The following is a 230,686-nucleotide window of genomic DNA, read 5'->3' as shown; positions in this document are numbered from 1 at the left end:
ATGGATTGAGCATTCGACTCTTTAATCTCCAAGTCGCCCGATGGGCAACAGCATTGTGCTTATTGCTACCAGGACTGTCTGTAATTCGATTGGATTACTTGATCGATTTTCCACTGAGCGCGATCGTTACACTGACATTTTTTCTATTAACGCTTTGGGCGACGGATACGGTTCGCCCGGTTGCGGATCAGCAATCTCAAGTCGTGACTCAGCCCAGCGTTGTTTCTGTGACTCAATCGATTGCGATCGTGCAGTCTTTCCCATTACCTCAAATTTCTGCTTTGCGATCGTGGTTGTATGCAGCAGGATTTGGGGTTTCGTTTGGGCTTTCCTTGTTAACGAAACAACCCGCACTATTTTTCTTATTCACTCCGATTGTGTGGCTGAGTGTTGTTTCCCTTCGGAAAAGAGCTTGGCGACGATTCATTCAGTTAGCAGTGGGAATTGCGATCGCCATTGCAATCTGTTTACCGTGGTATCGCACGAATTGGTTAATTATTCTGACTGCGGGAAAACGAGCAACCGTTGATAGTGCGATCGCAGAAGGTGATCCTGCTTTAACGAGTATTGAAGCTTGGATTTATTACTTCAAAGCGCTGCCGGGTTTAGTGTCTGTGCCCTTATTTGCGGCGGGAATCGCGGGATTGCTTCTCTATTGGAAGCGATCGGTGATCGAACAACAATGGTCGCAAGTCGAAGGGCGCTGGCTCAAAACTCTGGACTATCGAGGTATGGGGCGCAGAGGCTACAGACGAGAAATTTATCAGGCTTGGTTTCAGTCGGTGCGTTGGTTGTTGATCTTTTTGATCGGCGCTTATCTGCTCTGTTCGTTGAATGTGAATAAAGACGATCGCTATATCACACCTTTACTGCCCGTATTAGCGATTTTGCTCGCTCAAGGCTTGCTGCTCTTTCCCGATCGCTTAAAGATTTTCCGCTGGGGTGCGATCGCGCTTTCTAGCATTTTGATGATGTTCAGCTTATTGCCGCTCGAACTCAGCCCGAAATTTCTGCAACTTCCTCATGCACGTCATGCAGTACTCGCGAGCGATTGGCATCAAGCGGATGTCGTGAATGCTGTGATTGAAGCTGACCCTGCTTTAGTCACGACGATCGGAGTTTTGCCTTCGCTACCAGAATTTAATCAGCACAATCTCAACTATCAAGGCACGCTGAGAAACTTTCAGGTGTACGGGCGGCAAGTCGGAACGAATGTGAAACAGGTCGAACAAGATGCACGATCGCTGAATTGGTATGTCACAAAAGACGGTGCTTCAGGAGCAATTCGACGACCTCAAGCGTATGCTGCTTTAAATACTGCGATCGCTGAAAACCCAGATTTCCAATTGCATCGAATTTGGAAGCTCCCGGATCAAACTCAACTTCAACTTTACCGCCGAGCGATCGCGCCGATCCGCGTTGCTCCCCATCCCCAACCGACTCAGCAAGTCAAACTCGAACAAATCCGGATTCCGAATCAAGCGGCTCCTGGAAAACCGATGCCTGTGACCTATCGTTGGTCAGGGTCTTGGAAACAGCTCCGCTCTGGCTTACTGTTACTCACTTGGAATCGAATTGCAGACGATGCAAAGACTGTTGCAAATCCACCTGCAACACGTTGGTTCCATGACCATGCGATCGCGCTTGGCAACCTACAACCGAGTTCGCATCCTGAGCAGGCAGCTTTTCAAATTACAGAACGGCTTGCGGCTTTACCGCCTCCCAATGCTCAAGGAACCTACACGTTAACTGCCGCTTATCTAAACCGTGAAACGAAAGCGACTTATGCGATCGATGTTCCCGACATTCGCTTAACGATTTCTCCGACTGCGACGACTGAAGCTCCAGAGTTAGATTTTGTGACTCAACTGCGCTCACTTGCCACAACGATGCCGCAGGGCATCAAAGCGCTCGATCGTATCTTTGAGAAAGTGGGTCAACTCAATCAATATGATCCGGTTCAGGACTATGTAACGCAGGCTCGGCAGATTCTCGAATACCGCTTCAATCAAGAGCCAGATAATCTTGAGTTTGCCTATGGATTAGCACTCGCCAATGTCCTCAAACGCCGCGTTCAACCTGCGATCGAGACATTTGAGCGGATTACGCAATTAGATGCGAAAAACCCGATCGCTTATGCTTATCTTGCTTTCGTGAATTTGTATGACTTCCGAGCTTCAGCGGCTCAGAAAGCTTTAAATTCAGCGATCGCGCTCAATCCAGCTTTGAAAGAACTACGATCGCTCAATGCTGTAGCAGGATTGATGCAAGGAAATCTCGTACAAGCTTGGCAGGAATATCAGCGATCGAGCTAAAGCAATCAAAGTTAGAATGCGGATTGCTTCTAGACGATCGCACAACTCTGCCCGACAGATAACGTCAGTTCGGGTTAATGTTTGGGCGGCTGGCGAATGGAATTCGCGCCTAAACAGACAAAGTGCGCGGCGGCGCACTCACAGCCCTCTTCAAAAATTAGTCCACGACGGTGGACTTCGTTTGTCTAGCCGCGAATTCTATTCGCATCGGCACAGGGGCGAAATCCCTTATCCCAAATTCACGTTAGATACACTTATTGAGTATGTTGAGTGGCACTACCCACAAAACCATGAAATAATTTCAATGCTGCACAACAGGCAAAGGGTGCTAGTGCTCAAGCTAGCTCAAATCCAACGTGCTTTGCCTGAAGGGAAATAGCAATCAACTTGTCCTAGCCATCTAACGCTGTAACAGACTAGGTTCAAGAAGATTTCCGCAATGCGCTGACAGAAATGGAGAAGGTCGAAAAAGTCGCCAGTGCCTTAAGCGCTTTTTAGGAAAGGCGTGATCAAACCGCTTAAGACTCTGCCCCAAACGACAATAACGCGGCACATTTTTTCAAATCATCAAGCAGGCTATCTTCCTATGTGCCTGATAAGCACTGATGATTTGGAAGTTGGCAGTTCGTGTGAAGGTCGTGAGATTTTACAAACTGAATCGAGTGAAGCGAAATATCAGGAAGGGTTTTGCTTGAACGCCCCACACCCCTGCTCTTTTCTGCGTTTGAGAACAAAGCAAAAGTTCGAGGTCGCTCGCGCGACGAAAGCGGAGACTAGAGCATTGGTGAGCCGGGTTCTAAGCCCCATTGCTGTTTCAGGAAGTGACGATACATCGCTTCGCGCATCAGCATTTGCTCATACAACTGGACGAGGAACTCTTGAGCCTGTTCACGGCTCATTTGCTGCACCTGGGTCTCGAACGACCGAATGCTGAATTGTTGTTCCAATGAAAGTTCTACAGGTTGACTCATACGTAATACACTCCAAATGAAAGAGAGTAGACCAATTACAGGATGACATGTCCCTTTTGTCAAGGTAGTTTATCCTGAACGAACCGGATGATTCTTCGAGGATTCCCTGACTCAGTTTCAAATCCTACACTTGATATTAAAAAAGATAACAAGCATTTGACAAAATAACCATCCGCCACTGGGGTAATAATTGCAGAGATAACCGTACATCTAGGGAGGGGCTTATGATTATCGGGTGGCTGATTTTAGCCTGGATCGGGGGAGTAGCAACGATCTTGGGGAGTTTGATGACGATCGCGAGTTTGATTTTCAGCGTCGTCATTGAGGGTGATTTGAAAGGAAAATTTAAGCTATTAGGATTTTCAATCGGATGTACGATCGCTGGTTTTTTAATACTGCGATTCGCTCCCGTTCCATTTGAGTAAGACGACTTCTTCTCGCAATTGCTCTTTGGTCGCAGTTGCCAAGCGGGTTCGGAACAGCTCAATATCGACGACTTCATAGCCGAGCGATTTGGCTAGGTCTGCAATCAGCTCTCCGGTGCGAATCATCACCCGAAAGTAAGAGGCTTGATCCCCGACGACATAAGCAAGTTGTGCTCCCGGTCGCAAGGCTTGCCGCAAGTCTGCTAAATGTCTTGCCATTCCGCCGAAATAGAGTTTTGTCGCTCGGGCATATTGCCGCTCAAAACCGCTGGTTTTTTTGAGTTCAATTCGTTTAGCTTCGATTTCGGCTGCGATGCGCTGAATTTCTGGATGGTTCGCGACCCATTGATCATCATCATCGGTTCGGTAAACGCCGCGAGAGTTCGATCTCATTAACCCCTGTTTCATCGATCGTAGGTCGATTTTCGTTTGCAGAAATCCCAAGACGACCGATTCTAAACGGGTAGCACGAGTGTAATCCTTCTCATTCGGATACGGGGGCGACGTGATCACAGCATCGATCGAGTTCGGCTCTAAAACTTGCAATAAGCTGCGCGAGTCGGCATGGTGAACGGTTGCAGGAATCTCTTTCAATGGGTGAAGATGTTGCAAATCTCTTGAAATTTGCTGCATTTCATTCAGCCACAGTTCGATCACGGGCGCATCTTGTTTGTATTTTCCAACACTGACTTCTGGGGCAAATTTTAAATTGCTCACCGAATAGACCAGAATTTTTGCCAGAGCGAGTTTTTCGTAGCGATCGCAGTTTTCATCCCGATGTTGCTCTAATTGATCGAGTAAAACTAAAGCTTTGTGCAAAGGCAATTCGCTGATGGAATTTTTCAGGAGTAACTGCGATCGCTCTTCGTCTAACGTGCGTAACGGTTGATCCAGATTGGCATGGGCGAGTTCTGCAATTTGAGTGGCGTGAGCCATTAAGCGATCGGCTTCCATATGCCAATTCACTTTCGTGGTTCCCGCGAACCACGCCATTTTATTCGCTTCGACTCCGACACTGGGAATGCCTAATTTTTTGCATTCGACGACAGTTGTTCCCGTCCCGCAGAACGGATCGAGTACAGTTTGATCGGGTCGAATCGCAAAATCTTCGAGGTGTTTCTGAACTAAATGTGGCGGAAACGATAATACAAAGCGATACCAATCGTGAGCGGCACGATCGTGATCTCGAATGTGATTGAGATCAGAACTACGCCGCTGACGACGCGCTCGCATAGGATGAATGGGTAAATCGGGGATAGTAGGCTGATAATATTCCAACGGATTCAACAAGCGCGCTTTAGCACTGAATTGTAGAAGAGCGATCGATTTCTGGCAAGATTTTGCTTAGCGGCAACAATAACACAATGCTGCATTCGAGAACATTGCCAGAAATGCCGCAAAATTAGAGTTTCAGCGACCTTAAAAAGGGAGCGATCGCGCAAATTTAATCAGTTCATCAACCCTTGCGATTTCTGTTTCATCTTCGCGAGAATGTTGTAGAAACCATTGGCGCGAGAGGGGGTCAGGCTCACATCAAGTCCAGTTGCTTTGATAAAGTCAGGTGAAAGATCGATAACTTCTTGCGGGGTTAAACCACTTAAACCTTCCACTAAGAGAGCAACTAAGCCTTTGACTAATTGCGAGTCTGAGTCTCCCTGAAATTGAATTTTGTCATCTTCTAAATTCGCAACGACAAAGACTTGAGAGGCACAGCCAGCGACTTTATTTTCTGGTGTTTTTTCCGCTTCTGGAAACGGTTTGAGGCGTTGCGCCAGAGTGATCAAAAGTTCGTATTTGCGTTTCGGATCAGTCGATCGAGCGAGACGTTGCACAATACGATCGAGTGCGGGTGGAAGTTGGGCGGATGACAGTGACATAACTCACGACTATCTAAGTCTTTGTTACTTAATTGTAATCTGTTCGGTTCGATCGTAGGTCAAATCTCCAAGGTCTGGGAGAACTTGGAGATCTGACTTCAACCCGATTGGAACATCAACCTAGCGCATGGAATCCGCCAGGTTGATGAGAGTCACAATTTTATGAGCGTCACAATTTTATGAGAGCCTCATTGCCGTCCCAAAGTTTTGCGTCCAGTAACCGTCATAGTAGCCCACTCCGATTTCTTGGAGATTGGGGTCGAGAATGTTTTGGCGGTGTCCGGGGCTATTCATCCAAGCTGTAACAACATCTTGAGCAGTCGGCTGCCCAAATGCGATGTTTTCTGCGGCTCTGGAATAGTTGTAGCCTCCTGCCCGCATACGATCCCAAGGTTGGGAGCCGTCGCGACCTTGATGGCTGAAATAGTTATTGCCTGCCATGTCTTGGCTATGTTTTTCAGCCACATCATTCAGGGTGAGATTGAGGCTCAAAGGAGCTAAGCCAAACTGTGCCCGTTGTTGATTGGTCAGATCGAAAACCTGTTGTTCAAATGCACCAAAGCCTGCATTGGTGGATTGAACAGGGGCAGGAGGAGCGGGTTGCAGAGGGGGAGGACTGCTGGATTGGGATGGAACCGGGGTAAGGTTCGATCGAGTTGTGAGTTGAGTTTGGAAGCGTCCACCGAAGGCGGCTTGGTTTGCTTGCAGTATTTGATTCAGATGGTCAACTGAGCGAATAATCATGTTGATTTTCCTTGAATGACAATATGCAGAAAGCAACCTCATGCCAAATTTGACCTCGCATTGAGATCTGACGAAGATTGGTTTCCTGGGGCGATAAGCTCGATCGCCGATTAGACAACTGTGAAAACTTGCCTGAGTCTGAATAAGGTAAGACTCAATGAGGGAAGGAACACAATAAAAACCTGATTAGAGGATTGCTCGTACAGACTTATGGATTTAGAGTTCGTTGACAATGTACTGAGCAACAGTGTGATCAATATTGCGGTGGATGCACGGGGGTTAATGTAAAAGGAAAGTAAACTCTGTCTTTTGGCATATGTGCTACTTCTAATTTTGGAACAGGGTTACTTGCGGGAATTTGGGGGTCAAATTGGAAATTGACCCTAGAATCTAACTTCTAAGGTCAAGCTAAAATGTGCCAGTTGTTAATCTGATCGAAATTAGAGATGCGATCGTACACTTTTTCTTCATCGCAGCTTTAAACACGTCGAGGATACAGGTAATTATTTTGTTTCCATCCAGTTATTGCCTGATCGAATATCAACCACTAAAGGCACGCTCAACGAAACGGCATTTTCCATTACGGACTTAATTTTGGGCTGTAATTCTTGCCAAGCATCCGGTTCGACTTCAAACACCAATTCATCATGTACTTGCAAGAGCAATCTCGCTGGATAAGCTTTCAACACTTCATGTAAGTTCGCCATTGCAATTTTGATGATGTCAGCGCTAGACCCTTGAATCGGTGCATTTGCAGCGGCTCTGAGAGCTTGAGCTTCAAATTGGTCACGCAGCTTGATCTGATCGAGTTTAATCGTGTCAGGTGATGTGCCCCGCAGTTTGAGAAGTGACTCAGACGTGAAATTAAAATAGCGTCGTCGCCCTTTGATCGTTTCAACATAGCCATTGGCGATCGCTTCTCGTTGCATCTGCTGCAAATACTCGAAAACGCGGGAATAGCGATCGTTAAATCGTTCAATAAAGGTCTTCGCCTGAGAGGTTGGAACGCCTGCTTCTCGCGCAAATCGCTGCGCTCCCATGCCGTAAATCACGCCGAAGTTAATAATCTTTCCGAGCCGCCGTTCTTCTGAGGAGATTTCATCTTTCTCCATTAATAGTCGAGCAGTGAGAGAGTGAACATCTTCATTGTTGCGATAGGTCTCCAGCAAGACAGGCTCTTGGCTCAGATGCGCTAAAATTCGCAACTCGATTTGAGAATAGTCTGCCGCAACCATAAGCCACCCGTCTTCAGGAATGAACGCCTTACGGATTTGACGACTAAATGCCGTCCGAATCGGAATGTTCTGCAAGTTAGGATCAGACGAGGATAGCCGACCTGTAGAAGTGACTGCCTGATTGAAATCGGTGTGAACGCGATCGGTCTTCGGATTGATCAAATTTGGCAGCGCATCGACATAGGTTGATTTCAGTTTTGATAAGGTGCGATGTTCCACGATCGCATCGACTACGGGATGATCGCCTTGTAATTTCTCCAGGGTTGCAGCATCGGTAGAATACCCTGTTTTCGTTTTGCGAGATTTCTTTTTATCGAGTCCTAGTTTTTCAAATAACAACTCACTCAATTGTTTCGGAGAACCGAGACTAAATTTCTGATTTGCCGAGGCATAGGCGCGTTCTTCGATCGCAGCTAGTTCTGTCTCTAAGGATTTTGAAAATTGGACGAGATAATCTCGATCGATTCTCACCCCGGTCGCTTCCATCTCAGCTAAAACAGGCTCTAAAGGCTGTTCAATTTCTAAAAGCAGCTTGTAGAGAGCAGGAATGGCTTCAAGTTCCGATCGCAGAAGTGGAACTAATCGAAACACAGTGTAAACATCCATTCCGCAATAGTCTGCGACCGCAGGAATGGCAATATCAGCAATGGTTTTACCTTTGGGAACGAGATCAGTATATTCTTTTGCATGAATTCCTAAATTGCGATATCCGAGATCGCTAAGTTTATGACTCGCTTCAGGATTAAGAACATAGCTGGCTAACATTGTGTCGAACACAACACCAGCCAGTTCGATTCCTTGAAACCGAAACACTAAGCGATCGAATTTTGCATTCTGGAATGACTTCGGATATTTCACGTCTTCAAGAATGGGACGCAGCGCTTCGAGCACGATCGCTTTATCGAGATTTGTGCCTTCGATATGACCGATCGGAATGTAAGCCATCGCATCGGATTCTGCACCCCAACAGCACCCAATTCCCACTAAATCAGCTTTAATCGGATCAAGATCGGTCGTTTCAGTATCCCAAGCGATCGTTTCTTTTGTCGTTTTTAAGCGATCGACGAGTTCTTTTAGTTTCGCTTCTGTATCAATAATTTGTGGAGTAATCTCAACTAATTCAAACTTTTCAGCATTTGCCGTATCTTCTGCGCTGAAAAACCATACATCCTCATCTGTATATTGTTTAACAACAGGTGTATTCGTTGCTGATTTTGCTGCACTTTCTGTTGTACTCAATTCGCCACTGAGTTGTCGCTTCCATTTCTCGATCTTGTTATAAAACGATTTGAATTCTAATCGTTCGATTAATGGCAGGAGTGTTTCTTCATCAAATCCCTGAAGTTTACAATCAGCCGGATCAATTTCTAGGGGCACATCTAAGTGAATTTGCGCCATCCATTGAGAATGCCGCGCGGCATCGATTCCTTCTTCTAATTTCTTTCTGACTGCACCTTTGATTTCATTGATCGAGGCGTAGACATTTTCTAATGATCCATATGTTTTGAGTAACTGACTTGCCGTTTTCTCTCCAATCCCTTTTACACCAGGGATGTTATCGGATGTATCGCCACAAAGCGCTTTGAAATCTACGACCTGAGAAGGCAAAACCCCTAGCTTGAGTTTCACCTCTTCTACTCCAAATTCTTTCGGAGGCGGTGCGCCTTTGCCATAGCTGGTACTCATATATAAGATCTTGACTTTTTCGTCTGGATCAACCAGTTGAAACAAATCTCGATCGCCACTCAAAATCTTCACGTCGAAGCCTTCTTGACTGGCTCGCCGCGCCATCGTTCCGATTACATCATCCGCTTCGTATCCGGGGACAACGACGATCGGTAAATTCATCGCCTTCAAAACTTCTTGGAGATTATCCAGATCTGGCTTAAAGTCTTCCGGCGTTTCAGGACGACCCGCTTTGTAAGTCTCGTCTGCATCATGGCGATACGTTGCGCCTCCTAAATCAAACGCGATCGCTAAATAATCCGGCTTTTCTGCTTCCACCGTTTCGAGCAAGGCTTTAAGAAAACCGTAAGATACACTCGTCGGAATGCCAGATTTTGTTCGCAATCCACCATCGCGACCTTTCGCAAACGCATAATAGGCGCGAAATGCCAGCGAATGACCATCGACGAGAACGATTTTAGGGGAAGAAGTAGCGCTCAAAATATCGACTAACCAAAAAAGACAGATCTTATTGTAGCGATCGAACGCGAGTTAGACCCTCTGCTCAAGGTTAGCTTCCAAATTGGGCAACAAGGTTTGGTTGATTAATTCTTCGAGAGTCTGAAACTCTTCGGAATTCAGGTTGCCTTGACGATAAGTCTGATAACAATGCTGCAACGCCCACTTCACAGATTCGCGATCAGCGCGACGTTTGGCAGCCGTGCGAGCCGAAAACAGCGTGGGGTAATTTTGGCGATCGCTGACCGCCAAACGACAGCCGGGAAGCCAGCAATTGAAGATGTACCCCTCTGCGTCAGTCAAAATCTCAATGAGCCAGCCGTGATATTTTTCTTCAAACATGGTCAGAGTTGAAATAGCGAGCGGTGAAGGGAGGGCAAGCCTTGACATAAAAAACCTGCTCGCAACGAATCAAGCGAAACTCGTTACGAACAGGTGAGAAACTTCGGTTGATTTAGTTTGCGACTGCAATTTCCTCATTCACGGAGAGTGCAGCGCTTCCCTTTCCCAGCGACCGAAGCTCTTGCGTCGTTTGAACGCAAAGAGATTTCCCAGATTTCTCTGAATTCAGAATACTCAATTCGGGTGAAATTGCGGGGGAGAATTCGGGGAGTTTTCGGGGAGACAAAAAAGCGACATCTATCAAGAGTCAGATTATTGGGATCAACAGGGTGAGATCTGAATTTTGAAGAAGCAGAAAAAACCGAGGGCTGGAGTTGATGCTGTCGTTAATAAAGTTCTCATAATCGAACACCGTGTTTCTACGTAGATTTTTCTCAGGGTAAATACTGAAATATCAGCCAGGAAAATTGGTATCAAAAGCGATCGCTTTCGCAGAAAATTTAACCTCTAGCTCTCGAAAATGCGATGAGACTTAGGTTTTAGAAGATACGCAGCTAGAGAAAAGTTGAGCGTTCCCGCTAAATCATATCTTCAAGATTCTCTTAAGAAGGTTGTCATTCTCCGTAAATACCAGTAAGCTCTTAAATAAGTTAAGTCGTGTGTACCAGCATCTATCGCTTATCCTAATCAATCAGAATTTTGATCGATCGCTGTTGCGGCAATATCAGGGGCTTAGATTAACTCAAACGAATCTAAAACAGGGTTGCACTTCCACTCGCCTAAGAATATGTGGTTTCAGAGTCCTGAGATCAGGCTCAAACTTGCCATGCATTCAAATCTAGGGCGAAAAAGATGAAAAATCCTTGAAGTTGTGATTCAGCGCCATGGTCAAATCTTATCCCAGCCTGCATCCTCACCGATTACTGCTTCGTCTCATTCATCAGCGTTTGACGGGATGCTTGAAAGTCGAAACCAGTATTGCGGACTGGTCAATCTACTTCAGTGAAGGCGAACTGACCTTTGCCACCAGTTCTCTTAGCCCATTTGAAAGACTAGATCGGCATTTGGGGCGGTTGAGTCAGCATATTCCCACCCTAGGCGGTGCAGTACGATCGCAGGTTCGTGCTTTGTTCGATCGTAAGCCGCTCACTAATCACAGTCGGATTAGCCCGGATTATCAAGCGATTTTAAGATTAGTCGAACAACAATATCTATCGATCAGTGAAGCCCAACAGTTGATCAAGCAGTTGGCTCAAGAAGTGCTCACCGGATTTTTGATGCTGTATGAAGGTGAAACTCAAGTCATTGAACGTGCAGAGTTTGATCCCTATCCAGAGCTTTGCCGAATTGAGCTTTTGCCGCTCCTTGCACAACGGTATCAGCCTGCTAAAACAACGGCAACGATAGTTCGTGATCGAGCAGTTGGCGATCGAACACTTGGAGATCGAACAGTTGCTGTTGCCCCAGTGATGGAGCGTCCGATTCAGACTTTAGAAGTTCCCTCAAAGCCTGTTCAAGCCTGTACACGATCGTACAAAATCATTTGCATTGATGATAGCCCCTCAATTTTGCAAGCGATCCAGAGCTATCTTGACGAGCAGTTTACGGTCTTCATGATTCATGATCCTCTCAAAGCCGTCATGCAAATCATGCGGCAGAAGCCGGATCTGATTCTCTTAGATGTAGGGATGCCGAACTTGGATGGATATGAGCTTTGTTCGATGTTGAGACGACATCCCGGTTTTCAAGCAACCCCGATCATCATGGTGACTGGACACACTGGATTCATCGATCGAGCCAGAGCCAAATTAGTGGGAGCGTCTGGATATTTAACAAAACCGTTTACGCAAGCTGACCTACTTCAAACTGTAGCTCAGTATCTTCCAACAAGAGGATAGAGAGAAATACAGGAAGCATCTCCCCACCTCCCCACTCCCCACCTCTCTGCTCCCCACTCCCACCTTTACCCCGCCTAGGCTTTACTAACCGATGATGAGTACAGTTTTAATTGTCGAAGATACCCCGTCAGAACGTGAGCTTCTCAGCCACTACTTACAAGAAAGCGGTTACATCGTGATTGAGGCTGTGAGTGCCAAAGAAGCACTCGACAAAGTTGCAGAACAGAAGCCTGATGTTGTCGTGACGGATGTCGTCATGCCCGGAATGAGCGGCTTTGCACTCTGTCGGGCACTCAAAAAACATCCCGTAACCGAAGATGTCCCAATCATTATTTGCACTTCCAAAAACCAAGATATCGATCGACTTTGGGGGATGAAGCAGGGCGCAGATGTCTACATCACGAAACCATTCACCCGTGACCAGTTTATCCGTGCTGTTCAATCTGTAGGAGGCTGAAGACATGCAAAGTTCAGCAATTACTCTGCGCCCAATCCCAGATCGCTTGGGGCAGATGTATCTCAAATTTGATTTGGGTGCAAAGATTTCTGTTGTCGTTCCAATGACTTATGTGCGAGAAGCGATTTCTCGATCGCTGCAACAACTCACCCCTATGCCTGATATGCCATCTTATGTGCTGGGACTGATGCATCGTCAGGGACAGGTGATGTGGGTGATTGATCTGGCGAATCTACTCGATGTTGGCGGAATTCCTGCCCCGATTCATTCTCCAGTATCCGCACAGGATTTGCTAATTCTGCGGGTCGGTTCTACCTCTTTTGCGATCGCCGTTCAACACATTCATGGCTCCATCTGGTTTCCCGCTGCCGATATCCAGCCTTCACTCAGTCATGCAACTGCAAGATTCTCACATTACTTAAGCGGGTGTGTGTTGCAAAAACAGGAAGTGTTATTTGTCTTGGATGCTGAAGCGATCGTTCAGTCGCCGAACTTTCAGCCTCAAGCTTAAACCATCAAGCTTCAACAATATTGCCCGATTCACGTTCTCCCCAAGATACTTACTTGACTCATGGTTGATCAATTGTCTTCTACAAATTCAAGAGTGTTCCCGACTCAATCTGCCTATACAATGGCGGATGCTGCGCGATTGAAATCACGCCGCGCCTTGCCCGACTGGCTCAATCGCATGAGCTTAAAGCAGAGAACTGCACTCTTAGCGGTTGTACTCAGTACAGTTCCGATTGCGACGATGGGCGCGATTAATTACGTTCTCGCGGATCACGCAATCACACAGCAAGTGACTGGCGCACAGCAATTAGCTGCAACTCGACTGAGCGATTTGATCAGTCGATACATGTCACAGCGCTATGCAGAAGTTCAAGCGTTGGCAAACTTCCCATTGCTGAGCGAAACTACTCCCCGGAATGCAACCAGCCAAGCAGATAGGAATGCTGCCCTCACCCGCATCGCTCAAGCCTATGGCAACTACAGCGATGTTGCCATCTTTGATCTCGATGGCAATGTGCTTGTGCAAGCGGGCGATCGCTCAAATTCCAATCAAATCGGTCAAGCTTACTTTCAAGAAGCCATTCGCAATAACCGTGCTGGAATTAGTCAACCGATGATAAGCGCGGATGGAAAACGCACTGAAGTCTTTCTCACAGCTCCAGTGCGAGATACTCAGACCGGAAGAACAATTGGGATTGTGCGGGCGACCTTACCACTCGAGAAAATGTCTGACCATCTCGTGACCTACACGCTGATTGGGCGAGAATACAGCATCATTGATCCAGCGACAAATCGAGTCATTCTCACCTCGCGTCCAGAGCGCTTTAATCAAGAAGCGCCCGCCATATTTCCTGAATTTTCGCAGATTGCATCTGCGGCAAAAGTGAATACAAGATCGGTGAGTGAATCTCAAGGAGCGTACATTTTCACGTATAGTCCTTGGACAAAGTTAGACAATCTGCCGGAACTAAACTGGCATTTGGTACTCGGGAACAACGTTGAGAATGCCTTTAAGAGCCGTAAAACTCTGCTCATTGCTTTAGCGACGAGTAGCGTGATTGTAACTGTGATTGTCGGTTGGATTGCAATGATCCTAGCAAATCGCCTCACTCGTCGAATTGTGTCAGTTGCAAAAGCTGTGCAGCGCATTGGGCAAGGGCAACTCGATACGCGACTGCGAATGGTTGGTGATGACGAGATTACCTTGCTCGGGAGCAATATCAATTACATGGCAGGGCAACTGCAAAAGCTGATCTTTGAACAAACGCAGACCTCACAGAACTTGCAGCGATTGAATGAAGCAACTTTCAATATTCGCAAGACTTTAGACTTCAATTTGATTATGCAAGCGGGGGTCAATGAAGTTCGCAAGCTCATTGATGTCGATCGCTCAATTGTCTACTTATTTGATGAGCACTGGAAAGGTCGAATTGTCGCAGAATCTGTTGGGTTAGAGTTTTCCGCAGCCTTAGGCACTCAGATTACAGATCCCTGTTTTGCAGAGCATTTCATCGAGAAGTATCGGAAAGGGCATGTGCAAACGATCTCGAATATCACAGATGCAGATCTCGACCCGTGCTATCGCGGGCAGTTGGAAGCGTTCCAGGTGAAAGCTAACATTGTTGCTCCAATGGTTGTCGATGGCAATTTGATCGGGCTATTAGTTGGGCATCATTGCACAGCTCCGCACTACTGGGAGTCTTGGGAAATTAACTTGTTCACTCAGATTGCAGTGCATTTAGGCAATGCGCTGGAGCAAGTAAAGCTCACCGAGCAGCAGCAGCGAGTGACAAGTATTCAAGCCCTAGCAGAAGAACGTCAGCAAACTCAAGAAGCCTTACAAACTCAACTCCTGCAACTGCTGCGCCATGTAGAGCGGGCGGCCATGGGAGATTTGACTGTGCGGGCGGATGTGACAACGGGCGAGATTGGGACGGTGGCAGACTTCTTTAACTCGATCGTAGAAAACCTCCAGCATTTAGTCGGGCAAGTGAAAGAAGCGTCGCTCCAGGTCAATTCTTCACTCGGGAGCCACGAATATGCCGTGCGCGAGTTGGCGCATGATGCGCTGAAACAGGCGGAGGAAACCTCGGCAACTGTTCAATCGGTGCAGAAAATGATGGAATCGATCGAAGCGGTGGCTCAAAGTGCGCAGAAAGCTGCAGAAGTCAGTCGAACGGCAGCCGTGACCGCAGAAACAGGTGGAACTGCAATGGAGTTGACGGTACAGCAAACCTTAGGATTGCGGCATACGATCGGAGATACGGCGAAGAAAGTCAAACGGTTGGGAGAATCTTCGCAGCAGATTTCTAAAGCGGTCTCGTTGATTAATCAAATCACGGTTCAGACGAACTTACTTGCGATTAATGCTGGAATTGAAGCAGCACGAGCGGGCGATGACAGCCAGGGATTTGCAGCGATCGCGGAAGAAGTCGCGGCGCTAGCCGCACGGGCAGCGGACGCAACTCATGAGATTGAACAGTTAGTTGCAGGGATTCAAAGAGAAACGAATGATGTCGTCGAAGCGATGGAAGAGGGAACATCTCAGGTCGTTGAGGTGACGCACTATGTCGAAAACGCGAAGCAAAGTCTAGAACAGATTGTCTCTGTCTCGCATCAGATTGATCAGTTGGTGCAGTCTATCTCAACGGCGACGGTTTCCCAGGTTGAAACGTCTCATACGATTACGAATTTGATGCAGGATATTGCTCAGATTGCAGAGCGGACTTCTGATTCGTCGGTTGAGGTGTCGAATTCGTTGCGGAAGACGGTAGACATTGCTCAAGAACTTCAACAATCGGTTGGGACATTTAAGGTGAACTAGTTGTTTGTCAAGTTGAGCCTGATTCACCTGACTGAACTCCTAGACATTTCGAGAACCTAAATTTTCAAACCCACATCAAACTTTCAATCTTGACCTATGCCAAACGAAAAGGAAAACGAAATCCGGCGGCAGTTTCTAGATGAAGCACAAGAATATATTACGAGCTTGGAAGCTTCGATTTTAGAAATTTCTCAGACGAGCAATGCGACGACTATCAATGCGGCACTCCGAGTCACGCACTCGCTCAAAGGAGGAGCCGCAATGATGGGCTTTAAGTTACTCAGCGAGCTAGCGCATCATCTAGAAGATGCGCTGAAAGTCTTTAAGATCAACGATAGTACCTTACCAGATGCGGAAACTGGGCACTTGTTGCTGCTAGCTGTAAGCTGTCTCTATCAGATTGTTGATTTTGAGCGCTATGGTGAAGCAATTAATCCAACTTGGATTAGTAAAGAAGTTGAGCCAATTTTCACAGCACTGCGATCGCGTTTAGGCGATCCTCAAGATGAAACGGCTGCATCCGTTTTGTCGATGGAGAACAATCAAGACTTAGTTCCTTTGCTGTTTGAAACAGAAGTCGAAGAATGCCTTCAGCGTCTTGAGACTGTCCTTGACAGCCCGAATCAGTCTTGCCTGCGCGAAGAAGCAACCTTACTCGCACAAGAGCTAGGCGGATTAGGCGAGATGTTGCAGCTGCATGATTTTAGTCAGCTTTGTGACACGATCGAGCAACAGATTGCTACCGCTTCAAATGATTTACTCATTCCTGTTGCACGAGCTGCACTGCAAACTTGGCGACGTGCACAGGTTTTAATTTTAGCAGGGCAGCTTGATCAGATTCCTCTGGAAATGGATGCAGTTGAAATTAATCCAACGATCCCTGCACAAGTTGTACAAACGATTTCGGCAACGGCTGACGTGGAAGACCCCAACACCACTGTGAGAGTTTCACTGCGTCAGTTGAATCATTTACAAGATTTGTTTGGTGAATTGACGATCGATCGCAACGGGCTGGATCTGAATTTGAAACGCCTCCGAGGTCTAATCCGCCAGTTGTCTCAACGACTTCAGACGTTACAGCATGTCAATTATGAGCTAAGAACCGTTTACGATTCTGTTGCTTTGACAAACGCCCCTGTTGCCGTTGCATCTGTGAGAAGTAGTTCGCTACTCACAGAGTTTGATCGGCTAGAAATGGATCAATACACAGACATTCATTTGCTCTCTCAGCAAGTCATCGAAACGATTGTGCAATTGCAGGAAGTTGCAGATGATCTCAGTTTAGGCTTAGACGAGACTGAGCAGAATGCTCGAAATTTAACAAAATCCTCAAAGCAACTGCAGTCTGGGTTTACGCGCCTGAAGATGCGACCTTTAGCAGAATTGGTCGATCGCTTTCCGCGAGCCTTGCATGACTGGTGTGTGGAATATGGCAAGCAGGCAAAATTGACGATCACAGGAGAGTCGATTTTGCTCGATCGCAGTGTGATCGAAACGCTGCAAGATCCTTTACTGCACCTGCTGCGAAATGCCTTCGATCATGGAATTGAAACGCCGGAAGCTCGAATTGAGCGAGGTAAATCTCCAGAAGGTCGGATTGAGATTCAAGCCATGCAGCAAGGCAATCGGACGTTGATTACAGTTCGAGATGATGGCGAAGGCATTGCGATCGACAAAATTCGCGATCGCGCGGCTCAGATCGGACTCGATCCGGCTCTCCTTGAAGTTGCGAGTGAAACAGAATTACTGTCTCTGATCTTTGAGCCTGGGTTTAGTACGAGCGATCGTGTCACTGAACTATCCGGGCGCGGGGTCGGCATGGATGTTGTTCGCACACATCTGCAACAGATTCGGGGCGAGATTACGATTAATACTCAAGTCGGAGTCGGCACAACCTTTACACTATCTGTTCCAGCGACGCTCTCCACTGTGCGCGTAGTCCTTGCGGAAAGTCATGGCATGTTGCTAGCAATTCCGAGTGAAGCGATTGCTGAAGTTACGATCTTTGAACCAGAGCAGGTGATTCAAACTGGAATTGGCGAAGCGATCGAGTATCAGGGGCAGCCGATTTCTCTAATTCGACTCCAGCGACATCTGAACTTCAACTGTATTCGTGCTCGGCATAGCTATGAAACACCTCCTCTGCTGCACTCTGAAAGTGTCGTCATCATCCAGCAAGGCGGAAAACTGACAGCGCTACAAGTCGATCGCTGTTGGACGGATCAAGAAGTCACTGTACGATCGCTTTCCAACCTCTTACCTCTGCCTTATGGCTTTAATGGTTGTGCAATCTTGGGCGATGGGCGCGTGGTGCCGTTGGTGAATGTTCCAGAGTTCTTATATCAGGTTACGGCTCCGCCTAGCCAACCTTCTTTACCTGCCTTATTGAGTGCGGCTTCCAGTGTTTCTTTGCCGACTTTGCCAAGTGTTCTCGTGGTCGATGATTCGATTAATGTGCGACGATTCCTAGCATTGACGCTTTCTCGATCGGGCTATCAAGTCGAAGAAGCGAAGGACGGACAAGATGCGATCGAGCGATTAGAAGCAGGTTTAGCCGTGCAAGCGATCGTCTGTGATATTGAGATGCCCAGGTTAGATGGATTTGGGTTACTAACAAAATTAAAAGCAAATCAGAAGTTCAATCATATCCCGGTGACGATGCTGACTTCTCGAAGTGGAGATAAGCATCGTCAGCTCGCGAATCAGCTTGGTGCGGCGGCTTATTTCTCCAAACCATACAACGAGCAAGTCCTGTTGCAGACCTTAGATCACTTGATTCATGCGTAAAACAAAACCCGCCTAAGCGGGTTCATCCCATTGCTGGAAATTGATTGAAAAAGTTCTGTTTACGATCGAGCATTCCAAGTCTGAGCTGCATCACTCAAAGCTTGATCAACGGTCTTCTGTTTCAGCATTGCTGCTTGCAGATTTTCGTAAATGGTTTGCTGCAAAGTCTTGATGTTCTTAATCACAGGAATCAGGACTTCTGCTTCTTTGAGTTGTCCAGCACTCACGACTCTAGCTTTGTCGATGCCAGTTGCATTCTCAGGTAATTTTGTGAAATAAGGATCTTCGGCTGCTTTTACAGTCGAAGGCAACACATTCGCCGCTTTGGCAAATTCAAGCTGATTGGCATTATTGGTCAGAAACAGTGCAAACTTCAACGCCGCATCGGGTTGATCGGTATCCCTGGGAATCGCGACATTCATCACCGCTACATTTTTCTTGCGCGTATCGCCTGTGATTTGAGGCGCAGATTCTGAAGCTTGCGCGATCGTCGGGGCATTTTTCGCGATCGATTTCAAAAATTCGGCTCCCGATGCCAAAATCGCCGTATTGCCTTGTTGATAAAGATCGATCGCATGACGATGCCCTTCGGTTAACACTTCTTTCGGCATCAAGCCATTCTGATAGAGATCCACCCAATACTGAAACGCCGCTTTCCCTTGAGGCGAATTAAAAGCTGCTTTGCCCTGGTCATCAACCAGCTTCACTCCCATTTGCACAAAGGATTCCATCACTTCACCAGAATCACTAGGAACAACGGTTGCGAAAAAGGCGTATTTTCCAGTTTTCTCTTTGATCTGCTTTGCGGCTTGTGCAAGTTCAGCGTAAGTCGCAGGCGGTTTTGTAATGCCTGCTTTTTTCAGCAGATCCGTGTTGTAAATGGCAACGCGCGTCGTCAGATACCAAGGAATCCCAAACGTTTTGCCATTTAAGGTGCTCGCTTGCCAAATTCCAGGAAAATATTGATTTTTTACATCGGCTGGAATCTTCTCATCAAGCGTCATCCAGGCATTGCGCTCAGCAAGCTGTGAGGCAAATCCAGGATTGAGATTGACAACATCCGGAGCCGTCTTTGCCGCAACCGACGTTAAAATTTTTCGCTCCATTTCTGCCCAAGGCACATCTGTCCAGCGAACTTTAACGCCAGGATTTTCCTGTTCAAACTTTGCAAACAAAGATTTGAAATAGTCATCAAACTGCGGACTCAGTTGCATTGTCCAAAAATCAATTTGCCCTGTGGCTGAAGTCCCCGCATTTGGCGTACCTCCGCCACAACTCACCAGCCAACTGAGGACAACCCCCAATAGCGAAAAAATCGCAAATGTCTTCCAAGTTCTACTTTGACGCATGAATTTGATCAAAAAATGACAGGACTCGATTGTAGTTCATCACTTTACCGAGTCCTGTCATTTCTTGAAACCGCAATGGCTTAGTTCGCGCCTAAATAAGCTGCTAGATCTTCAGACCCCCCAATCAAGTTGCCTTCAACGAAGACTTGCGGAACCGTTGAAGCACCCGTGACTGCTCGTAAAGTCCGAGGGCTAGCATCGCGCCCTAAAACAATTTCTTCGTAGTCGAATCCGCGATCGCTCAGCATCTGCTTCGCTTTTGCACAGAACGGACAACCAATTTTAGTAAACAGTGAAATTGCTTTGGGCTTCTCGGCTGTTTCATTGATGTATTTCAGCATCGTGTCGGCATCCGATACTTTGAATGGATCGCCCGGTTCTTCGGGTTCGATGAACATTTTCTCGATCGTGCCATCTTTCACCAGCATGGAATACCGCCAGGATCTTTTCCCAAATCCCAGGTCGCTTTTATCGACCAACATGCCCATGCCATCTGTGAATTCGCCGTTCCCATCCGGAATCATCCGAATGTAGTCTGCGTTTTGATCTTTGCACCATTCATTCATGACAAATGCATCATTGACAGAGATGCATACAATGTCATCGACTCCATTCGCTTTGAACACTTTTGCCAGTTCGTTATAGCCAGGAACGTGCGTAGATGAACAGGTTGGGGTGAAAGCTCCGGGAAGTGAGAACACAATCACGGTTTTTCCTGCAAATAACTCGTGAGTGGTCACGCTGACCCACTCATTGTTATCTCGAGTGCGGAACGTGACATCTGGAACTTTTTGCCCTGAGCGATCGACGAATGCCATAACTTTTTTCCTAGCGGTTATTAACTTTACTCTTAAATCGTACTCGGAATGACTTCGAGTTGTCAAGAAAAAAGATGAACGTGTGTAGCAGTCGTAGATTCGGGTAGGGATGGAGCGCCATTTCCCCGACTCTCCACTCCCCTAACGTGCAAGATCCTCATCAATCCATCAGAAGTGATAGAGTACGAGCGTTCATTCCGATCAGCCCGAAGCCAGACAGTAGCAAGAGATTCTGTCAAATTATTTGCACCAGAGTTTCTTGAGGTGTGGTAACTATAGATTGGCTTTCTATCTCTGTTCGAGCCGATGACTCAAGCCCCTGATCCAAATAATCGCCCCCAATCTCCTGCCCGTCGCCGGTTGTGGCTCACGCTGCTTGGACGAGTCGGACTCCCGATCGCAGTTCTGGGTGCAGTCGGAATTGCGTACGGAATTTGGTATGGGTCAAAATTTGTACAAGAAGATCTTGCGCCGCTCGTTCAGAATAACTTGAGTGAATTGCTCGATCGTCCGGTGGAATTAGGACGAGTTGAGCGCTGGTCACTCACCGGATTACAGTTTGGCAAAAGCTCGATTCCAGCCACGAAAAATGATCGCGATCGCGCCTCAGTCGATCAGGTACAAGTCGGATTTAATTTGCTGCAAGTCTTGTTGGCTCGCAAATTGAACTTGGATATCACCTTGATTCAGCCGGATGTGTACTTGGATCAGGAGAAAGATGGAGCCTGGGTTAAAACTCAGATCAAAGCCCAGGAAGAAGAAGGATTTATCAAAACTGAGCTTCAGAGAATTCGCTTCAAAGATGCCAATGTAGAACTCGATCCATTTCCAAAAGCTCGTCAGCAAAGAATTCCCGTCACATTGACGCAAGTTGAAGGCGTGGCGAATTTCTTTGATAACAGTCGTCGGATTGCTTATGACTTAGATGGCAAATCGACAAAAGGTGGCGAGTTTGATATCAAAGGCGAAACCATTGTCAAAAACGGCTTGAATTCTAATCTCGACATTCGAGGACAGAATTTTTCAGTCACGGAGATCGATCGCTTAGTCAAACTTCCGATTAATTTACCGCAAGGTCGAGCAAATGGGGCGGTCAATGTTCAGATCCGACCCGATCAGCGCACGATCGTCAAAGGCAGCGCTAGTTTCAAAGATGTGACCGTTCAGATTCCACAACTGCCTCAAGCGTTTGCAAAGTCAGCCGGAAACTTACAGATCGATGACACCTTAATCACACTTGAGCAAGTCACCTCTCAACTTGGAAAAATTCCAATTACAGGGAACGGCAAAATCGATACTGAGAAAGGCTTCAATGTTGCTGCGAATGTAAAGGCAGTGAGCATTGCAGATTTCTTTGACACGTTCAACGTCGAACTGCCTTTTGCGGCGGCTGGTGAAGCAACCGCAGAAGTAAAAGTGACAGGAGCCATTGACGCTCCCGTGATTACAGGTCGAGCGAGAACAACGAAAATCGCCAGCGTCGATCGCATTAATCTCACACAAGCAAGCACTGATTTTCGTCTAGATAGCAAAACTCTCAATCTCGCTCTGAATAACATTCGAGCGATTCCCGAAGTCGGCGGAGAAGTTGTGGCAAGTGGTGCGCTGGATCTAAATGCACCCCAGTCGATCGCAGTCAATTATCAAGCTCGCAACCTGCCTGGCGATGCGATCGCGAAACTCTATAATTCTGGAACTTTACCGATCACAGTTGGACGGGTGAATGCCCGTGGGCAGGTGATTGGACGCTTAGATCAAGTGCAGACAATCGCTCAGTTTCAAGCCCCCGAAGCCACTTATCCAGGCGTGGGTGAAGTGGTCGTGACAGGCGGCAATACGATTGTCCGCAATGCTGTGTTCCAAGTTGCAGGCGGAACGGTCACGGCTCAAGGTCGAACGTTGAATGGACGTTGGCAAGGAACTGTGCAAGCCTCGAATGTGCAAGCAAGCCAGTTTTCGCCTCAGATTCAGGGTGTCATTAATGGAAATGCTCAGCTTGCTGGATCATTAACGAATGTTAGCCCAGAAAATATTCAGGCACGGGGACAAGCTCGACTGACCAATGGGAATAGTTTTATCAATGCTGACTTTAATGCGATCGCGGGACGATGGCAGGCAGACACTCAGATTGCGGGCATTGCACTGAGACAGTTTTCACCAGATCTGCGAGGAGATCTAAGTGGGAATGTCAGAGTTGCAGGATTGATCAACGATCTGCGTCCGAATGCAATTCGCGCGGATGGACAAGTGAGATTGTCTCAAGGCATTTCATTGATTGATCAGCCGCTTGTGGCGCAAGTCAACTGGGATGGTCAGAAGCTTAACATTCCCCAAGCAACGGCTCCAGGATTTCGTGCAAATGGCACGATTTTGGCAAATGTGCAGGGAACTCCTCAAATCACAGGCTTGGATTTGAACATTCGAGCCACGAACTATGCGCTGTCTAATCTGCCAATTCCCCGTCCGCCTGTGACGCAACTGACGGGTGCAATCGATTTAGTCGGACGAATTACGGGCACGCCGGATAGTCCAAACGTGGTGAGCAATGTTGCAGTCAAAAACTTTTCGCTGAATGGGATTACGTTCGATCCATTGCTCAGAGGAACATTAAATCTGTTACCCAGAGGCTTTGATCTCAAAGTAGCAGGCATTCAAGATCGAATTGCATTGGATTTAGATCCCACCTTCCGACCGCGATCGCTCAATGTTCAGCGCGGGGCATCGACCTTAGCCGGAAAGACCGTTGGCAATGTTTTCCAAGTCGCGATTAATCAATTTCCGATCACTGGACTTGTTCTACCTGGAGTCAATCTTGCGCCTTATGGTGGCATCGGTGGAACTTTAGCGGGAACACTCAACATTGATCTCGACCAATTGCGCGTCTTGAATGGGAGAGCCTCGATTCAGAACTTCCGGCTCGGATCTTTCCAAACCGATGTAGCTGCAACAACGTTTGTCAATCGCAATAATGTCTTTGAATTTAGCGAGACCGTGCTGACGAGAGGAGAAAGTCAGTACAGAATTTCCGGCAATGTAGACTTGAGAACTCAACCGAGATTTAATGGTGAAATTGCCATTGCCCAAGGCAGAATCGAAGATGTACTCGGTGGCTTACAGTTCTTCGATCTGCAAGATTTTACACGGGGCGCACAGCCTCCAAGTTACGATCGCGCATCTGCTCTGAACCCTGTGCCCGTTGGCAATCCTCAAGCTCCTTTGTTCGATCAACTGCGCCGCTTTGCTGAAATCAACGAGCTATTGAAGCTCAACGCTCAAGCCATTCAGAACAATCGCATTCCTCAAATCGCTGATCTACGCGGAAACTTCGGTGGAACGATTAAAATTGCAGCTTCCCTGGATCAAGGCGTTCAAGCCGATTTTGATCTCAGAGCGCAAGCGGTTGAATTTCGCCCTTATCCCTCATTCTTGACCGTGACAGAGGGCAAGCTGCAACCGATCAACGATCGCGTACTCAAAGCGGAGAGTGTGATTGCACTCGGCAAGCTCGACAATAGCATTGTCACCTTAGAGCCTTTGAGAATTCAATCTGGGGATTCTCAAATCAATCTAACCGGGCAGTTTGGGGGCGAAACGCAGTTCGGACAGTTAGAAGCACGCAACTTACCGATCGCGGCGATTGAACCGTTCTACCCGCTGCCGCTCGGGATTGATGGCAATCTCAATGCCAGTGTCACCGTCAGTGGATCGCGGACAAATCCCTCGGCAGTTGGACAGATTCAAGTCACAGATGGTTTCCTCAACGGCAAAACAGTTGAATCTGCGGTTGGCAACTTTAGCTATACCAACTCTCGACTGAGCTTTGGCAGCAACATTGGCTTAGTTGCGACTGAGCCGATTTTGATTGAAGGCAGTTTTCCGTACCAGTTCTTACCCGATAGTGTTCGCCCTGATAGTAGTGATATCAGCCTGAATGTCAATGTCAAAAATGAAGGCTTAGCCGTGCTGAATGTCTTTGTTCCACAGCTTGCCTGGCGAGGGGGACAAGGAACCGTCCAACTGAATGTCAGTGGAACCTTGCTGCGTCCGAGAGTCATTGGATCAATTCAGGTTGCCGATGCCACAATCGAAGCAACTGCGCTGCAAGAGCCAATTACAGGCTTAACAGGCAATATTCAACTGAATGGTGATCGCTTGACGATCGACAGTTTGCAAGGACAGTTCAATCAAGGACAACTGATTGCCAAAGGAACCTTACCGATTTTTCTAGAGAGTAGTGCTGATCCAGAAAATCCGCTGCAATTAGTCCTCGATCGCTTAGCTATCAATCGTAAAGGACTGTATCAAGGCGGAGTGTCGGGTAATATCACAGTCACCGGAACTGCCTTTGCACCCGAAATTGGTGGACAAGTTGAACTGGCAAATGGACAGGTTCAACTCCCAGATAATGCTGCGAGTTCTGCTCAACCACCTGCGAGTCCTAGTCAGCCGGACAATCAGACAAATCTAACCTTCAGAAACTTAAACATTGTCTTAGGCAATCGCCTGCAAATTGTCAGCGCCCCCTTGATTAATTTTCTGGCAACTGGAACCTTGAGCGTCAATGGCACGCTGAATGCTCTCAGACCGGAAGGAACAGTGCGCCTGAGAAGTGGACAAGTGAATCTGTTTACAACGCAATTTGTATTAGAGCGAGGCTATCCTCAAACGGCGGTGTTTGAGCGCGATCGCGGACTAGATCCGATTCTGAATATTCGGTTAATTGCTTCTGTGCCAGAAGTAACGCGTAGTCGCATCGCCACACCTGGAACCGCAGAATTTACAGACGATTCACTCTTTGCTTCGAGTCTCGGCGCATTCCGAACTGTGCGAGTTCAAGCGAATGTGACAGGACCTGCTAGCCAAATCTTTCAGAATCTAGAACTCACGAGTAGTCCTAGCCGAAGCACGAGTGAGATTGTTTCACTGATTGGCGGTGGATTTGTCAATACGCTTGGACGGGGAGATAGTCCGTTAGGAATTGCTAACCTAGCAGGCTCAGCGTTGTTAACGAATATTCAAGGCTTTATTGGCAATGCGATCGGACTCAGCGATTTTCGATTGTTTCCCACGTTATTGAGAAATGAAGAGCGACGAGAATCGAGCCTTGGATTAGCCGCGGAGGTGGGAGTGGATATCACTCGCAATCTTTCTGCATCAGTATTGCGAGTGCTGACTGCGGATGAACCCACTCAATTCGGTCTTCGTTACCGCATTAACGACAATTTCCTGTTCCGAGGCTCAACAGACCTCTCTGGTCAAAACCAAGCCGTACTAGAGTACGAACTGAGATTCTAGAGGAACGTCCGGACGCGATCGACGAGTTGATTCGGTCGAATCACACCTTCGATCTTATCGACTGGCTGGGATTCCTTGAATAAAACCAGGGTGGGTAATGCTGTGATGCTGTACTGACTAGCGATTTCAGGATACTTATCTACATCGATCTTAACGATTTTTACTGTGCCGTCTAAATCGTCTTTTGCGAGATCGAGAAACCCTGACATCATTTGGCAAGGACCGCACCAAGTCGCGTAGAAGTCTACAAGAATCGGTGTCTCTGAACCCGTCAGTAATTCCTCAAAGCTGTTAAATTGCTGCTTTGTAGCCATTTGAGCCTATTTGCCTCCAATACCGTGTTCTACTACACTAGCGCGTCCAGTCAAAACCGTCTCAACAGAGAGAGTAGAGATTTATGAACGAAGAAGCACCCTAGTACTCATCTACTAAACCTGTCAAAATTTCATGCTAACAATGGCAGAGAGTTGCCTCTCTGCCATTGTGTCCAGTTCTCTACCGAAGTAGTGCTTTTACTAGCTTTGGATGTAACTGTTCGGGATCAAATTGCGGTTCATTGGGCGGATAAAGCTCTTCTTCCGCAAAAGCAAACCCGTATTCCTGACTGAGCGCGACTAGTTCTTTTGCCCGCTCACAGGTTTTCAGTTTTTCTTGGAGTTCAGCATTCGTTTTCGCGGTTTGGGCAAACGATTTGATTTGATTTGCAGCCATGTTGACCTCTTGGTTTGTCTTTCTACAAATATCGAATCGCCCCGTCCGTTTCTGATTTTAAGCAGAACTTCCAGCGATGGTGCATCAATTTCTATTAAAAAATTGCTGCTAAATCAGAAGAAGCATGAATTTCTAAAACTTAACGCCCTAATGCACCTTTGATCATATCGAGGAGACTAGTGCCACCAAACGCGATCGCGAGCAAAATCGAAGACGACAGAATAAACCCACACACACAGAGAACGAGTCCACCGAGACTAATGGCTCCGTCATCATCTAGCAAGCCAAAGCCCGTGACAAAGATCCCCATCGCTGGCAGTGTATTGGTGCCGGGAATAGGAATCATCATCGAAATTGACATCAGAGAGATTGCTAAGCCAATGACTGTGCGACCAGGAAGACTGGTACAAACCTGAGTCAAGCGCGGACGAGAAATCGATTCAATCCGTCGTAGCCAAGGCAATCCTACTTTGAGGACTTGGCGAACTTGCTTCAATGCAAAGCCATGATTCTGCCAACTGTTGGGAAACCAAGGTTGATCTCGTCCAGCTAGCAACTGTACAGCTAATAGCAACATCGCAATTCCAAAAGGAACCGAATAGCCTGGAGCCGGAATCGGGAGAGCAGATGGAAACGACAGCAGCACAAAGAGAAACCCAAAAGTACGCTCTCCTGCGAGGTCGAGAATGTCGTTCAGAGTAACTTTGACATCGCTAGAACGGTGATCGGTTGGAAGATTTGAGGAGTGAGCAATGAGTTCGCTAGCGTCAGGTTGCTGCCAACGATCGTTGTCAAAGAAAAATCTTTCAAGTTCGCTGGAAAGGGTAGCCATAAGGATTCTGCGAAGGATGGGGTGTAGTTATAAAACGCCGAGACAGACGAGACAAATCTACAAGACTTGGGCACAAACTGACCTAGCGATAGGAATATCCCTTGCAAATCTTAATTTGAAAAGATCCTTAAAGACAAAAAAGACACAATTTCGCTGATCATGCCTTGACGATAAATTCGCCGTCTTCTTCAGCAGAAATTTCCGGAGGATCTAAGGTCCAAGTCGATCTTTGATATATCCAATAAGCCGAGATCAGCATAATTCATACCGATCAATCCTATGAAATGACTGTGGCAGTTACTCAAGACAATAGCTTGACCCTAACACGACTGCCAATTTGACTTTGAGAGTCTAGCCAATGTTGATTTGGAGAAATACGATGAAATCTTTCATAACTACGATCGCTGTGTTTGGCTCTGTCTGCTCAATGCTAGTTCCTCTGGTACAGACCGAGACTGCGATCGCCTCTCCATCTCTGCTTCAGCTGAATCAATCTGTACGCATCCAGCCTCAAATCTTAGCTTTTACAGATATTAGCGGTGTTGATGGCGAAACTGAAATTCGCCAACTTGCCCAATTAGGCGTTCTCGAACCCGCTTCTGGTGGGTTTCGACCCCGATCTTCGATTACACGGGCTGAGTTTATCACTTGGTTAGTCAAGTCTTACAATGCCTTGCAAACGCACAACGTTCGCAAACCGACGCTGATTCGCCTGCCGGATCGATCTCGTTCTGCCTTTCGGGATGTTTCCCCCTCCCATCCTGCTTTTCGGTACATTCAAGCGGCTTATGATGCAGGATTTCTAGCGGGATATGAAGATGGGACATTTCGACCAGATGCGGTCTTAACCTGTGAAGAGATGATTGTCCTCAAATCGCCTGTTGATTCTCGCGGTAGTGGCAATAGCAGCCGTTCAGCCGAAAGCTTGCGGAACTTCATTCAGCGAACTAAAGGATTTCAGGATGCCGATCGCATGAGTGAGCGTTACCTCACCCATATTGCTTTTGATTTGGGCAATGCTGCGAGTGGAAGGAATTTTGAGCGCGTCTACGGGGCGAGATCCCGCTATGAACCGCAAAAAGCTGTCAGCAGAGCCGAGGCAGCCGTTGCGCTCTCTCAATTTAGACGAACTGGAACAGCCGCACAGGCGATCGAAAAGCTCAATCGCAGATAGTTCATATCCATTGAAACAGCATTGCGGAGTTACACAAAGCTGAGACAGACGATACAAATTGAAACGATTTGGGTAGGAACTGACTTGTGAGGTGGACTATCTATCGCAAGTCTGAATTTGACAACGGGAAATCGCAGTTAGAGCAATCCGGCTGAGCAACTGATGCGCGCGAAAAGGCGACAAACTCTTCCAGTGAGAATATATTGATTAGAGTTGATACCTATAGTGGCTTGCTCCCTATGAACTCCGTCGTCTTTGAAATCCTCATTATCCTGGTGCTGATCTTTGCAAACGGTATCTTCGCAATGTCAGAAATTGCGATCGTATCGGCTAACAAGATTCGACTTCAGCAGCGCGCCGAGAACGGAGACACCAAAGCAAGAACAGCACTTGCCCTAGCAGAATCGCCCAATCGCTTCCTCGCAACTGTGCAAATCGGAATTACACTTGTGGGGATTTTTGCAGGTGCATTTGGGGGAGCCACTCTGTCTGAAAAGCTCGCTGAAGTGCTGCGAACGATTCCTGCCGTTGCACCGTACAGCCAGGGATTAGCGCTCGGTATTGTTGTCGCTTGCATCACCTATCTTTCCCTCGTAATCGGAGAACTCGTACCGAAACAACTGGCGCTCAATGCACCCGAGCAAATTGCTATAAATGTTGCAAAGCCAATGCGATCGCTCTCAAAGTTCGCTGCCCCGATCGTATCTTTGCTCAGTTTGTCCAGCGATACCTTGATGCGGCTTTTAGGAGTCAGACCTTCGGAAGAGCCACCCATCACTGAAGCAGAAATTCAGGTTTTAATCAGCCAAGGAACCCGAGCAGGTACGTTTCACGAGGCAGAGCAAGAAATTGTTGAACGAGTGTTTGAGCTAGATGATCTGATAGTAGGCGCATTGATGACCCACCGCCGACAGATTGTATGGCTTGATGTGAATCTGCCAGATGCGGAAAATTTAGCGCGAATCAACAACAGTGTGTACTCACGTTTTCCTGTCTGTCAGGGAGATTTAGATACAGTTTTGGGAGTTGTGAAAGTGAAAGAACTCTTCACTCGCTCTAGCACAGGTGAATCGATCAATTTCACTACTGCTTCCAGTGCCCCCTTGTTTATTCCTGAGAACACTCATGCTCTAAAAGTTTTAGAGCTATTTAAGAAGTCAGGACAGCACATGACCTTTGTCGTCGATGAATATGGCGCGATTCAAGGATTAGTCACGCTGAATGACATTATGGAAGCGATCGTCGGTGATTTGCCGTCTGAGCATGTCGAGAATCCGCAAGCGGTGCAGCGTGAAGATGGTTCCTGGTTACTGGATGGAATGTTGTCGATCGAAGAATTCAAAGACCTCTTCGACCTAGAAGATCTACCCCAAGACGATCATCAGTATCACAGTCTGGGCGGCTTTGTGATCACGCGATTAGGACATATTCCGGTTTCTGCAGAACATTTTGAGTGGAACACTCTGCGGTTTGAAGTGATGGACATGGATGGCAATCGTGTGGATAAAGTGCTGGTGAGTCAGCGAAAAGACGGCTCATCTGCAATCTGAGACAAATTTTACTAGAAGGCAAAACCGAGCATCATCATAAAGATTCTTGAAAACATCGAACAAATTAGTAAATTTGTTCGATAGGATTGTTGAGCAATTTGAGGACAAAATCGGAGTAGTGCAGATGTCAAATGTTGCCCAAGGTCGCTGCTTATGCCAAGCTGTCAGCTTATCTACGACGAAGATGAATCATCAGATTGGAGCGTGCCACTGTAGGATGTGCAGAAAGTGGGGTGGAAGCGCTTTACTTGTGATCGACTGTGAAAGCGAGGTCAACTTTGAAGGCACTGAAGATATTAGCATTTATCAGTCCTCCGACTGGGCAGAACGCGGCTTTTGTCGAAACTGTGGTACTCACCTCTTTTACCGATTGAAGCAGAATCAACAATACTTTATTCCTGTGGGACTGTTTGATGATGCAGAGGATCTGTACTTCGAGCATCAGATTTTTATTGACGAAAAGCCCGACTACTACTCTTTTGCAAATGAAACGCACAATATGACAGGTGCGGAATTTTTTGCACAGGTTGCATCAGAGCGGCAATGAACTGCTCGATCGAATGAGTTAAAACATCTATAGCAGCCTTAGACCCGTTGCGAAGTGGGGAGTAGGGAGTGGAGAATTGTTCCTTTAGTGGCTCTCTACTCCCCATTCATTTGAGCATTCACAACTCAAACAGCAGTGCTTCGTCAATCTCAATTGAGTGCCTAAATTTAGATGGGCTTGACTTGGCTCAATTCATGACTTAACTGCTGATGAATCTTGCCGTTCGTCGCCAAAATTCTTCCGGTCTCAAGTTGCACAGGCGACTGGTCGTAAGCTGTCACGAGTCCCCCCGCTTCTTCAACTAATACAACTCCCGCTGCCATATCCCACATTGACAATCCCCGCTCCCAGTATCCATCCAATCGCCCACAAGCCACATACGCTAAATCCAACGCTGCCGCTCCATCACGACGCACGCCTTGAGTTAAGTGGGTCAAATGACAAAACTCAGCATAGTTCGTATCCGAAGTTTGACGGCGATCGTAAGCAAATCCTGTGACTAGCAGGCTCCGGTCTAATTCTTGGGTCTGAGACACCTGAATGGGTTTCCGATTTTGAGTCGCGCCTAATCCCTTTGCGGCTCGAAATAGCTCTTGATGAATCGGGTTATACACCACTCCAACCTGCGGAACACCTTCAATCAACAACCCGACTGAAACCGCCACAAAGGGATATTGATGAGCATAATTCGTCGTGCCATCGAGTGGGTCGATCGCCCAAAGAAACTCGCTTTGTCGATCGCCCATTTGCCCGGACTCTTCTGCCAAAATCGGATGATCGGGCACATGCCGCTTCAAGACGGCTAAAACTGCATCTTCCGCCGCTTTATCTGCCTCTGTGACTAAATCTCCCGGTCGTCCTTTCTCCCGGATCTCTTGGAGATTCCCCCAATACTGTTGCAAGATTGCTCCAGCGGAAAGCGCTGCTTCGGTGGCAATATCGAGAAAAATTTCCAGATGACGAGAATTCATAAATTCGTGTAATTGAACCGTCAAAATCATAGATCATACTGGGCAGTTGGTGGGGAGGGTCAGAAACAACCCAAGTAAGATAAAAACAATCTGTGATACCTCGATCGATGAATCTCGAAACTCTACTCGAACAAAATCGTTTAATTCGCGCGATCGGCTTTGACGATGCGCCTTTTATTCGTAAATCTGAGCATCCTGTGCAGATCGCTGGAGTGGTCTGTGCGGGGACTCGATTTGAGGGAATGGTTTGGAGTGAGATTCAACCGGATGGATGGGATGCGACTGAGACAATCACAAAGGTTTTACTCAACAGCAAATTTTTACCGCAACTGCACATTGTTTTGCTCGATGGGATTTCGCTGGGTGGGTTCAATATTGTGGATTTGCCAACTTTATCGAACGCGATCGCGCTTCCTTGTGTGAGCGTGATGCGCCGCTATCCCAAACTCGAAAAAGTAGAATATGCTTTGAAACGACTTCCTGACCCGGAACGTCGATTAGCCATGATTGCTCGTGCCGGGACAATCTACGAAGCTCATCCGTTTGTCTTTCAAGTTTGTGGTGCAACTCCAGAAATTACAGCAAAAGTGCTCACGCGAGTCACGGATCGAGGGCATGTTCCTGAACCTTTGCGACTCGCACATTTGATTGCTTCTGCTGTGATTAAAGGTGAAAGTGGCAAGCAAGCATAAGTTTGAGAGATGGGAAGTTAGCGGCGGAAGCTGAGGTTATCGCTGGTGCTGCCGCCATAGTTTTCAGTAGTCAAGCCATACATCAATCAAAAGCTGATAGACTATTTGAACTACTCTCTCAAGATAGTCCGTGGTCAAAAAAGCTGATATTGGTGGTAAACGTCTCATTAGTCTGGCACCGACTGCTTGGGTGCAATGGGTGACTCAGCAACCCGATGTGATTGCTCAAGAAATCCTCGGATCTGATTTTCAGTGGGTCAGCCGAGAAAATGATGTTTTGGTTAAAGCTTACAGCCCCACTCAGGGAGAGTTTCTGATTCTCAATGAGTTGCAGTTGCGCTACAACGACAAGTTGCCTGTGCGAATGCGAGCCTATGCAGCCCTCGCTGAAGAGAAATACAGTCTCCCGACCTATCCAGTCTTAATCAACATCTTGCCCCCTGCCTCGACCGTCACGATTCTCGATCGCTACGAATCCAACTTCATGGGGCTACAGTCGCGGCAAGATTACCAGGTCATTAATCTATGGGAAATAGAAGCCTCGATTGTCTTTGAGCAATCGCTGAATGCGCTCTTACCCTTTGTGCCCGTGTTGAAGAATGGTGGGGAGACTACAGTGGTACAGCGAGCCTTGAATCAATTGCGCGGGGATCAGCAATTGGTCGAATTGGAATCATTACTGGCATTTTTTGCTAGTTTTGTGTTGGGAAGTGAAATTGTTCGGCAAATTATGAGGTGGGATATGGCAGTACTGCGAGAGTCACCCTGGTATCAGGAGATTTTGCGAGAAGGGGAACGGTTGGGAGAACAGCGAGGAAAACAGGAAGGTCGACAAGAAGAAGGTCGATCGCTGATCTTAAAACTTCTCAATCGGCGGTTCGACAACCTCTCACCAGAAATCACGGCTCAAGTCCAGGCATTCTCGATCGAGCAAGTAGAAGCGTTAGGCGAAGCCTTGTTAGATTTCACGCAGATCGAGGAGCTGATGGCTTGGTTAGACCACAACGCCTGAGGGTTTGAGTTTCACTAAGGCTTTCGCTTTGGCAATTCGCACCAAATGTTCGGTGCTGCCTTTAAAGCGATCGCGATCGCACTTCTGGGATAGAAAGCGCGATCGCGGAATGTCATCGAGTCGTTAGACCGTGACGAAATCGGTGAGGTCAATCAGGTTGAGGGTGATGCCATTGAGATAGGCAAGCACGGTGCTGCCCTGACTAATCGTGACGCGGTTAACATCCTGCCCGAACGTCAATTGGGCAAAGGTGAGACCACCCGTTAAGCCAATCTTGTCGATGCCATTTTGGAAGTCGAGGATAGTATCGGTGCCTTCACCCGTTGCCAGGATGAAGATATCGTTGCCGAGTCCTCCTGTGAGGGTATCGTTGCCGAGTCCGCCGCGCAATCGATCGTCGCCATTGTCACCGAACAAGGTATCGTCGCCATCGTTGCCGAAAAGGATGTCATTGCCGTTGCCGCCTCGGAGAGTATCGTTGCCGGCTGCGCCACGAATCGTATCGATGCCGTTGCCGCCATTGAGATTCAGCCCAAAGTTAATCGTTAGGGTGTTAGGCGTGGGGTCGATATTGATGCCGCCGTTGGTAGTGCCGCCAGTGTCCCGCACGCGGAAGGTGAAGGTAGCAGGAGCGGGGGGCGTGGTCGGTAGGGTGGTAAAGGTCGGGGCAGTAAAGCGCAATTGTCCGGCGGTGAGCGCCTCAAGGGAAACCACTTGTCCAGCGGTGACTGCTGCTCCGTTGAGGGTGAGTCGCCCGCTCGTGGGTAAGGCACTGATGATCACGGCTTGCAACGAGTTGGCAGCAGGCACATCGTTGGGGTCAGTGAAGCCGAAGTCTGCCACCGTGAAGGTGTAACTGGTGCCGATTGTGATCGATTTATCCGTACCGGAGGGGGCATCATTGACGGCTGCGAGGTTGAAGTTTAGCGATGCCGGGGTGCTAGCTTGCCTATCGCTGACGCTGTAGGTGACGGTGAAAGAACCGTTGGCATTAGCGGGTGGGTTGAAAACATAATCGCCGGCTGCGTTGGTCGTGAGGGCAACGTTGTTTACTTTCACATCAGTGATGGAGAGGAGATCTCCCTCGACATCGGTGAAGCCTGCGAGTAGGTTTGCTTTGGTAATGGTGTAAGCGGTGTCTTCGGTGCCTGCGGGTAGGGTTGCGGGAGTGCCTGTGAGCGCAGGGGCATCATTGACGGCTGCGAGGTTGAAGTTTAGCGATGCCGGGGTGCTAGCTTGCTCATCCCTAACGTTGTAGGTGACGGTGAATTGACCGTTAGCATTGGCGGGTGGGTTGAAGACATAATCGCCGGTTGCGTTGGTCGTGAGGGCAACGTTGTTTACCTTCACATCGGTGACGGACAGGGTCGGACTATCGACATCGGTGAAGCCTGCGAGCAGGTTGGTCACGCTGATGGTGTAAGGGGTGTCTTCGGTGCCTGCGGGCAGGGTTGCGGGAGTGCCTGTGAGTGCAGGGGCATCGTTGACGGAGGTCACGTTGATGGTGAGGGTGTCGGTGTCTGTCGAGGTGCCGTCAGTGGTGCTGAGGGTGAGGGTGGTGTAGGCGTTGCCGTTGGCATTGGCGGTGGGTGTGTAGGTTAGTCCTGCCAAAGCCGCGTTGATTTGGTCAACTGTTCCCGCCAGGGTGACAGAACTGCTGCCATTATTGGTAATCGTTGCACCGCCGCCTGCCGTTGCGCTCAAGCTGCCGGTGCCGTTGGTGACGGAAACGATGGTGGTGAGGCTGGCGGAGTCATCGGTAATAGAAAGGGCATTACCGTTGGCGCTGGAGAAGACGAGGGAAGTGTCTTCATTGATGGTTTGAGTGCCAGGAACGGTGTTCACCGGAGCCGTATTCAAGAAGCTAATGCTGCCATAAACATCGTTGCTGGTAGGCGTAGCATTGTTGGAACTGACAATGGTGGAATTGCTGGCAGTGTTGCCATTGAACGTCACGTTACTTCCCTGAATTGTAGGGGCAGTGGTAACTCCAGCCTGGGATGCCAGGGTTGAGGTGACGGCAAAAATGGCACCGCCGATGCCCTGACCGTTGTTTGCCCCAGTGCCGCCCGTGGCGCTGTTGTTAGTAAAGCCGGTGTTAACCAGGGTAAGGGAACCAGAGCGGATGAAGATGGCACCGCCCAAGCCCGCGCCGCCGCCGCCAAAGCCGCCGCCGCCGATGAGGCCGCCGGTGCCGCCCAAGCCACCGCTACCACCCCCGAAGCCACCGGTGCCGCCGCTGCCGACGCTGCCGCTGCTGCTGCTGCGGCCGCCGCCGCCGCCGCCGCCGCCGCCAAAGCCGCCGCTACCACCAGTGCCGCCGAAACTGACTGTGCCAGAATTGCCGTTGCCGCCGGTGCCGCCGCCACCGCCGAAACCGCCACCGCCACCGGTGCCACCATTGCCGCCGGGGCTACTACCGCCACTGCCGCCGGTGCCGGCACCGCCACCGCCGCCAAAGTCGCCGCCGGTGCCACCATTGGCACCATCGCCGGCGGGGATAAAGTTACTGTCCAAGAAGTTGCCGCTGGCACCAGTGCCGCCGCCGCCGCCGCCGCCACCGCCACCGGTGCCACCATTGCCGCCACCGCCACCGGGACTGCCCCTGTGACCGCCGCCACCGCCACCGCCGATGCCGCCGCCACTGCCACCGATACCAACATTACTACTAGCACCCGCTTGAGCCGCTACCCCACCAAAGGGGCTGCCGCTGCCGCTGCCGCCATTACTGAGACCGGTGGCACCGATGCCACCGACGCCACCGGTGCCGCTGCCGCTGAAGCCGCCGCCGCCGCCGCCGTTATTGATGCCATCCAAGTTATTGCCACCATTGCCGCTGAAGCCGCCGCCGCCGCCGTTTCGGCCACCGCCGATGCCGCCGAAACCGCCGCCGCCGCCAATGCCGCCGTTGCCCCCGATCGCCTGATTGCTAGTAAAGGCAACATCCGTCAGGGTGACATTGGTCGTTACCTGACTCCCATCAAACAACCCATTGATAAACAGGGCCCCCCCGGCACCCATGCCGCCGCCGCCACCATCACCGCCTTTGCCACGACCACCGGAGAAGGTCAATCCAGAGATATTCACCGTTCCCTGGTTGATGAACATAATCCGCACATCCCCGGCATCGTTGCTGCTGTTGTTATTCGCATCGCCACTGAGGATGAGATTGTTGGTGCCCGTGCCCGTAATCGTCAGGTCATCGGTGATGATCGGCAACATCGAGGAGAGGCGAATCGTTTGCGATCCACTGAAGATGGTTGTATCAAAGGTAATGTCATCCGCTCCAATGTTGCCATTCGCCGCGATAATCGCCTCTCGCAAGGAGAGGAAGCCATCGCTGGCATCCACCGTGTCGGCTACCGTAGTCACAGTAAACCCTTCTAGTACACGCTGATACGCCGCCTGTGCCCAATCCGCTAACGCTGGTGCGGCTTCAATGCTGCCCGTCGCAAACTCCAGCGTCCAGTCGCCACCCAAGGCACTGCTCCCCGTTAAATCCGTCGATGCTGCCACATCCGCACCCGTCAGCGCCGCAATCTGCTGCACAAAGCTCTGCCCCGTTGCATCTGCCGCCACATCACAGCTATAAAGCAACACATCCGCATCGGCAGAGAGCGCATTCGACCAAGACTGCAACAGTCCGGCATAGTCCATCAGGTTTGCCGTATTCAGACGGGTGCTGCCCAACTGCAACGCCCCATCGCTCCCGTGGGAGAACAGCGATACCGCCGAGAGATTCTGATAGCCTGCAAGAACTTGCGTGATCTGACCCAGTTCATTCCCCGTCGGGTCGAGCACATACACCGCAGTTCCGGGTTTTAACCCATTGATCAGCGTTTGCGTGTCGGATAAGCCGCCATCAATAAACGCCACGGCTCGAACTGCGCTACTGGAATAATTCGGAAGCTGTAGCGGATCAGCAGTGCCCGTAGAAAGTCCTGACGGAGCAAACGCATCTGGAGTCACGATCGAGCCAAAATCACGGGGAACAGCAGATTGAAACATAGGTGATCAAACAGTCACTAGATAAATCGAGGTGGATAGTTGCCAATGTAAAACCTGCTGCGACAAAGTCTGAGCCGCACCCGCAGCAAACGGCTGAAGTCGCAAAACAGCAGATGAACTGACAGTCAATGCTGAAAGATGAAGGGTCTCGGCACGATCGAGCTAGCAATGCCGAGCAGACGCGAAAATTGAATGCACCTGAGTTAAGGACAAGATTATCGGAAATGCCCGTAATTTCACGCAACTTTACAGAAAATTTAACTTTGCCAGGACAAAATTGCCTGAATTGTGCCGCGTTTCTCCCCAGTGTGCAATGCCATCCTCTCGCCCATTCACAAAATAAGACAATCCACCCAACAAAACGAAATGCTCCCACCGACCAGGGTGAGGGGTAACACTCCTTTGCGTATGATGTGTGCTTTATATCACTTTAGATGTGTAAACCATATTGAAATACTCAGGATCATTCACCATGTCCAGAATTAGCGCCACTTTATCCCAAGACGATCGAGACGCGATCGCAGGTGCCATTGCCACCATTCAGCAACGATTACCCTTTCTGATCGATTTAGTCGCCGAAGAACGCGCCACCCTGCCCAAACTCGGCAACAAAACCCGCACCTTTGTCAGCAAAGCCCTCGATGTCGCCAGCCAAAACCCAGACTTTCTGCCCCGTTCCTTTAAGGTGGACGAAATGCAGAAAGACATGCAACTGTTTGAAGACCTCGATCGTCTATTGATGAGTCTGACCCAATTGCAAGACATGGTCGATGACACTTGCGTTCTAGTAGGCAGCGAAGCTTACAGCGCTGCATTGACCGTCTACAACTATGCCAAGACCAGCGGCGTGACAATGAATGGCTTAGAACCGATCGTCGAAGAGATGCGGCAACACTTTCGCAAACCCCGCAAAGCAAAAGCCCCAAAAGTTTCAGGCTAAAGCGACTCGGTTTCAACTCATACAGCGTTCGGAGCATCGTCAAGGTGCTCCTTTTCTATGAGCTGATCATTGAATTCGAGAATTGAGTGATCCAATTCAGGTCAACAGCGATTTGACTGCATGGTGCAGAGATTGAATTGAGCCATCAGGTCATTTAAATCTCTGGCTCACCCATTTCAATCAGAACTGGAGTGATTTGATTCAGTTGCCCAGTCATTGAATTGAGGTCATGGATGATCAAATTGACCTGCTCAGTCATTGAATTGAGGTCATCGCTGATTTAGAGCGATCAAAGCTTTAATCAATCCGAATTGGATGAGTCTGGAACGTTCCAGCCCCCTACTTCAAGAACGATTCAATCTGTTATCGCTCTCAAAGCAACCGCGATCTTAACCCTGCATGACCACCTACCGTGTCAACATCAGTCGATGAAATTGTAGAGACACGGCAGGAAAGCATGTAGGAATTTTCTGTCTAAGTCGTTAAGCCTGGCAGATCTGCAACCAATTTGGAGGAGTATAGTCCGAATTCATTGCTCGATCGACATACCCTGCTAAATTCGGCAAAGCTTGACTCGGAATCTCTTGCTGAAGAAACTGATTCAACTTTTGCTCCCAATCACTCGGATAATCTCGAATCACAGGATGCCGAACTGCGATCGTTTGATATTCCGCAGCTTCAATATTCAGAATCATGTCGAGCTTCAGAATCGCCAGAGGACGAATAAATAACCCGATCGCAGCGAGTTGAAACCCTTGATCCACGCCTTTTTGTCGCAAAACTCGAACGAACTGCGCGCCGCTAGGAATCACATAAGGAATGCGAGAGCGATCGAGAATGGCTTCGACTTCAATGTTGTAGCCTTGGGTCAAGCCTGCCTCTAGAGTCATGCCATCATATTGCTGCTCTGGATGCGGCAGGTAAATTGTAATTTGCTGCACAGATCCATCCGTTGCATTAAGCTGACGTGTGAGATATCCCACATGACTTTCGCGATCGCACAAATGAACCAATGCCATATTCAAGACATATTGCTCGAAGCGGGGAATGCCTAATAGCGTGAGCATAATGCTCCTCAGGATTTTGTAGGGTTGACGAGCGAGCTACTCGGATGTTCAACACTCAGGCGATTGCTCCCCGCGACAATCTCTCGAACCCTTGCTGCTTCCGAAGCTGCAATTATACTGAACCTTATGTGCGATCGCGCTAATCCTACAAGTCTCTTAAGGTTTACTCTTGCGTCAAGGTAACCAGAGCGATGGAAGAACGCGACTTGCCCAGTCTCTCAGCATCCGGTTTGTGGTGCGAGCAATATCGATATGAGGTTCATCAGGTTCAACTGGAATAATCGGTGCAGGTGAACCCATTCTGAACTGCTCAATCACTCGATTCGCAGCCTCAAGCCCAGTCACATACGCTTTTTCCTGTGACCAAGACCCATGCCGAGTAATAATCCAATCGCCACTCATCAAGAGATTCGCGATGCTCGTCGTTCCCGAAAGCATCGACTGATAGCTTCCAGGAGCGAAGTGCGTCACTGCTTTCGAGAGTCGAATCACACTACTATCAATGACTTTCGCAGTCCGAAACTCAGGGACACAAGTTGCTAAATCTCGATGCACTTTCGCAACAATGTCTGCATCACTCATCGGCAGCAGTTGATTCGCATGATAAAAATCTGCTTCAATCACACTACCAGGCTGATCTTTCCATTCGTCATGCAGCGCATTCAGATCAAAGAATGTCCAGCCTGTTGTGTTATCAAACCCAAAGCAAGCATTCGAGGGTAGAGGAACAGACACTTTACGATCGAACCACAGCCGAGTTGCTAAGACATCGATCGCACTTAAATTCATCAAGTTACAAAATTCAGGAAACTGACGCAAAGTTGCACTACTGCTAACAATCTTTTGCATCCCAGTAATCCCGACTGAAAAGATTACGGCATCTGCTTCAAATACCTCTTCTCCACAGACCACTCCAGTTGCTTTTCCATCTTGGACAATCACATCGCTGACGCGCTTTTGAGTGAGTACGCGTCCACCTGCGGTTTCAATTTGTTCAACCCAAGGACGAAAGATCTGATCTCCCACCGTACCGCGACACCAGACTACATCAAAATCAGGCTGATGCGCCAGAATAAAGTAGTACAGCATTCCTAAAGCTGCTGCTGCCGAACATTGTTCCCCCGGTGCAAATAATCCCACCAGCAACATCGGCTCAAACGACTCTTTGTACAGTCGCGCAGAGACTCCAAATTGTTTGAAAAGCTCACGAGCAGTGACCGAATCATATCGCTGCCATGCTTCATCTGAATTATCAAAATCAACCACCGCATAAAGCAATGGCAAAGCAGACAGTCGATCGCTTAAAGGTAATCGCTTAAACCGAGTGTACAAGAACGTCCCTAAAGGCGTAGGTAGACGAGGCTCTTGCTGAAAAATCGGAGACTCGACTTCTAAACCATTCGGAGAATATTGCGAAGAGCGAGTCCAGTCCGTAAAAGGCTGCAAGCCTAACTGTTCAACCAGCGAGAAAATATTGCGGTAGGGATACCAGAATCCATGGATTCCCGCTTCGACCGATCGACCTTGCGCCGTTTTCCAACCTGCAACCAGTCCACCTGGATACCCGCCTGCTTCTAAGAGCGTGACATCATACCCTTGTTTTGCCAGATGATAGGCTGAACCTAAGCCAGCCCATCCTGCTCCGACGACAACGACTTTGGGAGAGTTCTGAGTTTGATTCATCGATCGAGTTTCGCTAACCGCTTTCACAGCATACCAAGCTCTGCTGGCACGCCATCAGGTAATCTTCCACTGATCGAGTAGAAAAGCGTATTCAAAGGCAATTTCTTTTAATCGCTCATATCGTCCCGATGCACCACCATGTCCGGCTCCCATGTTGGTTTTTAAGAGTAAAACGTTTGTGTCAGTTTTGAGGTCACGGAGCTTTGCTGTCCACTTTGCAGGTTCCCAGTAAGAAACACGCGGATCGTTTAAGCCAGCAGTTACAAGCAACGCGGGATATGCCTTAGCTTCAACATTATCGTAAGGCGAATAGCCTTTCATATAAAAGTAAAACTCTCGTTCATTCGGATTGCCCCACTCTTCCCATTCTATTGCTGATAAAGGCAGCGAGGTATCTAAAATCGTAGTAACGACATCGACGAAAGGAACTTGTGCGATCGCAGCTCGAAACAAGTCTGGACGCTGATTAATCACGGCTCCGACAAGCAATCCACCCGCACTGCCGCCAGAGATTGCTAAATGATCACGATCTGTCCAACCTGCTTGAATCAACGTTTCGGCACAGGTAATAAAATCACTGAAAGTATTCTGCTTTTGCAAGAATTTTCCATCTAAATACCACTTGCGCCCGAGTTCCGAACCCCCTCGAATATGCGCGATCGCGAGAACTACACCTCGATCGAGTAAAGCTAATCGAGTAGACGAAAAAACATCTGGATAGTTAACGCCATAAGAGCCATAACCTGTCATCAGCAAAGGATTTCGTCCATTGCGATCGAGATCTCCTCGGTACACGATCGACAAAGGAATCTTCGCGCCATCGGCTGCGATCGCTTCGAGTCGTTCACTCTTGTACTGAGTGCGATCGTAGCCACCTAAAACAGGGGTTTCTTTCTTAAGTTCGCGGATCTGTGTGTCGAGATTGTATTCAAAAATCGAAGATGGCGTAACTAGCGAAGTGTAGCCAAACCGAAGAATCTGCGTATTGAATTCTGGATTGATCGATTCTGAAATTTCATAAGTGGGTTCGGGAAATGAGATGCGATGTTCTTCCTGAGTGGACAATTTACGCACTCGAATATTCGGCAGTCCAGATTCGCGATCGTAAATGACTAAATGATCGGCAAACGCACTGATACCCATTAAAAATACATCTTCATGATGTTCAATCACTGTCTTCCAATGTTCAACGCTCGGATTGCTCACCGGAGCTTGCATGAGTTTGAAATTCAGCGCGTTGTCATTCGTCAGAATATAAAAGGTATCCGTATGATGCTCAATTTCATACTCAATTCCAGTCTCGCGGGGACGAATTAGGCGAAACTCCCCATTCGGATCATTCGCATCGAGATAGTAAACTTCCGAGGTAATGTTACTACCTAAACTCAGAAGCAAATACGCTTCACTCCGAGTTTTATCAATACCGAGGAAATAAGAATCATCTGCTTCATGAAACAGCAGTTGATCCGACTCTGCGCTCTGACCTAACTGATGTCGAAATAGCTTGTATGGACGATTTACAGCATCAATTTGAGCATAGAAAACCGTTTGATTATCATTGCCCCAAGTAAAAGAAGCGATATCAGAAATCGATTCAGGATACAGTTGATGAGTTGCTAAATCCAGGAAAAATAGAGTGTAGCGTTCTGCGCCTGTCGTATCGGTCGAATATGCCAATAATTGATGATTTGGGCTGATTTCAAACCCACCTAAGCTAAAGTACTCTGTCCCTTCAGCAAGTTGATTTTGGTCGAGAATTACTTCTTCAGGCGCATCTAATGTTTGATATTTACGACAGTGAATCGGATAAGCTTTTCCAGTTTCAGTGCGCGTGTAGTAATAAAACTCACCGTAGCGGTAAGGCACTGATAAATCATCTTCTTGAATCCGCGAGAGCATTTCCTCGTAAAGTTGGGTTTGCAGCGATTCGGTATGCTGCATTCGTGCTTCAGTGTAAGTATTCTCTGCTTCTAGATAGGCGATAACTTCAGGATTGTCGCGTTCTCTCAACCAAAAATAATCGTCAATGCGTTCATCTCCATGCAGTTGATGCACATAGGGATGCTTGGGCGCGATTGGGTAGGACTGTTTCATTTTAGGCACACAGAGAAATGACCGAATTAAATTCTAGCGATTTAAATGAGAATTGAGGTCTGGCTTGGGTTGGAGGACAACATTTGCGGCAATGTTCACTCAATGTTCACCCAAAGGAACTCGGAGATCGCGCAAGCGTGACTTAAACTAGAACCGTCTGTTTCAACCAAATTGCACTGAATTGTCATGACTACCTTTGTGGGCAAAGCCTTGCAAAACGGGAAATACACCCTGGATCAAGAACTCGGACGAGGCGGTTTTGGCATCACCTACCGGGCGACTCATCATTGGCTCAATCAAGTCGTGGTGATTAAAACAATCAATGATGCACTGCGTCAAGATCAGCAGTTCGCAAATTTTCAACGTCAGTTTCAAGATGAAGCAAAACGGCTTGCGATGTTTGTTCATCCGGGGATTGTGCGAGTCAATGACTTTTTTGTGGAAGATGGTTTACCGTACATGGTCATGGACTATATTCCAGGGCCAACTTTAGCGCAGGTGGTGTTTCCGAATGCGCCATTACCCGAATCAACCGCGATCGCGTATGTTCATCAAGTCGGAGCCGCATTGAATGCAGTCCATCATCTCGGACTGCTGCATCGCGATGTGAAACCTCAGAACTTGATTCTGCATCAAGTTACAGGGCAAGTCATTCTGATTGATTTTGGTACAGCGCGCGAATTTTCTCCGGGGATGACTCAAACGCACACGAGTATGTTTTCCGAAGGCTATGCTCCGATCGAGCAATATCTGCCCCAAACCAAACGGACAGCCGCGATCGATGTGTATGGACTTGCTGCGACGCTGTATTCTCTAGTAACGGCTCAGGTTCCGATCGCGTCCATTTTGCGCGATCGTCAACCGCTTCTAGAACCGCGCGAATTCCGTCCTGATTTAAGTCCGAGAGTCAATCAGGCCATTCTACGAGGCATGGCGCTAGAACCCCATCATCGTCCTGCAACCATGAATGAATGGCTAGCCTTGCTCCCAGACTCTGAGAAACCATCTGTTTCAGTGCCATCGATCAGATCGGTTCCGGCTGCCAGTACACCCATTAGCCAGGTTGCAACGGTTGCCATTAGCTCGCCTCGGGGCGATCGAACAAATATTCAGACCCAGCCGCCAGTCGTGCAGCCCCAGAACCAAAACTGGCAGCCCTGGCTTTGGGGTGGTCTTGCAATGATAGGACTAGTATCTGGCAGTGTTTTAGCAAGCCGATTTACAAGTCAGCAAACGGTTCCCGTACCTCCGAGATCGACTGAATCGCCGCTCGCTGAACCGTCATCTCGTCCAAAACAGAACTCTGAAAAAATAACTGCGCCTTCGGTTGTCCCGCAAGCCACCCCAAAAGCGACTCCGAACCAAACGCCTGTCCCAACTCCTTCTCCCTCTGTCACACCAGAAGCGGAATCTGATCCGCTCCCTCCTGTCACGACTCCGGAGCCAGAACCCCCGACGAGTCCTCCGGTTGATCCGGAGCCAGCTGCAAGTCCGACACTCTCACCGTCCCCAACTCCCGCACCCGAGGTTTCTCCAGCTTCGGGACAATCTGGTTCGGGACAGGAGAGTAAGAAAGAGCAGAAAGAAGAAAAAAAAGAGGAGCGCCGTGAGGAAAAACAGAAAGACACAAATTGAAATGCGAGGTCGTCGTTGACTGGATTCATGTTTTGGTGGGGAGTGGGAGAATCTAAACTTAGAGTGCTCCCGATCGCCCTATCAGATGTATTGGGGTGAACGATTAGCTCTGTTCATTCTCAGATTGAAGTATGGGAATGAGTGCTAAGATGAACGGCAACGATAGATTGATCGTTAGTAAGCGAACTAGATGTCCTGCTGTAATAATTTCAGGATCTTGCTGCAAGCTCAGTGCAATCCAAATCATTTCAGGCGAACCCCCTGGAGACGCAACAAGTAGGCAAGTGAGCCAATCCCATTGAGTGAGAGATTGAATAATCAACGCAGCGATCAATGCAGCGATCAACATCAATACCACTGGAACAATAGACCGCACGATCGATAAAATTTTCAACTTTGGATTAATTCCCCAATATTCACCAATCGTAATTCCGAGTAAGATTTGACCGATCAGATTCAAGAAAATCGGGAGTTGAAAATCGAGTTGAGCAATCGCTGGAAAGCTCAATGACAAGACCTCAAACATCAGCCCAACCGCGATCGCGCACAGAAAATTTGCGATCGGAATTCTCAACTTTGTTCCAAAATAAGCAGCAATGAGCGCAATTCCAATAAATAAGCACGAAGTTTGGAGATCAGTCCAAGAAATTTTGATAATACTTTGAACGATCGCATCGACCTCATCATTGCTCGAACGAGTAAAAGCCACATTTGCAAGCAGAGGCATTCCAGCAACAACCGTGGTAAATCGCATGAGCTGAACCAGAGAAACTAATGCTGTATTCTGGGTGTACTCTGCGGCAATACTTGCCATGACTCCAATGTTTCCGGGAGTCGTTGCTAATAGTCCGGTTAATAAGTCAGTCTTTTCAACTCGCGAATAGATAACGCCAATCAATGCACCCGCCAGCATCAAAAACACAGGCAAGCCGAGAAAGACGAGCAGATGAGCAGATAATGCACTGAGATTGCGATGTTGCAGCGATAACCCGATCGTTAAACCGATGAGTAATTGACCTGCTTTTCGAGCATTGCGATTCGGTTGAATCGGCTCATGAGTCAAGGCTCGATAGCTAGAAATCACGATCGCACCCGCCGCAATTCCGCCAAGCATCCAAGCGACACCTGTTAATCCAAGCACGACCAGCCCAAACCCAATGAGTACGGCTAGAAACCCTTCGATCGCCAGAATGCTATAAACCTCGACCCATCGGTTTAGAGCCGTCGCTTTCAGTCGCTCAGAATTTAGCACAGGTGCAACTCTCCAGAAATAACACTGAGCACTAGAGAATTCCGAGTTCTTGTGAAACTCGGAATTCTCACCTCATTTAAGATCCCATATTGCACGCTAACTGACTGTTGAGAGAGAACGATTTTCTCGATTCGGATGAACGACTCTGCACCATCTGACAGTTCTTTCAATAGAACTGCACCGACATAGCCCTCACTAAATTCAACTGTACAAAGATACTTCTTGATAAATTCATATTCAAAACAACGAATTACTTTTTATTTTGAATGAGTTAAATAATTCTAAAAAGTAATCAAGATTTAGATATTTATTACATCACTATCAATCAAAGAAGCCACTTTTTAACTCAGGCTCTATAAACTTATCAATTTGTTTTATGGATTCAATCGATCCCTCTATGAATAGAAAGAGTAGAGAAGCCAATATTTGTATCCTTGCTTACAGTTGAGAGAAGCTAGGACTGAATAAATAAGAGTTACACAACAAGCGCTGGAGCGATTTCAATCATGAATAGACGGAGGTTCACTCGTCGCGGTTTTTTGGTGTCTCTATCATTTATTTCATTTGCTTTTGTTGCTGCGTGTTCTAATATTCAGACAAGCAATTTGTCAGGCAATACGAGTGAAAAAAAAGTAATTCGCATCGCGATTGGAACTCAAGATCAAGTCATTAATACAGCGACTGGAGGCTCTGTTATTCGCGAAGAAAAATTGCTTGAGAAATACTTGCCAAAAACAGGTAAATACGAAAATGTGGAGTACAAAATTGAGTGGTCAAGCTACACTTCAGGACCTCCTATTACAAATAAAATGCTTGCCAATCAACTTGATATTGGCATGATGGGAGATTTCCCGCTGACGATCAACATGACGACTTTTCAACAGAAAGGTGGGGGTGTCAATACGCTCTACATTGGGACTTTGGGCTACAGTGCCACCGGAGCTGGAAATGCAGTAATGGTTCCAAAAGATAGTTCTGTCAGAACATTGGCAGATTTGAAAGGCAAGCAAGTTTCTGTGCCCTTCGGTTCCGCTGCACATGGAATGTTACTCAAAGCACTGAAGGGAGCCGGACTAGAACCCGATAAAGATGTGAAATTGATTAGTCAAGCACCAGAAGTGGGTGGCACGAGTCTGCGAACCAATCAGATCGACGCTCATGCAAACTTTGTCCCCTTTGGTGAGATGTTTCCCTTCCGAGGATTTGCTCGGAAGATCTTCGATGGTGCAGAACTCGGTGTTCCGACATTTCATGGTGTGGTCGTGCGATCGGACTTTGCTAAGCAATATCCAGAAGTTGTTGTTGCCTACATGAAAGCCTTGCTCGAAGCGAACAAACTCTTTCGTGAACAGCCCGAAGCTATTTCAGCCAAGGTTGAACAATGGGCAGGAGTTGAAAAGGAAGTCGTGTATATGTTTCTCGGGCCATCTGGATTGCAGCGACTCAATCCTAGCATTCAGCAACCCAATCTAGACGCACTCACCAACAGTGTGACGACTCTGCAACAGTTAGGACGACTAGATGCCACTGTCAAACCTGAAGATGTGAAAAAATTCATTGACAACAGCTATCTGAAGCAGGCGATGCAAGAAATGGGCATGAGCGATCAACAAGTTGCAACAGAGGCTGAGCAATTTGTGATTACAGGAGAAGATTCCGAAACAAAGCAACCGATTCAAGATGCAAAATTGGCAGCTCAACTGTGGCTCAAAGGCGAAGAGAAAGTGAGAAACTATGCTTCGATTCAAAATATGATGGCAGCGTTGAAAAAGCTCCAGGCTGAGGGTAAGCAGGCGGTTAGTGCTATTTTTGTGCACGATCGTAGCAACGGTTGGAAGCTCTTTGCAGAGAATTCTTTCTTTGTTCGCAACAATAATGATATCTCTGCATTTTTGACCGAGAAGGATGCTCAGACTTTTGCTCAACAGAATAATGCTCAAGTCGTTGGATTTAAAGGTCTACAAGAGTTTTACGCACAAGCCTCACAGCCCATAGCAGCACGCTAGATGCGCTTTGATACAGTCAAGAACGCTTGAACATGGAACAATGTGTTCCTCGCTGTGCTCTTTTACCGATTGGAGGCATTTTATGTCTAGTCCGTCCTCTCCGCGATCGACAAAACCTCGTATGCTCGATCGCTGGAGTTTTCTACTTTCACAGTTATTCCAGAGTTCAGACAGTTCTTCACGAATTAACCCGATCAGGCTTTTGTTCCGAGTTCTTTCATTAGTTTTATTTTTTGGAATTTGGCAATTTCTCTGCGCGATCAAGTTTCAATTTTTTATCAATTTTGCCTTTCTTCCTTCGCCTGTAGAAGTTCTGAGTGCAACCTTGAAGTTTTTCTCGAACAATCCAATGGTGCATATTCAGGCAAGCGTGCTGAGGGTACTCTTGGGCTATGCGATCGCAGTCGTGCTGGGCATTAGCTTAGGAATTGTGATTGGCTGGTTTCAAAAGATCGAAGACCTTGTGTTTTTGCCGTTAGAGATCCTCCGTCCCATTCCTGCGGTTGCCTGGATTCCACTGGCGATTCTGATGTTTCCCGATGCAGAGTCGGGAATGGTCTACATTACTTTTATCGGCGCATTCTTCCCAATTTTGATTAGCACGATCAAAGGCGTTGAAGGCACGGATTTACTATTGTTGCGCGTTGGACAATGCTTAGGCGCGAGACAATGGCACGTCTTCAAAGACATTGTGATTCCGGGAGCCATGCCTAGCATTGCAAGTGGCTTAGTGATTGGCATGGGAAATTCTTGGTTCTGTCTAGTCACGGCTGAAATTTTGGCAGGACGGTTTGGGATTGGTTATCTGACCTGGGAGTCTTATGTGACTTCTAACTATCCTCCGATTGTGATGGGAATGCTGCTGATCGGATTGATGGGGTCACTGAGTTCTTATGCAGTGGATCGACTGACCCATGTCTTAATGCCCTGGCGCGTCACGAAGAAAGGGAACGCCAACTAATTCATATTTAGAGGATAGTAAGTGTGACAATGTTAATCGAGCAAGGAACTCCGCAACAAGTACTCAAAGGACTTGTGGAGGTCGAGGATCTATCAATTTGTTTTCAACGAAAAGGACAGTTAATTCCGGTCTTAGAGTCGATCGACTTTACGATCGCGCCAGGCGAATTTGTCTGTTTGCTTGGTCCATCCGGATGCGGAAAATCGACGATTCTCAATGCGATCGCTGGATTTATTAAACCTTACAGCGGTTCTGTTACGGTTGATCGCAAACGGATTGTGCGTCCCGGAGCCGATCGCGGATTTGTATTTCAGCAGTATTCACTCTTACCGTGGAAGACGACCTTCCAGAATGTGGAATTTGGACTGAAGATTCAAGGCATTCCTGCGGCAAAGCGCAAAGAGATTGTCAACTACTATCTCAATCGTGTGGGGTTGTATAAGCATCGCAACTCTTATCCTTACCAACTATCAGGAGGAATGCAGCAGCGGGCAAGTATTATCCGTGCTTTGGTGAACTCTCCTTCTGTACTGTTAATGGATGAACCCTTTGCAGCATTAGACGCACAGACCCGACATATGATGCAAGAGCTTCTGCTCGACATTTGGAGCGAGTTGAAAGCAACTGTGATTTTTGTGACGCATGACATTGAAGAAGCGGTGTTCTTGAGCGATCGTATTTTCGTCATGGGCGTGAATCCAGGGCGGATTAAGCAAATTGTAGATGTGCCTCTAGAACGACCGAGACATATCGATATCATGGTGACTTCAGAATTTTTACAATTAAATCGCGAGGTTTTTGAACTCATTCGAGAAGAAACCTTGAAAAGCATGGAGCTAAGCTAAGAGAATGCTTTAAAGGTATCAACAGACTCTTCGCTCACGTTGCCATTCCGGGACGGGTGAATGCGTCTCAACGATTACTTTTAAAACATTCTCTCAGCAGCTTGAACTCAGCCAATCCGAACATTCGATTGGTGAATCGAATTTGCAGCTAAACAGACAAATGCCTGACGCACTCTTAACCAACAGAGACGGGTATAGCTTGTTTAGCTGCGATGTCGATCGCGAGATCAGTTCCAAGTATTGCTATGCTCTAATCTGCTGCAAAAAGTCTGCATGAATCCATTGATTTAAGTTAATCGCTTGTAAATGCTGGTTGCCTGGAATCTGACTCAGTTGATCAATGTGTAATTTCAGCCAGTCAGGACGAATCTGCATCTCTGAGAAAAACCGTCCCGGCTGAGTTTTCTGATACGAACTGCTCAAAATTTGAACAATCACTTCTGGATCAAGATGCGTCCATTTTGCGACTAAAGCTGGCGCACTTGGCGTTGTGTCGTACCAATATTGGGCTGCGGATAATGCCCGAAGATACGCGATCGCGACTTCTGGATACTGGTCAGCCAATTCATTCGTGACTACTACACCATAGAAAGCAGGTAACGCTTCGGAATTGCACCCTTCGAGGTAACGGAACTGTCCGCGACGACAAGCGATGTCGTGAAATGGTGCAAAGTGAGCATAGCCATCCGCGTATTGTTCAGAAAACTCGAATTGGTCAGCCTGTTGCTGAAAAGGGATTAAATTGACTTGATCTAAAAGCCGAGTCGCATTCAGCGATCGCAGCACCATGCCATGTGCAGAAGACCGAAGGGGAACTGCGATCGCTCGTCCACGTAGGTCATCGACGCTATGAAGATGAGAACGATGGGGAACCACAACCGCATTACAAGACCCATCAGGATTGGTCGAGACAAAGCTAATCAGGCGAGTATTCTGAACTGTATCTTCAGCACTTAAGAGCAAGGGATAGTCACCGAGCACACCAATATTCAGTTGTCGAGATCGCAAGCCATCGACAATCGGCGCTCCGGTTGAGAAGTCTTGCCACTGAATCTGATACTGAATCGAACTATATCGTCCTTCTTGGGGCAGGAAATGTTCGAGCAGCCCCAACCTCTGCATGATTAAGCCTGCTGTGATCGCAGGAATTGTCCCGTTTTGTACTCCAATCGAAAGAGTTAGCACTTCAGACCGTGAAGAAGACTGACTGCGACGCACAAAACTCGGCGATCGTAAACGAACAACGTTCGAGGCAGAAACAGCAGGACTTGTCTTGGCTTGTAGCAGGTTGATGAGCTTTTGAGTCGGATTGAGATTGCGCGATCGCCGACTCGATGAATCCACTGTGTTCGCTTGGTTTAAGCGTCGAGGCACGACCAGGTAAACTGAGCCAGATAAAGCAAACTCCTGAAGCGAAATTGCTGTCATCGTCCCTAATTCACACTCTGGTTGAAAATCAAAGTTAGTTGCGAAGCCGAGATAGTTCCCCTGCATCATGTAGGTTCGCATCAAGCTCATCGTATCCACGGTTTCAAACCGGAGAAATCCATCCAGCGTATGTCCTAACTCAGACAGTCGTGAGTCCAGGACTAAACGGCTCGGTGTGCCTGCAGGAAGCAATGCCCAAGGATACTTTCTCAGATCAGCTAAACTCATCCAGCGCTGTTTTGCTAAGGGATGATGATGAGAGACAAAGACGTGATAGGAAATTTTGTCGATCGCAGTAGTTGAAAGTTCAGAAAACTCTTCAAAATTGACATCAGAAATCCCCACATCTACTGTCTGGCTCGTCATCGCTTGATAGAGCAATTCAGCAGATTCAAACACTAGACACTGAACTTGAATACTCGGATATTGCTGTCGATATTCAAACACAATATTAGGCAACCAACCTTCAGCAAGTGCCATTGTGCAGCCGATTTTTAGACTGCCACATTTTCCTTTTTTAATATCTTCAATTTTCTGAATGAGTTGATTTTCAATCTGAATTAGTTTTGCACCTTCTTCAAACAAGAATTCCCCAACTTCTGTCAGTTGAATCTTGCGCCCTAAACGGTAAAACAGCGAAGTTCCTAATTCTGACTCTAACGATTTGATTTTAGCGCTCACGGCAGGCTGAGTTAAATTCAGCGCATCGGCTGCCTCGGTAAAACTCAGGTAACGAGCTACTTCTAGAAAAACTCGAATCTGATAAACTTCCATCGCTTTACAACCTCATAGGGTGTTTGTTGATCATATCAAATTGATCAATTCAATTCATTTATTGGTTCATAAAATACTGCAATAAAGAAATTCAAAATCGTGCTGCACAATGAAAACAGTTGATTCAATCACATCTTTTTTCAGGCAAACTTCTTCTGGATCAAAGATGTTTCTAATCAAGTCGTTTTCGCTGATTTTTTCTGTAGTGCTTGAGACAGTTTTCAGCGTAAGACTAAAATTCTGTTCATCAATCAGGAGGCTTTTTGAGTGAATACTCAATGGATGAAGACGGATGTGCTGGTGATTGGGGGTGGAACGGCTGGAACCATGGCTGCCATCAAAGCAAAGCAAGCCAATCCCGAAGGTGAGGTACTCGTTCTAGAAAAAGCAAATATCCGTCGCAGTGGCGCGATTGCAATGGGAATGGATGGAGTCAATACTGCCGTCATTCCTGGAAATTCGACTCCAGAACAATATGTGCGAGAAATTACGATCGCGAATGATGGCATTCTCAATCAGAACGCTGTTTATCAAACTGGAAAACTTGGCTTTTCTGTCATTCAAGAACTCGAAAAATGGGGCGTAAAATTTCAGAAAGATGCTCAAGGAGATTACGACCTCAAACAAGTGCATCGCGTGGGTAAATACGTTTTGCCGATGCCAGAAGGAAAAGATTTAAAAACGATTCTGGCGCGTCAAGTTAAACGTCACAAAGCCCAAGTCACAAATCGAGTCATGGCAACTCGGGTTCTCGTGCGCGATGGACGTGCGATCGGTGCAGTCGGTCTTGATGTTCGCAATGGAGATTTTGTCGTCATTCAAGCGAAAGCTGTCATCCTTTGCACGGGCGCTTGCGGGCGCTTAGGCTTACCTGCTTCTGGCTATCTGTATGGAACCTACGAAAATCCAACCAATGCAGGCGACGGTTACTCGATGGCATATCACGCCGGAGCAGAACTGAGTAACATTGAATGTTTTCAAATCAATCCGTTGATGAAAGACTACAACGGTCCTGCTTGTGCTTACGTTGCAAGCCCATTTGGAGCTTACACAGCTAATGCACAAGGACATCGCTTTATTAGCTGCGACTATTGGAGCGGTCAAATGATGCTAGAAGTTTGGAAAGAGCTAAACTCTGGCAAAGGTCCAATTCAACTCAAAATGACTCATTTAGATGAAAATACAATTTCTGAAATTGAGTCAATCCTCTGGGCAAATGAGCGCCCGAGCCGAGGCAGATTCCATCAAGGGCGAGGTGAAAACTATCGCACTCATGGCGTCGAAATGAATATCTCTGAAATTGGACTGTGTAGCGGTCATAGTGCTTCTGGAGTCTGGGTGAATGAGCGGGCTGAAACTTCAGTTCCCGGACTATACGCAGCAGGCGACATGGCAAGCGTCCCTCATAACTATATGATCGGTGCGTTTGTCTTTGGACGCATTGCTGGAGAACATGCCGTTGAATATTGTCAGAATCTCGATCATCTCGACCCTGATCCAGAGTTTCTAGCTGCCGAAAAAGCAAGAATCTATGCGCCGCTCGATCGACCCAACGGAGTACCACATACCCAGGTTGAATATAAGCTGCGTCGGCTCGTCAATGACTATCTCCAGCCGCCTAAATCAGCCAATCGCATGGAGCTTGGACTCAGCAATTTTGTGCGCTACCACGACACATTAGAGCTAATGGGTGCTCGTGACCCGCATGAATTGATGCGCTGTATGGAAGTTCACTTTATTCGCGACTGTGCAGAAATGGCAGCAAGAGCTTCCCTCTATCGCCGTGAAAGTCGCTGGGGACTGTATCACTATCGAGCAGACTATCCAGACAAGAACAATGATGAATGGTTCTGCCACGTGCATCTGAAAAAAGATGATGCGGGTGACATGGTGTTATTCAAACGTCCGATCGAGCCTTACATCGTAGATGTCAATGTTGAAACCGAAGTGTACGACGTAGCTGTTCGTTAAGTTATTTAGAAGAGTGTAAATTGCGATGGCTTTAGCAATTCAAAGAATCGATGTTCCAGTCATTGTCGATGAGTCAAAATGTCTTGAAAAATGTGTCGCCTGCATTGAAGTCTGTCCGCTTGATGTCTTAGCCAAAGACCCTGAAACAGGCAAAGCTTATATGAAGTATGACGAGTGCTGGTTCTGCTTACCTTGTGAAAAGGAATGCCCGACCAACGCGATTACTGTTCAAATTCCATTCCTGTTGCGCTAGAGGAAAGTAATGGACACGAATTCTGAACTTGCTCCTTGGTTAGAAATGCTGCGATCGCCACAAGTTGAAAATCGACTAGTTGCGCTCAAAACCTTACAGCATCTTGGAGACGAAGAGGCTCTAACCCCGTTGATCGAAGCCCTAACAGATGAAAGTCTACTCGTCCAAAAGTTAGCAGTGACTGTACTCTGGGAACTTGCAAATCCAGCAGCCGTTCCAGCCTTGATTGAATGTCTTGCGTCCCCGGATGAAGAAATCCGAGACGAAGCGCGATCGGCATTAGGTGAACTGATTGCTCCAGATCATTTATTGCTGCTCCTAGATGCTTTACTGCGAGATGATCTAAACCTGCAATTGAATATTCTCTTCCTGTTACGGAAGATTCATGACGCTCAATCCTTGCCGTATGTGTTGCCTTTTTTTGAATCTCCCGATCCAGCTTTGCGAGAATCTGCGGTGACAACATTGCGCTACCTCAATCAAGTCGAACGCTGTCAACCTGCATTAGCGCTATTGTCCGATTCGGATGAAAGTGTTCGACGGGCAACAGCTTTAACGCTGGGACATCTCAGTGATGAGCAAGTTGTTCCTCGTCTCTGTGAAGCATTGACTCACGATCCAGATTGGGAAGTTCGGCGCAATGCAGCAAAATCTCTTGCAATTCATGCAGACAAAGCCGCGATCGCGCCTCTAGAAGCTGCCTTAAAAGATGATCATTGGCAAGTTCGCAAATTCAGCTTGCAAGCCTTGCAGAAAATTCCAGATGATCGCTCTCTTCCTCTGTTCATTCAAGCACTCGCTGACGAATATTCAGATGTCCGACGAGACGCTGCGATCGCGCTTGGCATTTTGGAAAATAAAGCGGCTCTCAATCCGTTGCAACAATCGCTCGACGACCCCGATCGCGATGTCTGCATCTTTGCTCAACGCGCCATTCAGACCATTCAAGAAGCGTTACAAGAACCCTCTAATGCCTAATCATCGTTCTCCCTTCCAGACGGCTCATGACCTTCCCGAAACAGATCCACCTGATCTGATTGCTGAAGCACGCCAACAAGCGGTGACTGAACTGCTCAAAACCATTATTGAACCTGTTCTCAACAACAATATTGTGAGTTTAGGCATGGTTCGCAATCTCAGAGTGGTGGATAACTATGTTTACCTGCGGCTGTATGTTGGAAAGCATCAGCACGATTTGAAACATCAGATTGAGACTGTGCTTTCACAACTCACTTGGTGTAAGAAGAGTTATGTTCAACTCTGCACGATTCCAGGCGTGAGAACAACATTAGCGATCTCGAGTGGTAAAGGTGGAGTTGGAAAATCAACCACTTCTGTCAATCTTGCGATCGCGCTAACCCTACAAGGCGCAAAAGTCGGGCTGCTGGATGCAGATATCTATGGTCCAAATATTCCACAGATGTTGGGATTGGGACATTCTGAGGTGAAGACGATCGAAACTGCTGAAGGAACGCGATTTCTGCCTTTAGAAGCCCACGGTATCAAAGTCATGTCAGTTGGGCTTCTAGCAGAACCCGATCATCCGCTCGCATGGCGCGGACCTGTGCTGCACAAGGTCATCACTCAGTTTATCCAAGATGTCGAATGGGGCGATCTAGACTATCTTCTGATTGATTTACCACCCGGTACAGGAGATGCTCAAATCACGATCGTTCAAGAAAGCCCCATCTGTGGCGTATTACTCGTCACCACACCACAGCAAGTCGCGATCGCAGATGTTCGCCGCAGTATTCATATGTTTCGTCGAGTCGGAATTCCAGTACTCGGCATCATTGAAAACATGAGCTATTTGCGCTGTGGGCATTGTGGTGAGCCGACTCCGATTTTCGGCAGTGGTGGGGGACAACAACTTGCAGAAGAACTGCAAACTCCTCTACTGGGACAAGTTCCGATTGAGGCTCGAATTTGTGCGGCGGGTGACTCTGGAAGACCCGTAACCTTGACTGATCCAACATCATTTGTTGGGCAAGTCTTTCTCAACATCGCTTCAGCACTTGACAAAACATTCTGCTCAATCCACAAATTAGCAGACGCAATTCTATGCTGAGTTGATTTCCAATCTGTAACTGCCTTGCTTTGTTGGCAATCTTACCCGAAAGCAAGGCGAATTTCTGTTGAATTGCATCAGTCAATTGAATCAAAGTAATGCGGCACAAAACAAATAATATTAAACCGTTCGTAGCAATAAAAATCGTCACAGCATTTCAAGGTGATGTTTTCTCTCAGGCAATTGCTCAAATCAAAATAAGCCTAGTAAAGATCCAATCTGGAGTATGGCTCGTTTGTGGCTTGACAGCGATCGCTTATCTGATCCGATTGATACCCGGCTTCACTCTCTTCAGCCCTCTCATTCTGGCAATTCTTCTAGGCATTTTCATCCAAAATACAATTGGCGTAGCGCCGAAACACCAAGCAGGGATTCACTTTGCTATGAGAAGAATTCTGCGATTTGCAGTCATTCTGCTCGGTGTTCAACTCAGCCTATCGCAGGTTTTATCTGTGGGCATCACGGGGTTACTCATCATCATCACAACCTTATTGAGTACATTTTGGTTTACCTGTTGGGTTGGACAACAATTAGGAGTGAGTCCTAGTTTAACTCGCCTCATTGCTGTAGGAACTTCGATTTGTGGCGCTTCTGCTGTGATTGCAACGAGTGCAACAACTGAGAACAGGGATGAAGATATCACGTATGCAATTGGAATTGTTACCTTGTTCGGAACAGTATCGATGCTTTTGTATCCATTACTCTCCGGGCAATTGAACTTAACACCAGAAGCATTTGGATTATGGTGTGGAGTTTCAATTCATGAAGTTGCCCAAGTGCTTGCAGCGGCTTTTCAAGTAGATTCAGTCAGTGGCGAGATTGCTAGTATTTCAAAACTGTCAAGAGTCCTTTGGCTCGTTCCGATGATGCTCATGCTTGGAGCAATTTCTAAAGTTCCTCAATCAAAATCACGAATTACTATTCCTTGGTTTGTCGTTTATTTTATGCTGTTGATTCTTCTGAACAGCTTGAACTTAATTCCACAGCAAATAAAAACAATGACAGGACAAGTCAATCAGTTTCTCTTAACCATCTCAATGGCAGCAATGGGATTAGAAACAAGATTAAATCAGATTCAAAAGATTGGACTAAGACCTTTGTATTTAGGCGCGCTATCCTGGTTATTCATTTCAATCTCTAGCTATGGATTGATTCAGATCCTTTATTAGTCTTTTGCATGAACCTTACTGATTTAACGATCGCAACAGCATCAATCCTGTTTGTCTGTACTTCAATTCGTTCTGCGATCGGGTTTGGTGATGCGCTTTTAGCAATGCCGCTACTAGGCATGATTATGAGTTTGCGAACAGCAACTCCCATTGTCGCATTGACAGGGTTTATTATTAGTTCACTGATTCTAATTTTTGATCAAGATAGCATTGATCTCAAGTCAGCTTGGAGGCTCATCATTAGTACAGTAATCGGAGTTCCCTTTGGATTACTTCTATTACAGTATGCGCCTGAAAAAACAGTCAAGCTTGGGCTAGGAATCATTCTCATCTTGTATGGGCTGTTTAATCTTATTTCTCCTAAGTTTCCGCAGCTTCACCATGAACGCTATGCCGTTTTCTTTGGATTGGTTGCGGGCGTTTTAGGAGGTGCTTACAACATTAATGGACTCCCGATCGCGGTTTACGGCGTGATGCGTCGTTGGTCAGTCAGCTATTTTAGAGCAACAATGCAATGCTATTTTCTGTTTTCAGGAATTGCTACGATCGCAGGTCACGGATTTGCAGGACTATGGACTCCGCAAGTTTGGCGTTTGTTTCTATGGTCAATTCCCGGAATTATCATTGGCATCTATGTCGGTGGCAAAATTAATCGTCTCATTCCACAGCCGATGTTTAATCGTATAATTTTTAGCTTATTGATTACAGTTGGCTGCATATTTATACTGTAGCTTTTATAAGTTCACCTCAACAGATTTGATAGAGGCTACTTCTCGTGAATGGGAAGTACGATCGTAAATTCTGTCCCTTGTCCTACCGTTGAACGAACCTTGATCGAACCACCGTGTTTTTCCACGATAATCTGTCGGGCAATTTCCAGCCCTAAACCTGTTCCTCTTCCCACTTCTTTCGTTGTGAATAGATGGTCAAAGATTTTTTGCTGAGTCGTTTCATCCATTCCCACGCCATTATCACGAATGCGAATCTCAATTGATTGAGAATCAACAACAGTTGTGGAAATACCAATTTGATTTGGATGCGCTTGAATTTCTTCATAGCTCCGTCCCTTATTGCTATCTTCTAAGGCATCGATCGCGTTCGCCAGCAGATTCATAAACACCTGATTCAACTGACCTGGATAGCAATCAATCGGAGGCAACTGACCATATTCTTGAATGATTTTGATCTCTGGGCGGAGATCATCTGCTTTTAATCGATGTTTCAAAATCAGCAGCGTGCTATCAAGCCCTGAATGAATATCAAACGGAACTTTATAATCTTGATCAGCGCGCGAGAAGGTTCGCAAACTGGTACTAATATTCCGAATTCGTTCTACGCCTTCTCTCATTGAGCTAATCAACTTGGGAAGATCCTCGCGAATATACTCTAAGTCGATATCGTCGATTTCTGCTTGAATGACTGGATCAGGGGGAGACATTCTTTTCTGATAAAGATCAATGAGTCCAAATAAATCACTGACGTAATCTAGGGCAGGTTGAATATTGCCTTTGAGAAACCCAACTGGATTATTAATCTCGTGAGCAACGCCAGAAACTAGATTTCCTAGAGCAGACATTTTCTCGCTTTGTACCAGTTGTAATTGGGTTTGCTGGAGATTTTGAAATGCTTTTTCTAAAGCATCAGCCTGTAACTGAAGCTGCAACTCGGCTTTTTTGCGATCGCTCACATCCGTCAGTACCCCATCCCAAATAATTGAACCATCCGGTTGCTGGTAGGGATAAGAACCACACTGTAACCACTTAACCTGATCGGAAATCAGAACTCGTCCTGTCCAAGACCAGGGCTGTAAAGTCTGAGCAGAAGCAGCGACAGAACTTTCAAAAGATTCACGATCGTCAGGATGAATCTTTTCAATCATCAGCGATGCATCCGCTTGAATTGCTTCTGGCTCTAACTCATAAATCACCCGAGAGTACGCACTCATATAAGGAAAACTTGCCGAACCATCGGGAGCAAGTCGAAATTGATAGATCACTCCAGGCACATTATTGACCACTCGTTGAAAGCGAGCTTGACTATTTTGTAACTCGGCTTGGGAATGCTGCAATTTTTGCAGGGATTGCTCTAGCTGAGTCGCATAGTCTTTTGACTGTTGATACAGTTGGGCATTTTCCAATGAAATTGCAGCTTGAGAGCAGATCAATTTAAGCAAATCTACGCGAGCATTGGTAAAAGCGTGGGGAGTTGTCGTATTTTCCAGATATAGAATGCCAATCAGGCTACTCTGATTTATCAGAGGAATACAGAGCAGACTTTGGGGTTGATTCTGTATACAGTAAGCATCACTTACGATACTAGGATGAGACTTATAATCTGTAATCACTGTGCTCAAAGTGCGCTCAACATAATGAATTAAAGAAGTTGGCAACTGAATACATTCATCAATGAGCTTATGTTCTAGCGATTGTACTGCCTGATCAAAATATTTAATGCCTAGTCTTAGACCCCCTCCATATCTCAAGAAGAGCGCCGCTTTATCAGCCCCTGCATTCTCAATCACAATATGAATGACGGTAGTGAGCAGCTTATCTAACTGAATCTCGCTAGAGAGCGCCTGAGATGCTTTGAGAAGAGTATGCAGATCTAAAGCTGTAGAAGCAGTAGTACTGCTAGTATGCACAGACTGCATCGTATGTAAGGTTTCGGATGACGATCGTTTAATCCGTTTGGCAGATTGAAGAATAGAGGCAAGCAATTGAGGATATTGCTGCTCCAGATGGGTCACTTTCGCTTTCGCTTCCCAACGACTGTAACAATAATATGCCTTGCTCATATAAACTGTGGCTTGCTCGGCATGATCAGTTTCTAGATAAAACCTAGCTGCAAGTTCACTTGCAAGTGCTTCATCTTGAATATAGCCATTTTCGCTCGCTTTTGCGATCGCAAGCTCATATCGCTCTGCGGCTTTTGTTATCTCTCCGAGTACCCGGTATCGCTCTGCCTCAACCAACTCAAACTTGTGCAGAAAATTCATAGGAGCATGATGTGACCATTTGTGCATCTTGCTTTGATTTGCAGCAATGCGTTCTAAGATAACTGCTTGCTGATCTGCGATCGCAGTCGGAAATAAAGCGAGTTGAACTAAAGAATCATAGAAATAAAATGCAGGAGTAATGAGAGGACTACTGACTCCATCTAAATACTTCTCGACTTTCGCTGCCATCATCGCAGCTTTCATCGGGTTGCCGAATAGATAGTGCAAGATCAGCTTATTGAGATAGAGATAGGTCGAACCCATGAAATTATTTGTTTCTAAATATATTTCATGAGCAATTTCTTGATCGTAGACTTCACCGATGAGTTGAGTTGGATCTTTGGCTTCGCCCAGCAGATTCAAAACAACCTGATGATGAATTTTGTGCAATTCTAAAATACTATACTGTTTCAACTGGCTCATCGCTTGACCATAGTTCGTCATCTCTCGCTTGAGATCCGTTAGAGGGCAAGACCCTGAGAAATAAGAAACGTAAGAATAACGCAGAGCCGAGTATGCTGCATGTTCTACATCTCCCGTTTCTAACCCGATCGTATAGCCTTTTTTGAGAACTTCTAATGCCTCTTGCACATGTGCTTTCCAAGCCAAGGTGAAATGACCCGCTACAAATAAAGTCGCCGCCGCATGTTGTTGCGCATTTAATCGATCAATCAGCTTTAAGGCAAGCTGCCCAAACTCATATCCCGTTTCAATATCACCAACATTACACAAGATAAGTCCATAGGTAGCATAGGCATGGGTATGAGCAGGAGCATTACCATACTGGAGAGCTAACTGAATTTGCTTAAATGCAATAAGGGGAAGTAACGCAGGGCGAACAGTATGAGCGGCAGGACTGAGAATGAGCAGCATCCGCGATGCACCCATCATCAAAGGATCGCTCATCACGGGTCGCTCTAACAGTTGTGCAACTGGGATCGAGGCTAATGCAGCCTGAGTCGCTGCGAGTTCGATGGGAATATCTTCGGGCTTGGGATGAGTGAGAAGGCGAACGCCCAATTCTTGCAAAACGGATAGCCCAAAGTCTAGAGCCTTTTCAAATTGATTCTGTGCTTTTAAGCCGTGAATCTTCACCTCGTAGACTTTAATACGATCGAGCAATTGCAGAGTATGTTGAAGGACTTCACCAATCAAGTACTCCATTTGCTCAAAGTCGCCACTGAGATAGGCACATTCTGCTGCTAGCTGATAGAGTGATAGCGTCAGACTATAATGATAGTACCAACACTGTTGAGGCAGTAATTGAATTCCTGTCATCAAATAGTTCATCGCACTGCTATATGCTGTAGCAGTCTTTGCTTTCTTTGCAGCAATTAAATTCAATCCCGCCAATTCGAGCTTTTCAGCAGACGTAGAAATCAGCGAAATCGCTTGATTTAATGGATTGACAATTTCAAAGATTCTGTCTTCTCGCGCTGCTTCGGGAATGACCTTCAGAAGAAGTTGACCAATCTTGAGATGAGTTAGTTGCTTTTGATCCGTTGGAATCAGTTCATAAGCAGCTTGTTGAACGCGATCGTGCAGAAACTTATACGCGCAAGAAATCTCGTTTGTGAGGAATTTACGCTCTGGTTCGGTTGCACTCGAAGTATGGATTTCGCTTTGGAAGAACTTATAAGTTTGAGCTTGAGGCAAAATTAGCCCTTCCTGTAAAGCACACCATAAATTCGTAGCGACATCTGTAATCGACTGTTTACAGACAATCGCTAACGTTGCAAGTTCAAACTTATTGCCAATACAGGCTGCCAGTCTCAAGACCTCTTGAGTTTCAGCAGGAAGCTTTTGAAGTTGAGCCGTCATTAACTCAACGATGTCATCTGTGAGAGTGAGCGATCTTACTTTTGTAATATCACATTCCCAAACTCGTTCCTGCTGATTAAATTGAATCCAACCATCTGCATGTAGAGCTTTGAGAAATTGCCTTGTAAAGAATGGATTTCCCTTTGCTTTGTGATAAATTAATTCTGCTAATGCTTGAGCTAGCTCAATTGTGGTGTTAAGTGTATTTGCAACGAGTTGATTAATATCAGATTGAGGCAGGGTCGGCAATGTAATTGTTTGAATTACAGTATTTGCTTTGCGAATTTCTTCAAGACTCAACCAAAGTGGATGACTTGGAAATACCTCATTATCGCGATATGCACCCAAAACTAATAGATATTCTGTTTTAGACTTACCCAATAAAACATTGAGCAATCCTAAAGAAGCAGAATCTGCCCACTGCAAATCATCAAGAAAGATAACTAATGGATGCTGATGAGTCGCAAAGATTTGAATAAATTTTTGGAATAGCAGATTAAACCGCATCTGTGCTGCACTACCGGAGAGTTCTGGAACAGAGGGTTGCTTGCCAATAATACTTTCTAGCTCTGGGAGAACATCAATGATGACTTGAGCATTGTCTCCCAAGGCTGTGAGAATATTACGCTTCCAGTCAGCAATTTGAGCGTCGCTTTCTCCGAGCAGTTGTCTCATCAGATCGCGAAATGCCTGTACAAAAGCAGAAAATGGAAGGTCACGCTGAAACTGATCGTATTTGCCTTTGATGAAATAGCCACGTTTCTGAACAATGGGCTTATGCACTTCATTGACGACTGCTGTTTTACCAATTCCTGAGAAACCAGCGACGAGCATTAATTCTGTACTGCCTTGAGAGACACGATCGAAAGAAGCAAGCAAGATCTCGATTTCAGCCTCTCTTCCGTAGAGCCTTTCAGGAATCACAAAGCGATCGCAGATATCTCGCTCACCGAGTTCAAAAGCAACGATCGTGCCTGTTGCCTGAAATTGTGTCCAGCATCTTTGTAGATCATGCTGGAGTCCTACAATCGATTGATAGCGATTCTCAGCATTCTTTGCCATCAATCGACTGACGATTTGAGAAAGGATGGGTGGAACTGTTGGTGCAATGAGAGTAACATCAATAGGCTGCTTTGCAATATGGCAATGCACCAGCTCCATGGGATCATCTGAGGAAAAAGGAAGCTGCCCAGTGAGCAGTTCATAGAAAGTGACTCCCAAAGAGTAGAAATCACTACGATAATCGACCCCGCGATTCATGCGTCCAGTTTGCTCAGGAGCAATATAAGCAAGGGTTCCCTCTAAAATGTTAGGATTCTGGAGTTCTTGGGTTTCCTTAGGTAGACGAGATGCAATCGAAAAGTCAGTCAGCTTAATTTGCCTCGTTTCCGGGTGAATCAAAATATTGGCAGGCTTGATATCTTTATGAATAATGCAATGGTTTGATAATCCTTTTAAGCCAGCACAAAGCTGTAGTGCGATCGAGAAAAATTCAGATAACTCAAGCGGCTGAGATTGAATATACTGCTTTAGGGAAACTCCACCAAAGTCTTCCATGACAAGAGCATATCCGTTATAAAAGGGTTCAAGACTGTAGCTGCGTATCACTGACGGCAAATTCAGATCCTTTGTCAGAACATACTGATTCCGAAATTGCACGAGTTCTGCAAGGCTAGCATATTGATTTCGTAAGAACTTGACGACAACAGGCTGCCCATTACTCTCGCGGTGCCCTCGGTAGACGATCGTACGGCTCCCAGAGTAGAGTTGCTCAGTTAGACGATATCCTGGCAAAGTAATATTATGAGACGTTGCAAGTGTCATACGGCTACAGCTAAACTCTATTTCATGCTTCAGCATGCCCAGGTTATAAATTAAAGATGCATTTGTAAATTATTATTGACTTAAACTCATCTACCCTAGGGTAGAACTTTGAAACGCGATCGGCATTGATATCCCTACCTTTCAATTCAATTTCAGGGTGAAGGGCGAGGATTTTATTCTTTTCAATCGCTGCTCCATCGTCTTCAGACCTGGGCAAAGACGTGAAATGAAGAAAGAGATCGCCTTATGTGAACTCATAAGGAATCGGAGCCAATAGAGCAAGCGTAGGTAAGGCTGACAGTTTCCGTATCAGCCACGACTCCCATTCAACTCATCTCTACAGCGCTTTCGTGATCTCATTTCACTCAGCTACGCGCTTGAGCCAACTTTACAATCATCAGGGTTGCTCTTCAAAAGAGCACTCAGGTGCAATTAATTTGGTGCTTGTTTTTCATACTTCAGATTTTCGTTCTTGTTGAGTTGATCAACTAATGCATAGATTGCTTTTGCAGTCGGAAGCAGGTCGGCTTCGGTCATATTTCCCCCAAACATACGACGAAATTCAACAACTAAAGCATCCGTTTGCTTGCCAGGTGCTCCAACTTGATCATCGACGCTGCCTAATGCGCCTAGCGACTTATGAATGGGATTCCAATCGTCTTCGCTAACTCCTTCAATCTCTTTTGCCTCATTTGATAGATTCGAGTAGTGCTTGAGCAAATCAACACCAGACGGAATATTTTCTAGCCACTGCTGGCGTGTCAAAGGAATAACTTTCTCAACGCGATTGTCTACGCCACCGCGCTCAACCGTGTTGGTATATACCTTATTGCCTCCCGTCCCTTTCATCTCTGCAGCATCCAACATGAGATTAACAAATTGCTGGGGATTCTCACTGAAGAATTGCTGATAAGCAGGGGGTAGTAATTTGAAGTTGTGGGCAAAGTCCGTACGAGACATTAACCCCTCGGCAATCGATTTTGCATTGGATTTGGCGGGTAGAGTATCGGCTGTTTTGAGATAACTCGCTAGCAAGATCGCTAGTCCTTCTAACTCTTTAGTACTGGTGCGAACAAGTTGCGGCGCATGCTGTGGCAGTACCGTCTGCTTAAATTGCGCGATCGCTACTTTAGCACTAGCATCAGCTGCAACCAGCTTATCTAGCCCGCCTTGCCCAAATAAATCACTTTTAGCCTGCTTCCTTTTTAAGAAGGTTGATTCCCATTCATACCAATGTTCGGTTTGGTCGTTCAAATATTCAAGTAATTTAGGAAGCTGGTCGATCTTGATGCCTGTGGTTGTCTGAGGTTCAAAAATCATCTCCTTACCCACTTCAGGATAGATGACTAAGCCTTCTTTTGCTTTTACACCTCCCCCTTGTATTCCTCCAAGCTCGTCCAGCTTGATTTCTTCTTGATTTTTGAGTCCATTGAATTGATGAACCATCGCAGTCAGATTCGTCATCACTGCATTGACTTCAGCCGCGCTCGTCAGGGGAGCCGTGACCCATTCTAGGTTAGAACCTCCAGCAGGGCTACTATCTGCTGTTAGATCGTATTTTGCAGCTGTCACTATCTTTGCCGCCTTGGCGATATTCTTGCCCAGCAGCGGTTTAGCTGCGATTTTGTTACCCGTTCTGAGAGTCTGGACAAGTTCATTAAAGAATGTCGGGTACTGAGGATGGTCATGAAGCCTTGCAATTCTGTTCAGTCCCTCTTCTTTTAGCACATTCGGGTCATTCGGATTTTCTGGGAAATTATATTTGCTAAACCATAATTCTTTAAGTTCCTCTTGAGGCTTATTCTTCTCTCCCTCTACTTTTAAGACGTGAACTGGGTTCGGTAACATCTGAGTCAGCAAGATTTTATCGATTTTTGCGATCCAGGCATCTTTTTCTTCTTGATGTTGTTCCAGACCTTCTTCGTTATTCACCTCGCTGATATCGCGAACGCGCCATGATGTCTCAAATTCAAAGCCCACTTTTCTTTGAATCACAGAACGATGAATCGAAGAGGCATTCTGCTGCACCACATGGGTGAGTTCATGGGCAATCAACTCTTGCCCACTTCGAGTTCCAGGTTCGTACATTCCCTGCCGAAAAAACACGTCCTGCCCCGTCGTAAAGGCTTTTGCCTGAATTGAGCGATTCATCTGATCGGCTCGTGCATCGGTGTGAATTTTCACTCGACTGAAATCTGCACCCATCGCTTGACCCATCGATCGTTGCAGTCCTGCATCGAGAGATTGTCCACTGCCCCTAGCACTGTCAATCGCAGATACTAATGCTTGCGACGCTTCTTGTGGCTCCCCTGTTTCACGCGATGTCTGAAGTTCTTCTTCTTCCTGACGCTGAATTGCTGTAATCTCAAGTTTTGTCTGGAGTTCCTCTTCTTCTGCTTCTTGGGGTTGTGCAGACGGTTGAGGTTGTCCAAGCGGCTGAGGTTGTACAACTGGAGTATTGATCTGATCTACAACCTGAGCAGCAACGCGATCGGCTTCTTGCTCGTACTTGTCATTTGGTTCGCCGATCGTTAATTTGGGTTGAACAAAGGGCTTAGTTCTCAGTTGAGAATTGATCGGAGCGGTCTGACTGCTAATCTTACGTGCAAATTGCTTGTCCATGATCAATCCCAACTCTTGAACATGGATTTAGAATACCCAGGGATCAGCTTCAATTAAATAGGGCGTAGATTCAGGAGAGATTTCGGGGGAGCGCACCCCACGTAACAACTGCCGAATACTCAGACCGATTGCGTGCCATCGCTTCCTCCACCGTACCTAATCCCGCAGCGCCACCATCTAACTCTAGAATTTCGTTCCCTTCTGCTGCTCCGATTTCTGTTCTGACTGCTTCATTCTGAATCGGTACTCTTTTACCTGTAGATAGTGCGACATGTCCAGGAACCTCGCCAAATGCGACTACCATCCCCGCTGGAATTGCATCCAAGACTGCATAGAGTTCACGCGGCTGTTTGTTAGCTGGGCGAGTCACTGCCTTTGTCTTGTTTTTCATCATCACATCTACGTATCGGGGTCTACCTCCTTTATGAACGAGCGCTGATTTAATGTATTTCTTATCGATCATTCCAATCCGAAATGCTGCTAGCAGTACTGATTCCCAGCAGTTAACAACAGATGGCTCTGGTCCGTCAGCATAAAGCCATCTTGCTAGAGGAGTACTCGACTTTTCCACCCGCGCTACTGCCATGTCTTTTGATTTACCTGATTTCTTTAATGCTTCCTCCATGCTTGCGTCATATTGCTCGGCGTTCTTCTTAGTTGATGGCAGACCAGTCATTGTGCTTTGTCCCCATTTCAAGTTTGGCAACACTTCTGCCATTGACTCCACAAGGTACGTCGCTTCTAGTTCATCCAACCGCTCCAGAAACGCATCTATTTCTTCATCATCAATTTCTATCTCATCGTGCTCGATTCTTATGATGACATTTTCGATGTTCTCCAAGCTCATCTGTTTAATTGGTGGATCAAAGGCTTGATTTGCCTGGTCTGAGCTATTCTTTTCTCTAAAGGTTTGAATGTTCGACCTCGTTCCACTATTCTGCTGAACCACATGGGTGAGTTCATGGGCAATCAACTCTTGCCCACTTCGAGTCCCAGGTTCGTACATTCCCTGTCTAAAAAAAACGTCTTGCCCCGTCGTGAAGGCTTTTGCCTGAATTGAGCGATTCATCTGATCGGCTCGTGCATCGGCGTGAATTCTCACCCGACTGAAATCTGCACCCATTGCCTGACCCATTGATCGTTGCAGTCCTGCATCGAGAGATTGTCCCCTGTCCCTAGCACTGTCAATCGCAGATGCTAATGCCGCCGATGCTTCTTGTGGCTCTCCTGTTTCACGCGATGTCTGAAGTTCTTCTTCTTCCTGACGCTGAATTGCTGCAATCTCAAGTTTTGCCTGGAGTTCCTCTTCTTCTTCTCGGCGCTGTACAGGTAGCTGAGATTGTACGACTGGAGTATTGATCTGGTCTACAACCTGAGTAGCAATGCGATCTGCTTCTTGCTCGTACTTGTCATCTGGTTCACCGATCGTTAATTTGGGCTGAATGGATAGCGAAGCTAAGGAATGCGATCGTAAATTTGGAGCAGGTTGGCTCACCGAGGTAGACTGTGGAGCAAAAGCTCTCGGTTGCAGACGGGAATTCACTTGATGAGCCGATTTGCCGAGGTGTCGAGCACTTTGCTTCTCCATAATCATCTCTCGATTACTAATTTTAAGCTGCCTTGTGTAGGAGGTTTTCCAGATAGTTTTCTGCTTCTTCAGGCGATAAAAGAACGGAATTACCCTGATGCAAGAGTTCGTACTGCCCCTGATAATAGCCGTGCCTAGCAATTAGACCTGCTTGAATCGCGCGATTGCCTAACTCATTGAGGCGATTGATACTCATTGCTTCAACTTCACGCTGCATCATTTCTTCATCCATCGTTTTTACCCAATTGTGATTTTAGGACTGTTGTACCAATTTGTAGTTGGACTCTGCGAGTCAGTTTCGATCGATAAGGGACTTTCTGCCCCATCTACCTGTAATCGAACCAGATAAGTACCAGGTTTGACAGAACGAATAGGAATTCGGATTAATGGGGTTGTTTCAGTTCGTGAAGTCGCTTCAAATAGATAAGCCGCAGGATTTTCGACTGTCCATTCGTTGAGAACAAGGACAACTCTTTGACGAGGCGCGATCGCTAAATTAGATTCAACCTCAATCTCACCCGATTTTAAGTCATCCCACTGATTAGAACTGATCCAACGACAGCTTTTAATCACGGGACGAATCACGATCGGAACCGTATTCGATCCAACCGTGCTAGTCGTTCCAGTACCAGAAGCAATGCGGTGCAGAACCTGTAAATGCTGAACTCCAGGTCTTAAGTCGTGAACTAAATTGAGCAGCGGCAATTTAATTTGAGTTTCATTCATGTCTATCGGAGCAGCCTCTGCATCTCCAATTCGGATCGCAACCGATTGGCTCTGAAGATGTTTACCTCTCACCACTAAAGTACTTTCCGCAACAAGTGGATCAAACCATCCTGTCTCCGAAACAGCCTGATCAATCACAGGCTGACTGGGAAAAGGAACAATCCCGCCAAAACTGCGATCGCGGATCGGTAACGCCTGTTGATTCGTTTCCTCGCCATCAATCATGACCGTCGTCACTCGATAGCTCATTGATAGAGCATAGGGTGTTTGAAAAAACGTTGTCCAAACTTTTGATAGGTCATCCAAACTGAGATCATTGGGCATAATCCGCAGTTGCATGAACTGATCAGCTAAGTTCGACTGAGCTAAAAATGCAAACGAAGAATCTGCTAGAGTCTCCTGAATCATTTCTGGAATGACATTTGGACGATCGCTAAAGACACGAATCACACTTCCAAGTAATCGCTGTGGCTCTAGCTCTGCTTCATTGCCATAAACGCTAATTAAATAGTTCAGATCCAAAGCAGTTTGTCGCTTTGAAACTGTGCCTTTTCGCATGAGTGAGCCTTCAGAGTTATTTAAAGCTGGATTACGGCTGACTTGATAAAGATACAAGTTCACTCCAGTTTGAGTGAGTCCTCCTCCTAAACTACTAGGCTGTAACGTTGTCACTCGGGCACCACTGACATCTAGTTGCACCGCAGACTGAAGAATCCGTTGCAGAATGGCAGTAACAGTTGCGATCGCTAAATAATTACTCATACATTCATCCTCTGCCCAACAAGGTACACGCAATTCTAAAAGAGTGAGCCTCTGTGAAATTACTGGATCTAAGACAGATAGGGTTTTCCGAACCTAGAAAATGAGGATTAAGTAAAGAGATCCGTAATTCTGCGATGTATCAATTATGAAACTTGAGTGAATATGATTCGTGGATTTACTCTCTAGTATCTGGTGAGCAGAGTAGAATTAGTTGCGAATTAGAACAGCACAATTGGGAATTAGCTAAATTTCTAGTTCACGCCATCAGATTTAGCTCAGTAATGACACTGGCTTTCTCAACTTTGATTCCAACTTTGAGAAGTCGATCGAAGACGGATTTAACTTTTCAAAAATCGTTTGTGGAGGATTCCCTGTGCCATTAGATTATTTTGCTCCTGGGGTCTACGTCGAAGAAGTCGATCGTGGCAGTCGTCCCATTGATGGCGTGAGCTTGAGTGTAGCAGGCTTTGTTGGCTTCACTGAAGATGTTCGAGGTGATGCAGAACTTTTCAAGCCGATGCTCATTACCAATTGGGCACAGTATTTAGAATGCTTCGGAAAACCAGGTTCAGACGGATTCACAGATTTTGATGCTTATCTGCCTTTTGCAGTTCAAGGTTGGTTCTTGAATGGAGGAGGTCGCTGCTGGGTCGTCAGTATTGGAACAAAACTTCCGGGTTCGGCTGCACCCTCGGCTGAAGAAACAGGATGTAAATTGCTGACTTCGAGCGGCAAACCCACACTTCGTTTTAATCTCAAAGCAGCGAGCGCTAGCACTGCACCTGCCCTGCCTTCTAGTGAAGGTCGTTTAGCTGTCACAATTTTAGAAAGTGCACCCAAACCGCTACCGAGTAACGCTCCTGCTAATGTAGATCCTCCTTTAAACACAGGCGAATACTTTAAGCTCATCGTGCGCAATGGTGATCAAATTCTTGAAGAATATGATCACTTGACGATGAACTCTAAAGCAGAAACAGCGGTTGCAGACTATGTTGTGACTGCACTTGCAGATTCGCAATATGTCGCGATCGCAGATATTGCTCAAAGTGGACAGCCTTTATCTCGCCGTCCTGCAAATGGCTCTTACGAAGTTGCACCCCCTCCCTATGTCGCAAAACTTGAACATTTAGCACGCGACTTGCAAGGTGAGCGCAGCGACAAAACCGGAATGCAAGGCATTTTTGAAGTCGATGAAGTCGCCATGATTGCCTGCCCTGACTTGATGCGTGTGTATCAAGAAGGCATCATGGACATCGATCAAGTGCATGGCGTGATGGAAATGATGCTGAGCCTATGTGAAAATTCTTTCCCAGGACCAGCCTATCGGATGGCAGTGCTCGATGCACCTCCGGTTAAGCCTGGAAAAAATGACAACAAAGCCGTTGCACCAGAACAGCAGAAGCCTCAAGATGTGTTCAACTGGCTCAAAGAGTTCAATCGTCGATCGATGTTTGGTGCCTTGTACTATCCCTGGATCAAAGTTGCGAATCCTCGGAATGGCGGTCGTCCGATCTTGATTCCCCCTTCAGGTCATATGATGGGTGTTTGGTGTCGTACAGACGAATCTCGCGGTATCTTCAAGGCTCCGGCAAATGACACTCCGCGCGGTGTGCTGGGCTTGGCTTACGAAACGAACATGCGCGAGCAAGAAATGCTAAACCCGGTAGGGATTAACTGTATTCGCAACTTTGCCAACTACAATCGCGGCTTTAAGATTTGGGGCGCAAGAACTTTGGTCGAGCCGGATAATGTGCAATGGCGTTATATCAGTGTTCGCCGTTTACTGAGCTATATCGAAAAGTCGATCGAGATTGGGACTCAATGGGTTGTGTTTGAGCCGAATGATTCTGATCTTTGGGCACGTGTGAACCGCACCGTGAGTAACTTCCTTGAGCGTCTGTGGCGCGAAGGAGCTTTGGTCGGTGGATCGCCTAGCGAAGCATTCTACGTCAAGTGCGATGGTGAATTGAATACTCATGAAACCATGATGCTCGGTCGTTTGTATGTTGAAGTGGGCGTGTGTCCTGTTCGTCCGGCTGAGTTTGTCATCTTCCGCATCAGCCAGTGGGCACCGGGTCAGTAATGCCAAATTTGTAGCGCATTGCGTAAAGGTTGATCCCCCTGATTCTCCTAAACTACAGAGAGGTAGGGGAGATCACCTCAAGCATAAGTAACCCAGAGAGATTAATTTGGTCGAAGTTGTAGAGGTGATGCAAAATGGCGATCGTGACCGTTGAGAATTTTGAACTCAAGCTGGATAAATTTGATGCGCTCAAGTTCAAGAGCGTTGATGTTCCGGCTTACAAAACAGATATTCAAGGCGGGGACGCTTTGATGTCTGGAGATAAAGGGGCAGTTCGGCAGACGTTTACGAAAAAGCGGGAAGCTGCCGTACAAATTACGGTGAAAACCATTGCAAGTGGAAACGCAAAAAGTACTAGCTCGCTGATGCGGAAATGGCTGAAAGAATGTATGCCCAAGTCAGAGAATGGCGATGGGTTTCCGGACGCAGCAAGAACCACGGGAACGATCAAAACCTTTAATGCTGCGGGTGAAGTGATCGATTCTTGGAAACTGAGTGGAGTCTGGGTTTGTAAATATACGATCGGGCAATTGTCGATCGGGGGTGGATTACTCGAAGAAACCTACACGCTGCAAGTTGACCAGTTTGATCCGGCTTAAGTTATGAAAGCAAGTGTTCCTTGAGTTGATTTGGATAATCATTTATGGCAGATACAATTGAACTCCTCTCTAGTGACAGTTTTTCTGTCGAACTTACAGACATCAAAAACTTGATTGTCAAAGAAGTCAGCGGAATGCAGGTGGATATTTCTCCATCTGGTGCAGACAACTCGATCGGGTCTGGACCTAAAGGTAAAGCACTCGTTTTGAGTACGCCGAGCCAACCGAAATATGGATCTGTAAAGCTCATTCTCGTTCCTGGCAAACATCAGCAAGGTGACGACGAAAAGCTTTGGAAATGGTACAGTGATTGCGCCTCGAAGTCGAACTTGGGGGAATCTTCCAAAGCACGGGATCAGCGTAAAGATATGTCCGTGAATGTCTACTACTCTGGGACAGAGGCAAAAGTTGGCATTCTGTATGAATTCCAAGGCGTATTACCCAGTAGCTTTGATGTTCCGGCTCGTGATGCAGGCAGCAGCGAGCTTGAAACTTGGACACTTGAACTACAATACGAACGCCTGAAGTTCTCCATTAAAGATCCCTAACTATGGCTGGTTTTCCTGAGATTTTAACAACTTGCAGGTTTTATCTAGAGTTGCGTTTAGATGGCAGCAAAGATTCTGTAGATGGGTACTTCTTGGAATGTAGCGGCTTTAAATCTTCGCAGCAGGTGATTGAGACAAACCATGTTACGCCTCAAAAATGGGGCGCACAAGGGAAAGCAGTTGGGCGAATTGTCGGAACAAAGATACCGGGAAATGTCAGTTACTCGAATTTGGTACTTCGTCGCGGGCTAACCTGCTCTATGACGTTTTGGAACTGGATTGCAGCAGTTCAAGATGGAAATTGGGCAACCCAACGACGGAATGGCTCTCTGATTATTTTCAATCAAGCGGCTGAGGAGCAGTTTCGATTGGAATTTCAGGGAGCTTTTCCTATGGGCTATCGCATCTTAGATGTGAATGCGCGGGGCGATGAGATGGAAGTCGAAGAAATTGAAGTCGCAGTTGAAGAATTGAAACGAGTCAAGGTGGCAAATAGTGATGCAAGTTGAATTTGAGTTTGAGTTACCGAAGGGTTTTTTGGATGCAGACGGCAATGTGCATCGCAAAGGAATCATGCGGTTATCAAGAGCGATCGATGAAATTGTCCCGTTAAGAGATCCACGAGTGCGCGCTAATCCAGCTTATGCAAGTGTGATTATTTTATCGCGCGTGATGATCAAGCTCGGTGCCTTAGATGAAGTAACGCCCGCGGTAATTGAAGGGTTGTTTGCTTGCGATCTGGACTATTTGCAGAAATTTTATCGTTCAATTAATGAACTTGAATCTACTATGGATGAGTCTATTCCGATTCCTGCATAGCCTATGGATGCGATCGAGTTTGAGTTTACTTTGCCGCGTGGCTTGGTCGGGACTGATGGTGCTGTGCATCGTCAGGGCATCATGCGTTTGGCGACGGCAAAAGATGAGATTGCAGTACAGCGCGATCGACGCACTCAAGAGAGTACTGCTTATGGATTACTGATTATGCTATCGCGAGTGATCAAGCAGTTGGGAAGCTTATCTACACTGACTCCAGAGAATTTAGAGAACTTGTTTTCTCGCGATTTAGCTTATTTACGAGAATTTTTTAATCGAATTAATCAACAGGGCAATGCTCATATTCCTGCACAATGCCCCACTTGTAGCACTGCTTTTCAAGTGGAGCTAGAACTTGCGGGGGAGCCGTAAGCTACCCTTCAGGTGCGCTCTATGAAGAGGTAGCTTGTGTTGCATCCGCTTTTCATTGGTCTTTAGAAGATATTCTCAATTTAGATCACTCAGAGCGCCGCCGCTGGGTGTTTGAGATTGGTAAGCTTAAACAACATTCGACACACGATGAATTCTCAATCTATTGATCCAGTCATCTTATCTCAGGTTGCGAAAAAGCTGTTGCGTGATCCGCTCGCGATGAAAGAATTTAGCGATCGTGTCTACGAAAAGCTTCAAGCTGATCTCAAATTGCAAGCGATTCGAGATGGAAGGTACAACAGATGAGTAGAAATGGGACGACTGAGTTTGGGCTAGATTTTGTTACAGCGAATCGCTTCTATGTGGAGATTGAAAGTAGTTTAACTGCGGCATTTACCGAATGTCAGGGGTTAGGTGTCCAAATTCAACATGAATCGATCTCTGAGGGCGGAGTGAATGATCAGCAGAGAATTCTACTGGGTCAACCGAAATTTAGTGAAGTGACTCTAAAACGCGGGATTACCAATGATCTGGTGTTTTGGAATTGGATCAATGCGGTACTAGAGCAACGCAATCAAGGAACGGCAATCCAGCATCATCGGCGGAATATCAATATTTTGGTGTTTAATCAAGCGGGTGAGACGATGCAGTGTTGGACACTGATTGGGGCTGTACCGACGGGATGGAAAGCACCTGCTTTGAGTGCGGATGCAAATAATGTTGCGATCGAAGAGTTGACGCTCGTCTATGAAGGTTTGAAGATTGTTGCAAATCAAGGTGGCGGTGGAGCAACGATTCTGAATTCTCGAGATCAATCTGGATATTTTGCAAGTAACTAAATTATGACTGACTTGCCTAACGATTCATCGAGTTCTTCTGAGGTGCGTCATCCACCGCATCTGACTGCTCCGTTAGGGCAACAGTTTATTGTGCCATTGGGAACGCGACGACTGAATATTCTCGATCCTGGCATTTTTTCGCCTAAGTCAACGCCTGAAGAGGAAGAACCCTTCTCAGATCCGTGGGTTCAGAAGTCTCCTTTTTTTGCACAGTCATCTACACAGAAGAGTACTAGGCAGCCGAGCGAAGTACTGCAACCTAAAACGTATGGCTCATCACATTCGACTGCTCCCAGAATGGAGTTTGAGGCTAATTCAACAAAGTCTCCTGAAGGAGAAAATAGCCAATCAGAATCTAATTTCCAGTCTATTGAAACAGACTTAGTATTATTCGAGTCAAATTTTCCGAAAGGAGAGAGCAGTAAGGGCGAGGAGGATTTGAATTCTTTTCCAACATTTATTCAGGATGAATCTATTCTCCAAAGAAACTTAGATGTTGACAATCGCCCGCCTAATCCTTCAGAAAGTACACTTCAAAGAGATATGAAGCAAGATGAGAATCTTGCGGGATTAAGCGAGCCAGCCATACCATCTCAGAATGTAGTAGGGTTTGGAAACCATGGATCTGATTCTCCAAGTAGCACGATCCAAAGAAGTGTGGAGATAGACGCAGGGACTACAAATTTAGGTGAGCCAGCAATCCCACCTCAGAATGTAGTCGATTTCAGCGATCGGGGATCGGATTCCTCAACCAGCACAACTCAAAACAATCCACAGCTAGATACACCCCCTGTACAAGCAAACGAGATGCCAGAATCTCAAGAAGCTAGTTTTGTTCAGAGGAAGTCAGAAGCTAGTCGTCATGAATCTGATTCCCTAGGTCATAAGATTCAAAGAAGTGCAGAGATAGATGTAAATGTTACAAAAAATGATTCAAGCGCCACAAAATTTAGCGAGCTAACATCACGATCTCAAAATGCAGCGGAATTTGGTGCTCCCGAGTCTGGCTTCTCAAGTAGCGCGACTCAGGACAATACGCAGCTAGATACACCCCCTGTACAAGCAAACGAGACACCGGAATCTCAAGAAGCTAGCTTTATTCAAAGGAGAGTAGAAGTTAGCCGTCATGAATCTGATTCTCTGAATAATACAATTCAAAAAAATGCAGAAATAGACGCAAGTGCTGCAAAATATAGTGAGCTAACATCACTATCTCAGAACGCAGCGGAGTTTGGCGATCGTAGATCTGATTCTTCAAGCAGTACAATTCAGAGAAGTACGGAGATAGGCAAAGAGACGACACAATTAAATGAATCATTAAATGATTCGGGAATACTATCTCAGAATGCAGCGGAGTTTGGTGCTCCCGAATCTGGCTTCTCAAGTAGCGCGACTCAAGGCAATATGCAGCCAGATACAACCTCTGTACAAGCAGGTGAGACACCAAAACCTCAAGAAGCTAATTTTATTCAAAGAAAAGCAGAAGCTAGCCGTCATGAATCTGATTCTCTAAATAATACAATTCAAAGAAGCACAGAAATAGATGCCAGTGCTGCAAAATATAGTGAGCTAACATCACTATCTCAGAATGCAGCGGAGTTTGGTGCTCCCGAATCTAACTTCTCAAGTAGCGCAGTTCAAGGCAATACGCAGCTAGATACAACCTCTGTACAAGCAGGTGAGATGCCAGAATCTCAAGAAGCTAATTTTATTCAAAGAAAAGCAGAAGTTGGCGATCGTACCTCTAGTTCTCTAGACAGCAGATTTCAGAACAATAGACCGTTCAATGATAGTTCTTCACGCTCAAATGACTCAACACCTCAGCATCAAGGCTTCAATCTTATTCAGAAACAGCTAGATTCTAGTGATTATCTATCCAATTCCTCAAATAGCACGATTCAAAGCACTCCTCAAAGCAATGAGAGGATTACTCAGCCAATTGAATCAGCATCGCAATCTCAAGAACCTAGTCTTATTCAGAAACAGCTAGATTCTAGTGATCACCTGTCCGGTGCCCCAAACAACACAATTCAAAGCAATGAGAGGATTACTCAACCAATCGAATCAGCATCGCAATCTCAAGAACCTAGTCTTATTCAGAAACAGCTAGATTCTAGTGATCACTTGTCCGGTGCCCCAAACAACATGATTCAGAGCAATTCTCAGATCGATGAGAGGATTACTCAAGCAATTGAATCAGCATCTCAGCCTCAAGACTTTAATTTTGTTAAGAAACAACTAGATTCTAGCAATCATCTGTCCGATTCCTCAAATAGCAAAATTCAAGACAATGAGAGTATTGTTAATCCAATTGAATCAGCATCACAATCTCAGGAGCCAAATATTGAATCAGCATCGCAATCTCAGGAACCTAGTCTGATTCAGAAGCAGCTAGATTCTAGCAATCATCTGTCCGATTCCCCAGCAACTAGCATTCCAGAGCCGGGAGTTACGACTGAGCGGCTGCGATTAACCGATAATCATCAACAGTTCGTCCAATTTACTGATCAAACAACTGTACAGCGTTCGCTATCAGAACAGCCTACTCAACTCACAAATGATACCCATCTTTCCGAGAGTTTAGACTCAACGAAACTGGATCGTGGTGAGAACAATCTGAATATCCAACAGATAAGCGCTGATGATTCAGAAATTCAGAGACAAGTTGCTGGAATTCAATATGAAAATTCGCAGAATTCAGAATTCTTGAAAAACTCCGAGTTCTCATTCACTGAAGAAGCTGAGATTCAAGCATCTTCTGAAACATCCTCAATTCAAAGACAAACTGATCTGTCAGCCAATTTTCAACCCCCACAAGCGTCTCAGCCAGCCGCGAGCGTTCTTCGCACTGAGTCCTTGGATCTGCGATCGCAATTTGACCAAGGTAATGAACCTCTTCAGGCTCAACATTCATCTTCTGAACTAGAAGCAATCCAAAACCAGACTAAATCGGTTCAAATCTCCGAGTTAGCATCCAATATTCAATCTATTGCTCGCAAACCTCACATTGATGAGCCGCTAACACCTAAAAATGAACATCAAAACATTCAAGCTCAACCATCCTCAGGCATTCAAAGACAGGCTGAACATCTAGAAGATTTAAGTTCTTCTCAATCGATGCGCTCTGATAGCAAGTCTGCTCCGTCGAAGCCGATTCAAAACGAAGCAGAATACTCTCTACAGCCCTCCACTGAAATACTCGCAATTCAAAGACAGGCTGATCCGTCAGACAGCGCACAATCAGAGCACAACAATCAGCCCACGACTAGCGAGTTTGATGCTAGTACTTCAGAGCCTACTCTGAGCAAAGAATCTGACAATTTGTCTTCTCAATCTCCCATCATTCAAAGACAAGCTGATTCATCAGACAATTTAAACGCTCAGTCGATGAATGATGAGATTCATCCTGATAGTTCAGATTCTCGATCGCCAGCTAATCATGACGCAGTTGCTCACTCTCCACAATTATCTCCCGACATACCCACTATTCAGAGACAAGCTAGCTTACCGGAGACTATAGAACCTAATTTTCACAGCAGCTTATCTCAAAATCCAAGTGAAAGATCGATTAACGCCCCACAATTCTCTTCTGAATCTTCAACGCTTCAGAGAGCAATTAATTCGGAAGATTCACAGTCGATTGAACATGAGCTTCGCTCAGATAGTTCAGATTCTCGATCGCGCTCAGAACTCGATCAAGGCCAAAACACTTTCATTTCTCAACCATCCTTGCCTACATCAGAGCCAACATCTCAGCAATCTACCAATGATCTAATCGCTCAACGCAAGCAGACTGGCTCTGAACTGCCTCCTATCCCTGAGGAGTTTCAAGAGACAAAGCCCTCTAGAATCGAGAATTTAGGAGATACAAGCAACATACAACGCAGCGAAGAATCCGATCAACCTAACGTTAGCCACAGCCCTTCTAACACCTCAAATTCTCAATCGACAGCAGAAGCAGATTTTATCGGAAATTCTCTCCAGCAGAGACTTGAATCAGCAGATAATTCTCAATCAACAATAGAACTAAAATCGCTTTCTGAACCATCTGCCATTCAGAGACAGACTGAACCATTAGAAAACTCGCAGCTAGGACACAATTTTCAGAATCCTTCTATAGAAGCTGATATCAATAGCTCAGCCTCTCAACAACAGCCCTCTCACCACATTGAAATTCCTTTTAACACACAAGCGCCATCTGAATCACTCAACATTCAAAGACAGAGTACACCAGAGATTGGATCTGGTTCTCACAGTATCAATGCCCAGTTGCGTTCTGAATTTTCTCAAAATCAAGAAACTTCTCAAGAAACTTCAATTTCTCGATCGCCGTCTGAATTCCCTAAGATTCAACGACAGCTAGATTCGGCTCAAAACTTCCAGTCAGAGCAAGAGTCTCAACAGTATGATTCCATTCCGCTCACTGCTCGTTCCTCAGACGCCGAAAATTCAGAATCTATTTCTCGCTCATTTGATTCTGAGATCACATCTGAACCCGAGAACCTGATTAACAGTACAACATCGAACGAAGCATCTTCTAATCTACTTCAACCATCTTCTAAACCAACAATTGCGCGGCAAACGATTTCAAGAGTAGACCATGATTCTCAGGTGGTCAATTCTCCAAATTCAGCGAGCGACAATCAACTCAATTCATCACACTCTACTAGCAAAACCATTCAACCTAAGCTAGATAGCTCCTCAGATCCGGCGACTAAAAGCAAACCTGAGAGCATGTTTGAATCGTCTCATTTCTCACAGTCAACCGCTACCGAGGTAGAATTTGGAAGGAACCAAACAAAGTCTAATGCAGCGACAAACAGTCAGCCAGAATCTAATCTTCAATCAGCTTCAACAGACTTCACACTGTCCACGCCAACTTCTCTTCCAGAGAGAGAGAGTAACGGTAGCAAAGCGCCGTCTATTCAAACACATTCTGGAAGCTCTCAAACTGTCATTCAGCAAAACTCAGATAGTGCTATCGATTTAGCTCCTTCAGCCACTCATTCACCCCAACTTGAAAATCTAGAGCCAGAAATTAGTTCTTCTGGGCGCAAGTTTGAACCTTCTAGCAGTCTAGATACTGAGTCAAATCAACCTGCTCGTTCAGAAAATTCTTCAAGGATTCAAAGATCTATAGATTCGGATAGCGATGCTGCTCAAACATATTCTGGAAGCTCTCAAACTGTCATTCAGCAGAACTCAGACGGTTCGATCGATTTAGCTTCTTCAGCCACTCATTCACTCCAATTTGCAAATGCAGAACCAGAAATTAGCTCTTCGGGAAGCAAGCTCGAACCTTCTATCAATCTGGGTACTGAGTCAAATCAACCTGCTCATTCAGAAAGTTCTTCAAGTATTCAAAGATCTATAGATTCGGATAGCGATGCTGCTCAAACATATTCTGGAAGCTCTCAAACTATTATTCAGCAAGGAAGTGAGTCGAGCCAGCCTGCTCATTCAGAAAATTCTTCAAGGATTCAAAGATCTATAGATTCGGATAGTGATGCTGCTCAAACATATTCTGGAAGCTCTCAAACTATCATTCAGCAAAACTCAGACGGTTCGATCGATTTAGCTTCTTCAGCCACTCATTCACCACAGCTTGCAAATGCAGAGCCAATTTTTGAGTCTTCCGAGATCAATCTTAAGTCTTCTAGAAATCCGGGCAGTGAATCGAATCATCTTGCTCATTCAGAAAATTTTTCAAGGATTCAAAGATCCATGAATTCAAACAGCGACATGTCTGAATTTGATGGTCAGGCTAGTGAATCGAATCATCTTGCTCATTCAGAAAATTTTTCAAGGATTCAAAGATCCATGAATTCAGACAGCAACATGTCTGAATTTGATGGTCAGGTTTCAGAAAACTTGAGCGATCGACAAATCTTTCCTGTCTCATCGTCTGAGCACACGGATCTCAACCGTTCTTCAAACTCAGAAATTTTCTCTAATTCATCTCAAAACCTAGATCCTTCTGAAAAAGCTTCTAGCGGAATAGCTCAACAAGACTTTCAGCAAATTTCTGAACCCTTCCAACAACTCGTAACACCAGAATCTTCCGTCGAATCTCCCTCTAACTCCATTCAGAGAAAAGCTGCTCGCTCCTCTGAAGATTCAATTACACCTGCTCAGAATCACTCTAATCATTCTTCCGCCTCTACAATTCCTTCAGAACTAGTTACATCCTCTGAAAATACTCAGCCCGAACTCATCTCACGATCGCTAAACTCATCATTACCTGTAATTCCTACAGTTCTCCAAGAATTATCCGTCTTGCGATCGCTCAATCCAACCCCTGATCTTCAGCCCAAACAGGATGCTTACCCACAGCACACCTCAAAATCAAGCCAAACAATAGATTCCTCTTGGTCAAGCTTAGAAGATCTAGTACAAAGCATCGCTGAGAAGCCTAAACCAATCGAGCGCTCCCTACCTCGAATTCAACGCACTGCGGAAATCTCACAACCACAACCCACGATCCAAAGGAAAGAGACAGATTACATCGAACTCTCGACCTCAGAAAGCGAAACAGAAGTAATTGATTATCTCGATCATCTCGCTCAAGAAGTTTATCTCTTACTGCGCCAACGTTTAGAAATCGAACGGGAGCGGCGTGGCTCCAACTACTCTAGTCGTCTCTAATCACGGTCAATAAACTATGTCCCTGAACTCCCCAATTAAAGCTCAACTGATCGCCCAAAATGGCGGCGAAACGATCGAATTCATGTTCAATCCGACACAACTCGATTTTAGTCGATCGCTACAACTCAACTCATCTGAAGGCGCACGCACCGGAACTGGAATCCCTAAAATCAGCTTTGCCTACCCTGAACCTTACAGTTTGTCGATCGGCAACATCATCTTCGATACCTACGAAACAGGAGCCAATGTCGTCGATGCTCACATTTCTAAATTTAGAGCCGCCGTCGCCTTTTTACCCTCAGCAGCTCGTCCACCCATTTATCTATTTACCTGGGGTAGCCAAGAATACCTCCGCTGCTTCGTCAAAAGCCTCCGATATAAACTGACAATGTTTCTCGCAGATGGCACTCCTGTTCGCGCTGTCGTCGATTTAACGCTAGAAGAAATCGATGCCACAACGACAACACCTGGGATGTCCGCCTCCAACTCCTCATCTCAGCGAACCAGAGATACTCGCCAACAACGATCGCGATAATCAAAACTGCGCGTAAGATATATCAGTATCTTTTCTTACACTCTGAAAAGCCATGCCTGCTGTTCCATATGTCTCTCAAGTTTTGCTGAAGATCGATGGTCAAGATGCGCCTGCTGCATTGCTAGATGACATTGTGCAGGTCGTAGTCGAAGAAAGTCTGCACTTACCTAGTATGTTCACACTGACGATCAAAAACACAAGTCAGCCAGGACGATTACAAGATGCAATGTGGCAACACGAATCGAAATTCGCGATCGGGAAATCGATCAAAATCGGATTCGTCGAAAGCAGCACAGCAGCACAGGAATACCATCAAGCAGAGCAAGGATATGTGATCGATGGTGAAATTACTGCGATCGAAACTCAGTTTAGTAGCGATGCCCAAGCTCCGATCATCATTCGCGGCTATGATATTTCGCATCGACTTCATCGCGGTCGCCATAGTCAATCCTTTCAAAACATGACAGATAGCGACATTATCAGCAGAGTCGCTCAAAGTGCAGGACTGACACTCGGCACAATCGATAGCACTGCCATTGCTCATGATTATGTGTTTCAGGAAAATCAAACCCACATGCAGTTTCTACGAGAACGGGCTGCACGAAATGGCTTTGAGCTATACGTTCAAGATGGCAAACTAAACTGTCGCAAACCAAGGTCAGACAGTACTTTAACTCTAAAATGGCTCTTAGATCTCAACAGTTTTCGAGTTCGCGTCAGTAGCGCTGACCAAGTTAGCTCCGTTGAAGTGCGCGGTTGGGACTATCAGAGAAAAGAAGCGATCGTCGCCACAAAAAACTCACCCACTGCATTAACTTCGATTGCAGCAGGCGATCGCAATGCTGCAAGCACCAGTTTCAACACACAACCTAAACTCATTGTTGTGGATCAACCTGTCAATTCGACTGCCGAAGCAGAGAAAATCGCACAAGCTCTCGTCGATGAATTGGGAGGCGAACTCGTTCATGCAGATGCGAAAGCAGAAGGCAATCCTGCAATACGACCCGGAAGAGTCGCCAAACTAGCAGACATGGGCAAATATAGCGGCGATTATTACATTACGGAAACCCGCCATGTCTTTCAAGAGCGAGTCTATCAAACAGAATTTAGTGTCCGCGGATTGCGAGGCAATGACTTACTATCAATGCTCAGTGCAACGACTCCACTCCAGCCAGGACAAACATTGATGATCGCAAAGGTGACAAACAATAAAGATCCAAAAAAATGGGGACGAGTTCGAGTTAAGTTTCCGACTCTGACAGAAGCACATGAAAGTAACTGGGCGCGAGTCATCAGTCTTGGAGCCGGAACAAATCGTGGTTTCGATTGCTTACCTGAAGTCAATGATGAAGTGCTAGTCGGATTTGAGCATGGAGATATTCACCGTCCATTTGTCATTGGTGGAGTTTGGAATGGGACAGATGCTCCTCCGACATCAGTAGATGATTCAGTTGCAGATGGAAAAGTTCGACTCAGAACCTTTAAGACAAGAGTCGGTCATGAATTGCAGTTTGTTGAAGAAGATAAGGGGAGTAGTAACAAGGGAGTTCAAATCAAAAGCAGTACTGGACATCTCTTACACTTCGATGACAAAGATAAGCAAGTCACGCTGAAAACAAACAGTGGGAACGAAGTTTGTTTAGATGAGCAAAACAAGCAGATTGAAATTAAAACTCCTGGCTCGAACTCTCTAAAATTTGAAGATCAAACGAAAAAAATTACGATGAGTTCGACTGGCGATTTAAACATTAGTGCAATGCAAAACATTTCACTCAAGGTCGGGGGAAGTGAAATCAAAATTTCCAACTCAGGAATCAGCATTAAAATGGGAGGAAATAAAATTGAAATTGCGGCGGCTGGTATTACCGTTCAGGCAACTGGAATGGTGAATGTCAAAGGTATCTCGACAACTGTAAAAGGAGATGCAACCGTTACGGTTTCTGCCCCAGTCATTAATCTGAATTAGAGAGCGATCGCGAATGCCATTACAAGTGTGTATGGGAGCTTCCTTACAATGTTCATTTGGAGCCGCGCCAAGTACTTTAATTGTGATTCCCAAAGGTGCTCCTGTGCTCGTGAATGGAATGCTCGCCGCAACAATTTTCGATAATATTCCAATGGCGAATATTTTGCCGTTTGCCATGTGTAGTTCGATCGCAAATCCAGCCGTGGCTGCTGCAACTGCTGCTGCTTTTGGAGTCCTGACACCCATGCCTTGTATCCCTGCAATTGTCAGCCCTTGGTCACCTGGTGCGATTAAAGTAAAAATCGGCAAAATCCCTGCTCTCCCGAACACGGCAATCTGTAACTGTGCGTTTGGAGGCATTATCAAGATTAATGCTCCTGGGCAGTTTAAAGTAAATATTGCATAGTAGGGAGTGGGAAGTAGGGGGATTCGACTTCATTCCTACTAGAATGATTAGAGTGAATTCTGATCAAAAAAGATGGCAAAGCAAGAAGAACCTCTGACTGGAGAGGCATTGATCAAAGAAGTCTGCCGCCGAATTCGGGTCGCTCGTAGCTATTGGGATGCTCATAATAATGCTGCTTGTCGAGGAGAGCGAGAACGTGCCTTGGCACTTTACAACACGTTGACGAAAGAGCAGAAAGAGAAAATTCCGCAAGTTCTGAGAGTCTGGCTACGCTATCGCAGCGAGAAATACTTTGGCGAACATCGCACGCCTCCAAAGTCAAAGCGCAAATCAAAATAGCAACTCAAAATAATGCGATCGCATTATTGTGTAAATGTGAATAACATCACAGAGCTAGCAGGCATCGCAAATCCACTGTTAAGTTCCGACCAGTTAACAGTTTTGTTGAGATAGCCTGAAGCCGAGATCGTATATGTCTCTAACGTCGATTGAGTGGGCTGCCATCCGGCAAAATCGAGTTGAACTTGCTGCAAATCATTTGAGGAGTTAATCAGCAAGTAAGACTTGTATCCCAAAGCAGCATTATTCACAGCAAAAGTCGTAATAGCGCTGTCAGGAGCAGTTTTTGTCGAGACGCGATCGCCAATCATGAATTGATTCAACAATTGTAAGAATTTGCCTCCCAGACGCATCTGGCTGCTGTCGTCCATTTTTCCGTAAACGCCATCTTTCTCGTTCCAAGTCAAGGTTGCAGTCGCACCATTTGAGAGGGCACTGACCATCGTTAACGCATCAAACACAACCCCTTTATGATTGACCATGCGGGGATCGCGGGTTTCCCATGTCCAGCTAATGTTATATTCACCCAATATGGCTGGAATCGTTCGATTTGGGCTTGCATTTTGCAGCGTTTGTACAATCGTGCGAGTGTAGTCGCCAATCGCGCGAGTGGTCTGAAACACATCTTGGTCTGAGGTAGAAGCACTTCCCGTTGCGTAAAAGTGATAAGTAAAAAAATCAAGATGATTTGCAGTTCCCTTGATGAACGGAACATAAAACGGTTGCAGATCGGGGCGTGCTAGACCGATCCCACCCACTTGAATCGTCGGGTCTGCTTGTTTCATCGCGATCGCAGTTTTGTTATAAATCGTGACCAGTTCATTGACGCGATCGGGCTTCGCTGCATCCTTCAACCCACCCCAGCCACTCTCTGTATAGAACTGAGTAAAGTAGTGATCATCCTTTTCATTCGTCACTTCCCAATACTGCACTTTCAATTGAGCATCTTGGTTGACAATTTTGACCAAATCAGCGCACAGCTTTGCATAGTTATCAAACTGATTGCGATCGAGAAATCCGTCCCGATCCGCATCCATCCAATCTGGCCAAGTCGGAATATTAATCATCCGTTGCGGTTGTTCCCGCTTAAAAGACGAAAATGAAGCCACTAAAGCAGCTTTTACTTTCTTCGCATCCCAAACTCGACGAGCCGTATCGATCAGCCCATCCGGTGTGCTAGAGTCTTGCAACATGCTGCTATTATGAAACCGAATCAAACCCGGATTCATCACAGACATATTACTTTGATAAGCCGAAGTGCTAAAACTCTCAGGTCGAAAACCTTGATACGCATTTAAGCCATAACCCAAATTCGTACTCGCTGCCTGGCTCTTACTCCAATCGACAGTCGCGATGTTCTGGTTTTGGCTCATGAGACTGACGCTTTGAGTAGACTGCTGAAAAGAATCAATTTGATAATCGATATGGGCGAGGATCATCATGATTAGAGTGATACGAATAGGCATGACCTTGAACTTCGACACCATTGATCACCAAGCCTAGCAGTTTAGCATGGTGTTGCGTTAACTGCTCTAAACTATTATTCACAACATTTCGAGCGCTAATTCCTGGGCGAACGACAAAAAGAACATAAGGCACGATCGCAGCCATTAGTGCAGTTTCACTGGTTGAGCTGACTGGAGCGCTGTCTACTAATACATAATCATAGTCTTTCTGAGATTCCGCCACTGCCAAGTAACGTTCAAATCGTCCCCGTTTGACTAAATCGACAATCTTGCCAGTCTGAGGCATCGTTGGCACAAAATCGAGATTAGGTTGCAACGAAATGACCTGATCTCCAACTGAGCGATCGCTCAAGTAACCAAGTTGATGACTTAACTGAGCTTTACGAAAATCTCCGTCAACCAGCAGCACTCGAAATCCGAGTTCGGTTAAAGCATGAGCAAGTTGCAGTGCTACTGTCGTTTTTCCCTCACCCGTTATCGCACTTGCAATTAACAGTCGTATCCCTTTCAGCGGTTGAAGACTAATCGCTGACGCTACTCGCTGAAACTCGATCTCACCTTCAAAGCTTGAATTCGGCTCTATTGCCAGTCGCTTTAGTTTGGGAATACGAGCAACAAGCGAAAATTTTAGAGCCTGCAAATCTTTGGGAGTCAGCAATGGATTGCGAGCTTCGAGCAACAATATTAGTGCAATGCTCCCAATGACAGAAGCAAGAAGCGCATTAATTGCCATCAGAGATTTCTTTGGACTCGATGGTTTAGCATCAACAAAGGGTGCGTTTAACTCCTGAATATTTGGATACGCATTAAAAGCATCAATATTTGATTGTTGTGTCTGTGCAACTAGCCCTTTATAAACTCCTTCCGCAACATCTGCCTGTCGCTGTAAAGCATTGAGTTTTGCTTGATTTGCAGGCAATTGATTGAGGATTTTTTGCCGTTGATCAATTTGTTGCTGGAGTTGTTCTGCTTGTCGTTGTTGTCCATTCGCATTCGTTTCAGCTAACACTAATTGTTCAATTAGGGTATTCCGTCCTTCCGCCCCAGTTGTAAAATCTGTATTGGCAGAAATTCGACCTGCGGCTTGCCCAACATACTGCTGAAGCTGGTTCCGCAAAGTGTCCCGCTCTACGATCGCTCTTTGTACTTGAGGGCTGCGATCTGTGAATGTCGATCGCAATTTGCCCAGCGTAGACTCAACTTCAGTGAGCTTACTGCGAAGCTCTTTATAATCTTCGTTTTGGTCTAATCCTAAGGCTTGAACTGCATCAGTAGGCGAAAGATTTAATCGGGTCGCGAGAGTATTTGCGCGATCGCGAGTCGCTTGAGATTCCGCCTGAACCTGGGCCTGTGCCGCTTCTAAAGTATTGATCGTTCCAACTAGCCCTTTCGTTTGTTCTTCGTTATTTACCAATCCTGTCGATTGTTTGAATTGTGCTAGAGCAGTCTGCGCTTCAGTTAATCTGCGTTGAGCTTGTTCAAGCTGTTTCTGGCTAAAGCCATCGCGCGTATTGTTATTTGCCTGACGAAGCTCGCTCAGACGCTGCCGATAGGCATTGAGAATTGCTTCTGCGCGCTGCTTGGCGATATCGGGACTTGAGCCTGTGACAGAGAGCAGCATGACGCTCGTTTGTTCGAGCGAAGTCACTTCAAAGAATTGTCCATAATTGCGAGGTTTATTCGCTGCATCTCTCTCAGGATCAGCTGCCCAAGCCTTTTCAAGAATCGCATCACTGGTGAGAATCGCCTCTTGAATTTTCAGGGGATTGACTTGAGGTGAAAAGCTCGGATCACTGTTACGGTAAGACCCTAAAGTTCCCAAATTGGCATCAAGGTTGCCTCCATTCGAGGAAGGCAGAATCAGTTGCGCCTGAGCAGTCCAAACTTTAGGAGTGGTCAACATCGCTCCTATAGTCCCTAATATTACAACTGCATTCAGACCAAGCAAAGCCTTCCAATGTCTAGAAGCAATGAGCGCTATTTTTTTCATTCAGACCGCTCCTAAACAACTGCGGGTATGAGGAATTCAAGCTACATTTTATTCACCTTCGATCAATTGCAAATACATAAATAGGTAGAACTAAATTAGCGTTACCTGTCAGTTCTCTCTACCGATCGATTGATGTCCGAGAGTGAATTTAAAGCTAACGTACCTCAGAAATTGCGTGCAGTAGAGAGAGATGCTCCTCAAACTCCAACATCAGATTTATGCTTTATCACGTTCAGAGCGCATCATCTATTGGACAATTATCCTGACTCCACTGTGGTGGTTAATGGGAATTCAGCCGCTCTTTTATCCTGCTGTTGTCTTAACCTTATTCGCAATTCACTTTAGTTGGGATCAACTCATTCAAAGACCTTTTCCGGTGTATGTTTGGTCTTGGTTAGCGATGTCGATCGTGATGCTTTGGACAGCAGCTTTGGGGATCAACGAGATGGGCTTTGATCTACAAGTGGCAGCAGCAGCCGTTGTCACCTTTCTCAAAAGCTATTTTTTGATTTTTGCCTGTCTAGCATTACCCTTTTTTAGCCAAGTCCGCGTTGAGGTTGTCACTAGAGCGATCGCTTGGATGTCTTCGGGCTATTTGGTTGCGATCGCGATTCAAATTGCTATGCTGTTCCTCAGAATTGGCGGGAACGGTTATCTGCCGCCACTTGCACGCATTCTGCCAGGCGACAAAGGAAGTTTGCGAGTAATGTTTGCTCATTTTTCAAGCTTTTTAGGTATTCCATTACCCAGAACAGTTCTGTATACGCCTGATCCTCCCATTCTGGGACTCTGCGCTGTTTTATGCTTTTTGATTTGTTTAGGCGAACGCGATCGTCGACTTCGCTATGTCGCCTTACTCGGTGCGGTTGCAGCATTAATTGTGAGCGCCAGTCGGAGCGCATGGCTGTGTTTACCGATCGCGCTTTTTATCGGAACCTGCTTTGAAAATGGATTATTTCGCCAGTTGTCGCTCTGGAGTACGGCTCTGACGCTAATGATGTCTAGTATTTGGGGACTCACGATCGAAGAACTCTTCCGCAAGCCAATGGAAGGATTTACGCAAGCTCGCGCAAACTCTTCGCAAGAACGAGCTTTGGTCGTTCGTAAAACACTCGAAGCGTGGCAAGAATCGCCCTGGATCGGGTGGGGAGTCATTCGAGGTAGAGCGCATTTATATGAAGATAGCTATATTGGTCTTGGCTCCTTCTCGACTTATGCGGCTGTGCTTTATCTAAACGGAATTTTCGGCTTCATTGCTTTGATCGCTGCAATGATTCTGACGCTTTTCGCAACTTATACGCCAGCAGTAAACGGTCATTTTGGCTGTAAATGGGCATTTGCTAGTTTGATTGCACTCTACATCTCTTGTAATGCCACTCCGCTCAGTTGGATGGCAGTTAATCTCTGGTTCTTTTTCGTTTGGTTAGGGGCTGTCTTGCATGAAGTACAACCCCATCAGGCAAATTTGACGAGTTGGGAGCAGATATCTGGAGAAAGTTAGATCGACAAACGGATCGAATCTTGATTCCATATGACCCGAACAAACGGGGAAATGGCTAGTGTCATGCGTTTGCAGTACCAACCATAAGCAATAAATTCATCCGGCGCATCTGGAGCCGAAAAAAAGTTCGTTCCATAAATTCCCGATCGAGAACTTCCACTCACAACTGGAGTCTGGCTAACAGGTTGATAAGGTCCTGTAATCTGATCAGCAACATACCAGTACAGCGAAGAATCGGTAATTTGTGCGCGATCGACCGTGCCCAACCACTTAGGATTTAACCAAGTTGTCCAGCAAGAGAAAAACAGATGATACTGACCGTTTCTATAAATGACTTGCGGACGCTCCATTTCATAAAAAGGAGACTCTTGAGTTCCTTCGATCGTAGGAGTTGCCGCAGGCGGCAGCAGTTCATACGATCCATCAATGCGATCAGCAACAGCTAAGCCAACACATCCTCGATATGCACCTTTCCCGCCTTCTTTGCGATAAGCACAGATAAACATATAGTAAAGCCCAGTCTGCTCATCTTTCACCACATAGGGATCGCGCCACTGATAATGATCATAGTCACAACCTCCTAGGCTTCGCTTATACTGTCCGTACCAACGATGATTCGCATCGGGTTTCACCAATTCGCGAGGGCTACGTTGCCAGTGTATGCCATCCCTTGAAGTCGCTAACCCAATCCCTTCATTCATAATCTCAGCACCCTCTCCGGCGGCTGAATAAAAAAGATAGTAGATCCCATTTTCTTTGAGCGCGCAACCCGCCAGCATTCTTCCAGCTTCCCAGGAATGCTCAGGGCTGACTTCTAGCACAGTTCCCAAGTCTTGCCATTGTTCTAAGTCCGTTGAAATTGCACCGCATATTTTGCCTTCTAGCCACCAAGGTCCTGATTTACTCGAACCTAACAAGTAAAAAAGTCGATAGATATCTCCATCTTTGAGCAGCCAAGGATCCCAGCTCGGATGACTATTCCAAAGCGAAAATAAAGCGCCTAACGCTTTCGATCGACCTTTTGGCAACTGACCGACTAGCTGTGCTGTGGTTTGATACAAGGTACTATTGAATTTCATACTGTTCTTGTAGGTGAAGAATAATCACAAATCCCCAAAACGTCTAAATACTGTTGCGTACAAGTTTCTAATGTGAACTGCTTTAACCATTGGGGATCAACCTGTCGAGCCGGGCTTGATAGGGTCTGAATGATTGCTGATGCGATCGCGGAATCGTCTCCCACTGGAGTCAGCACACCATACTTTCCTTGCGCTAAAATCTCAGCCGGGCCACTCTCGCAGTTTGTCGAAACCACAGGCGTTCCAACTGCCAACGCTTCTACTAAAACATTGCCTAATCCTTCCCAAGCAGAAGACAGCACAAACACAGCCGCTTTTGCCATATATGCATAGGGATTTTGTACAAACCCCAGTAAAGCGACATCCTCGGTTAATCCCAGTTCTTCTACTAACGTGGTCAGACGCTCTTGTTCAGGACCATCCCCCAGAATTACAAGCCGAGCAGGTCGAATCCGTCGAACTTGAGCAAAGGCATGAATCAAGGTCGAAAAATCTTTTTGTGGATAGAGCCGACCTACCGCTAGAACGACAGGAGGTTGATCAGGCTTAAACCAAGGATGGGTCACAGGTTCTTGCGCTTGCGTGAACAATTCAGGTAACACGATCGGATTGTAAACGACTTGAATGCGATCGCGATTGAATCGAGTAATCTCAGCGAGATCGTCTGCAACGCCTTGCGAAACGGCAACGATTCCATCTGCCCAAGGATAAAATAGTCTCGCAGCAGTCGGAGTGAATTGCACCGATCGTTGAGGAATGCGCTGTGCTTCAAGCGAAAGATGATTATGCTCTGACACAATGATGCGCGTTGAAACTCTTGCGAGCCGTTTTGCCCACAAAGCAATTTCACAGGGATAATGCAAAGCGGCGAGCATTGTCGTGGGATGAGTCTGCTGGAGATAGCGAGTGAGTTTTGGCAAACTTGATGGCATCCATTCTGCTTTGAGATCCACAACTCGAATCTCAGGCTGGACTTGTTCTAAATACACTCCCGCGGCTCTAGCAAGCACGAGATCAACTTGTAATCCACGATCGATAAATCCACGAGCAAGATTCAGCATTGCTTTTTCAGCACCGCCACCATATAGCCCTCGCAAAAAAATTGCAACATCGGGCTTTACTCTAACTCGCTGCTTAACCTGAATTTCAGAAGAACTTGCTAAATGATTGACCACCATAATTAGAAACGCACCAAGAGATTTTTTGGAGAAGACAACCGTTTAGAAGCTTGATGCTCCTGAGTTAAATTTTTCATTAAGGCTAAAATCTGGTTATAGTTGCGGCGACCATCAAATCGTTCTATTGCTAGCTGACGACTCGCGATCGACATCGCTCGTCGTTTTAATGGATCATCAATCAAAACCTTAAGTGCCGTCACCAAAGCACTGACATCTGAGATCGGCACAAGCAGTCCATTCACTCCGTTTTCTACCTGTTCACCGATCGCGCCAACATCAGTGGTAATAATCGGTAAGCCTGCCGCCATCGCTTCCATAATTACATTGGGATAGCAGTCAGCCTGAGTCGGCAAGACAAACATATCTGCTTTAGCATACAATTCCTTGAGTTTTGAACTATTCGCCCCCAAATTCTGATAGACCTTGACTCGCTCAACGCCTGATAGATCCTCAGCAACTTGTGCATCCTGGGTGACAATATCTAGCGTGCAACCCTCCAGCCCACTGCGAAAAGCTTCAATCAGTGTATGTCCTCCTTTGCGAGCAAAATCTCCTCCTACAAATAGCAAACGTACAGGACTATCGATCGTTTGATTTCGCTGAAAATGCCATTGTTCTAAATCGATCCCGGATGAGATCACGGTGACTTTCTCAGCAGGTACATCATAATCTTTGATCAGAGAGTCTTTTGCCCAGTGACAGAATGTAATCAGAGCAGTAGCAGCATGATAAGAATGGCGATTCCACAAAAATTTCTGACGTTCTAGTAAGGAATGTCCCCCAACTTTATGCTGATATCCTGCGGCAACAGTGTCATAGTTGAGCGGTGTAGCATCTGTAGAAATAATGGTTGGAATCTGCTGTGCAAATGAAGATGCGAATAAAGATACGGTTTGAGTATGCAAAAATAGGGCATCTAAAGGCTGAGCCGCTCGAATCGCATCACGGGCACGAAGACTAGACTGGAGCGACCAGTTGTTACGAATAATCGGCAGATGTTTCCATAGATCATTTTTTCCCGCCTCGATCGGCATCCAAACCGGACGTACAGTGCTATCTTGTTTGACCCAGTGTTTTAGATTCTGATAGTGTGTGACATGCCCTAGCATGTGTTCTATGACAAAGCCAAAGTTAAACATAATCATATGCCTCAGATTTTAGAGTCTGCGCTATGGTTTTCGCGATCGCATTCCAGTTCAATTGAGTCCGAACTTTCATCTGTGCTGCTTGAGACATTGAGAAAAGCACAGCAGGATTTGTGAGCAGATCAATCAGATGCTTTGCTAAATGCTCAGAAGTCAAATGCTGAAGCACGATCCCATTGATTTCGTGATCGACAATTTCGGGCATTCCGTCTCGATTGGACACAACACAGGGAATACCATAGTTCATGGCTTCCATCAAAAAAGTTGGGAAGGGATCACAGTAGGCAGGAGCAACGACTAAATCTGTGTTCAGAAATAATCGACGAATTTCTGCACGATCGGCAATATGTCCTGGATTCTCAATTCCGGGTTCTTCGATCGATAGTTTTCGACCAATCACAACAAGCTTCGAGTTTGGCAAAGCTTTCCTAACCTGGCGAAAAGCAGCGAGGACTACATCTCCACCCTTGCGCTCAAAATCTGATCCATTAAAGAGAATTTGCTGACTTCCGATCGCTTTTTCTCGAACATCAGGAACTTGAAAATCGCCTGACGAACCGACGACTGTGACTTTGTTTTCAGGAATTCCATACTCTTCAATCAGCGATGTTTTCACAACTTGGCTCATGCTAAAGATATGCTCGGCTCGGCTGTAGGCTGACCGTTCGCACTCAAACCAAGCAGTTCTGGTGCGATCGCTTAAAAATGTTGCCCAGCTAGACCAATTTCGCTCAGCAAGCGCCGCAGTGTAGTCGAGAAACATGGCATAGGGAATATTGCCAGCATCCCAAACCGGACTATACGTTCCGAAGACCTGGAGTACAAAATCAGGCTTTGGCTGTAAGCGTTGAATCGTTCGCTCAGTGCGTCGTGATTTGAGAATAAATGCAGTGCTGTTTTTCTGAAAGACTGCATTTGCTTTGCTTAAAGAACCTGTTCTTAGCGTTAGCAGACTTTTCAAGAGTGTTCTAGGTAGTCTGGCTTCATACCATTCGCTCTGTCTCGGAGAAAAACTAAGCTGCTCAAAATGACTCGATAAGGCTTTGAATAGACATTGATGCCGATCGAGAAATATCGATTCACCTGTGACGAGAAGATGATGTATCACCATTGTTTTAAAGTGCGATCGCAATAGGGGCTGTCGATTCAATCGGAGTAAATCCCAACGGGCTAATACAAAAGCCTTGGCTCAAATCCGTTAAGTTTGGGTCAACCAGTTGAGAGAGCTTTTCCCAAGCAGCTTGATCTCCATACCGTTTTCGCAAGTATCGCCTGGATTTCCAATTCATAAAATGTAAGTACATTAACTCTTCACCCGTTTCGACCGTTAATTTGCCTCGATGCCAAAACCACTGAGTCGGATAATCATACGTTCCATTCATCCAAGGTCGATCAGATAAGACCGTACTAAAGCGCTCTTGAAACAGATGGTGATGCTTATCCGGGTCAACAATTCCCCACAAACGGCGTAAGAAACTGGGCAGCCGTTTGCGCCCAAGCAATTGCTTTGTAAAGTAACCCTCATCCATCGGCACATTGATCGGCTGACTCATCAGGTTTTGCCAATCCGGTATCCTGCGAAAAGCATTCACCCAATACTCATTATTCTTGATCAAAAATAGATGCCCAGAAACTCGATCGCTGTGCGTCGAAATCGTATTGTAGTCAAGCACTGCATCTGTATAAAAAGCTCGGAGATTGCCATAAATGACATCAATATCCCCAAAGCCAAAGTAATCATATCCAGCAAGATGCTCCTGGTGAATCCATCCATAAGCAGGACGAAGATTACACACGGTATAGGCAGAATGAGTTTGAAAACTAATATTTAAGCGATCGCAAACAAGCTGTTGATATGCTTGAAAGCTCATTTGAATAAATCGCACGTTTGCTGGAGCATTTTCGGGAACTCCACAATCTGTGAAGAAAAGCCAATCGATCGTTGGATTCCAGCGGCATGATTCGAGATACAAATCAAACCATTCAGGAAAACAACCAAAATAAGGCATCAGAAAAATAATCTTCTTCATTGTGCTTAAGTTAGTGAAATAAGCGATCGTATAGTTTATGAATTAATGCTTGATATTGAACGATTTGCTGAGGAGCGACAACCCGAATACAGACAAGATACGCAAATAGAAAAGTAAATGGCTTAACTATGAAAGGCAGATGAAATGAAATTGCCAGCCCTGGAATACTCAGCAGAATCGGGATAAAGCAAGGGCGAAGAAAGCGACTCATTGACCAATGGAGATGCTTGCAAGCAATCCACCAGTAATAAAGTGTCCAAAGAATTCCAAGTACCGCTGCCACAGCTATGCTTACGCCAATAATCCCCCCTTGATAAGCACCTGCAATAAAGCTCAGAACTGCAAGCGGAGCAATTTGAAGACTGACTCTAGCATTGAGATCCGGACGACCTTTAGCAACGAGCATAGAATAGAGCGGCGAATTCACGACACGAAAGTAAGCATAAAAAAGTAACCCCGGTAGCACGGTACATATTGGAATCCATTGAGAACCAAAAATGAGCGTCACAACTGAGGGATCAAGAATTAAGAAAATCAGCGCATAAATCGGAGCCGTCAAAAAAGCAATTTGCTCAACTACCTTAAACAAAGCATTCTCTTGTTTGTCGATCGGCAATTGAGCAAAAACAGGCATTCCCAATTGGTTCAGCAACGCGCTGGAAATTCCTGAGAGTGTCATCGATAACTGATAAGCAAGATTGTAGTACCCCAAACTCGCATTACCTAATACTTTTCCGACCGTAAAATTATCCGCATTAAAGCTGAGATAGAATCCCAAACTTGCGCCCACTGAACCGAAGCAAAACGTCAGCACTTCAGATCGAATTTCAGGATCAATTTGGAGCCGAAATCGATGCCTAGAGTAATACCGCGTTAACAGCGCATTGACGATCCAGGAAATCGTATCTCCAATCACGAAAGACCAGTACCCTAACCCTAATAGAGCCGCCCCAGTCGTACAGAGTAGTCGTGTGATTGAGTTTGCCAGACTAATATTTGCGAGTGCCTGATACTGCATTCGCCGCGTCATTACGCCCGAATAAACATAGGTCGCAGAAGATAAAAGTAAATTGAATGCAAAGACAATCAGGATGCCAACTAAAGCAGGTTCATTAAAAAAGCTCGCAACCCAAGGTGAACTGATCGCCATGAGCAGACCTAATCCCAGACCTACTCCTAAGCTAATCGTGTAAGTCGTATTCACGTACTTAGGATTATCGACTCCCTTGTAGATAATGAAAGCTCCTGCTGTGTCTTGAGTAAATAGTGTGAAAAATGACCAAAAAACATAGGCAATCCCAATCACACCAAAGTCTGAAGGCTGAAGCAACCGCGCTAAGACCAAATTACTCAAAAAGACAAAAATTCGAGTCACAAACGTTGCATAAGTAATCCACAATCCACCTCTGAGCAATGAGACTGTCTTCATAGTTCTCTGCTCTGAATAGATTTTGCAATATCTAAACGCTGTGACTTACCCAGAGATCGCTCAATCAGTTGTTTCGCAACCGGCGCGAACTTCACAGCAAGTAACGTCAACAGCGATCGCGGATCTCGATAAAAGATCGAGTGATCGCAATCCCAAGCTTGCTGCATCAACTGCTGAGCCTGCTTTGTATCGCCGCCTGTCAGCGCTAATCGAGCCAGCAAGCGATACATATAGGCATAAGCTGTTGGCAACCAAGGTTCAATCTGCTCCGGAGATCGCAGGTAAGCAGCTTGAAGAACTTGCTCATGCGATCGCTGCATCTGTGCCACATTAAAAGACAATCCAGAAAGACGTACCCGGTAACAACAAAGAGCCTGAGATTCTCGATAAAATCGCCATCGCCGTGTTGCAGCAACTCGGAGCCAGAAATCCAGATCCTCAGAACTCCGCAATGTTTCATCAAACTCTCCCACCTCATCGACTAAAGCCCGACGAAACATAGCATTGGAGCCATTTCCGATGAAATTTTTGCACAACAGTGAGACGAGAGCATCTGAAAAAATCGGCTTTCCGCTCAAAGACATCCAGCTTTGCTGTCCATCATCGCGAATGATTTTTGAAGCACTATAGACGACTCCAATCTGGGGATCACGATCAAGCCTTGCCACATGATTTGCTAATTTATCTGGCTCATAGCGATCGTCACCATCCAACATTGCAATATACTCTGCTTGCGCCTGACGAATCCCATAATTGCGAGCAGATGAAAGTCCCCCATTCGGCTTTGTCACTAAGCGAAAACGGGGATCACGCTGGCAAAATTGCTCAACTAAGTCGGCAGTTCCATCGGTTGAACCATCATCGACTACGATCGCTTCAAATGCTTGAAAAGATTGGTGCTCCAAGGAAATAAGAGCATCTTCAAGATAAGAGCGAACATTGTAAGCCGGAATCACAACGCTGACTCTAGGATAAGTACTCATGGAAAACTCCCTACATTTGGCATCATGCAACCTGAACATTCAGATTGATTGGTAAAAATCGCAACAAAGCTTTCCAGGTAGTAAACCAATACAGCCTATAGGTATAAGCAAAAGAAACGTTATGTAACTCTTTCTAAAGGTAGAAAGAGTCATCTAAGCTCACACATTAACCTTAGTTTTATGTTGATCTCTACACAACAGAAAAATTATGTGCAAGTTGCTGAACAACTTGCTAATCATGACTTAAGCAAGCATCTGAAGCAGCTACACAGAGTCGAAAATCGATATCTATTACTTTTGAGAGATGAACTTAGAATTTAGAGATTCTTACCATTCGTTGCAAGTCTGGCGACTGTGATTGAGATTCATCACCTGATTAGAATTCATTACCAAAGGAACTTAAACTCAGGAACTTAAACTCGGCTAGAGCATCTTGGAAGACGAAGCATCTCTTGTAATCTGAGCTAGCTACAATCGCTATTGGACGAAATTGGGCGGATTCATCTAAGCATCTATACAACTAGGCAAATAAAATGTATCAGCTAGAAAGTCCTCCGAATTTGACTGTTGATTTACTAGGACGACGAATTACGTTTATGACAGTTTCCGCGATCGTCGATGCGATCCATATTGCTTGTATTGAAGGAAGGAAGCTAACTGTCGCAAACTACAATGTGCATAGCTTCAATTTATCAATGCAGCTTCCTTGGTTTCATCACTTTCTCCAAAGTGCTGAAATCGCCCATTGCGATAGTATGGGTATTCTCAAAGCTATTTGCTGGATGGGAGTAAAATTACCTTTGGAATACCGAGCTTCTTATAGTCTTCTGATGCCAAAGGTATTAGCTCACTGCAACCAACATGGTTTTTCAATTTTCCTCTTAGGCGCGAAGCCTGAATGCTTAAATGCCGCGATCGCGCAAGTCAAACAGCAATATCCCAATGTGATCATCAATGGTCATCACGGCTACTTTGACAGGCAGAACGCCCAAGAAAACGAACAAGTCATCAGACAGATCAATCACGTGAAGCCAAAGATTTTAGTCGTAGGCATGGGAATGCCTACTCAAGAGAATTGGATTCAACTCAATCGGGAGCGGTTGAATGTGAATGTCATGATGCTAGGAGGTGCAGTCATCGATCGCCTAGCGGGAATTGTTCCAAACTGTCCACCGATGATCTCGAATCTAGGCTTGGAATGGCTATATCGTCTCTGCCAGGAGCCTAAGCGTCTAGCAACCCGCTATTTACTGGGTAATCCTGCATTTTTGTTCCATATTGCTTTGGCAAAAACCCATTCGTTTTTCCCAAAAGTACAGCCGATGGAGCCAATTACACGGTCTAGAGAGCCTTCAATTCATGGAAGTTCAGAAGTTCCAGTTCGTTTATCGCTGGATTAGAAATGATGAGAGTTTGCTACCTTCTCCAAACCCATAAATCACCTGAACAGGTTGAACGCTTGGTTCGCCGCATTAAATCATTGAGTCCAACTGCTCAGATCTTGATCAGTCATGACTTTACAAACTGCGATTTGCCGCGATCGACATTTGAGGATTTACCGAATGTTGACCTGATTCCATCGCGCGGAGGCAGAGGAAGCTTTGAGATTGTCCAGAGTTATCTGGATGCGATCGCATGGTTACTCGCTTCTGGAAGTGATTTTAGCTGGTTGATCAATCTATCCGGTCAAGACTATCCGATCCGACCGCTTGCTGAAGTTGAGAAATCTTTATCTCACACTGATTACGATGGTTTTGTCCATCACTTTGAGGTTTTCTCAAAGCACAGCCCGTGGAAAAGGAATGAAGGCTATTCTCGCTATCACTACAAATATCGAACTTTGAACCGCGATCTAGCAGAGTGGCAGAAAGAGATGCTTAAGCCCGTCAAACTCTTGAACTATCTCCAACCTTTTTTTCGCGTAAATTTCTCTTATGGAATTACGTTAGGCTTAAGGACTTCATCGCCATTCAACCAACATTTTGTATGTTATGGCGGCTCATTTCTTTGTACGCTGTCTAGACCATGTGTGGAATATCTCCACCGTTATGTGCAACTCAATTCGGACATTGTTGATTACTACAAGGGAGTAGCTATTCCTGATGAATGCTTCATCCAAACGATATTAGTCAATAGCCAGAAATTCAAGCTCTGCAACGATAGTAGACGATATTTTGATTTTTCTCAAACCCGGAACGGTCATCCTAAGATTCTCCAATCTACTGATTTTCCAGCGTTGATGAACAGTCAGGCTGATTTTGCGCGCAAGTTTGATCTGGCAGTTGATCGCGATGTTCTTGATTTAATCGATACCGCGATCGCATATTAATCTCTACAAATCTCTATCCAGCCTAATGTATCTTTAGACGTTATGGACATCTGTATTCGCTTTATTACAAAATTCGTTTCATTACAAACTTTCCTCAATAAGAAGATGAGTAATTGTGCTAGATTAGCTGCTGCATATATGGATTGATTAAAGTGTTATATAAAAGTATTACTGGATGAAGTTTACTCGCACTTCATTACTCCAGTTGAAATATTAAATCTATCTTCAGATTTCGAGGATTAGTTGACATCAAAACAGATATCACAGTTCAGTAGAGGGTGTTCTACAACTTCCTGAGAACCGACAACTCGAACACCTTTCCTAAAATGTCTAACATCCAACTCGACCTTTTCAGTCAGAATTCAGAAAGCTCGCAGGAATTTTTTACACGCAAGCGTTCTTGGTCTGCTGCTAAACATCGGATCATGCTGCGTTATATTCAGTCATATTGCTATAACCTGGGTGGTGAAAAAGCATCTCAGTCCAAGCATTTGAACTATGTTGATGGCTTTGCAGGTGAGGGAAGTTACGACGAAGGAATTGGCATCGAAGATTTTGTCAACGAATCAAACTTCTGGAAGCGATACGACATCAACTTACTCGATACAGATGGTTCTCCATTAATTGCACTTAAATGCGCCAAGGGATTTCGTGCCGAAGAGCGAGTCAACTTACGCTGTCTTTTTGCAGAAGCGAACAAGAGAACTAATCAAAAACTCCGTGAGAATTGCTCAGCGCACGCGACTGACTTAGATTTGAAAATTTACGACCCACAGCCTTTCAGTCATACATTTCCACAAATCCTTCAGGACTTAAACGGCTATCCTACTGTTTTCTTCCTAGATGCTTTCGGGGTTAAGGGCTTAAGCTTTGAGCAGATTTGTTCAATCGGCGATTATGTCAGTAAAGCCAAAGGTGAACTCTTCTTACTGTTTCATAATGTCGCTGTTGCTCGTCATGCAGGTTTTCTAACTACGAAGTCAGACAACGAGAGAATGAAAAGAACTGCTGAGACTTACATGAGAAATTTAACAACATTGCTAGGACCAAACTCTGATCAAGAGTGGAAGCCGCAGTGGGAGGAGCTAAAAGATCAGTCCCAAGAATTTGAGCGATGGGCATTACATTACTTTGTTCACCGTATCTCCAGAGAAAGTCAATTTAAGGGCGTTGCTACCTACGAGATCAAGGAGCGATACAACGACACAAGACCAATGTACAGCATTGTCGCTTGCAGCAATCATCCGTGGAAAGCGTTTGGCTACTTTTTGAATGATTTCTTCGTGGATGAGGACAGATTCCTATTTTATGAAGAAGACAAAAGCAAAAGAAACCGAAACTTTTTAGAGCAAAAATGGAATCAACAGGTACATCAAAGAAAAGTTGATGCTAAACCTGAGATCATCAAGATTTTAAACCAAACAAATCGGCAATGGAAAAAGTTAGATGATGTCATTACTGATGTGATTCTTGCCCTTTCAACTAAGGGGTTCGGACTGGGTTTTCTAAAAAGATCTGATTATCGAATCATCATGCTTGAGCTATTTAAAGAACGCATTATTCAGGCTGATTCTTTAGGAAGAAATAACGTTCCAAAACTAGAAAGCAAGGTGAGAATTGTGCAATAATAATTATGTATTATAGGCTGGGCTTAGGAGAGATATCATGTCAATGATCTCAGCGATAGAATGGACTGAGTCTACCTGGAATCCTACAACTGGATGTGATGAAATTAGTCCAGGATGTAAAAATTGTTATGCAAAGCGATTCGCTGAACGCTGGCGGGGCGTACAGGGGCATCCATACGAGCAGGGATTTGACGTTAGAATCTGGCATCAGCGACTATCACTACCATTGTCTTGGAAAAAGCCACGCTTAATCTTCGTTAATTCGATGAGCGATTTGTTTCATCCAGAAGTTCCAGATGAATTTATCAAGCGTGTCATCTTGGTTATGGAGCAGGCTCATTGGCATCAATTTCAGTTACTTACAAAGCGTCCTGAAAGAATGCTAGAAATTGCTCAACAAATTGGGGAGATGCCGCCAAATGTTTGGGCAGGAGTCAGTGTAGAATCGCAAGCATGGACAACTCGAATTGATGTACTTCGACAAGTTCCTGCTCAACTTCGCTTTCTGTCTTGTGAACCTCTATTGGGTCACCTGAAGCTGAAGCTTGATGGCATTCATTGGGTCATTGTGGGCGGTGAATCCGGGGCTGGTGCAAGACCTATCAAAGTTGAATGGGTCAGAGAGATTCGTGAGCAATGTTCAGCAGCAAATGTCCCCTTTTTCTTTAAGCAATGGGGAGGTGTACAAAAGAAGCGGAATGGTCGAATTTTAGACGGTAGAACGTGGGATGATTTTCCGAGTTATGGTCAAACGACGATTAAATCAAATCAAATAGCGTTGTCCCTGTAAGCTAAACTAGTTTTGTCTCAATAGGGCTAGTGGGTATCAGATTAGTGTAGTGCTGAATGCTATCCATTCATTCTGAATATTCAAAACATGCTGAATTTTCTCAATTAATATCGCCGCTCTACAAGTACCTTTAATCTGGCAATAAAAGGGAGTTCAGGCGAGAGAAGAGGACTACTAAACGTAACAGCACGAAGAAACCTGAGGATCGACTGTTAAAAATCTGGTGACGCAGACTATCTGCGATAATAGGCGCTCCGCCTCCATGAGCAAGGATTACACCACTAAAACGAGCTTCGCAGCGGGTGAGGCACTATTTCAACATCCTGAAATTGATTATGTAGACTAGTAAATGCGATCTCAAGCATTGCCAGGTTAATATGAGAGCCTTAGAGGGTGCTTTAAGAGGTATGACTGATCCGCATTCACCCGTCTCAGAATAGAATTTAGATCTAACAATGCTACGCTTCTTTAAGGAAACTAAATTACCCAAGCTTAGCTCCATAGACCCTTTGAGGAAACTTCGCCTTACTCGCTCCGAATTCTTCTGCTCCGCAGCGAGTAAGGTGAGCGCAGAGTCTTTTAACCCCCTCTAAAGCAAACCTACAAAACCTCACGTCCCAAATAAGGCTGCAAGACATCCGGTACTCGTACAGTCCCATCCGCCTGCTGATAGTTCTCCAACACTGCCGCCATCGTTCGCCCAATCGCGAGTCCTGACCCATTCAGCGTATGTACGAACTGAGTACCTTTTTGCCCCGCTTCTTTAAATCGGATATTCCCGCGTCGCGCCTGAAAGTCTTTGAAATTCGAGCAGCTAGAAATCTCGCGGTACGTGCCCGAAGACGGCAGCCAAACCTCTAAATCAAAGCACTTCGCCGCTCCAAATCCTAAGTCTCCTGTACAAAGCTCGATCGTGCGATAGGGCAACTTTAAGGCTTCCAAAATCGCCTCTGCATTTCGTACTAAGCTTTGATGCTCTTGCTCAGAAGTCTCAGGCTGCACCAGTTTTACTAGCTCGACTTTGTTAAATTGATGCAGTCGAATCAATCCGCGCGTATCTCGACCATAGCTCCCCGCTTCTCGACGAAAACAAGGCGTATAAGCACAGTGATAGATCGGTAACTGATCGGCTGACAGAATCTCATCCCGATACAAATTGGTCACGGGAACTTCCGCTGTCGGAGCTAGCCACAAATCATCGTCTGCACATTTGAAGCTCTCTTCTGAGAACTTCGGCAACTGTCCGGTCGCAGTCATCGATCGCGAATTGATCAACACAGGCGGCAAAATCTCCACATAGCCTGCGGAAATTTGCTGATTGAGCATAAATTGAATCAATGCCCGCTCTAATGCCGCACCTGCACCCATCAGCACGACAAATCGCGTCTGAGCAATCTTCGTAGCACGTTCAGTATTGATAATTCCGAGCTTTTCAGCAATCTCGTAATGAGGCAGAACTGCGATCGACGGTTTGAACTCGTCGCCCCAACGTCGAACCTCAACATTTTCCGTTTCATCTTTGCCGATCGGAGTCGTGTCACTCGGCAAATTCGGAAACCCTAGCAATTGAGTTTCGATCTGTTCTCGAATTGCTTTCTCTCTTGGTTCTAACTCACTCAGTTTTGCTTTGAGTGCATTGCCTTCTTCTCGCAATGCCTGAACCTCATCGCTTTTCGGGTCAGCTTTGATCTTCTGTCCGACTAATTTACCAACCTCATTACTGCGCGCCTGCAACTGCGATCGCTCAACCTCTAACTCACGACGCTGCTGATCCAGCGACACGATCGTCGAAAGATCATAAGATCCCCCTCGCTGATTGAGCTTCGTCTGCACGAGATCAGGATTTTCACGAATTAGCTTTAGGTCAAGCACGACACCACATCCAAAACAACAGAATTTTTAGAGGCAAATCTGCCCCCCATTAGGATACCTCGGCATCTGCTCAATGGTCGAATACACTCTGATACTGCAAAATATCGAGCTGAGCAAATGTCGGCAAACATCGAAAACAAGCTTCTGCCAGCTCCAGCCGTTCTTCACGCTCCAACATGGCAATCAATTTCTGCCGCGCTTCGATCAAATATCGAACATCATTGGCAGCGTATCGCAACTGAGCTTCTGATAAGTTCATTGCATTGCCCCAATCCGAACTCTGAGCGCTTTTGTCGAGTTCTACTCCTGTCAATTCCTGAACTAAGTCTTTCAGCCCATGACGAGGCGAATAAGTGCGAATCAGCTTACTGGCAAGTTTAGTACAAAAAATCGGATTGACATCGATTCCTAAGTGATATCGCAATGCTGTGATATCAAACCGAGCAAAATGGAAAATCTTCGTAATTTCTGCCGCTTCAAACAGTTGTTTGAGATTCGGAGCCTCTTTTTGTCCCCGCTCAATTCTCACCACTGCAACCTGATCGTTTTCATCACAGATCTGCACTAAGCACAGACGATCGCGGTGCGGTAGAAGCCCCATCGTTTCGGTATCCACTGCGATCGCACTCGCAGACCGATAACGCTGTAAAAGTTCCGAAGAAAGATCACGATCGCAGATCTGAAATTCACGCGGCTGCATAAGCTAAAGCACTAAACACAAGCGCTCATTCTACACTACGATGCTGGCGAGTTCAGCCAAACTGAAACCTAGACCCACGATGCACACCAGCATCATTTCTGCGCGAAATCTTGGGTGAAATAGTACTCGCCACTCGAACTAATACTAATACCGATGCCCGTCATACTGAAGTTACCTTCAATATTTTGCAGGTGTTTCGGGCTTTTCAACCAAGCTTCGATCGCTTGTCCTGCTGGATCACGTCGGCTTGCGACCCAAGCGACATTCTCTGCGGTGCGTTGAGACTGAATAGAGTTGTTAATCGCTTTTGAGCGCTCAGAAAAGCCTTGATGCCCAAAGGAGACAATTTTTTTCGCCATATTGCGACTATGCGATCGCGCTTGATGAGCGATATCCGAACTCCAAGATAATGCGGACAACCCTTTCCTGGCACGATGTTGATTGATGCGACGCAAAATCTCTTGCTCCATTTCAGCAATCAAACTTGCCTGCGCGATTTGGAAATCTGCTTCTCGAATGCTGGCAACTTGAATCGGGACGGTTCCTGCTCGAACTCCTCCATGACTGAACGATGCTGTCAAAATTCCGATCGACATCACCAAATTCCGTACGGTTTTGCTGGAGGTGCAGTTCAGCATTACGTCTCTCTCCTACGTATGAAGTCACGATGAAGACACTAACGCGAATTTGGGATTATCGCAAGTAATCTTCGATACGATTTGATGTGACAAACTACGTAGGAAATTGTATACCCCCCGTGATGCAGGGGTTTGAGGTCTGTCAATTCTGTCAAAAAAAAGTTTCTAATTCCATCATTTAACTTTAGTGAAAATAAACTTATCGTGAATAATTCAAGCGAAATGGCTGAATTCACATGTGTGAAATTCGCTTATCTAGTGAACCTACTCTTTAGGGCGAGGAAACGGTTTAAGCAGGTTTTTCCCTTGAAAGACGTGAATACGATCGACAATCACGCCCCCACGCCGTAAAGAGACTTCTCCTAACTTGGTGAACGTCTGGAAATACGGAGAAAACTCGACAGAGGAGTCTCTCTTCGTTTGAAAATCGTTAGAAGTCAGGTAAAGCGCATCTCCACCGATCCATTGCGTTGGAGTTGACCAAAACGCAAATCCGCGCATGTCTCGTTTATCGAAACACGTGATCGGAGTTCCATAAATCGGAGTCAGTGCCATTGCCATGTGTCCCGCTAAATGAAAGCGATTGCTGAACATAAAATCAGCGTCTTTCAGAGCCGCTAAGAGTTGCGGCGATTTAGAAAATTCGCGGCGGAGTTGCCCAACATCAATCAATTGAATAGAAGCATCCTCTTGAGGTGGAACAAAACCACCCATAAAGGAAAACTGCCCTGGCTTTTGGAGGGTGCCGATCGCAATGTGCGATAAAGCAATCAGTAACAGCGTGCCGATCGCAATCGTCGATCCATTCAGCCAACGTCTCAGTATTTTGGGTTGCCAATGTGCAGCATATGCTCCGAGCAGCGGCGTTACCGAAAAGAATCCTGGCATTGTCCAGCCAGGTAAAATCTGCTGATAACCGCCAATAAAAGTAAAAATCAAAAATACAGGTGCAGAATTCCACAGAATAAATGAGTGAATTGATTTCGTAAATCCTGACTTTAATACTGAGACGATTTCTCGAATACTCACAAACCAAAGTGGAAGTCCAAACGTTGGAAAAAGATATAGCGCTGCCATCATGGCAACATTCAATGCTTGCAATGGATTGTAAGCGCGATCGGGAATACTACGATCGCTTTGGAATCGAAATGATACCCAGTCATGTTGAGCATTCCAATACAGCACAGGTGAGAATGCTGCCAGAAATAAGACAAAACTCAAAATTGTCCAAGGCGATCGAAAAACGACCCAGTGCTTTCGGCTTGTGATACAGAAACCGAGCAGTCCGAACCCTAATAGAAAGCCATGATATTTGCCAAGACAAGCCAGCCCCACTAAAAGTCCGATCAAGGCAACGCGATAGGTCGGTTGATATTCACTCTGTTTTGGAAAAAACTCGATCGCGCCAACCCACAAAGTCAATGCCCAGAAAAACATCAACGGCGAATCTGGGAGCGTAAACGTCCCAAATCCGAGTTGAAAAATTGGAATCACTGACGCGATCGCTAAGGTAATCAATCCAACGCGAACTGAAAATAAATGAACCGTTGCACGATATAAAAAATACAACGTCGCCGGAAATAATAAGAGACTGCCAACGCGAATGCTGAATTGAGACACATCCCCTGTGAGCCAAATCCCGATCGCAGTCACGAATGCAACAAGTGGAGGATGATCAAAATAACTCAGAGCCGGATGCAAAGTATACAGATAGTAATACGCTTCATCGAATCCTGGCGGCAACCAAAACGCGATAAAACTCCGAAATAAAAACCCTGCTAATAAAATCCAAACGATTTTTTGTCGAGTCTGATCTGACCACCACTTTTGCATAACTTATTTGTTTGAGGAACGAATTGGAACACGCACGAGTTGATAGTTACCGTATTGTTGAAGAAAGCGATATTGATTTGGTTTCATACCGCTACCCTTTAATGCTGTCGGGGTGGTAATCATCGCGATCGATTCGGTTTTTCCATCTCGGCGCAATTCTTCTAGATAAGGTTGAATCAACCGGGCACGATTAATAAACGTAATCGGGTTTTGCGTATAGAAGACCAAACTCGGTTTTTCAAAAGCATCCGTTGCCATCACGATCGGTTCATTGGGCAATTTCTCTTCAACCGTCGCTTGAGCAATCTGCCGCAACGGTAACTGCCGAACTGAGTCAATCACACCCACGGCAGGAGTCACAAAGAACCAGATAAATGCCGCCATTCCAATCAAATTCACCGCCCAAAACCAGCGTAATTGGTAGCGCAGTGCCAGAATTAACCCCACGATCGCGACTGTGATCCAAATTGATGCAGCAACATGCTGTAATCCAGCTTGCTGAATTTTGAATCCCAAATCCGGCATTGATGGATCATCATCGAGCCAAGTTGGACTATAAAACGCGCAAATCCCAAGCGCGATCGAGACAATCACGCTGAGATAGACCGTGAGTTTTAAGCCCCAAGATTGTTTGGGTTGGGAGAAATGATGCACATACCACAACGTCACGAGAATCGCAGCCGCAGGATAGAGCGGCAATGTGTAAGTAATGTATTTCGTGACTGCGATCGTAAAAAAGATCAGCACAACCGAAAACCAAACCAGCGCAAACAATCCAAGCTGTTCTGAGCGCGGCTTTTCTCGCCATTTTGATTTGAGAATATTGATAATCGCGGCTGGCAAACAGAGCGACCAAGGGAAAAAGCCAATTAGCACAATCACAATATGGTAGTACCAAGCTCCCGAATGCTGATTCACAACTGAGGTAAAGCGTTCAACATTATGCACCCCAAAAAATGAATCAATAAACGCATTCCCATTCTGCCAATACGCCAACCCATACCAAGGCATACTAATCAATAAAAATAATCCCGTTCCTAACAGAGGCTTCATTTCGCGAAGAACTGCGCGCAGTTGACCGCCCCATAGTAGAAACAAAATCACGATCGCACTCGGCAAGACGACCCCAACCGGGCCTTTGGTCAACACAGCCAACCCCATGAGCGCATAAAACGCCCAATACCAGCGCCGATTCGAGGCGTATCCCAGAAAAAACGCAAAGAGCGATCCACCAAAACAGGCACTCAGCAACATATCCGAGTATCCCAATCGCCCAAAAAATAGCGTGATCAGATTCAGCGCAACGATTCCAGATCCTAAAAACGGCGCAATCTTCGACGGAACAAATCGTTTCAGAATATAAAAGCAAAACCCCGTTAGAATCGTGCCTGCGATCGCGGACGGCAATCGAGCTGCCCACTCATTCACTCCTAGCGTTTGAAATGCGATCGCCATCCACCAATAAATTAAAGGCGGCTTATCAAACCGAGTCACTTGATTAAAATACGGCGTAATCCAATTGCCTGTCACCGTCATTTGTCGAGCGGCTTCGACAAAGAGTGGTTCTGTTTCATCGACTAGCCCAATACTTCCGAGCCGATAAAAAAATGCAATTCCACCTAATGCAAGAATCCACAAGATCGAACCGATTAAAAACCGCGATCGTTCTTTTTTGGGCGCATCAACCTGATTGTTCATGTGTCGAGTCCGAGAGCAAATCATCCGGTAGTTTGGCATGGAATGACCCCCTGAAACAACCAAAATTCAGGCAAACGAGAAGCCCCCTTGTACCTTGGCAATGACAAGAGGGCTTTTCGGATTGTGTAAATCGGGGCGCTGTTCTACACGCGACCGCGTAGCATTTGTGCCATTTCGTTCTGCTTCGGCGACATTTCGAGCGCCACTTCTTCGGTAATTTGACCGTTCTCGTAAAGTTTGTACAACGATTGATTCATCGTACACATGCCGTCAAATCCGCAGCGAGGAATAATCGCTTCGATTTCATCCAGTTCACCCTTCCGGATATAGTCTCGAATCGCATCCGTATTGATCAGAATGTCATGGAATGCAGCCCGCTTTCCATCCGTTGTCCGACACAAGCCTTGAGCAATCACCGCCACCAGCGATTCAGCAAGTGCCACCCGCATCGTCGGCTGCTCGTTCGGTTGGTAGAGACTGAGCACCCGCTCGATCGTTTTCACCGCACTATTCGTGTGCAAGGTTCCCATGACTAAGTGACCCGTTTGCGCCGCTTTTAGAGCAGTGTTGACGGTTTCTTTATCACGCATTTCACCGACGAGGATAATATCTGGATCTTCCCGCAGTGCAGCTTTGAGCGCGTTGTCAAACTTGCGCGTGTGCATTCCGACTTCTCGGTGTTTGATCAAGGATTTGCGGCTCTTGTGAACAAACTCGATCGGGTCTTCGATCGTAATAATGTTCTTCGGCATCTCCTTATTGATGTAGTCGATCATCGCTGCCATCGTGGTCGATTTACCGGAGCCAGTCGGACCCGTAATCAAGATCAACCCTTTGTGATAATGACAAACATCTTTAAACACCGGAGGCAAGTTTAACTGCTCCATCGTCAAGATTTTCAGCGGGATCAAACGCAGCACCATCGCAGGTCCATGTAACGAGTCGAAAATATTAATCCGAACCCGCGCAAATTCGTATTGCGTTGCACCGTCGAAATCTAAGGTTTCTTCAAACTGACTGATTTCTGCCTCAGTCAAAACCTCACCTAACCAACTCATAAACGTTGGTTTATCTGTCTCAGGCCAATCTGTCGTATCGATTTCACCTCGGTTACGAAAGCGAGGCACTTCACCCACACCTAAGTGAATATCTGAAAAGCCCTTGTCATAAGCAGTACGAATAATGTGCTCAAGCGTTGGCGACCCATTGCTAGAGCGGCGGGTGTTGGGTGCGGTCGGGGGAGTCGTCGGACGGTGTCCTAATGTGGGCGGCGGAGTTGTCCCTGCGGAAATAGGAACAGAAGGCGAGCTTGCTGGAATCGGCTGGGGGGCAGCCGGGGCAGTGGAAGTGCTCGCCGCAGGCATTGCAAAGGTTGGAGTGGCAGCTGCATTCGGTTCAGTCACATCCGTACTCGGTTGAGTTGCAGTCGTGCTATTGATTCTAGAAGCGGCTTCAGTCACCTCAGTCATCAAATTCGGCATCGTCCGCATCGCAGGGGGCGGCGCAGGGGGAGTTCGGGGAGCGGCAGGCGGTGGGGCAACTTCACGGCGCGGTGCAGTTACTTCAGTGGGCATTGCGAACGGATTCTGAATTTCTGATGACATATCCCTACGTTGATAAAATCCCTGAGGGGTGAGCAGGTTGGAGGCGACAGGATTTGGATAAAATCTTTACGGTTTTAGCCTTTTCACGGCGATGCCAGACCTCTAACATGAGTAAGCGTTCCCAGATGGTGTAAACGAGTATCAAGTGGGGTGGCGAATGAGTGAATCTGCGCGTTGGTATGTGGTGAAGCGATCGAATGCTCATTGTGAGATTTTGACCCAGGATGAGTTTGAGACTCAACAAACGACAAATCCCTCTGAGGTCACAGAACAGTGGGGTCCGTTTGCCTCAGAGGGAGAAGCGATTGCGCGTCGCGTTGGATTAATTCGATCTGGAAAGTGCCAGCCGAGTTAGAGGACGGACGAGCCTCCCTTTAACTCGCTCTTGGTCTAGTTCTTGGTCTGAGCGCGGGTGCCTTGTTTGGCACTCACCGCTTGATTCAAGACTTGCAAGGCTTTCACGTATTGCGGATCGCTCGTTGTCCCAATCTTGTCGCGATCGCGGACTAGGGCTTGTCTTTGCTGCTCGTTCAGTTCCACGACGACATCAGGATCGATGCCATGTTTGTTGATATCTCGTCCATTCGGAGTGAGATATTTTGCGATCGTCACCGCCATTCCAGAGCCATCTCCGAGACTGCGAACCGACTGAACTAAGCCTTTCCCAAAGGTTTTTGTTCCAACGATCGTACCGCGTTTGTTGTCTTGGATTGCACCCGAGAGAATTTCGCTGGCACTGGCTGAGCCGCCATCGACTAAGACAACCAGCGGTTTGTCGGTTAAAGCCCGACGATTGGCATCTTCTTTATCGGAAATGCCTTTGCGATCGACGGTTGAGACGATTCCACCTTCTTGAATCCACATCCGAGCAATATCAACACTGGCATACAGCAGACCCCCCGGATTGGATCTCAAATCGAGAATGTAACCTGTCACATTGTCTTTTTCCAGTTTTTGAATGGCGGCTCGCATTTCAGGAGCGGCATTTGCACTGAACTGAACGAGACGGATGTATCCGACTTTGCCAGTCGGACTTTGTTGAACGCTGGCGCGCACAGGATGAATTTCGATTTTGGCGCGTTTTAGATTGAACTCGAGTTGTTGAGTTCCGCGCTGAACGGTGAGTTTGACTTGGGTATTGACAGGTCCACGAATCAAGGTCACTGCCTTGTTCACGTCCATCCCTTCGGTGCTTTTGCCATCAATTTTGGTGATGATGTCTTTCGCAGCGATTCCGGCAGCCGAGGCGGGACTCCCTTCGATCGGGGAAATGACCGTAAGTTTCTTCGTTTTCTCGTCCGCTGCCAGTTGGATTCCGACTCCGGTCAATTCACCAGAGGTGTCGATCTGCATATTTCGGAATTCAGTCGGGTCCATGAAGCGGGTATAGGGATCTCCCAGACGCTTCAGCATTTCGCGGATCGATTTATAGGCTTCCTCTTTGTCTTTGTAATTGCGGTTGAGATATTGGCTACGGATGGCTTTCCAGTCCACTTGGTTGAAGGTGGCATCGACGTAGTTGCGATCGATGACCTGCCAGACCTCATCCACGAGTTCTTTGGGACTGTCCCGGAAGAACGCTTGTCCTTTGTTCAAATGAATTCCGGCTCCGGTGATGGTCACTGCTGTTACGGCGGCAGCCGTTGCACCTAAGACAAGCGCGCGTTTCGTCATGACTATACCTGCTTAAATTCTGGAGAAGTGACAAAAAAGGTTATGCCCAATTTAACACAGGCATTCAGGGGCAATCCGTAATAATTGCCCAGTTTTTGTCATTAAGTTTTGCGGAGAAAGCGCGGGGGAGGGAAAAGTGGGGAGTGGGGAGGTGGGGAGTGAGAGAAGTTTTTTACCCCTATTCCCTACCCCCTGCTCCCTACTTGGGTTCTACCCATTTCCCATCCGATTTGATGAGATTGATCAATTCCGCAACCCCTTGGTCTTCTGGGACTTTTTTAATTTCCTCGCGTCCTCGGTATAGGGAAATATAGCCTGCTTGTTTGCCGACATATCCATAGTCCGCATCTGCCATTTCACCTGGACCGTTCACAATACAGCCCATGACTGCAATATTTAGTCCGGTGAGATGACTCGTTGCTTCGCGGACTTTTTGTAGAACTTCTTCTAGGTTAAACAGGGTACGCCCGCAAGATGGGCAGGCAACATACTCAACCATCGTGCGCCGCAATCCTAACGCTTGCAGAATTCCGTAGCAGACTGGAATTTCTTTCTCAGGCGCTTCGGTGAGAGAAACTCGAATCGTGTCTCCGATACCTTCAGCAAGTAGTGTGCCAATACCTGCGGTCGATTTGATGCGCCCGTATTCGCCATCACCTGCTTCGGTCACTCCCAAATGCAGGGGATACGCCATACCTTCCGCATTCATGCGCTGCACCATCAGACGGTTTGCGGCAAGCATGACCGGAACTTTAGAAGCTTTGAGCGAGAGTTCGATGTTGTAGAAATTCAGCGATTCGCAAATCCGAATGAATTCTAGAGCAGATTCCACCATGCCTTCAGGCGTATCGCCATAGGTGAACAGCATTCTTTCTGCTAGCGAACCGTGATTGACTCCGATTCGCATCGATTTGTTTTGATCGCGTAGAGAAATGACTAAGGGTTCGAGCGTTTCGCGGATTTTCTCGCCGATCGCATCAAATTCAGCTTGAGTATATTCGCTGGTTTTCGGCTTTTCAAAAACGTAGAGTCCTGGATTGATCCGCACGTTATCGACGTATTTCGCGACTTCGAGCGCAATTTTCATCCCATTGTGGTGGACATCAGCAACGAGCGGCACAGGTTGGTAGGTTTTGTAGAGGCGATCGCGAATTTCTTCCATCGCTTTCGCATGTGCCATGCTCGGAACCGTCACCCGAACAATTTCGCACCCAATTTCGTGGAGGCGACGAATTGCGGCGACCGAGCCGTCAATATCGAGGGTGTCTTCGTTGATCATGGACTGTACTGCGACCGGATGATCACTGCCGATCGAGATACTGCCCACGGGGACAGAGCGAGTTTTGCGCCGATGAATAGTGGTATCCGTTAGAGTCTGAGAGGTAGGAGTCGCTGACGCGATCGGGTTGGGGAGAGTTTGCATAACGCTCTGAAGAATGGCTCGACAGCAAAAAAGACAGAACTCACTCTGGGGGAGTTTCTGTCTTTCAGATTGCCATAGAAAGGAACCATTTGGCTGAGTTTAACCTCGAAACAGGCGAGATTCTTGTTTTACTGAGCCAGTCATAGCTGCATTTTGTAACGTCATGAAGGCGTGGAAATCTTCACGATCGTATTTTGATGAGAGCAGAAGCCGCAGTTGATTCTCGGCTTCGATCGAAAGGAGTCCAGTCGATAGTGCTTGTTGAACAACATCACGAATTAGTGCCATAGGAACACCCCAAACAGCCACAGGTAAACAAAGTGAGATTCAGTTAGTAGATAAAGATAGGGACGAACAGACTAGCGTTATGCAAGACTTTAGAGGCGTAACCTGCGGAGCCATCGTCTCTAAGATCTTAAAGGATATTTCACAAAAAAACGGTATCACGCTGAACAAATTTCCGGGTCGCTCAATCGCGCTAAGCTAGAGCAGGATTAGGCTCGAGCAATGTAGACGGCTCTCGCGATCGTGAAGTTCCCGTGATCGTGAAGATAATATTTTTGATGTCTACTGGTTGCCATTCAAACCCCGCTGATCCGGAAGATGATTCAGAATGAATTGCAAATTTTTCCCTTAATTTCTAGCTGCCTGTGCTTTACCAAATTTCACATTCGACGACTTATACCTATAGCGATCCCGTCATTTTGCAACCTCATCTGATTCGGTTACGACCGCGTTCGGATGGATGGCAGTCACTCAAATTGTTTTCGATGCAAGTTATGCCAATCCCAATCGCACAATCAGAATTAAGCGATCTCGATGGCAACACTTTGATCAAAGTCTGGTTCTCACCTGAACTCACAGGCTCTTTGACCGTTCAAATCGTGTCGCAAACTCAGACGCATCAAGCAAATCCTTTTAATTATTTACTGGAGCCTTGGGCGATGAGTTTGCCGATCGATTATCCAACTTCGCTGTTTAAACAGCTTCAGCCTTACTTAGGAGCGACTGATGCGATCGCGCTGCAACTGGCGTATGAAATCGCCGAACGTTCTAGCAATCAGGTCACTCAATTTCTATATGAATTGACTCAGCAGATTTATACCAATTGTGAATATGTGATTCGCGAGACTGGCAATCCTTATCCACCTGGATTGACTTGGACGCAGAAGAAGGGATCATGTCGAGATTTGACGGTTTTATTTATCGAAGTTTGTCGATCGATTGGATTAGCCGCACGATTTGTCAGCGGATATCAAGAAGGAGACGAGGATCATCCTGATCGCCATCTCCATGCTTGGGCTGAGGTGTATTTACCGGGTGCAGGTTGGCGAGGGTATGATCCCACGCATGGACTAGCAGTGAGCGATCGTCATATCGCAGTCGCGGCAAGTGCGATCCCGGAATATGCTGCACCAATTGTAGGGAAAGTTACGCGATCGGGCGGAGTGCAATCGACGATGGACTATACGCTGCAAATTCAGAGAATTGCGGATTTGATGTGATTTTGATGTGATTGCGATCGCACCATTACCCTGGATTTCCTGGCGAGAATGAAGAAATTCTCACCAATGCAATTCCTATGCAGTTTCTCAAACTAATGCTGATGGTTGGTGTTTTGGGGTTGGGTGCAACGCATCTTTTGAGTCATGCCACTTCAGGCAAGCACGTTGCAAACTCAAAGTCAGGATTTGTGCCTGTGGTCATGCCGGATGGAGCCGATTTCAATGAGGTTTTGGTGATTGGTCCAGATTGTAATACTGCGCGTGGAAAACGAACTCGATCCCTTGCCGCAAAATTAGCTGAAGCTGGAATTCCGCATCGACGCACTGAGTCAATTGGTTTCACTAATCCCAGTGATATTGCTGGCATGATGCGCCTGAATGAAGTCATGCAGCAGGATGCGCCGATCGTCTTAGTTCGGGGGCAGGGGAAAGGAAATCCCAGTGTGGAGGAAGTGATTGCACTGTATCGCCCCTCGAAGCGCTAAAAGCCTTTGTGATGATTTAGAGTCTGAACCTTCAAATTTTCGGAGTGGGGGCAGCTTAAAAATTCGCTTTTCAGCCCCGTTGTTAGTGAATGATGTACTTGAACAGCACGATCGCTAAACCAACTAAAAAAATTGCACTATTGCTCAGTCCTGCGAGCAGTGAAAGCCACCAGCGATTTTGAAAAACTCGTTCAGTCATTGCACCCCAGGCAGCAAAACCAATTCCCGCGAGTCCCAGAAACACAAACAGCAGGGGAGAAGCCTGAGTGATCAAAAACCACCGAAGGCGTTCATCCTGCGTTGGCACGCGCCAAGTTTGCCAGAGTGCAATATCTACGGTTTCCCAACTTTGCCAGATCAAGAGATTGATGGGAATGCAAGCAAGAGAAAGATAGACTCGCGATCGTCGAAGCCGGGATAAACGCATAGGGGATTGAGTCGCTCAAGAGATATCACTCACTTCACTCTCTCAGCATGAAAATCCTGATAATTCTTTCGTTCTAGATTGATTAGTAAACGCTGGCGTTCTGGATCTGCATCGCAAACACCTACCGCACAACGGTAAAATACGGGTTGCGTTTTTCTCGGAACTTCTATGCAGCTTCAACAACGAGGACACTTACTCACTGAGCAAGTCAATCCAGCCAGTGCCAATTTAGATCAGCTTTCTTCGATCGAGATTGTCGATGTCTTTAATCAAGAAGATGCAAAAACGATTCATGCGATCGCTCAAGCCCGCGAAGAACTTGCAAAAGCGATCGATCTTACGGCTGAGAAGCTGCGCCAAGGTGGACGGCTCTTTTATGTCGGGGCTGGAACCAGTGGACGCTTAGGTGTTCTCGATGCAGCAGAATGTCCCCCCACCTTTTGTACCCCGCCAGAAATGGTACAAGGCATCATTGCAGGAGGAGCCGATGCACTTGTGCGAAGTTCAGAAGGACTAGAAGATTTAGCAGATCAAGGCGCAGCGGCAATCGCCGATCGCACTGTCAGCGCACTGGATGTCGTGGTCGGAATTGCAGCAGGTGGAACAACGCCTTATGTCCATGGAGCCATTGCAGAAGGTCGAAAGCGCGGAGCAACCACAATTTTTATTGCCTGTGTGCCAAAAGAACAGGTGCAAATTGATGTCGATGTCGATATTCGCTTGCTCGTTGGAGCGGAAGTACTCGCAGGTTCAACTCGATTGAAATCTGGAACAGTCACGAAGCTAGCTCTGAATATTCTTTCCACTGGAACGATGGTTCGACTCGGCAAAGTCTACGGAAATCGCATGATTGATGTCGCTGTGACAAACACGAAATTGCACGATCGCGCTTTAAGAATCTTGAGCGATTTAACCGAACTCGATCGCGACCAAGCAGCAGAATTACTAGAAAAAAGCGATCGCTCTGTAAAAACAGCCCTGATGATGCATTGGACAGGACTCTCAAAAACAGACAGCGATCGCGTACTAAAAGAACATCAAGGCAACTTAAGGGCTGCCGTCAAGAGTTTGGCTTAGCCCACTGCGCAGCCAACTCCTTGCAGCGCACCAATGATCCGCCCAATCGCAAAAAGCACGATCGCACTGGCAATCACCACGCCAGTGCGGTACAAATTCAGCCAAAATCCAACAGGTTTTTCATTGGCTTGCTTCAAATAGCCCCAAGCTAGAGCGGACATCATAATGCTAGTTACGCCTGCTCGAATCGAACCAGAACAATCAGAAGCCGTTACTAAGAAACCACACGAACCTAAGAATAAGCAGATTAGCCCAACCATTGCTGCAAAAGATCTCGTCATAGTCTAACCGGGTGTGCGATCGCACGTAGATGAACCGAAGAACAATGTATCACTCAGTGTTCCCAGGCAAAACAGGGCGATACCCCCTATCGGATGAGTTTGGATGATGGCGACTTACGCTTTGATGCATCGCTTGCGCCAAAATGCACCTGCACATGCGACTAGCATCAACCCCAAACCGACTGCACAGACCCCATTCCACTGCCAATCATTCCAGGCAGATGTGCCTAGTTTTGACCCGATCGCACCGCCGACAAAGTACAGCATGATATAGATGGCGTTCAAGCGGCTATGAAATTCTACAGGAAGCTGATAAATCGTCGTTTGATTGGAGATTTGCGTCGTCTGGACTCCCAACTCAATTAACACGACACCAAGCATTAATCCGAGTAACTGAGCCTGCAAACTCCAAAATACTAAGAATGAAGCAATGGTTATGGAAATTCCCAAGGTCAACGTAAAACTTGAACTGCGACGATCGGCGATTCTTCCTACGACTGGTGCGGCTAAAGCTCCAGAAATGCCAGCTAATCCAAACAATCCTGCAACATCGCTGCCAAACTGATACGGTGGCTCTCTCAGTAAAAAAACTAACGTACTCCAAAATGCGCTAAATGCCGCAAATGACATCGCCCCAATCCAAGCCGAACTCTGCAAAATCGGCTGATGAATGAGCAAATCGAGCATGGATCGGAGTAAGTTCGGATAGCTTAATGCCAAGGTTGATCGAGAGCGCGGCAAGCTTTTCGCAAGCACGATCGCAAGTAACACCATCATCCCGGATGCAGATTCATACATCACTTGCCATCCATATTTCGCTCCAACAATGCCACTCACCATCCGCGCCATCAAAATTCCGACAAATAACCCACTCATCACCATGCCAATCACTTTGCCGCGTTGTGCAGGTTCACATAACTGTGCAGCAAATGGCACCAGGATTTGCGCCGAAACTGCACTCGCTCCGATCGCGAAACTTGCCAAATTCAATCCGATTAAATTCGGCGAAACCGCCGCAACTAGAAGCGCGATCGCAGTGATTCCTGTCATGGTCACAATTAACCGCCGTCGCTCCAGACGATCGCCCAAGGGCACGATTAATAAAATGCCCATGGCATAGCCAATCTGCGTCCACATCGGAATCGCGCCAACTGCCTCAGCCGATTCGTTAAACTGAACCGCAATCATCGCTAAAAGGGGCTGATTGTAATAGAGATTGGCAACCGTTGCGCCAGATGCGATCGCCATTAGCCAAACGAGGGAAGAGTGCATGGATGAGGTGGGGAGTGGGGAGTAGGGGGTAGAGAGATGTAAAACATGCTAAAGCTTTCTCTGCATTGTCGGGCACAATCGACTTTCCACTCCCTACTCTCCACTCCCCACCTTCAACCTGTCACATTAATAACCAAAACCATCCTGTAATCTCCGTGATCGTCTGTAAAGAAACAGGGGAACGATCGAAAAACTCGCTTGAGTCTAGACTATCCCCGTTAAACTGGTCTTGTCCCAAGCCCTTATTTGTTCTGTGAGTTGAGGAGAAGTGCAATCATGGCACACGCGCCAATGACAATTACAACGATTAACCCGATTCAGTTTGGTACAGATGGCTGGCGCGGCGTGATTGCTGCCGATTTTACATTCGATCGCGTCATGAGCGTCGCTCCGATTGCGGCTCAAGTTCTCTCAGAAGTGTATGGTGCAGAGACAGGCAGCAATACCGTAATTGTGGGATATGATCGCCGTTTTCTGTCCGAAGAATTTGCTCGCAGTGCCGCAGAATCCATTCGCAAAGCAGGATTTGACATTCTGTTCTCGGAAAGCTTTGCTCCGACTCCAGCCTTTAGCTGGGCAGCAAAAAAATTGAATGCTTTAGGTGCGATCGTCATTACTGCCAGCCACAATCCCGGAAACTATTCCGGTCTAAAAGTGAAAAGCGCGCATGGGGGATCAGTACCACCAGAAGTGACCAAGCGAATCGAAGCCTTGTTAGCCAAAGGCGAACCCCTGCCCAGTGCTCAACCTGGAAGTTTCAGTACTTTCGACCCTTGGGAAAGCTACTGTGAAGGACTGCGATCGCTGGTGGACACAGATGCGATTAAAACTGCGATCGAGCAAGGCAAAGTGACTGTGTTTGCCGATGTCATGCATGGCGCAGCGGCAACTGGACTCGCACGACTATTAGGCGTTGAGATTCAAGAAATTAACAGCGATCGCGATCCGTTATTTGAAGGGGGCGCCCCTGAACCTCTGCCGAAATATCTGCCCAAGATTTTGAAAACAATTCGCGAGTTTGACGGCAACAGTTTAGCCGTTGGCTTGGTGTTTGATGGCGATGCAGATCGCGTCGGAGCCGTTGACGCAAAAGGCAACTTCCTCAGTTCTCAAATTCTCATTCCGATCCTGCTGGGGCATCTGATTCAGAAAGGCTTCACAGGCGAATTTGTCAAAACGGTCAGCGGTTCTGATTTGATGCCACTCGTTGCAAAACTCTACGATCTGCCAGTCTATGAGACTCCGATCGGGTATAAATACATCGCCGATCGCATGTTAGAAACCCAAGTCTTGCTCGGCGGTGAAGAATCCGGTGGCATTGGCTATGGTCATCACATTCCGGAACGCGATGCTTTACTCTCGGCACTGTATGTGCTGGAAACGGTTGTCCAAACCGGAACGGATCTCGGCGAGCTTTATCGTCAATTGCAAGAGAAAACGGGATTTTTCGCAGAATACGATCGCATTGATCTGCCGCTTGCCAGTATGGAGGTTCGGGCTAAATTGTTAGAGCAGTTGCAAACGCAGCCCCCACAAGCGATCGCTGGAAAAGCAGTCGTCAGTTGTCAAACCGATGATGGCTATAAGTTCCGACTGGAAGATCAAAGCTGGCTGCTGATTCGCTTTAGTGGAACTGAGCCAGTCTTGAGACTGTATTGTGAAGCAGCCTCACTTGAGCAAGTTCACCAAACTCTGAACTGGGCAAAAGACTGGGCAAGTTAGTTGAAATGCAGAAGTCGGAGTCTTCAAAAAGCTCCGACTTCTCTCCAAATTTAACCGACTTGAACTTGATTCGTATCAACAGCGCTTGCGCCATTGACCCCATTCGCAACTTCGATCATCTTGTTCAAGATATCTTGACTTGGAACACTGCCTTTCAGCACTACAGTTGTTCCCAACTGCGCTACCCAAAGCGTATTCACATCATCAAGCTGGCTATCTTGGTCGAAAGCTAACGCGACGCGCTTCGCCAAACCGCTCTGGTCATATTCGCCATTTAAGCCGACCCGCTCCGGCGGAATCGTATCGCCTGCCGACACTCCTGCGTCTGGAGGAGCAGAAGCTGCAGCATCAGGGGCAGGCTGACCCATGACTGCCTGCTCAGGATTTGCGGGCTTCTCTAGCCCAAACATTCTTTGTAACCAACCCATAACAGCGGCTCCTAATTTTTTTGACTTTCACAGTGGATTGAACAATCGCAACACTAGAATGTTCATCGCTCCAGGGAAGGATTGCAGGACATTGAAGTGGCAATTTGATCGCTTTTCACCATAGCGAAGAAATTCTCTCAACTCAACTTTTTTCAGAATTTCTTTTTCTATGCTGTGGACAAGTGGGAGTCTACGTTGCACCATAATAAGGACTGAATGTTATTCGGAACACAGAAATGAAGCACACGCTCTCGGTGTTGGTAGAAGATGAAGCGGGGGTTTTGACTCGGATTGCAGGTCTGTTTGCTCGTCGTGGCTTTAATATTGAAAGTCTGGCAGTCGGTCCTGCCGAACAGATGGGAGTATCTCGGATTACGATGGTCGTGCCGGGAGACGATCGCATTATCGAACAGTTAACGAAACAGCTTTATAAGCTGATTAATGTCATTAAAGTGCAAGACATTACAGAAGTGCCTTGTGTTGAACGCGAATTGATGTTGCTCAAAGTCAATGCAGGCAGTTCGACGCGATCGGAGATTGTCGAATTAGCGCAGATTTTCCGGGCGCGGGTGGTCGATGTGGCTGAAGATTCTTTGACGCTGGAAGTCGTGGGTGATCCAGGGAAAATGGTGGCGATCGTTCAGGTTTTACAGAAATTTGGGTTACGAGAAATCGCCCGAACTGGCAAGATTGCTCTCAGCCGTGAATCCGGTGTGAATACGGAATTCCTCAAATCGTTGGAAGCTAAGGTATCGATGCCTTGATCGCCATTGATGCTCGAACAATGACACCAAAAATTTAGTTACCTTTGCAGAGAAAAAGGGCTGAAAATTACTTCAGCCCTTTTTTTTGGACAGATCAAGCGTTAACCGATCGGTCGCCACCGTCCTATCTCGCCCGATCCAAGACTTGCATAATACAAGTTGCCATCTGAACCTGTTGTAATCTGCGCCAAGCCAAACACCCCACTGGCAAATCGGCGCTGTCCAACCACCGCACCATTCGCATCAAAGACTAGAGCATCGACGGTTCCTTTACTCAAGTCTGTGATGAATAAGTTGTTGTCATAGATCGATGGGAAAGTATTTCCAGTGTAGAAATCTCCAACTGCGATCGCATTGCCACCGCTACCAAAGTGTTGATAAGCGTAAATCGGAGCCGTTAATCCAGTTTGAGGGCCAGCGTAGAAGGCTTGGACACTTGGGAGATCCTGATAGCCTCCGGTTCTATTACTCGTACCATTGCCTCCTTCATAAGCAACCCAGCCAAAATTTGCGCCGGGACCGCCCGTATTGACTTCTTCCCACTTCGTCCAGCCTACATCCCCAATATAGGGCTGTCCGTTCTGGCGATTGATCGTAAATCGGAAGGGATTTCTCAAGCCCAATTGCCAGACCTTCGATCGATTACTTTGGGGATTGCCATCGTAGAACGGATTGGAAGCAGGCGCATTGCCAGTGATGGGATCAATGCGGAGAATCTTGCCGGACAGACTATCGATATTGAGTGTTCTGACCGCTCTTGGATCAACCGCATTGTAAGACGCACCATCCCCATTACTGACATACAAAAACCCATCCGTACCAAACTTGACTGTGCCGATCGCATGAGATTCACTATCGAGGTTCAAAAAGTCCTGAACAAAGGTTCCATCAGAATTGCGACCCGACTCAGGAATGTTGAAGTTGTTCGTACTATTCTCATCAGGGCGACTGATATTCTGCCAAGTGCTATTTTTACCCAGAATCACCACTTCACTGGCTGGATTGATCGAGACAATGCCATTGGTAATCGTGGCAGTAAATCGACCCAAGCGAGAAGCTCGGTTGCCAACTCCATCTCGAACTGCTTCTGGATCAGTCTGTGAAGCCGTTTCAGGTGGATCATAAGAATAAAGCAGGTAGACATAGGGACTACCGCTAAAGAATTGGGGATGCACTGCAAGACCCAGTAATCCACGATCGCGCGGACTATTGACGATCGCAGAAATGTCAACGGCTGGAGTTTGTTGCAATACACCATTGCGAGCGACTCGCACTACCCCATTCTTCTGAGCAATGAACAGGTACTCACCACCCGGTGTCCAATCAAACGCGGTCGGTTGAGACAATCCAGTGATCACTGCTTCACGAGCGAAACTACCCGGATCATTATCTGCGATCGTCACCGTTGCCGTTTGCTGAGTTCCCAAGATTCCAGCAGAGGGATTACTCAAAATGATATTAAACGTTTCATTCCGTTCTCCTTCCATATCATCTGTGATCGGGACGGTAAACGTCTGGTTGGTCTGACCTGCTGCAAAATTGAGTGTGCCAATGCTCGTCGTATAGTCTGCACCTGCCGTTGCAGTTCCATTACTGGTCGCATAGTTCACGCTACCTGCTACGGTCGTGTTACCACTTCGCTGCACAGTAATGGTGACCGCTCCAGCATTCTCGTTGACATTAAAGTTTTCACTAGAAAAGGCATAGCTTGAATCAACTGCATCATCATCAATAATTTGGATCAAAGCAGTGCGATTTGTTCCGAGTGCTGCACCCGTTGTTTCACCCAAGCCAAACCCAAATTCTTCGGTTGCTTCAGTCGTCGCATCGTTCAGAATGGGAATTGTAACAGTTTTGCTGGTTTCACCTGCGGCAAAGGTCAAGATTCCTTCAGTTAAGGTGTAATCTTGTCCCGCGATCGCAGCGTTGGCTCCTGACCCGTTGGCAGTCGTGTATCGAACGGTAGCAACCCCGTCACTCCCATTGATGCGATCGACGCGAATTGCTGCTGTACCTGCACTTTCATTCACTGTCACCGCATTCGTTCCAATCACGATCGTCCCTGGATTGACAGTCACTCGACCGCTGTAAAGCTGAGCCTGCGGGATAATTTGGCGCACTTGATTGGGACTCAACCAGCCGAGCAGCGCAGAAGCCCTTCCACTGCGCTCATAGTACTCCATGCGAATATCGTATCGCAGTCCCGCTTGCAGTGCGATCGTGCCTGTGCGCTCAATTGCGGCTTGGTCGATGAAACTATCAATGACTAATTGATTATTGACGAAGAGGCGAACACCATCATCCGTGGTCGTAAAAAACGTGTAGGTATCGCTATAAAGCGGCTGCACTTGCCCTGTCCATCGGACTGAGAAGGTGTCGGCTGCGATCGACGGAGCAGGAGACCCCGTTCCCCAGTTAAAGTTAACCGTAGCATCTGTGCGGGTAACTCTTAAGTTCGTAAAATCGATGTTATCGAAGTATTCACCTTGTAGTCCATTCCCTGTACCTGGTTGAACCGGAGGTAGAGCGGTGCTAAACAGTTGTGATTGAGGGACAACCTGTTTTGTAATACCAGGTGCTGACCACTGTAGTCGGGCAGAGGCAAGTCCACCATTTTCGTAGTAGTCCATCGCGATGTTATAGCGCTGCCCTGCCACGAGATTGATCGTTCCACTGCGTTCGGTTGCGGCTTGATCTCGGTAGTTATTGATCACTTGCTGCCCGTTGATGAAGAGACGATTCCCATCATCGGTGGTCGTAAAGAAGGTATAAGTTCCAGTGACGGGTGCGAGAATCTGTCCAGTCCATCGGATGGAGAAGGTATCCGCTCCGATCAAGGGATCAGGAGAACCAGATCCCCAATTGAAATTAACCGTAGCATCGGTACGAGTCAGCCGCAGATTTGTAAAATCGATGTTATCGAAGTACTGTCCGAATAGCCCATTCCCGGTTTCAAGCAAGCTAGTGTAGCCAGCTAGGCGATCGAGATCAAACAGCAACGGTGATTCGATCGCTCCAGTCTGAGCTTCCAGTATCCAGTTGCCCCCGCTAGCTAGATTTCCAGTCGCATCTGTAGAAGCAGCGACATCAGCTCCTGTGATCTGACTCAGTTGCTGAATTAGAGCAGGGTCTCCGAGAGCAACGTTACAGCCATAGAGCAAGATGTCTGCATTCGGAGCCAGTGAAGTTGCCCAAGTTGCAAGGCGATCTTGATAGGTCGTGATGGTTGCAAGATCAAGGGTCGCATTGCCAAGGCTGAGGCTGTTGATACTGCCATGTGAGGCGATATAGACACTTTCGACATTTTGATAGCTAGCAAGCACTTGGCTAATTTGATCAATGCCGTCTTTGTGCGAGTCGAGCAGGACAATTTTTGTGCCATCTATAACGCTAGAGGCAAGCGTATGTGCTTGCGCGATCGCGGAATCGATGAAGACGATGCGAGAAGCACTTGATTGAGAGAGGGAACTCGCCGAGTCAAACCAGGGACGACTGCCGACAGGAGATGAATTGAGATCGAACACACTTGAGGAATTTAAAAGGTTCTGCATTTCGTTTCGTGCATGAAAACGATAGTAAAAGTCGCTTTGTGAAACGCCGCGATCGCATCGCCCGAAGTTTAGACAAGCTAAAGCTAGACAGCCGGAAGCTCACTCAGTTTTAGCCATCCTGAGTGGTTCCACCATCCATGCTCTTAGTCTGAGCCAGGGTGAATTTCTGCTAAAAACTGCGATCGTGCATTTTACGAAGCAACGAAAAACGTTGTTCGGATGCCCCTGAAGGTTAGATCGCACAATCAATGAGCTTCAGATTGGGTAAGACTCTGAAACGAAAGGGTAGTAGTGCTGACTTCAAATGGTGAGACGCGACTAGATAGGTGGCGCTCGGTTAATCTTCTATCACCTGTTTACAAAACCAGTTTGCAAAAACAGTGAGGTAATTCCTGATGATGCTCGTTTTCTGACATTAGCATTCCAGAAAGAATACTGTAAGCGCTTTCACTTAACTTTAACGAAATTTTAAATTCTGCATCTGTGTTTACACGGCTTTTTTATGCGGAACTGCCCAGTTTTAGCAGGATTTATCGGCAAAACCAAGCTATTGCTCAGTATCTTTACGCAAATCAGTTAGATCCTAAGAAAGCTAAACCTGGGCGATGTTACCGTTTCGTCTGAGTGAAGTTGACTGTGGAATCCACTTACACAGGGTAAGCGATCGTCACTCCAGTTCCACCATCTGCACGATCGGCAAGCTCAAATCTTTGGACTCGCGGATGCTGTTTCAGAAAGTCGTGAACCCCTTGACGGAGCTTGCCTGTGCCATGTCCGTGAATAATCCAAATCGGCGTTCGAGCTTCTGAAATTGCTTTATCAAGCACAATTTCCGCATCTGCGACCCGGCTGCCTCGGATGTCAAACGTATTGCGATCGGTACGAACTGCAGGCATGGAAACCGCAGGTTGAGGAGAAGGAGCAGACTTTGGCTTGGGTTCAGGTTGAGGCTTCGTCACTTTTTCGCCTGTGAGAGACTCAATATCCGTCACGGGAACGGTCATTTTCATGATGCCGAAGCGCACAATTAGCTCCTCATCTCCTGCAAGTTCCAGCACTTCTGCAGTTTGACCTAAGCGAGGAATGCGAATGCGATCTCCCACTTGCGGACGATAGCCGGGTTTGGGTTTCGCGGGTTGCTGGCGCGAAGGTAGATGCTTATCCGAGAGGCGATTCAGGGCATCGGTTGCTTGTTGGGCATCTTGAGCCGTGGCATTGCCTTGCTGAAGTTTGCGAATCACTTTCGCGATTTCGGTTTTGGCTTGCGCGATCGCATCTTGTACGGCTCGTTCTTGCGCTTGCTGCAAGCCACGTTCGCGATCGCGCAGATTTTCTGCTTTTGCCGATACTTCTGTATAAAAGCGTTCTGCTTGCTGAAGCAGGTCTGCGGCTTCTTTCGCTTTCGCTTCTTGCGCCCGACGTTGCGCTTCGAGTCCTGCAATCACTTGGTTGACATCTTCAGTCGCGCCACCGACTTGAGTTTGTGCGTTTTCAATCACTTCCGAGTTCAAGCCGAGCCGCCGCGCGATCGCTAACGCATTGGATCGACCCGGAATTCCCCAGAGCAATCGATAGGTAGGAGACAGCGAAACGTCGTCAAATTCGACTGAAGCATTTTCAAAGCGATCGTCTTGATATTTCAACGCCTTGAGTTCGCCAAAGTGCGTGGTTGCAATTGAAAGCTGCGCATGATCTGCAAGATATTTGAGCAGCGCGATCGCGAGGGCACTGCCTTCTGTCGGATCAGTTCCGGCTCCGACTTCATCGAGCAGCACTAAAGAATGCGATCGCTCCTTCAATGCCTCTAAAATTCGACTAATGCGGCGAATATGCCCAGAGAAAGTCGAAAGACTTTGCTCTAAAGATTGTTCATCTCCAATATCTGCTAAAACTTGCTCAAACCAAGGCAGTTCGACGGGTTCACGCGCGGGAACAAATAGCCCAACTTTTGCCATCAGCACTGCTAAACCTAGCGTTTTGAGGGTGACCGTTTTACCGCCTGTATTGGGGCCTGTAATCGCGACGACTCGAATCTGAGGTTGAATCACGAGATCGACAGGAATGACATCGCGACCTTGTTCGTGCTGATTTTGCCAAACCAGGAGCGGATGACAGAGCTGCCGAAGCACGATCGTATTTTCTGTAAAACGCGGTGGATTTGCTTTGAGCCAGAAGCTATAGCGCGCTCGTGCCGTTGCCAAATCCAATGTTGTACAAATGGCGAGTAATCGTTCTAAGTCATCTTTTGCGATCGCAACTTGCTCGGTCAGAACTCTCCGAACCGCTTCTTCTTCGGCTTGTTCTTGGCGCAGTAATTGACGCAGTTGATTATTGAGTTGCACCGTCGGATGCGGCTCAATGTAAAAGGTTGCGCCACTCATCGAGACGTCATGCACAATGCCAGGAATTGCCTCTTTGTGAGTCGCTTTGACGGGAATGACAAATCGCCCGTCGCGCTGAGTAATCACTTGTTCTTGCACCGCAGTCGATTGGCGCTGCATAGTACGTTGCAGCATTTCGTAAACGCGATCGCGAACTTGTTTTTGCTGCGATCGAATGCCTGCCAATTTTGGACTCGCGCGTTCGCTGACTTTACCATCGTCATTGAGACAGCGATAAATTTCCTGCTCAATTTCAGGATAAGTCCGCAACTCTGCCACTAATTCGTTCAGAATTGGGTAGCCATCCTGATTGTCGATCGTGCGTCTGAGCGTTCTCGCACCCGAAAGGGTCGTTGCGATCGTCAAGAGTTCGACCCCAGACAAGATCCCCTGCAAAGATGCCCGTTCCAGTGAATCTCCAATGTCTTCAATCCCTTCAAAACTTAGCCCAGTCGTGAGTTGAGTTTCTAAATCATAAATTTCTTTGGTTTGGGCAAGCAGATGTTCGGTTTCAGATTGAGTGGTTGGAATTTTCAGCGCACGCAGAACGATCGCGCCTAGCTTGGTCGAGGCAAACGTTGCCAACTGCTGACAGAGGCGTGACCATTCTAAAAGTTCTAGAGTCTCAGTTTGAATCAAGGTTAGGGACAAAAATGATGAAAGCTACAACTCTCTATTGTAGAAGCTTCGCAGAGACAGAAATAGCGCCCTAGCCAGAACTCTATCGAAAAATCAGGGAATTGCCGTGAAATCTCATCGCGCGCGATCGCACTAAACGACGCTTAACACTCAAACTCCCCGATTTGAGCAAAATTTAAGCCTGACAAGTGCAGCGCAGTCGCAACTCGCTGCCCGAATTTTCCCTGAAACAATTATCGATCGTCATTGTGCTGAACTTTAGTCAGACCGTGCAGTCCGTTATAATCAAATTCTGCAAGTCGCCCAAAATTTCAAGTCGCCCAAAATTTCAGATTGAGCCATGACATCGATTGAGGCAGACCCCCATGAGCAAACCTGTAATTATCTGTGTAGATGACGAACCATTAGTACTAGAAACTCTCAAAATTGAATTAAAACGGGTGCTCGGCGAGAACTGCTTAATCGAGACGGCAGAAGGTGGAGAAGAAGCATTAGAACTATTTGATGAACTGCAAAACAGCAAAGAATACGAAGTCGCTTTAGTACTTGCAGATTACATTATGCCAGGGCTGAACGGCGATCAACTGCTCAAACAAATCCACGATCGCTCGCCTCGAACTCTCAATGTGATGATTAGCGGGCAGGCTGATCTAGACGCAGTCAGTCAGGCTTTGCGGAGTGCTAGACTCTATCGCTACATCTCGAAACCCTGGACACCGGAAGATATTAGCTTAACGATCGTCGAAGCAGTTCAATCTTATTTGCAAGATCGAAAATTAGAAACACAGACTGAAAAATTACGTGCGATCAATTCTTATTTAGAGCAACAAATTCAAGAGCGCACGGAAGAACTTCAGCAAAAAATGCAGGAACTAGAAAAACTCAACACGCTCAAAGATGAGTTTCTACATGCGGTCAGTCATGATCTCAAAACGCCTCTGATCGGCAGCATGTTAGTCTTTCAGCGTTTGAAAAAACAACTTGATGATCCGGTACAGCTATCCCGATCCATGCTCGATCGCATGGTTGAAAGCACTCAGCGTCAACTCAAGTTGCTTGACTCTCTATTAGCAGTACAGCTTAGCGAACATGGCATGAGGCTCGATCGTCAAGCCATCAAACTTGCAGCCTTTGTAGATGAGATTATTTTGGATTTAGAGCCAATTTTGACTGAAAATCAAGTGACGATCGCGCATACAATCTCATCCGAATCCACGGTTTATGCTGACGAATTTCAACTGCGGCGAGTGTTCGAGAATCTCATTACGAATTCTTTGAAACACAATGCACCAGGGATTTCCTTAAGCATCTCTACGACTGTTGAAAATCATATACTCAAATGTATGATTGAAGACAATGGCGTTGGCATTCCCCAGCAAGACTGTGACCTAATGTTTGAACGCTATCAGCAGGGGAGTCGCAATCGGCGATCGCTTGGGATTGGGTTAGGGCTTTACCTCTGTCGGCAAATCATTCAGGCACATGGCGGCGAAATTGGAGTCATCAGTGCAGTTGACCAAGGTGCAAAATTCTGGTTCACTCTACCCACATCATGAACCGTCCTCATCCTTCACTCCAGAATGTCTTAATTCTTGCGTTGATTGCTCACATTCTGAGTGTTGTAGGGTTAATTAGCTATTTCTCGTTTCGCAACAGCCAAGCCTCTGTCCAGGAACTCGCAAAGCAGGTCGTTCAGGAAAGAAGCGATCGCATTGCTGACTATCTCACAACTTATACAGCAGCGCCACCGCTTGCGACTCAACTCAATGCGAATGCCATTCAGAATGGAACTCTGAAGCTCGATCGTCTCTCCACTTGGAATCGTTATCTCTTTCAGCAAAGTAACCTGTTCCAAAACCTCGCCTACCTCTATTTTGGGTCAGCCCAAGGCGAGTACAGCGAACTTCGACGATATGGCGATCGTCAATTTCGATATGGCTATAGCGATCGCCAACAACGGTTAAAATCCTTTGAACTCGATGCCCAAGGCAATCCGCAAAAAGTTGTGCTAAAGCGGCTCTATGATCCGCGAATTCGTCCCTGGTATCAACTCGCGCAGAGCGGTAAAACAGGCTGGACAGAGATCTATGCCTTTGATGATACCCCACCCATGCTCGGCATTAGTTTTGTACGTCCCGTCTATGAGGCTCAGCAATTTCGAGGCGCGCTAGGAGCCGATTTTTCGCTAGCTGGCATTCATGAATTTTTGAGCAGCATTCAACCGAATTCACAGAGCCGAATTCTGATTATGGAGCGGAACAGCAAGCTGATTGCTACGTCTTCAAACGAGCTACTTTTCGACTCAGAACGCCGACGAATCGATTCGATCACAGTACAAGATCCTCTGATCCGCAGGACTGCCGAAATGCTACGCCAGCGCTATGGGCAGCAGATTAAGAGTCACGCTCCGCAGCTTCTAACGCTGCAATTCGACCATGATCTGCATTACGTTTATCTCGCTCCTTTTGCGGATCAGTACGGTTTGGATTGGTTGATTGTGATCATGGTTCCGCAATCGAGTTTTTTGGGGCAAGTGGAAGCGAATCAGCGGATGATGCTCTGGCTTTGCCTAGCTGCGTTAGCCACTGCGATCGTGACGAGCATTCTCACCGCACGATGGCTTTCTCGTCCAGTGCAGCAGTTAAGCGAAGCAAGCCAGAACATTGCCAAAGGAGAGTTTGATCAAATTGTTAAAATCCGAGGTGCTCGAGAGTTCGTCGGACTTGCGCGATCGTTTAATTTGATGAGCCAAGAGATTCAACGATCGCAATCCCAACTTGAAGAGTATGCGCACACTTTGGAAGAGAAAGTTCGAGCGCGGACGCACCAACTGGAACAAGAAGTCGAAGAACGCCAGAAAATTAATGCAGAATTACGAGCCGTCTTTGCAGCAATGGATCAGCTAATTTTTATCTTCGATCGCGATGGACGACATCTCAAAGTTCCAGCAAAACGCGCACAGCAGATTTTCTATAAACCAATCGAATCACGGATTGGACGAACGCTTCATGAAGTCTTTCCCCAGGACATTGCCGATCACTTTCTCCAGCACATTCATCAGGCGCTCGATACTCAGAAAACTGTCGATATTGAATACACGCTAGAGATCGAGGGTGAAGTAGTTTGGTCTGATGCGAGCATTTCTCCGATTGATCATCAGACCGTGATTTGGATATCGAGAAATGTTACTGATCGCAAGCGTGCTGAGCAACAACTCCAACAAAGCCATGACGAACTTAAACAAACCTTAGATGAATTGCGATCAACACAAGCAAAGCTGATTGAATCTGAAAAGCTTGCTGCTTTGGGACAATTAGTGGCTGGAGTTGCACATGAAATGAACACGCCATTGAGTGCGATCCAATCTTCAATTGAGACACTTTCGGGCTTTATGCAAACTGAGTTAGAAGCATTGCCCACATTTTTACAGCAGCTTTCAGTACAACGTCAGCAAGACTTTTTTAGTTTGCTTGACCACGCTGCTGAAACGGCTCCAACATTTGCTCGCTTATCCAGTCGCGAGAAGCGTCAGCTAAAACGTGCCCTGAGCCAACAACTTAAGAGCTATCAAATTAAACCAGCAGATATCATTGCAGATACGTTAATCGATATTGGAGTGTACGATCGCATTGAATTGTTCATTGTTCTTTTGCAAGAGCGCGATCGCGATGCGATTCTGAATGCTGCTTATCAACTTATGATCGCGAAGCGCAGCTTACAGACACTTGCGATCGCATCAAATCAAGCTGCAACTGCTGTTCGCGCGCTGAAAACCTATGCGCGACAGAACGCAGATAGCCAGCCTATTCTTGTTAACGTCATTGATAGCATCGAAACTGCATTAACGCTCTACCGCAATCAACTCAAGCGAGGCGTAGAAGTTGTCCGATACTATGAAGAAGTTACTTTAATCCAAGCTTATGCGGATGAATTGAATCAGGTCTGGATGAATCTGATCCACAATGGCATTCAAGCGATGAATTATCAAGGCACATTAACGATCAGAGTCACTTCTATCTCGAATGGGATTCAAGTTGCCGTAACCGATACGGGAGCGGGCATTCCCCTAGAAATTCACGATCGTATCTTCTCGCCATTCTTTACCACAAGACCCATCGGAGAAGGAAATGGCTTAGGGTTATCGATCGTGCAGCAATTGATCGAAAAACACTCTGGAACTATTTCATTTGATAGCGTTCCAGGTTGTACAACGTTTACAGTCTGCTTGCGACAATCTCTTCCTCGCACTCTGACTTGAGATAGATTGGCGCTCAGAGCGAATCGAGTACTGTTGGCAAAGCGGGTTTAATATTTTTTTGAAATATGAAAGTAGGCGCTTGGTACTTGGGCGACGATCGCTGTGAATTCACAGTTTGGTGTCCTCGATCGAAAACAGTAACTTTGGAGTTATCCGATCGATCTGTTGAAATGCAGCGACAAGATGATGGATATTGGAGCACGATCGTTTCGGGAATCAAGCCGGGTGCTGAATATCGCTATCGACTTCAGAGTGGAACCTTTCCTGACCCGGCTTCGCAATTTCAACCCTCTGGCGTGCATGGAGCATCGGCAGTTGTCGATCACCGTTTTGAGTGGCAGGATTCGCAATGGCAGGGAATCAAGCTCGAAGATTTTGTTATTTACGAGTTACATGTCGGCGCTTTTACACCAGAAGGAACCTTTGAGGCGATCATTCCACGATTGCAGACTTTGAAAGAATTGGGAGTGAGCGCGATCGAGATTATGCCGATCTCTCAATTTCCGGGCGATCGCAACTGGGGCTATGACGGCACTTATCCTTATGCTATTCAGAATTCGTATGGTGATGCGAACAGCTTAAAAAAGCTAGTCAATGCCTGTCACCAGCATGGGATTTCCGTTGTCCTCGATGTTGTTTATAACCACTTTGGTCCTGAAGGAGCTTACATTAATCAGTTTGGTGACTACTTTACGGAGACTTACAAAACACCTTGGGGAAGCGCAATCAACTTTGATAATACTTACAGCCATTGTGTGCGGAGTTACTTCTTAGAGAATGCACTGTATTGGCTGAGAGAGTTTCATATTGATGCTTTGAGGCTTGATGCAGTCCAAGCTATCTATGATATGGGTGCGCGGCACTTTTTAGCAGAATTAGCTGATCGAGTTGAAGAACTTTCACAACAACAAAACCGCAAGCTATACCTGATCGCTGAGAGCGATTTGAATGATGTGAAGTTAATTCGATCGAAGAGTGCAAACGGGTATGGCTTAGATGCTCAGTGGAGCGATGATTTTCACCATGCATTACATGCATTACTAACGGGAACTGACATTGGTTACTATCAAGATTTTGGAACTTGCGAGGACTTAGCAAAAGCTTATCGCAACACGTTTGTATACGATTGGAAGTATGCACCTCATCGATTTCGGTTTCATGGTGCGCCTGCGCTGGATTGTCCGATGACACAATTTGTGGTCTGCATTCAGAACCATGATCAAATTGGGAATCAAATGCACGGAGAGCGATTGTCTCAGTTGATTTCGTTTGAAGGTTTGAAATTAGCTGCGGGGGCTGTGTTACTTTCGCCTTATATTCCACTGCTGTTTATGGGTGAGGAGTATGGTGAGGAAGTTCCGTTTACTTACTTTGTCAGCCATTCTGATCCTGAGCTAATTCAAGCGGTTCGACGTGGTAGAAAGGCTGAATTTGCGGCATTTCATCTTGAGGGTGAACCGCCTGATCCAGAAGCTCCCGAAACATTTCAAGTTTGTAAGTTGCAGTGGGAGCTACATCAGCAAGGCAAACACAAAGTTCTTTGGACGTTCTATCAAAGATTGTTGAAACTGCGGCGATCGCATCCTGCACTTGTGAAGCGCGATCGCGCTTCGGTTTCGGCTTGTGCTGAGGAGGATAAAAAACTGGTTTGGCTAGAGCGGCAAGATGTGATTTGCGTTTTTAACTTCAATCAGAGCGACCAAGTGTTTGAGTTTCCAGTAGGACAATGGCGAACTTTGCTCAATTCAGCAGATCAAGAGTGGATGGGAGCAGGTTCGCTTGCACCAGAGAAGGGGCAAGAGGGAGAAAGCGGAACTGTGCGATCGCAAAGCTTTGTCGTGTATGAGCGGTACTAGAGGATAATATGCGAATTCCAAACTCAACTTATCGAATTCAATTTAGCTCAGAGTTTCCATTCAAATCGGCTGAGAAAATTGTTGGATACCTAGCAAAACTCGGCATTACTGAGCTATACGCCTCACCGATCTTCAAAGCAAAATCTGGTAGCACTCACGGATACGATGTCGTTGATCCAACCCAGATTAATCCTGAGCTAGGAGGACAAGCAGCCTTTGATCAGTTAGTTTCAAAGCTTCAGTCTCATCAACTCGGGTGGCTGCAAGATATCGTGCCCAATCATATGTCCTATGACGCTAACAATCTCTATTTAATGGATGTTTTAGAGAATGGCTCAGATTCAGATTACGTACAGTATTTTGATTTGGCTTGGAATTCGCCGTTTGGAAGTAGCCAAGAGCCAATCTTAGCGCCTTTGCTTGGAGATTTTTATGGGTCTTGTCTAGAAAATGGCGATATTCAAATTCAATACGATCAAAACGGTTTAACTGTAAATTACTACAGCTTAAAAATTCCGCTCAAGCTTGAATCCTATTCAACTTTTATAGCAAGCAACTTAGGGAAACTCGCAAAATCTCTAGGTCGAAGACATCCCGATTTTGTCAAACTTCTAGCTGTTCTGTTTGTATTGAGAAGTTTGCCATCTGAATCAGGCGGCAAGCAGCGACAAGACCAATCCGAATTTGTCAAAGGAATGCTTTGGGAGTTGTATGAAAGCAATTCAGAAGTCAAAGCTTTTATCGATGACAATATTCGATTCTTTAACGGAGAAGCTGGAAATCCTCGAAGCGTGGATCTCTTAGACAAACTACTTTCTGAACAGTTCTTTCGCTTGTCTTATTGGAAAGTTGGCGCAGAAGAGATTAACTACCGGAGATTCTTCACAGTCAACGAATTGATTTCTGTCAAAGTTGAAGAGCTAAAAGTCTTTAACGAGACGCATAATTTCCTCAGCCAGATGGTAGAACAGGGCAAATTTACAGGGCTAAGAATTGATCATATTGACGGATTATATAATCCCAAAGAGTATTTAGATCGCCTGAAAGAAAAGAATCCAGAAACTTATATTGTCGCAGAAAAAATCTTACAGCCTGGAGAAGATATCCCGAAGAATTGGAATATTCAAGGTACTTCAGGCTATGACTATTTGAACTATCTCAATAGCGTTTTCTGCAATATTGAGAACGAGGAAAAATTTGACAGAATTTATCAGGCTATTCAAGAGCGATCGCTTGATTTTGAGCAAGTCGCGCTTGAGAAGAAACATTTAATTCTCGATAAGAATCTAGCTGGAGATCTTGATAATTTAGCAGCACTTTTGAAAGATATTTCGCTCAAAGATCGCTATGGAAATGATTTCACAATTAACGGCTTAAAACGAGCGATCGCCGAAGTTCTCACTCAGTTTTCAATCTATCGAACTTATACAACCGAGGCAGGCGTATCCGACTCTGATCGCACTTATATTCAAACTGCGATCGAGACTGCCAGAGAAAACGCACCCTTCTCTCAAAAAGAGCTAGATTTCCTTGAAAAAGTACTACTACTTGACTATGACGACTCACTGATTCAAACCGACAAAGACAAATGGCTTTACTTTGCTATGCGTGTACAACAGTACACAGGCCCCCTGATGGCAAAGGGTGTTGAAGATACAGCATTCTATGTCTTCAATCGCTTAATTTCACTCAATGAAGTCGGGGGCGATCCGGGTCGCTTTGGCATTAGTGCAGCAGAATTTCATCAGTTCAATCAGTATCGCCAACAGCATTGGCATACTGCAATGAATGCAAGTTCGACCCACGATACGAAGCGAGGTGAAGACATTCGCGCCCGCCTCAATGTGCTATCCGAAATTCCGGATGAGTGGCAAGCTCAACTACAGAAATGGCGCGATCTAAATGCAGAACATAAGGTACGTGGCAAAAGAGGTAACATGCCTTCTGCAAATGACGAATATGCTTTCTATCAAACGATTTTAGGAGCATATCCATTTCAGGAAAGCGAGATGCCTGGATTTGTCGATCGCATTGAACAATGTGCGATCAAATCAATTCGAGAAGCAAAAGTCCATACTGCTTGGCTGCGACCGAATCAACCTTACGAAGAGGCTTGCTCGAACTTTGTCAAAGCTATTTTGAACAGCGATCGCTTTCTCACAGAGTTTCTATCCTTCCAACAAAAAATCGCGCACTACGGACTGTTTAATTCACTGTCTCAAACCTTGATTAAGCTGACTTCACCAGGGATTCCCGATATTTATCAAGGATCTGAACTGTGGGATTTAAGTTTAGTCGATCCAGACAATCGTCGCCCGGTTGACTTTGAGCTACGCGCATCTTTTCTCGATGAGATTCAAGCCTCGACCGATCGTTTGTCTCTGATTCAGAAACTACTCGCAACCCGTCAAACTGGACAAATCAAGCAGTTTCTCATTACCCAAGTTCTCAAACTTCGGAATCAGTATGCTTCGACTTTTCTCAACGGCGATTACCTTCCCCTTGAGGTAACTGGCAAATTCAAAAATCACATTATTGCATTTGCCAGAAAAGATTCAGAAAAAACGATCGTCACCATTGCTCCTCGATTCTTCAGTCGCTTGATTCAAGTCGAACAACTCCCGATCGCGGAAATTTGGGAAGATACTGCGATCGCACTTCCGGGAACAAGTTGGCGAGATGCGATCGCCGATATCGAACATAATGGAGAAGCTGTATTCGTCAAAGATATCTTGAAGTATTGCTCGATCGCATTACTGCATGATTAGAAGAGGTTGGTGTGGATAAATGGCGGCTCATTCCTTGCATTGAAGCTTCTGGACAGGTGCAAATGGCGATCGATACCTGGTTACTCGAACAACATCGAATGCACCGTCATCCACCAACTCTACGCTTCTATACTTGGTCGCCTGCTGCGATTTCCTTAGGCTATCATCAGCGTCAATTTCCTGAATTTTGGAAGTCTTTAACTTGGCAAGGACAAGCGATCGAGCTAGTTCGTCGTCCTAGTGGAGGCAGAGCCGTTTTACATCAGGGAGATCTAACTTATGCCGTGATTACGTCTGGACTCGGCAGCAATCGAATGCAGGCATATCAAGCGATTTGTGAGTTTTTGATCCAAGGATGGAAGCAGCTAGGAATTGAACTCCAGTACGGCGAAGCAGGGCGCGGCTACATTCACAATCCGAATTGCTTTGGAACTGCGACTGGAGCCGATTTAGTCACGAAAGATGGCGTGAAATTGATTGGGAGCGCTCAACTGAGAAGAGAAGGCGCGATTTTGCAACATGGTTCGATGCGGATTAAACCGGATGCAAAATTGTTTGCTCAAGTGTTTGAGCAAGAGATTGATGTGATTGATGTAGGAATGTCGATCGATGCAATTACTAATACTCTGACTCAAGCAGCAAGAGAGCATTTCAAAATTAATCTTGTAGTGCGAGACCTCACAGATTCCGAATGGTCTGAGATTGCAGCCTATGCTTCATCTGGTAAGAGCAGTTTTAGCTGAGCTAGGAGAATATTGAGTTCTACGGTTACGATCGCCCAAATCCGATCCTGCTGCACTTGCTCATAACGATGGGCGATAACATTTCTCAGACCGATCGTGTTACGCCAATCGATTTCTGCATGGGCTTGCTGGAAAGCTCCAGAGACTCTACGAGCCGCTTCACCAAGTATTTCTAGTCCGCGCTCAACAGCCATTTGATCACGCCGACTGTTGAGATAGTCCTCGTAACTTAGCGGTGCGATGAATTCTTGAATGAGTTGAATTGCCTGCACCATATCCCATAGAGCAGCAAAATCTCGATCGCTAGGCTGCATAGAGGACTTGATGAGTGCGAAGAATTTCAGAGCGTCGAAAAGGGTTTTTGAGGTCGCGCTTTTCGAGTAAGTCAACAGGTCTACCAATGAGCGATTCTAATTCTCGCTGTAGATTCATCAGATCAAACAATGACCAACCATCGTTCGGTACAAAAGTCACTAAGATATCTACATCACTATCTGGGCGAAAATCTTCTCGCAAGATGGAACCAAATAGAGCAAACTCAGCAATTTTCCAGCGCTGGCAGAGTGCTACGATTTGTTCTGAAGTGACTCCTAAGCGTTCTGTTAAATTCACGTGAGAACTAGAGATTGGCATCGTCGGTTTGTACGATTCAGAATTGCTTGCCTCTATTGTGACTTAAAACGAAAAGACCGATCGCAACATTGCTGTAAAAATGGTATCGCTTTTGAGATTGCCAGGATTCGTAATAATCTGAATTAAGGGAGAAATTGGGATTTATCATTCACTGCCAAATCATTCAGAAAACCATTCATCATTATGCAAGTCTCAACAGCAGTGACAGCTCAGCGGAAGTCATTGCTATTTGTGACCCTGTAGATGACATTTATTATGATTCATGGCTGGACTAACATTAGGTCGAGTCCATTCCGTCCCTGTTCATCTGCGTCTCAAGAATGGCAAAATCTGGCTGGAATGGGACGGAACGGATCGATAAACCGCTCAACAACTCATTGATGCAGGTATAGCTCAAGAAGATATTGCTCGCTTTCTATGGCTCAGAACGTCGAGGAATTATCAGCTTTGAGATCACTTAAAGCGCAGCAACCAAAGCATCCCCGATCGCTTGACATCCTACTAGCGTATTGCCTTCAGACATAATATCGCCCGTCCGATAGCCTTGGTCTAGCACCTTCAGCACAGCTTGCTCAATATGAGTTGCCGCATCCGGTTGATTAAAGCTATAGCGCAACATCATTGCAGCACTCAAAACTTGAGCGAGTGGGTTCGCTTTATCCTGTCCAGCAATGTCAGGCGCAGAACCATGCACAGGCTCATATACACCCGGTGCTGAAGCTCCTAAACTTGCAGAAGGCAACATTCCGATACTGCCCGTCAGCATTGCTGCGGCATCAGAGAGAATATCGCCAAATAAATTACTCGTCACAATCGTATCAAACTGCTTTGGCGCGCGAACTAATTGCATCGCAGCATTGTCCACATACAAATGCGAGAGTTCGACATCGGGATATTCAATCGCTAGAGCAGTCATGCGATCGCGCCAAAGCTGCGACACTTCCAAGACATTTGCTTTATCGACTGAGCATAACCGCTTCGATCGCTTTTGCGCCGTTTCAAACGCCACTCGACCAATGCGATCGATTTCCGATTCGGTATACGCCATCGTATTCACGCCTCGTTTCTCACCCGTCTCCGTTGTGAAAATACCTCTAGGTTGACCAAAGTAAATTCCGCCCGTTAATTCGCGCACAACCATAATGTCAACGCCTTCAACGATTTCCCGCTTCAAAGTAGAAGCATCAATCAATTGCGGCAAAATCGTGGCAGGACGTAGATTTGCGAAAAGGTGTAAGCCCGATCGTAATCCTAATAATCCAGTTTCAGGGCGTAAATGGCGGGGTAAAGTATCCCACTTGTAGCCCCCGATCGCAGCGAGCAAAACCGCATCACTTTTCTTACAAGTTTCCAGGGTTGCAGCAGGTAAAGGTTCTCCAGTCGCATCGATCGCTGCTCCACCAATCAGTGCCTCTTGAAACTCAAAGCTGAGATCAAATTTTTCAGAGATCGTTTTTAAGACCCGAACGGCAACTGCCATAATCTCAGGGCCGATGCCATCACCGGGTAGAAGCGTGATGCGATACTGCTGTGTCATAGTGCGCGTTTAAAAGAGTAGCGCAAAGTATCATATCGCAAGACCATCAACTACTTGTCAGATTGATCTTTTTTCCAAGGATTTTTTGTCCCCATTTCTGTCCAAGCAGAAAAGATAAGATACAGAATCAGAACACCCGCACCAATCAGAAACGAAACGATTTCATCATTCATGGTTTAAACGGCGTGATTTTCCCGCCCAGTGCTTCAACGATCGTCGTTGTATTCGCTGCCATCATTTTGATATAAGTCTCGCCCTCACTACCCCGCGCTCCAATTGAGTCAGAATACAACTGGTTTGGAGCCAGTTTCACGCCCGCTTCTTGTGCCACTGTTTGAATCAAGGCAGGATTAATCGTAGTTTCTGCAAAAATGGCAGGAACACGAGCAGACTGAATCACTTGCACCAGTTTTTGCACAGTTTGCGCGCTCGGCTGTTCTTCGGTACTGATGCCGATTAAAGTGCCCATGATCGTTAAGTTGTAAGCTTTGCCAAAATACTGAAACGCATCATGCGTCGTCACCAACCGCCGACTCTGCGCCGGAATAGTTTGCACCTGCTGCTTGATCCAAGTATCTAATCGATTTAGATCAGCAATTAAGCGATCGGCATTTTGATTGATTGTTTCTCGATCGTTCTGAGCTAATGGAATCAACGCATCTCGAATTGCAGCAGCCATTTTTGCCACATTCTGAACGTCTCCCCACACATGGGGATCTGGAACTTTCTGACCTTCTTTTTCGAGTTGCAACGGCGGCACAACTTCCCCGATCGCAACTTGTTTGACATTGGCACCTGCCGCCTTCATCAAACGAATTAGGCCCGGCTCTAAGTTATACCCGTTGTAGAGAATTAAGTCCGCCTTCTCCATTGCTGCGGTGTCAGCCGGAACAGGCTCATACGTATGGGGATCGGCTCCGGGTTTGAGAATGCCGATGACCTCAATCGCTTCAGTTGCGATCGCTGTTGCCAAATCCGTCAAAATTGTACTCGTCGAAACGACGCGCGGTTTTTGATTTGCGGGACGTTCTGATTGACCACACCCATGTAGCCACGTTGCTACAAGACTGCTTACCAACAAGGCGTTAAACTGCCGCCGACCGGAAGTTCTCATAAACTAAAGCGAAAAATTTTCTTCGTCGTCAATCTGCACATCTAGGCTAGCAGACAATACTTCAGCAACCATTGCCTCAAGTTCTGCCACATTAATGCCGCGATTCGATTGCTCCTGCATCGGATTCGACAAAGGAATTAAGCGCAATTGGCGATCGTCTTGAATTAAATCAAAATAGGAGTCCGCTTCAAGCTTGCTCAATTGCAAATAGTCAAAACTATGGACATTGAGATATAGCGCATGATTCGCAACCATGGTCGCGCGATGCGGATCGGCAAAAACTTCTAGGACACAGCCTTCTCCTTCGCTTCTGGTTTTGCCGTCTTGAATGTGGATGTAGCGAACCCGATTAAGATCAGTCAACACCCGTTGCATATCTTGCTTATCGACGATCGTGCCGTCATCGATAATACAGGGAGCGGGAATTCGAGATGGGCGGGAAAGTGAATCGTGACTCATGACAGCAACATAGTCGATGGGGGTTGGGTCGCACTCAACAAACCAAATCAGGCAAATGAAACCAGGCTCGATCTGTAACTTCAGTTAGATGCTTCCTAAAGCAATTATGGCTGTAAATCGCAAATGCGATCCTGCCAGAAGGTATTAGAAGTTTACGTTATGTAAATTAATTCTGAACAATGTTTACGAAAGTATTAAGTCAATGCCTTGCAGCGCTTACCTTTTATACATGTTTGCCGCTTCCAGTCTCTGCCAACTTAGAGTTTCGGGGGATTGCAAGATTCGCGCCTTTGGTCGGATTGACAATTGGTGGATTGATCGGCGGTTTAGATTGGGGTTTGGCTTGGCTCGGGATGCCGATATTGACCCGCAGCGCGATCGATGTTGCAGCTTGGGTGGCGATTACAGGCGGATTGCATCTGGATGGCGCAATGGATACTGCCGACGGACTCGCCGTGATGAATCCTGAGCGCCGTTTAGAAGTGATGGCAGATAGCGCTACGGGCGCGTTTGGCGCAATGACTGCTGTGATTTTGTTATTGCTCAAAACTGTGGCATTGAGCGAAATTGCAACGGGTCGAGTTTGGATTTTAATGGCGGTTGCAGGCTGGGGACGTTGGGGACAGTTGGTCGCGATCGCGAAATATCCCTATCTCAAACCCACTGGAAAAGGCGCATTTCACAAAGAAGCGATTGAGTCAATTTGGGAAGCAGTTCCGACATTGCTGATTTTGATGGGATTTAGCTTGATGGTGCGTCCGGGCATGGTGATCGGTAGCGCGATCGCTGTTGCAGTCGGAGCTTTGCTCAATCGGAAATTAGGCGGTCAGACCGGAGATACATATGGAGCGATCGTCGAATGGACAGAGGCTCTATTACTCTGCACGTTGACTGTGCTGTAATTGAGTCCCACATTTTTTGCAGAAATTTGCATCAGAATCGTGAGACGCTAACCCACACTTTGAGCAAACCGTTTCAATTTGATTCGTTGTTTTGACGAGGCGTTTGATCAACTCCCCAAGTTGCCAAGGCACTAAAATTAGCCCTGTGAGAATCATCGAAATCGTGAGAAGCCGCCCAGTTTGAGAAACAGGTGTAATATCGCCCAGTCCTGCGGTTGAGATAGTCGAAATTGAGAAATAAACCGCATTAAGAAAAGTTGAAAATTGCGGATTTAGCGTATGTTCGACTTGGTAAATTAAGCCAGAATAGACAAAAACAATTGAGAAGACGGTAAATAGAATTCGCGTGTAAATTGCGCTGTCTTCACTGCTGACATATCCGAAAATCGTTTTCCCTTGAATAAACCGAATTAGCCTCAAGATTCGGAACCAGCGGAATAATCTTAAATAGCCTGCATTTGCGCCGATCAAGAAAGGCGCGATCGACAATAAATCAATTATTGAATAAAGACTAAATATAAATTCTAATTTCTTTTCTGCACACCATATTCTTAAGCCGTATTCAATCACAAAGATCGCAAGAATTATGTTCTCAATTTCCGAAAGTGCTTCTCGAATTTCGCTCGGAATTGAATAAGTCTGAGCGACGAAAATGCCCGAAGAGACTAAAACAAGTGCTGTAATAAAAAGCGTGACGGCTCGCCCTAAAGGTGTCTCAATATCTTCTAAATAGAAAGCGACTTTCTCACGCAACTGCATCATAGTCATCAAAAATGCTGAAATTGATGCTGAATAACTTTTTTCCTGTTACACATTTTCAGAGATCCTCCGAGCTTCTCAATTTCACGGAGAAGCAGGAGAATCAAATTTGTGACCTGAGAAAATTATTCAACATCAGCCATTGTGACTTAAATTTCAGCATTGAGCCGTGCAAGGTTTTCAATGATCAACCAAGGATCAAAGCGCACCTTTGCCAACATTCAGCAGTTCCGCGATCGCGCGATGCTCCTCGGTCGGATGACTGGGAAACTGATGTCGTGCATCCGTAATCAGCCAATCGAGCGATGCAGCTTGCACATCGATCGTCGCTCCCGTCTTATCAACACAATACCGACCAAACACCAATTTATCGACCAAACGCACGCCCGGTCCTAACCGCGAATAATCGAAAATCACACTATTATCGACCGTCGCTCCGCTGCACACCCAGCAGTTTGGTCCAATCATCGCTGGGCCGACAATCTTTGCCCCGTCCTCAATGCAGGTCATACTGCCAATATAAACCGGACCTTGAATATCCACCTTGTCCCAGTTCACACAGACATTCAGACCCGTATAAACGCCCGGTGCAACTTCCTTGCCCGGAATCGGAACATTTTTCACTTCGCCTTGCAGCACGCTGCGAATGGCATGCCAGTAGTCTGGAACCTTCCCAATATCAACCCACTCAAACTCCATCGGCAGCGCATAGAACGGCGCATCCATTTCGACGAGTTTCGGGAACAGTTCGCCCCCAATGTCGTATTCCTGATTGGAAGGAATATAGTTAAAAATTTCCGGCTCGAAAATATAGATTCCAGTATTGATATTCGTACTCAGTGCTTCTTCAACCGAAGGCTTCTCCTGAAACGCCTTAATCTTGCCAGATTCATCGGTGACGACCACGCCATAGCTCGATACTTCTTCGCGCGGAACAGGCTTGGAGATAATGGTTGCGATCGATCCTTTTTCTCGATGCCACTTCACTGCCGCAGTCAAGTCGAGATCAATCAACGCATCGCCACACAAGACCACAAACGTATCATCAAAAAACGGCGAAAAGTCTTGAATCTTCTTCATTCCGCCCGCAGAGCCGAGCGCTTCCCCGATCAATTCACCATCGACAATACTGCCTTCAAACGAATAGGCAATCTCGACGCCGAAGCGTTGCCCATCGCGGAAATAATTCTCAATTTCATGAGCAAGGTGGCTCACATTGACCATGATTTGGTCGAAGCCGTGTTGCCGGAGCAACTCCAATAAAAATTCCATTACAGGCTTTTGCAGGATCGGAATCATGGGTTTCGGAGTCGTATAGGTAATCGGTCGAACTCTCGTGCCCTTTCCGGCTGCCAGAATCATGGCTTTCATAAATCGTTATTCTCCAACCCTACGCCATCAATTTTCATACGATCGCTTAACAAACTGGACAATTTGCTGCCTGATTCGGACTTAAATCAAGCCAGTCCACTCGCTGGAGCACGATCACTCCCCAGAGGTTTGTGCCAGACCGTCCCAATGTCAACCCTAACGTACCCAAGTTCATCTTGAATTCATCTGAAAGACAGTTTCTATCAAGATGCGATGAAGCATACAGTTGACCGATCGCTGACATTCTTGCATTATCGCTGATAGCTTCCGGAATCTATCAGTACGGATGATTTCTAAGCCTGAGAATCCGATGCAGATTCGCCCCATAAGCGTGACAAGTGTACGAGAATAGATATCCGGGACAACCGTCCTACCTGTCGATTTGCTCAGAGAGAAGAACACTGTGTCTCATACGATCGTTACAAATATCTGCGAAGGCGTTGCCGATTGCGTCGATGCTTGTCCAGTTGCCTGCATTCATGAAGGGCCTGGCAAAAATACAAAAGGCACAGATTGGTACTGGATTGATTTCACGACCTGTATTGATTGCGGGATCTGTCTCCAAGTCTGTCCGGTTGAAGGCGCGATCTTGCCCGAAGAACGCCCTGATCTGCAATCTACACCGCAGTAAGCGGCAATTCAAACCGCGCAATGTTTGAGTTGTAAAGGCTAAAAGAGTGGGGAGTGGGGAGTAGAAAAAATTACCCCCTACTCCCTACTCCCCACCCAATTTAGGACTGCCACAAGCCCTCAAGTCATCTGCAAACTTCCGCGAATGCCGAAGGATGTTAGAGTTGCTAATTGATCCTTCCGCATTTCGGTTCTTATGACCTCGCCAATTCTTGATGTCCAAAATGTTCACGCAGGCTATGTAAAAGATCTCGACATTTTGCAAGGCGCAAACATGCGGGTGTATCCGGGTGAATTGGTGGCGATTATTGGACCGAATGGAGCCGGAAAGTCAACGCTGGCAAAAACCGTGTTCGGTTTGCTGACTCCCCATACGGGCAGCATTCATTTCAAAGGTCAGAATATTACTGGCTTGCGATCGGATCAGATCGTCCGCCAAGGCATGTGTTACGTTCCCCAAATCGCAAATGTATTTCCGTCGTTGTCGATCGAAGAAAATTTGGAAATGGGTGCATTTGTCCGCGATGAGCCTTTACAGCCGCTCAAAGATGAAATCTATATGCGATTCCCTCGCCTCGCAGAACGCCGGAAACAACGGGCAGGAACCCTATCGGGCGGGGAGCGGCAAATGTTAGCAATGGGGAAGGCACTGATGCTGAAACCAGATTTACTGTTACTCGATGAACCTTCAGCCGCATTATCTCCCATTCTCGTCAATAGCGTTTTTGAGCAGATTCGCCAAATTAATCGCGATGGAACGGCAATCGTCCTAGTCGAACAAAATGCCCGGAAAGCTCTAGAAATGGCAGATCGCGGCTACGTTTTAGAAGCAGGACGCGATCGCTTTGAAGGCGCAGGCTCTGAGTTATTAAACAATCCCAAAGTGGCAGAACTCTATCTAGGAGCCGGAAAAGCTCATTGAGCGCAGCGCTTCGATAATTTTGATGTTCGCTTTCGGGAAAGGATAGTCCGATAACTCATCAATAGAAACCCAGCGAATCTCATCACATTCGATCGCTTGGGGTTCGCCTGCTAAATATTGACAGTGATGCACATTCAAGGTGACTCGAAAATGAGTGTAGGTATGATCGACGACGATGAGTTGTTCGCCTACTGCAATGTCGATCGCTAATTCTTCTCGGATTTCTCGCTGAATACATTCCTCGATCGTTTCTCCGGGTTCTAACTTTCCGCCCGGAAATTCCCACAATCCCCCGAGTAAGCCTTCGGGTTTTCGGCGATCGATTAAAATGCGCTGATCCTTCCAAATCACCGCAACACCAATAACTTTATGAGGAATCGCTGTACGAGTTTCTGACATAGGTAGCTCCGACTGAACTCCTAGATTGTAAGCCTTGCAGTGCGATCGCCAAGGACAAACCAAACAGGCTGGATTTTTCGGTGTGCAAACCGTTGCCCCTAAGTCCATCAATGCCTGATTAAAGTCACGCCCGTTTTCGGGATCAATCAATTGATCGGAAATCGCCCAGAGTTGCGTCAAAGCCTTATTTGGAACCTTGTCTAATGCAATCAATCGCGCTAAAACTCGTTTGACATTGCCATCGAGAATCGAAATCGGTTGATTAAACGCCGCACTGAGAATTCCCCCTGCGGTCGTTCGTCCAATTCCAGGCAGTGCTTGGATGCTATCCAAATCAGTTGGAAACCCAGTTTCAGCAATTTGCTTTGCCGCCCGATGCAGATTGCGAGCGCGAGCATAGTAGCCTAAACCTTCCCAAGCTTTTAGCACTGTTTGCAATTCAGCATCAGCAAGACTCTGCACTGAAGGAAATTGTTGTATCCAGCGATCGAAATACGGGATCACCGTTTTCACCTGAGTCTGCTGAAGCATAATTTCCGAAATCCAGATCCGATAAGGATCTCGTGTCTCGCGCCAAGGGAGAGAACGCCCCGATGTTGCATACCAATCCAGTAAGCGCGATCGCAATTCAGACACCAAAAAATTCGGCAGAGAGAAACTCCCTGCCGAGCTAGAGGACTTTATCGATTTCTTATTGGACATCTGACCATGATTTTTCCAATGCCAACCGCTGTTCAGCGCTTTTCAGGAAGTATCCGCTCATCATTGCCGACGCGAGCAATCTGCCTAAAGACTCGCGGTTCGTCGTAATCATCACATCAAAACTTTCAGGAGGCAGACCGCCCAACAGCCCGATAATGTTGCGCTCCATCACTTGCAGCACTTCAGGTGAGGACGGCTTAGAAAGTTGAGCGATCGTTTCAGGCTCAAGCGACTGTACATATTGAAGCAGCTTACCGCTAGCATCGCCCGCACCTTGAAGAAACTCAGGAAGTTGATTAGAAGTATCGTTCACAGTCTGTACCTCGCAACTGAGGATCAAATTTCAATCTCGATTAACCTTACTTTAGCAAAGCACTTGCTGTGCCACAGTCAGTAGAACCGTACAGCCCAAGTTCGGAAATAACGATGTTGAGAGTAGAAACTCGATCGCTCAACCAGCATCTACCCCGAGGTAGACAAAAATCCTTGCAAGATTCACCCAAAACAGCATTATGTATCCGTTGCTACATGAGAGTTATCAGGATTGTTTATGAGCAACAGAAACCTGGGAAAAATTAGCTAAAATTATTCATACAGTGAAATGTATTTCTCTGACCTGGGTTAACTAGGAAAGAATCAGGGCTTTCCTGCTGAACCTTATTGAGTTGGTTAAAACGCTCTATGCACATAGGTAGTGAGGCTACCGCTCCGAAACGATCGCATCCCGTATCTGCCAATTTTGTTGTCAATCTTGTTGGAACTGCGATCGCATTGATTACGTTGATTTTACCGATCGTGGTCATTTCCCACTACGCGCCAGAGAGTCCCCAACCCATACCCACCAAACTATCGAATTAATTGAAAAGATTCGGTTCGCACGACTTGCTTGATAAGACTTTTATCAGGCAGAATGAATTCACCTATACCCATCCTCCGTAGAATCGCTAAGATCGCAATATTATGAGGATAGGCGTTCATTCTGAGGCTGAAGTCCATGACATCTTATGCAACCTCGTCCGCTAGAGCCGACATGAGCGAGTTACGTCGCTTGAAGACCCTGCTACCCCCGGAACTGCAGAGTTGGGTCACGATCGAAACAACGACCGCGGTCAATCCTCCACTGATCACCTGTGAGGAAATCGGTCGGGATGAGATCGAGATCCAAATTGATATGCCGAAATGGGATCAGTTGGCGATCGACCAACGAAATCTCTTGTTTTGGCATGAAGTCGCGCGAGTTCAAGCGGACACGATCCCGAAAGACGGTTGGGAGATGGCAGCATTAGCGATCGGGCTTGGCGGCGCAGTCGGGGAACTGTGGGTACAAGATGGATTGTTATTGCTGTTAGCGATGGGATTATCGGGGGTTGCTGGCTGGCGACTCTATCAGAAGAACAACAGCGAGAAGAATGTCAAAGAAGCGATCGAAGCCGACGAGCGCGCTATCCAATTAGCAACTCGCTTCGGCTACACTTTGCCGAATGCTTACAAGAGTTTGGGCAGCGCGTTAAAGACTTTAATTGATCAAACTCCCAAAAAGAGACAGCGCGCAAAATATCAGGCGCGTCTGGATGCACTGAAGAAGAGTGCAGCAAAAGCCAAAGCGAAGATGCGATCGGCAGCTCCGGCAGATTTTTAGGGATCTTCTATCGCCCTACTCCCCCACAAAAGAATCAATCCTTCAAGGATGTAACGTATTTTGACCAACCGTTACATCCTTTTTTTCAGCCGCTCAGTATGATGGATCGCGAGGCGATTTACAAACGCCTGCATTGGTTTCAGGAGAGAGTATGGCATTTAATATCAATGCTTTAAGATTACCCGTGATTCAGCGTGGCTCGACTGGGGCAGCCGTTGGTGCATGGCAGCGATTTTTACAAGATCAAAATTTCCCGATCGGGGCTGTCGATAATGGCTTCGGTAGTGTGAGCGATCGAGTTACAAAAGATTACCAGCAAAAGAACGGTTTAATCGCCGATGGAATTGTGGGCAATGCGACCTATACCAAAGCGCTGAGTCAAGGATTTATCTATCGCGTCGCCGATCTAAGCGCAGCCATGTTGCTGAGTTATTTGAACTACGGTGCAGCAGAAGTGCGGGATTTACAGCGGAGCCTTAATGTCATTGGGCGGCTCAATCCAGCTTTAACCTTAGATGGAAATTTTGGGCTAGGTAGTACGAAAGGCATGACCGAAGCCTACAAAATTTTGGATGTGAATTTTCGACCTCGATTAGATGCTACGCTTTCAGCCGCAACAAAACAGAAGCTAGGTAGCGATTATGCGCCGGGGCTAGCAATTCTGACAGAGTATGCTCGACGGCAGAGAGCGAGGCTAAGCGGGGCGCAATGGGTACGATTTTTTCCCGCGAGTCAGTCGATCGATGATTTGGCATCTCCATTCCGTCAAAGAGTGCGCGCATTTGAAAAAGCGCTGAAAGATGCAGGAGCAGAGATCGAAGTTACGAATACCTACCGACCCCCTCAGCGGGCTTACATGATGCACTATGCGGTGCAATTGAACAATCGAGACTTTGCTCCGTGGGATGTGCCGCCGATGGTGGGAGTTGATATTGATTGGGTGCATTACACGGATGCGGCATCTTACCAAGCGGCACGAGACATGGTGAACGCATTTGGCATTGGAGGCAATCCAGCCGCACTCCAGTCTCGACATACTCAGGCTTTAGCGATCGATTGGATCGTCACTTGGAAGCCCCCACTACGAATGCAAAATGGGAATGGACAAATGGTGACTGTTCCAGGAACCGGAGATGCAAGTCAGAATGCCACACTCTGGGAGGTTGGGGCAACGTTTGGGGTGTACAAATTAGAGTACGATCCGCCGCACTGGTCAGTGGACGGATTTTAACGAGTCTGCAAGATTCCCCATCGGCGGATCGGACTTCACTTGAGGCGATATTGCTCCAGGTAGGCTTGAATCCGCTGCATCAGATCGCGCCCATTGTTGTGATACACCACAGTGTGGTGCGTTCCGCTGACCCGCTCGATCGAGAAGTCCCCCTTGAAAATATTGTCCCAGAAGGCTCTTGGAGCTAATCTCGACTTGAGCGAACTCAATGCTGCCTCAAACATCACAACTCGCCCAGAGTAAGGCTGTATCTCATAGCTTTGAACAGCACGTTGAATGGGTTTAGCAGGGGGTAAATTGACTTTCACTACTCGACCCCCGGTTTTCTGAGCGATTTTTTGATCTTCGATCGCGTGCCAATGTCGATCGAAGGCTCCGAGAATGCGACGGCGAATACTAGTTGTGTAAAGAACTACATTGCGTGCCGTAAGTTTTTGGTGCTGATATTGAGGGACACCCGGTCCAAAGGTTTCTACTAAAATCAAGAGTGCAACCTCTTGACCCTGCGATCGCAACATTTGAGCAATCTCTAAGGCAACATAGCCCCCAAAACAATAGCCTCCAATAAAATACGGTCCTTCAGGCTGAATATCCCGAATGCGATCGACATAACCTGCCGCCCAATCTTTAATATGAGTCTCTGGGTTTGTGACTTGCTGATAGCCAGATTCCAGCGCAAAAAATGGCTGCTCCGGATCAAGATGCGGAAGTAAATCGCCATAGTTCTGACACCAGAAGAGCGGTGGTTTTTTCCCATTCAACGGATTGATTTCGATAATTGCCCAGGGATCGATTTCTTGCCCATCTCGAATAATTTCGGCAAATTGGGCGATCGTAGGCGCTTGAAATAATGCAGCAACAGAAAACTGTCGCCCAAATGCTTTTTCCATCTGGTTGATCAGCTTCACTGCCGTAATAGAGTTGCCCCCTAAATCAAAGAAATTGTCCGTGGTCGCGATCGGTTGAATGTCCAATGCTTTTTCCCACATGAACATTAACTGCCGTTCCAGTGGATTCTGAGTGAGTTCAATGACATCATTACGCTCAACCCGAACAGCTTCCGGCATGGGCAAAGCTCGTCGATCGACCTTCCCATTTTGAGTCAAAGGAATTGCATCTAAAAATACGATCGCAGACGGAACCATGTACTCTGGCAGCTTCTCGCGCAGATGTTGTCGAACGTCATTTGCATCAAGTTTGGCTTGAGCCACAATATACGCGACGAGCCGTTTGTCTCCAGGTTGATCTTCTCGTGCCATGACGATCGCATCGGTAATCGATCGATGTTGTGAAAGCACACCTTCAATCTCACCTAGCTCAATTCGATAGCCTCGTACTTTGACTTGATGATCAATGCGTCCCAAAAATTCGATATTGCCATCTTCAAAGAACCGAGCGAGATCCCCAGTTCGATAGATTTTTGTACCGGGCACAAATGGGTTTGGCAAAAAGCGCTCTTCAGTTTTAACCGGATCAGTGTAGCCAACTGCTAAACAATCTCCTGCAATGTACAGTTCGCCAGTCACACCAATTGGGCAAGGGTTTAACTTGGCATCTAAAACATAGTACTGAGCATTCTGAATCGGTTTCCCATAAGGAATACTTTTCCAGTGCGGTTCAACGCGATCGATGCGATAGTAGTTCGACCAAACTGTTGCTTCTGTTGCACCGCCCAATGACACGACTTCAACACCTGGAAATGTCGTTTGCAATGCAGTTGGGAGCGTCACTGGAATCCAATCTCCACTCATAAACACAAGCCGCAGTGAAGAGGGACAATCGAGCAGGGACGGGAAAAACGATGAAAGCTGCTGTAATGCTGGCGGAGCAGAATCCCAAAACGTAATTGGCTCTGTTTTGAGAAGATTGATCAATACTTGAGGATCGCGCACATCATCACTCGAAGCAATTTGAATCGAGCCGCCTGCTGCAAGCAATCCAAAAATGTCATAGACCGAGAGATCAAAGCAAAGGGAAGTAATGAATAAAACTCGATCGCGATGATTCACGTTAAAGGTGCGATTCACCCATTCGATCAAATTGATCACAGGCTGATGCTTGACCACAACACCTTTTGGTGTCCCAGTTGAACCAGAAGTAAAAATTACATAGGCTGTATCTTCAGAAGTACAGTACAGAGGCAAGTTCTCGATCGAGGATTGTTGAATGTCTGCTTGTGTGGAAACTTTGACATCTGAAAAAACTGGATAGTTCACATCTAAACAAACAAGATGCTGTAAATTCCGCAAATACAATGACTCAAGTATTGCAACGTAGCGCACTTGAGTGATGACAACTTGAACAGCCAGCGATTCCAGAATCCATTCGATTCGAGCAGGTGGGAAACTTGTTTCTAATGGAATATAAGCAGCTCCAGCTTTGAGAATACCAAGCAGCGTAGGAATCATTTCCAAGCCGCGATCGAGAAAGACTGCGACAAACTGTCCAGCCCCGACTCCTAGCGATCGTAGATAGTGGGCAATCTGATTTGCTTGCTGATTCAGCTCAGCATAAGTTAGCGATTGTTGTCGGAAGACTGTTGCGATCGCATTGGGTGTTTTTTCAACCTGTGCCTCGAAAAGTTGATGTAAGCATTGCTGCGCTTGATAGTCTGCAGCCGTTGCATTCCAATCAAACAACAGTTGATGGCGTTCAGCAGCCGTAATTAGCGGCAGGTCGGACAAGGATTGCTGCGGATTGGCAATCATTCCATGCAAGAGCACCTGAAGATGATCTAACATGCGTTTGATCGTCTCAGGGGTAAATCTTGCTCGATCGTAAGAAATCTGTAACTCTAAAGCTGTTCCTAAACTTGCAATTAAGACTAATGGAAATGAAGGTTGTTCAATCAGCTTAAAGGAGCGGTGTTTACCTTGTTTCAGGCGATCGTTAAAGTTCTCATGTTCAAAGACGACAATACTTTCAAACAATCCTGTTCCACGGGGGACATCACTCCAATCCTGCACCAGAGACAAAGGTGTATTTTCATGAGGACGGACAGCAAGATGTTGCGATCGCAGTGCTTGTAGCCAAGGTAAAACCGTTGTTTCGTCTGTAATCTCTACGCGCACAGGCAGCGTATTCATCATTAATCCAATGATCGAGTCGCCATCGGGAAGTAAAGATCGGCGACAAGCTCTTGTTACTCCAAAAACAATAGATGTTTCATTGCTATAGCGATGTAAGAGTAATGCCCAAGCAGCTTGAACTAGAGTATTTGGCGTGATGTGATGTTGCTGAGCGAATGATTTCAGTTGTGCTGTCAATGAGATCGAGCAGTTTAATCGAGCAGTTCCATGCCCAGATTGGGTCTGTGTTTGATGCAGGGATGGAGCATGAAGTAAAGGAGTCGGAGTTGTGAATCCCTTGAGCAAGTCTTGCCAATACGATTTGGAATGCGACCAGTCTTGCTGATGAAGCTGCTCAATGTAATCTTGATAAGAGCGACGTGCAAGAAGCGGTTGTGCTGGATTATCGTACAGAGCAAAGACTTCTTGCAGAATCTGAGTGATCGATCGCCCATCTAACAGAATGTGATGGAATGTCCAAACGAACTGATACACATCAGGGGCGGTTTGGAAAAGCACAAATCGCATCAATGACCCAGAGAAATCAAATCCATTTTGGCGATCGCAGCGTAGAAATGCTTTGAATTTCCGAATTTGCTGATCTGCTGTGTTCGATCGCCAATCGTGGTACTGGATCGTGATTTCATCGACTGCTAGGACTTGCTGGATCGGCTCATTTTGTGCGTTCCAACCGAAGCGAGTTCTGAGAATGGGATGTCGATCGATTAGTTGCTGCCATGCCCGGGCGAAGCGATCAACCTCCAGATTCTCTTGTAGCCTGCAAACCACTTGTTCAATATCTACGCCAGAATTCGGTTCGTATCGGTGATGAAACAACATACCCTGCTGAATTGAAGAGAGCGCGTAAGTTGCTTCGACATGGGAAACTCTAGGTTGATCAACGGAATGATTTTTAGTGTGGGCAGAGGGAGAGATTGAAATTGAAGAAGCTGGGTAGGTTTGACTAGCTTTCGCTGTAAACATCGCATTTTCCGGATAGGGGTCAACTTGCGCTGTCTCACCCGATCAGACATGAGCGGGCTAAGCAGAAACGGCAAATAAAAGCAGGTTGAACTTGTCAATGTCTGAGTTCTGAGCAGTTTGTAAAATCGCTCGCAAAATACGTGTTATCACTGAGGAATCAGTCGATGAGCAGCAGCGAGGATTTAAGATAAGTGGAACATCAGTAATTTATTACACGCAGGAAGTGATACTTACGTAAGTTCTGTTCTTCTTCACTGAGTCTTATTTAGGTTCGGTCGTTTCTTTACCAATTTTGAATAATTATTTTCAGCTCTTCATCAAGATGCGTCCGACTTAAAGAGTAGAAAATTGGAAGTGATCTTATGTCAACGCGATAGAAATGAGTCTCAAATTTAGAATAGTGACGCAAAAAACGCGATCGAATCTTCCATTCGATCGCGCAGCAGCAAATCTCAGACTTCAAACCTTAGTACTCAAGAAACAGCATGTTCAAAGCTGAATCAGGAGCAGAATTTTTCTCAACAGAGACCAACTTAGGAGTAGACACTTGAGCGGATTGCTGCATCTCAGCAACTTGGCTTTCGAGGAAAGACAGGCGCTTTTGAATACGATGACGACGTTGTTCAATCGAATCCAGTTCACACTGGAGACGCTTTTTCTCGATCGATAGTTTGTACAGATTGAGATAAGCCGTTGCTTCAGTCTGGGGACGTGGCATCGTGCTGATCTTGGGGCGGGAGTCAGACAAAGAAATAGGACGCATGTAAGAAGACCACCTGATATGTAAGTTACAGAACTTACGCTAATATCTCGTCATCGTATTCGGACAGCAATTCACGCTCACGAGGGCATTGAGATCGTTACGTAACTTCCTTATTTGTAGAGTGCCTCAGCGTTTTTATTTAATAACAGATCCGCTTCATGATTTTTTTATAATCACTTTTTTAAAAAGCCGTGTTAGCTTAGTACATAAATACTGATATTTGTCTAGGCTTCAATCCTGGACAAGATGATTTGCGATGCGAACACCATTGTCTATTGAATCTGTTTTAGCCGATCGCTATTCCATTCTCAAGTTGCTTTACCTAGGAACAGTAGGCTGGGTGTATTTAGCGATCGATCAAACGACGAATAAGCTTTATGTTTTAGAAGAAACGACGACAGATTTGAATGAGCTTCAGGCAATTCTGACCAAATTAAACCTGCGGCATGTGGCGCAATATCAAGATGCGATCGTCGATTTTGATCGAGCCTATTTAATCCGAAATTATATTGAAGGACGCTCGTATCGAGAATTATTAGAACAGCAGCGCATCTTTTCTGAAACGGAAGTGATGCGTTTTTTGAAACAAGTCTTGTCGATTTTGCGATCGCTGTACCGTCTGAAAATTGCTCACTGTAGTATTTCACTCAATTCAATCATTCAGCGTGAAGATGGTTCGCTGATTTTGACAGAATTTACACAAGCTCATTTTGCGGAAACATTTGATCAGGATCTTTACTACTTAGCAGTAATCGCAATCGTGCTCTTAACCGGATGCGAACCCAAAGATCTCTATAATGAAGCGACAGGACAATGGGAATGGCAGGATTGGGAATCGGTTGATCCGCGCATTGTAAAAGTTCTCGATCGAATGTTGTCTGAGCATCAACGCTATTCTTCTGCAGCAAAAGTGATGCAAGCATTGTTTACACCTGATCAGAAAGATATTGCTTCAATTGTTTTTACTTTTGTGTTGATCGGGCTAGCAGCAATTTCTGCATATCGCTTGATCAATCACCTATCTAATTTACAGCCTGAACTCGTCACACCTCCGATCGCAATAAAAGCCGACTCAGCACCACCTGAAACAGTGGCGCAACGTTCTAAACGCTTGAACGTTTCACAGCAGTTGCTTTCCCAACTTACCGAAGAAACTTCTCAATCTTCAGAAGCACTCCTCAAGCAACTAGAGCTACTCAGCAAAGAAGCTCGTAGAGGGATGGGAACTTACAAGAGAGTAAACTATGATGCTTGGCAATCTAAGCGAAGTGTTAACCTTAGCAATCGCGCTATTGAAACACTCACCGATGCTCAGTTTGTCGCACTTTTCCCTGACCAGCAAGGTAAAATGCTCAATCCAAGAACTTTCGGACAAGTTTGGTATGCGATCGCATTCGATCAGACAAAGCAAGCTAAATCTGAACTGATCTCATCTCAAATGAGTGGAACACTCAAACAGGGAGTAGGTAAAGTTTACCGATCGCAATTCAAACAAGGGCAGACTATTGAGCTAAGCCTAACAGCACCTGCGGGTCAAATCGCAATTTGGATGTTCTCAGCAGAAGCATCGCTCATTAAAAACTCTAACCAATCGACCTGGAGTGGAAAGATTCAGCGATCGGGAATCTATGAATTGATTGTTGCACCAACAAGTACAACCCCAGTTCAATACGAGCTACAAATCGATGCTGTTGCTCACTGAGCACCCTAGCAAATTTGCTATGTACACCAGTAGAGGCATTGAATAACAGCCACCTGATAGCTCTAACTAAACTTCCGAATTCTCGGACGATCAGTAATCTTATCCTGCGTAACTTGACGGGTCGCCTTAGCAGCCCGAACAAATCGAACATTTGCCCAAGCGATCGCGCGGTACCCACTATAAGTCCAATCATCTCGATAAATTGAAATGAGAAACGGGGCGCTAGTAGCCTTCCTAGCGTAAGTAATAAAGCGATTCATCGTACTAACTACCATCAACAGGGAATAACTTACAGACCGAGAGCTAGCTGCAATTCGGGAGATGCGCTAGCTGTCGTCGGCAACGGAGCCGGATCAAGATTCACAGCTGAACAATAGCGAGAATACGCACAGCGATCGCATTGTTTACCGGGTGTTGGTTCCCACGTCTGGTCTTGACGCAGGCGCACAGCTAAATCTGAAATCACAGCCTGTACTTGCTTCTTGTGGCGATCAGTTGCCTTAAAGCGAACCTTCTCAGCCGATCTCAGAAACAATAAGCTTAAGTACTTCAGATTTTGGTGGTAGGTCTGCTCCAACGCCAGGTAATACAATCCGATCTGCAAATCCATTTCATCAGATTCCGGCACTTTCAACTCCCGGCTGGACTTGTAATCGATTAGCTCTAAACCATCGTCGAGATAGTCAATGCGATCGTAGCGTCCCGTAATGCAAAACTCGAGACTTTCTACTTGCAGAAAAGCTTGAATTCGTCCTTCAACCGCTAATGGTTTACGCAACGAAGGCTGATTTTGGATGAACGTCTCATAGTAGTTCTCCAACATTGATCGACCATCTTCAAACTGATTGGTCGTTAGGCCTTCGGAGGCTTCATCCCAACAGCGTAACACCCATGCTTGATCCGGGACTGAATCGTGGTAGTGCCAATCCCGATGAACCATTGCTAAGGCTTGATGCAACGCTGTTCCCAATGCGGCTGAACCGAAAAAATCGTTACTCGTCAGTCGTCGCTCGTACCGCAAATAGTACGCATAAGGACAGCGACTATATGCCTGGAGTTTTGTGGCAGAAATCTGATAAGGCATGGCTAAGGCAAACAAGGTTAAAAGCTGAAAACACGAAACTGAAAGATTGAACTAGAGTTGCTCAACCGGACGCTTGAAAATCGAATCGAGATAGATCCGTGCGGTTTGTCGATCGTTCTGACGCTCGTTTGCAGGACGGTTTTGCAACAAGAACAATGACAATGCCGCCGACATCACCCGATCTTGATCCCAGTCAGGACGGGTATCAAGAAAGGTTTGAAACGATTGATGCAGAGCTTCAGGAATTTCAACGAAAAGACTAATGTTGCTATCCATATCAAACCTCAAGAAGTGAAACGAGTGAAGAAACTATCCGTTTTTCTGAAAATTTGCATCAGAAACTTACGCCAGTCCGACCCCCTGCTTGATTTCCCCTCTCAAATGTGCGTTGTGGAAATCGTGTGTTTCGGTGCGGCTGTGCGCTCTTCGGTTAGTCGCTACATTCTGCGCGATCGCTGCAAGAAGATCAACATCAAGAAAAGTTAAGCTCGTCGGTTAGATCAAAGTTACTGAACGGCAGAATCGGTGTTTCAGCCATTTTTTCGTTACATGGCTTCACAAAATTGAGCGATTTTCAGCCCAGTTCGCCGGATTCGATGACTTATCCACAGTTCGCCGAAAAATGCCGATCTTAGCTCGATCTCCTGTGGAAAACTTTCAGTTTGGTGTGGAAAAAGTGTGGAAAAGAACTTGAAAACTTGTGGATTGTCTGTGGAGAGCGTGGGGAAAATCAAATTAATTGTAAAGTTTTGTAAAGATTTTCAGATCTTAGACTTAGGGCTGAGAGATCGACTTTTGATCCGGGAACCATGCAAAATTGATCGTTCCATTTCCGTTTTAGCAGCTAAGATCTGGAATTTGTCATCTCTGAAAAGTTGGCAAAATTGCGTCTTACCCAGTCCATACCAACTTCATTGTTGAGTTTGATATGTTGCGGACTGTCAGCATAGAGTTTGCCCAAAATATCTGCATCTTGTTCGACAACGGTTGCAGCGAGTTTCAGAACATTGTTTTTCAACAATCGAAACACAGGATTTTTGAATCTGCCATAAGCTAAGACATAAGTTCGTGTGTGCGTCTCAAATTCAGGCACAAAGATATGACACTGTTTAATGGTTCCGATGGGTGCTTCACCATGTAAAGATCACGATCGCTGGAAAGTAGTTTTCTAAATGTGCCCGAATGACTTTTGGCATTTCGAGTAACGCAGGATTTTTGAGAAGGTCTTGCCACTTGGGTTGAGCTCTTGGCATGTCATAGTACGCATGAGAATGCAAGCGTTGATCAATGAACCGCTTAAAGTCAATCCGTTCAATCTCAAATAAAGGTCGATGCGTTCCATTTTGATGGTTGTAATCGTGCATGTTTAACAACATGCTGAGCAAATCTGTTTTGACACTGCACTCTCCTGCAACTCCAGCAAATTCATAGTCTGCTGTAAACTCATTCAAGACATTTGGAATTGGCATTTTCGGCTCCACTCCGCCATAAGACCAAATCAAATCTCCCTGAATGATCAATTCCAGCGGTTTTAACAATGATTTCGTTGCTTTATTAGAACCTAGTAGCACCGTTGAGCCAGTCTGATCAAATTCCAGTGCATGAAAAGGACAAGCAATCGTACTACTGCCATCAGATTTCGCCACGCACCAGCCTTCAGACAGCATTGCACCCATGTTGGGCAAGCATTGGACAAGGCATGAATTTCGCCTTTGTAGTCTTGCCAGAGGACATAATCCCGACCGTACAGCGATACCTTTTTCGGCTGATTTGACTTCAGCATCGATCGATGAGCCCGCAACCAAAGCGATCCTTGCAGCATGTTCATGAGATTTTAATTAATTAATTTTTTAGTTAGTTTAGAAATCCGGTCTAGAAAAGTCAACTAATGATCGCTGTATCATGATGAGAAAGTGTAAGTCGAGATGATGGCCATGGCATTGAACTCTGAACAGCAAGAATTTATTCAAGCGAGAGTTGAATCTGGACAGTATAAGAATGCCGATGAGGTAGTTGATGCTGCATTTAAGCTGTTAGAGAAGAGAGAACAGTATGATCGATGGCTTAAAGATGCACGTGAAGATGTCCAAGTTGGACTCGCAGAACTGCACAGAGGCGAAGGCATTGATGGCGAAGTTGTGATCGCGCAACTGAGAGACAAAATCGCTAAAGCTCGTGGTACAAGAGAATGACTCGCCGCTATCAGATTGCTCCTGCTGCGAGTCGAGACCTTAACCGCATTTTGGATTATTTCCTTGAACGTAGCATTGACGCTAGTGAGAAATTCGTAGACGAATTTGAGCGAAAATGTCGCAATATTGTTAGCTTTCCAAATATCGGGAAAAGCTATGGATATCTCGCGCCCAATTTACGAGGCGTTTTACTGAACGATTACATCGTTCTCTACATCGTTACGGATGAATTAGTTGAAGTGGTTAGCATTCTGCATGGTCGCCAAGATTTAGAAGCACAATTTCCTGAATCATGGCAGGAGTGATGGATGGCACAATCTCAAAAACGGCAATTTCGAGATGCAGAAATCACTCAAAAGCAAATTCTAGATGCAGCAGAAATTGAGTTTTCTCGGCATGGATTGAAAGGAGCAAGAATTAGCGCAATCGCAAAACAAGCCAAGATTACGACCGCGATGATTCATTACTATTTTGAAAATAAAGAAGGACTTTATCGCGCCGTTCTACAGCGCCCCATGGAAGAAAATCAGCAGTTTGTAGAACAGTTAGAACTCGATCATTTATCGCCTGAAGATGCGATTACTTTTATTATTCGAGTCGCGATCGCAAACGAATTTCGCAATCCTTATCGACAAATGCTGTGGTTTCAAGAAGCAAGCCAAAATCAAGGACTTTATTTCAAGCAAGGAAACTGGTCAGGCATATTTGAACGCGTGATCAAAGTTCTAGAACGAGGCATCGAATCCGGTGATTTTCGCCCTGTTGATGATCCAATGTTGATGTTGACTCACATTCTAGGCGTTTGCATTTTCTACTTCACAGTGCAAGAAAATTGGCAGCATTTAACGCCAGATGTCGATCGCTTAAGTCCTGAGAAGGTTGAAAAGCACACAGAAGACGCGATCGCGTTTGTTTTAGCCGCGATCAAAAAGCCGTAAGCAAATACGGCTTGATCTACTTATCGTCCCCCGATCGCAGAATCTGTCTGTACGACTGGAGTCAGCAAGGTTAAGCGGCGACCGCTCACGAGCATGGCGGCAAATCCGCGATCGTTGAGAATTTGCATAATGCGATCAGCACTACCGCGATCGCGCGTGTGGACAGCTAGCAGAAATGGACGCTGCTCAAACGAAACGAGACCAATATTGCGATTCAAAACTTGCTGCATTTGAGCAGCAACTTCAGGGCGATTATAGTGATTTACAATCACCGCAAATCCGTCTTCCAAAGCCCGAGGATTGTAACCCGATGGATTGGGATTAATCGGCTCAGGAGAAAGCGTTGCAGTCCGTACAGGCTCTCTAGAGAGATCGATCGCTTGGACTGGAACTTCTGGCTGACTGGCAACTTGCCCACCTGCAGGTAGCGCTACAAACGTCCGAAGTTTCACCGTCTCGTTGAGGTAACCTGCCCAAGAATTCGCTGTATCCGTATCTCGGTAGCCCCCGATGCGCGTCACTGTTTCGCCAAAGTAATTACAAACTGAGACTTCTGCATCCCGAGAAATTACACTTCGGAGGCGCGCTTGGGCTTCAGGAGTGCGCGTCACAACCAGAAGAAGAGGCTCATTTGATCGCGGCGCTTGGCAATTTGCAAGTTGGGCAGAAGCAGGCGGAATCACATTCAATACAAGTGTCATTCCGGCGATCGCTTTAAAGACAGTTTGAAAGGGCATCTGGGGCATAGAAATTTCCGGGTTTAAGGGACAGGTTCAAGAGATGCCAGGGGTTCGGGAATGGTTTCCGATTGCTGGAACTCTCCAGTGATGACATATTCTAGTCGCAGCTTGAGCCATGTAATAAATTGTTTCTTGGTCGAGACGATCGCGACTGCCGGACGAGGACATTTTGCTTTGTTTTCTGCCATTTCTGGTGCTTCAAGAAACGCGGGTTCTTTGATCACCCAGAAATCAATTTCTCGGTTCTTTTCTGCATAGTCGCGATACCGTTCTTTGAGAACTTCTTCGATCGGTTCTTCTTGTAACAGGAATTTTTGGCTGGCTAAAACGTAATAGTAGGTTGTCATGATGGTCTGTTCTTAAGTTCAAAAGGGTCAGGACAGGCGTTAAAGTTGCCCACGAATTGCTTGTTTCATTTCTCTCACCGCTCGTTCAAATCCAACGAGAACAGCTCGACTAATGATCGTGTGTCCAATATTCAATTCTTCCATGCCAGGGAGTCGCGCGATCGGGTAAACGTTCCAATAGGTCAATCCATGCCCCGCATTAATCCGCAATCCGGCAGCGATCGCGATTTCACATCCCTGAGCCAAAATCTCCAATTCCTTCGCCTGTCCCTCTTCTGAGTAAGACCCGGCATATTGTCCGGTATGCAATTCGATAAATTTCGCCCCAGTTTCAGCCGCAGCATCAATTTGGTCGTGTTCCGCATCGATAAATAAGCTGACTGGAATGCCAGCGCTTTGTAACGTCGTCACTACATCCGTCATCCGGTTCAGTTGCCCCGCGATATCGAGTCCGCCTTCAGTCGTCACTTCCTCACGTTTTTCGGGAACGAGGGTCACGTAGTCGGGCTTGATATCGAGCGCGATCGCCACCATTTCATCGGTAGCTGCCATTTCTAAATTCAAATGCGTTCGCACGGTTTGGCGGAGCAGACGGACATCGTGATCCTGAATGTGACGGCGATCTTCTCGCAAATGGACGGTAATGCCATCTGCACCTGCAAGTTCTGCTAAAACTGCCGCTGCGACGGGATCGGGTTCGACAGTACGGCGGGCTTGGCGAATAGTCGCGATATGGTCAATGTTGACACCGAGAGTAGGCAATGTTCTGTCCCAAAGCTTCAGGCAATGATTTTATCGCGTCCGACCGAGTTGCTGCGATGGAAAAATACTGAATTCTGGACAGTGGAGGGGAATTTTTATCAAATACATTAAGAATCATTTCCGATTCTGAGAGACTTCGTTACAATTTAGTTAACAGAACTATACATATTACGAATTTCCGTCATGCTTACTCCAGCCTTCATTCTGCGACGGTTATCCACGATTCTTGCAGTGTCGATCGTAACGTTAACGCTTCTCGCTGCGACCTCTGGAATTCTGATTGCGTTTTACTACCAACCTGCGGCGGGTGCAGCTTACGACTCGTTACAAGCCATTGATCAGACCATTCCTTTTGGTTGGCTCGTTCACACCCTGCACAATTTGTCTGGAAATCTTGTGATTGTAGTCGGTCTGATTCAGATTTTCGTCATGTTTTTGGGGGAGCGATTTCGTCGCAGTTGGCTGACAGCTTGGGTCAGTGGAATTCTTTTTACCTTAAGTGCGATCGGACTCAGTTGGACAGCTATGATTTTGAACTGGAATCAGATCGGATTCTGGCGGTTAAAAATCGAATTGGGAACCATCGAAGCGATCCCATTCATTGGTGCAACCTTACGTGAGATTTTGACAGGCGGAAGTGTCGGCAGCCTGACCGTGGCTCATATGTACACGCTGCACAGCTATGTCATTTCGTTAGCCGCGCTTGGATTGTCGATCGTCCATTTGACAGGCTTAGTCTTCCAAGAACGAGAAATGCAGAGCGAAATGCCCGCAGTCCAGCCTGTGCCCCAGGAAGTTGAAGCGATCGCTGAACCCAGTTCAGCACAAGTTTCGATTTAAATTAAACTTCGATTTCGCTTTCATCTTCAACAAAGGGCAGCTTTCTGAACTGCCCTTTACTTTTTTCTTCTTATCTTCATTCTCAATACAGGTCAAGATTTGAATTCAATAAAATTTAACGATTTTGAGGGCAAAATTTCGCACTTCGTCCCCAAATTTATCAAAATCCATTCGATGACCCGCCCCGTCTTTAATTCATAACAATTCTTCACAACAGTACAGAAACCTAACGTAGTATCAATCTCGTCATCAGAGACTATGTAATCAACGCATGTTGGTTACTACAACCATTTACGAACGCGATTGGCTTTGCCAAGATCTGCAACATGGGAAAAGCAGGAAAGGCACTAAGACAAGTACTCTCAACCTACGGGATTAGCCAAAACCGATTGGCGGTCACGATGGGGATCAATCGATCGACTGTTCATCAGTGGGTCAACGAGATCAGTGATCCCCTTGCCGAAGCTGTGACGCATGTGATTAAAGCCTTGCGAGAGCTTAACACCACCGCAGCCGAAGACTTTATTGATTTGTATCTAGAGCGTCAAGCGCCGCCATCTGCACCAGAGCCTGAAGACAATCTGTAATTCGTCGTTGCATCCCGATAAATAATGCTACAAAACGATAAGCCAGGTCTGATGTTCAACGGGGTACAATCCAAAACACACGATCGCCGTTTCACAGTGCGTAACTTCGCGCTGTCCAGGAACACATACGAAGCTTCTGGGAACCCAGATTAAGCTGCAAAAACGCCCCAGAACTTCGATTCCTATCGTTCTAAGAAAGCAAAGAGATCTTCAAATCTATGACTTATACTTCAACTGTCAATCCGGCTGACAGACTGAGTGCGCGTTTACCCCAAGCCTTGAAGCCTTTGGCGGAAATCGCATACAACTACTGGTGGTGCTGGACTCCAGATATGATTTCGCTGTTCCAGTCGATCAATCCCGACGAATGGGAGCGCTGCGGACATAACCCAATCGTGCTGCTCGAAACCGTGAGTTTCGATCGCTTGACCCAATTGACGGTTGAGCCAAACTACATGGCACGGCTGAAGAAATTGGCAGAGCAGTTCACGCAATACATGGCATCGAGTGATACTTGGTCAAGCCGCGTCGCTCCACAAATTACGGCTCAGAACCCGATCGCTTATTTCTGTGCAGAGTTCGGCTTACACGAATCGCTCCAAATCTATTCCGGTGGTCTGGGAATTCTCGCTGGGGATCACTTGAAATCTGCTTCAGATTTAGGGGTTCCGCTGGTTGCCGTCGGCTTACTTTACCGTCAAGGTTACTTCCGTCAAAAGCTCAATCAAAGTGGCTGGCAGGAAGATTACTACATCAACAATCCTTTCGAGCGGTTACCGCTGCAATTGCTGAAAGATGAGAACGACCAGCCTTTAGTGTTTGAAGTTCTCGTCCGGCATCGCCATGTGAAAGTACAAATTTGGAAAGCGCAAGTTGGACGAGTCAGCTTGTTCTTGATGGATACCGATCGAGAAGATAACGATCCCATCGATCGCTGGCTGACTGGGCACTTGTACGGTGGCAACCAAGAAACCCGGATCGCTCAAGAAGTTATTCTGGGCATTGGGGGCGTTCGGGCGTTAAAAACTGTGGGGATCGAGCCTGCGGTTTATCACTTGAATGAAGGTCACGCGGCGTTCTGTCTACTAGAAGTCTGTCGTCAGGAAATCCTGAAAACTGGAAAATCCTTCTACGACATTGAGAAAGGCGTGCGCGATCGCTGCGTTTTCACAACGCACACGCCCGTTCCAGCGGGGCACGATGTCTTCTCCGCCGACTTGATGGATTCTTTCTTCGCAAAATACTGGGGAGAATTAGGACTGTCTCGTGAACAATTCCTTGCCTTGGGCGCACGTCGCTTAGGCGATCCTTGGGAACCGTTTGGCATGACTGTTTTAGCCTTGCGGCTTTGTCGATCGGCAAACGGAGTCAGCGAATTGCATGGCGACGTTTCCCGCAAAATGTGGACAGTGCTTTACCCAGAAAAGAGCGAAGACAATGTTCCGATCGGATACATCACCAATGGCGTTCATGCTGGAACCTGGACTTCTGCAATGATGGCAGACTTGTACAACCAGTACTTGGGCGAAGATTGGACAACGAAAGTGCTTGATCCCCAAACTTGGGCAAAGATCGACAATGCGCCCGATGAAGAAATTTGGTGGAGACATCAAATCCTCAAAGAGCGTCTCGTCGCTCATACACGCCAGAAAGTGAGAAATTCACGGCAGAACCGAGGCGAAGATTGGAGCCAAGTCGAAGCAACGCAGCATTTACTTGATCCGAAGATTCTCACGATCGGATTTGCGCGGCGCTTCAGCCCTTACAAGCGGGGTGATTTGCTGCTCAGAAATGTAGAAAAAGCGCTACAAATCTTTAGCAACGATGAGAAACCCGTTCAGATCATTTTCTCGGGTAAAGCTCACCCGGCTGATGAAGAAGGCAAGCGAATCATTCAGCGAATCATGGAATGGTGTAAGACTCATCAGAATGTTCGCGATCGCGTTGCTTTCATCGAAGACTACGACATGCACACCGCTCGGAAATTAGTCCAGGGTGTCGATGTTTGGCTCAATAATCCACGTCGTCCGTTGGAAGCTTCGGGAACGAGTGGTCAAAAGGTCTGCTTCAATGGCGGTCTAAATTGCAGCGTGCTCGATGGTTGGTGGTGTGAAGGCTACTTGACCGATGCAAATGGCAAAGCATTGAACGGTTGGGCGATCGGAGAAGATGCTCACACGAGCGATCAAGTTCTCCAAGATAAGATCGATTCTGACTCACTCTATGATCTGTTGGAAAATCAAATCATTCCGCTCTACTACGAGCAGGATGAGAATGGGGTTCCACATGGTTGGGTGCAGATGATGAAAGCATCGATTAAGACGAATTGCCCTGCATTCAACACGCATCGGATGATTGCAGACTATGTCGCGCAGGTTTATGCGCCGGGCGTGAAGTCTGATGTGCCGTTGACTTTGGCGAAAGTACCTCAAACTTAAGTTCAAAGTTAAATTTGGCGATCGCTGAATTTTGACTCCACCTAGTTCCAAGTAATTGGGTGGAGTCTTATTCGTGGCAATTTGTTCAGGGATTGCTCACGTCAAATCTGTCTATACCGAGGAAGAAATCTCACTTAATTTGCGAAACATACCGTTACATATCCCCCGACAAGGCTGTAAAATAGCCGAGCTACCTACTATTGTTTCGTAAAAAGAAATCGTGCAAGTTTACCCCAGTCCATCTGATGCTTTCTCAATCAAGACTCCGGCTACGCGGTCTCAAGACCTTCCATTCACTCTAAAAGACGTAAGAGACGCGATTCCAGACCATTGTTTTGAACCTTCAACAGCGCGATCGCTGTCCTACTTTTTCCTCGACATTGGAATCATTGCAGGGCTGATTGCGATCGCAGCATATCTCGATTCTTGGTTATTCTTCCCCATCTTTTGGTTTGCTCAGGGCACAATGTTCTGGGCATTATTTGTAGTTGGACATGACTGTGGACATGGGTCATTTTCCAAGCACAAATGGTTGAATAATCTCATTGGACATTTGTCGCATTCTCCGATTCTTGTCCCATTTCATGGTTGGAGAATCAGCCATCGGACGCACCACTCGAATACAGGCAACATCGACACAGATGAAAGCTGGTATCCTGTGACCGAATCGAAGTATGCAGAAATGGGATTTCTAGAAAAGCTGATGCGGTTCTACTTGCCGTTGATTGCATATCCGCTGTACTTGTTTCGGCGCTCTCCTGGAAAACAAGGCTCTCACTTCATGCCGGATAGCCCCTTGTTTAAGCCTTCAGAACGCAATGACATCATTGTCAGTACAATTTGCTGGCTAGCAATGATTGGTTTTCTTGCAGCATTAACATTCCAGTTTGGCTTCTTGTTTTTGCTGAAGTACTATCTTGGTGGATATGTAGTGTTTGTGATGTGGTTAGATTTAGTTACCTTCTTACATCACACTGAAGATGATATTCCTTGGTATCGGGGTGATGATTGGTACTTCTTGAAAGGTGCTTTATCCACGATCGATAGAGACTATGGCATCTTTAACCCAATTCATCATGACATTGGCACGCATGTAGCTCATCACATCTTTTCAAACATGCCGCACTATAAGCTCCAAGAAGCAACAGAAGCAATTAAGCCTTTGCTAGGAAGTTACTACCGCAAGTCAAGTGAGCCGATTTGGAAAAGCTTCTTTAAGTCTTATCTAGCTTGTCATTTTGTAGCAGATAATGGCTCCAAGATCTATTATCAGTCTCCGCATGTTCGGTAATTAATCGTAAGTGCAATTTAAGATGAGCTGGATTTGTTTGTTTCAAATCCGGCTTTTTTATTGAATTCAGATTTTTGAGGGTCTAAAGCCACCTATACCCACGCTAAAATCCTATAAATTCTTAGGTAGAAGCATCCTCATCTTCAGCAGCTTCTAGAGCATTCTCGGATTCTAGAGTCTCAATCAAAAATCGTTTAGCTAAACGATCGTAGACTCCTGCTCCCACAAACTGCGGAAATTTATGCGATCGACTATAGACCCAGACCAAATTCCCTTTCTCAAAAATCCGCACATCCTGAAACCACTTGCAGTCTGGCATCAGCGACTTGGCAAAGTCCAGCGCATCAATCCAGCGATCGAAGTCTCGATCGACATTTCGAGTCACAACCTTAAACACCATTCAACCTCTCACTTAACAGATGCTAAAATCTAGTCTACAATTTCTGAAACTCTCATGGATGCCTGGATTCCGCAACTGACTCAAGATGGCTCATTTACCTTCTTCTCAGAAGAATTTGGCGAAGCATTTCATAGCTATCAAGGTGCAAAAACAGAAGCATTTCAGAAATTTTCAGATGCGATCGAGCTTCACAAAACAGCAGAGCAATCTACGGTTAAACTCTTAGATGTCTGCTATGGACTGGGCTATAACACAGCAGCAGCGATCGAAGTCATTCACAAAGTCAATCCAAACTGCATCATTGAAATCTACGCTTTAGAACGAGATGCAACCGTTCCCATTGGCGCAACGCATCCCCAGCTACTCGAATACTGGTCGCCTGAAGTACAAACAATTCTCAAACAATTAGCACATAACCATGAATGTATCCAAGATGATATCAAAGCAAAATTACTGATTGGAGATGCAAGACAAACGATTCAGCACCTCTCTGATTTTCAAGCAGACGCGATTTTTTTTGATCCATTTTCTCCCCGCAAATGTCCGCAATTGTGGACGATCGAGTTTTTCCAACTCGTTGCGCGCGCTTTAGCCCCAACGGGGAAGCTTTCAACCTATTCCAGATCGGCATCGGTACGCACTGCCTTAATCGCATCAGGCTTAAAAATTGGCACGATTCCGCTTGGTGAAGTGCATTTACCGCATGAATGGTCACAAGGCACGATCGCGGCTTGGACAGCCGAAACCTTGCATCCTCTATCGCAAATGGAGCAAGAGCATTTAAATACCCGCGCCGCTGTGCCCTATCGCGATCGCACTTTACAAGATTCAGCCGAAGCAATCTTAGAGCGACATGCAAAAGAACAGCAATCCAACCAGAGCGAATCAACCTCAAGCTGGCGGCGGCGATGGAACATTCGATAGATTCTCTTCACTTGTTAGCTGTGTAAAAATCCATCCGAAAAGTATCCGGCAATAGCTTACGCAACTTTGAAGTATGGAAAAATACAGACCAAAGTTAGACAGTTATTGAGTAGGTAACCTTCGATGTACAATCTAGCAGCTTTCACGAAGGAAGATATGAATCACTGTGCGATTAAACTTCGCAACATGGAAGAACGATCGCACAGTATGGAAGAAACCGCAAATCGTATCGTTCGATATCTGTATGAAAATCTAGTAGATCCGCAAACTGGCGAAAGTGCTTGCACTCTAGTTCGATTTTTCAAAACACATCCATACGGCGATTTAAGTCCCGACCTGCAAGAAGCCGCTCAAGCTATTTTGAAAGGTCGCTCTGTGATGCGGGCGACAAAGTGTTTGACTTTGCTTGCAACAGCAGGCGATGAACCGTACTGGAACGATCGTCAAGAATCGACTGGACATCAAGCCATTCCATTAATCGATGAAGATTTTGTCTACCGCGCACCGATGATTTTGCAATTGATTCAGCAGTTTGGACTAGAAGTAAGTGCGGTGATTGATACTGCACCCACTTTAATCACAAAAGCATCAAACAAAGCATTTAATGTGTTTTATGTTGCTGATGCAGTCGGGAGTCCTCATATTCCAGCTCAAATGCAGTTTGTACTTCCTTACAAAGTACAGTCAGTTCTAGGATTTGGAGGAATGTTACCTTCTGGAAACCTTTTTGCTGTCATTTTATTTAGTAAAGTCTCTATTCCTCTGAGTACTGCAAACCACTTCAAATGGATTTCTGCTTATGTTCGGATTGCGATCGAGAATTTCGATCGTACCAATGTGTTCGCACCCAACGCCCAACCCCTGCAAATGCGATAAAATCGGCATAATTGTTGATGCAGGAATCGTATGATCACACTGATCGCGAATGAAGTTAGTCTTGCACAGTTGCGCGATCGCTTCGGAGTTGTGCGGTCAACTGACCCTGATTTCTTCAGGGCAAAGTTAGCCTCTGTCCCAGAAATCACATCAGCAGAACAAACTGCGCTCGATCGCGTTCAGCAAAATTATCTCAGTCAACTCGAAGTACAGTCTCTGAACGAAGAAACCGTAAAAATGGTCGTGGTCTCACCACTCTTGGATCAAGCTGGATTTTATCGCTTCCCTTTCACGATCGATTCCGAAGTCAGCATCGAAATTCAAGAAACGGATGACAATGGCATGGCGCTCATTGGGCGGATCGATACGTTGATTGTTCGGAATCAGCTTTGGATTCTAGTCGTTGAGTCTAAGCGATCACGATTTTCAGTGCAAGCTGCGATTCCACAAGCATTATCTTATTTACTTGCTCGACCTCAACCAGAGCAACCCGGATATGCTTTGATGACAAATGGTGGTGAGTTTTTGTTTGTAAAATTGCTCCAGCAAGAAGCTCCAACCTACGGTTTTTCTGCAACCTATTCTCTGCTAAATCCTGGCAATGATCTTTACAAGGTTTTAGCAATCTTGAAACAGATTACCGCTTAATTTTGTTGACAGCGATCGCAGTGACCACAAGTAAAATTCAAAGCATCTTGCTCGAAGCCAAATGACCTTAAAATAAACTGCCATCGACAGTCCTTTGTCTTCAGATAGTTCTGCATCGACTGAGTAGAATTGAGGCTTGAAGCCTGTGCTAGCCTTCGCCTCGATTGAATTTGATAGTGAAATGGATCAGTCCAAACTAACTGCTGAGCACTGTAAAGCAGAGAAAGTGCGATCGCGGCTCCTTTGAACTCTCTCGACACCTGATCGACATTGCCCTGCTGCGGAAGCTTTTGAATTAACGTTTGAGCCTTCTGAATTTGATTTTGCTCTTGAGTTGCAAAGAATTGCCAACGTTGGCGATCCTCTGAATCAAGCCAGCTACTTTTGAGGAGAACTGCTGTCGCTTTTTTTCCATCTCTCCCTGCCCGCCCAATTTCTTGCACATACTCACTCATCAGAAACGGCGCATGATAATGCACCACCCAACGAGTTTCAGCTTTGTCAATGCCCATGCCAAATGCACAGGTACAAATGACGAACCTTAAGCGATCGCTGATCCAATCCTGTTCAATGCATCGGCGATCGATGGATTTCAATCCAGCATGATATGCCCCGGTTCGATGCCCTTGTTGTGTGAGCCATTCTGCAAGCTCCTCACTTTCGCTTCGCGATCGCACATAAACTAAACCCGATCCCATCTGCGAATTGATCACGGCTAGTAATTTCTGTCTGCGCTGTCGCGGAGTCGAAACCGATTGAATTTGCAGATTCAAATTCGCACGATATGGACTAAGCCGGAAGATTTGCGGCTTTTCAAGTTGTAAAATCCGTTCAATCGTTGCTTGAGCTAAGGAATTCGCAGTGGCAGTGAAAGCTGCGATCGCAATACGATCGCGATTGTGTGATAAGGCTGCTCGAACCGCCCCAAGCCGATAGTAAACGGGTCGAAATGTCTCACCCCACTGGGTTAAACAATGCGCTTCATCAACAATTAGCGTGTTAATTTTAACTTCGAGCAATCGTTGCCAAACAGATGCGCTGAGTAACGTTTCAGGAGAAAGATAAAGCAAACGGTAACGTGCGATCGTGCTCAAAATCCGCTTACGCTCTGCGGCTGGAAGTTCACTATGTATCAATGCGGCTGGAATTCGGCGCTGTTGCAAATCTTGAACTTGATTCTCCATTAAAGCGACGAGAGGAGATACCACGATCGTTAATCCAGATCGCATCACTGCTGGCAGTTGAAAACATAGAGATTTACCCCCGCCTGTCGGGAGAACAATCATCGCATCTTGATTATTCAAGATTGTTTGAACAATCTCACCTTGAGGCGGACGAAATTCAGAATAGCCCCAGAACTGTTTTAAGCGATCGTGTAAAAGCATAGATAACTGAGGCAAGAACTGAGAAGGCGACTCAGTTTACCCAGCTTCAGCTACACGATCGCTAAGACAAAAGTAGCATTAGTTACCGACCAACATATTCATCATTTCTGCATGTAGAAATGCAATATCGGGATCACGTTGAATCGCTTGGTCATACTTCTGCTCAAGGTTCGATCCCGTTACAGCGGGACGAAGAAGCTGTTTTGTCTGCGCTAACAATTCGCTTGCTTGCTCCATCGTGATCGGTTCTTTCGCATCCAACGCTTCATCAATCTGCACAATGAACTGCGAAATCGGTCGTAACCAAGCAAACCGCTGGTCTTCCAGCACTAAGCGAAAAAACTCAGTATTCGTGACTCGTCCATGTTCTTGCTCATAGCCCATCCGCTCTCCATCCAATAGGGCTTTATGCAGCCGTAAGAGCGCGAAACGGACTTGTCCCAAGCGTTGTAGCGTCGCATCAAACTCAGTCAAAGACATCCGGCAAACTCTGGTAAACACTGTCTTCATCTTGGCATATTCACGCGATCGTGGAGTAAGCCTCAGCCGCCGATTCGCACCCCAAAAACTCTATCAAAAGTTCATACAGGCAAGCGATTTATTAAGCTTCTGCTGGAATATCGAGAGTCTCAAGGTCACCGCATTTGCGATTTGGGAATCTTAAGGTCACCGCATTGACGATGCGGAAATATCTTTACTCAATCTCAAAACTATGCGCGCTTCCCAATCTCTCTCTCGCTTCGTGATTGCTCTAGGCTTGATGACCGCATCATTTGCACCGATGCACAAGGCAAACGCGGAAAATGCAACGGCTTATCCGGCTGAAACAGTCGCAGCTTTCACGAGCACTTGTACTGAACAAGGTAGCAGCAAAGGAATTCCGGCTGAAGTTATGCAACAAATTTGCGCTTGCAGCATCGACGCCCTTCAAGAACAGTATACCTTTGAGCAGTTTGCGAAAATTGATGCGGATTTAGGCGCTGGCAAACCTGCACCTGCGGAGATGGACATGATTGTTCAGGGTTGTGTTAAAGAATTTATTAGCAAATAGACAAATTCTTCTGATTTAAAATTAACGGGAGCATAATTATGCTCCCGTTTTTTGTAAAGAAATTCCGCATCTGAAAATTCTGAGGTTAAGCTATCGTTCAAATGACTTACGTTGACGTATGGCAAGTCCGCAACTCTCTGCGCCGATTCAGCGATCGCTGGCAATTTCTACACAATCTTTAACGAAACGATTCGATCGTCGTCCCGTCGTGAGTGATGTCCATCTCGACATTGCGAGCGGCGATGTCTACGGATTAATCGGACCGAACGGAGCCGGAAAGACCACCTTAATTCGGATGCTGGCGCTGATCGAAGAACCCACGATCGGCGAAATTCATTTCAACGGTCAGCGCTACGATCGCCATAACACTGCTGAGATTAAGCGCTATCTCGGTTATCTTCCCGACGACTTTCCGCTCTATGACGACCTGAATGTCTGGGATTATTTAGATTATTTTGCACGGCTATATCGACTGCGTGAACCGCGACGCTCCCGAAGACTCTACGAAGTGCTCGAACTCGTTCAACTGACTCACAAGCACAAGGCTCCGATCTCGACGCTCTCACGGGGAATGAAACAGCGCTTAGGATTGGCGCGTACCGTCCTGCATGAGCCGATGATTTTACTTCTGGATGAGCCAGTTTCAGGGCTTGATCCCATCGCTCGAATGCAGTTTCGAGAAATTATTAAAACCTTACAATCCGCAGGCATGACGATTCTGATTTCCTCACATGTGTTGAGCGATCTAGCAGAACTGTGTACGTCGATCGGCATGATGGAATTAGGTTATCTTGTGGAGAGTGCATCGCTTCAAGATTTATATGCTCGTCTGAGTCAGCAGCAAATTCTGCTCTCAACTTTAGGATCATTAGATGATCTCACACGAGAACTTAAACATTCACCCTTCATTCAATCTGTTGAACCTGTCTCAGAGACTCAACTCAAAGTCGCGTTTTCTGGAAATCAGGAGGATAGTGCTGACTTACTACGATCGCTGATTCAAGCCGGAATTCCGCTGACCGAGTTTCACTGCACACAGGAAGACCTCGAAACGATTTTTCTCAAACTTGGACATCAACAGGCATCATGACTATGCTGGATCAAATTGGTAATCTCAACCCCCAACTTTTACGAGAACTGAAAGGGCGGCTCACTTGGCGCAATATTCTAATCGTGGGCGCACTCTCGATCGTGGCTCAAGTGCTCGTCTTTCTCTGGTTTTATGGTCAACTTCCAACCCCAGAAGCCTATCAATATAATCCCTACTGTGGGCACATGGTCGGCGGTGAGTTTATTCAAGGTTGCACCGAGAATGTTTCTGCCAAGACTTTCGCGATTGATTGGATGCTGTGGTGGCAGCACTTTGCACAAGCGTTGCATACCTGTATTCCCTTTGTCTTAATGCTTTCAGGAACGTATTTTTTACTCAGCGATTTGCAAAATGAGGAACGTCAAGGCACGCTTGATTTTGTTCGATTAAGTCCACGATCGGCATCAAGCATTTTACTCGGTAAAATCTTGGGTGTTCCGATTTTGGTGTATTGTGCGATCGCATCTCTGCTGCCTTTACATATTTTTGTCACCTCAAGAGCGGGAAATCTCAGCTTTTTGCCCAGTTTCTACATGATGCTAGCAGCGGGCTCATATCTGATTTTTAGCTTTACTTTGCTCTTTGGCTTTTTTAGTAAATCGACTCTCAAGCGATCTGCTCAGGCGCTAGGTGTGACCGTCTTCTATGTGTTGATGGTTGGAGCTATTTTTGTTCCAGGATACATCATGTGGAATTCAGAAACGGTCTGGAAAACCTTACTAACAGCGCCAATTTTATATATCACTTCTCCTGATTCAAGTTGGTTTTGGTTTAGCTTACCAATTAGCAACAATACAGCGATCGCACATCTGTTTACGCTTTTGAATATTGCGATTCTCAATGGATGGGTGTGGCAAGGCTTAGCGCGATGTTTCCATCAACCTAGCACCACAATTTTGCACAAGCGTCAAAGCTATGGATTAGTCTTTTATCTGCAAAGCTTAGTGCTAGGTCTGAGCTTTCAAACGTATGTGAGTAAGGGCACTGATGCACCCCAAGCATTCGGAACCGTCTTGCTCCCAATTGTCCTGAATCTGCTGATTTTTCTACCTTTGGCTGCAATTCTCTCCCCCCAACGTCAGACGGTCATGGATTGGGCGCGATACCGTCACACTCAATCGCCGCGATCGTCACTTTTGAAAGATCTGTTGTTTCATGACCACAGCCCAGCCGGACTTGCAATGATGGTGAATTTAGCGATCGCTGGAATTCTTTGGCTTGGTATCTCTGTATTTGGGCAGGAGCGAATCTGGCATGGCACACAACTTAGCGCAATCTTGGTCTTGATGAGCCTCATAACGATTGCACTTTATGCTGCAATCATGCAATGGCTGGTCATTCAGAAAACGTCCAAACGGAATTTTATTGCGATCGCGTTGATTACCATCTTGCTCTTGATTCCGCCTGCATTCGCTGCGCTCCTCTCTTCTAGAGGATTAATTTCGATCCCGCTTAGAGACATTGTGCTCCTCACATCGCCTTTTCTTTGGAGTGTATCTCCCGAGGTTGTATCCCCCCTCGCAGTTTTGAGCGCGCTGCTAGGTCAACTCAGTTTCATTGCTGGAATTAATGCACTGATTGCTCGCCAAGTTCGTCAAATTGGTGCTTCTGAAATGAAAGATCGATTTGCTAGACTGCAACCCAGTGGTTCAGCGCAATAGCTCTGATGGGGAGATAGGGAGCAGCAATCTGAGTCTGATTTATTTCTCCCCATCCCCCCACTCTCCACTCCGCAAACTTCATAAGGTATCTATGCTTTTCAGGTCGCGACGCACCTTGCTCAATCTTGCGATCGCAATTTTCACGATCGTGCTTTCCCTCAGTTTGAGAAGTCCAAATTTTGCAACGGATTTACTCACTGCGGATGTACAAGCTTTAGTCAAAATGGGAGCGCGGGTCACAGGATCGCCTGCTGCTGAACGAGCTAGCGAATTTTTGGTCAATGAGTATCGCAAAGCAGGCTATCAAGTTGAAATCCAACCCTTCAGCTATCCGAAATTTGCAGATGTCGGCTCTGATTTGACCGTCAATGGAACTGCGATTCGAGTTTGGGCAATGGTGCGATCGCGATCGGGTCATCCTTCTGGAAAGCTCGTTATAGTTCCAAATTATGGAACATCTGAAGACTTTCAAACCGTGAATGTCAAAGGCGCGATCGCGCTGGTTCGACGGGGTGGAGGGCTGACATTTGCTCAGAAGATTGATCATGCGGCAGCAGCAGGCGCGATCGGGATTGTGATTGTGAATAACCAACCTGATAATGTTCGCGGCATGTTGATGCAACCTTCTCCAATTCCTGCTGCCGCGATTTCTGGAAAAGATGGTGCACCCTTACTCGCCCAACCGACTGAAGCACAAGCGACACTAAATGTGCAATCTCGCCCAAATGCAGTCGGACGGAATATCATTGCTCATTTGCCGAATGTGAGGCAGCCCAAGTTGATCATTGGTGGACATTTTGATTCAGTAGAAAACTCACCCGGAGCCAATGATAATGCCTCTGGAACTGCGGTGATTTTGGCATTAGCACGTCAGTTTGCTCAGTCTACTGAAGCGCAGCAAATTTGGTTTATCAACTTTGATGGCGAAGAAGATGGACTGAAAGGTTCAGAGGCGTTTGTCGAGCAACTAGACTCGGCGGTGCTCAAGAGCTTGAAAGGAATGATCAATTTTGACATGGTTGGCGTGAACGATCGCTTATTGATTGATGGTTCAGGAGCCTTAAGCGCGGTAGCGACGCAATCAACGCGCGAAGAAGTGAGATCGAGTCGATTTGGCAGAAGTGATCATGCTTCTTTTCAGGCAAAAGCAGTTCCAACCTTGTTCTTTTTCCGAGGCAAAGACCCAAACTACCATTCGCCGAGTGATAAAAGTGTCGATCCGCGCTTACTCAAAGAAACTCAGCAAGCTGCTAGTAAAATTATTTCGCAGTTGCTCAAATAATCGTTATCTAATTGCGACTTTGCTAAAGGCGTACCATCGAAACCTCGACCTTTGTGCAGCTATTTCACATTTGCCCGCGCACCCGATTGGGCAGCAAACGCGATCGCTAAGCCATCTGCTGCATCATCTGGCTTAGGAATTTCAGATAACCCAAAAATCATCATCACCGCTTGCTGCATCTCTGATTTCTGTGCGCCATATTTGGCAACGGAAGCCTTCACTTGCGATTGATGTAAAAAAATTGGCTCATTTAGCCCATATTCTCCCAAAGCAAGTTCAATCACTCCTAAGGCGCGCAGTACCTTGTTTGCAGAGGTTGTCTCACGCGTAAAAAACGGCATTTCCAAAGCAACTGCATCGGGTTTGATCAACTCACACAGTTCGCGAATATCATCGTGAATCTGCTTTAAGCGATCGTAAATGAGCGAAGTCGAGGCGGTCTTAATTACGCCGTAATCGATGACATGATCATCTTGAATTGCACCATATCCGATCGTTGCGATCGCAGGGTCGATTCCTAAAATAACTTTGCCTTGTAATGTGAGCATTATGGTTCGATGGACTATCGGCTTCCATAATACACCCGCACTATCAAAACATGTCGAAACAACCGTTTGAGATCGAGCAGGTCATAGCTCGAATTCGTGAGGCAGTGCAAGAATTTCCCAAAGCTGCCATGTTTGAACTCTACGAAGATGGCTATCAATCGTTGTTTGAGCAATTGATTAGCTGTTTGATTTCTGTTCGGACTTACGACGAGGTGAGTTTACCCGTTTCGCGGCGATTATTTGATCGAGCGCGCACCCCTGAAACGATCGCACAATTGTCGATCGCAGAAATCCAAACCTTAATTCAAGACTGTACCTACCCAGAGCAAAAAGCCCAGCAGATTCATACGATCGCCCAGCAAATTCTCACAGAGTACCAGGGGGAACTTCCAGCCGATTTAGACGTATTACTCAAGTTCAAAGGAATTGGGGTGAAATGCGCGCATCTGGCACTAGGAATTGCCTGTCATCAGCCTTATATCAGCGTCGATACACATGTGCATCGAATTACGAATCGCTGGGGATACGTGCAAACTAAAACGCCAGAAAAAACAACGATCGCACTCACGGCAAAGTTGCCAAAACAATACTGGATCGAGATCAATCAACTGCTGGTTCCATTTGGTAAACACATTTGTACTGGAAAACGCCCTCACTGTGCGACCTGCCCGGTGCTTGAATGGTGTGAACAAATCATTCAGCCGTAGGGAACTCTGAGTACGATCGCTGAATCCATATCAATTAGTTGGTTATGCCCTCGCCATGCAAGTTTCTCGAATTCAATTTCTATTTACGTTCGTTGTCGCTTTGACGATCGCGCTGTTCCTTCACAACCCAGTTGGAGCAGTTCAACTCAATCCAACAGTTCTCGTTGACATTCGATCGATTAATCCCCGGATTGCGCTCGACATTCGCTACGCAACAACAAATAATTTTGTCAAACAAAAGCTTTACCCTGAAGCGCGATGTATTTTACGCGCGGCAGCGGCACAACAGTTATCCCAAGTGCAAACCGCTTTAGAAGCACAAGGATTAGGGTTAAAAGTATACGATTGCTACCGCCCTTTAGCGATTCAAAGAGCACTTTGGGCGATCAAACCGGACGATCGTTTTGTGGCAAATCCAGCCTATGGATCGCGCCATAATCGGGGGATGGCAGTTGATCTTACGCTCGTCGATCGCGCTGGAAACGAATTACCAATGCCGACCGGATTTGATGATTTTAGCGATCGAGCGTCTCGCAGCTATAAAAATCTGCCCGCAAACGTGCTCAAAAATCGTCAAACGCTCGAAGACGCGATGGTGAAAGCGGGGTTTATCCCGCTCTCTACTGAATGGTGGCACTTTGACGCAAAAGGCTGGCAGAATTACGCGATTCGAGATATCCCGTTTAGCGCCATTCCTTCAACTGCGCTCAATAATTCCACCGCCAAGTAGCACTTCACCGTCGTACCAAACTGCCGCCTGACCGGGTGTAATACTAAATTGCGGTTCATCAAACACAATCCGCACGCGGTTTCCTTCTAAAGGAATCACCGTTGCAGGAGTCGCGGTTGAGCGATAGCGAATTTGTACTTCTGCTTTAATTGGGGCTGTTGGTTGAGCGATCGACACCCAATTAATCCGCGAGACATTACATTCAGGGTTTTGCGCCTGCGATCGTTCTCCGACAATCACACGATTCATCACCGCATCTAGCCCGATCACGTAAAGGGGTTCACTATGCGCGATTCCTAAGCCTTTGCGTTGCCCGATCGTATAGTGATGCACTCCTTCATGCTGACCGAGAACTTTGCCCGATTGATCGACAATTTCACCTTGACGGGGTGCAATGTACTTATCGAGAAATGCCTGCATTGAGCCATTCGCTTCGACGAGGCAAAGATCTTGGCTTTCTGGCTTATCGGCAGTATGCAATCCAAAGCCCGCCGCAATTTGGCGCGTTTCAGTTTTGTGCTTCTCACCCAAGGGGAACAGCACTTGAGACAGGACGGTTTGATCGAGATCGTAGAGAAAGTAGGATTGATCTTTGGATCGGTCGATCGCTCTTAGCAACTGATATCGCCCAGTCGTTTCATCGAAGCGAATTCGCGCATAGTGACCCGTCGCGATTTTCTCAATGCCTAAAGTCTCCCGCGCATACTTCAGCATCGGAGTAAATTTCACGGCTTTATTGCACTGCGAACAAGGCAAGGGCGTAATGCCTTCGCCATATCCTGCGACCAGATAATCTACGATGTTTTCTTGAAACACATCCCGACTATCGACAATGTGATGCGGGATGCCCAACTCCTCACAAAGTTTTGCAGCATCGACCATGCCTTCTGAGCAGCACTGACCTTTCCCTTTCATCAACCAAAGGGTCAGCCCCACCACGTCATAGCCTTGATCGTGCAACGTGGCAGCAGCAACAGAACTGTCCACCCCACCGGATAGACCCACCACAACTTTGTTCATCGGAGTGTCATCATCAAAAATCCCTTCTAGGCTAACATTTTGCTGTGGAATTCGACATTGGAGCAGCTTGAACTTGTTCAGCCACGATCGACTTGGGGAATCGTATTTGTAGCTAATTTTCAGGATACAAATCAGTTTGGAGATTCTAATGGAATTCACGCACCATCAACGAGTCGGTCAAGTTTTAGAGTCTCTACGCCAAGGTCTATCCGAATATGTCAGCGAAAAAATGCTTCAGAAGTATGGCAATGAATGGGGCAAGAAATTTGAATCACTCATTCCAAAACATCAGAAAGAGAAATCCTCTCTCAGTGCAAGTGATGCAATTTGTGGAGATGTCTCCAGTTTGCTAAAAGTCATTCGTCAGGACTGGAACAATTCGTTTAAGGATGATCTGAGTAAATTTGATCAGATTGTGGTCAATGAGTTAATTGAGTTCAGGAATCACTGGGCACACCAATCAGAATTTTCACTCGATGAAACTTGCCGAGCCATAGACAGTGCGCTTCGCCTTCTGAAGTCCATATCAGCCCCGCAAATGGGAGATGTGACACGGCAAAGACAAGAAGTTTTTCGACTTCTGCCGCAACCCTCAGCAGGGAATGAACTCCTCACACCAATTTCGCAACGCGAAGAAGCTCAGGCGAGACAACGACTAGAAAAACTTTTGAAACGCATTCCATTTCAAAATGCCAGTCTATTAAATCAAGCTTTGACCCATACTTCCTACAAATTCGAGAATCCCAATACAGGCGAAGACAACGAGCAATTGGAATTTCTTGGAGATGCAATCTTATCCTTTCTGAGTGGCGATTATCTTTACCAACGCCATCCAGACTTGAAAGAAGGAAATTTGACGGTCTTGAGATCGAATCTGGTGGACACCTCGCGACTTGCAACATTTGCAACCGAATTTGACTTAGGAAAATGGATGCGCCTTGGCAAAGGTGAAGAGAGTAATGGAGGACGCACGAAATCTTCTCTTCTCAGCAACGTATTTGAATCAGTGATTGGCGCGTACTATCTGGACTCAGGTGTTGAGGCGGCGAGAACTTTAGTGCAGCCTTTGTTTGAGAAAGTTCTTGATGCCTTGCCTGCTGAGAATCAGGTTGCTCAGGGTAGAGATAATGCGAAAGGATGGCTGCAAAAGGTTGTACTTGATCCTAAATTTTCTGGCAATCCAAATCGCAAGCCTCCTGAATACAAAACGATTCGTTCAGGTGGAACGGACAACGCACCAGAGTACACATCTACTGTTTATGTTGCAGGCAGTGCGTATGGCAGCGGCAAGGGGACAAGTACAAAAAGAGCGGAGAAATGTGCTGCTGAAGACGCATTGAAAAAACTGAAGTTGATCTAATAGGGCAATGACTTCCGTCGATCATCAGGTCAGTAATTCTTCTCCTGAAGCAGATCCTGAAACAGATACAAGGGTAGAAGCGAACGCTAGAGAAAATCTCCCAATTCGATTCTTGCCTGAATTACTGTTCAATCGTTGAAAACTGACGCAGTAATTCTTCTCGTGACGCGGATAAGAGGATTGGCGTAAATTCATTCGGAGGCAAGGTTGCAATTTGATCAACAATTCCAGCCAGTTCTGAATCTAGAGCGTTAAACCGCGATATGAGCAGACTCTCGATCGACGATCGACGTTCCTCCTCTCGTCCTTCTTCCCGCCCTTCTTCTCTCCATTCCTGTCTGCGCTGTAGATAGATTGGGGACAAATTCATAAATAGTTCCTCCTCGTCTTCAGTCAGATTGCGCCGTAGCTCTATCATAGTGCGCCATTCAGTTAACAATTCCAGAACGATCTCTTTCATTCGGTGATCATCTGGCAGAGCATTGAATTCCTGAATCGCTTTTTTCTGCGATCGTCCGCGACCAAGAATCCGAAGCCATAAAGTATCCGGAGTCTGTGGAAGTTGATGCAGGACAATTAACCCAGTGCGATAAGCATTTGGGTGATGATAGATGCCACTTTCCCAGTTGCGTTTTCGGCGATTGGCTCCAAATTCACGACGCAGTTCGACAGAAGCAGAAGGAACCAGAATCCAAAGCCGAGGCATGAACTCTGGGGGAATCGTTCGTTTTTCGCGGTTGGCTTTGCGGAGCAGTTCTCGACGGAGTGAAATGAGTTTGCCCACACAGTCGAGAATTTGGTCTTCGTCAGCAGGATTTCGGAAGGGTTCGATCAAACAAGGCGTAGTGGTCAGCTTTCCAAGTAAGCCGAGGTAGGCTCGTTCAGATTCCTCGACGGATTCAGGAACGAACCAGATATCGGCGTAGCGAGTTTCCGCCTTAATTGGGAGATTGGGTGTGACTTGCCCGATCGGAGAAAGCAGTTCTTCCAAATACGCCTTGGCAAAGTGATCGTGAGGCGTTTGGGTCATGCAGAGACTTGAATTCTCTGAGTCCCTGCCAGTTCAAATGCGGCATGAATCGCTTGCAGTGCTTTCACACCTTGGTCTTCTGACACGACACAACTGACTTTAATTTCAGAAGTCGCAATCATTTGGATGTTAATTTCGTGCTTGAAGAGTGCCTCGAACATTCGAGCGGCAACTCCGGGCTGTCCGACCATTCCAGAGCCGACAATGCTGACTTTTGCGATCGCGCTATCGACCACAACCTCGCCATAGCCAATTTCCGATCGCGCAGCTTCAAGCGTTTGTTTCGCTGCATCCGCATCCATTTGCGCCACGGTAAAGGCAATATCACGTGTCATCACACCATTCACCATGCGGCAGCGCTGCGATTGAATGATCATATCGACGCTGATGTTCTGACCGGCAAGAAGCTGGAAGATTTTTGCCGCCATGCCCGGACGATCGGGAATGTAGCGGACTGCAACTTGTGCCTGCTTCACATCTAACGCAACCCCTCGCACAGCAGCAGCAGAACTCGGTGCAGATTGAGCCGATGCTTTAACTCCAGATTGTGAGATTTCAAAGACTTGGCAGAGGGCAGAAATTGCGCGATCGCAATCCACTTCATCCACCACACAACTGACTTTCACTTCAGACGTTGAAATCATTTGAATATTGATTCCAGCCTCTGCCAAAGTTGAAAACATTTGAGCGGCAATCCCCGGACGACCAATCATGCCTGCTCCCGCGATCGTGACTTTGGCAATATTTTGCTCAATCATCACGTCAGGAGCCGATTCTGGATTGATCGCATAGCCTGCGGTTAGAGCCGGAATAATTGCACTGGCAACCGCTTCAGCCCGAGTTAGAGAGTTTTTGACCACTGTGAAGGCAATATCATTCGTGTTGCCTTCGTGAATCGATTGAATAATCAGATCGACATCGAGTTTTTGAGAGGAAATCTCGCCAAATAGTTTGGCTGCAACACCCGGACGATCGGGAACTCGCAGTAAGGCAACTTTGGCTTGATCGGTGTCGAACTCAACCGCATCGACCGGACGAGCAATTTCTAAGCCTTCGAGCGGGCGAGGCTGCGGTTGAGGCGATCGCACCCAAGTTCCAGGATCATCTGTCCAACTCGATCGCACAACTAAGGGAATCCCATAATTTCGAGCAATTTCAACAGCACGCGGATGCAGAACTTTCGCCCCCAGGCTCGCGAGTTCTAACATTTCATCGCAGGTAATCTCCGTCATCAGTTGCGCGTCTTCAACCAATCGGGGATCGGCGGTGAGAATGCCTGGAACGTCGGTGTAAATCTCACAGAAATCAGCTCTGAGAGCAGCAGCCAAGGCAACGGCTGATGTGTCAGACCCGCCTCGACCCAGCGTTGTAATTTCCCAATTTTCAGTACTGCTGATGCCTTGAAAGCCTGCAACAACGACCACTTCGCCTTGATTGAGATGGCGTTCTAAGCGATCGGTAGCAATTTTCAGAATTCGGGCGCGGGTATGATGCGTTTCGGTAATGATTCCAACCTGCGCGCCTGTGAGGGAAACGGCGGGCTGTCCGGCTTCGTGGAGTGCCATACTCAAAAGCGCGATCGACACTTGCTCTCCAGTGGACAGCAGCATATCCATCTCTCGACGATTCGGAGTGGCAGAAATATCGTTTGCCAGTTTGACTAATCCATCCGTCGTTTTTCCCATCGCTGAAACGACGACCACCACAGAATTTCCAGCTTCAACGGTTTTCTTCACTCGTTGCGCGACGGCTTGAATTCGTTCGACCGTTCCGACCGAAGTTCCCCCATATTTCTGCACAATTAACGCCATGTGTCCCCACTCCCAAAGCTTCGCCTTGCATCATCAGTTTGATTTTATCGCTCTTATTGCAGGGAACGGCGAGAATTTTTGATCGGGTCAGGGGTGAGGACTTGTGCTTGAATCCACTGCATCAATTCAGCGTTAACTCGCTCTGGGCATTCATCATGGGCGCAGTGTCCGGCATCTTCTAATTCGATGAGTTGCAGGTGCGGATTGTAGGTAAGAAATTGCTGCGCTGATTTGATCGGAATCATCCGGTCTTGTTTGCCCCATAGGAGCAGTAACGGTGCGCGAATATTGCTGAGAATCGATTGCAGATTCGGACTAAATTTTGGATGAGTCATGGCTTTGAGAATGGCACAAAATGCCCGCGCAGAATCGCGCTCATGAGCAGGCTTGGATAGAATTTCTAGCAATTCATCGGTGACTGCTTCTCGACCCGCGTATGCTAACATCACCCAACGGCGAATAATCTTCGGGTGTCTGAGTAAGTAAAACAAAGGATATAAGACCCAAGAAGAAGCAAAAATCGCTTGAATGAGTCTGACCAATGGACGCATGATCGCAGGAATAATCTCGTGCTGACTTGCGGGATCAGGCAAGCTAATCATCGCAATGCCGCGCACCATTTCAGGATATTTTCTAGCTGTGACAGAGCAGATGAGCGACCCGATCGAATTTCCGACTAAGACGACCGGCTTATCAACGCAAGTCCGCCAAAAATCATGAAGCTGTTCGACCCAAAGCTCGATCGAGTAATCAATATCAGGCTTGTCAGACGCGCCAAAGCCTAATAAGTCGATCGCATAAACACTATGATGTTTTGCCAGCACAGACATATTCTGCCGCCAATGCCCGATCGAGCCACCAAAGCCATGCACAAAGATCACAGGCACTTGACTTCTAGGATTGGGAATCACGGAATGATTGATTTTCCAGTTGTGCCAGAAGAATGTTTGCTGATAGCCCAGTTTCTGCAATTGCGCGATCGAGGGTACAGATTTGACCGAGTGTAGATCAGAAAAAACGGGCTGAAAGAATTCGGTCAGTCGAAGCGCCAATTCCTCGGATCGAGGACTCAGCAATGCCCACCCCATTGCCATTAAGGTTGTGACAAAGAGTTGAATCAGTTCGACAGCAGAGGGAAATCCACCCGAAAAGAGGGCAAAGGTACGATCAACGATCGCCAGCAGCCAAGCCAGAATTCCAAACTCCCACAAGTCAATTTTGAACTGATCCAGAAATGGCTGAAAGTCCTCTAGGGTAAATTGGCGTTCAGTGGTTTGGCAAAACATAGAATCTGTGTCTTCTACAGAACAGTTCCTTTACTGTGGAACGCGACCGCCAAAGTTTCCTCTATTGAAGTGAGTGCTCTACGAAAATCTCAAGGTGCATCTTAACAACGGCTAACCTTTCCTCCGACAGATTTCGCCCCTTCAAACATTAGTTGAATGGAAAGAAGAACCGATGAGGAACATAGCTATGCCTGATTCATATAGCCATAGAAGTAGCCCAACGAAAACCAACACGAATCAAAACGGGCTGATTGATACTAATCCTGGAGATACACCGACTGAACCAGATTACAGCCGGGATGATCAAGAAATAACTCCGGTGAATGAAGCAGCTTTAGAAAGACCTACAGAGAAAGCACCTCAAGAGAATCAAGAAAAATCATAGGAGATTGTCGTGAGTGTTTTAACCATCGAGGAAGTGAAAGGATTAGTTGAGCGATCAAAGAGTTGGTGCGTTTCGATTTACCTGCCAACCGTTGTCGCTGGAACTGAGACTCGACAAAATGAAATTCGATTTAAGAACCTTTTTCGAGAAGCGCTGCAAAAATTACAGGACAACGGACTCTCTGAGGACGAAGCCAATGATTTTTTGCGCCCCGTGACTGACCTGATTGAGTCGGAAGACGATTTTTGGCAGCAACAAGATTCGGGTCTTGCACTGTTCATCACGGATGATTTTTTTCGTTACTACAAAGTGCCCCTCGATTTGTCTGAGCTAGTTGTGGTCACGGATCAATTTCATCTCAAGCCGCTTTTGCCGCTGCTTACGGGAGACGGGACATTTTATGTGCTCGAACTCAGCCAGAAGCAAGTGAAATTGTTTGAAGGCGATCGCTACCATCTCCGGGAAATCAATGTTCCCAACTTGCCGCAGTCGATGGATGAAGTCTTGCAGTATGACGACAATGAACCGCGAGGACAATTCCGCATTGGCACGACGAGTGGAGCCGCGAATTACAATAATTCATCAGCCGGAACAGGTGTGTTTCATGGGCAAGGTGCGCCTGAGCAAGATGATGTGAAAAAAGACTATGGTCAGTTTTTTCACGCGATCGATAGTGCTTTGCACGATTTTCTCAATGGCAAGCGATCGCCTTTAGTGCTTGCTTGTGTGGAGTATTTAATGCCGATTTACCGGGAAGCAAATACTTATCCCCATCTGATCGAAGAAGGCATTACCGGAAATGTCAAAGACACTGCAATCGCCGAGTTGCATCAGCAAGTTTGGTCGATTGTTGAGCCTTACTTCTTGCAGGCACAAGAACAAGCAGCGCATGATTATCACGACTTATCAAACACAGAATTGATCTCGACCAAGCTCGAAGAGACTGTTCCGGCAGCTTACTATGGGCGAGTCGATCGATTGTTTGTCGCAGTAGGCATACAGAAGTGGGGCAGATTTGATCCGAATGCCAATGAGATTCAAATCCATACCGATGCCGAAGTGGGAGACGAGGATTTGCTAGATGCCGCGGCAATTCAGACTTTGATCAATGGAGGAATTGTCTACGCAGTTGAGCCAGATGTGATGCCCGCCCCTGCCCCGATCGCGGCAGTGTTTCGTTACTAATTGGAGACTAATTGATGAATTACGATCAGTTCATTCGAGCAGTAAAAGAGTCGGCATCATTTGAATCTCGAGAAGGTGCAATTCAAGCCACGAAAGCAACATTAGAAACAATGCGAGAAAGATTACTCGGAGATGAAGCTAGCCATCTTGCGGCACAGCTTCCCAAAGAATTGGGAGACTGTCTGCGCGGGCGTGAAGGACAAATGGGAGAGCATTTCAAAGTTGATGAATTCTATCGCCGAATTGCAGAGCGCGAAGGCGTAGATGCGGATGTTGCACAAAGTCATGCGACGGCAGTGATGTCTGTGCTGCGCCAAGCTGTGAGTTCAGGAGAATTTGCAGATGTGCGCCTCGGATTTGCCAAAGATTACGACGAATTGTTTGCTGCGATCGCAAATTCTTAGAACTTCCTCATTTTCAGATGCAGTGGGAGGCATATCTATGCCTCCCATTTTTCATGTTGAAATCATTCCAGTGAAGACGCTCTTATTCTCAGCCAGCACCTTCTCCAAATCGATGCTCAAACCCTTGAAGATTTCTCAGTAGCGTTACGGATTACTCACAACTCTTATATTTGAATTGTGTTAATTTACACTTCAACTTTATGAAATTACTGTAGAGCAGATTTCAAAGTACCTGATGTTACTTAAGAAACTCAGTAGAGTTGCACGTAATATTTATTTTTTCAGACATTACACGACCGTAATTTCCCCTCAGTATTGACCTCCTACCCTCCCTTGCTGCAGAAGAGTGCTTCTCAAACTTGATCCATGATTAGGAGCGTTGCTCAATGAAATTCACTATCCAAACCGTTATGCAGGGCTTGATGTTGACAGCCCCGATCGTGATAAGTTCCACGATCGCTATTGCACCAAGCCAAGCGGCAAGTCTTGCAGCATCCAGCAGCAGTTTACTCCTGAACAACTTTACCTGGCAGGGAAATAACCTCAACTCAGGTATCACAACTTCCACCAAGACAATTTCATCTCCTGGCTCTGGCGCGTTCGCTGAGGCTCCCGCAGATGCACTCACAACCGTAGACGAATTAGATCAATTCTCAGAAGCATTCGCCACAGGGATGGGATCAAACTATTTTGCAACTGCTGAAAGCTCATCCTTTACTGAAATTAACTTTGATACGCAATGTGGCTGTTTTCAGTTCGATTTTGAGGCTGCACTTGCTGCGATCGCATTTGCCACTGAACCAGGAGAGTACGCCAGCGCAAATAGTCTTGTCGCGTTCGGCATCTTCAATGGTGAGAATTTGATTGATTCATTTGAAGCAAGCTTATCCGCAAACAATCCCTTTAATCTGGTTCGCAGTAGCGACTTCATCCACATTGACTCTATCTTCGACAGTGGATTCGGGGTCGAAATCGCCGGGTTTTATCAGCGGCACTTTGAGCCTGAAACCCAGTTGACGGTACGCGGCATCACTCGAACCGATGCCACAGCCACAGTCCCAGAACCTCCTATGTTTGCAGCTTTAGTCATTTTGCCGGGACTGTTCTGGCTCAAACGTCGATCGCAGATGAAAGCCCTGCCTCAAGCAATCAGCGATCGCCAATCTGATTAAGATCGCCGCCGAAAATGGCAGTCGGATCGGTGTAGTGTTTGTACTCCATCAAATTGCCAAAGGGGTCACTCAGAAAAAAGGTGGAATGTTCAAGCGGCATACCCACAAAGCGGTGTTTCGGTTGTTGATAGAACGAGAGTTGTTTTTGCTGAGCGCGATCGAGCAACGCTTGCCAATCGGACTTGTTGGTAAAAATCAGCCCAAAGTGACGCGGATAGATCCCTTTTTGTGGAGTTATTTCATCCTGCGTTACATGGGCAACCAATTGATGATCGTATAAGTTCAAAATTGCAGCTTGATCATTTTCTCGCCCTAAACCGCAGCCTAAACCGTCCACATAGTAAGCCTTTGTCGTGGGAATATCCCGCACTGGAAAGGCGAGATGAAATAGCACTGAATTCATGATTTCGCCGCTCGTTGATGTCAGAATCAATTATGGCGAATTTTTTTCTGTGCGTATGCCTCCAGCAATTCCTTCGATGACAGATTGGCTGATCGCGATCGTGCTGAATGCGGTTTTGTTAGGACTGCTAGCGATCGCGCCTAAGAAGCTTCTCACTCCGGGCGGCATTGTCAACGCTTGGATTTTAGGGGTGATTGTTTGGGGATGTTTGGGTTGGCGAGGTTACTTGCTGGTCGTCTTTTATTTTCTAGTTGGTTCAGGCGTAACATTCGTTGGCAAGGCGCAGAAAGAAGCGTTGGGGATTGCAGAAGCGCGATCGGGTGCAAGAGGGGCAGGAAATGTTTGGGGATCGGCGCTAGTCGGGGCGATTTGTGCCTTATTGGTGTTGGGTTTAAATGTGACGCAGTTCGCGATCGATTTCATTCCACTCTTGGCATTGGGATATGTCGCGAGTTTTTGCACCAAGCTTTCTGATACTTGTGGAACTGAGATTGGTAAGGCTTACGGGCAGAGAACTTTCTTAATTACGACATTAAAACCCGTCCCCCGTGGAACAGAAGGCGCGGTGAGTTTGGAAGGCACGATCGCAGGAGTTGTGGGATCGGTTGCGATCGCGATCGTCGGCTGGTCGCTAGGATTGATCAGTCCGATTGGCATTGGAATTTGTGCGATCGCGGCTTTTGTAGCCACGACGATTGAAAGTTTGATCGGAGCGACGATCGAGGATAAAGTCCCATTTCTAACGCATGATGTCGTGAATATTTTGAATACGTTGATTGGGGCAATTGTTGCGATCTCAATTGGATTGCTCCTGCCTCGCTAAACCGCCCCAGTCTCAGCCCTGGCACTTGCTCAAAATCGGAAATACATTCTTTCGGAATTGGTTAGGCTTGCAGGATTTTATGTCCCATAGGTGCGTCCCTTCCAGGCTCCTCCTTTGCCTTGCCAATGTTGAAGTGCAGAGTCGATCGTCATTAAGGTATACAGAAACGCGATCGCGGGTAAACAAAAGGCAGACCAAGCAGGACAGCGATAAAATCGCACGATCGGAAAATAAGCGATCGACATCAACACATAGGTCAGTAGCCCGATCCAATTCAGCACAAGAATCGGAGCAAGGTAAACCAAACCCATTCCCAGCACCGATCCAACCAGCAAGATTGGCGAATAGTTCAATTGGGTATAAGCCGTTCGAGCGACCATTTTCCAAATCGTATCGAGCGAATCGTAAGGACGAAGGCTAATTGTCGATCGCGTGAGTCCGAGCCAAATCCGCCTCGTTCCACTTGCCTTAATCGCATCTGCCAAAGCGCAATCATCAATTAACGCCTGCCGAATTGCATACATTCCACCAATTCGCTCCAACGCCTCGCGTCGAATCAAACTACAGCCTCCTGCCGCTGCCGCTAGCGTTCGAGTCGGATCATTCGCCCAGCGAAACGGATATAACTTGGCAAAAAAGAACACAAATGCTGGAATTAATAGCTTCTCCCAAATGCTCACACAGCGTAAGCGCACCATTAGCGAAACTAACTCTCGATCGTCTGCCATCGCCCAACTCACTAAATCCCGCACATTCCCTGAATCATGTTGAATATCTGCGTCCGTCAGCAAAATGTAGTCCGGCTTTAGCTCTATTGCTCGTTCAATTCCCTGCTGCACCGCCCAAAGCTTCCCTGTCCAGCCACTCGGCAAAGGCTGAGCTGGAATGATCTGCAACCGAGCAGATTGATTGCATTCTTCAGCCGTTGATCGCGCAATTTGTGCTGTGCCATCCGTGCTGTGATCATCGACGAGAAAAATCGTGAGAGAGCCTGAAAAATCTTGTGTCAAGAGCGATCGTAACGTCAGCGGCAGCATATCCGCCTCATTGCGCGCTGGAATCACCACACAAACCGACGCACTCTGAATTTCACCTGTTGGCAACCGCTGATCCATCCGCCAAAACTGACCTCTGAACGCTAGCAAATAGACCCAAATCAAGAAACTCACGATCGAAATCCCAAGAACGATATCAGACATGTCAAGCTCACCATGAAGGCACGAATTTTAGCGGAGCGCTGGAAATGGCATTTCTTCGCGTCGATGAAAACGTTACCTTAAATTCCCAATACATCGTCAAGGTAAAGTGGAAATTCAAGAGGATTTACTCTAGAACAAAAAACAAGATCAGTGCAATCAGCACAGTCTGGCAGAGAAGCCGATGCAGATGATAAGGTTTGGGTTGGTGTGAGGAGTATCTAAGATGTCAGCGCTAGAAAATGCGATCGAAGCCAGTCAGCAATATCTACTGTCGTTACAAAAACCAGAAGGCTATTGGTGGGCAGAACTCGAATCGAATGTGACCATCACCGCAGAAACGATTCTGCTGCATAAGATTTGGGGCACTGATCAAGAGCGACCGTTGCAGAAAGCTGAGCAATACTTGCGATCGCAACAACGAGAACATGGAGGCTGGGAACTGTATTACGGCGACGGCGGCGATCTCAGTACCACCGTTGAGACATACATGGCACTCCGGTTATTAGAAGTTCCGGCAACTGATTCCGCTTTGATCAAGGCAAAAGAATTTATCCTGGCACGCGGCGGAATTAGCAAAACTCGCATTTTCACGAAATTCCATTTAGCGTTGATTGGATGCTACGACTGGCGAGGCATTCCCTCCATTCCACCTTGGATTATGCTGCTGCCGTCACTGAAAATTGAGGTTCCAAATCCGTTTGGGTCGGAGCCGCTATTTTCGGGGCATACGTTCAGTATCTACGAGATGTCTAGCTGGGCGCGGGGCAGTACTGTACCCCTATTGATCGCGTTTGATCGTAAGCCTGTATTCATCACAAATCCAACCATCACCCTCGAGGAGCTTTACGTTGAAGGCGTGCATAACGTCAAATATGAGCTGCCCAGAAAATCAGACTGGACAGATTTATTTCTTGATCTCGATCGAGCTTTCAAATTTGCAGAAGATTGGAATCTTGTCCCGCTTCGAGAAGAAGGAATTAAAGCTGCCGAAAAATGGGTACTTGAACGGCAAGAAGCAACCGGAGACTGGGGCGGAATTATTCCCGCGATGCTCAATTCTCTGATTGCATTACGGTGCTTAGGATATGACGTCAATGATCCCTACGTGGTCAGAGGCATGAATGCGATCGATCATTTTGCGATCGAAGAAGAGAATAGCTATCGAATTCAGCCTTGTGTTTCTCCAGTTTGGGACACTGGATTAGTTGTACGATCGCTGATCGAATCTGGGGTAGCTCCAGATGATCCAACACTGGTCAAAGCAGGAGAATGGTTGCTCGAAAAACAAATTCTCAGTTACGGAGATTGGGCAGTTAAAAACACTCAAGGCAAGCCCGGAGCCTGGGCGTTTGAATTTGAGAATCGATTCTACCCAGACGTAGACGATTCGGCTGTTGTGGTGATGGCACTCGACTTGATCCACATGCCGAATCAAGGTTTAAAGCGACAAGCGATCGCTCGTTGCGTCGAGTGGATCAGCACAATGCAGTGTAAACCGGGGGGCTGGGCGGCTTTTGATCTCGATAACGATCAAGACTGGATCAATGAGGTTCCTTATGGCGATCTCAGAGCAATGATTGATCCGAACACTGCTGATGTGACTGCGAGAGTGCTGGAAATGTTGGGGCAGATTGAGCCAGAGTTAGGAGTTGCCATTACTCCAGAAAAGCTCGATCGTGCCCTTCGCTATCTCACCCTCGAACAAGAAAAAGATGGCTCGTGGTTTGGACGTTGGGGCGTGAACTATCTCTATGGAACCAGTGGTGTTTTAGCTGCCCTCGCAAAAGTTGCTTCGAATACGCATCGGCGAAGTATTCAGCGCGGTGCTAATTGGATTGTGAGTGTTCAGAATCCCGATGGAGGTTGGGGCGAAACTTGCGAAAGTTATAAGAATCCAGCGCTAAAAGGACAAGGAGCGAGTACTGCCTCTCAAACCGCTTGGGCATTAATTGGATTACTTGCAGCAGGCGATGGAACAGGCGACTATGAATGGGAAGCGATCGATAAGGGAGTCGCTTATCTAATTAGCACTCAGCAAGATGGAGCCTGGAATGAAGATTGGTTCACAGGCACTGGATTTCCGGGTCATTTCTACCTGAAATATCATCTCTATCAGCAGCACTTCCCCTTAACAGCCCTCGGTCGCTATCAGACCAGTTTAAAACAGCGATCGAGTTTGAAAGTACCGCTGAATCTGAAAGTTAAAGAAGTGGATACAGTTCAAGCTGGAGGACAAGAGCTATAGCGATTCTGTTTGAGTTGTGAATGCGTGGAAAAGAGTGGGGAGTAGGGAACGCTCTGAGCTAGGTTTTCCCCATTCCCCATCCCCTCAAGAATTCGGATCTTTCTCAAACCGAACAATATCGTCCTCACCCAAATACTCCCCATTCTGCACCTCGATCATCACGAGCGGAATCACTCCCGGATTATCCACCCGATGTGGCGTTGCCATTGGGACATAAGTGGATTGTTTCTGCATTAATACCTTCTCTTCTCCACCACAGATCACTCGGGCTGTCCCAGACACGACAATCCAATGTTCACTGCGATGGTAATGCATCTGAGTACTAATATGTGCTCCCGGCTTAATCTCAATTCGATTAATTCGATATCGCTTCGATTCTTCTAAAACCGTCACCGTTCCCCAAGCCCGAATCTCTGTTACCTCTGCCGGGCTAGCTGTTTCTTCAGTTTTCATAGCAGAAACTTCAGTTACTCCACTCTCCATCATGCAAGAAAATCCTCCTAAATCCGAATGAATTAGAAATCAAAGTAAATGTATTGCGTACCTGCTTCTGGAGCAAGTTGCCATACCACGTACCAACACAGGGGAACTAGCAAAAGCTTCAAATGCCAAGTTAAATTCAACTTCAAGCTGCGCTGTAACAGATAAGCGAAGACCATGATCAACGCGATCGCGCTCAAGACCATGACAATCTGAGGCGGATTCAACCCAACTGCTTCTATATAAACTTTTTGAGCATATTGCACATCCGCCGAATAGCCCCAAAGTCGCTCTACCACCTTCAACGCAGAATCAACATTCGGCAAGCGGAAAAAGATCCACGAAATGAAGACCAACGATTGAGTCAAAGCCCAAGCGACTAACATCCCAGGCAAACTTGACCAAGCTGCTGCAATCCAGGTGAATTGTTTTGCGATCGCGACATTCAATCGGTGGATGGCGAGTCCAATTCCATGAATCACACCCCACGCCAAAAATCCCCACGCTGCTCCGTGCCAAATTCCCGCGATCGTCATCACAATCAGCAAATTCAAACAAGTCCGAAACAATCCGCGCCGCGATCCACCCAAAGGAAAATAAAGGTAATTGCGCAACCAATCGCCCAAGGTCATGTGCCAACGTCGCCAAAAATCAGCCAGGCTTGTCGTCAGATAAGGAAAATTAAAATTCTCTGGAAGTTTGATCCCGAGGAGCAATGCACTTCCGCGTGCTACATCCACGTAGCCACTAAAATCGAGATAAAGCTGGAACCCATACGCAATAATTGCTAACCACAGATCTGCACTTCCTGCGCGTTGAATATTGTCAAAACTTAAATTGACGAGGACATTTAAGCGATCTGCCACTAATCCTTTCTTAATCGCTCCACAGGCAATTAGCCAAAGTCCTTCTGTAATCTGCGGCATTTGAGGCGCTTGAACTGCCTGGATCTGTCCGACAAACGGGTGATAGCGCGTAATCGGGCCAGAAATCAACTTGGCAAAAAACAGCTTATAGGCTGCAAAATCGAGAAACCCTTGAGCCGCAGGCGCTCCCCGATACACATCGACTAAATACGCAATACATTCAAAACAGAAAAAGCTCAGCCCAAAAGGTGCAATGAGGTGAATATCTGTCCAGTTTGCAGTTTGTTGAATCGTTGGAATATCTAAGATTTCTCCGATCGTTCCAAACACAAACGGCACATACTTAAATCCTACGAGCAACAGGACATTGAGAAAAATCCCCGCGCACAGCACGCGCAACCGTCGCTGATTCCAGTCAGCTTGAGCAAACTGCCAATCTTCAATTCGCCAATCTGGCGGCACTCCCATCGCCCGTCCTAGCCAATAGTTAATCACTGTCGCGACCAGCAACAGCGGAATATACTGGGCTTGAAGTGACGCATAAAACACTAAACTGGCGAGAAAGATTAACCAAGATCTCAACCAGGTTGAACGTGCCGACCAGTACACTCCGATCACACAAAGCAAGAAAATGGCGTACAGGGGCGAGAGAAATTGCATAGACGACTAGCGCGGAAAAAAGAACTCGATCGCGTCTAGTGTACTGTCAAACCTGTAGTTCAAAGCAAGAAAAAAGCAGCTGAATCGCTGCTCTTAAAGATATCAAGGGTGATCTAAAAACATTAAACCAACGATGCAGAAGTATATCTCAGGACTCCAGCCCACACTGGTATCTATAAGTGTGTGTCCATTGAAGCGATCACGATCGCTTCAATGGACACTCCAACAACCGTCCCTCGTTTCCCGAAGATCTCGCTAACTCCTGACCATAATAGGCTTAGCGTTTAACTGTCCCTATGCCCTGCAACTCAATTTGAGTTCGGGGCAGTTTTGTTTTAAGGCAATTTTGCTTTAAACAGGGGTTTAAGCCGTTGCCTGAATCTGATCAGACAACCTAGGCGAAAGAATCTCTGTCCGTACGGCTGCTAAACAGCCTCTACAGCCGCATTTGTAGCTCAACAGAGCTGCTCCACCCGGATTCGGCGACGTGCTCGCCGTTACACTGGCAAGATTGGGCAGCGCATAAGGTTGAATTGCGCCAAAATTCACGCTCCATCCCAAATCGCGTAACGCTCCCAAAGTTAGGCTGCTCATTGGCATTGCGACTCCCGGAGATTCCGCAAACGGAGTCATCAACTCGATATCAAACCGCCGCTCATCCCAGTGGAAAAAGACCTGTGGCTCGATCGGAACCGCAGTTGCAGTGCCCGTGCCTAACAAATCGCCATAGGCTGCTCCTGCATAACTGTTGGCGCGATACGTGGCACTGGTGCGATCGATCCAAGTCTGACCTGCTCTAACCCGCGTTCCGTCTGAGTAGGCAAATTCAAGCGGCTCCCAAATTGTCCCAAATCCGAAGACGTGAGCCAACTCATGAATCATGATGTCGCGTAAATAAATCGGATTTGCATTGAATTCAGCAATCTTCCGAGTATTGAGCGTACTCGCGCCGCGGGTAATCACGAGATTATTTGCTGAGTCTAGCGTGAGCGTTGGTCCGGATAATGCCAATGTGCCAGTATCAGCAGTGCCATCTTGGGCAACAAGATTTTCACCCGTTAATGCAATGTCTAACGTATTCGATCGTGTGATGCCTGTGCGATTGAGAATCACTCCTTCCCAGAACCTTGCTGCTTGATTAATTGCATCACGTGCAGCGGAATTTAATCCAGCTAGAGAATCGGCGAACGTCAGCGCAATCCGAAACTGCTGATCATCACTAGCAGCAGCCGTAAAATTACTCGAAACGGTGTAGTTCGCTGCTTGATTTCGGTAGCTTAGAACTTCTACAAGGTAAGTCCCAGGATTGATAAATCGACGAATCGATTCTGCCGCTGTGCCGCGTTCCCATTGCCAAGCGAGAATTTCGCCGCTATCGATCACGCCATTGCTATTTACATCCTGAATCAACCGGATATCTGAATCGCCCGTGAGTCCCGTCAAACTCGCGGTGAAGATTCCAGATTGACCAATCGTGAAGCGGTAAAAATCGCTCGTGTTGCCAGCATCGACGCGATCGCTGCGCGAAAAGATTGGAGCTTGATTCTCGGCGGTCGCAATTGTTCCGCCACTGGTCAGTGTGCCTGTGCGTGACGTTGAAGTTGTCGGCGTGATCAAGAGCGAAGCAGAGCGCTCGAGAGTCGAGGTCGGTTGCCAATCTAGATTCGGTTCTGTGAAGACGGTTGTGGCATCGGCTACACTGCCATTTCTGACAAACCAACCTAATAATTCTCCAGTTGATGAATTGCGCCAGAGTAAATCGGTTGTTCCATCCCCATTGAGATCCGTTCTACTCAGCGATTGCCAATCAGAACTGAGCGATCGTCCTGCTGTGGTTTGAACGCGCTGTATGCCGTTGTAGAGCCAAAACTGCGTCTCCCCAGTTGTCTCATTCCGCCAGACCAAATCCGAAAAGCGATCGCCGTTAAAATCTCCAATGCCCGCAATTTTCCAATCCAAGCTAGGCGCAGGATCAAGATACAATCCCTGGGCGAAAACCCCATTGTTGAGGGTCCAGACTGCGGTTTGTCCGGTATTGAGGTCATACCAAATTAGATCCGGAGAGCGATCGAGATTCAGATCAGTAATGCCCTGAATTCGCCAACCCCCTGGTCCCGTTGAAGCGATCCCTGTTTTCTGTGCGATCGCTGTATTATTCAACAGCCAAAGTGAAGTTTCTCCACTCTCAGTATTCTGCCAGAGAATATCAACGGAGCCGTCATTATTAAAGTCAGCTAATCCTGCAACACGCGAATTGAGGTCAATGACGGGATCTAGTGCGATCGTCTGAGCAGTGCCATTCTCCAACTGCCAGATTCGCATTGCTCCCGTGCGAAAATTCCGCCACAGGAGATCTTGTTGCCCATCTCGATTGAAGTCTGCGATCCCTGCAACTTGCCAATTCGCATCGGCTTCAGTCGGTAAATCATTCCGCACGACTGGGCTTGAACTTGCGATCGACCAAATCTGATTTGCGCCTGTTGTCACATTGCGCGCCATCAGATTAGTTGTCACTGTGGTACTAAAACTGCTAGCTCTCGCGTAGATGGATCGAGTCGCTCGGCTCGATAATATCCTTTCTAGAATAGAATCTGAACCGAGGATCATTGCCTCTGCACTCAAAGAATGGTTGAGACTCATTGTTGTCCCTCCCGCTGCTGAGAGTTTCCACACGAAATTTTGCCCCAACCAGGGTAGACGAACCGCTCGAACACTTTAGCCACCGTATTTCTCAACCCTCAAATAGGCTTTGAGCAAGATCGCCTCTACGTGCGATCGCGCTTAAAATTTACTCGTCTCTGACAAGCTCAATCCTGAGTGGTAGATTTCCTGAACCCTGGCGACTATTTTATGGGGAAAGCTCCGAGATTAAACGGTCGGTTTCATCAAGCTTTCACAAAGTAAATGCAAAGCGTACGTAAAGTTACAGCAGTCTTAAGATAAATGGATATCTATACGGTTGTTCAGGTCGCTCAATCACCTTGACGATCGCCAAAATCGGAAACAGCCAGCTACAGATCAAAAGTCCAATGCCGATGACCATCGCAATCGGGATACCAATAACGGTGGCAGCGAGCACCCCTGCTAAAATCCCATATGCGTATAAATTGATATGAAAATTCAGTGCTTCACGGGCATTATCCTTAATTACCCAGTCGTCCGTAATGAGCAAAATCGCGATAGGAATCCCGATGGAAACGAGGGTGGCACTAAAGAAAATTGATCCGTGACACAGTGCGGAGAGAAGTTTTTGTTGTCCGATGGATTGCATGAGGAGAATCAAACTCGATGCTTTTGAATCTAGCGACAATCCCACCGAATTTGTTGTTAGCTTTAAGATATCGTTATGAATTGGGATTGCCCGCACTCTAACTCTGAGCCACTAGCATGTCGATCGAACTTCAGTCCGAATTGCAGGAAGCCGTAGAACGGCGACGAAATTTTGCGATTATTTCTCACCCCGACGCTGGGAAAACGACGCTGACCGAAAAGCTGTTGCTGTATGGAGGTGCGATTCATGAAGCGGGTGCGGTGAAGGCTCGTCGTGCCCAACGTCATGCGACTTCAGACTGGATGGCGATGGAGCAACAACGGGGTATTTCGATCACCTCAACTGTGCTGCAATTTGAATATCAGCAGTGTCAAATTAATCTGCTCGATACGCCAGGACACCAAGATTTTAGTGAAGATACTTACCGTACTTTAGCGGCGGCAGATAATGCCGTGATGTTGATCGACGCAGCTAAAGGTCTAGAACCGCAGACGCGCAAGTTGTTTGAAGTTTGTCGAATGCGATCGCTGCCGATCTTTACCTTTGTCAATAAGCTCGATCGTCCGGGTCGGAGTCCGATTGAACTGATGGACGAAATCGAGCAAGAACTGGGGATGCAAACCTATGCTGTGAATTACCCAATCGGCATGGGCGATCAATTTAAAGGAGTATTCGATCGACGATCGCGCAAGATCCATTTATTCGAGCGCAGCAAACATGGGAGCCGTGAAGCGGTCGATACTGTTATCGATTTGGGCGATCCGAATATTGAGGATCTGCTAGAGAAAGATCTGTATTACCAATTCAAAGACGAACTGGAATTAGTCGAAGAAATTGGGTCTGAATTTGACCTAGAAGCAATTCACAAAGGGCAAATGACGCCGCTCTTTTTCGGAAGTGCCATGACGAATTTTGGGGTTGAACTATTCTTGAATTCGTTCTTAGATTACGCTTTGAAGCCCGGTGGACATACGAGCACAAAAGGTGAAATTGAACCCACTTATCCGGAGTTCTCGGGTTTTGTCTTCAAGCTGCAAGCGAATATGGATCCGAAACACCGAGATCGCGTTGCCTTTGTGCGAGTCTGTTCGGGCAAGTTTGAAAAAGATATGGTCGTCAGCCATGCTCGAACTGGAAAAACCGTGCGATTGTCTCGTCCTCAAAAGCTATTTGCTCAAGATCGAGAAGTCATCGAAGAGGCATATCCAGGTGATGTGATTGGTTTAAATAATCCCGGCGTTTTCGCGATCGGTGACACGATTTATAACGGTCAAAAGCTCGAATACGAAGGGATTCCTTGCTTTTCGCCAGAATTATTTGCGTATTTGAGAAATCCCAACCCGTCGAAGTTCAAGCAATTCCGCAAAGGAGTGTCAGAACTGCGGGAAGAAGGAGCCGTTCAGATCATGTATTCCGCCGATGAAGCAAAACGAGATCCCATTCTCGCAGCTGTCGGACAACTTCAAATGGAAGTCGTGCAATTCAGATTGCAGAATGAATACGGCGTGGAGACAACGGTTGAATATTTGCCCTACACGGTTGCTCGCTGGGTAGAGGGTGGCTGGGAAGCGCTCGAAAAAGTCGGGCGAATTTTCAATACGGTCACGGTGAAAGACAGTTGGCAGCGTCCTGTGTTGCTGTTCCGCAATGAATGGAATTGTCAGCAGTTGCAAGGCGATCATCCGGAGTTGAAATTGAGTGCGATCGCGCCTGTGGTGTCGGGGCAGCAACCTGTGGAGATTTAGTAGGGAGTAGGAAGTGGGGAGTGGGGGGAATGTTCCCTACTCCCCACTCCCCACCCCTTCATCTGACTAAGCCACGAGCCGAAATTTAAATTTTTACCTGGGTACTCTAAGAACGCTGTATTTTAGGGAATCCTACTATGTCTTCTTTTCCGGAATCGGCTTCTCGTTTAGAAGGGCTAGAAGCAGGATTGGCAGCGCTTCAGAGCGAAAATTACCCAGGCGCGATCGCGCAACTTTCAGAATTTCTGGCATCTGCATCGGATCTCGATCAACCTGATGCGTTAAAGGCGCGAATTGGCATCATTCGAGCCAAAATCCAGAGTGGACAGACCGAAAGCGCGATCGCACTCTGTCAAGAACTTCAGCACAGCCAGAACGAACAAGCACGGGCTTGGGCAACTCAAACGATCGCTAAACTCACGCCTGTCGAAACAGGATTTGTTCCGATCGAGCCGAAACAGAAAACGCGGCGAAAACGAGTGCAGCAAGCTCAGCCGATTCAGCAAGTTCAGCCGATTCAGGAAACCCAGGAATCTAGCAGCGCATCGTCTCAAGCCGCGCTGGCTCAACCCGAAAAAACTCAGCATGTTTGGCAAAATGCCGGACGCGCACAACGCTGGCAACCCTTGCGCCGCCTGAATCCTGCTCGCCTGCAATGGGCAGAAATGGGCGCAGTTGTGATGCTTTTTCTCACACTCTACGGTATCTGGTCAGCCGCGATCGCAGCGTCTTGGTTTTGGTTTCGGGTGCAGCGATGGTTAAATCTGAGTCCACTCATTCCAGAGGGCGAAGTTCCTGCACTAGGCTTAGGTTTGAGTCTCGTCATTGCCTTCATTGCCTCCCCGTGGATTTTAGATGCGATTCTGAAGCAGTTTTATGGACTCAAGCCTCTGTCTACTGCTGCACTGACTCGTTATAGTGCGGAATCTTACCGATTACTTCAACGCTTTTCTCAACAGCAAAAAGTTCCGATTCCAAAACTCGGGATTTTGCCAACTCAAGCGCCAATCTCTTTTACTTATGGCTGTTTTCCTAAATTCGCTCAAATTGTCGTGAGTCAAGGATTATTCGACAGTTTAACCGAAGAAGAAATTGCTGCAATTTATGGATATGAATTAAGTCATATTGCTCAATGGGATTTTATCTGGATGTCGCTGATTGCAGTTGCGCTACAAATTCCTTACATTTTGTATCAACAGTGCGCGATCGCGAGCGATTCACTGAAAGCTATTCGGATTCAAAATGCTTTTTTAACTAAATTTTTTCAAGTTTTAAGTGCGGTAGCTTCGATCATTTCTGCACTTTCATATGGATTCTTTTCGCTTTTTCGTTACTCAGGATTGTGGCTATCTAGACAACGAATTGTCTATAGCGATCGCCAAGCTTGCAATTTAACGGGCAATCCAAATGCATTAGCTCGCGCCCTAGTCAAAATTGCGATCGCGACTGACGAAACAATTCAGCACGAAAAGCAAACTCCTGCTGTGCTAGAAAGCTTTGAGTTACTTAGTCCAATCAGCTATCGCAGCGCTACTACACTCGCCAGCTTATTCAAGCATCTTCCGATCTCTACCCTATTTCAATGGGAACAAGCGAATCGAAATCGCATTGAACTTATGCTGAATCAGTCCCATTCGCTCTTGGGAATTCGCCTCAATCAACTCATGAATTATTGTCAGGAATGGCACATCACACCCGAGTTTGAAATTGATTCTTCTGTCGTCGAGAATCGCAAGCGAAATCTTGTTGAGCTTGCACCTTGGTTAGGACTGATGCTCGGCAATGCGATCGCACTACTCTTATGGAGTATTGCTTATCTCCTCCATAGCCGTGGCATTTATCAACTCAATTGGCTTGCGAGTGACTATAGCTTATTTACTGCCTTTTCACTCATCGGCTTCGGTCTAGGAATGCTAGTGCGATTTAATCGATTTTTTCCTGAATCTCAGACCGAACAAACTCATCTCATTCGCTTTCTGACTCAGCCAACGCTCACTCCAATTGATAGCCCGAAAATTCGTCTTGAAGGAAGATTAATCGGGCGTACTGGCACTCGCAATCAACTTGGACAAGATCTAATTTTGCAAACTGAATCCGGTTTAATTCCCTTGAATTACTGCTCGCAATTTGGCGCGATCGGCAATCTCTTCTATCGGTTTCCAATCGGACAACCTGTAGTTGTGACGGGCTGGCTGCGTCGGAATGCCACGCCTTCGGTTGACGTTGAAACACTGCATAGTGGATCGCTCTTGCGAAGCGGGCATCAAACCTGGTCAGTTGCGATCGCAATGACGACGATTCTACTTGGACTGCTGCAAATTCTGTAAAGAATTGTTGCAATTCTTCGGCAAAACTGTTACATTTCGTAGCAAGGAGTTCAACTCGCCGAATGTGGCTAGGTCGAATGCAAAATCGACCCTTCAAACTCTCGGTAACAGGTTTTCTCCTCCCAACACAGCAAGCTGAACCAGTCGATCGTTTCAATCGGCTGGTTTTTAATATGGAGCAGTCCGGCACAATCTACCAAGAAGGCATAGAACTCAAGAGGGAAATTGCAGCATCTACTCGAATCTGACAGACGAGCATGATACCTTTAAGAGTGGCGCATCTCCTGAAGGGACACAGTAACCTTGTTACTGATCCTGTAATCCTCTAGTGATCACTAAGCCTACTGAGTGCGATCGGTTATTCCTAAACTTTCCGGGTTCAGTTTGAATCCCATCGGAAGAGGTTTTCGGTAAGATCGTAACTTGCGGCAAAGTTGGCTGCGGGAGGTAACGGAAATGTCATTCAGCCGTATCCTTCGCCCATCACGGCAGAGTGTTAGTTTAGATGAATGTTGCCCTAGCGCTCTCTTAATTCGGATTCCAAGTCTGGAGGTGTCTCGATATGTCAGTTCGTTTATATGTGGGTAATTTACCCGAAGATTTAAGCCGTCAAGACCTCGAAGCTGCATTTGCGGATGCAGGGGAAGGCGTTACGGCAAAGCTGATCACCGATCGTAAAACGGGTAAATGTCGTGGCTTCGGCTTCGTCACCGTCAAAACTGATGAGTTGGCAGATCAATTCATCGAGAAATACAACGGAGTCAGCATCAAAGACAACGCGATCAAAATTGAGAAAGCGTTGCCTCGTACCAAAGATAAGGCAGATGAACCTGAAGCAGCAGCTTCAAATGCTGGTGGATCTTCGGCAAAACGCAGTAAAGGCGGCAATAACAATAACAAAGCTCGCCGTTCGACGACTCCTGCTGGCGATTCGGATTCGGTTCAACCTGATCCACGTTGGGCACAAGAGTTGGAAAAACTCAAACAGATGTTGGCGACTCAAGCTACCAACTCTTAAGTCAGTGACGCTGATCCAGGATTAGCGTCATTTCTTCTTGCGTTTCAATCGCTTCTGGGCGGGAATTCTAAAGCCTGTATTGGTTTGGTTTTAGCTTGAAATGAAGCGTTTGAACGATCGTGCATTTAACCTCCTCCAGACCGAAATTCGTCGGTGTCTTGGTGCTAATGGGATTGGGCAAGTTCAAGCTGAACTTGCCCTTCGTCGTTTGGAAAAGCTGCGCCAACAAACTGGCAGTCCTGTGATGGAATCAGAGTTACAAGCTGCGATCAGTGATTTGATTCCTCAAGCGAATCCGAAAGTTTTCTCTCAAGCAGCCAAGATTAATCGTCCTGCCTCTAAATTTTGGGCGAGACTGAAGTTTGGAACGGCGTTGCTCGTATTGGGTGCAGGGACGGTCGGCGTTGCCAATTTACCGATTCCGGGGATTCGGAATGTCGTTTTGAAAGGGGCTCCGTTTTTACTAGCGCCGACTCACATGTCGATGCATCATCACTATCGAAGTGCGATCGCGCTCATCGAGCAGGCAGATCAACTGGTGAACCAAGCCACTGCGTTTGAAGATCACGAATTCGGGGCTGAAAAAGTCAAAGCTGCACAGACGCATTTAGATCAATTGCCAGTTTCACTGCTAGAAGATCCGGAGGATTACTGTAATGCGGCAGGATGTAGTTTTACGACGGATGAGTTTCGAGTAGCCCGTCAAACGGTCGCTCGCATGGAGGCAAAGCTATTTCAGGAGAAGAATGCTCAGACTCGGTTTGAGCAGAGTAATCAGAGGTTAGCTGAGTCGATTCGGATGATCGATAATGGCGCGTTAGGCAACGATCGAGCCAGAGCCTTAGCAGATTGGCGATCAGCAATCGATGCATTAGATCAATTGCCGAAAACGACTTTGGCAGGTCGGCTAGCTCAAAATAAAATCACTGCGCTGGAACGGGATTTTCGGGCGATTGTGGGATCAAATCCAAAGAATTGAATTCCAATTCATTGCGTTGACTTTGGAATGTTTGAGGAATTTCAGGATTTAAAGCCGCCTCGAAGCGAAATTACCCGTATACGACGACTGTAACTCGTTGGTCAACGAAAATCTTCGATCGTGGATCAATCTTCGCCCTAAAAATCAGATTCGTCTTCGGGTAAAACATCATCGCTGCCCCCGAAATTTCCTAAAAAACTTACAAAATATTACACAGTTAAACCTTCCACCGTTCGACTCAGGAAGGTTTTCTAGTGGTATAGACTTCCTGCCGATGAGGATTTGTGGAATCGATCGTAGCGTAAAAGCCTTGAGTTGATTTCCGACTTTTATTCCTGGGAATACTACTTCTATCCCGGTAACAGCTTCGCCGTCGATCATCTTTAGGTTACTACTATGTCTTCCCAATCCCCCTGGACGCTTGCTTCTTTGAATTTTCTGGGCGTACTGACTTTGGCAGGTTTAAGCTTCCAAGATATTGCTCTGGCAAATGTACCGGATAGCCTTGCCGTTTACGTTGGTAACGTAGCATCCCGCCCTAGAAATCTTGAAAAGCTTAAAGCTGAGATTCCTGCTGAAGGTTCGACCGAATCCAAATCTTCGACTGCACCTTCAACTACATCTTCGACTGAATCCGAAACTACATCTTCAACTACATCCTCATCAGAATTGTCGGCTCCTGAAGTGCTCCCTGCACCCAAGCTTCCAGAGCTAGAATCGACCGAAACTGCAACTGCAACTTTCCGAGTCGATCGCTTTGACATCACAGGCAGCACAATCTTCAAACCCGAAGATTTCCAATCCGCAACAGCTCCTTATGTCGGGCGAGATCTTACCTTTACGGATCTGCTCCAAGCACGAGCAGCCATCACCAAGCTCTATACGGATCGCGGATACACTACCACTGGCGCATTGATCGAACCCCAAACAATGGAAGACGGGGTTGTCAAGGTGCAAGTTGTGGAAGGGACGCTCGAAGATGTCAAAGTCAATGGAAACCACCGATTAAACGCAGACTACATTCGCAAGCGAATTCAGCTTGGTGCAGGTGCGCCGCTTAATGTTGCTCGCTTGCTCGAAAATCTTCAGCAGCTTCGTCTCGATCCACGAATCAGTAACGTTTCTGCGGATTTACAATCGGGAGTTCGCCCGGGCACAAACTTACTGCAAGTAGATGTCCAAGAGGCAGATAGTTTTAGCGTTAGCACTTCATTTGATAATGGTCGCTCTCCTAGTGTTGGCAGTTTCCGCCGTAAGTTAGAACTGCGAGAAGGTAATCTACTAGGTTTCGGTGATGCGCTGACGTTTGGCTACTCTAATACGCGAGGCAGTAATACGATCGATTTAAACTATACAGTCCCAGTCAATGCCCGGAATGGGGCACTCTGGTTTAGCTATGGCTCCGGTCGTAACAATGTGATTGAAGAACCTTTTAGTGTTCTTGATATTCAATCAAAATCGCGATATTACGAATTTGGGTTTCGTCAACCGTTGCTTCAACGTCCTACTAAAGATTTAGCGATCGGATTGGTTTTCTCTCGTCAAGAAAGCCAAACAGAACTCGGGTTAGATGGCATCGGTGGCTTTCCACTGTCTCCGGGTGCAGACTCAGAGGGACGCACGAAAGTTTCTGCACTGCGATTTTTCCAGGAGTATACACAGCGGAGTACGCAGCATGTATTTGCGTTGCGATCGCAGTTTAGCTTAGGACTCAACTGGCTGAATGCGACCGTGAACGAGAACGCTCCTGATAGTCGCTTCTTTTCGTGGCGGGGGCAAGGTCAATGGCTGAGACAAGTTGCACCTGAAACCTTGTTCTTAGTTCGGGGTGATGTGCAACTTTCGGGCGATTCGATGCTACCGCTGGAGCAGTTTGGCTTGGGTGGGCAAATGACGGTGCGCGGCTTCCGTCAAGATGCACTGTTAACGGATAGTGGGGCATTGTTGTCGGCTGAGTTTCGGTTTCCGATTGCCCGATCGCGTAATCTCGGAACTTTCCAACTGGCTCCTTTCATTGATTTAGGCACAGGCTGGAACATTGGCAGCGCAAATCCTGAATCCAATACGCTCTTAGGTGCAGGGCTAGGATTGATTTGGCGACAGAGCGATCGTATGTCGGTTCGACTGGATTGGGGGATTCCAATTACGTCTTCTGGGGGCGATAAGCGATCGCTACAAGAGAAAGGACTCTACTTCTCAGTTAACTATACTCCGTTCTAATTTGCCTCAAAGCCTAATCTCTGAAGATTAGGCTTTTTTTAAGTGAATCGCTGTTTGCAGATATACAACTGAGAACGCCTCTATCACCGTCAGGGAGTAGAGGCGTTTAGCAAAGAAGTCAAGACTTATACTTCGCAAATTTAGAAGAGTTCAGCTTTGAATTTCTCATTGATTCGATCAATAATTTCTGCCTCTTCAGCAGTGACCACACCGTCTAGCTGAGCAATTTTCTGACATTGCGCGAGCAGAGAAACAGCAAAATCCTGATTGACTTGATCAAGCAAAGTCTCTAGAGAAGGTGGAGAGTGTAAATTGGCTGCGATCGCTTCTAACGAAGCGGGACTAAAATTCATTTGCTTCAGGTCTGGAAAAATCTGTTGCCAGGTTGTGTTCGACTGCCCAGCAACCATTAGATGCACCAAAATCTGATCCATGATGACTTCTTGAGCCATCGCGCCTTTTAGATATGCTTCACCTGCGGATTGAAAGTCTTCTAATGTTGGTGGCAGGGCTGTTTGACTAATTTTTGCCTCATAAAACTGACAGGCTGCATGACCTAACGCATAAAGCATCACGGCATTGCTGCTTGCTCCGATCGCTGCTCCCGCAACGGGTACATTCCGCAGCAAACCTAATCCAGCTTTAATCGCATGTTGTCCACCAAGTGCTAACCCGAAAATCGTTACAACTTCACCTTTTCGTTCCGATGCCTTCAGATCCATTCCATATGCACAGGCTATCTGATAGACCATCTCCGCTTGCAAAGCCATGGTTGCTGCTAAATCGACAACAAAGACCGCAGCTGCGGCTCCAGGTACTAAGCTACTGGCTAAGCCTGTGCCCCCAGCGTAGATTGATTTCTCTACTATGATTCGATGAGCAATGTTGTAAGGCTTTTCGTTTGGATATTTCTCTTTGAGATGTGCAACGTGCGCCTCTGCTCGGACAACATCGACTTGGCTAATGGATGCCAGCACCAAATCCATCTTTAACACTTTGGTTGCTTCTTTCAGCAAAGGGCTATCACTCACGACATCAACGAGATAGCCCACACTTGCTGGAGCTTGCATGACTGTATTGGCGATCGCGCCACCTGCCCCAACTGCGCCAGTTGCTATCGCTTGCCCGGTTTGAGTTGCCGCATTCCCAATCGCCCCTGCGGTTCCAACCACTGCTCCAGTTACGCTTCCTCCGACTTGGGTCGCTGTTTCAGTGACAGCACTTGCTGCACTTGCGATCGCGCCAAACATTGATCCAAACATTGAAGTGCTGGGTTTTGAAGCGATCTGAAATTCTTCCTGCCAGTCAGGAAACTCTTCGTCTGCTTGCTTGCCAAAAACTTTGACGATCGCAATCTCAGAATTCTGCAATTTTGTAATCTCTTGACGAATGAATTCTACTGATGTCTTCTGATCAGGAGACTGTGTGCCTTCAAGAACAATCTTTAAACAACGATCTTTCAATACTGTCTTTGCTTCAATCTGTTGTGGGTGAAGATGCTGATTGATCAGAGTTGCAATTGCCGTAGTTGTATCACCTTGTTGGGCAAGTGCTGTCAGGTTGGATTGGGAATTCATAATCGCAGTTTCTGCATGATTTTCTCAAAATTCCCTCATTACGTTTTTCTATAACGTAATCCCAGTCTTTGTTATAGAGAGTTAGACAGTAGGTGTTAATGGTTAATGTTGAGTGCTTCTCGATCGAGATAAATTGCCAGTAGCTCAATGACCCGACGAACAGTAAGGCGGAGATTACGAATGCAGGGTTGTCCATTCATCCGCTTCGGATTACTGGTAATACGATCTAACTTCATGGGAAGCGCCGCAATGGTTCATTATTATCTTAGCTTTTAGTTTTGTCACACACTCTATCGGTTAGCATCACGGTTAAAAGCGAGACTGCTATAGAGATGAAAGGCTGAACTCCAAAGGGCGTGATCGTACTCTTGCACATGAGCAGGCAACCTTTCGAGCAACATTGGAAACTCGATCGCGGTTTCTCCAAAGCTACTAAAATCTGCCCATAACGGCTGTTTGAGAAGCTGCTCATTTAGGAAGTTTTTCAAGCTATTCCAGTGCTGGCGATTCATCGCTTGATCAAGTTCGATCGTGGCATCTCCCATCGCGCCAAATTCGATCCCTTGATCAAACTGATAGCGCCAATCACACATGCGCAGAATACAACGACGCTTTGGTAGATGCAGATCATACACTTGCAGATAGTCCAACGTTTCTGCTTTACTCCGTCGTTTAACTTCTCTGCCTGGGATGACATCGGTTACATTTTCTAGGATGGGTAACTGTCCCTCAACTCGCTGACTCACTTCTGACCAATCAAAGCTCAGTGAGCCTAGTTGTCCTTGCTGATTTTGACAAACCACGATCGCTTGAGGCGCATAGTCTTCAAAATACTGCACTTCAAAGACTGAAACCTGTTGTAAATCGACCTCAGTTACGCAGAATGCCGGAATATTCGCGGTTCTGAGTTGTTCGGTGTAGAGATTCATTTCTCCGATCGCACCTAAGCGATAAATCTTCCAGCCGCGATTTGGTAGGTGCAATCGAGCCGTGTACACATCCAAATTCATGATTTGAGCCAGAGCTTTTGCCGCTTGAGCACGAATTTCCGGCGCGATCGCTTCAAGAATCAATAAGCCCGGTTCTGTATTTTGAGGATCAGATTTGGCGGCCGCGATCGCTTGCTGGCGTTTGACTTGTAGTCGAGCTTCAATGCGTTGCAGTCCTTGCCGTGCGTGAGACACAATTTTCGGATGTGTGACACTTTTCAAAAGCTGTTGGTAAATTGCTGTTGCATTTTCAAAATGTTCTGACACTTCGTACAAACGCGCTTTGTAGATATGCCCCCAAGGGTTTTGAGGTGATTCTTTGAGGAATTCTTTTAGCAAACGAGCGGCAAGATTGTAATCTCGACGATCGAACGCCGCAGCAATTTGATCCAGCGACATACATTAATGCGAAAATCTGCTCTTCTAGTCTTCACTCGCAGCGCGGCTTTCTACCATTCCGGCAATCAGAGAAAGGGCTGTGACCGGAGCCGTGACTGCTCTTAAAATGCGTTTTCCTAATGTGACAGGCTGATATTGTTTTGCGATCGCCAGTTCAATTTCTTGCGCTGTCCAACCTCCTTCACAGCCGATCGCGATCATGACCGATTTGCCCAACTCACAATTGAGTAAATGCTGAGAGGAGCCGCGCTCGGCACAGAGATATTTTGAATCGGCTGGCAGATCTAATGCGGTTTTGAAGGGCAACGGTTCTAAAATCGTGGGCACAATTTGCCGCTCGGATTGTTCAGCAGCTTCTTGAGCAATGCGCCGCCAGCGATCGAGTTTATTACCACTGGGATTGAGTAACGTGCGATCGCTGATCACGGGCACAATACAGCTTACGCCTAGCTCAGTCACTTGCCGAACTACGTCATCAAATCCGGTTTTCGGCAGAGCTAACATTAATGTGACCGAGACTGTTAGTTCTGATGATGCGTGGATTGATTCAATCAATGTGGCTTGATCTGATTCTAGAATGGCAGCCCAAGTTTGACCTTTGCCATCGAGTGCAATAAAGCGATCGCCATTTTTCAATCTCAACACGCGTTGAAGATAGTGCTGCTGTTCTGAAGATAAAGCAACGATTGAACCTTTGACCTGAGATTCAACAATCACGAGCCTTTGGAGTTGGGACATCTGAACAAACACAAAAAAACAGGCACAGGGTTAAAACCGAGTGCCTGTTTATTATCAATCGATCGGGTTACACCTCGACCGGAGTTTCTTGTCTGGGTCTTGCAGGTGGAGCTTCTATAGGTGCTGGAACCCCTCCTGTAATAATCCGCGCCCCGCGTGCCCGAGTGATATAGTTCCATGCCCACTGAATCATCACGACGAGCTTATTATCAAACTCGATCAGGAAGTAAACGTGTGCCACAATCCAAATAAACCAGGCGATGAATCCCGACAGGTGGAATCCGCCGACATTCGCAACGGCTTTATTCTGTGCAATGACTGCAAGGCTGCCCAAGTCTTGGTATTTAAACACGGGTAGTGCTTTGTTTTCGACTCGCGCCTTGATCAATTTCGCAACAAATTTTCCTGCCTGCATTGCGACGGGGGCAATCCCAGGCAACGGTTTGCCTTCTGAATCTGCCCAGTGTGCTAAATCGCCAATCACGAAGATATTTGGATGATTCGGAACACTCATATCCGGCTCAACCATCACCCGACCAGCGCGATCGAGTGATGCCCCAGTCCGATCAGAAATCACTCGACCTACGCCTGAGGCTTTCACCCCAGCCGCCCAAATGATCGTCTTGGCAGAAATCACTTCCCGCTCGTCGTTGTATTCCAACGTCACGGTTTCGCCATCGATGTTGATCACCTTGGTCTTCGTCCGCACCGTTACCCCTAGTTTTTCAAGGGATTCAGCCGCTTTGACCGACAAATCAGCCGGATACGGAGGCAAGACTCGATCCAAGCCTTCAACGAGCAGAATTTGAGCTTCTGTCGTATCGATGCTCCGAAAATCATTCTTCAGCGTTTCTTTTGCAAGTTCTGCGATCGCGCCTGCAATCTCAACTCCGGTTGGACCCGCACCCACGACCATAAAGGTCAGCAGTGATCGGCGCTTTTCGGGATCAGTCTCTTTCTCGGCTGCTTCAAATGCCGAGAAAATCCGGCGACGCATTTCGACTGCATCTTCGACCGTCTTCAAACCCGGTGCATCGTCTTTCCATTGGTCATTGCCAAAGTAGTGATGGCTTGCACCCGTTGCCACGATTAAGCTGTCGTAAGGAATCGTGCCACGTCGAGTCACAACTTGATGATTCTCAGGATCAATATCGATCGCTTCTTCCATCAAAACGCGAGCATTTTTCTGGCGGCTGAGCACAGAGCGCAGCGGTGAAGAAATGTCCGCTGGCGAAAGTGTCCCAGTCGCAACTTGATAGAGGAGCGGTTGGAACAGATGAAAATTGCGTTTATCAATGAGCGTTACTTCAACATCGGCGCGGTTGAGGCTTTGAGCGGCATATAAGCCCCCAAATCCACCCCCGATAATAACCACACGATGCTTGGGCGGTGTTGTCACAGGTTCCATAGGTTGTCAACAATGCTGATGTGGGAAGGCAGTTACGTAAAGCGCACTCTGAACGGCAGAAACAATCCGAAGAGCCAAAAATCCGTAATAAAAACGTGTGTCTAACTCATCGATCGCTGTCCCTCGCTCCTCGTTCAAAAATGCCCGATCTCTACTCAAGTGTAATTAGCCCGTTCGTAAATTTGTGACAAATTGTAACTGAAATTGGGATATTTTACTATTTCGTCACAATGTCTTGATGATTCGAGTCGCTTCTTTCATCTTCTACGGACTTCTTAAGGCGAAACAGGACGAATTAGAGAGTGTCCTATTTTTTATCCTACGTATCCGAATTAAACACTACCGTTAGAGACATCAAAACCGTTCTTGAATTTAGAGGTCACCATGCAAAAGTATGATAGTTCCACTCAAGCTCACAGTAGCGCTTGGATTTTTCAGTCTTGGGCATCGTTTGTGATTTCACTGTCAGCGACGACGATCGGGATTTGTTATCTCCCAGTCGATGGCTGGGTCAAAGGCTACATCGGTATGGGAACGATCTTTACAGTGGCATCGACGTTTAGTGTGGCAAAGACGACTCGCGATATGCACGAAGCGAAACGAATCATTTCACGAGTCGATGAAGCGAAATTAGAACGAATGTTAGCGGAACACGATCCCTTCAATAAGTAGTTAAGTAGGAAATAGAGGAAGAGAGTTGGAAAAGTGGGAGGCAGTTTTCCCCCACTCCCCACTCCCCACTCCCTACTTTGACTAGAATATTGTCAGTTCTTACCGATCCCGCCCCGCATGACTCAACCGCCTCTGCCCCCTCGCCGTTCCCAAACCGTCCTCGGCACGCTCACTCAAGCTGTGAAGACCACCTTCACGCGGATCGACTTTTCTAAGCTGAAGTTGAAGCCAAATGCGCGAGTGCCAGAGCTGTTGATTCAAGATGCTGACGCTCCAAAAGCACAAGTTTTTCCGCTTTTGGGCGATCGCTATACGGTGGGGCGCAGTTCTAAGTCTTGCGATATTGTGGTGCGCAATCCCGTGGTCAGCCAAGTTCATGCGGTGATTAAGCGCGATCGCAAACGGAAATTTTTAGGATTGCCTACACGATCGAGATTTGTGATTCGCGATGAAGGGTCAACGAATGGCATGTATCGCGGCAAACGCAAGCTAAAATCGACGATTCTTTACAACGGAGACATTATTACGCTTGGACCGCCTGAACTTGAGGCAGCCGTTCGAGTGCAATATAAAGACCCCTTACCCTGGTATCTGAAAGCCGTTCGATATGGACTATTTGGGGTGAGTGGGCTGAGCGCGATCGCAACGTTAGCGATCGCCTTTGAGTGGCAAAGATTTTCTGTCTATCCGTTGCCCGAATCGGTTCAAGGACCAGTCGTGGTGAATTCGCGAGATGGTCAACCTTTGCGGACACCAAGAACCGATCGACATATTGAAATTCAAAATCTCTCGGAGTTTTCACCCTACTTGCCGAGAGCCGTTATGGCGTCTGAAGATTCTCGCTATTACTGGCATTTTGGGGTCGATCCGATCGGGACACTTCGCGCGGTCGTTACGAACGTTCGAGGCGGCGAGATTCGAGAAGGCGGAAGTACGATCACTCAGCAACTTGCGAGAAGTGTTTTTCCAGATTACGTGGGACGGCAAGATTCGGCGGCTCGGAAGATTCGAGAAGCGATCGTCTCACTCAAACTCGAAACCGTTTATAGCAAAAACTTTCTGCTCAGAATGTATTTGAACCGAGTTTATCTGGGCAGCGGGATTTACGGATTTGAAGATGCGGCTCAGTTCTACTTTGGTAAAGCGTCTAAAGATTTAACGTTATCCGAAGCAGCCACACTGGTGGGAATTTTGCCTGCGCCGAACAGTTTTAACCCAGTGACCAACTACAAAGCGGCAGTTGAATATCGCGATCGCGTGTTGGAACGGATGGCACAACAAGGCATGGTGTCTCAAGAAGAAGCCGATCGTGCTCGTCGATCTCGGATCGAAATTAGTCCAAAAGCACGGCAAGAATTGCAGGGATCAATTGCGCCTTATTTCTACAGTGCAGTGTTTGATGAACTGGATTCTTTGCTCGGCGGACGATTGGCAAGAGAGGGGAATTTCATTGTTGAAACCGGACTCGATCGTAAAATGCAAGCCGCTGCTGAGCGCAGTCTAAAAAATAGCGTTGAAACGAACGGAGCGAGTGCTGGATATTCTCAAGGCGCAGTGGTGACGATCGATGCGAAAACCGGAGCAGTCCTGGCACTGGTCGGCGGTGTGGATTATCAAGAAAGTCAATTTAACCGCGTGACTCAAGCCCTACGTCAACCCGGATCAACCTTCAAAATTTTTGCTTACGCCGCTGCCCTAGAACAAGGGATTTCTCCCGGAACCACCTACTCTTGTGCGCCTCTAAACTGGGGAGGACAGACTTTTGCGGGATGTTCAGGCGGTGGGGATTTCTATACGGGTATGGCTCAATCGTTGAATGTTGTTGCGCTGCGAGTCGCTCAAGATGTGGGCTTAGATAAAGTCGTGCAGATGGCACAGCGTATGGGCGTGCAATCTACCCTAAAAGCCGTTCCAGGTTTAGTCTTAGGGCAGAGTGAAACGACTCCTTTAGAAATGACCAGCGCGTTTGGAGTCTTGGCAAACGAAGGCGTTCGGAATCGTCCGCATACGATTAAACGCATTATCGATAGTGGGGATTGCCAAAATCGTCAAGATATTTCGACGTGTCGCGTGATTTATCAGGCGGATCAAGATAGTGAGAATAATGCACAAGTGATCCAGCCTGAAGTCGCGAACACGATGACAACCTTGCTGCGGGGCGTGGTGCAATCAGGCACGGGGCGCAGTGCGGCGATCGGGCTTGGCGAAGTGGGCAAAACGGGAACCACCAACGACAACAAAGATCTCTGGTTTATTGGCTATGTCCCCAGTCAGAAGATTGTCACGGGGGTTTGGCTCGGAAACGACGATAATAAGCCGACTGACGGAAATAGTGGCTTAGCGGCAAAACTCTGGGGCGATTACATGCGACAAGTTGTACGGTGAAATTTTCATAGGCTGAAAGGAGGATCGATCGCAAGATCAGGATGTTCCGAAGTGTTCGGGGGTCGCGTCCATGCTCATTTCAGCTTCACGAATCTTGAATTGGATAGCTCCGAAGAAATACGGACAGATAAATTTCATCTATTGGCGATTTAGTCAATTGTGTAGAGAAATCGCCATCTGAATCTGAAATTGGCTCAATCTCAGGCACTTTTTAATTATTATTTCAGTAGAAAAACCTCTACCTGAAGGTAGATTGTCTAAAAACTTTGTGAAACCTTTAATGTTGTCAAGTGTGAAAACACTGGCTCTCCCCTACTACCAGACTGAGATGACTAAGATCAGGGCGCAAGTTCAATCATTTTTGTCGATCGACACCTTGTCCGAATCGTGTGATTCCCAATTTTTTTGTGAAACTATGACATCCTCCCTTTTAAGTAAAATTCCACCTGAGCGAGTCGGTCTGACTGGCGAATATGACCACAGTGGTTTAGCAAAACGAGTTTTACAGGCTTTTCAAGCTGAATTTTCTTCTGAGGAGCTAGAAGGTGTCAGAGTCACGCAACGCGGCAAGATTGTGGTTCTGCTCGGGAGTGTGGCAGACGATCACATGCTGGCGAGATTGGTCTGGATTGCTCTGCGAGCCGAGGGCGCGATCGGGGTTGAAACGACCGGAATTCGGCTCAAATAATCTCAAATTCAGTTCCATAGGTCGATTTCAAATCGCAGGTGTCGTGATCGACGAGATTGGTGTCGCTAAGTTCGAGATTGTAAAAGTCAACGACATCGCTATCGAAGTAAGGTCCGGCATGCCAGGTTCCGAGATCGAGCTTGATGAAGCAATTGCCGGGAATTCGGAAGGCAGTCAGATCTGCGATCGCGGGTGCAGCGGCTTCAGATGGAGGTGCGACGGCGATTAGCCATTCTCTGCCTTCTAAAGCGCCGAGACACTGCGTGCATTGCTGATGACGGGTGATTTTATGAAACGTTCTCCCCCGATGCTGCAATCGCATAATGTAGAACCGGGGGATGCCATTTTGCAGGTGAAGTTGGGCATCTTCTCGATCGAAAGTTTTGCCATCGACAGAGGCTTGAATCACTTGTCCAAAGGGGCGGAAGCTTTCAGGGGTAATCAGATTTGCTTGAAGCTGCATTGATCTCTTTCCAACGGTTTATGGTGAACCTTTCTTGGGATTGACGATCGAGGGAATTCATTCCTTCTAGGATTCATACGTCGTCAATGTTGAGGATATGACTGATGAATAGATTAAACCGAGTTGTGCGCGAAATTCGCCGAATTGTATTGGTGATTTTTATTGTAGGAATTGCTGTGATTGCACCGATGCAGGCAGCTCATGCAGCCGATCCATCCTATTCTCCAGGTGCGCCGGATAGCCCCAGTGCTAAGCAAAGAACGATCTATGAAGGGAAAGGGGCATCGAGTGCTGAGGCTCAACCGGGCGCAAAGCAAATGATGCAGAAGATCAATCGCGACTTGGATAGCAATAACAGCGATCGTCCTAAAACGACGGGTGAATGGAATCGCGAAGCTCGTGAAACTGAGGGTAATCTTGGACAACGGGTGAAGCGGATTGCTGAGGAAACGAAGGAAGCCGTGAAAGATTTCGGACAAGTGTATCCGGATACGGCAGAGCGCAGTGGCGATGCATTGCAAGAGAGTCTCGATCGCTCGAACTAATTTGCTTTGATTGCAACTGGATGTTGACCGTAGTGGGGGAGCGCTTCTGACCAATGGGGGCGCTCCCCTTTTTGCCACTGTTGCAGCGCGATCGCTAAGATTCCCTCAACATACTGCCCTTGTTCTGAACCGACCTCAATTCGGCGATCGATGGAATGCTGATCCAGAGCATCTCTCCATTGCTCAGTTGTCATCACGGCATCCGATTGAATTGCTTCGCCATTTCGGTAGATTGCTGTGTGGAGTTCACCTCGCTGAGCAGGCATCTGTAGCGCGATCGTGCCTGTGTGACCTGATGCAACGGCTGCCAAACTCGAAACCCCGAACAGGGGAATTTCTAACTGTTGGGCTAAAGTGCGAGCTAGCACTACACCGATTCGAGTTCCCGTAAAGCCTCCCGGCCCGATCGCCACGGCAATAAAGGCTAAATCTTGCCAGGTTTGAGGGGCGAGAAATTCGACTAGATGGGTGTGTAATAGACTTGATAGGTCGCGTCCTAGGGGTTGAACCGACAATCGAGATTCACCTGAGAGAGAAGCGATCGCGAGTCCTAAATCAGGACTACTGGTATGAATTGCAAGGGCAAAGTTTGGCATAAGGGAAGGGATGGATCAATCGAGAGAATGCGTTGCGACTTCGTTCCACACTCGCTTCAGTAAAGAATGTTCGGCTTCAGTAGCTTTCGTAGGTTGAGCGAAGTCAGAACCTCATGCCTACGAACTGGTTTTAATTCGACTCTTCTTGAACGGGTGGCTTTTTCGCAATCAAAGCTTGGCGAAATCCCAAAACCACTAAAATGTTTGACAACGTGAGAAAAGACTCTGCACTGCCATGTAGCCAATCTACATCTGCAAGCTGCTTGCCGTAATGAATCTTGGCATAAATTCCTGCCGGAATTGTGATCGCAACAAATACAAGTGTCATGTAAAAGCCAATCAGGGCGAGTCGAGGCGTTTTACCCGATCGCGTTAAAAACCACAAAAACCCCAAGTAGGGAAACAGCGACATTGCAAAAAGCGTTTCTTTAGAAATCATGATTCCGAATTTTGAGTAGAGCGCCAAATCCACCAGCCCGCTGCACAACAGGTACAGTTTCCAACGACGGTCATCGCTGCTTGAAGGGTAACGAGCCAATCGAGCGCAGGTGGATTGTCAAAGAAATGCCAGGTACAAGCGCACATTGCGCTGACGAGTGCAGGCAACATTCCAAAAGAGAGCGATCGCCAAACCAAATCGCCACTTACTTCGGCATATCGCCAAATCAGCCAAATCGCTGCAATCCATTCGATGACGCTGGAAACGTGAATAATCCAAGTAGGAATTGAGAGAGCCGTCATAGTAGAGTGAGAGACACTCGTTCAATTCTAGAGGTTTCGAGCCTCGCTAATTTAAGAAATTGCGAGTTTCAGCCAGCTAAACAAATCGCCGACGGTTAGCTGCAAGTTTGACATAAAAGCAGGAACGGGTAGCAAATGTTCTGGTTCCTGAAGAAAGTCGGGTTGTTGACCGGATGGATAGGCAAAAACTGATTTCAATTTGGGATCAATGAGCCAACCCATTTTGCAGCCAAACTTCAGACAGTGCAAAATATTTGCTGTGACCTTCGATTGATTTTGGTCGGGAGAAAGAATCTCAATCGTCCAATCAGGAGCAGCATTGAACGTGTTCGCAATATCTCCTTCCTCATCCAAAGGAATTCGATTCCAAGTAAAGACTGCAATATCAGGCACGATTGAGCGGTCTCCAAAGGTGCAGCGTAGTTCTGGAAGTGCTAATGCCATCTGGTCTGATTCAGCAATGGAGTTGATCTCTGTCACGAGTTTCCCTTGTAGTTTGCTGTGCTTTCCTTGTGGTATGGGCTTTTGCACCAATTGACCTTGAAGATATTCGGTGGCAGGCTTGGTTTCTGGAAGCCGCAAAAACTCTGCTAACGTTAGCGCTTTGTCAGAAATCTGCACCATCGTCAATTCCCCAACGTGCTGATGATTTGGAATATTGCATCATCATAGCGATTCCGACGATCGCTAACCCAGGAATGAACGGGTCGATTGCTTCGCTGCATCATTTCCATGAGGGCAACGACTTTTTGATGGTGCAGAAGACGACTTGATTGGGCTGGAGAGATGAATCATCCAAATAATCCAAGTGGGAATTGAGAGAGCCGTCATAAAAGTCGTAAAGTGATCCTGTCTAATTCTAGAAGCTCTTAGGCTCCGAATATGCGTGTTGTTTTATGCGGCTACTATGGCATGGGAAATGCTGGAGATGAAGCCTTGCTCGCTTCGCTTCTGCAACTTCTCCCGAAACAGGTTGAGCCGATCGTGCTTTCCGGCGATCCGGCTCAGACGCGCGATCGCTACGGTGTCGAAAGCTGTCATCGCAAATCTTTTCCAGAGGTCTTCAGCGCATTACGACGATCGCAAGCCTTTATCTGGGGCGGCGGCAGTCTGATGCAGGATTCAACCAGTGCAATGAACCCCATCTATTACGGTGGTTTGATGCGCTTAGCGCAGTTCATGGGGTTGAAAACGATCGCTTGGGCACAGGGAATTGGGCCGCTTCAGCGATCGTGGGTCAAAGGTTTTACAAAATCGACGTTTCAACGTTGCACAAAAGTCAGCGTTCGAGATCAGGCTTCGGCTGCTTTATTGAATCAGTGGCAAATTCCTTTCACTCTTGCGCCTGATCCCGTTTGGGCAATGGAATCGACTCCAGTTGAGGGCTTATGGAATTTACCTGCGCCGCGAGTAGCAGTGAATTTGCGATCGCACAAACATCTCACGCCAGAGCGAATTGCAGTTTTCACCCGTGCATTGATTGATTTTCAAAAAGCGACGCAGACGTGTCTATTACTTCTGCCGTTTCAAGCGAGCCAAGATTTTGCCCTCGCTCAATCGCTGCATGAAGCACTTCCCGAAGTCAGTCATGTTTTGCAGATCAAACACCCGCAAGAATTAAAAGGCGTGTTTCGAGGCGTGGAAATGACGATCGCGATGCGACTACATGCCTTGATCATGGCAGCGTCAGAAGGCTGTCGCTGTTTTGGACTAAGCTACGACCCGAAAGTGACTCAACTCATGAGCGATCTAGAGATGGCAGGATGTGCGATCGCAGGATTGCCAACCGAGCCGAATGAGTTGAGTCGCCTATGGATTGAGCTGTATGCCAATGGCGACTCACTCTCAGATGACCAGATTCATTCCTTAGTCGATCGGGCTTTCTTGCATCAAACTATTCTTGAAGAAGTGTTAGGTGGCGCTGACCGTTAGGCTTCCCGGTTTCGCAGGATCACCATGAAGGGTAATGCCGCGATCGTTCGCCGCTAAATGCCGCACAATTTTGTAAACGGATTCAACATCATCCGGTACACCTGCATTGAGTGCCAAAGTTGCAAGTGGAATTGGTGTGTTCTCTTTTTTGAGGGCTTCCATCACCTTGCTTTGAACATCCAAAACAACCGCAGCAGCTTTCTTACCTGCTTCTACACCCGGTTGATGGTACGAATTGATATTGACTAAAAATCCGTATAAACCCACAGCCCGATCGTATAACGCGATCAATGCTCCAACCATTCGAGGAGTCACTTCTGGAATCGTTAAAGTGATGGAATCCCGTTCATTTTCATACAAAGCTTTACGAGTTCCTTGGAGCAATCCAGAAAGATAATCGCCCGAAGTAACACCGGGTTCAACTTCGATCGAAGCACTCGATCGATCTTTCAAAACTTCAATAAAGGTGAGAAAGAAATTCGGCACACCCTCCCGCAGTTGTTGAACATAAGCGTGCTGATCGGTTGTGCCTTTGTTGCCATAGACTGCGATGCCTTGATGCACCACATTGCCATCGAGATCCTTTTCTTTGCCCAAGGATTCCATGACTAGCTGCTGAAGATAGCGGCTGAACAAGAGCAAGCTGTCTTTGTACGGCAAGACCACCATATCTTTTTTGCCTTTGCCATCGCCGGAAAAGTACCAGCAAAGCGCGAGCAGTGCCGCTGGATTGGATTTGAGATCAGGAATGCGCGTGGCGATATCCATTTCTTTCGCGCCTTCTAGCATTTCGTGAATGTTGATGCCTTGCAGAGCGGCTGGAACCAGCCCAACGGCTGAGAGTTCTGATGTTCGACCGCCCACCCAATCGTGCATCGGGAAGGTAGTGATCCAGCCTTCGGATTTTGCTAATTGGTCGAGATTGCTGCCTGTTCCGGTAATTGCGATCGCTTGCTTGCTAAAATCCAACCCTTTTTCTCGGAAGGCGTTCTGAACTTCTAGCATGCCGTTCCGAGGTTCTGGAGTGCCACCGGATTTAGAAATCACAACGACGAGGGTGGTGCTTAAGCGATCGCCCAATTTGGCTAAGACGCGATCGATTCCGGCGGGATCAGTGTTATCGATAAAATGGATTGCCATTGCAGGCGCATCCGCACTCAAGGCTTCGGCTACAAATTGAGGACCGAGCGCTGATCCCCCAATCCCGATCGATAAGACATCGGTAAATTTGGTGGCACTCGGGGGATGGATTGCACCAGAATGAACATCGTGCGTGAACGATTCGATTTGCTGAATCGTTTCGACGATATCTTTTTTCAGATCCGCATTCGGGGCAAGGTCGGAATTTCTCAGCCAGTAATGTCCGACCATACGATTTTCGTCTGGATTCGCGATCGCGCCTGCTTCGAGGTCTTTCATCTGAGCAAAAGCGTGCTCGAATTTTGGCAGCATCGTTTCTACAAAGCGATCGTCAAACCGCATTCGGCTGATATCGAGATAGAAGTCTAACCCCTCGTGATAATACAGCCAGTCTTGATAGCGTTGCCAAAGTGCAGAAGCAGTCATACCCGTAGCCCTCAATTTGTAGCTCTGATGATTAGTTTATAAGGGGTGGGGTGGTCAGGAGTAGACGATAGGGAAGATTTAAGGAAAATTGGGGAGTGGGGGAGAGAATTTTTTAGTCTGGTCGCTTCAAGCGATCGATTTCTCTTTGTAATTCTTCGATTTCGCGTTTCAGACGGTCGGCTTCTTCGGTTCGGGGTTCTGTTTCGACTGAACCTTCTGCGCCCACTCGCACATAATTGCCTTGCCGGATATTTTGGAATTCGGAAGAAGTTGCCCACTCTTGCAAAAAGCGAATCCGCTCGATCGTGAATGGATGTGATTGAAATACGCCGCTTGACAAATCGTTATAGAGCGAAAATTTATAGAATTGGTTCAGTTGATCCTCGTCTAAGGCTTGGTAGCGATCGCTCTGTTTGATCAATTCATCGAGGTTCATTTCGTGCGCATATTTTTTAGATCCGCCTGCTAGACGCATCATGCCTGTGAGAGTCAGGTTCAAATCGTCCATGACGAGAAGAGACGCACGATCGGCAGAAAGTTCTGCTTTTCTCAACCATTCATAAAATGCCATCAGTAAGCCTGTGCTAATCAGGCTGCTCAGTCCAAAGGTCAATTCGGACAGACCCGCGATCGCAAAATATGCCCAGGTTGCCATTTGCATCAGGGTGGTGTGTCCGCATTTTAAGTGCCCTAATTCGTGAGCGATCACCGATCGCAATTCTGTCTCACTCAATAAATCCAGCAATTCAGAATTCAACACGACACAAGGGCGTTCCTGTCCCAAGGCATAGGCGTTGACGACGGGCGATTGCGAGACGAACAAAGCGGGTTCTGGTGAAATGTCTAAACTTTGCAAGCATTCGCGAAAGATTTGGTAGACCGAAGAGAATTGTCTCGCTCCGACTTGAATCGAATTTCCCATCAAATAGATGTAGCGAGGACGTTCATAGATAAATTCAACAAATTTACGAGCGACGAGATCGAAACCGGGGACACGTCTCAAGGCATCTTCAGCTTGGCGATCGAGCGGATGACGAAAGGCTTCACTCGAAATTCCGGGATAGTTTGGCATAATAACTGTGCTAAGCGATCGTATTTATCGTAGCGAAATCGATCGAGAGAGAAACCAGGAAATTAACGTGCTTTCAACGCTGGCAGAGTACCTTGCAGGAGAATTTGACAATCGTGCTCAGGCGATTGAAAGTCCAATCTGGTTTGTGCATTTGCGACTATGGCAGCGTCGGGTCAAGCTTTTTACCGAAGATAGCTTCACGATTTTTGCGGAACAATCGAACGTTTTGAAATTGGATCAGCCTTATCGACAGCGATTGTTGAGATTGCAAGAAACCGCAGGTGCAATCACGGTTCAGTATTATCAATTTAAAGATCCAAGTTTAGTGCGAGGAGCCGGACAACACCCGGAACTTCTCGAAAGCTTGAGCGAATCGGAGATCGAACGACTTCCCGGGTGCGTTTTGCAGGTGAGTGAATCAGCGGGACGTTTTGTTGCGGCGGCACCGCCTGACACTTGCTGCAAGTTTTCGCTACAGGGCACTGTGATTCAAGTTTCCTTGGGATTTGAAGCGATGCGCGATCGCTTTTTGAGCTACGACAAAGGCATTAATCCCGAAACGCAACAGGCGATTTGGGGTGCATTAATGGGCGCATATGAGTTTGAAAAACTGCGATCGTATGAATGATCGCTCAACTCAGCAATCACTGAAAAATTGACTTAAGACGACTGAGTGCTGCTTGAATCTCTTTCAATTCGGTCGGATTTAAGCGATCGAATCGTTCTTTTAGATAAAGCGTATGTTGCGGAAAAATCTGCTCAAATAATTGCTCGCCTTCTGGAGTTAGCACAATCAAAAAACAGCGCCGATTTTCCGGTGGAACTTCTCGCCGAACCAGTCCTTTTTGTTCTAAGCGATCGACGATTCCGGTTAAGGTGCCTTTTGTGACTAAAGTTTTCTCAGCTAACTGATTCATGAACATGCCGGATGTATTGCCGAGCGTGCAAATCACATCGAACTGAGGTGGGGTCAGTCCTGTTTCTCGGATATGGGCTTCGTCGTAGGCACAGAAGGTCTGGTAAGTGGTTGCGAGTTCGCGCACAGTAGGGTAGAAGGGCTGTTTTGCAGCGGTTTTAGAATCAAGCTCAACGTTCACAGCAATGCTTTATCAGGGTTCAGTTACTATTTTACATCAAACTGTTTTAATTAGAACTATCCTTTCACCCCGCTTCCGGCTTCCGTCGGAACGATATAGCGCTGCATCACCAAGAAGAAAATCAGAATCGGCAAAATCGAGATGACGGATCCTGCGGCAATTAAGCGCCAGTCGAGTGTGAACGTTCCCGCAAGATTTGAGACTCCCAGTGGCAGCGTGAAAAATTCAGGTCGATCGAGGATCAACAGCGGCCACAAGAAATCACTCCACGATCCGATAAAGACAAAAATCGCCAACGTGACTAAAGCCGGACGAATCGAGGGAATCATCACATGCCACCAAATTCCTAATTCTGAGCAGCCATCCATTCGCGCGGCTTCTTCGAGTTCTTTTGGCACACCTTGAAAAGCTTGACGTAATAGAAAAATTCCGAATGCAGACGCGATCGCCGGGAAAATAATGCCGAGATAAGTATTTCTCAGCTCTAAATTGACGGCTAAAACATACAGCGGAATCATCACAATCTGAAATGGAATCAGAATCGTTGCGACGATCGCGCTGAAAATCACTTCTCGTCCAGCAAAATTCAATCGTGCTAATGGATAAGCTGCCAATGAGCAGAATAGTAAATTCAATCCAACCGTCAACACAGAAACCAACGTGCTATTGAACAGATATCGTCCGAATGGATTACTATTCCAAACGGTAACGAAATTCTCAAGCGTCGGTTTGACCGGAATAAAGCGCGGCGGAAATTGAAAAATATCTTCAGTCGGAGACTTGAACGCTGTGCTGATGAGCCAAACGAGCGGAATCAGCATCAGAACTGCGATCGCGCTTAATAATCCGTAGGTTAATATCGATCGACCAATCCGCATAAGTTCCCCCGCAAACTGATCGTCGATTTTATATTACTTCGTTGCCACCACTGCTAAATTCCAAGCCATCCGCTTCATCAACGGCAATTTTTTCAGAATCTTGTCTAATTTTTCCAATCGCAAGTAGGTTTTCTCTAATCGAGCTTGTTCGAGAATAATTTTCTTCCAATACCGTTCTTGATTGGGATTCACGCGTTCGATCAGATAAAACTGCAAGAAAATCCAGAGCGTTGCAATCCAAAAGGTGTCGAAATCGGTTTTGGCATAAAGCGATCGAATAAAGTTGACAATGCCAATATCTAAAGGAGTTTCGTCCTCTGTCCGCACTTCTGTCGCCATGCGACGATAGACATTGATCACCGGATTATGCCGCAACGGATCCCAAAAACAAGCCTTGCCGCCAGGTTTGAGAATTCGATGCATTTCTCGCAGAGTGATTTTCGGATCAGGAATGTGATGTAAGAGATTCGAGGCATAAACAATATCGAAGGTATTGTCAGGAAAATCGATCGCCATTGCATTCACGACGCGCCCTTCAATGTTCACGCCATTTTTCTCAGCCAATTGCAGCGCCACATCCACCATTCCCGGCGAATAATCTGCGGCAACACACCGCGCTCCAAGTTTGGCAAAATACACGCTATTCTCACCCGCTCCACAGCCGAGATCGAGCAGCAATTTCCCACGCACATCCCCAAGTTTTCTCAGAATGAAACGATTTTCAGGAGCCGTACATGCCTCGAAATAGTCCGAAACTCGAATGCCATCGACATCGATCGTACTTGCCCACTGATCGTGAAATTCCTGTTCTCGACTTAAGAAATCTTCCTTCATGAATGCCAAGCGATGAAGTTCGCTTTATTGTACTGTGGCGGGAATGAGATCGCCGCTTTACGATTGCGGAAAGATTCAACCCACAGTTGCAACCTCTCGCTTCGTTGCTAAACTGCCCGGAACCACATACTGCTTGATCAAATTACTGCGATGCTCAAAAACCGTTGCCTCATCGTAAAGGGTTCCAGATTTCGCCGCTTGCTGAACAAGCTCACAGAGCTTTTCGCGATCGCGATCCAATGCCACAATCTGATCAGCTAAGGCGGTTGGATTATTCAATGGGGTGAAAATCCCGCCGCCGTATTGAGCGACCAAGCCGCGTGGATAAGGACTGTCATACCCAACAATCGGCAAGCCAGAAACTAACGCTTCTACCAGACAGCGCGGCGATTCCGGCGTTTTGTGGCAGAACATAAACACATCATTCTGATGCATGGTTTCTAACATCTGAGCGCGATCGCTGACAAATCCACCAAACGTGATCAGATCGGCGATGCCTAACTCGATCGCCATTTGCTTCATCTGATCGAGCAGATGCCCATCACCAAGCCAAGTTGCTTCAAGCTGCAGCCCCCGCTGATGCAACTGGTGAATGATCGTCACCCAATCAAATGCTCCTTTCATCTCGACCGCACGACCGACATAGCAAATTTTCAGCGGTTGATTGCGCTTGAGTCGATCGAGCTTTTCTGCTAATTGTGCTGCGCTAATCTGATCGGATTTCTGCGTGTGAATGTCATAGACGCAATAGGAATTCGGATTTAAAGGAGAATACGCGGTAAAACAATCTTGCCCTTGAAACAATCCAATCTCCGCCTGTCGAATTGCCTGCTGCACATATTTCTGCGTCAACGGCAAGGTTAGCGTTTCCTTGACTCTGATCTTCAGCGTTTCTTCTTTCAGCAGTCGTCGGGTCACTTCATACTCGACCCGATCTGCCCACACGGCATAAGACCGATTGAGCCGAACTGCCTCCTGGCAGGCGACCGTTGCCCAATCTCCAATCCAAACCGCAGGCGCAAAGCAGAGAAGTTGGCATTCTTGAATCTTTTCTCGTAGGAGATTACGGATCTTCCGATACTGACGCACGTAAATAATTGGTTTATAGGCAAATGGTAAAGGCACTAATTCAATCTGGTCGGCACAAGGCAAATCCTCGATCGCTCTCCAAGTTTCGGTTTTAGAAAGTTCCTGTGCTTCTGCCTCTGGCAAAACTGGCGCTGCCATCACAACACGACCAAAATGCTCAACCCACCGAATCAAGCCGTCACAAGTTTGCTCATCCAACCCATAGCGTCCGTCCACGACTCGGAACGGAACGGGAACGACGAGTAACAAACTAGTATCCATAGCGTAAAAATCCCCTGCCTACAATAAAGTCAAGAATTGGGTCAAGTAGCGAATTGCATTTGTGAACAAACTGTGAACAAATTATGTCAAAAGGTGGGTGAACCCGGACTTTTGGCTAAATTGCTCCGCAATTCTATGGTCTGCAACAGTCAATAAGTATAACTACTGAACCTTTGTGCGGGAGAGCTTCATAGAAACAACACAATTGTGAAGCGTCTTCTTATTCTCCTGAAATCCAATTAAATTCTAGTGTCCTGCCTAGTGAAAATTGCTTAAATCGGGCGAGAGAAAATTGTTTCTTTAAACACTTGATCAAATTCCGCAAGGTTTCCATAAACTTACGGTTCTGGGTGAGATTGGATTGCAGAATAGATAGGGAGATTTGCGGAAAGCGTAATTTTATGAAGCTTCAATCCTTGATTCCACTAGGGTTAGGTCTAGCGTTGACCGGCTGTAATGTTTCGGGTGTCGATGCAGGCAACCGCCCTCAGATTAAAGTGAATCAGGCTTACTTAGTCAAGCCTGACCTTTTGGCAATTCGGATTGAAACCGGAAAGATCATTCACGCTCAACAGACTCCCTACAAACCCCAAGCGGGCGATCGCATTGAGCAACCTCGTCCGGTGGACGAAGATTGGGTGATTCGCAACGGTAAAGCGATCGGGTCTTTAGTGGGCAAACAGCGCAATATCTTATATCCATTTGATCAATTTGTCCCGTCTCCGTTTGATTCCCAATGGGCGGATCGCATGACCAGCTACCGGATTACTTCCCAAGAAGACTCCACCTATTCGGCAAATCTTAATCCAACCGCGGTCTATCGCAAATCTAAACCCACCGACATGGCACGCGTCGGTCAATGGAAATTTGAATTTCCGATGCTGCATACGATGTATCTGAAACTTCCGAGCGCGCTGAAAGCTGGAAAGACTTATCAGATCAACTTTCCAGGCAGCAGTGTTGAAACTGTCTCGTTTAAATTTGAGCCAAATCGGACGCGAAGTGAAGCGGTGCATGTTTCACACATCGGATTCACTCCGAAAGAAAACGCCAAGGTGGCGTTTCTCTCAACTTGGCTCGGAAATGGGGGACGGCTGGAATATGGTGCAGGTCTGCCCTTTGCTGTGATTGATGAGCAGACGAATCGCAAAGCCTTTACCGGGAAGACTCAACTCTCGCGCACGAGTCAGGAAAATGAAGATCCGCGATCGCGCAATTACACGAATACCAACGTGTACATGATGGATTTCACCGCTCTGCAAACTCCTGGGAAATATCGAGTTTGCGTCGAAGCGATCGGGTGTTCTGGTTCTTTTGAGATTCGACCCGATGTTTGGAAAAACGCCTTCTCCACCTCAGCCCGTGGACTTTATCATCAACGCAGCGGCATTGCCTTAACAGCACCCTATACCCAATGGACGCGCCCGCGGGCGTTCCATCCGCAAGACGGCACGGTTGTGTATCAATCCAAAACGCCAATTTCTCAAGTTGATCAAGGCATCGGCACCGCAGAATATCCCAAAGCACTCGCGGCAGGTGAAACGAAGCAAACTGTCCCGGATGCTTGGGGCGGCTATTTTGATGCGGGCGATTGGGATCGCCGGATTCAACATGTCGAAGTCTCGCGGCACATGCTTGAATTGGCAGAACTCTTTCCGAACTACTTCGATCGCGTCTCTCTGAACATCCCAGAATCCAAAGACCGCTTACCCGATGTGGTCAATGAAGCCCTTTGGACGATCGACTTCTTCCGCCGCCTCCAAACGCCTGACGGTGGAATTCGCGGCGGCATCCAATCCCAGCGCGATCCGCGTTTAGGGGAAGGAAGCTGGCAAGAGTCTTACAAAATTTATGCCTATGCTCCGGATGCCTGGTCAAGCTACCTCTATGCAGGCGTTGCCGCGCGAGCCGCGCACTGGTTCAAGTCTAGAGATGCCCAACTCGCAAAAACTTATCAAGAGAGTGCCCTGCGAGCGATGGCATATGCAGAACGGGTCTCAAGTGGAACTTCAATGCCGAAACCCGTTCGTGACAGTCGTAACTTAGCCGCGCTAGAACTTTATCAACTAACAGGCAGTGGCTCCTGGCATCAGATCTTTCTACAAACGACCGTCTTCAAAGATCCCGCCCAGGATGTGATCGTCTGGGATGAACATGATCAGCGCGATGCGGCGTTCTTGTATGCGCGAATGCCGAGAGAATTAGTCGATGCAACCGTTCAGAAAAATGCGAATAATGCCCTAGTGCGGGATGCGGATACTGCATTAGCCGTGGGCGAGCAAACTGCTTTCAAATGGTCAAAAGAAATGCCGATGCATCCGATCGGGTGGGGAAATGGTCTTGGTGCGCCGAAAGCAGTGTCTTTGGTTCGCGCTCATTACTTAAGTCAAAATCCGAAATATCTACGATCGAGCGTGCTTGCAACTCAGTTTTCACTGGGCGCAAATCCCGATAACATGTCCTACACGACAGGAGTCGGATACCGCACTCCGCGCAATCCGTTGCTCATTGACCAGCGTGTGCGGGGCATTGAACCGCCGCCTGGCATTACCGTATACGGTCCGTATGACCCAGTGTTTTATAGTAAGACCTGGACGATCGACCTATTCAAAGATGTTCTGTTCCCTGCCCCGATGGACTGGCCCGCCACTGAATCGTATTTTGATATTTTTCTGTTTCCGATGGCGACAGAATTTACGGTGATGCAGTCCATTTCTCCGACCGCTTATCTCTGGGGCTATTTAGCTGCCCATACTGCTAGGAACGACTAGAGCAAACATATGACCAACTCACTCAAGAAAGTGGCGCTCAGGGGAGCATTCTGGACAATTGCGGGTTACGGTAGTCAACAAATTCTCAGGCTAGGCAGCAATCTGATTCTGACGCGCTTATTGGTGCCAGAGTATTTTGGTCTTATGGCTCTGGTCAACACGATCAGAATCGGAATCGAGCTATTTTCCGACTATGGGATTACGCAGAGCATTATTAGCAATAAGCGCGGTGATGACCCCCTGTTTCTTGATACTGCTTGGTCATTGAAAGTGATTCGCGGCTTTCAAATTTGGGCGATTAGTATTTTGCTCGCCTACCCGATCGCTCAACTTTATCAAGCCCAAGATCCGCAGGGGCAACTCCTGTTTCTGTTGCCGATTACCGGCTTTACAGCGGTCTTAGAGGGGGCAGCTTCGACCGCGGTGCTGACTTGGGAGCGCCATATCGAAATC

At 46.7% G+C, this 230,686-nt stretch carries 198 protein-coding genes and 1 pseudogene (2 of these 199 cut by a window edge); 99 read left to right on the top strand and 100 right to left on the bottom strand.

What is annotated here, in order from left to right; all coding sequences use genetic code 11:
- A protein-coding gene (locus tag OU814_RS11850; protein ID WP_268183002.1) for a glycosyltransferase family 39 protein crosses the window boundary here: on the top strand, positions 1-2,315 show its 3' portion. Its footprint begins 346 nt before the window's first position; 2,315 of the gene's 2,661 nt are visible here — the last part of the coding sequence; its start codon lies beyond the left edge, outside the window; it ends in the stop codon at positions 2,313-2,315.
- Between the two features lie 773 nt (positions 2,316-3,088).
- Here OU814_RS11850 and OU814_RS11845 read toward each other — a convergent pair.
- Positions 3,089-3,286, bottom strand: coding sequence for an NblA/ycf18 family protein (locus OU814_RS11845; protein ID WP_017286149.1), 198 nt, complete (start codon positions 3,284-3,286; stop codon positions 3,089-3,091).
- A gap of 224 nt (positions 3,287-3,510) precedes the next feature.
- On the opposite strand from OU814_RS11845, the gene OU814_RS11840 reads away from it, so the two are divergent.
- Entirely contained in the window at positions 3,511-3,711 is a 201-nt protein-coding gene (locus OU814_RS11840; protein ID WP_017286148.1) for a hypothetical protein, read from the top strand.
- Here OU814_RS11840 and OU814_RS11835 read toward each other — a convergent pair.
- From OU814_RS11835 to OU814_RS11815, 5 genes are all read right to left on the bottom strand, one after another.
- Positions 3,676-4,944, bottom strand: a complete 1,269-nt coding sequence (locus OU814_RS11835; RefSeq protein ID WP_268182999.1) for a DNA methyltransferase — start codon at positions 4,942-4,944, stop codon at positions 3,676-3,678. The two genes, OU814_RS11840 and OU814_RS11835, sit on opposite strands and share 36 nt — an antisense overlap.
- A 215-nt stretch (positions 4,945-5,159) precedes the next feature.
- Positions 5,160-5,588, bottom strand: a complete 429-nt coding sequence (locus tag OU814_RS11830) for a SufE family protein (RefSeq protein ID WP_268182997.1) — start codon at positions 5,586-5,588, stop codon at positions 5,160-5,162.
- Positions 5,589-5,765: 177 nt separating this feature from the next.
- Entirely contained in the window at positions 5,766-6,332 is a 567-nt protein-coding gene (locus tag OU814_RS11825) for a CAP domain-containing protein (protein ID WP_017286145.1), read from the bottom strand.
- 503 nt (positions 6,333-6,835) lie between these two features.
- Positions 6,836-9,733: a DNA polymerase I gene (gene polA, locus OU814_RS11820; RefSeq protein ID WP_268182991.1), complete on the bottom strand. Its 2,898-nt coding sequence runs from the start codon at positions 9,731-9,733 to the stop codon at positions 6,836-6,838.
- 51 nt (positions 9,734-9,784) lie between these two features.
- Entirely contained in the window at positions 9,785-10,141 is a 357-nt protein-coding gene (locus OU814_RS11815; protein ID WP_144056137.1) for a hypothetical protein, read from the bottom strand.
- Positions 10,142-10,977: 836 nt separating this feature from the next.
- On the opposite strand from OU814_RS11815, the gene OU814_RS11810 reads away from it, so the two are divergent.
- From OU814_RS11810 to OU814_RS11790, 5 genes are all read left to right on the top strand, one after another.
- Entirely contained in the window at positions 10,978-11,991 is a 1,014-nt protein-coding gene (locus OU814_RS11810; RefSeq protein ID WP_017286141.1) for a response regulator, read from the top strand.
- Positions 11,992-12,082: 91 nt separating this feature from the next.
- On the top strand, positions 12,083-12,448 hold the full coding sequence (locus tag OU814_RS11805) for a response regulator transcription factor (RefSeq protein ID WP_071596139.1): 366 nt from the start codon (positions 12,083-12,085) through the stop codon (positions 12,446-12,448).
- Positions 12,449-12,452: 4 nt separating this feature from the next.
- Positions 12,453-12,959 carry a chemotaxis protein CheW gene (locus OU814_RS11800; protein WP_017286139.1) on the top strand — a complete coding sequence of 169 codons (507 nt, stop codon included), beginning with the start codon at positions 12,453-12,455 and terminating at the stop codon, positions 12,957-12,959.
- Positions 12,960-13,019: 60 nt separating this feature from the next.
- Complete coding sequence (locus tag OU814_RS11795) at positions 13,020-15,782, top strand: methyl-accepting chemotaxis protein (protein ID WP_268182986.1); 2,763 nt, start codon at positions 13,020-13,022, stop codon at positions 15,780-15,782.
- A 96-nt stretch (positions 15,783-15,878) separates the two neighbouring features.
- Entirely contained in the window at positions 15,879-18,569 is a 2,691-nt protein-coding gene (locus OU814_RS11790) for a hybrid sensor histidine kinase/response regulator (RefSeq protein ID WP_268182984.1), read from the top strand.
- Positions 18,570-18,628: 59 nt separating this feature from the next.
- On the opposite strand, the gene OU814_RS11785 is transcribed toward OU814_RS11790, so the two are convergent.
- Positions 18,629-19,918: an ABC transporter substrate-binding protein gene (locus tag OU814_RS11785; protein WP_268182982.1), complete on the bottom strand. Its 1,290-nt coding sequence runs from the start codon at positions 19,916-19,918 to the stop codon at positions 18,629-18,631.
- 80 nt (positions 19,919-19,998) lie between these two features.
- Complete coding sequence (locus tag OU814_RS11780; protein ID WP_268182980.1) at positions 19,999-20,736, bottom strand: glutathione peroxidase; 738 nt, start codon at positions 20,734-20,736, stop codon at positions 19,999-20,001.
- Between the two features lie 306 nt (positions 20,737-21,042).
- Between OU814_RS11780 and OU814_RS11775 the strand changes: the two genes are divergently transcribed.
- Positions 21,043-26,031, top strand: a complete 4,989-nt coding sequence (locus OU814_RS11775) for a translocation/assembly module TamB domain-containing protein (protein WP_268182978.1) — start codon at positions 21,043-21,045, stop codon at positions 26,029-26,031.
- Here the strand turns inward: OU814_RS11775 and trxA are convergent.
- The 3 genes from trxA to OU814_RS11760 all read right to left on the bottom strand — a co-directional run bounded on the left by trxA (position 26,028) and on the right by OU814_RS11760 (position 27,574).
- Positions 26,028-26,345: a thioredoxin gene (gene trxA / locus OU814_RS11770; RefSeq protein ID WP_017286133.1), complete on the bottom strand. Its 318-nt coding sequence runs from the start codon at positions 26,343-26,345 to the stop codon at positions 26,028-26,030. The genes OU814_RS11775 and trxA overlap by 4 nt on opposite strands.
- A gap of 181 nt (positions 26,346-26,526) precedes the next feature.
- Entirely contained in the window at positions 26,527-26,742 is a 216-nt protein-coding gene (locus OU814_RS11765) for a Nif11-like leader peptide family natural product precursor (RefSeq protein WP_017286132.1), read from the bottom strand.
- A 139-nt stretch (positions 26,743-26,881) separates the two neighbouring features.
- Positions 26,882-27,574 carry an exopolysaccharide biosynthesis protein gene (locus OU814_RS11760; protein WP_017286131.1) on the bottom strand — a complete coding sequence of 231 codons (693 nt, stop codon included), beginning with the start codon at positions 27,572-27,574 and terminating at the stop codon, positions 26,882-26,884.
- 379 nt (positions 27,575-27,953) lie between these two features.
- Between OU814_RS11760 and OU814_RS11755 the strand changes: the two genes are divergently transcribed.
- The 3 genes from OU814_RS11755 (at position 27,954) to OU814_RS11745 (ending at position 30,845) form a co-directional block, all read left to right on the top strand.
- Complete coding sequence (locus OU814_RS11755) at positions 27,954-28,748, top strand: S-layer homology domain-containing protein (protein WP_268182973.1); 795 nt, start codon at positions 27,954-27,956, stop codon at positions 28,746-28,748.
- A 239-nt stretch (positions 28,749-28,987) separates the two neighbouring features.
- Entirely contained in the window at positions 28,988-30,298 is a 1,311-nt protein-coding gene (locus OU814_RS11750; protein WP_017286128.1) for a hemolysin family protein, read from the top strand.
- Between the two features lie 124 nt (positions 30,299-30,422).
- Positions 30,423-30,845 carry a GFA family protein gene (locus OU814_RS11745; RefSeq protein WP_026148393.1) on the top strand — a complete coding sequence of 141 codons (423 nt, stop codon included), beginning with the start codon at positions 30,423-30,425 and terminating at the stop codon, positions 30,843-30,845.
- 167 nt (positions 30,846-31,012) lie between these two features.
- On the opposite strand, the gene OU814_RS11740 is transcribed toward OU814_RS11745, so the two are convergent.
- The gene (locus OU814_RS11740) at positions 31,013-31,816 is read right to left on the bottom strand and encodes an inositol monophosphatase family protein (RefSeq protein WP_017286126.1); all 804 of its coding nucleotides are present in this window, start codon (positions 31,814-31,816) and stop codon (positions 31,013-31,015) included.
- Positions 31,817-31,923: 107 nt separating this feature from the next.
- Here OU814_RS11740 and OU814_RS11735 point away from each other — a divergent pair, with 107 nt between their 5' ends.
- Together OU814_RS11735 and OU814_RS11730 are read left to right on the top strand one after the other, a co-directional pair.
- Entirely contained in the window at positions 31,924-32,508 is a 585-nt protein-coding gene (locus tag OU814_RS11735; protein ID WP_268182967.1) for an endonuclease dU, read from the top strand.
- A gap of 130 nt (positions 32,509-32,638) precedes the next feature.
- Complete coding sequence (locus tag OU814_RS11730; RefSeq protein WP_268182964.1) at positions 32,639-33,520, top strand: Rpn family recombination-promoting nuclease/putative transposase; 882 nt, start codon at positions 32,639-32,641, stop codon at positions 33,518-33,520.
- A 123-nt stretch (positions 33,521-33,643) separates the two neighbouring features.
- On the opposite strand, the gene OU814_RS11725 is transcribed toward OU814_RS11730, so the two are convergent.
- Positions 33,644-37,528, bottom strand: coding sequence for a DUF4347 domain-containing protein (locus tag OU814_RS11725; RefSeq protein ID WP_268182962.1), 3,885 nt, complete (start codon positions 37,526-37,528; stop codon positions 33,644-33,646).
- A gap of 6 nt (positions 37,529-37,534) precedes the next feature.
- A complete protein-coding gene (locus tag OU814_RS11720) occupies positions 37,535-37,657 on the bottom strand; it encodes a hypothetical protein (protein ID WP_268182960.1) in 123 nt (40 codons plus the stop codon).
- 343 nt (positions 37,658-38,000) lie between these two features.
- On the opposite strand from OU814_RS11720, the gene OU814_RS11715 reads away from it, so the two are divergent.
- The gene (locus OU814_RS11715; RefSeq protein WP_268182958.1) at positions 38,001-38,468 is read left to right on the top strand and encodes a hypothetical protein; all 468 of its coding nucleotides are present in this window, start codon (positions 38,001-38,003) and stop codon (positions 38,466-38,468) included.
- 482 nt (positions 38,469-38,950) lie between these two features.
- On the opposite strand, the gene OU814_RS11710 is transcribed toward OU814_RS11715, so the two are convergent.
- The 3 genes from OU814_RS11710 to OU814_RS11700 form a co-directional block, all read right to left on the bottom strand.
- The gene (locus tag OU814_RS11710) at positions 38,951-39,535 is read right to left on the bottom strand and encodes a hypothetical protein (protein WP_268182955.1); all 585 of its coding nucleotides are present in this window, start codon (positions 39,533-39,535) and stop codon (positions 38,951-38,953) included.
- Positions 39,536-39,709: 174 nt separating this feature from the next.
- On the bottom strand, positions 39,710-41,245 hold the full coding sequence (locus OU814_RS11705) for a hydroxysqualene dehydroxylase (RefSeq protein WP_326498299.1): 1,536 nt from the start codon (positions 41,243-41,245) through the stop codon (positions 39,710-39,712).
- Positions 41,246-41,272: 27 nt separating this feature from the next.
- Positions 41,273-43,312, bottom strand: coding sequence for a S9 family peptidase (locus OU814_RS11700; protein ID WP_268182953.1), 2,040 nt, complete (start codon positions 43,310-43,312; stop codon positions 41,273-41,275).
- 186 nt (positions 43,313-43,498) lie between these two features.
- On the opposite strand from OU814_RS11700, the gene OU814_RS11695 reads away from it, so the two are divergent.
- Entirely contained in the window at positions 43,499-44,947 is a 1,449-nt protein-coding gene (locus OU814_RS11695) for a serine/threonine protein kinase (protein WP_268182951.1), read from the top strand.
- 103 nt (positions 44,948-45,050) lie between these two features.
- Here the strand turns inward: OU814_RS11695 and OU814_RS11690 are convergent, their stop codons facing one another.
- Positions 45,051-46,199 carry an AbrB family transcriptional regulator gene (locus tag OU814_RS11690; protein ID WP_268182949.1) on the bottom strand — a complete coding sequence of 383 codons (1,149 nt, stop codon included), beginning with the start codon at positions 46,197-46,199 and terminating at the stop codon, positions 45,051-45,053.
- Positions 46,200-46,741: 542 nt separating this feature from the next.
- On the opposite strand from OU814_RS11690, the gene OU814_RS11685 reads away from it, so the two are divergent.
- From OU814_RS11685 to OU814_RS11675, 3 genes are all read left to right on the top strand, one after another.
- The gene (locus OU814_RS11685; protein ID WP_263970821.1) at positions 46,742-48,205 is read left to right on the top strand and encodes an ABC transporter substrate-binding protein; all 1,464 of its coding nucleotides are present in this window, start codon (positions 46,742-46,744) and stop codon (positions 48,203-48,205) included.
- A gap of 82 nt (positions 48,206-48,287) precedes the next feature.
- Positions 48,288-49,166: an ABC transporter permease gene (locus OU814_RS11680; protein ID WP_268182946.1), complete on the top strand. Its 879-nt coding sequence runs from the start codon at positions 48,288-48,290 to the stop codon at positions 49,164-49,166.
- A 29-nt stretch (positions 49,167-49,195) separates the two neighbouring features.
- Complete coding sequence (locus OU814_RS11675) at positions 49,196-50,011, top strand: ABC transporter ATP-binding protein (protein WP_268183958.1); 816 nt, start codon at positions 49,196-49,198, stop codon at positions 50,009-50,011.
- A gap of 243 nt (positions 50,012-50,254) precedes the next feature.
- On the opposite strand, the gene OU814_RS11670 is transcribed toward OU814_RS11675, so the two are convergent.
- Complete coding sequence (locus OU814_RS11670; RefSeq protein ID WP_268182944.1) at positions 50,255-52,213, bottom strand: LysR family transcriptional regulator; 1,959 nt, start codon at positions 52,211-52,213, stop codon at positions 50,255-50,257.
- Between the two features lie 267 nt (positions 52,214-52,480).
- Between OU814_RS11670 and OU814_RS11665 the strand changes: the two genes are divergently transcribed.
- From OU814_RS11665 to OU814_RS11640, 6 genes are all read left to right on the top strand, one after another.
- Positions 52,481-54,184 carry a fumarate reductase/succinate dehydrogenase flavoprotein subunit gene (locus tag OU814_RS11665; protein ID WP_026148391.1) on the top strand — a complete coding sequence of 568 codons (1,704 nt, stop codon included), beginning with the start codon at positions 52,481-52,483 and terminating at the stop codon, positions 54,182-54,184.
- 25 nt (positions 54,185-54,209) lie between these two features.
- Positions 54,210-54,437, top strand: a complete 228-nt coding sequence (locus tag OU814_RS11660; protein ID WP_017286112.1) for a 4Fe-4S dicluster domain-containing protein — start codon at positions 54,210-54,212, stop codon at positions 54,435-54,437.
- A 9-nt stretch (positions 54,438-54,446) separates the two neighbouring features.
- A complete protein-coding gene (locus OU814_RS11655) occupies positions 54,447-55,415 on the top strand; it encodes a HEAT repeat domain-containing protein (protein WP_268182940.1) in 969 nt (322 codons plus the stop codon).
- Positions 55,408-56,505 (top strand): Mrp/NBP35 family ATP-binding protein, encoded by a 1,098-nt coding sequence (locus OU814_RS11650; RefSeq protein WP_268182938.1) that lies wholly within the window; start codon positions 55,408-55,410, stop codon positions 56,503-56,505. Before OU814_RS11655 ends, OU814_RS11650 begins: the two co-directional genes overlap by 8 nt.
- A gap of 98 nt (positions 56,506-56,603) precedes the next feature.
- Positions 56,604-57,674, top strand: a complete 1,071-nt coding sequence (locus tag OU814_RS11645) for a YeiH family protein (RefSeq protein ID WP_268182936.1) — start codon at positions 56,604-56,606, stop codon at positions 57,672-57,674.
- 8 nt (positions 57,675-57,682) lie between these two features.
- Positions 57,683-58,405, top strand: a complete 723-nt coding sequence (locus tag OU814_RS11640) for a sulfite exporter TauE/SafE family protein (RefSeq protein WP_268182934.1) — start codon at positions 57,683-57,685, stop codon at positions 58,403-58,405.
- 35 nt (positions 58,406-58,440) lie between these two features.
- On the opposite strand, the gene OU814_RS11635 is transcribed toward OU814_RS11640, so the two are convergent.
- The 5 genes from OU814_RS11635 to OU814_RS11615 all read right to left on the bottom strand — a co-directional run bounded on the left by OU814_RS11635 (position 58,441) and on the right by OU814_RS11615 (position 70,012).
- Positions 58,441-64,314 (bottom strand): trifunctional serine/threonine-protein kinase/ATP-binding protein/sensor histidine kinase, encoded by a 5,874-nt coding sequence (locus tag OU814_RS11635; protein WP_268182931.1) that lies wholly within the window; start codon positions 64,312-64,314, stop codon positions 58,441-58,443.
- 432 nt (positions 64,315-64,746) lie between these two features.
- A complete protein-coding gene (locus OU814_RS11630; RefSeq protein WP_268182928.1) occupies positions 64,747-66,936 on the bottom strand; it encodes an eCIS core domain-containing protein in 2,190 nt (729 codons plus the stop codon).
- Between the two features lie 70 nt (positions 66,937-67,006).
- A complete protein-coding gene (locus OU814_RS11625; RefSeq protein ID WP_268182925.1) occupies positions 67,007-68,524 on the bottom strand; it encodes an eCIS core domain-containing protein in 1,518 nt (505 codons plus the stop codon).
- A 22-nt stretch (positions 68,525-68,546) separates the two neighbouring features.
- Entirely contained in the window at positions 68,547-68,756 is a 210-nt protein-coding gene (locus OU814_RS11620) for a hypothetical protein (protein ID WP_268182923.1), read from the bottom strand.
- 5 nt (positions 68,757-68,761) lie between these two features.
- Complete coding sequence (locus tag OU814_RS11615; RefSeq protein WP_268182920.1) at positions 68,762-70,012, bottom strand: DUF4255 domain-containing protein; 1,251 nt, start codon at positions 70,010-70,012, stop codon at positions 68,762-68,764.
- A 373-nt stretch (positions 70,013-70,385) separates the two neighbouring features.
- Here OU814_RS11615 and OU814_RS11610 point away from each other — a divergent pair, with 373 nt between their 5' ends.
- From OU814_RS11610 to OU814_RS11550, 14 genes and pseudogenes are all read left to right on the top strand, one after another.
- Positions 70,386-72,095: a phage tail sheath family protein gene (locus OU814_RS11610; RefSeq protein WP_268182918.1), complete on the top strand. Its 1,710-nt coding sequence runs from the start codon at positions 70,386-70,388 to the stop codon at positions 72,093-72,095.
- Between the two features lie 134 nt (positions 72,096-72,229).
- Positions 72,230-72,694: a phage tail protein gene (locus OU814_RS11605; RefSeq protein WP_190653742.1), complete on the top strand. Its 465-nt coding sequence runs from the start codon at positions 72,230-72,232 to the stop codon at positions 72,692-72,694.
- Positions 72,695-72,738: 44 nt separating this feature from the next.
- A complete protein-coding gene (locus tag OU814_RS11600) occupies positions 72,739-73,242 on the top strand; it encodes a phage tail protein (RefSeq protein ID WP_190653743.1) in 504 nt (167 codons plus the stop codon).
- A gap of 2 nt (positions 73,243-73,244) precedes the next feature.
- Positions 73,245-73,751, top strand: coding sequence for a phage tail protein (locus tag OU814_RS11595; RefSeq protein ID WP_190653744.1), 507 nt, complete (start codon positions 73,245-73,247; stop codon positions 73,749-73,751).
- A complete protein-coding gene (locus OU814_RS11590) occupies positions 73,741-74,061 on the top strand; it encodes a hypothetical protein (RefSeq protein WP_199329763.1) in 321 nt (106 codons plus the stop codon). The genes OU814_RS11595 and OU814_RS11590 overlap by 11 nt, the downstream gene beginning before the upstream one ends.
- A 3-nt stretch (positions 74,062-74,064) precedes the next feature.
- Entirely contained in the window at positions 74,065-74,430 is a 366-nt protein-coding gene (locus OU814_RS11585) for a phage tail assembly protein (protein WP_268182913.1), read from the top strand.
- 23 nt (positions 74,431-74,453) lie between these two features.
- A pseudogene (locus OU814_RS31325) lies at positions 74,454-74,597 on the top strand (DUF6760 family protein); the annotation flags it as partial.
- A complete protein-coding gene (locus OU814_RS11580; protein WP_268182911.1) occupies positions 74,578-74,736 on the top strand; it encodes a hypothetical protein in 159 nt (52 codons plus the stop codon). The pseudogene OU814_RS31325 and the gene OU814_RS11580, both read left to right, overlap by 20 nt.
- Complete coding sequence (locus OU814_RS11575; protein WP_268182909.1) at positions 74,733-75,269, top strand: phage tail protein; 537 nt, start codon at positions 74,733-74,735, stop codon at positions 75,267-75,269. Before OU814_RS11580 ends, OU814_RS11575 begins: the two co-directional genes overlap by 4 nt.
- 3 nt (positions 75,270-75,272) lie before the next feature.
- Complete coding sequence (locus tag OU814_RS11570) at positions 75,273-81,914, top strand: hypothetical protein (protein WP_268182906.1); 6,642 nt, start codon at positions 75,273-75,275, stop codon at positions 81,912-81,914.
- Positions 81,915-81,930: 16 nt separating this feature from the next.
- A complete protein-coding gene (locus OU814_RS11565; RefSeq protein ID WP_190653752.1) occupies positions 81,931-82,449 on the top strand; it encodes a CIS tube protein in 519 nt (172 codons plus the stop codon).
- A 52-nt stretch (positions 82,450-82,501) separates the two neighbouring features.
- Positions 82,502-84,415: a VgrG-related protein gene (locus OU814_RS11560; RefSeq protein ID WP_268182904.1), complete on the top strand. Its 1,914-nt coding sequence runs from the start codon at positions 82,502-82,504 to the stop codon at positions 84,413-84,415.
- 13 nt (positions 84,416-84,428) lie between these two features.
- The gene (locus OU814_RS11555) at positions 84,429-84,821 is read left to right on the top strand and encodes a DUF4280 domain-containing protein (protein ID WP_268182901.1); all 393 of its coding nucleotides are present in this window, start codon (positions 84,429-84,431) and stop codon (positions 84,819-84,821) included.
- 72 nt (positions 84,822-84,893) lie between these two features.
- Positions 84,894-85,160, top strand: coding sequence for a Precorrin-3B methylase (locus OU814_RS11550; protein WP_190653755.1), 267 nt, complete (start codon positions 84,894-84,896; stop codon positions 85,158-85,160).
- 23 nt (positions 85,161-85,183) lie between these two features.
- Here the strand turns inward: OU814_RS11550 and OU814_RS11545 are convergent, their stop codons facing one another.
- The gene (locus OU814_RS11545; RefSeq protein ID WP_268182898.1) at positions 85,184-86,602 is read right to left on the bottom strand and encodes a GH39 family glycosyl hydrolase; all 1,419 of its coding nucleotides are present in this window, start codon (positions 86,600-86,602) and stop codon (positions 85,184-85,186) included.
- The gene (locus OU814_RS11540) at positions 86,568-88,616 is read right to left on the bottom strand and encodes a GumC family protein (protein ID WP_268182896.1); all 2,049 of its coding nucleotides are present in this window, start codon (positions 88,614-88,616) and stop codon (positions 86,568-86,570) included. Before OU814_RS11540 ends, OU814_RS11545 begins: the two co-directional genes overlap by 35 nt.
- 190 nt (positions 88,617-88,806) lie before the next feature.
- Here OU814_RS11540 and OU814_RS11535 point away from each other — a divergent pair, with 190 nt between their 5' ends.
- Positions 88,807-90,117: an O-antigen ligase family protein gene (locus OU814_RS11535; RefSeq protein ID WP_268182894.1), complete on the top strand. Its 1,311-nt coding sequence runs from the start codon at positions 88,807-88,809 to the stop codon at positions 90,115-90,117.
- Here the strand turns inward: OU814_RS11535 and OU814_RS11530 are convergent.
- From OU814_RS11530 to OU814_RS11500, 7 genes are read right to left on the bottom strand one after another with little or no spacing between them, the layout of a single operon-like run.
- On the bottom strand, positions 90,114-91,196 hold the full coding sequence (locus tag OU814_RS11530; RefSeq protein ID WP_268182892.1) for a family 43 glycosylhydrolase: 1,083 nt from the start codon (positions 91,194-91,196) through the stop codon (positions 90,114-90,116). The two genes, OU814_RS11535 and OU814_RS11530, sit on opposite strands and share 4 nt — an antisense overlap.
- Positions 91,193-92,374, bottom strand: a complete 1,182-nt coding sequence (locus OU814_RS11525; RefSeq protein WP_268182890.1) for a glycosyltransferase — start codon at positions 92,372-92,374, stop codon at positions 91,193-91,195. The genes OU814_RS11530 and OU814_RS11525 overlap by 4 nt, the downstream gene beginning before the upstream one ends.
- A gap of 2 nt (positions 92,375-92,376) precedes the next feature.
- Entirely contained in the window at positions 92,377-93,513 is a 1,137-nt protein-coding gene (locus tag OU814_RS11520) for a glycosyltransferase family 4 protein (RefSeq protein WP_268182888.1), read from the bottom strand.
- Positions 93,506-94,630, bottom strand: a complete 1,125-nt coding sequence (locus tag OU814_RS11515) for a glycosyltransferase family 4 protein (protein ID WP_268182886.1) — start codon at positions 94,628-94,630, stop codon at positions 93,506-93,508. Before OU814_RS11515 ends, OU814_RS11520 begins: the two co-directional genes overlap by 8 nt.
- A gap of 4 nt (positions 94,631-94,634) precedes the next feature.
- On the bottom strand, positions 94,635-95,549 hold the full coding sequence (locus tag OU814_RS11510; RefSeq protein ID WP_268182884.1) for a DUF6625 family protein: 915 nt from the start codon (positions 95,547-95,549) through the stop codon (positions 94,635-94,637).
- Positions 95,550-95,559: 10 nt separating this feature from the next.
- A complete protein-coding gene (locus OU814_RS11505; protein WP_268182882.1) occupies positions 95,560-96,978 on the bottom strand; it encodes an oligosaccharide flippase family protein in 1,419 nt (472 codons plus the stop codon).
- On the bottom strand, positions 96,975-97,961 hold the full coding sequence (locus tag OU814_RS11500; protein WP_268182880.1) for a glycosyltransferase family 2 protein: 987 nt from the start codon (positions 97,959-97,961) through the stop codon (positions 96,975-96,977). Before OU814_RS11500 ends, OU814_RS11505 begins: the two co-directional genes overlap by 4 nt.
- 533 nt (positions 97,962-98,494) lie before the next feature.
- On the opposite strand from OU814_RS11500, the gene OU814_RS11495 reads away from it, so the two are divergent.
- The 4 genes from OU814_RS11495 to OU814_RS11480 all read left to right on the top strand — a co-directional run bounded on the left by OU814_RS11495 (position 98,495) and on the right by OU814_RS11480 (position 102,708).
- On the top strand, positions 98,495-99,361 hold the full coding sequence (locus OU814_RS11495; RefSeq protein ID WP_268182878.1) for a WecB/TagA/CpsF family glycosyltransferase: 867 nt from the start codon (positions 98,495-98,497) through the stop codon (positions 99,359-99,361).
- A gap of 5 nt (positions 99,362-99,366) precedes the next feature.
- Positions 99,367-100,290: a beta-1,6-N-acetylglucosaminyltransferase gene (locus tag OU814_RS11490; RefSeq protein ID WP_268182876.1), complete on the top strand. Its 924-nt coding sequence runs from the start codon at positions 99,367-99,369 to the stop codon at positions 100,288-100,290.
- Positions 100,291-100,616: 326 nt separating this feature from the next.
- The gene (gene tcmP / locus OU814_RS11485) at positions 100,617-101,918 is read left to right on the top strand and encodes a three-Cys-motif partner protein TcmP (protein WP_268182874.1); all 1,302 of its coding nucleotides are present in this window, start codon (positions 100,617-100,619) and stop codon (positions 101,916-101,918) included.
- A gap of 37 nt (positions 101,919-101,955) precedes the next feature.
- Complete coding sequence (locus OU814_RS11480; protein ID WP_268182872.1) at positions 101,956-102,708, top strand: DUF5131 family protein; 753 nt, start codon at positions 101,956-101,958, stop codon at positions 102,706-102,708.
- Between the two features lie 600 nt (positions 102,709-103,308).
- Here OU814_RS11480 and serS read toward each other — a convergent pair.
- From serS to OU814_RS11450, 6 genes are all read right to left on the bottom strand, one after another.
- Positions 103,309-104,580 carry a serine--tRNA ligase gene (gene serS, locus OU814_RS11475; protein ID WP_268182870.1) on the bottom strand — a complete coding sequence of 424 codons (1,272 nt, stop codon included), beginning with the start codon at positions 104,578-104,580 and terminating at the stop codon, positions 103,309-103,311.
- A gap of 70 nt (positions 104,581-104,650) precedes the next feature.
- A complete protein-coding gene (locus tag OU814_RS11470; RefSeq protein ID WP_017286091.1) occupies positions 104,651-105,280 on the bottom strand; it encodes a ribonuclease H-like domain-containing protein in 630 nt (209 codons plus the stop codon).
- Between the two features lie 92 nt (positions 105,281-105,372).
- A complete protein-coding gene (locus OU814_RS11465; RefSeq protein WP_144056133.1) occupies positions 105,373-105,918 on the bottom strand; it encodes a CAP domain-containing protein in 546 nt (181 codons plus the stop codon).
- 264 nt (positions 105,919-106,182) lie between these two features.
- The gene (locus OU814_RS11460; protein ID WP_268182867.1) at positions 106,183-107,751 is read right to left on the bottom strand and encodes an ArnT family glycosyltransferase; all 1,569 of its coding nucleotides are present in this window, start codon (positions 107,749-107,751) and stop codon (positions 106,183-106,185) included.
- Positions 107,752-107,754: 3 nt separating this feature from the next.
- Positions 107,755-109,449, bottom strand: a complete 1,695-nt coding sequence (locus OU814_RS11455; RefSeq protein ID WP_268182865.1) for a glycosyltransferase family 39 protein — start codon at positions 109,447-109,449, stop codon at positions 107,755-107,757.
- A gap of 143 nt (positions 109,450-109,592) precedes the next feature.
- Entirely contained in the window at positions 109,593-111,053 is a 1,461-nt protein-coding gene (locus tag OU814_RS11450; protein WP_017286087.1) for a type IV pilus twitching motility protein PilT, read from the bottom strand.
- A 157-nt stretch (positions 111,054-111,210) separates the two neighbouring features.
- Here OU814_RS11450 and OU814_RS11445 point away from each other — a divergent pair, with 157 nt between their 5' ends.
- On the top strand, positions 111,211-111,408 hold the full coding sequence (locus OU814_RS11445) for a hypothetical protein (protein ID WP_017286086.1): 198 nt from the start codon (positions 111,211-111,213) through the stop codon (positions 111,406-111,408).
- 35 nt (positions 111,409-111,443) lie between these two features.
- On the opposite strand, the gene ctpC is transcribed toward OU814_RS11445, so the two are convergent.
- From ctpC to OU814_RS11430, 3 genes are all read right to left on the bottom strand, one after another.
- A complete protein-coding gene (ctpC, locus tag OU814_RS11440; RefSeq protein ID WP_017286085.1) occupies positions 111,444-112,727 on the bottom strand; it encodes a carboxyl-terminal processing protease CtpC in 1,284 nt (427 codons plus the stop codon).
- Positions 112,728-112,926: 199 nt separating this feature from the next.
- On the bottom strand, positions 112,927-114,150 hold the full coding sequence (ispG, locus tag OU814_RS11435; RefSeq protein WP_017286084.1) for a (E)-4-hydroxy-3-methylbut-2-enyl-diphosphate synthase: 1,224 nt from the start codon (positions 114,148-114,150) through the stop codon (positions 112,927-112,929).
- 99 nt (positions 114,151-114,249) lie between these two features.
- Positions 114,250-114,438 carry a hypothetical protein gene (locus OU814_RS11430; RefSeq protein ID WP_268182862.1) on the bottom strand — a complete coding sequence of 63 codons (189 nt, stop codon included), beginning with the start codon at positions 114,436-114,438 and terminating at the stop codon, positions 114,250-114,252.
- Between the two features lie 362 nt (positions 114,439-114,800).
- Here OU814_RS11430 and OU814_RS11425 point away from each other — a divergent pair, with 362 nt between their 5' ends.
- Positions 114,801-115,655: a transglutaminase family protein gene (locus tag OU814_RS11425; protein WP_017286082.1), complete on the top strand. Its 855-nt coding sequence runs from the start codon at positions 114,801-114,803 to the stop codon at positions 115,653-115,655.
- Between the two features lie 77 nt (positions 115,656-115,732).
- Complete coding sequence (locus tag OU814_RS11420; protein ID WP_268182860.1) at positions 115,733-116,140, top strand: hypothetical protein; 408 nt, start codon at positions 115,733-115,735, stop codon at positions 116,138-116,140.
- A gap of 82 nt (positions 116,141-116,222) precedes the next feature.
- Here the strand turns inward: OU814_RS11420 and OU814_RS11415 are convergent, their stop codons facing one another.
- Complete coding sequence (locus tag OU814_RS11415) at positions 116,223-116,567, bottom strand: hypothetical protein (RefSeq protein WP_017286080.1); 345 nt, start codon at positions 116,565-116,567, stop codon at positions 116,223-116,225.
- A gap of 168 nt (positions 116,568-116,735) precedes the next feature.
- Between OU814_RS11415 and murQ the strand changes: the two genes are divergently transcribed.
- Positions 116,736-117,644 carry an N-acetylmuramic acid 6-phosphate etherase gene (murQ, locus tag OU814_RS11410; RefSeq protein ID WP_268182858.1) on the top strand — a complete coding sequence of 303 codons (909 nt, stop codon included), beginning with the start codon at positions 116,736-116,738 and terminating at the stop codon, positions 117,642-117,644.
- On the opposite strand, the gene OU814_RS11405 is transcribed toward murQ, so the two are convergent.
- Positions 117,641-117,925 carry a hypothetical protein gene (locus OU814_RS11405; RefSeq protein ID WP_017286078.1) on the bottom strand — a complete coding sequence of 95 codons (285 nt, stop codon included), beginning with the start codon at positions 117,923-117,925 and terminating at the stop codon, positions 117,641-117,643. The genes murQ and OU814_RS11405 overlap by 4 nt on opposite strands.
- Positions 117,926-118,039: 114 nt before the next feature.
- Positions 118,040-119,197, bottom strand: a complete 1,158-nt coding sequence (locus tag OU814_RS11400; RefSeq protein WP_268182856.1) for an MFS transporter — start codon at positions 119,195-119,197, stop codon at positions 118,040-118,042.
- A 276-nt stretch (positions 119,198-119,473) separates the two neighbouring features.
- On the opposite strand from OU814_RS11400, the gene OU814_RS11395 reads away from it, so the two are divergent.
- Entirely contained in the window at positions 119,474-120,919 is a 1,446-nt protein-coding gene (locus tag OU814_RS11395; protein ID WP_197693293.1) for a phosphoglucomutase/phosphomannomutase family protein, read from the top strand.
- 50 nt (positions 120,920-120,969) lie between these two features.
- On the opposite strand, the gene OU814_RS11390 is transcribed toward OU814_RS11395, so the two are convergent.
- Positions 120,970-121,347: a BON domain-containing protein gene (locus OU814_RS11390; RefSeq protein WP_026148387.1), complete on the bottom strand. Its 378-nt coding sequence runs from the start codon at positions 121,345-121,347 to the stop codon at positions 120,970-120,972.
- Positions 121,348-121,583: 236 nt separating this feature from the next.
- On the opposite strand from OU814_RS11390, the gene ilvN reads away from it, so the two are divergent.
- Entirely contained in the window at positions 121,584-122,111 is a 528-nt protein-coding gene (ilvN, locus tag OU814_RS11385) for an acetolactate synthase small subunit (RefSeq protein ID WP_017286074.1), read from the top strand.
- A 101-nt stretch (positions 122,112-122,212) separates the two neighbouring features.
- Here ilvN and OU814_RS11380 read toward each other — a convergent pair whose 3' ends face one another.
- Both OU814_RS11380 and OU814_RS11375 read right to left on the bottom strand, forming a co-directional pair.
- A complete protein-coding gene (locus OU814_RS11380; protein WP_268182852.1) occupies positions 122,213-125,662 on the bottom strand; it encodes a PA14 domain-containing protein in 3,450 nt (1,149 codons plus the stop codon).
- Positions 125,663-126,309: 647 nt separating this feature from the next.
- Positions 126,310-128,682, bottom strand: coding sequence for an endonuclease MutS2 (locus OU814_RS11375; RefSeq protein WP_268182850.1), 2,373 nt, complete (start codon positions 128,680-128,682; stop codon positions 126,310-126,312).
- Positions 128,683-129,047: 365 nt separating this feature from the next.
- Here OU814_RS11375 and OU814_RS11370 point away from each other — a divergent pair, with 365 nt between their 5' ends.
- From OU814_RS11370 to OU814_RS11350, 5 genes are all read left to right on the top strand, one after another.
- The gene (locus OU814_RS11370; protein WP_268182848.1) at positions 129,048-130,238 is read left to right on the top strand and encodes a hybrid sensor histidine kinase/response regulator; all 1,191 of its coding nucleotides are present in this window, start codon (positions 129,048-129,050) and stop codon (positions 130,236-130,238) included.
- On the top strand, positions 130,235-132,940 hold the full coding sequence (locus OU814_RS11365) for an ATP-binding protein (RefSeq protein WP_268182845.1): 2,706 nt from the start codon (positions 130,235-130,237) through the stop codon (positions 132,938-132,940). The genes OU814_RS11370 and OU814_RS11365 overlap by 4 nt, the downstream gene beginning before the upstream one ends.
- A 65-nt stretch (positions 132,941-133,005) precedes the next feature.
- Positions 133,006-134,796, top strand: a complete 1,791-nt coding sequence (gene treZ, locus OU814_RS11360) for a malto-oligosyltrehalose trehalohydrolase (protein WP_268182843.1) — start codon at positions 133,006-133,008, stop codon at positions 134,794-134,796.
- Between the two features lie 8 nt (positions 134,797-134,804).
- The gene (gene treY, locus OU814_RS11355; RefSeq protein WP_268182841.1) at positions 134,805-137,564 is read left to right on the top strand and encodes a malto-oligosyltrehalose synthase; all 2,760 of its coding nucleotides are present in this window, start codon (positions 134,805-134,807) and stop codon (positions 137,562-137,564) included.
- An 11-nt stretch (positions 137,565-137,575) separates the two neighbouring features.
- On the top strand, positions 137,576-138,307 hold the full coding sequence (locus tag OU814_RS11350) for a lipoate--protein ligase family protein (RefSeq protein ID WP_268182839.1): 732 nt from the start codon (positions 137,576-137,578) through the stop codon (positions 138,305-138,307).
- On the opposite strand, the gene OU814_RS11345 is transcribed toward OU814_RS11350, so the two are convergent.
- Both OU814_RS11345 and OU814_RS11340 read right to left on the bottom strand, forming a co-directional pair.
- Complete coding sequence (locus OU814_RS11345; protein WP_268182837.1) at positions 138,274-138,621, bottom strand: HepT-like ribonuclease domain-containing protein; 348 nt, start codon at positions 138,619-138,621, stop codon at positions 138,274-138,276. The genes OU814_RS11350 and OU814_RS11345 overlap by 34 nt on opposite strands.
- Positions 138,611-138,940 carry a nucleotidyltransferase family protein gene (locus tag OU814_RS11340; protein ID WP_268182835.1) on the bottom strand — a complete coding sequence of 110 codons (330 nt, stop codon included), beginning with the start codon at positions 138,938-138,940 and terminating at the stop codon, positions 138,611-138,613. Before OU814_RS11340 ends, OU814_RS11345 begins: the two co-directional genes overlap by 11 nt.
- A 262-nt stretch (positions 138,941-139,202) precedes the next feature.
- Here OU814_RS11340 and OU814_RS11335 point away from each other — a divergent pair, with 262 nt between their 5' ends.
- Positions 139,203-139,301, top strand: a complete 99-nt coding sequence (locus OU814_RS11335; RefSeq protein ID WP_268182833.1) for an element excision factor XisI family protein — start codon at positions 139,203-139,205, stop codon at positions 139,299-139,301.
- 96 nt (positions 139,302-139,397) lie between these two features.
- Here the strand turns inward: OU814_RS11335 and leuB are convergent, their stop codons facing one another.
- Genes leuB through OU814_RS11315 form a run of 4 tightly spaced genes read right to left on the bottom strand, consistent with a single transcriptional unit; the run spans position 139,398 to position 142,050 of the window.
- Positions 139,398-140,477 (bottom strand): 3-isopropylmalate dehydrogenase, encoded by a 1,080-nt coding sequence (gene leuB / locus OU814_RS11330; RefSeq protein ID WP_268182831.1) that lies wholly within the window; start codon positions 140,475-140,477, stop codon positions 139,398-139,400.
- Positions 140,478-140,527: 50 nt separating this feature from the next.
- On the bottom strand, positions 140,528-140,650 hold the full coding sequence (locus OU814_RS11325; RefSeq protein ID WP_017286065.1) for a hypothetical protein: 123 nt from the start codon (positions 140,648-140,650) through the stop codon (positions 140,528-140,530).
- On the bottom strand, positions 140,647-141,591 hold the full coding sequence (locus OU814_RS11320; protein ID WP_268182826.1) for a metal ABC transporter solute-binding protein, Zn/Mn family: 945 nt from the start codon (positions 141,589-141,591) through the stop codon (positions 140,647-140,649). Before OU814_RS11320 ends, OU814_RS11325 begins: the two co-directional genes overlap by 4 nt.
- 3 nt (positions 141,592-141,594) lie before the next feature.
- Entirely contained in the window at positions 141,595-142,050 is a 456-nt protein-coding gene (locus OU814_RS11315) for a hypothetical protein (protein WP_017286063.1), read from the bottom strand.
- Positions 142,051-142,229: 179 nt separating this feature from the next.
- Here OU814_RS11315 and cobS point away from each other — a divergent pair, with 179 nt between their 5' ends.
- The gene (gene cobS / locus OU814_RS11310; RefSeq protein WP_268182824.1) at positions 142,230-142,952 is read left to right on the top strand and encodes an adenosylcobinamide-GDP ribazoletransferase; all 723 of its coding nucleotides are present in this window, start codon (positions 142,230-142,232) and stop codon (positions 142,950-142,952) included.
- On the opposite strand, the gene OU814_RS11305 is transcribed toward cobS, so the two are convergent.
- The 3 genes from OU814_RS11305 to OU814_RS11295 form a co-directional block, all read right to left on the bottom strand.
- A complete protein-coding gene (locus tag OU814_RS11305) occupies positions 142,926-143,714 on the bottom strand; it encodes an ion transporter (protein WP_190653861.1) in 789 nt (262 codons plus the stop codon). The two genes, cobS and OU814_RS11305, sit on opposite strands and share 27 nt — an antisense overlap.
- 195 nt (positions 143,715-143,909) lie before the next feature.
- Positions 143,910-145,082 (bottom strand): sugar phosphate nucleotidyltransferase, encoded by a 1,173-nt coding sequence (locus OU814_RS11300; RefSeq protein WP_017286060.1) that lies wholly within the window; start codon positions 145,080-145,082, stop codon positions 143,910-143,912.
- A gap of 46 nt (positions 145,083-145,128) precedes the next feature.
- On the bottom strand, positions 145,129-145,257 hold the full coding sequence (locus tag OU814_RS11295; RefSeq protein WP_263970820.1) for a hypothetical protein: 129 nt from the start codon (positions 145,255-145,257) through the stop codon (positions 145,129-145,131).
- A gap of 228 nt (positions 145,258-145,485) precedes the next feature.
- On the opposite strand from OU814_RS11295, the gene OU814_RS11290 reads away from it, so the two are divergent.
- Positions 145,486-145,713 (top strand): indolepyruvate ferredoxin oxidoreductase subunit alpha, encoded by a 228-nt coding sequence (locus OU814_RS11290; RefSeq protein ID WP_017286058.1) that lies wholly within the window; start codon positions 145,486-145,488, stop codon positions 145,711-145,713.
- A gap of 195 nt (positions 145,714-145,908) precedes the next feature.
- A complete protein-coding gene (locus OU814_RS11285) occupies positions 145,909-146,634 on the top strand; it encodes an ABC transporter ATP-binding protein (RefSeq protein WP_268182818.1) in 726 nt (241 codons plus the stop codon).
- Here the strand turns inward: OU814_RS11285 and mutY are convergent.
- Both mutY and OU814_RS11275 read right to left on the bottom strand, forming a co-directional pair.
- Positions 146,611-147,669, bottom strand: coding sequence for an A/G-specific adenine glycosylase (gene mutY / locus OU814_RS11280; RefSeq protein WP_268183956.1), 1,059 nt, complete (start codon positions 147,667-147,669; stop codon positions 146,611-146,613). The two genes, OU814_RS11285 and mutY, sit on opposite strands and share 24 nt — an antisense overlap.
- Before the next feature lie 55 nt (positions 147,670-147,724).
- Positions 147,725-148,048, bottom strand: a complete 324-nt coding sequence (locus tag OU814_RS11275; RefSeq protein ID WP_017286055.1) for a DUF760 domain-containing protein — start codon at positions 148,046-148,048, stop codon at positions 147,725-147,727.
- Positions 148,049-148,416: 368 nt separating this feature from the next.
- Between OU814_RS11275 and OU814_RS11270 the strand changes: the two genes are divergently transcribed.
- The 3 genes from OU814_RS11270 (at position 148,417) to OU814_RS11260 (ending at position 150,605) form a co-directional block, all read left to right on the top strand.
- A complete protein-coding gene (locus OU814_RS11270) occupies positions 148,417-148,593 on the top strand; it encodes a hypothetical protein (protein ID WP_154660820.1) in 177 nt (58 codons plus the stop codon).
- Positions 148,594-148,729: 136 nt separating this feature from the next.
- Entirely contained in the window at positions 148,730-149,374 is a 645-nt protein-coding gene (locus OU814_RS11265) for a DUF3318 domain-containing protein (RefSeq protein WP_051077757.1), read from the top strand.
- 151 nt (positions 149,375-149,525) lie between these two features.
- A complete protein-coding gene (locus tag OU814_RS11260; protein WP_017286053.1) occupies positions 149,526-150,605 on the top strand; it encodes a peptidoglycan-binding domain-containing protein in 1,080 nt (359 codons plus the stop codon).
- Positions 150,606-150,640: 35 nt separating this feature from the next.
- Here OU814_RS11260 and OU814_RS11255 read toward each other — a convergent pair whose 3' ends face one another.
- Together OU814_RS11255 and OU814_RS11250 are read right to left on the bottom strand one after the other, a co-directional pair.
- On the bottom strand, positions 150,641-154,657 hold the full coding sequence (locus OU814_RS11255; RefSeq protein WP_268182814.1) for a non-ribosomal peptide synthetase: 4,017 nt from the start codon (positions 154,655-154,657) through the stop codon (positions 150,641-150,643).
- A gap of 466 nt (positions 154,658-155,123) precedes the next feature.
- Positions 155,124-155,375 carry a hypothetical protein gene (locus OU814_RS11250; RefSeq protein WP_017286051.1) on the bottom strand — a complete coding sequence of 84 codons (252 nt, stop codon included), beginning with the start codon at positions 155,373-155,375 and terminating at the stop codon, positions 155,124-155,126.
- 301 nt (positions 155,376-155,676) lie between these two features.
- On the opposite strand from OU814_RS11250, the gene OU814_RS11245 reads away from it, so the two are divergent.
- Complete coding sequence (locus OU814_RS11245; RefSeq protein ID WP_268182811.1) at positions 155,677-157,122, top strand: serine/threonine protein kinase; 1,446 nt, start codon at positions 155,677-155,679, stop codon at positions 157,120-157,122.
- A 62-nt stretch (positions 157,123-157,184) separates the two neighbouring features.
- Here OU814_RS11245 and OU814_RS11240 read toward each other — a convergent pair whose 3' ends face one another.
- The 6 genes from OU814_RS11240 to OU814_RS31365 all read right to left on the bottom strand — a co-directional run bounded on the left by OU814_RS11240 (position 157,185) and on the right by OU814_RS31365 (position 159,989).
- The gene (locus OU814_RS11240; RefSeq protein ID WP_268182809.1) at positions 157,185-157,397 is read right to left on the bottom strand and encodes a hypothetical protein; all 213 of its coding nucleotides are present in this window, start codon (positions 157,395-157,397) and stop codon (positions 157,185-157,187) included.
- 14 nt (positions 157,398-157,411) lie between these two features.
- Positions 157,412-158,206: a RecB family exonuclease gene (locus OU814_RS11235; protein ID WP_026148383.1), complete on the bottom strand. Its 795-nt coding sequence runs from the start codon at positions 158,204-158,206 to the stop codon at positions 157,412-157,414.
- A gap of 51 nt (positions 158,207-158,257) precedes the next feature.
- Complete coding sequence (locus OU814_RS11230; protein ID WP_017286048.1) at positions 158,258-158,482, bottom strand: DUF2811 domain-containing protein; 225 nt, start codon at positions 158,480-158,482, stop codon at positions 158,258-158,260.
- Between the two features lie 568 nt (positions 158,483-159,050).
- A complete protein-coding gene (locus OU814_RS11225; protein ID WP_268182805.1) occupies positions 159,051-159,299 on the bottom strand; it encodes a hypothetical protein in 249 nt (82 codons plus the stop codon).
- A gap of 37 nt (positions 159,300-159,336) precedes the next feature.
- Entirely contained in the window at positions 159,337-159,852 is a 516-nt protein-coding gene (locus OU814_RS11220) for a hypothetical protein (protein ID WP_442786142.1), read from the bottom strand.
- Positions 159,768-159,989, bottom strand: a complete 222-nt coding sequence (locus OU814_RS31365; RefSeq protein WP_442786144.1) for a Rieske 2Fe-2S domain-containing protein — start codon at positions 159,987-159,989, stop codon at positions 159,768-159,770. Before OU814_RS31365 ends, OU814_RS11220 begins: the two co-directional genes overlap by 85 nt.
- Positions 159,990-160,140: 151 nt before the next feature.
- On the opposite strand from OU814_RS31365, the gene OU814_RS11215 reads away from it, so the two are divergent.
- The 3 genes from OU814_RS11215 to OU814_RS11205 are packed head-to-tail and all read left to right on the top strand — an operon-like array spanning position 160,141 to position 161,336.
- Entirely contained in the window at positions 160,141-160,398 is a 258-nt protein-coding gene (locus OU814_RS11215; RefSeq protein ID WP_268182801.1) for a ribbon-helix-helix domain-containing protein, read from the top strand.
- Positions 160,395-160,703: a type II toxin-antitoxin system RelE/ParE family toxin gene (locus tag OU814_RS11210; RefSeq protein WP_268182799.1), complete on the top strand. Its 309-nt coding sequence runs from the start codon at positions 160,395-160,397 to the stop codon at positions 160,701-160,703. Before OU814_RS11215 ends, OU814_RS11210 begins: the two co-directional genes overlap by 4 nt.
- 3 nt (positions 160,704-160,706) lie before the next feature.
- Positions 160,707-161,336 (top strand): TetR/AcrR family transcriptional regulator, encoded by a 630-nt coding sequence (locus tag OU814_RS11205; protein WP_268182797.1) that lies wholly within the window; start codon positions 160,707-160,709, stop codon positions 161,334-161,336.
- A gap of 20 nt (positions 161,337-161,356) precedes the next feature.
- On the opposite strand, the gene OU814_RS11200 is transcribed toward OU814_RS11205, so the two are convergent.
- The 3 genes from OU814_RS11200 to OU814_RS11190 are packed head-to-tail and all read right to left on the bottom strand — an operon-like array spanning position 161,357 to position 163,185.
- Positions 161,357-162,082 carry a hypothetical protein gene (locus OU814_RS11200; RefSeq protein ID WP_017286043.1) on the bottom strand — a complete coding sequence of 242 codons (726 nt, stop codon included), beginning with the start codon at positions 162,080-162,082 and terminating at the stop codon, positions 161,357-161,359.
- Positions 162,083-162,096: 14 nt separating this feature from the next.
- Positions 162,097-162,423 carry an MgPME-cyclase complex family protein gene (locus tag OU814_RS11195; RefSeq protein WP_017286042.1) on the bottom strand — a complete coding sequence of 109 codons (327 nt, stop codon included), beginning with the start codon at positions 162,421-162,423 and terminating at the stop codon, positions 162,097-162,099.
- A 39-nt stretch (positions 162,424-162,462) separates the two neighbouring features.
- Positions 162,463-163,185 (bottom strand): pyridoxine 5'-phosphate synthase, encoded by a 723-nt coding sequence (locus tag OU814_RS11190; RefSeq protein ID WP_190653791.1) that lies wholly within the window; start codon positions 163,183-163,185, stop codon positions 162,463-162,465.
- A gap of 183 nt (positions 163,186-163,368) precedes the next feature.
- On the opposite strand from OU814_RS11190, the gene OU814_RS11185 reads away from it, so the two are divergent.
- The 4 genes from OU814_RS11185 to OU814_RS11170 all read left to right on the top strand — a co-directional run bounded on the left by OU814_RS11185 (position 163,369) and on the right by OU814_RS11170 (position 168,341).
- Positions 163,369-164,025 carry a cytochrome b N-terminal domain-containing protein gene (locus OU814_RS11185; RefSeq protein WP_268182791.1) on the top strand — a complete coding sequence of 219 codons (657 nt, stop codon included), beginning with the start codon at positions 163,369-163,371 and terminating at the stop codon, positions 164,023-164,025.
- 326 nt (positions 164,026-164,351) lie between these two features.
- On the top strand, positions 164,352-164,612 hold the full coding sequence (locus OU814_RS11180; protein WP_017286039.1) for a helix-turn-helix domain-containing protein: 261 nt from the start codon (positions 164,352-164,354) through the stop codon (positions 164,610-164,612).
- A 218-nt stretch (positions 164,613-164,830) separates the two neighbouring features.
- Positions 164,831-167,050 (top strand): alpha-glucan family phosphorylase, encoded by a 2,220-nt coding sequence (glgP, locus tag OU814_RS11175; protein ID WP_268182788.1) that lies wholly within the window; start codon positions 164,831-164,833, stop codon positions 167,048-167,050.
- A gap of 220 nt (positions 167,051-167,270) precedes the next feature.
- Positions 167,271-168,341, top strand: a complete 1,071-nt coding sequence (locus OU814_RS11170; RefSeq protein ID WP_017286037.1) for a fatty acid desaturase — start codon at positions 167,271-167,273, stop codon at positions 168,339-168,341.
- Between the two features lie 121 nt (positions 168,342-168,462).
- Here OU814_RS11170 and OU814_RS11165 read toward each other — a convergent pair whose 3' ends face one another.
- On the bottom strand, positions 168,463-168,741 hold the full coding sequence (locus tag OU814_RS11165) for a hypothetical protein (RefSeq protein ID WP_017286036.1): 279 nt from the start codon (positions 168,739-168,741) through the stop codon (positions 168,463-168,465).
- 54 nt (positions 168,742-168,795) lie between these two features.
- Between OU814_RS11165 and OU814_RS11160 the strand changes: the two genes are divergently transcribed.
- The 3 genes from OU814_RS11160 (at position 168,796) to OU814_RS11150 (ending at position 171,189) form a co-directional block, all read left to right on the top strand.
- Positions 168,796-169,665, top strand: a complete 870-nt coding sequence (locus OU814_RS11160; protein ID WP_268182783.1) for a tRNA (5-methylaminomethyl-2-thiouridine)(34)-methyltransferase MnmD — start codon at positions 168,796-168,798, stop codon at positions 169,663-169,665.
- 123 nt (positions 169,666-169,788) lie between these two features.
- Positions 169,789-170,541: a hypothetical protein gene (locus OU814_RS11155; protein WP_268182780.1), complete on the top strand. Its 753-nt coding sequence runs from the start codon at positions 169,789-169,791 to the stop codon at positions 170,539-170,541.
- A gap of 30 nt (positions 170,542-170,571) precedes the next feature.
- Positions 170,572-171,189 (top strand): restriction endonuclease subunit R, encoded by a 618-nt coding sequence (locus tag OU814_RS11150; RefSeq protein WP_268182777.1) that lies wholly within the window; start codon positions 170,572-170,574, stop codon positions 171,187-171,189.
- On the opposite strand, the gene OU814_RS11145 is transcribed toward OU814_RS11150, so the two are convergent.
- Positions 171,186-172,589 carry a RecQ family ATP-dependent DNA helicase gene (locus OU814_RS11145; protein ID WP_239741266.1) on the bottom strand — a complete coding sequence of 468 codons (1,404 nt, stop codon included), beginning with the start codon at positions 172,587-172,589 and terminating at the stop codon, positions 171,186-171,188. The genes OU814_RS11150 and OU814_RS11145 overlap by 4 nt on opposite strands.
- Before the next feature lie 63 nt (positions 172,590-172,652).
- Positions 172,653-173,054 (bottom strand): hypothetical protein, encoded by a 402-nt coding sequence (locus tag OU814_RS11140; protein ID WP_017286031.1) that lies wholly within the window; start codon positions 173,052-173,054, stop codon positions 172,653-172,655.
- A 232-nt stretch (positions 173,055-173,286) separates the two neighbouring features.
- Between OU814_RS11140 and OU814_RS11135 the strand changes: the two genes are divergently transcribed.
- The 4 genes from OU814_RS11135 (at position 173,287) to OU814_RS11120 (ending at position 177,658) form a co-directional block, all read left to right on the top strand.
- Complete coding sequence (locus OU814_RS11135; RefSeq protein ID WP_017286030.1) at positions 173,287-173,625, top strand: hypothetical protein; 339 nt, start codon at positions 173,287-173,289, stop codon at positions 173,623-173,625.
- A gap of 118 nt (positions 173,626-173,743) precedes the next feature.
- Complete coding sequence (locus OU814_RS11130) at positions 173,744-174,715, top strand: ABC transporter ATP-binding protein (protein ID WP_017286029.1); 972 nt, start codon at positions 173,744-173,746, stop codon at positions 174,713-174,715.
- Between the two features lie 2 nt (positions 174,716-174,717).
- Positions 174,718-176,376, top strand: coding sequence for a hypothetical protein (locus tag OU814_RS11125; protein ID WP_268182771.1), 1,659 nt, complete (start codon positions 174,718-174,720; stop codon positions 176,374-176,376).
- Positions 176,377-176,467: 91 nt separating this feature from the next.
- On the top strand, positions 176,468-177,658 hold the full coding sequence (locus tag OU814_RS11120; protein ID WP_268182768.1) for a M28 family metallopeptidase: 1,191 nt from the start codon (positions 176,468-176,470) through the stop codon (positions 177,656-177,658).
- Between the two features lie 59 nt (positions 177,659-177,717).
- On the opposite strand, the gene OU814_RS11115 is transcribed toward OU814_RS11120, so the two are convergent.
- Entirely contained in the window at positions 177,718-178,206 is a 489-nt protein-coding gene (locus tag OU814_RS11115) for a crossover junction endodeoxyribonuclease RuvC (protein WP_017286026.1), read from the bottom strand.
- A 50-nt stretch (positions 178,207-178,256) separates the two neighbouring features.
- On the opposite strand from OU814_RS11115, the gene OU814_RS11110 reads away from it, so the two are divergent.
- Positions 178,257-178,913 (top strand): endonuclease III domain-containing protein, encoded by a 657-nt coding sequence (locus tag OU814_RS11110; protein WP_017286025.1) that lies wholly within the window; start codon positions 178,257-178,259, stop codon positions 178,911-178,913.
- 55 nt (positions 178,914-178,968) lie between these two features.
- Positions 178,969-179,643 carry a M15 family metallopeptidase gene (locus OU814_RS11105; protein ID WP_268182764.1) on the top strand — a complete coding sequence of 225 codons (675 nt, stop codon included), beginning with the start codon at positions 178,969-178,971 and terminating at the stop codon, positions 179,641-179,643.
- Here the strand turns inward: OU814_RS11105 and mnmA are convergent.
- Positions 179,611-180,822 (bottom strand): tRNA 2-thiouridine(34) synthase MnmA, encoded by a 1,212-nt coding sequence (gene mnmA, locus OU814_RS11100; protein WP_326498298.1) that lies wholly within the window; start codon positions 180,820-180,822, stop codon positions 179,611-179,613. The genes OU814_RS11105 and mnmA overlap by 33 nt on opposite strands.
- Between mnmA and rnc the strand changes: the two genes are divergently transcribed.
- Entirely contained in the window at positions 180,812-182,023 is a 1,212-nt protein-coding gene (gene rnc, locus OU814_RS11095; RefSeq protein WP_268182761.1) for a ribonuclease III, read from the top strand. The two genes, mnmA and rnc, sit on opposite strands and share 11 nt — an antisense overlap.
- A 121-nt stretch (positions 182,024-182,144) precedes the next feature.
- On the opposite strand, the gene OU814_RS11090 is transcribed toward rnc, so the two are convergent.
- The 3 genes from OU814_RS11090 to OU814_RS11080 are packed head-to-tail and all read right to left on the bottom strand — an operon-like array spanning position 182,145 to position 186,150.
- Positions 182,145-183,053, bottom strand: a complete 909-nt coding sequence (locus OU814_RS11090; protein ID WP_268182758.1) for a hypothetical protein — start codon at positions 183,051-183,053, stop codon at positions 182,145-182,147.
- Positions 183,050-184,864 carry an aspartate kinase gene (locus OU814_RS11085; protein WP_268182755.1) on the bottom strand — a complete coding sequence of 605 codons (1,815 nt, stop codon included), beginning with the start codon at positions 184,862-184,864 and terminating at the stop codon, positions 183,050-183,052. The genes OU814_RS11090 and OU814_RS11085 overlap by 4 nt, the downstream gene beginning before the upstream one ends.
- A 53-nt stretch (positions 184,865-184,917) precedes the next feature.
- Positions 184,918-186,150 (bottom strand): alpha/beta fold hydrolase, encoded by a 1,233-nt coding sequence (locus OU814_RS11080; protein ID WP_268182752.1) that lies wholly within the window; start codon positions 186,148-186,150, stop codon positions 184,918-184,920.
- Positions 186,151-186,337: 187 nt separating this feature from the next.
- On the opposite strand from OU814_RS11080, the gene OU814_RS11075 reads away from it, so the two are divergent.
- From OU814_RS11075 to OU814_RS11060, 4 genes are all read left to right on the top strand, one after another.
- Positions 186,338-186,535 (top strand): hypothetical protein, encoded by a 198-nt coding sequence (locus tag OU814_RS11075; RefSeq protein ID WP_017286019.1) that lies wholly within the window; start codon positions 186,338-186,340, stop codon positions 186,533-186,535.
- Between the two features lie 9 nt (positions 186,536-186,544).
- Positions 186,545-187,720 carry a baeRF3 domain-containing protein gene (locus OU814_RS11070; protein WP_268182749.1) on the top strand — a complete coding sequence of 392 codons (1,176 nt, stop codon included), beginning with the start codon at positions 186,545-186,547 and terminating at the stop codon, positions 187,718-187,720.
- 14 nt (positions 187,721-187,734) lie between these two features.
- Entirely contained in the window at positions 187,735-188,124 is a 390-nt protein-coding gene (locus OU814_RS11065; RefSeq protein ID WP_190651426.1) for a DUF2267 domain-containing protein, read from the top strand.
- Between the two features lie 386 nt (positions 188,125-188,510).
- Positions 188,511-189,296, top strand: a complete 786-nt coding sequence (locus tag OU814_RS11060) for a hypothetical protein (RefSeq protein WP_144056128.1) — start codon at positions 188,511-188,513, stop codon at positions 189,294-189,296.
- Here the strand turns inward: OU814_RS11060 and OU814_RS11055 are convergent.
- Complete coding sequence (locus OU814_RS11055) at positions 189,274-189,699, bottom strand: VOC family protein (RefSeq protein WP_268182744.1); 426 nt, start codon at positions 189,697-189,699, stop codon at positions 189,274-189,276. The genes OU814_RS11060 and OU814_RS11055 overlap by 23 nt on opposite strands.
- A 55-nt stretch (positions 189,700-189,754) precedes the next feature.
- Between OU814_RS11055 and OU814_RS11050 the strand changes: the two genes are divergently transcribed.
- Positions 189,755-190,522 carry a TIGR00297 family protein gene (locus OU814_RS11050; RefSeq protein ID WP_268182742.1) on the top strand — a complete coding sequence of 256 codons (768 nt, stop codon included), beginning with the start codon at positions 189,755-189,757 and terminating at the stop codon, positions 190,520-190,522.
- Between the two features lie 77 nt (positions 190,523-190,599).
- On the opposite strand, the gene OU814_RS11045 is transcribed toward OU814_RS11050, so the two are convergent.
- Complete coding sequence (locus OU814_RS11045) at positions 190,600-191,721, bottom strand: glycosyltransferase (RefSeq protein ID WP_268182740.1); 1,122 nt, start codon at positions 191,719-191,721, stop codon at positions 190,600-190,602.
- Between the two features lie 223 nt (positions 191,722-191,944).
- On the opposite strand from OU814_RS11045, the gene shc reads away from it, so the two are divergent.
- Positions 191,945-193,966, top strand: coding sequence for a squalene--hopene cyclase (gene shc / locus OU814_RS11040; protein WP_268182737.1), 2,022 nt, complete (start codon positions 191,945-191,947; stop codon positions 193,964-193,966).
- Positions 193,967-194,050: 84 nt separating this feature from the next.
- Here shc and OU814_RS11035 read toward each other — a convergent pair whose 3' ends face one another.
- From OU814_RS11035 to OU814_RS11020, 4 genes are all read right to left on the bottom strand, one after another.
- Positions 194,051-194,419, bottom strand: coding sequence for a phosphomannose isomerase type II C-terminal cupin domain (locus tag OU814_RS11035; protein ID WP_036045191.1), 369 nt, complete (start codon positions 194,417-194,419; stop codon positions 194,051-194,053).
- 62 nt (positions 194,420-194,481) lie between these two features.
- Positions 194,482-195,972 carry an MBOAT family O-acyltransferase gene (locus tag OU814_RS11030; protein WP_190651439.1) on the bottom strand — a complete coding sequence of 497 codons (1,491 nt, stop codon included), beginning with the start codon at positions 195,970-195,972 and terminating at the stop codon, positions 194,482-194,484.
- A gap of 363 nt (positions 195,973-196,335) precedes the next feature.
- Positions 196,336-198,612, bottom strand: a complete 2,277-nt coding sequence (locus OU814_RS11025; RefSeq protein WP_268182733.1) for an FG-GAP repeat domain-containing protein — start codon at positions 198,610-198,612, stop codon at positions 196,336-196,338.
- A gap of 283 nt (positions 198,613-198,895) precedes the next feature.
- Positions 198,896-199,243 carry a DUF4870 domain-containing protein gene (locus OU814_RS11020; RefSeq protein ID WP_190651443.1) on the bottom strand — a complete coding sequence of 116 codons (348 nt, stop codon included), beginning with the start codon at positions 199,241-199,243 and terminating at the stop codon, positions 198,896-198,898.
- A 116-nt stretch (positions 199,244-199,359) separates the two neighbouring features.
- On the opposite strand from OU814_RS11020, the gene prfC reads away from it, so the two are divergent.
- The 6 genes from prfC (at position 199,360) to OU814_RS10990 (ending at position 207,532) form a co-directional block, all read left to right on the top strand.
- Entirely contained in the window at positions 199,360-200,988 is a 1,629-nt protein-coding gene (prfC, locus tag OU814_RS11015) for a peptide chain release factor 3 (protein ID WP_017286007.1), read from the top strand.
- A 137-nt stretch (positions 200,989-201,125) separates the two neighbouring features.
- Positions 201,126-203,315 carry a zinc metalloprotease HtpX gene (locus OU814_RS11010; protein ID WP_268182725.1) on the top strand — a complete coding sequence of 730 codons (2,190 nt, stop codon included), beginning with the start codon at positions 201,126-201,128 and terminating at the stop codon, positions 203,313-203,315.
- A gap of 77 nt (positions 203,316-203,392) precedes the next feature.
- The gene (locus OU814_RS11005) at positions 203,393-203,563 is read left to right on the top strand and encodes a hypothetical protein (RefSeq protein ID WP_154660819.1); all 171 of its coding nucleotides are present in this window, start codon (positions 203,393-203,395) and stop codon (positions 203,561-203,563) included.
- 314 nt (positions 203,564-203,877) lie between these two features.
- Positions 203,878-204,333: an RNA recognition motif domain-containing protein gene (locus OU814_RS11000; protein ID WP_017286004.1), complete on the top strand. Its 456-nt coding sequence runs from the start codon at positions 203,878-203,880 to the stop codon at positions 204,331-204,333.
- A 100-nt stretch (positions 204,334-204,433) separates the two neighbouring features.
- Positions 204,434-205,312, top strand: coding sequence for a hypothetical protein (locus OU814_RS10995; RefSeq protein WP_268182721.1), 879 nt, complete (start codon positions 204,434-204,436; stop codon positions 205,310-205,312).
- A 396-nt stretch (positions 205,313-205,708) separates the two neighbouring features.
- The gene (locus OU814_RS10990; protein ID WP_017286001.1) at positions 205,709-207,532 is read left to right on the top strand and encodes a ShlB/FhaC/HecB family hemolysin secretion/activation protein; all 1,824 of its coding nucleotides are present in this window, start codon (positions 205,709-205,711) and stop codon (positions 207,530-207,532) included.
- Positions 207,533-207,672: 140 nt separating this feature from the next.
- On the opposite strand, the gene OU814_RS10985 is transcribed toward OU814_RS10990, so the two are convergent.
- The 5 genes from OU814_RS10985 to OU814_RS10965 form a co-directional block, all read right to left on the bottom strand.
- The gene (locus OU814_RS10985; RefSeq protein ID WP_268182718.1) at positions 207,673-209,109 is read right to left on the bottom strand and encodes a hypothetical protein; all 1,437 of its coding nucleotides are present in this window, start codon (positions 209,107-209,109) and stop codon (positions 207,673-207,675) included.
- A gap of 95 nt (positions 209,110-209,204) precedes the next feature.
- Positions 209,205-209,345: a DUF433 domain-containing protein gene (locus OU814_RS10980; protein WP_190651583.1), complete on the bottom strand. Its 141-nt coding sequence runs from the start codon at positions 209,343-209,345 to the stop codon at positions 209,205-209,207.
- A 54-nt stretch (positions 209,346-209,399) separates the two neighbouring features.
- Positions 209,400-210,497, bottom strand: a complete 1,098-nt coding sequence (locus OU814_RS10975; protein ID WP_268182714.1) for a tetratricopeptide repeat protein — start codon at positions 210,495-210,497, stop codon at positions 209,400-209,402.
- A gap of 24 nt (positions 210,498-210,521) precedes the next feature.
- Positions 210,522-211,235: a 16S rRNA (uracil(1498)-N(3))-methyltransferase gene (locus OU814_RS10970; protein WP_268182712.1), complete on the bottom strand. Its 714-nt coding sequence runs from the start codon at positions 211,233-211,235 to the stop codon at positions 210,522-210,524.
- A 67-nt stretch (positions 211,236-211,302) separates the two neighbouring features.
- Positions 211,303-212,643, bottom strand: a complete 1,341-nt coding sequence (locus tag OU814_RS10965) for an NAD(P)/FAD-dependent oxidoreductase (protein WP_268182710.1) — start codon at positions 212,641-212,643, stop codon at positions 211,303-211,305.
- A 384-nt stretch (positions 212,644-213,027) separates the two neighbouring features.
- Here OU814_RS10965 and OU814_RS10960 point away from each other — a divergent pair, with 384 nt between their 5' ends.
- From OU814_RS10960 to OU814_RS10950, 3 genes are all read left to right on the top strand, one after another.
- Positions 213,028-213,315 (top strand): YiaA/YiaB family inner membrane protein, encoded by a 288-nt coding sequence (locus tag OU814_RS10960; protein ID WP_017285994.1) that lies wholly within the window; start codon positions 213,028-213,030, stop codon positions 213,313-213,315.
- 117 nt (positions 213,316-213,432) lie between these two features.
- On the top strand, positions 213,433-215,700 hold the full coding sequence (locus OU814_RS10955) for a PBP1A family penicillin-binding protein (RefSeq protein WP_190651456.1): 2,268 nt from the start codon (positions 213,433-213,435) through the stop codon (positions 215,698-215,700).
- Between the two features lie 415 nt (positions 215,701-216,115).
- Positions 216,116-216,388 (top strand): hypothetical protein, encoded by a 273-nt coding sequence (locus OU814_RS10950; RefSeq protein ID WP_144056127.1) that lies wholly within the window; start codon positions 216,116-216,118, stop codon positions 216,386-216,388.
- On the opposite strand, the gene OU814_RS10945 is transcribed toward OU814_RS10950, so the two are convergent.
- A complete protein-coding gene (locus OU814_RS10945; protein WP_017285991.1) occupies positions 216,381-216,851 on the bottom strand; it encodes an ureidoglycolate lyase in 471 nt (156 codons plus the stop codon). The two genes, OU814_RS10950 and OU814_RS10945, sit on opposite strands and share 8 nt — an antisense overlap.
- 104 nt (positions 216,852-216,955) lie before the next feature.
- On the opposite strand from OU814_RS10945, the gene OU814_RS10940 reads away from it, so the two are divergent.
- Entirely contained in the window at positions 216,956-217,396 is a 441-nt protein-coding gene (locus OU814_RS10940) for a hypothetical protein (RefSeq protein WP_017285990.1), read from the top strand.
- Here the strand turns inward: OU814_RS10940 and tsaB are convergent.
- The 4 genes from tsaB to OU814_RS10920 form a co-directional block, all read right to left on the bottom strand.
- Positions 217,393-217,992, bottom strand: coding sequence for a tRNA (adenosine(37)-N6)-threonylcarbamoyltransferase complex dimerization subunit type 1 TsaB (tsaB, locus tag OU814_RS10935; protein ID WP_190651459.1), 600 nt, complete (start codon positions 217,990-217,992; stop codon positions 217,393-217,395). The genes OU814_RS10940 and tsaB overlap by 4 nt on opposite strands.
- 130 nt (positions 217,993-218,122) lie before the next feature.
- On the bottom strand, positions 218,123-218,431 hold the full coding sequence (locus tag OU814_RS10930; protein ID WP_017285988.1) for a DUF3593 domain-containing protein: 309 nt from the start codon (positions 218,429-218,431) through the stop codon (positions 218,123-218,125).
- Positions 218,428-218,733, bottom strand: a complete 306-nt coding sequence (locus OU814_RS10925; RefSeq protein ID WP_017285987.1) for a DUF2499 domain-containing protein — start codon at positions 218,731-218,733, stop codon at positions 218,428-218,430. Before OU814_RS10925 ends, OU814_RS10930 begins: the two co-directional genes overlap by 4 nt.
- 51 nt (positions 218,734-218,784) lie before the next feature.
- A complete protein-coding gene (locus tag OU814_RS10920; protein ID WP_268182701.1) occupies positions 218,785-219,357 on the bottom strand; it encodes a Uma2 family endonuclease in 573 nt (190 codons plus the stop codon).
- Between the two features lie 258 nt (positions 219,358-219,615).
- Here OU814_RS10920 and csaB point away from each other — a divergent pair, with 258 nt between their 5' ends.
- The gene (gene csaB / locus OU814_RS10915; RefSeq protein WP_268182698.1) at positions 219,616-220,665 is read left to right on the top strand and encodes a polysaccharide pyruvyl transferase CsaB; all 1,050 of its coding nucleotides are present in this window, start codon (positions 219,616-219,618) and stop codon (positions 220,663-220,665) included.
- Here the strand turns inward: csaB and OU814_RS10910 are convergent.
- Entirely contained in the window at positions 220,645-222,231 is a 1,587-nt protein-coding gene (locus OU814_RS10910) for a glucose-6-phosphate isomerase (protein ID WP_268182695.1), read from the bottom strand. The two genes, csaB and OU814_RS10910, sit on opposite strands and share 21 nt — an antisense overlap.
- A gap of 112 nt (positions 222,232-222,343) precedes the next feature.
- Positions 222,344-223,303 (bottom strand): M48 family metallopeptidase, encoded by a 960-nt coding sequence (locus OU814_RS10905; RefSeq protein WP_017285983.1) that lies wholly within the window; start codon positions 223,301-223,303, stop codon positions 222,344-222,346.
- Positions 223,304-223,310: 7 nt separating this feature from the next.
- Here OU814_RS10905 and OU814_RS10900 point away from each other — a divergent pair, with 7 nt between their 5' ends.
- On the top strand, positions 223,311-223,931 hold the full coding sequence (locus tag OU814_RS10900; RefSeq protein ID WP_268182693.1) for a chromophore lyase CpcT/CpeT: 621 nt from the start codon (positions 223,311-223,313) through the stop codon (positions 223,929-223,931).
- Positions 223,932-223,947: 16 nt separating this feature from the next.
- Here the strand turns inward: OU814_RS10900 and OU814_RS10895 are convergent, their stop codons facing one another.
- The 4 genes from OU814_RS10895 to OU814_RS10880 form a co-directional block, all read right to left on the bottom strand.
- A complete protein-coding gene (locus tag OU814_RS10895; protein ID WP_268182691.1) occupies positions 223,948-224,400 on the bottom strand; it encodes a MarR family winged helix-turn-helix transcriptional regulator in 453 nt (150 codons plus the stop codon).
- Between the two features lie 56 nt (positions 224,401-224,456).
- The gene (locus OU814_RS10890; RefSeq protein ID WP_017285980.1) at positions 224,457-225,278 is read right to left on the bottom strand and encodes a carbohydrate ABC transporter permease; all 822 of its coding nucleotides are present in this window, start codon (positions 225,276-225,278) and stop codon (positions 224,457-224,459) included.
- Positions 225,279-225,311: 33 nt separating this feature from the next.
- A complete protein-coding gene (locus OU814_RS10885) occupies positions 225,312-226,112 on the bottom strand; it encodes a class I SAM-dependent methyltransferase (protein ID WP_268182689.1) in 801 nt (266 codons plus the stop codon).
- 75 nt (positions 226,113-226,187) lie between these two features.
- Positions 226,188-227,462: a glycosyltransferase gene (locus OU814_RS10880; RefSeq protein ID WP_017285978.1), complete on the bottom strand. Its 1,275-nt coding sequence runs from the start codon at positions 227,460-227,462 to the stop codon at positions 226,188-226,190.
- A 401-nt stretch (positions 227,463-227,863) separates the two neighbouring features.
- Here OU814_RS10880 and OU814_RS10875 point away from each other — a divergent pair, with 401 nt between their 5' ends.
- The gene (locus tag OU814_RS10875) at positions 227,864-230,233 is read left to right on the top strand and encodes a glycoside hydrolase family 9 protein (RefSeq protein WP_268182686.1); all 2,370 of its coding nucleotides are present in this window, start codon (positions 227,864-227,866) and stop codon (positions 230,231-230,233) included.
- A 9-nt stretch (positions 230,234-230,242) separates the two neighbouring features.
- On the top strand, positions 230,243-230,686 hold the beginning of the coding sequence (locus OU814_RS10870; protein ID WP_268182684.1) for an oligosaccharide flippase family protein. Its footprint extends 939 nt past the window's final position; only the first 444 of its 1,383 coding nucleotides appear in the window; it begins with the start codon at positions 230,243-230,245; its stop codon lies beyond the right edge, outside the window.

This window comes from Leptolyngbya sp. GGD (assembly GCF_026735145.1).
Taxonomy (GTDB): Bacteria; Cyanobacteriota; Cyanobacteriia; order Leptolyngbyales; family Leptolyngbyaceae; genus Leptolyngbya; species Leptolyngbya boryana.
The sequence above is the reverse complement of the archived record's forward strand: the minus strand, read 5'-3'. Positions and strand labels throughout refer to the sequence as shown.

What these genes read in the sequence shown, in the direction of transcription:
- OU814_RS11845 (WP_017286149.1), bottom strand. Translation starts at nt 3,286, where the DNA reads ATGAGTCAACCTGTAGAACTTTCATTGGAACAACAATTCAGCATTCGG.
- OU814_RS11840 (WP_017286148.1), top strand. Translation starts at nt 3,511, where the DNA reads ATGATTATCGGGTGGCTGATTTTAGCCTGGATCGGGGGAGTAGCAACG.
- OU814_RS11835 (WP_268182999.1), bottom strand. Translation starts at nt 4,944, where the DNA reads ATGCGAGCGCGTCGTCAGCGGCGTAGTTCTGATCTCAATCACATTCGA.
- OU814_RS11830 (WP_268182997.1), bottom strand. Translation starts at nt 5,588, where the DNA reads ATGTCACTGTCATCCGCCCAACTTCCACCCGCACTCGATCGTATTGTG.
- OU814_RS11825 (WP_017286145.1), bottom strand. Translation starts at nt 6,332, where the DNA reads ATGATTATTCGCTCAGTTGACCATCTGAATCAAATACTGCAAGCAAAC.
- OU814_RS11815 (WP_144056137.1), bottom strand. Translation starts at nt 10,141, where the DNA reads ATGTCAAGGCTTGCCCTCCCTTCACCGCTCGCTATTTCAACTCTGACC.
- OU814_RS11810 (WP_017286141.1), top strand. Translation starts at nt 10,978, where the DNA reads ATGGTCAAATCTTATCCCAGCCTGCATCCTCACCGATTACTGCTTCGT.
- OU814_RS11805 (WP_071596139.1), top strand. Translation starts at nt 12,083, where the DNA reads ATGATGAGTACAGTTTTAATTGTCGAAGATACCCCGTCAGAACGTGAG.
- OU814_RS11800 (WP_017286139.1), top strand. Translation starts at nt 12,453, where the DNA reads ATGCAAAGTTCAGCAATTACTCTGCGCCCAATCCCAGATCGCTTGGGG.
- OU814_RS11795 (WP_268182986.1), top strand. Translation starts at nt 13,020, where the DNA reads ATGGTTGATCAATTGTCTTCTACAAATTCAAGAGTGTTCCCGACTCAA.
- OU814_RS11790 (WP_268182984.1), top strand. Translation starts at nt 15,879, where the DNA reads ATGCCAAACGAAAAGGAAAACGAAATCCGGCGGCAGTTTCTAGATGAA.
- OU814_RS11785 (WP_268182982.1), bottom strand. Translation starts at nt 19,918, where the DNA reads ATGCGTCAAAGTAGAACTTGGAAGACATTTGCGATTTTTTCGCTATTG.
- OU814_RS11780 (WP_268182980.1), bottom strand. Translation starts at nt 20,736, where the DNA reads ATGGCATTCGTCGATCGCTCAGGGCAAAAAGTTCCAGATGTCACGTTC.
- OU814_RS11775 (WP_268182978.1), top strand. Translation starts at nt 21,043, where the DNA reads ATGACTCAAGCCCCTGATCCAAATAATCGCCCCCAATCTCCTGCCCGT.
- trxA (WP_017286133.1), bottom strand. Translation starts at nt 26,345, where the DNA reads ATGGCTACAAAGCAGCAATTTAACAGCTTTGAGGAATTACTGACGGGT.
- OU814_RS11765 (WP_017286132.1), bottom strand. Translation starts at nt 26,742, where the DNA reads ATGGCTGCAAATCAAATCAAATCGTTTGCCCAAACCGCGAAAACGAAT.
- OU814_RS11760 (WP_017286131.1), bottom strand. Translation starts at nt 27,574, where the DNA reads ATGGCTACCCTTTCCAGCGAACTTGAAAGATTTTTCTTTGACAACGAT.
- OU814_RS11755 (WP_268182973.1), top strand. Translation starts at nt 27,954, where the DNA reads ATGAAATCTTTCATAACTACGATCGCTGTGTTTGGCTCTGTCTGCTCA.
- OU814_RS11750 (WP_017286128.1), top strand. Translation starts at nt 28,988, where the DNA reads ATGAACTCCGTCGTCTTTGAAATCCTCATTATCCTGGTGCTGATCTTT.
- OU814_RS11745 (WP_026148393.1), top strand. Translation starts at nt 30,423, where the DNA reads ATGTCAAATGTTGCCCAAGGTCGCTGCTTATGCCAAGCTGTCAGCTTA.
- OU814_RS11740 (WP_017286126.1), bottom strand. Translation starts at nt 31,816, where the DNA reads ATGAATTCTCGTCATCTGGAAATTTTTCTCGATATTGCCACCGAAGCA.
- OU814_RS11735 (WP_268182967.1), top strand. Translation starts at nt 31,924, where the DNA reads ATGAATCTCGAAACTCTACTCGAACAAAATCGTTTAATTCGCGCGATC.
- OU814_RS11725 (WP_268182962.1), bottom strand. Translation starts at nt 37,528, where the DNA reads ATGTTTCAATCTGCTGTTCCCCGTGATTTTGGCTCGATCGTGACTCCA.
- OU814_RS11715 (WP_268182958.1), top strand. Translation starts at nt 38,001, where the DNA reads ATGTCCAGAATTAGCGCCACTTTATCCCAAGACGATCGAGACGCGATC.
- OU814_RS11710 (WP_268182955.1), bottom strand. Translation starts at nt 39,535, where the DNA reads ATGCTCACGCTATTAGGCATTCCCCGCTTCGAGCAATATGTCTTGAAT.
- OU814_RS11700 (WP_268182953.1), bottom strand. Translation starts at nt 43,312, where the DNA reads ATGAAACAGTCCTACCCAATCGCGCCCAAGCATCCCTATGTGCATCAA.
- OU814_RS11695 (WP_268182951.1), top strand. Translation starts at nt 43,499, where the DNA reads ATGACTACCTTTGTGGGCAAAGCCTTGCAAAACGGGAAATACACCCTG.
- OU814_RS11680 (WP_268182946.1), top strand. Translation starts at nt 48,288, where the DNA reads ATGTCTAGTCCGTCCTCTCCGCGATCGACAAAACCTCGTATGCTCGAT.
- OU814_RS11675 (WP_268183958.1), top strand. Translation starts at nt 49,196, where the DNA reads ATGTTAATCGAGCAAGGAACTCCGCAACAAGTACTCAAAGGACTTGTG.
- OU814_RS11670 (WP_268182944.1), bottom strand. Translation starts at nt 52,213, where the DNA reads ATGGAAGTTTATCAGATTCGAGTTTTTCTAGAAGTAGCTCGTTACCTG.
- OU814_RS11660 (WP_017286112.1), top strand. Translation starts at nt 54,210, where the DNA reads ATGGCTTTAGCAATTCAAAGAATCGATGTTCCAGTCATTGTCGATGAG.
- OU814_RS11655 (WP_268182940.1), top strand. Translation starts at nt 54,447, where the DNA reads ATGGACACGAATTCTGAACTTGCTCCTTGGTTAGAAATGCTGCGATCG.
- OU814_RS11650 (WP_268182938.1), top strand. Translation starts at nt 55,408, where the DNA reads ATGCCTAATCATCGTTCTCCCTTCCAGACGGCTCATGACCTTCCCGAA.
- OU814_RS11645 (WP_268182936.1), top strand. Translation starts at nt 56,604, where the DNA reads ATGCGGCACAAAACAAATAATATTAAACCGTTCGTAGCAATAAAAATC.
- OU814_RS11640 (WP_268182934.1), top strand. Translation starts at nt 57,683, where the DNA reads ATGAACCTTACTGATTTAACGATCGCAACAGCATCAATCCTGTTTGTC.
- OU814_RS11635 (WP_268182931.1), bottom strand. Translation starts at nt 64,314, where the DNA reads ATGACACTTGCAACGTCTCATAATATTACTTTGCCAGGATATCGTCTA.
- OU814_RS11630 (WP_268182928.1), bottom strand. Translation starts at nt 66,936, where the DNA reads ATGGACAAGCAATTTGCACGTAAGATTAGCAGTCAGACCGCTCCGATC.
- OU814_RS11625 (WP_268182925.1), bottom strand. Translation starts at nt 68,524, where the DNA reads ATGGAGAAGCAAAGTGCTCGACACCTCGGCAAATCGGCTCATCAAGTG.
- OU814_RS11620 (WP_268182923.1), bottom strand. Translation starts at nt 68,756, where the DNA reads ATGGATGAAGAAATGATGCAGCGTGAAGTTGAAGCAATGAGTATCAAT.
- OU814_RS11615 (WP_268182920.1), bottom strand. Translation starts at nt 70,012, where the DNA reads ATGAGTAATTATTTAGCGATCGCAACTGTTACTGCCATTCTGCAACGG.
- OU814_RS11605 (WP_190653742.1), top strand. Translation starts at nt 72,230, where the DNA reads ATGGCGATCGTGACCGTTGAGAATTTTGAACTCAAGCTGGATAAATTT.
- OU814_RS11600 (WP_190653743.1), top strand. Translation starts at nt 72,739, where the DNA reads ATGGCAGATACAATTGAACTCCTCTCTAGTGACAGTTTTTCTGTCGAA.
- OU814_RS11595 (WP_190653744.1), top strand. Translation starts at nt 73,245, where the DNA reads ATGGCTGGTTTTCCTGAGATTTTAACAACTTGCAGGTTTTATCTAGAG.
- OU814_RS11590 (WP_199329763.1), top strand. Translation starts at nt 73,741, where the DNA reads ATGCAAGTTGAATTTGAGTTTGAGTTACCGAAGGGTTTTTTGGATGCA.
- OU814_RS11585 (WP_268182913.1), top strand. Translation starts at nt 74,065, where the DNA reads ATGGATGCGATCGAGTTTGAGTTTACTTTGCCGCGTGGCTTGGTCGGG.
- OU814_RS11580 (WP_268182911.1), top strand. Translation starts at nt 74,578, where the DNA reads ATGAATTCTCAATCTATTGATCCAGTCATCTTATCTCAGGTTGCGAAA.
- OU814_RS11575 (WP_268182909.1), top strand. Translation starts at nt 74,733, where the DNA reads ATGAGTAGAAATGGGACGACTGAGTTTGGGCTAGATTTTGTTACAGCG.
- OU814_RS11570 (WP_268182906.1), top strand. Translation starts at nt 75,273, where the DNA reads ATGACTGACTTGCCTAACGATTCATCGAGTTCTTCTGAGGTGCGTCAT.
- OU814_RS11565 (WP_190653752.1), top strand. Translation starts at nt 81,931, where the DNA reads ATGTCCCTGAACTCCCCAATTAAAGCTCAACTGATCGCCCAAAATGGC.
- OU814_RS11560 (WP_268182904.1), top strand. Translation starts at nt 82,502, where the DNA reads ATGCCTGCTGTTCCATATGTCTCTCAAGTTTTGCTGAAGATCGATGGT.
- OU814_RS11555 (WP_268182901.1), top strand. Translation starts at nt 84,429, where the DNA reads ATGCCATTACAAGTGTGTATGGGAGCTTCCTTACAATGTTCATTTGGA.
- OU814_RS11550 (WP_190653755.1), top strand. Translation starts at nt 84,894, where the DNA reads ATGGCAAAGCAAGAAGAACCTCTGACTGGAGAGGCATTGATCAAAGAA.
- OU814_RS11545 (WP_268182898.1), bottom strand. Translation starts at nt 86,602, where the DNA reads ATGATGATCCTCGCCCATATCGATTATCAAATTGATTCTTTTCAGCAG.
- OU814_RS11540 (WP_268182896.1), bottom strand. Translation starts at nt 88,616, where the DNA reads ATGAAAAAAATAGCGCTCATTGCTTCTAGACATTGGAAGGCTTTGCTT.
- OU814_RS11535 (WP_268182894.1), top strand. Translation starts at nt 88,807, where the DNA reads ATGCTCCTCAAACTCCAACATCAGATTTATGCTTTATCACGTTCAGAG.
- OU814_RS11530 (WP_268182892.1), bottom strand. Translation starts at nt 91,196, where the DNA reads ATGAAATTCAATAGTACCTTGTATCAAACCACAGCACAGCTAGTCGGT.
- OU814_RS11525 (WP_268182890.1), bottom strand. Translation starts at nt 92,374, where the DNA reads ATGGTGGTCAATCATTTAGCAAGTTCTTCTGAAATTCAGGTTAAGCAG.
- OU814_RS11520 (WP_268182888.1), bottom strand. Translation starts at nt 93,513, where the DNA reads ATGTTTAACTTTGGCTTTGTCATAGAACACATGCTAGGGCATGTCACA.
- OU814_RS11515 (WP_268182886.1), bottom strand. Translation starts at nt 94,630, where the DNA reads ATGGTGATACATCATCTTCTCGTCACAGGTGAATCGATATTTCTCGAT.
- OU814_RS11510 (WP_268182884.1), bottom strand. Translation starts at nt 95,549, where the DNA reads ATGAAGAAGATTATTTTTCTGATGCCTTATTTTGGTTGTTTTCCTGAA.
- OU814_RS11505 (WP_268182882.1), bottom strand. Translation starts at nt 96,978, where the DNA reads ATGAAGACAGTCTCATTGCTCAGAGGTGGATTGTGGATTACTTATGCA.
- OU814_RS11500 (WP_268182880.1), bottom strand. Translation starts at nt 97,961, where the DNA reads ATGAGTACTTATCCTAGAGTCAGCGTTGTGATTCCGGCTTACAATGTT.
- OU814_RS11495 (WP_268182878.1), top strand. Translation starts at nt 98,495, where the DNA reads ATGTATCAGCTAGAAAGTCCTCCGAATTTGACTGTTGATTTACTAGGA.
- OU814_RS11490 (WP_268182876.1), top strand. Translation starts at nt 99,367, where the DNA reads ATGAGAGTTTGCTACCTTCTCCAAACCCATAAATCACCTGAACAGGTT.
- tcmP (WP_268182874.1), top strand. Translation starts at nt 100,617, where the DNA reads ATGTCTAACATCCAACTCGACCTTTTCAGTCAGAATTCAGAAAGCTCG.
- OU814_RS11480 (WP_268182872.1), top strand. Translation starts at nt 101,956, where the DNA reads ATGTCAATGATCTCAGCGATAGAATGGACTGAGTCTACCTGGAATCCT.
- OU814_RS11470 (WP_017286091.1), bottom strand. Translation starts at nt 105,280, where the DNA reads ATGCAGCCGCGTGAATTTCAGATCTGCGATCGTGATCTTTCTTCGGAA.
- OU814_RS11465 (WP_144056133.1), bottom strand. Translation starts at nt 105,918, where the DNA reads ATGCTGAACTGCACCTCCAGCAAAACCGTACGGAATTTGGTGATGTCG.
- OU814_RS11460 (WP_268182867.1), bottom strand. Translation starts at nt 107,751, where the DNA reads ATGCAAAAGTGGTGGTCAGATCAGACTCGACAAAAAATCGTTTGGATT.
- OU814_RS11455 (WP_268182865.1), bottom strand. Translation starts at nt 109,449, where the DNA reads ATGAACAATCAGGTTGATGCGCCCAAAAAAGAACGATCGCGGTTTTTA.
- OU814_RS11450 (WP_017286087.1), bottom strand. Translation starts at nt 111,053, where the DNA reads ATGTCATCAGAAATTCAGAATCCGTTCGCAATGCCCACTGAAGTAACT.
- OU814_RS11445 (WP_017286086.1), top strand. Translation starts at nt 111,211, where the DNA reads ATGAGTGAATCTGCGCGTTGGTATGTGGTGAAGCGATCGAATGCTCAT.
- ctpC (WP_017286085.1), bottom strand. Translation starts at nt 112,727, where the DNA reads ATGACGAAACGCGCGCTTGTCTTAGGTGCAACGGCTGCCGCCGTAACA.
- ispG (WP_017286084.1), bottom strand. Translation starts at nt 114,150, where the DNA reads ATGCAAACTCTCCCCAACCCGATCGCGTCAGCGACTCCTACCTCTCAG.
- OU814_RS11430 (WP_268182862.1), bottom strand. Translation starts at nt 114,438, where the DNA reads ATGGCACTAATTCGTGATGTTGTTCAACAAGCACTATCGACTGGACTC.
- OU814_RS11420 (WP_268182860.1), top strand. Translation starts at nt 115,733, where the DNA reads ATGCAGTTTCTCAAACTAATGCTGATGGTTGGTGTTTTGGGGTTGGGT.
- OU814_RS11415 (WP_017286080.1), bottom strand. Translation starts at nt 116,567, where the DNA reads ATGCGTTTATCCCGGCTTCGACGATCGCGAGTCTATCTTTCTCTTGCT.
- murQ (WP_268182858.1), top strand. Translation starts at nt 116,736, where the DNA reads ATGCAGCTTCAACAACGAGGACACTTACTCACTGAGCAAGTCAATCCA.
- OU814_RS11405 (WP_017286078.1), bottom strand. Translation starts at nt 117,925, where the DNA reads ATGACGAGATCTTTTGCAGCAATGGTTGGGCTAATCTGCTTATTCTTA.
- OU814_RS11400 (WP_268182856.1), bottom strand. Translation starts at nt 119,197, where the DNA reads ATGCACTCTTCCCTCGTTTGGCTAATGGCGATCGCATCTGGCGCAACG.
- OU814_RS11395 (WP_197693293.1), top strand. Translation starts at nt 119,474, where the DNA reads ATGGCACACGCGCCAATGACAATTACAACGATTAACCCGATTCAGTTT.
- OU814_RS11390 (WP_026148387.1), bottom strand. Translation starts at nt 121,347, where the DNA reads ATGGGTTGGTTACAAAGAATGTTTGGGCTAGAGAAGCCCGCAAATCCT.
- ilvN (WP_017286074.1), top strand. Translation starts at nt 121,584, where the DNA reads ATGAAGCACACGCTCTCGGTGTTGGTAGAAGATGAAGCGGGGGTTTTG.
- OU814_RS11380 (WP_268182852.1), bottom strand. Translation starts at nt 125,662, where the DNA reads ATGCAGAACCTTTTAAATTCCTCAAGTGTGTTCGATCTCAATTCATCT.
- OU814_RS11370 (WP_268182848.1), top strand. Translation starts at nt 129,048, where the DNA reads ATGAGCAAACCTGTAATTATCTGTGTAGATGACGAACCATTAGTACTA.
- OU814_RS11365 (WP_268182845.1), top strand. Translation starts at nt 130,235, where the DNA reads ATGAACCGTCCTCATCCTTCACTCCAGAATGTCTTAATTCTTGCGTTG.
- treZ (WP_268182843.1), top strand. Translation starts at nt 133,006, where the DNA reads ATGAAAGTAGGCGCTTGGTACTTGGGCGACGATCGCTGTGAATTCACA.
- treY (WP_268182841.1), top strand. Translation starts at nt 134,805, where the DNA reads ATGCGAATTCCAAACTCAACTTATCGAATTCAATTTAGCTCAGAGTTT.
- OU814_RS11345 (WP_268182837.1), bottom strand. Translation starts at nt 138,621, where the DNA reads ATGCAGCCTAGCGATCGAGATTTTGCTGCTCTATGGGATATGGTGCAG.
- OU814_RS11340 (WP_268182835.1), bottom strand. Translation starts at nt 138,940, where the DNA reads ATGCCAATCTCTAGTTCTCACGTGAATTTAACAGAACGCTTAGGAGTC.
- OU814_RS11335 (WP_268182833.1), top strand. Translation starts at nt 139,203, where the DNA reads ATGGCTGGACTAACATTAGGTCGAGTCCATTCCGTCCCTGTTCATCTG.
- leuB (WP_268182831.1), bottom strand. Translation starts at nt 140,477, where the DNA reads ATGACACAGCAGTATCGCATCACGCTTCTACCCGGTGATGGCATCGGC.
- OU814_RS11325 (WP_017286065.1), bottom strand. Translation starts at nt 140,650, where the DNA reads ATGAATGATGAAATCGTTTCGTTTCTGATTGGTGCGGGTGTTCTGATT.
- OU814_RS11320 (WP_268182826.1), bottom strand. Translation starts at nt 141,591, where the DNA reads ATGAGAACTTCCGGTCGGCGGCAGTTTAACGCCTTGTTGGTAAGCAGT.
- OU814_RS11315 (WP_017286063.1), bottom strand. Translation starts at nt 142,050, where the DNA reads ATGAGTCACGATTCACTTTCCCGCCCATCTCGAATTCCCGCTCCCTGT.
- cobS (WP_268182824.1), top strand. Translation starts at nt 142,230, where the DNA reads ATGTTTACGAAAGTATTAAGTCAATGCCTTGCAGCGCTTACCTTTTAT.
- OU814_RS11305 (WP_190653861.1), bottom strand. Translation starts at nt 143,714, where the DNA reads ATGATGCAGTTGCGTGAGAAAGTCGCTTTCTATTTAGAAGATATTGAG.
- OU814_RS11300 (WP_017286060.1), bottom strand. Translation starts at nt 145,082, where the DNA reads ATGAAAGCCATGATTCTGGCAGCCGGAAAGGGCACGAGAGTTCGACCG.
- OU814_RS11295 (WP_263970820.1), bottom strand. Translation starts at nt 145,257, where the DNA reads ATGAACTTGGGTACGTTAGGGTTGACATTGGGACGGTCTGGCACAAAC.
- OU814_RS11285 (WP_268182818.1), top strand. Translation starts at nt 145,909, where the DNA reads ATGACCTCGCCAATTCTTGATGTCCAAAATGTTCACGCAGGCTATGTA.
- OU814_RS11270 (WP_154660820.1), top strand. Translation starts at nt 148,417, where the DNA reads ATGCACATAGGTAGTGAGGCTACCGCTCCGAAACGATCGCATCCCGTA.
- OU814_RS11265 (WP_051077757.1), top strand. Translation starts at nt 148,730, where the DNA reads ATGACATCTTATGCAACCTCGTCCGCTAGAGCCGACATGAGCGAGTTA.
- OU814_RS11260 (WP_017286053.1), top strand. Translation starts at nt 149,526, where the DNA reads ATGGCATTTAATATCAATGCTTTAAGATTACCCGTGATTCAGCGTGGC.
- OU814_RS11255 (WP_268182814.1), bottom strand. Translation starts at nt 154,657, where the DNA reads ATGTTTACAGCGAAAGCTAGTCAAACCTACCCAGCTTCTTCAATTTCA.
- OU814_RS11250 (WP_017286051.1), bottom strand. Translation starts at nt 155,375, where the DNA reads ATGCCACGTCCCCAGACTGAAGCAACGGCTTATCTCAATCTGTACAAA.
- OU814_RS11245 (WP_268182811.1), top strand. Translation starts at nt 155,677, where the DNA reads ATGCGAACACCATTGTCTATTGAATCTGTTTTAGCCGATCGCTATTCC.
- OU814_RS11240 (WP_268182809.1), bottom strand. Translation starts at nt 157,397, where the DNA reads ATGGTAGTTAGTACGATGAATCGCTTTATTACTTACGCTAGGAAGGCT.
- OU814_RS11235 (WP_026148383.1), bottom strand. Translation starts at nt 158,206, where the DNA reads ATGCCTTATCAGATTTCTGCCACAAAACTCCAGGCATATAGTCGCTGT.
- OU814_RS11230 (WP_017286048.1), bottom strand. Translation starts at nt 158,482, where the DNA reads ATGGATAGCAACATTAGTCTTTTCGTTGAAATTCCTGAAGCTCTGCAT.
- OU814_RS31365 (WP_442786144.1), bottom strand. Translation starts at nt 159,989, where the DNA reads ATGCTGAAGTCAAATCAGCCGAAAAAGGTATCGCTGTACGGTCGGGAT.
- OU814_RS11215 (WP_268182801.1), top strand. Translation starts at nt 160,141, where the DNA reads ATGGCATTGAACTCTGAACAGCAAGAATTTATTCAAGCGAGAGTTGAA.
- OU814_RS11210 (WP_268182799.1), top strand. Translation starts at nt 160,395, where the DNA reads ATGACTCGCCGCTATCAGATTGCTCCTGCTGCGAGTCGAGACCTTAAC.
- OU814_RS11205 (WP_268182797.1), top strand. Translation starts at nt 160,707, where the DNA reads ATGGCACAATCTCAAAAACGGCAATTTCGAGATGCAGAAATCACTCAA.
- OU814_RS11200 (WP_017286043.1), bottom strand. Translation starts at nt 162,082, where the DNA reads ATGCCCCAGATGCCCTTTCAAACTGTCTTTAAAGCGATCGCCGGAATG.
- OU814_RS11195 (WP_017286042.1), bottom strand. Translation starts at nt 162,423, where the DNA reads ATGACAACCTACTATTACGTTTTAGCCAGCCAAAAATTCCTGTTACAA.
- OU814_RS11185 (WP_268182791.1), top strand. Translation starts at nt 163,369, where the DNA reads ATGCTTACTCCAGCCTTCATTCTGCGACGGTTATCCACGATTCTTGCA.
- OU814_RS11180 (WP_017286039.1), top strand. Translation starts at nt 164,352, where the DNA reads ATGGGAAAAGCAGGAAAGGCACTAAGACAAGTACTCTCAACCTACGGG.
- glgP (WP_268182788.1), top strand. Translation starts at nt 164,831, where the DNA reads ATGACTTATACTTCAACTGTCAATCCGGCTGACAGACTGAGTGCGCGT.
- OU814_RS11165 (WP_017286036.1), bottom strand. Translation starts at nt 168,741, where the DNA reads ATGGTGTTTAAGGTTGTGACTCGAAATGTCGATCGAGACTTCGATCGC.
- OU814_RS11160 (WP_268182783.1), top strand. Translation starts at nt 168,796, where the DNA reads ATGGATGCCTGGATTCCGCAACTGACTCAAGATGGCTCATTTACCTTC.
- OU814_RS11155 (WP_268182780.1), top strand. Translation starts at nt 169,789, where the DNA reads ATGTACAATCTAGCAGCTTTCACGAAGGAAGATATGAATCACTGTGCG.
- OU814_RS11150 (WP_268182777.1), top strand. Translation starts at nt 170,572, where the DNA reads ATGATCACACTGATCGCGAATGAAGTTAGTCTTGCACAGTTGCGCGAT.
- OU814_RS11140 (WP_017286031.1), bottom strand. Translation starts at nt 173,054, where the DNA reads ATGTCTTTGACTGAGTTTGATGCGACGCTACAACGCTTGGGACAAGTC.
- OU814_RS11135 (WP_017286030.1), top strand. Translation starts at nt 173,287, where the DNA reads ATGCGCGCTTCCCAATCTCTCTCTCGCTTCGTGATTGCTCTAGGCTTG.
- OU814_RS11130 (WP_017286029.1), top strand. Translation starts at nt 173,744, where the DNA reads ATGGCAAGTCCGCAACTCTCTGCGCCGATTCAGCGATCGCTGGCAATT.
- OU814_RS11125 (WP_268182771.1), top strand. Translation starts at nt 174,718, where the DNA reads ATGCTGGATCAAATTGGTAATCTCAACCCCCAACTTTTACGAGAACTG.
- OU814_RS11120 (WP_268182768.1), top strand. Translation starts at nt 176,468, where the DNA reads ATGCTTTTCAGGTCGCGACGCACCTTGCTCAATCTTGCGATCGCAATT.
- OU814_RS11115 (WP_017286026.1), bottom strand. Translation starts at nt 178,206, where the DNA reads ATGCTCACATTACAAGGCAAAGTTATTTTAGGAATCGACCCTGCGATC.
- OU814_RS11110 (WP_017286025.1), top strand. Translation starts at nt 178,257, where the DNA reads ATGTCGAAACAACCGTTTGAGATCGAGCAGGTCATAGCTCGAATTCGT.
- OU814_RS11105 (WP_268182764.1), top strand. Translation starts at nt 178,969, where the DNA reads ATGCAAGTTTCTCGAATTCAATTTCTATTTACGTTCGTTGTCGCTTTG.
- rnc (WP_268182761.1), top strand. Translation starts at nt 180,812, where the DNA reads ATGGAATTCACGCACCATCAACGAGTCGGTCAAGTTTTAGAGTCTCTA.
- OU814_RS11090 (WP_268182758.1), bottom strand. Translation starts at nt 183,053, where the DNA reads ATGACCCAAACGCCTCACGATCACTTTGCCAAGGCGTATTTGGAAGAA.
- OU814_RS11085 (WP_268182755.1), bottom strand. Translation starts at nt 184,864, where the DNA reads ATGGCGTTAATTGTGCAGAAATATGGGGGAACTTCGGTCGGAACGGTC.
- OU814_RS11080 (WP_268182752.1), bottom strand. Translation starts at nt 186,150, where the DNA reads ATGTTTTGCCAAACCACTGAACGCCAATTTACCCTAGAGGACTTTCAG.
- OU814_RS11075 (WP_017286019.1), top strand. Translation starts at nt 186,338, where the DNA reads ATGCCTGATTCATATAGCCATAGAAGTAGCCCAACGAAAACCAACACG.
- OU814_RS11065 (WP_190651426.1), top strand. Translation starts at nt 187,735, where the DNA reads ATGAATTACGATCAGTTCATTCGAGCAGTAAAAGAGTCGGCATCATTT.
- OU814_RS11060 (WP_144056128.1), top strand. Translation starts at nt 188,511, where the DNA reads ATGAAATTCACTATCCAAACCGTTATGCAGGGCTTGATGTTGACAGCC.
- OU814_RS11055 (WP_268182744.1), bottom strand. Translation starts at nt 189,699, where the DNA reads ATGAATTCAGTGCTATTTCATCTCGCCTTTCCAGTGCGGGATATTCCC.
- OU814_RS11050 (WP_268182742.1), top strand. Translation starts at nt 189,755, where the DNA reads ATGCCTCCAGCAATTCCTTCGATGACAGATTGGCTGATCGCGATCGTG.
- OU814_RS11045 (WP_268182740.1), bottom strand. Translation starts at nt 191,721, where the DNA reads ATGTCTGATATCGTTCTTGGGATTTCGATCGTGAGTTTCTTGATTTGG.
- shc (WP_268182737.1), top strand. Translation starts at nt 191,945, where the DNA reads ATGTCAGCGCTAGAAAATGCGATCGAAGCCAGTCAGCAATATCTACTG.
- OU814_RS11035 (WP_036045191.1), bottom strand. Translation starts at nt 194,419, where the DNA reads ATGAAAACTGAAGAAACAGCTAGCCCGGCAGAGGTAACAGAGATTCGG.
- OU814_RS11030 (WP_190651439.1), bottom strand. Translation starts at nt 195,972, where the DNA reads ATGCAATTTCTCTCGCCCCTGTACGCCATTTTCTTGCTTTGTGTGATC.
- OU814_RS11025 (WP_268182733.1), bottom strand. Translation starts at nt 198,612, where the DNA reads ATGAGTCTCAACCATTCTTTGAGTGCAGAGGCAATGATCCTCGGTTCA.
- OU814_RS11020 (WP_190651443.1), bottom strand. Translation starts at nt 199,243, where the DNA reads ATGCAATCCATCGGACAACAAAAACTTCTCTCCGCACTGTGTCACGGA.
- prfC (WP_017286007.1), top strand. Translation starts at nt 199,360, where the DNA reads ATGTCGATCGAACTTCAGTCCGAATTGCAGGAAGCCGTAGAACGGCGA.
- OU814_RS11010 (WP_268182725.1), top strand. Translation starts at nt 201,126, where the DNA reads ATGTCTTCTTTTCCGGAATCGGCTTCTCGTTTAGAAGGGCTAGAAGCA.
- OU814_RS11005 (WP_154660819.1), top strand. Translation starts at nt 203,393, where the DNA reads ATGCAAAATCGACCCTTCAAACTCTCGGTAACAGGTTTTCTCCTCCCA.
- OU814_RS11000 (WP_017286004.1), top strand. Translation starts at nt 203,878, where the DNA reads ATGTCAGTTCGTTTATATGTGGGTAATTTACCCGAAGATTTAAGCCGT.
- OU814_RS10995 (WP_268182721.1), top strand. Translation starts at nt 204,434, where the DNA reads ATGAAGCGTTTGAACGATCGTGCATTTAACCTCCTCCAGACCGAAATT.
- OU814_RS10990 (WP_017286001.1), top strand. Translation starts at nt 205,709, where the DNA reads ATGTCTTCCCAATCCCCCTGGACGCTTGCTTCTTTGAATTTTCTGGGC.
- OU814_RS10985 (WP_268182718.1), bottom strand. Translation starts at nt 209,109, where the DNA reads ATGAATTCCCAATCCAACCTGACAGCACTTGCCCAACAAGGTGATACA.
- OU814_RS10980 (WP_190651583.1), bottom strand. Translation starts at nt 209,345, where the DNA reads ATGAAGTTAGATCGTATTACCAGTAATCCGAAGCGGATGAATGGACAA.
- OU814_RS10975 (WP_268182714.1), bottom strand. Translation starts at nt 210,497, where the DNA reads ATGTCGCTGGATCAAATTGCTGCGGCGTTCGATCGTCGAGATTACAAT.
- OU814_RS10970 (WP_268182712.1), bottom strand. Translation starts at nt 211,235, where the DNA reads ATGTCCCAACTCCAAAGGCTCGTGATTGTTGAATCTCAGGTCAAAGGT.
- OU814_RS10965 (WP_268182710.1), bottom strand. Translation starts at nt 212,643, where the DNA reads ATGGAACCTGTGACAACACCGCCCAAGCATCGTGTGGTTATTATCGGG.
- OU814_RS10960 (WP_017285994.1), top strand. Translation starts at nt 213,028, where the DNA reads ATGCAAAAGTATGATAGTTCCACTCAAGCTCACAGTAGCGCTTGGATT.
- OU814_RS10955 (WP_190651456.1), top strand. Translation starts at nt 213,433, where the DNA reads ATGACTCAACCGCCTCTGCCCCCTCGCCGTTCCCAAACCGTCCTCGGC.
- OU814_RS10950 (WP_144056127.1), top strand. Translation starts at nt 216,116, where the DNA reads ATGACATCCTCCCTTTTAAGTAAAATTCCACCTGAGCGAGTCGGTCTG.
- OU814_RS10945 (WP_017285991.1), bottom strand. Translation starts at nt 216,851, where the DNA reads ATGCAGCTTCAAGCAAATCTGATTACCCCTGAAAGCTTCCGCCCCTTT.
- OU814_RS10940 (WP_017285990.1), top strand. Translation starts at nt 216,956, where the DNA reads ATGAATAGATTAAACCGAGTTGTGCGCGAAATTCGCCGAATTGTATTG.
- tsaB (WP_190651459.1), bottom strand. Translation starts at nt 217,992, where the DNA reads ATGCCAAACTTTGCCCTTGCAATTCATACCAGTAGTCCTGATTTAGGA.
- OU814_RS10930 (WP_017285988.1), bottom strand. Translation starts at nt 218,431, where the DNA reads ATGATTTCTAAAGAAACGCTTTTTGCAATGTCGCTGTTTCCCTACTTG.
- OU814_RS10925 (WP_017285987.1), bottom strand. Translation starts at nt 218,733, where the DNA reads ATGACGGCTCTCTCAATTCCTACTTGGATTATTCACGTTTCCAGCGTC.
- OU814_RS10920 (WP_268182701.1), bottom strand. Translation starts at nt 219,357, where the DNA reads ATGGTGCAGATTTCTGACAAAGCGCTAACGTTAGCAGAGTTTTTGCGG.
- csaB (WP_268182698.1), top strand. Translation starts at nt 219,616, where the DNA reads ATGCGTGTTGTTTTATGCGGCTACTATGGCATGGGAAATGCTGGAGAT.
- OU814_RS10910 (WP_268182695.1), bottom strand. Translation starts at nt 222,231, where the DNA reads ATGACTGCTTCTGCACTTTGGCAACGCTATCAAGACTGGCTGTATTAT.
- OU814_RS10905 (WP_017285983.1), bottom strand. Translation starts at nt 223,303, where the DNA reads ATGCCAAACTATCCCGGAATTTCGAGTGAAGCCTTTCGTCATCCGCTC.
- OU814_RS10890 (WP_017285980.1), bottom strand. Translation starts at nt 225,278, where the DNA reads ATGCGGATTGGTCGATCGATATTAACCTACGGATTATTAAGCGCGATC.
- OU814_RS10885 (WP_268182689.1), bottom strand. Translation starts at nt 226,112, where the DNA reads ATGAAGGAAGATTTCTTAAGTCGAGAACAGGAATTTCACGATCAGTGG.
- OU814_RS10880 (WP_017285978.1), bottom strand. Translation starts at nt 227,462, where the DNA reads ATGGATACTAGTTTGTTACTCGTCGTTCCCGTTCCGTTCCGAGTCGTG.
- OU814_RS10875 (WP_268182686.1), top strand. Translation starts at nt 227,864, where the DNA reads ATGAAGCTTCAATCCTTGATTCCACTAGGGTTAGGTCTAGCGTTGACC.